The organism is Meridianimarinicoccus sp. MJW13 (assembly GCF_014901205.1).
Lineage (GTDB): Bacteria > Pseudomonadota > Alphaproteobacteria > Rhodobacterales > Rhodobacteraceae > Meridianimarinicoccus.
Window position 1 is genome coordinate 1 of record NZ_JACNMU010000008.1, and the last position, 230,686, is coordinate 230,686.

Sequence of the window (230,686 nt, forward strand, 5' to 3'; positions counted from 1 at the left end):
ATGGCTGTCGCCGCTGCAGTCACAAATTTCATCGATCATCCTCCCGATCAGTCGCTGAAAACAGGACCACACAAAAATGCGCGCCCCCAAATCATCATCACCATTAAAAAGAGTCCGGCAACAGCCGCGTAAATTTTGTGCTGTTAATGTCGAATAGTGAATGATAACAAATTATAAGACAAAGGCATTCATCAAGATTGCGGTGAAGGTGTGCGGGTTTCCGCACGGTCAGGGTCAACCCTGTGTGAAGTCCCGCACATCATTCCAACCCATGAATATCAATATGTTAGGGCAAGCATCCCGCTCAGAGCCCGCGCAGCGCATAGGCGGGCGATCCGTTCCAGCGCAAGGACCAGCGGGCACCGGGTCGCACGTTCTGGATGATGCCCGGATCGAAAGCCACCAGGCAACGGCCCCCGGAATGGCGCACCGAGGGGTAGAGCAATCCGCGATGCCCGTCGCGGCGCAGGTCCATCGCCAGCGCCTGCCCGGCCGGATAACCGATCTCGGGATCCGCGGTCAGGGCGGGATGGGCCGGGGTGTCGGTCAGATCCGGGAAGTCGCCGATGAAATCGGCCAGCAGTTCCACGTAGTGGGCCTCATCTTCGAAAATGCCGATGTAGCTGAGTTCGCGGGTGCGATGAAACCCCACTTCTTCGGCCGAAGTCAGTACGTTGTAGCTGCAATACCAGGCCCCGCGGTCGCCATTGTTGAACCGGTTGCCCGTGGGCCGCGTGTAGGTGAACGCGGCGTTGATGTGGCTTTGGCCATAGAGTTTCAGGTCATGGGCACGGCGGGCAAAGACCAACTCGCGCCGATCCAGCGCCGGGCTGCCCTCGCGCTCGGCAATCAGGCGGGCGCTGGTTTCGCCTTCCAGATCGGCCAGAAGCGCGGCTTCCTCGTCGCTGTCGACGAGACCGCGCAGCACCGGAGGCTTGAAATGGGTTTCCGAGATCAGGCGTACCAGCGCCCGGTCATTGATGGAGGTGATCTTCACATGCCGCCCCGCAGGGCGTCCAAATAGCTGCGCACCCGCAGGATCTTGGGCAATCCGCCCCGGATCATCGCGTCCAGCGGGCGGCTGCCGTCGAATTCGGGACCAGTGTTGGCCAGTTTGACCCATTTGCCCGCAATCGGCGGATTGAAATACAGCTCCAGCGATTTGTAGAGCCCCACCAGCGCGCTGAGCCGCAGCATCTGGTCGCGTGTCAGCTCTCCGGCATAGCCGGGCTTGCGGGCGCGTTTCCATGTGGAGTCCGACATGTCGGCCAGTGCCGCAGCCTCGCGCCCGGTCAGCGACCAGGCGTCGGCAATGCGGCCGAAAGCTTTCAGCGCGACGGCTTGTCGGTCGGCGGTGGGGCGTTCACGAAATGCGTTTTCCATGGGATCACTCCTTGCACATAAGATAGGGTCATATGGGATGCTTGTCTAGGCCATATGACCCGTTCGGAGTGACGTCGCGTCCCGCAAGGGCCTGCGTAACTGTGCTGCCCCTTGCGAAAAACCCGTGCTAGGGTTTCACAAAGCTGAAAGGCGGGGCGTCGGAACCGGCGCACCCTGCGGAGGGGAGGACGAAGGTGACATCGACTTCGGTTGAAACGGCGCAGGCCCAGGGGGCAGCAGACGGCACGTTGCCCGTGACACAGGATCACGGCCGCTTTCCGCGCAATCCCGGCATGCCGCTGGATCTGGACGTGGTGGCCTCGGTGCGGGTCAACACCTCGGCGGTAGAGCGGCGCGCCGCCACGTTTGGCACCCGGCGCAGCGTCAAGAAGGATCATCAGGCGGCCTGGCTGCTGCGGGCGATCTCGTTGATGGATCTGACCACGCTCAGCGGCGATGACACCAAGGCGCGCGTGCGGCGGCTGTGCGCCAAGGCCCGCCATCCGCTGCGCGATGATCTGGTCGAAGCGCTGGGGATTGCCGATCTGAACCTGACCACCGGGGCAGTCTGCGTCTATCACGAGATGGTGGAAACCGCCGTCGCCGCGCTCGAGGGCAGCGGTATTCCGGTGGCCGCCGTGTCCACCGGCTTTCCCGAGGCGCTGTCGCCCTTCCATCTGCGGGTCAAGGAGATCGAGGAATCGGTCAGGGCCGGCGCGCAGGAGATCGATATCGTGATCTCGCGCCGCCATGTGCTGACCGGCGACTGGCAGGCGCTTTACGACGAGATGGCCACCTATCGCGACGCTTGCGGATCGGCCCACGTCAAGGCGATCCTGGCCACCGGGCAGTTGGGTTCGCTGCGCAATGTGGCGCGCGCCAGCCATGTCTGCATGATGGCGGGGGCCGATTTCATCAAGACCTCCACCGGCAAGGAGTCGGTCAATGCCACCCTGCCCGTCAGTCTGGTGATGGTGCGCGCGATCCGCGACTATCAGGCGATGACCGGCCAGATGATCGGCTTCAAACCCGCGGGCGGCATTTCGAAGGCCAAGGACGCGCTGGTCTACCTGTCGATGATGAAGGAAGAACTGGGGCGCGACTGGCTGGAACCAGACCTGTTCCGTTTCGGCGCCTCCAGCCTGCTGGGCGATATCGAACGCCAGTTGGAGCATCACGTCACCGGCCGCTATTCCGCCGCCTTCCGCCATGGCATCAGCTAGGACACTCCCATGACCATCGCAGAGATTTTCGAGACCATGGACTACGGCACAGCCCCCGAAAGCTCCGCCATGGCGCAGGCCTGGCTGGATCGACACGATCGCGCCTTCGGCCATTTCATTGACGGCGCCTTTACCAAGCCCGGCAAGGCGCGCTTCGACAGCCTGTCCCCGGCGACGGGTGCGCAACTGGCCAGCCTGACGGAGGCCACCCAGAAGGATGTGAACGCCGCCGTGGCTGCCGCCGCGCGGGCGCAGAAGGGCTGGGCCGACCTGGGCGGGCCGGGCCGTGCGCGGCACCTGTACGCGCTGGCGCGGCTGATCCAGAAACACGCGCGCCTCTTCGCGGTTCTGGAGAGCCTCGACAACGGCAAGCCCATTCGCGAAACCCGCGATGCGGACGTGCCCACGGCGGCGCGGCATTTCTATCATCACGCGGGCTGGGCCCAGCTGATGGAGACCGAATTGCCGGGGTATGACGCGGTGGGGGTCGCCGGTCAGATCATCCCGTGGAACTTCCCCTTCCTGATGCTGGCCTGGAAGATCGCCCCGGCGCTGGCCATGGGCAACACGGTTGTGCTGAAGCCCGCCGAATACACCTCGCTCACCGCGCTGCTGTTTGCCGAGATCTGCCTTGAGGCCGGTCTGCCCGCGGGCGTGGTCAATATCGTGACCGGCCACGGCGCGGTCGGGTCGATGATCGCCGGGCATGCGGATGTGGACAAGGTCGCCTTCACCGGCTCCACCGGGGTTGGACGGCTGTTGCGCGAACAGACCGCTGGCAGTGGCAAGAAGCTGACGCTGGAACTGGGCGGCAAGTCGCCGTTCATCGTCTTCGACGATGCCGATCTGGACAGCGCGGTCGAAGGCGTGGTCGATGCGATCTGGTTCAACCAGGGACAGGTTTGCTGCGCGGGCTCGCGCCTGCTGGTGCATGAGGCCGTGGCCGAACGGTTCCTGGACAAGCTGAAGCTGCGGATGGCCACGCTTCGGGTCGGCGATCCGCTGGACAAATCCGTGGATTTGGGCTGCATCGTCGATCCGGTGCAGCACGCGCGGATCACCCGAATGGTGGATCAGGGCGTCGCCGACGGCGCGGTTCTGTATCGGGCCGACACGCCCCTGCCCGACAGCGGCTGCTACTATCCGCCGACCCTGCTGACCGGGGTCGAGGCCGGATCGACCCTTGCCCAAGAGGAAATATTCGGCCCGGTGCTGGTCACCATGAGTTTCCGCACCCCCGAGGAAGCGGTGCAGCTGGCCAACAACTCCCGTTATGGTCTGGCCGCCAGCCTGTGGAGCGAGAACATCAACCTCGCCCTCGGCCTGGCACCGCAGATCAAGGCCGGGGTGGTCTGGATCAACTGCACAAACCAGTTCGACGCGGCGGCGGGCTTTGGCGGCTTCCGCGAAAGCGGCTTTGGCCGCGAAGGCGGGCGCGAGGGGCTGTATGAATATGTCAAACCGGCCTGGCAGAAGTCCCTGAAGGATGCGCCCGAGGCGAAACCCGCCAAGCTGGTTGAAACCGGCCTGGGCGGGCTCAGCGGTATCGACCGCACCGCCAAGATGTATATCGGCGGCAAACAGGCCCGGCCCGACAGCGGCTATGCGATGCCCGTGGTCTCGCCCAAGGGCCGGTTGATCGGCCAGGTCGGCCACGGCAACCGCAAGGACATCCGCAATGCGGTCGAAGCCGCAGCCGTGGCATTGGGGGGCTGGCAAAAGGCCTCGGGCCACCTGAGGGCGCAGATCCTGTATTACATCGCCGAGAACCTGTCGGCCCGCGCGGCGGAATTCGAAGGCCGCCTGCGCGAGATGACCGGCGCTTCGGCCAAGGCTGCGGCAACCGAGGTTCAGACCTCCATCGACCGGCTGTTCACGGCGGCCGCAAGGGCGGACAAATACGACGGTCAGGTGCATTCGGTGCCGCTGCGCGGCGCTGTTCTGGCGATGAAGGAACCGGTGGGCGTTCTGGGCATCGTCTGCCCCGCCGAGGCCCCGCTGCTGGCCTTCGTGTCGCTGGTGGCCCCGGCCATCGCCATGGGCAACACGGTGGTGGTGGTGCCTTCCGAGATTGCGCCGCTGGCCGCAACGGACCTCTATCAGGTGTTCGACACCTCGGATCTGCCCGGCGGCGTCGTCAACATCGTCACCGGCCACCGCGACGAGTTGAGCGGCACGCTGGCCGATCATTATGGCGTCGATGGCCTGTGGTATCACGGCAGCCGCGACGGCTCGGCCAGGGTTGAAAAAGCCTCGGCTGCCAACCTGAAACGGACCTGGGTCAACAACGGCAAGGCGCTGGACTGGCACAATCCGACCCAGGCTGCAGGCGACGCCCTGTTGCGCCACGCCACCGAGGTCAAGAACGTCTGGATCCCCTACGGCGAATAGACCGGCGCGCGGGCCGGGTCAGCCCGAATTCAGCGACAAATCCTCGTCCACGGCGGGGATCTGGGCGCGGTGTTCGCGCCGGGCGCGGGCCGCGGCCACGAGGGCTGCGAACAGCGCGCGCTGGCGGCGCAAGTAGAACAGATGCTCGGGGTGCCATTGCACGCCGATGGCAAACGGATCGCGGGTGGTTTCCACGGCTTGCACCATGCCGCCGTTGTCGCGCGCGCTGACCCGCAGGTCGCGGCCCAGATCCTTGACAGATTGGCTGTGCAGCGCGTTTACCGAGACTTCCGCGGTGGCCATGATCTGGCACAGGCGGGTGTCGTCCAGCACCCGCACCCGTTTGCGCGGCAGGATGGTGCGCAGCTTGCGGCTGTCGCGGAAGGTGCCATAGGCGTCCTGGTCCAGACTGCCGCCCAGGGCGACGTTCAGCATCTGCGCCCCGCGACAGATGCCGAGGATCGGCAGGTTCCGGGCGCGCGCGCTTTCGACGATCTCGCGCTCCAGCGCGTCACGGTAGGGATCCAGCCGCGCCGTTGTCACCAGCTCGCCCTTGTAGAGTTCGGGCGAAATGTCGTCACCACCACCAATGATGACGCCATCGACAGCATTCAGATCCACATCCTCCGAACGGCTCCAGCGCCGGGCGCGGCCCCCGGTCAGAAGGACATTCAGCGCCACCAGCGGGAATATCCGCCACCCCGAGCGGCGCGAGACCGAGACGCCGATTACCGGGCGAGACATGCGAATGCCTTTCGGTGCAACAGCGGCGCAATCATGTCCTCGGCTGCGCGGACGGGATCTGGTTCGTCGCGCACGGCCTTGGTCAGACGGGCCAGCAGATCGGGATCCTCCGCCACCGCATCGACCAGTTGCCACTTGGCCCATTCGGCGCCCAGCGACCAGTCCGGTTCGCTCAACCGGCACTCGGGCAGGCGAAAGTGATAGGTCGGGCGGGCACTGCCTTCCGAGGTGCCAAGGGCGGCGGTCACCGCGTCGGCATCGTGGTGGCGCAACAGCGGCAGCAGATCCAGCCCGTGATTGCGCGACGTGGTATGCGACAGATACAGGGTCAAAAGGTCGTCGGGTGTCAGATCCCCGGCGTCCGGCGCCAACAGGGCCTGAACCAGGGTTCCCGGCCAGGGATTGATGAAGGGCAGCACCCGGCGGGTGGCATCCAGATGCGACGCGGCCCGCAACCAGGGCTCCAGCGCCGCATAGGCCCGGGCGACGCGCACCACCGAGGCGTCAAAGGCGGTTTGCGGATTGAAATGCACACCATAGGCCGCCAACAGGCTGTCGCGGCTGCCCGCGGCGCCATGCTGGGCCAGCGTGTCCAGAACCTCGTCCAGCACCGCGATCTGAGGCTCGGTAAGCGGCGCGGTGATCAGCTCAACGGGGACCAGCGTGCGCGCAATGGCGCCGGCGGCATCGCCTGCTGCCGCGATCTCATGTTTCCAGACCGTGTCCAGCTCGACCGTGATCTTGCCCAGTTGGTCGGTGGCCAATTCGATCACATGATCTGTGCGTCCGGAGACCGTGCCACCGCATCGTTCAAGGATCAGTTCGGCGGCACGTTCTTCGGACAGGCCGCCGAATTCGACCTCGACCCCGATCCGGCGTTGGGCGTCAAGGGAGTCATCGTGTTGGTCCTGGTGTTGCATTCGGCTCATTGGCTGAATGATAGGGCCTTGTTGTAAAATTGCACCTCTGAAAGCCCCGATTTCCCCGCAAGGATGCCGCCACAAGCCCATGGCAGGTATCGCAAAAGCCGATTGGCGGTTGCGCCCCACGCGTCAACACGCCCTACTGAGGGGACGGGTTGGCCGGTAAAACAATCATAGCCGGATGCAAAAGATTCGTGTATCGGGCTGCCTACGTAAATCTACGTTAACGCTAACAACTGCCGTCTGTCGCGCGGCACAGGGTTCTGATCCAGTCATGAAAAACGCAATTCTCAAACGTCTCCGTTATTCGCTGGGCAAGGATGCCGACCATGCCTCGGTCTATGACTGGCGCATGGCGCTGTCGCTGGTGCTGCGCGATCACATGGTCGACACATGGTTCGACAGCACGCGGGCGGCCTATGGCACCTCGGCCAAGCGGGTCTATTACCTGTCGATGGAATTCCTGATCGGGCGGCTGATCGAGGACATGATCTCGAACCAGGGGCTGGAGACCGAAGCCCGCGACGCCATGAAGGCGCTGGGGCAGGATTTCGACACCATCGTCCACGATGAGCCCGACGCCGCACTTGGCAATGGCGGGCTGGGCCGTTTGGCGGCCTGTTTCATGGACTCGCTGGCAACGCTGGGCATTCCCGCCTACGGCTATGGCATCCGCTATGAACACGGGCTGTTCGAGCAGAGCTTCGTCGAAGGCGAGCAGATGGAAAAGCCCGAGACCTGGCTGTCGCAGCGCCACGCCTGGGAGTTCGAACGCCCCGAGGTGCAGTATCGCATCGGCTTTGGCGGCCATGTCAGCCACAACGACGGCCGCGCCACATGGCATCCCGGCGACTCGGTTCTGGCCACCGCGCACGACACGCCCATCGTTGGCTGGAAGGGCGTCTGGGGCAACACCCTGCGCCTGTGGGCCGCCGATCCTGTGCGCATGTTCGACCTGGCCAGCTTCAATCGGGGTGACTACATCGCGGCGGGCCGATCCGAGGCGCTGGCCCGGACCATCTCGCGCGTGCTCTATCCCGACGACACCACCGAAAGCGGCAAGGAGTTGCGGCTGAAGCAGGAGTACTTCTTCACTGCCGCCTCGATCATGGATCTGGTGCGCCGGTTCCTCAGCGATCACGACGATATCCGCGCCCTGCCCGATGCCGTCGCGATCCAGTTGAACGACACCCACCCCGCGATTGCCGGGCCGGAACTGGTCCGGCTGCTGGTGGACGAACATGGCCTGGACATGCCCGAGGCCATCGCGCTGGCGCGCCGCTGCCTGGCCTATACAAACCACACCCTGCTGCCCGAGGCGCTGGAGCGCTGGCACGAGGGTCTGCTGGGCCGCATCCTGCCGCGCCACCTGGAAATCATCCGCGCCATCGACGACAGCCATCAGGCCGAGCACCCCGGCAGCCCCCGCATCCTGGAGCACGGCGACGTGCGCATGGGCGAGCTGGCCTTCATCATGGCACACAAGGTCAACGGCGTCTCGGCGCTGCACACCGAACTGGTCAAGGAAACGGTCTTTGCCGACCTGCACCGCATCCATCCGACGCGGATCATCAACCAGACCAACGGCATCACGCCGCGACGCTGGCTGTACGGCTGCAACCCGGCCCTGCGCAACCTCATCAGCGAGGAACTGGGCGAAGGCTGGGTGTCGGATCTGGAGCAACTGTCGGCCCTGAAAGCCAAACGCGGCGATTCCGCCTTCATGGCCGATTTCCACGCTGCCAAGCGGCTGAACAAGGTGGCCCTGTCGAACTGGATCGGCCAGACCTGCGATGTGCAGATCGACCCCGATGCCATGTTCGACGTGCAGATCAAGCGCATCCACGAATACAAGCGCCAGTTGATGAACCTGCTGGAAACCATCGCCCTGTGGAACGAAATGCGCGACCATCCCGAAAAGGACTGGACCCCGCGTGTCAAGATCTTCGGCGGCAAGGCCGCGCCGGGCTATTTCATGGCCAAGGATATCATTCGCCTGATCAACGACACCGCCGCTGTCATCAATGCCGACCCGGTGACGCGGGACCGGCTGAAGATTGTCTTCCCGCCGAACTACAACGTCACCATGGCCGAACGCCTGATCCCCGCAGCTGACCTGTCCGAACAGATCTCGACCGCCGGGAAAGAAGCCTCGGGCACCGGCAATATGAAGTTCGCTCTGAACGGTGCGCTGACCATCGGCACGCTGGATGGCGCCAATGTCGAGATCCGTGAACATGTAGGCAGCGAGAACTTCTTCCTCTTCGGCCTGACCGCTGCCGAGGTGATGGAACGCCGTCAGCAGCATGGGTTCTCGCGCGCCGCGATCGAGGCCAGCCCGCGCCTGAGCCGGGTGTTGGGCCAGATCTTCGAGGGCCGCTTTTCGCCCCAGGATCCGCACCGCTATCACGGGCTGGTGGGCATGCTCTACGACCATGACCATTTCCTCGTGACCTGCGATTTCGACAGCTATTTCGATACGCAGCGCCGCGCCGATATTGCCTTCCAATCCCAACAGACCTGGGCCACCATGGCTTTGATGAACACCGCAAGCATGGGCTGGTTCTCGTCGGATCGCACGATCAAGGGTTATGCCCGCGACATCTGGAAGACCCAGCCCCACGGGGCGCTGCTGGAGAAGTCCGCATGAGTGAACCCCACACGCTGATCGACCCCGAAACCGCCACTGCGATCCTGGCCGGGCGCCATGGCGACCCGTTCTCGGTGCTGGGCCTGCATCCGCACGATGGCAAACTGGTCGTGCGGGCAATGCGCCCCGAGGCCGAAACGGTCGAGGTACTGGACGCCCGCACCGGGCGTCGGCTGGCCGCGCTGGATCCTCTGGGCGACGGGCTGTTCGCCGGGATCATTCCGCGCCGCAAGAACCCGTTCAAGTACTGCTTGCGGCTGACGCAGGGCGAAATCGTCTGGGAGGACCACGACGCCTATGCCTTCGGTCCCTACCTTGGCGATCTGGATGAATACCTGCTGGGCGAAGGCACCCATGGCGAGTTGTGGAAGGCGCTTGGCGCACATCCCTGCACCCATGACGGGATCGACGGCACGCATTTCGCGGTCTGGGCGCCCAATGCTGCGCGGGTTTCCGTGGTCGGGGATTTCAACGGCTGGGACGGACGGCGGCATGTGATGCGGCGGCGCGGGGCCACCGGTGTGCATGAGATCTTTGTACCCGGCATCGGCGACGGCGCGGTCTACAAGTACGAATTGCTGGACGGGGCCTTCAATCTGTTGCCACTGAAGGCGGACCCGGTTGGCTTCGGCGCCGAATTGCCCCCGGCAACGGCCTCGGTGGTGCGCGATCTGCGCGGCTACGACTGGGCCGATGGCGGCTGGCTGCAAGAGCGGGGCGCAAGGCAGAAGGTGGACCAGCCGATCTCGGTCTACGAGGTGCATCTGGAAAGCTGGCGCCGCGTGCCCGAAGAGGACAACCGGTCCCTCACCTATCGCGAACTGGCCGAGACGCTGGTGCCCTACGCCAAGGACATGGGCTTTACCCATATCGAGCTGACACCGATCAGCGAATATCCCTTCGGCGGTTCATGGGGCTATCAGCCGGTGGGGCTGTTCGCGCCGACCTCGCGCTTTGGCACGCCCACCGATTTCCGTGCTTTCGTGGAAGCCTGCCACGCGGCGGGGCTGGGCCTGATCATCGACTGGGTGCCGGGCCACTTCCCCACCGACATGCACGGGTTGGGTCGGTTCGACGGCACCGCGCTGTACGAGCACGCGGATCCCAAGGAAGGCTATCATCCGGACTGGAACACGCTGGTCTACAACTATGGCCGCACCGAGGTTCAGAACTTCCTGATCGCCAATGCGCGCTTCTGGTTTGAAGAGTTCCATATCGACGGGCTGCGCGTCGATGCGGTGGCCTCGATGCTCTACCGCGACTATTCGCGGAAAGAGGGCGAATGGGTGCCCAATGAACACGGCGGGCGCGAGAACCTGGAAGCCATCGCCTTCCTGCAGCGCATGAACGTCGCCGTTTACGGCGCCGACGACAGCATCATGACTGCGGCCGAGGAATCCACGGCGTTTCCCGGCGTCAGCGCGCCCACCGATGCGGGCGGCCTGGGCTTCGGGTTCAAGTGGAACATGGGCTGGATGAACGACACTCTGCGCTACATGTCCGAAGATCCGATCAATCGGAAATACCACCACGACAAGATGACCTTCGGGCTGCACTATGCCTTCTCGGAGAACTTCATCCTGCCGCTCAGCCATGACGAGGTGGTGCACGGCAAGGGCTCGCTTCTGGCCCGGATGCCGGGCGACGACTGGCAGCGGTTCGCCAACCTGCGCGCCTATTTCGGGTTCATGTGGGGACATCCCGGCAAGAAGCTTCTGTTCATGGGGTGCGAGTTTGCCCAAGCGCAGGAATGGAACAACGAATCCAGCCTCGACTGGCATCTTCTGGATCATGCCCCGCATGCCGGGATGCAGCGGCTGGTTGGCGATCTGAACCGGCTGTATGCCGCGACACCGGCGCTGCACCAGCGCGACAGCTCGCCCGACGGCTTCCAGTGGATCGACGGCGGCGACGCGGCCAATTCGATCTTCTCGTGGGTGCGCATGGGCGCGCCGGGCAGCGCCCCGGTGCTGGTGGTGGTCAACATGACCCCGGTGCCCCGTCCGGGCTATCGCATCGGCGTGCCCCAGGCCGGGGTGTGGCGGGAACGGCTGAACACCGATGCCGCGACCTACGGCGGCAGCGACACCGTTCATCCGGAAGATCTCGCCAGTTCTGACGCGCCCGCCCATGGCTGTGCCCAGTCCATCGAGATCACCGTGCCACCATTGGCAGCCGTCTTTTTCGAACGGGTCGCCGAATGAGCGGCCACAAACAGATACTTTCGCGGGAGGAAACCATGAGAGACGACAGATTTGGGCTGGCCCAGCAGACCATGGCCTATGTTCTGGCAGGCGGTCGCGGCAGTCGCTTGAAGGAAATGACCGATATCCGCGCCAAGCCGGCCGTCTATTTCGGCGGCAAGACCCGGATCATCGACTTTGCGCTGTCCAACGCCGTCAATTCGGGCATTCGCCGGATCGGTGTGGCCACGCAATACAAGGCGCACAGCCTGATCCGTCACATGCAGCGTGGCTGGAGCTTCTTCCGCGCCGAGCGCAACGAGAGCCTGGACATCCTGCCGGCTTCGCAGCAGCTGGACGAGGAAAACTGGTACAAGGGCACCGCCGACGCGGTGACGCAGAACCTCAGCATCATCGAAGGCTATGGGCCGAAGTACCTGCTGGTTCTGGCCGGGGACCATATCTACAAGCAGGACTATTCCTTCATGATCGAGCAGCACGTCCGCTCGGGTGCCAAGGTCACGGTCGGCTGCATCGCAGTCCCGCGCGAGGAGGCCAAGGGCTTTGGCGTGATGGCGGTGGATGCCAGTGACAAGATCCTGGAGTTCGTCGAAAAGCCCGCCGATCCCCCGGCCATGCCCGGCGATCCGACCCGCGCTCTGGCCAGCATGGGGATCTATGTGTTCGAGACCGAATTCCTGGCCCGGATCCTGCGCGAAGATGCGAAAAACCCCGACAGCAGCCATGACTTCGGGTCGGACATCATCCCGGCCATCGTGGCCGAAGGCGGCGCCTATGCGCATCCCTTCAGCCGTTCCAGCGTCATGTCGGGTCTGGAAACCGAACCCTACTGGCGCGACGTGGGCACCATCGACGCCTATTGGCAGGCCAACATCGACCTGACCGATTTCAAGCCGGCGCTGGACATCTTCGCCACCGACTGGCCGATCTGGACCTATTCCGAACTGGTGCCACCCGCCAAGTTCATCCACAACGAGGAAGGCCGCCGCGGGCAGGCGGTGTCGTCGATGGTGGCCGGGGGCTGCATCATTTCGGGCTCGTCGCTGGATCGCTGCCTGCTGTTCACCGGCGTGAAGACCCATTCGTTTGCGCAACTGGAAGGCGTCGTCGCCCTGCCCTATGTCGAAGTCGGACGCCGGGCCAAACTGAAGAACGTGGTCATCGATCGCGGCGTGAAAATTCCCGACGATCTGGTGGTTGGCGAGGATCCGGACCTTGACGCCAAGCGCTTCCGGCGGTCAGAAGGCGGCATCTGCCTGATCACGCAGGACATGATCGACAAACTGGATGGCTGACATGCAGGTCTTGATGGTGGCGTCTGAATGCGCCCCTTTTGCAAAAACCGGGGGGCTGGCCGATGTGGTCGGCGCCCTGCCCGCAGCTTTGGCCCCTCTGGGGATCGAAGCGCGGGTTCTGATGCCCGCCTATCCGGCGCTGTTCCCGCTGCTGCCCGAGGGCGAGGAAGTGGCGCGGTTTGACAATCTGCCTGGTGGCGCCGGGCGCGTGGTGCGCGTCACCTCGCGCGGGGTGCCGCTGCTGCTGCTGGACATGCCGCAGCTGTTCGACCGTCCCGCAGGGCTTTACATTGACGAGAATGGCACCGACTGGGCCGACAATCCCATCCGCTTCGGTGCCCTGTCGCGGGCCGCGGCCTGGATCTGTGCCGGCGCCATCGAAGGCTATACCCCCGATGTGCTGCATGCCCATGATTGGCAGGCCGCTCTGGCCCCGGTCTATCTGAAGATGGACGGGCACGATCAGCCGCCCTCGGTCCTGACCATTCACAACATCGCTTTCCAGGGCCTGTGCGGGCCGGAAGCCCTTGGGCCCCTGGGTCTGAAAGGCGACTGGTTCCATCCCGAGGCGCTGGAATACTACGGCCAGATCGGGTTCCTGAAGTCCGGGCTGGTATTTTCCGATCGCATCACCACAGTCAGTCCGACCTACGCGCGCGAGATCCTGACGCCGGAATTCGGCATGGGGCTGGAAGGCGTGCTGCAAAACCGTGGCGCGGCGTTGAGCGGGTTGCTCAACGGCATCGACACCGAGGCCTGGGATCCCGCCGCCGATGCGGCCCTGCCCCGACCGTTCGAGGCGCGCAGCCTCAAGCGCAAGGCCGAGAACCGGGCCGCCGTCTGCACCCGCATGGGTCTGGACCCTGACGTCAACGGGCCGCTGTTCTGCGTCATCAGCCGCCTGACCGGCCAGAAAGGGCTGGATGCGCTGCTGGAAGCGGTGCCGCATCTGGTCAACCGGGGCGCACAACTGGCGGTTCTGGGCACCGGCGCGCCGGAACTGGAACGTGGATTCGTGCAGGCTGCCGAGGCCTTTCCGGGCCGCGTCGGCACCGTCATCGGCTATGACGAGACGCTGGCCCACCTGTTGCAAGGCGGCAGCGACGCCATCCTGATCCCCTCGCGGTTCGAACCCTGCGGCCTGACCCAGCTTTACGGGCTGCGCTATGGCACGCTGCCGGTCGTGGCCCGAACCGGCGGTTTGGCCGACACGGTGATCGACGCCAATGCCGCCGCCCTGACCGCCAAGGCCGCTACCGGCTTCGTTTTCGACGAGGTCAGCGCCGAGGGCATCGCGCAGGTCATCGACCGGGTGGTCGAGGTCTATTCCGAGCCGCGGGTCTGGCAGACGATGCAACGCGCAGCGATGAAACAGCCAGTCGGCTGGGAACGGTCGGCACGTGGATACGCCGACCTCTATGCGTCGCTGGCCCCATGAACTGTCACACCGCTGTGGATGCCCTGTTTGAACCCGGACGACCGACCCGCCTGGGCGCGCATTTCGACGGGGGTGGCACCAATTTCGCGGTGTTCTCGCAACATGCGACACAGGTCTACCTGTGCCTCTTTTCGCCCGATGGAAAGCGCGAGGAACGGCGGCTGCCGCTGCCCGAACGCACCGGTGATATCTGGCATGGCTACCTGCCCGGCCTGCGGCCCGGCACGCTGTATGGCTACCGGGCAGACGGACCCTACGCGCCGGACCATGGGCATCGGTTCAACCTTCACAAGCTGCTTCTGGATCCCTACACGCGCGAGTTGCGGGGCGGGTTTACCAACCATCCCACCACCTACGGCTACAGGACCGACGCGGCAGAGGCTGACCTGATCATCAACCCCTGCGATAGCGCTGCCCATGTGCCCAAAAGCGTCGTGTCGAACCCCGATCAGTTCCGGCCCGATGCCCAGAACCTGCAACGGCCCTGGGAAGAAACCCAGATCTACGAGGCGCACGTCAAGGGCACCACGATCCGGCATCCCGGCATTCACCCCTCGCTGCGCGGCACCTTCGAAGGGATGGCCGCGCCCGCCATGCTCGATCACCTGACCCGGCTTGGCGTCACGGCGGTGGAACTGTTGCCGGTGCAGGCCCTGAAATCCGAAGGCGGCTTGGCGCAGCGCGGGTTGGTCAACTACTGGGGCTACAACACCATTGGCTTCTTCGCCCCCGAACCGCGCTATTTCGGGCCGATGGGCGTGCAGGGCTTCCGCGCCATGGTCAGCCGGTTCCATTCTGCCGGGATCGAGGTGATCCTTGACGTGGTCTACAACCACACCGCCGAGGGCGATCATCTTGGTCAAACCCTGTGCTTTCGCGGGCTGGACAATGCCGCCTACTACCGGCTGCAGGACGGCGATCCGCGCCACTATGTGAACGACACCGGCTGTGGCAACACGCTGGATGTCAGCCATCCCTTCGTGCTGCGCATGGTGATGGACAGCCTGCGGTTCTGGGTCGAGGTCATGGGCGTCGACGGCTTCCGCTTCGATCTGGCCACCACGTTGGGGCGCGAAGCGCATGGTTTCGATCCGAACGGCGGATTTCTGGATGCCCTGCGTCAGGATCCGGTGCTGGCCGGGGTCAAGCTGATTGCCGAACCGTGGGACATTGGTCCGGGTGGTTATCAACTGGGCCAGTTCCCGCCCGAATTTGCCGAATGGAACGACACCGGGCGCGACACTTATCGCCGGTTCTGGCGCGGTGATCAGGAAAGCGCGCAGGCGCTTGGCTCGGCGCTGCTGGGCTCGTCTTCCGTGTTCGAACGGCCCGGACGCCGGACCTGGGCCGCGATCAACTATGCGGCGTCGCACGATGGTTATACCCTTGCCGATCTGACCTGCTATGAGCGCCGCCACAATCACGCCAATGGCGAGAACAACCGCGACGGGCACAAGGCGAATTTCAGCGAGAATTTCGGCGTCGAGGGCGCCACCGACGATCCTGTCATCACGGCAAGCCGACAGCAGAGACAGCGCAACCTGCTGGCCACCGTCTTTCTGTCCCAAGGCACCCCGATGCTGCTGGCGGGCGACGAAGGCGGGCAGTCGCAACAGGGCAACAACAACGCCTATTGCCAGGACAACGAGACCAGCTGGATCGACTGGGAGGCGCTGGATCCGGACATGATCGCCTTCACCGCCGCGTTGACGCGGTTCCGTCACGACCATCCGGTGCTGCGGCAAAGCCAGTATCTGCACGGCGCCGCGCGTGCCTCGGACGGGCAACGCGATGTCGAATGGCGCGACTTTGACGGCAGCACGCTGGACTGGCACGACCCGGACCTGTCCGGCCTGTGCCTGCATCTGCGCGGCTGCGCCGAATGCCTCAAGGGCGATGCCCTGCGCGACGAGGTCCTGATCGCCATCAACCGCAGTTCCGAAGATCGGGTTCTGGACCTGCCCAACCCCGGTGCGCGGGTCTGGACCCGCGCCATTGACACGAACAGGGCGCACCAGGGCAGCAAGCGCGAAACCGCACGCGAGACCACGCTGAAGGCGCACACTCTGGTCGCCTTCTGCCTGACCGGGGATGAGGCATGAGCCGCTCTGCCGATGATGCGCTGAGCGATCTGGCGCGCCAGCATGGCGTTCACACGGCCTATCACGATCTGTCCGGCCAGCGGCATCCGGCCTCGCCCGACACCCTGCGTGCCCTGCTGCGTGCCCTGGGAGTTGCCGCCGGATCGGATGCGGAGGTCGACGAGGCCCTGGCCGAGGCACGCAGCGACAGCCCCCTGCCCGACGAAATCATCCTGACCGCGAACAGCCCGTGGCAGGGCCCGGTCGAAACCGCTTTCGACTGGGTGTTGCTGGCCGAGGATGGCACCCAGGTCGCCGAGGGCCGGGCCGAGGGCACCCTGTATCTGCCGGCACTGGCGATGGGCTATTACCTGTTGCAGGGGCCCGCCGCATCCGCGCCAACCCGCGTGCTTGCACGCCCCGTCATGGCCCCCGACGTGCCCTCCCGCACCGGGCAGCAGCGCAGCTGGGGCATGACCGGGGCGCTTTACGGGCTGCGCAGTGCCGACAACGGCGGTTTGGGCAGCTATGCCGATCTGGCGCGGGCGGCAACGGCGCTGGGGCAGCAGGGCGCGCAGTTCTTCGGGATCAACCCGGTGCATGCGCTGGGGTGGAGTGTCGAGGACATCATCAGCCCCTATTCGCCCACCCACCGGGGGTATTTCAACACCGATCACCTGGCCTTGCCGGGTCTGGGTCCGACCCCTGCCGAGGGACTGATCGATCATGCCGCCTTCCGCGCCCGCCACAAGCCCGCGCTGGAAGCCGCCTTTGCCCGCCAGAAAGACAGCGCCGCCTTTCAAGCCTGGCTGTCTGCGGCAGACGACGATCTGACGACCTTTGCGCAATTCGAGGCGCTTGGCGAAACCCACGGCCATGATTTTCGCGACTGGCCCGAGGCGCTGCGCACGCCGGGCCTGGCCGCCGCCAAGGCCGCCGGCGCGCGCGCCGAGTTCCACGCCTGGCTGCAATGGCAGGCCGAAACCCAGATTGCGGCCGCGCAGGCCAGCGCCCGGACTGCGGGGATGTCGCTGGGGCTGTATCTGGATCTGGCCGTTGGCCCGCGCCCCGACGGGGCGGAGGTCTGGATGAACACCGCCACTATCGCGCGCGGCGTCACCATTGGCGCCCCGCCCGATCAGCTCAGCCCCGAGGGTCAGTCCTGGGCGCTGGCCGCCCATGCCCCCGGACCGCTGGCAGCGGCCTTCTATGGGCCGTTCCGAAAGATGCTGGCGCGCCTGATGCGGCATTGCGGCCTGCTGCGCATCGATCATGCGCTGGGGCTGGCGCGCAGTTTCTGGCTGCCCGACGACGGCAGCCCCGGTGGCTATGTCACCATGCCATTCCAATCGCTGCTGGCGGTGATCGCCATCGAGTCCACCCGCGCGGGCTGTGTCGTCATCGGCGAGGATCTGGGACTGGTGCCCGAGGGCTTCCGCGCCACCATGAATGACGCCGGACTTTACAGCTATGCGGTCTGGCAGTTCGAAACCCGCCACGACGGCACCATCCTGCCCGCCAGCGCCATGCCGACCCGAAGCCTTGCCTGTTTCGGCACCCATGACACGCCGACCATCGCCGGGTTCTGGCACGGCGCCGACATCGAATGGTGGCACCGCGTCGGCTGGATATCCGAAGGTGAGCGCCTTGACCGTCACGGCTTTCGTGCGCGTCAGCGCCACAGCCTGCGCGCCGACCGGGATTTGCCGCCAAACGCATCGACGGGCCATATTCTGGACGCCATCCACGCCGGTCTGGCCGAGGCACCCTCGGCGCTGGTCTCGGTGCAACTGGATGACGCCCTTGGCGTCACGCAAGCCCAGAACCTGCCCGGCACCATCAACGAACATCCCAACTGGCGGCGGCGTCTGCCCGTCCCGGTCGAGGACTTTTCGCGGACCGCATCCCTGCGTCATGTCACCGACGTGATGCAAAACCATCGTCCCCCCCTGCCTGCCTCACGTGAGAAAGACATCGCCTCATGACCAAAGTGACCCAGCCCTGCACCCCGTTCGAAGGCCAGAAACCCGGCACCTCGGGCCTGCGCAAGAAAACCCGCGTCTTCATGCAGCCCGGATTTGTCGAGTGTTTCGTGCAGTCGACCTTCAACGCCATCGGCGGCGTAACGGGCAAGACCCTCGTGGTCGGCGGCGACGGGCGCTATTTCAACGCCGAGGCGATCCAGATCATCCTGCGCATGGCGGCGGCCAATGGCGCGAAGCGGGCCATCGTCGGTCAGGGCGGGCTGCTGTCGACACCGGCGGCGTCGAACCTGATCCGCCAGCGCAAGGCAGACGGTGGGCTGATCCTGTCGGCCAGCCACAATCCCGGCGGGATCGACGCGGATTTCGGCCTGAAATACAACATCGCGAACGGCGGCCCGGCGCCCGAGGGCGTCACCGATGCCATCTTCGAGCAGACCAAGACGATATCCGAGTACCACACGCTGGACACCGACGATCTGGACCTGAACCAGATCGGGGATACCGCGCTGGGGGGCATGGCGGTCGAGATCGTCGATCCGGTGACCGACTATGCCGATCTGATGCAAACGCTGTTCGACTTCGACGCCATCCGCGCCCTGTTTGCGGGCGGCTTCACCCTGCGGTTCGACGCCATGCACGCGGTGACCGGCCCCTATGCCACGGCGATCCTTGAAGGCCTTCTGGGCGCGCCGGACGGCACCGTGATGAACGCAGTGCCTTCGGTGGATTTCGGCAAGGGGCATCCCGACCCGAACCCGATCTGGGCCAAGCCGCTGGTCGATCTGGTGATGGGCGACGATGGCCCGGATTTCGCCGCGGCCTCGGATGGCGACGGCGACCGCAACATGATCCTCGGGCGCGGCATCTATGTGACGCCCTCTGACAGTCTGGCCGTGCTGGCTGCCAATGCGCATCTGGCGCCGGGCTATGCGGGCGGGCTGGCCGGGGTGGCACGATCGATGCCCACCAGCCGCGCCGCCGACCGCGTGGCCGAGGCCAAGGGGCTGGGCTGCTATGAAACGCCCACGGGCTGGAAGTTCTTCGGCAACCTTCTGGACGCGGGCAAGGTGACCCTGTGCGGCGAGGAAAGCGCCGGTACCGGCAGCGATCATGTGCGCGAGAAAGACGGGCTGTGGGCGGTGCTGCTGTGGCTGAATATCCTGGCGGCGCGGAAGGTCTCGGTGCAGGAGATCCTGGCCGATCACTGGCAGACCTATGGCCGCAACTATTATTCCCGCCACGACTATGAGGCCATCGCCACCGACAAGGCCAATGCTCTGATGGCGAGGCTGACTGAGCGGATGGACGGCCTGCCCGGCGCTGCCGTTGGCGGGCTGACCATCGCCGGGGCTGACCAGTTTTCCTATACCGATCCGGTGGACGGATCGGTCAGCCGCAACCAGGGACTGCGCATCCATTTCGAAGGCGGCGGGCGCGCGGTGCTGCGGCTGTCGGGCACCGGCACCGAGGGCGCCACGCTGCGGGTCTATCTGGAACGCTATGAACCCACCGGGGGCGACTTGTTCCTCGACACCCAGGACGCGCTGAACGGGATCATCGCTGCCACCCGCGCCCTGTGCCAACTGACCGAAACCACCGGGCGTACCGAGCCCGACGTGATGACCTGATCACCGCAGATCGCCCCCGGCCGGTCAGCGCCGGGGGGCGGTCGGCTGCAAGGGCACCGGGCGCTGTTCCTCCATCGCTTCCATGGCGAAGAACGAGGTGACGGTTTCCAATTCGATCCCAGCAATCAGGCGGCGATAGCAGCCGTCATAGCTGGCCATGTCGCGGGTGACGATCTTCAGCAGATAGTCGTATTCACCACCGATCCGGTAGAAATCCACCACGTCGTCCAGTGCGGCGACGTGCTTGCGGAATGTTTCCAGCCATTGCACGGAATGATGGCGGGTGCGGATCATCACGAATACCACCAGCCCTGCCCCTACCGCATCGCGGTTCAGCAGCACCGTGTAGCCGCGAATGGCCCCCTTTGTATCCAGCACCTTCAACCGCCGCCAGCAGGCGTTTTGCGACAGGCCGACCTTGTCGCTGAGCGCCCGTTGCGACTGTGAGGAGTCTTTTTGCAGTTCTGCCAGTATTCGGCAGTCGATGTGATCTAGCGAAATCATGATATGTCTATCATATGATAGAAATTGGGCCGTAGTATAGCAAAATCATGTGATGATTTCGCGGGGACAATGGGTCAGAACTGGTCCGGACAGACCGTCCGACCTTTCTTCTCTGGATAACCATGCAACCACTGGAACAATTCCGCGAAACCCTCTCGGCCCCCGATCTGGTGGAGCGCCTGCGCGCGGGCCTGATCGGCAGCAATGCCACCATCCCCGGCCCCTATGGCGCGCGGCCGCTGGTCTATGCGGATTACGTCGCCTCGGGCCGTGCCCTGACCCAGGTCGAGGATTTCATCCGCGACGCGGTCCTGCCCTATTACGCCAACAGCCATACCGAGGCCTCGTATTGCGGGGCTTTCTGCACTCGGCTGCGCAATGCCGCAAGGGCCGAGATCGCCCGCATCGTCGGCGCGCCGGAAGGCCACAGTGTTGTGTTCACCGGCGCGGGCGCGACGGCGGGTCTGAACCGGCTGGTGGGCCTGCTGGATATTCCCGCGCTGGTCGCGGGCGGAGGCCGGGTGGTGATCCTGATTGGCCCCTACGAGCATCATTCCAACCTGCTGCCGTGGCGCGAAAGCGGCGCCGAATGCATCGAGATCCCCGAAGCCGCGCAGGGCGGCCCGGACATGGCGGTGCTGGAACAGGCGCTGGTCGCGGCACGGGGCGCGGATCTGATCGTCGGGGCCTTTTCAGCGGCTTCCAATGTGACCGGCATCCTGACCGACACCGATGCGGTGACGCGATTGCTGAAGGCGCATGGGGCGCTGTCGATCTGGGACTATGCCTGCGGCGCGCCCTATATCGACATGCAGATGCAGGCGGGCGGCGATTGTGCCAAGGATGCCATCGTGTTCTCGGCGCACAAGTTTCCGGGCGGTCCCGGTGCCTCGGGTGTGCTGGTGGTGCGCGATGCCATCGCCCGGCGCCGAACCCCGACCCTGCCCGGCGGCGGCACCGTGTCCTTCGTATCGCCGTGGTCGCATGTCTATTCCGAAAGCCTGACGCACCGCGAAGAAGCCGGCACCCCGAACGTGGTCGGCGACATCCGTGCCGCCCTTGTGCTGATGGTGAAGGAAGCTTTGGGCCAGGACTGGCTGGACCAGCGGCAGGCCGAGCTGCGGGCCCGTGCGCTGGCGGTCTGGAGTGCCAATCCGCGCCTCCAGATTCTGGGCAATGCCAATGCGCCGGCAATCCCGATCTTTTCGTTCCGCATTCGCGATGGCGCGGGCGGCCATTTGCATCACCAATGGTTTACCCGCCTGCTCAGCGACCTGCACGGCATACAGGCGCGCGGCGGCTGTGCCTGTGCGGGTTCCTATGCCCACCGCCTGCTGAATCTCGACAAGGCGGCCTCGGATGCGACGTTGGCGGCACTGGAAACCGGGCAGGAAGCCGAGAAGCCCGGCTGGGTCCGGCTTAATCTTTCAGCCCTGCTGACCGATGAGAAGGCAGATTTCATCATCGACAGTGTCGACAACCTTGCTCAGGTTGCGGCATGTTACCTTGATGAGTACGAGGGCGACGCGAGTACCGCCCGTTTCGCCCACCGCAGCTTGCGCCCGTCCGGTCAGCCAGAACCGCCGTCCGAGGGGCGCAAGGAGAGAGCCTAGATTTGAACCACCCGCTCAGAAATCCCCAGTTCCGGCGCCTGTTCGCCGCACAGATACTGTCGCTGACCGGGGTCGGAATTCTGACGGTGTCGCTGGCGCTCAGTGCCTATGATTTCGGCGGCATCTCGCTGGGCGGTACCATTCTGGGCGGCATTCTGGCACTGAAGATGGTGGCCTATGTGCTGGTCTCGCCGGTGGCCGAAGCGGCGCTGTCGCACTATCCGCGTCGGCCGGTTCTGGCGATGATCGACCTTATGCGCATGGGCATTGTCGCGCTGATGGCGCTGGCCGTGGGGCCGTGGCAGGTGGCGGGGCTGGCCTTCGTGTTCTTCGCCTTCGCCTCGGGCTTCACGCCGCTGTTCCAGTCGGTGATCGCCGACATGATCCCGGACGAGGCCGAATACGCCCGCGCGCTGGCCCTGTCGCGGCTGGCCTATACGCTGGAGTCGATCCTCAGCCCGGTGATCGCCGCACTGGCGCTGAACCTGATCGCACCGGGGCAGTTGTTCTTCTTGGCCAGTCTCAGCTTTGCGGGATCCATCGTGATGCTGATGCTGACCCGGTTTCCCGCCCTTGTGGCCACCGCCAAGACCCCGTTCCGACAGCGCCTGCCGCGCGGTTTGCGGATCTACCTGCGCACCCCGCGCCTGCGCGGCCTGTGGCTGATGCAATTCGCCCTGTCGCTGATGATGGCCTGGGTGCTGGTCAACTCGGTCATCTACGCCGCCGCGCATTTTGAAACCGGCGTTGAATTCTATCCCCGTTTGATGACCTGCTATGGGATGGGTGCGGCGGTGCTGGCCCTGCTGGTGCCGCGCTTGCTGGACCATGCCAGCGAGCGGCGGATCATGACGCTGGGGGTTGTGATCTTCGCGGCTCTGGGGGCGCTGGTCCTGCTGTCGCCCGGCGAAACCGGCGCGCTGGTCCTTTGGTTCGGCTTCGGGGCGGCGGCCTCGCTGGTGCTGACCCCTGGCGGGCTGATCATCACACGCTCCAGCACCTCCGAAAATCGCCCGGCGGTATTTGCCGCGCAATTCGCCCTGTCCCATGCGGGCTGGCTGCTGGCCTATCCGGCCGCCGGTCTGCTGGGCGCGGCCGTCGGTCCGGCCCCGGCCATGGCCGGGCTGTGCATCGCGGCCCTTTTGACGCTGGTGCTGGCCGCCCGCGTCTGGGTGGCCGAACCGCCGGCCGGCCTGGTTCACGAACATCCCGAACTTCCCGAAGGCCATCCGCATCTGCGCGAACATTACGCGCAGGGCCATCGCCACCGGCATCGCTATTTCATCGACGACCTGCACCCGCATTGGCCCGGCAGCACCACCGCCTGAGCCCACCCCGTGCAGTTGAACTTCAGAGGTAAGAGACAGACCATGACACAGCCCACATTGCCCAGCATCGACGGCGCCGGACTGCCCGCACTGGAAGCGCGCCTGCACGAGGATCTTGCCTTCCTGTGCAGCCCCGGAAAATCCTGGGTGCCGCCCCGCAGCAAAGGCGATGAACCGGTGCATGACGTGGTCATCATCGGTGGCGGCATGTGCGGGATGGTGGCCTGGCTGGCGCTGAAAACCGGCGGCATCCACAACATCCGCGTGCTGGACCGATCGCCGGCAGGCTTCGAGGGCCCGTGGCTGAACTATGCCCGCATGGTCACCCTGCGCTCGCCCAAGGAGTTGACCGGCCCGGCCTTTGGCCATGGCGCGCTGACCTTCCAGGCGTGGTACCGCGCCCAGCATGGCACCGCGGCATGGGAGGCCCTGGGCAAGATCCCGCGGCCGATGTGGATGGACTATCTGCGCTGGTATCGCAAGGCGCTGGACATCCCCGTCGAGAACGAGGTTTCGGTGGATCGGGTGGAACCGGAAGGCGACCTGCTGCGGCTGCACCTGTCGGGGGCGGCGCAAGGCTCGATCCTGACGCGCAAGCTGGTGTCAGCCACCGGGCGCGATGGTACCGGCAAGCCCAACATTCCCGGCTTTGTCCGCGACCTGCCAAAAACGCTCTGGGCGCATTCTGCCGATGACATCGACTTTGCCGGTCTGAAGGGCAAGAAAGTGGCGGTGATCGGGGTTGGCGCCTCGGCGGTGGACAACTCTGCCGAGGCGCTGGAACATGGCGCCGCCGAGGTACGCCACCTGATCCGGCGCAAGACCATGCCCACCGTCAACAAGATGATGGGCATCGGCAGCTTTGGCTTCACCGCCGGGTATTCGGCCATGGAGGATGCGTGGCGCTGGCGCTTCATGCAATACAGCTTTGCCACGCAGACGCCCTCGCCGCATGGCTCGACCCTGCGGGTCAGCCGCCATGACAACGCCTATTTCCATTTCGGCAAGGCCACCACCAAGACCGAACAGGTCGGCGATCAGGTGAAGATCAGCTTTGCCGATGGCACCAGCTGGACCGCCGATTTCCTGATCCTCGGCACCGGTTTCGTGACCGATCCGCTGCAACGCAAGGAGTTCGGCGATGCCGCCGGGCAGATCCAGCTTTGGCAGGATGTCTATACGCCGCCCGCCGAGGAGGAAAACGCCGACCTGGGCCGGTTCCCCTATCTGAACCCGGATTTCACCTTCCGCGAGAAAGTGCCCGGCACCGCCCCCTGGCTGAAGAACGTCTATTGCTTCAACTACGGGGCCACGGCGAGCCTGGGCAAGGTCAGCGGCGATATTCCCGGTGTGTCCGAAGGGGCCGCTTGGCTGGCCCGCGACATTGCGGCGACGCTGTATACCGAGGATGTGGACACCCACTGGCAAGGCATGCTGGACTACGACACGCCCGAACTGGACGGCACCGAATGGACCGAAAGCGATCTTCCGCTGGAGGTCGACGCGTGAGCGATACCTGGTCCACCACTGCCGTGGCCGAAGGTGGCGTTGTCCCCGAAGGCCCCGGTGCGGCGGCGGTGACGCTGCGTGCCAATATCCTTGACATGACCCAGACCGCCGAAGAGGCCGTGCTGGCACCCGAAGACTGCGGCGCTTGGCCTGCCGATCTGCGTGCGGCGCTGGCGTCCCGCATTGCGCGGCTGAACCGGCTGGATGCGGTGGCAGACCGCTATGCCGGCCGCATGTCCGGTACCGCCTATGCCGGGCTGACCGATCCCGGCCAGGATGGCGCGGCAGAAGGTGTCGCGGAAGTGGTGGCCTTCATGGACAAGGTCGCCATGCAGACCCGTGACATTGCGGCGGCGGACATCGCAACCCTGCAAGCCGCCGGGATTCATGACGCCGATATCGTGCGCCTGTGCGAGTTGAACGCCTTTCTGGCCTACCAGTTGCGCCTGATCGCCGGGCTGCGTCTGATGACGGAGGTCCGCACATGACCGCTCGTGTCATTCACAAGTTCACCCGCAACGTGCCGCAATGGCGGCCGCGCGTGACCCCGGTCGACCTGGCCGAGGCGACGCCAGCGCAACTGGAGGCCCTGCAGGTCACCCCGTCAAACACCAAGGTGTCGGATTACGTACTGACTCTGGCCCATGACGTGGAAAGCCTGAAGGTGCGCTCGCCGCTGTTCAACGCGATCATGTACGACAAGGAGGGGCTGAGCCGATCCGAGCGCGAGCTGGGCGCGCTTGGCGCCTCGATCGTGAACCGCTGCATCTATTGCGCCGCTGTTCATGCCTCGCGCCACGCGCAGATCGAAAAGGACACCCGCGTCACCGACGAGTTGTTCGCCAAGGGGGAAAACGCCGACCTGAGCCCGCGCGACCGGGCGATCTTTGACTTCGCCCGCAAGCTGTCCGCCGCGCCTTCCCAGGCCAGCGCCGAGGATATGGACGCCCTGTGCGCCGCCGGTCTGGACGAAGCAGAAGTGCTGGACCTGATCCTGTCCACCGCGCTGTTCGGCTGGGCCAACCGGCTGATGCATGTGCTGGGCGACCCCGTCCGCGAGGAGGGTTCCGGATGAGCCTGTCTGTCGGCATCGCGGGCGCAGGTTCTATTGCGCTGGCCACCGCTGCCCTGCTGGAAAGCCGGGGCCACCGAGCGGTTCTGTGGTCGCCTTCGGGGGCAGGCACCAAGGGTCTGGACGGCGGCATCACCGCCAGCGGCGCGCTGGAGGGCCACTATCGCCCGTCCGTGGCCGACACGCCGGACGAATTGGCCGCAACGGACGTGCTGCTGGTGGCCGTGCCCGGCTATGGCCACAAGATGGTGTTCGACGCACTGGCCCCGGTGATCCGCGAGGGGCAGCATGTTATCATTTCGTCCCATGCCTCTTTCGGGGCGCTTTACCTGCGCGGCAAGCTGGCCGCACGCGGCGTGACCGCACCGATCACCTGCTGGGGCACCACCGCCGTGACCGGACGGCGGCAGGACGGGGCGGCGGTTCTGGTCAACACCATCCGTGCGCGTATCGACATGTGCACCGTGCCCGCCGATCAGCAATCGGCGGCGCTGGATCAATGCGAAACCCTGTTCGGTCCGGTCTTTGCCCCGCGCGACGGGTTGCTGGCGATCACCCTGTCGAACCTGAACCCGCAGAATCACATGGGCATCGCCCTTGGCAACATGACCCGCATGGAACGCGGCGAAAGCTGGAGCCAGGGCCAGAACGTCACCCCGAAGGTCGGCCGCCTTCTGGAACAGCTGGACGAGGAACGGCTGGCCATCGCCACTGCGCTGGAGCTGTCGGTCAAGACCATCTTCGAGCATTTTCACCAGTCGTTTCACGTGGCGGTCGCCTCGATCTCGGAGATGAACCAGCAGATGCACGCGCAAGGCAATGGCGGCACCGGTCCGGCCACCGCCGACAGCCGATATGTGACCGAGGACGTGCCTTACGGCCTGCTGCCGGTTGTCGTTCTGGGCCGTCTGGCGGGCAAGCCGGCGGTGCTGCACCAGGCCGGGATCGACATCTTCTCGGCCATGTACGGACGCGATTTCGCGACGGAGAACGAATTGCTGTCGGCGCTGGATCTGACCGCTTTCAGCCTGGATGACTTGACCACGGCGGCGCATACCGGAATTCTGCCTGACGCTACGCAAACAACGCCAAGCGCCTGACAAGGGCGTGCCACCCTCGCTGAGGGACCGGTCCGGTCCTTTTTCGAACCAACAAGGAGAGACAAGAATGTCGAAACTGATCCTCAATCGCAGGAAATTCCTGGGCACCACCGCCGCCACCGCAGGGATCCTTGCCAGCCCGGCCTACCTGCGCCGCGCCCATGCCGCGGGGGGCGAAGTCAACGTCTGGACCTACAACGACTTCGTGCCGACCGATTTCAAGAACGACTTCGAGAAGGACACCGGCATCAAGGTCAACGTCCGCCTCGTGGATGACCAGGGCAAGCAGTTCAACCTTCTGGCCGCCGAACAACCGAACCCGACCGTGGACATCATGACCGTGGCCGGCCACCGCTTCCTGCAGTTCATCGAAAACGATCTGCTGCAACCGCTGGACGTGGATCGCCTGCCCAACTGGACCACCATCAACCCGGTGTTTTCGGAAAGTGACTGGTCGACCATCAATGGCAACAAATGGGGTGCGCCGATCCTGTCGGGCATGGAAGTTCTGGCCTATAACAACGAGTTGGTGCCGGAAGAAGACGTGCAAAGCTGGATGACGTTCTTCTCGGACAAGTACAAGGGCCAGACCGCTTATGTGATCCAGGACATGATGTCGATCGTGATGCTGATGAAGGGCTACGACGGCAACATGGTCGAATACCTCAACGATCCCGAGCGTGCCGCCGAGATCGTCGCCGAGGCCCGCGATTTCCTGATCGAGAAGAAGCCGCTGGTGCGCAAGTACTATGACGGCGGTGCCGAAGTGCAGCAGATGTTCGTGAACCAGGACATCGCGATGGCCTGCGCCTGGAACGGCCCGATCGCGGCGCTGATGGCCGACGGGTTCCCGGTGTCGATGACCATTCCGAAGGAAGGCTCCTACGGCTTCGTCTACACCTACAACATCGCCAACAACTGTCCCAACCTCGACAACGCCTATACCTTCCTGAACGCCATCCTGGCGGAACCGGAAATTGGCGCGGCGATGACCAAGGCGTCGGGCTTCATCTCGACCTTCAAGGGGGCGGACGCCTATCTGACCGATTCCGAGAAAGCCGCGTCTTCGTTCACCGAAGAAGAACTGGCCAACCTGCAGTTCTTCCGCGCCGAGGCCAACGAGATGAAATACGGGCTGGTCGATCCGGCAGTGGAAGCCGTCAAGGCCGCCTGACCCACCACCCTTGCTTCGGGCCGCTTCCGGCTGGCCCGAAGCCACAGGTTCTGCAGTTGCAGAAAGGATAGTAACCATGACCAACACGGCATCTGTCGGGGCCAAGCGTGGCGCCCCCGCCGTGACCCGGCCCCCGGCGGCGGAAGACGCCACCCGTTGGGGCCGTCTCGTCGCCTGGAAACCCTACCAGGTCCTGACGGGTTTGATTTTTGCGTCGCCGCGTCGACAATTTCTGCTGCTGGGCATCATCCCGCTGATCTGGCTGATCACCCAGCACCTGGGCCCGATGCTGCAAATGTTCCAGGTGAGCCTGCTGGATGCCTATCCGGTGGCACCGGGAACAGAAACGCATTTCACATTAGACAATTACGGGACGTTCTTCAACGAAAGCGTGTTCCAGAAACCGTTCTTCCGAACCATCATCTACTCGGCCTCGCTGACCTTCGTCACCCTGCTCATCACCTATCCTGTGGCCTATTACCTGGCCCGCTATGTGAAGCGCGAGAACCAGTTGGCACTGCTGCTGCTGGTGCTGATCCCCTTCTGGACCGGCGAGATCGTGCGCACCTATGCCATCATGATCCTGCTGGGCAACAACGGTGCGGTGAACATCGCGTTGAAATGGCTGGGTCTGATCGACCGGCCGATCCCCTTCATGTTCACCGGCTTTTCGGTCAGCGTCGGCTTGATCTACCTGACCGCGCTGTACATGCTGTTGCCGCTGTATTCCGCGCTGGAAAAGCTGCCGCGCAACTTTACCGAGGCCGCCGCCGATCTGGGCGCGGGCCCCTGGACCCGGTTCCGGCGCATCACCCTGCCGCTGAGCCTTGAGGGCATCGGGTCGGGCTGTACGCTCGTGTTCCTGATCTCCACCGGTTATTACGGCACGCCGGTGCTGCTGGGCGGTCCCAACAGCACGGTGTTTGCCCAGACCATCGCCGGCTTCTTCCATGTCGCCGGGGACAAATGGCCCACCGGTGCGGCCTTTGCCGTCATCATGTTCGTGGCCGCCCTGGTGCTGAGCGGGATCTTCACCCGCCTGATCGCCTTCCTGCGCAAGGGAGACAGCTGATGACCCGTTCGCATCGTGTCGTTCTGTCCGTCGTTTTCTGGGCCTTCGTCGTCTATCTGTTCGTGCCGCTGGCGCTGATGATCCTGATGGGCTTCAAAGACAGCAAGTTCATCGGCTTCCCGATCAAATCCTACACGCTGGACTGGTACATCGGGGTCTTCGGCGACACCGAACTGATGGTGACCTTCCTGTATTCGGTGGCCATCGCCGTGGCCTCGACCCTTGTCTCGGTGCTGATGGGCACCTGGCTGGCGGTGATGCTTGCGGGGCGGGCCTTTGTCGGCCGGGCGGCAGTCTATGCGCTGATGATCCTGCCGGCGCTGGTGCCGGGCGTGATCTCGGCCATCGCCTTTCGCATCTATGCCCGGCAGCTGGGGATCGAACCGGGGATGTTCGCCATCATCTGGGCGCATGCCGTCCACAACGTGCCCTTCGTGACGCTGGTGGTCATGGCGCGCCTGACCACCCTGCCCAGAAGCATGGGCGAGGCCGCCCGCGATCTGGGCGCCGATCCTTTCGTGACCTTCACCCGGATCACGCTGCCTTATCTGAAACCGGCGCTGATGGGGGCCTCCATCTTCTGCCTGCTGCTCAGCTTCGACGACTTCGTGCGCTCGTTCTTCCTGGGCAGCTATCAACCGACGCTTCCGGTGCTGATCTTTGCCAAGCTGCGCTCGGGCATGTCGCCGGAAATCAATGCAATCTCTGCCGTGGCGCTGGTGCTGACCGCGGTGCTGGGGGTCTGGGCCGAACGTTCCAGCCGCCGCATGAACAAGGACACCTGAAAATGAGCTCCGAAAAGGAACCGCTTGTCCGCCTGGAAGGGATCTCGAAAAGCTTCGGCAAGGCCGTCGCCCTGCACCAGATGGATCTGACCATCAATCCCGGCGAATTCGTCACCTTCCTGGGGCCGTCGGGCTGTGGCAAGTCCACCACCCTGCGCATCCTCGGCGGGTTCGAGAAACCCGACACCGGCCGCATCATCCTCAGCGGCGAGGATGTCACCGCCCTGCCGCCTGAACGACGCCATATCAACATGGTGTTTCAGGACTACGCGCTGTTTCCGCATATGACCGTGGCGCAGAACATGTCCTTCGGGCTGGAACTGAAAGGCATGTCCAAGACCGCGATCAAGGCGCGGCTGGACGAGTTGATGACCTTTCTGGAACTGACCCCCTTTGCCGACCGCTATCCCTCGCAACTGTCGGGGGGGCAGCGGCAGCGGGTGGCGCTGGCGCGGGCGCTGGCCCCGGATCCGGACCTGCTGTTGCTGGATGAACCGCTGGGTGCGCTGGACGCCAAGTTGCGCCACCAGGTGCAGCTTGAACTGAAGTCGATCCAGCGCCGGACCCACAAGGCCTTCTTCTTCGTGACCCACGATCAGGAAGAGGCGCTGACCATGTCCGACCGCATCGTGGTGATGAACGCGGGCAAGATCGAACAGGACGGCACGCCCGAGGATCTGTACTTCCGCCCGGCCAGCCGCTTTGTCGCCGAATTCGTCGGCGACACCAACCTGATCGAAGGCGAGATTCGCGGTGTGGACCGCGCCAGCGGACAGGTGAGCTTTGACTGGCAGGGCATTCCGCTGATCGGTCTGGCGGCCTCCGGTGCGCCGCAGGCAGGGCAGAAGATGGCCGCCTCGCTGCGACTGGAAAACCTGTCACTGCACGCCGAACAGCCAGGAACCGCCAACGCCGTGCGCGGGCGGATCACCGAACGCGTGTTCCTGGGCAGCCGCAGCGCCGTGGACATCGCACTGGAGGATGCACCGGGGCAGACCCTGCGCGCCTTCACCGATGCAGCGACCCTGTCCCGGCATGGCGATGCCCCTGTCTGGGTGTCGTGGGACGCCGACGCCATGGCGATCCTGTCGCACTGAAAGACGCGGGGCCGCCGGGTGCGGCCCTGCCCGACCGCCGACCGGCAGGTGCCGCAGGTCTTGCCCGAACGGCACCGCCCGATGCCGCCATGTCAGTCCGGCACCGCGATCCTGCCAGAAAAATATCTGTTTCAATCGCCGGCGACTCGCGCCAATGTGGCAGTCCATGACCACTTGCGTGACGCATACGATGACAGGCGCCCAGTTCCTTCGAGGGATCCCGATATCCTTCTCCGCCGATGCAGCCGCGTCATGCATTCGCCTGCTTGCCCGCGTTGCGTGCTATGGTGACCGGACCGGCGCAGGCGCCGCACGGCCCCGGCCCGCCTTGCGCGGCGATGACACAGGGCGCGCGGTTTGATCGCCGATCTGCTAGGCAGACCCATCCGCCCCTGCCGCCGATCCGGCAGGCATACGCCCGATAATCCGGTCCCGTACAGCGCAGCTTTTGCGCGCATGGGCACCCCCGACTTTCGGTCCCGACCGGACCACCAGGAGACCAGACGAGTATGACCCCATTTGCAATTGCCGGCATCCAGATGCATGTCGATCCGCTTCATTCCAATGTCGATGCCATGTTGCACCGCATCGACATTCTGATGGCGCGCTTTCCGTGGACCCAGATGGCGGTGTTCAGCGAACTGGCCGCCTATGGTCCGCTGCACCGGTTCTCAAAGCCCTTCCCCAACGAAGACATCGTCCGGTTTCAGGAAAAGGCGCGCAAGCATCGGCTTTGGCTTATCCCCGGCTCGATGTTCGAAACCAAGGAAGATGGCCGGATCCTGAACAGTTCGGTGGTCATCGACCCCGATGGCAACATCGTGGCCACCTATTCCAAGATGTTCCCCTTCCGCCCCTACGAGGAAGGCATCTCGGCCGGCAATGAATTCTGCATCTTCGATGTCCCCGAGGTCGGCCGCTTCGGTCTGTCGATCTGCTATGACATGTGGTTCCCCGAAACCACGCGGCAACTGACCAGCCAGGGCGTCGAGGTTCTGCTGCATCCGGTGCTGACCGGCACTGCCGACCGTGAGGCCGAAATTGCCATTGCGCGGGCCACGGCGGCGCAGTTCCAATGCTATGTCTTCGACATCAACGGGCTGGGCTCGGGTGGGGTCGGACGGTCGCTGGTGGTCGATCCTGCGGCGATGGTGCTGCACCAGTCGGCGGGGCAGGACGACATGTTTCCCATCGAGATCGATCTCGATCAGGTGCGCCGCCAGCGCGAATTCGGCCTGAAGGGGCTAGGCCAGGTTCTGAAGAGCTTCCGCGACCGCGAGGTCAGTTTCCCGATCTACGATCCGGGCAGCGGCTCGGACACCTATCTGCACGCGCTTGGTCCGTTGGAAACGCCCAAGCAGGGCTCACTTGCCGGTCTCAGCGCCGCCGACCCGCGCACCATGCTGGAAGAGGCCGAGGAAAAGGCCGTTGCCAGCTGGCATCGCGAAACGGGCTAAGCGCCCGCCGCATTCCCCAGTGTCGTACGAGTTCACGTCATTACGAGACTTCACCAGCCAAAGAGAGCAGGTTTGACCATGACGAAACGACCAACCGAAGCGTCCGGAAGCAAGCCGGGTCAAGGCGACGGACAGAACCTGCCTTCGATCGGGGAATACTACAGCGCCACCCAGTTGCGCGCCGATCGGTGGAGTACCCTGCGCGAAGTTGCCGAAGGTCTGGCCTTGCATCCAAGCGAAAGCCGCCAGCGGAAATCCCTGCTGAACCGGGCCGAACAGCTGTTCGCGGCCCTGGCCCCGATCGAGGCCTATTGGGCCTTCCCGGGCGCTGCGGCCTTCAACCACATGCGCAAGCTGGTGGAAAACCGCAACGTCGACGACTTCTGCCACAGCGTGCTGCGCACGTCGCGGGCGCTGTCGTCGGGCGCCTATCGCCGCCGCGTCGTGCCACTGATGTCCAACGAGGTCGACGCCGAGGATTTCGAGGACGAAGCCTCGCTTTCGCCCGAGGAACGCGCGTTGGGGCGGCCCTATTTCGAAGTGCTGATCGTTGACGACCTGAGCGAGCATCAGGAACGCTGGCTGCGCCGGAGTCTGCAACGCGCCCGCCGCCCCGAAGATGCCTTCATCTACGAACCGGTGATCGTGCCCAGCCTGGAAGACGCGCTGATCGGCATCATGTTCAACTTCAACGTGCAGGCTGTGGTGGTCAGGCCCGGTCTGACCCTGAAGTCGCGCAACGGTGTGTCGATCCTGAACAAGTACCTCACCAGCGTCAGCGAGGATGAAGAGGTCGACGGGTTGCGCCCCGAGGAATACGGCCCCGAAACCTGCCGGCTGGTGCACAAGATCCGGCCCGAACTGGACACCTATCTGGTCACCGACCGCTCGGCCGAAACCATCGCGGCGATGGATCTGGGCGGCTGCCGGCGGGTGTTCTACAATCAGGAAGATTTCCTTGAGTTGCACCTGAACATCCTGCGCGGTGTGAACAGCCGGTTCAAATCGCCCTTCTTCACGGCGCTGAAAGAGTATTCCAAGCAACCCACCGGCGTCTTCCACGCCATGCCGATCAGCCGCGGCAAATCCATCGCGCGCAGCCACTGGATCCAGGACATGGGCGCCTTCTATGGTCCCAACATCTTCCTGGCCGAAACCTCGGCCACCAGCGGCGGGCTGGACAGCCTGCTGGAACCCAAGGGGCCAATCAAGAAGGCCCAGGAATCCGCCGCCCGCGCCTTCGGCTCGAAACAGACGTTCTTTGCCACCAACGGCACCTCGACCTGCAACAAGATCGTGGTGCAGGCGCTGATCCGGCCGGGCGACATCGTGCTGGTGGACCGCGACTGCCACAAGTCGCACCACTATGGCATGGTGCTGGCCGGGGCCAATGTGGTCTATATGGACAGCTATCCGCTGCACCAGCATTCCATGTATGGCGCGGTGCCGACCAAGGAAATCAAGCACAAGCTGCTGGAACTGAAAGCCGCCGGGAAACTGGACCGGGTGCGCATGGTGCTGCTGACCAACTGCACCTTCGACGGGCTGGTCTACAACACCGAACGGGTGATGGAGGAATGTCTGGCGATCAAGCCCGACCTGGTGTTCCTGTGGGATGAAGCCTGGTTCGCCTTCGCCCGCTTCAACCCGGCCTACCGCCGCCGTACCGCGATGCATACGGCCGGAGCGTTGCGCCGGACGCTGAAAAGCCCCGAACGGGCGCTGGCCTGGGAAAAGCAGCAGGCCGATCTGGCCGATGCCGACGACGAGACCCTGCTCAACACAAGGCTGATCGCGCCGCCGCATGCACGGGTGCGGGTCTATTCCACGCAGTCGACGCACAAGACCCTGACCTCGCTGCGGCAGGGATCGATGATCCATGTCTACGACCAGGATTTCAAGGGCGAGACCGAACAGGCCTTCCACGAAGCCTATATGACCCATACCTCGACCTCGCCGAACTACCAGATCATCGCCTCGCTGGACGTGGGCCGACGGCAGGTGGAACTGGAAGGCTACGAGTTCGTGCAGCGCCAGATCGACAGCGCCATGACGCTGCGCCGGGCCATCAACACCCATCCCAAGCTTGAGAAATACTTCAAGGTTCTGACCGTGGCCGACATGATCCCGGCCGAATATCGCGAAAGCGGGATCGAGAGCTACTATGATTCAAAGCAGGGCTGGACCGATGCCTGGGATCACTGGGGCAGCGATGAATTCGTGCTGGACCCGTCCAAGGTGACACTTGCCGTGGGCGGCACCGGCTGGGACGGCGACACCTTCAAGACCCAGATCCTGATGGACAAGCACGGCATCCAGATCAACAAGACCTCGCGCAACACCGTGCTGTTCATGACCAACATCGGCACCACGCGATCCTCGATCGCCTATCTGATCGAAGTGCTGCTGGGGATTGCCAACGATCTGGACGATCTGCTGGACGATGCCTCGATCATGGAGAAACGGTCGTTCGACAACCGGGTCAAAAGCCTGGTGGAGCATGTGCCTCCACTGCCCGATTTCAGCCGCTTCGACACCGCCTTCCGCAATGGCGAAACCCCCGAAGGCGACATCCGCACGGCCTTCTTCCTGGCCTATGACGAGGAAAATTGCGACTACCTGAATCTGGACGACGGGATCATGGCCAAGCTGGACGCGGGCGAACAGCTGGTGTCGGCTTCGTTCATCATCCCCTACCCGCCGGGTTTTCCGATCCTTGTGCCGGGACAGGTCATCAGCCGCGAGATTCTGACCTTCATGCGTGCGCTCGACGTCAGCGAAATCCACGGCTACCGCCCGGATCTGGGCCTTCGGGTCTTTGCACCCCATGCGCTGGAGCGTCTTTCAAAGAACTGAACCACCGACGAGGGAGTTACCATGCCAAAGAAAAAGCTGAAGAACATCTCTGAAATCCGTCGGTACTTCCACACCAACGAGGATCCGATCTATTTCGTGTCCGCCACCAACTTCAACCTGCTCGGCATCGACGAATGGGTGAAGAACTTCAAGTACATCTGCTACATGGACTGCTTCGACGGGCGCCATCCCAACGTGCTGGTGCCCTCCGAGGTGCCGCACGACGAATTCCAGTCGATCGAGGACATCAACAACTACCTGTTGCAACACAAGGAAGTGGTGGATTTCGTCAGGCAGCGCGGCGGCAAGCCCAAGTTCGTCTTCCTGATGTTCAACGAAAAGACCGAAGCCCTGGTCAAGGAGTTGGGCGGCGAGATCTGGTTCCCCAAGGCGGCCCTGCGCGAGCGGTGCGACAACAAGATCGAAACCGTGCGCATCGGCGACGAGGCCGGGGTGCCGTCGGTGCCCAATGCCCTGCACGAGGTGAAAAGCTACGCCCATCTGCAGAAGATCTGCAAGGACGCCGGGCTGGGCAACGACCTGGTGCTGCAATCGGCCTTTGGCGACAGCGGCCACACCACGTTCTTCATCAAGTCCGAGGCGGACTTCCAGAAGCATGAACACGACATCGTCGGCGAAGGCGAGATCAAGATCATGAAGCGGATCGACTGCCGTGGCTCGGCCATCGAGGCTTGCGCCACCAGCCAGGGCACCATCGTCGGCCCGCTGATGACCGAGCTTGTGGGCTTCAGGGAACTGACCCCCTATCGCGGCGGCTGGTGCGGCAACGAGATCCTCGCGACCTCCTTCCCGTCAAAGGCCCGCCAGCAGGCCCGCGAACTGACTTTCAAGTTCGGCGAGCAGTTGCGCAAGGTCGGCTATCGCGGCTATTTCGAGCTGGATTTCCTGATCGACAAGAAGACCGGAGTACTGTGGCTGGGTGAGTTGAACCCACGCATCACCGGGGCCAGTTCGATGACCAACCATGCCGCCTTTGCCCATGCGGATGCGCCGTTGTTCCTGTTTCATCTTCTGGAATTCTCGAAAAAGCCCTTCTCGCTGGACGTCGAGAAAATCAACGCGCGCTGGTCCGATCCGGACATGATCGACAGCTGGTCGCAGATGGTCATCAAGCACACCGACGACAGTGTCGACATGGTCACCGAGGCCCCGCAAAGCGGCATCTACACGATGCTGGACAATGGCAAGGTGGTCTTCGACCGGTTCGACTATCACCGCCGTGCGGTGGAAACCGAAAACGAAGCCTTTTTCCTGCGCATCCTGAACACCGGCGATTACCGCTATGAAGGCGCCGATCTGGGCATTCTGGTCACCCGCGGCCGGTCGATGACCAAGGCTTTCGAGTTGAACGACCGCGCCAAGGCGTGGATCGACGGCATCAAGTCGGCGTTTACGGCACGGCCCTTGCCGGCGGCGCAAGCCTCCGGCGAACCTGCCTTCAAGATGATGTAAGCGTGTCTGTTCGGTTTCAGGCCCTCAGTGAAGACGACCCCGGCCCGATCTGGACCGGGTTGTTTCAGGAGTTCTGGCCGGCCTACAGGGACTGGTGGGCGCGCGAGGGTCTGACAGCCCGCCCGACCTATCTGGAAAGCCGCATCGCCCTGCGTCGCCACATGCCCGAGATCCTGCCGCTGTATGACGAGCTGTGCGAACTGGCCGGCGGCAGCGACAGCGCGGCGCGGTTTCTCAGCTACTATTGCCCGCCCCGCTATCTGTCCGGCTGCAGCCAGGCGGTCTGGCGCGGCGATGCCCCTTTGCTGGTGCGCAACTACGACTATCACCCGCGGGCCTTCGACGGGATCTTGCTGAAGTCTTGCTGGCAGGGCCGATCGGTGATCGCGATGACCGACGGGCTCTTTGGTCTTGTCGACGGGATGAACGATGCGGGTCTGGTGGTGTCGTTGACCTTCGGCGGGCGGCGCGAGGTCGGCGAAGGCTTCGGTGTGCCGCTGATCCTGCGCTATATCCTGCAAACTTGCGAAACCGTGGCCGATGCCGAGAATGTGCTGCGCCGTGTGCCCTGTCACATGAGCTATAACGTCACCGCGCTGGACCGATCCATGCGCTTTGTCACCGCCTATCTGACGCCGGACCGGCCCACCATCATCTCGAACACGCCGGTGGCGACCAACCATCAGGAACGGGTGGAATGGTCCAGCCACGCCCGTTTCACCGCCACGGTCGAGCGCGAGAAATTCCTGCTGAACCGGCTGACCCTGCACCCCGAGACCGCGGAACGCTTCATCTCCAGTTTTCTCAAGCCGCCACTCTATTCCATGGCGTTTTCGCGGGGCTTCGGCACGCTGTACACGGCGGCCTACCTGCCCGCTGAAGGGGCAGTGCAACTCAGGTGGCCGATGCACACATGGACCCAGAGTTTCACCAGCTTCACGTCCGGTGCACAGCTTGTCGCCTTTCCCGACACTGACCCCGGCGCCATCGTCTGAGCCAATCCGGCGGCCGGGGCTTTGAACGCGACGCGCACCGACCGGCTTGCCAACGGAAAAAGGCGGCCCCCTTCGGGCCGCCTTTCAGGTCTTCGATCCACTGTTTCCTAGCTGCCGTGCCCGGTGGCGTCGCGATACCAGGCCACGATCTGCATCCGCGCCTCGGGATCCATGTCGATGGCATTGGGCGGCGGCATGGCGTGGGTGCGGCCCGCCTGCATGTAGATCTGCTTGGCGTGGCGCGCCACATCGGCCTCGGTCTCAAGCACAACGTGCTTGGGCGCCCAGTTCAGCCCTTCCCACGACGGTTCGCGTGCGTGGCACATGGAGCAATTGCCGACCACTGCGTAGAAGGCATCCTCGAAACTGTCCACCGAGGCGAACTTCTGCTCGGCTGGCGTCAACTCGCGGGCTTCGGATTCCTCATAGGTGTCGATGCCGGGGACGGTCGACAGCCAGGCGATCACCACCATCAGAAGCACCGTGGCCAGCCAGGTCCAGTTCGGCCCCTTGCCGGTGCGGTGCATGGTGTTGAAATAGTGGCGGATGGTGACGCCGGTCAGGAAGATCAAGCTGGCGATGAGCCAGGCGTAATGCGTCCCGAAGGCCAGCGGATAGTGGTTCGACAGCATCAGGAACACCACCGGCAACGTCAGATAGTTGTTGTGGGTCGACCGCAGCTTGGCGATCTTGCCGTATTTGGCGTCCGGCGTGCGGCCTTCCTGCAGATCCTTCACCACGATGCGCTGGTTCGGCATGATGATGAAGAAAACATTGGCGGTCATGATGGTGGCGGTGAAGGCCCCCAGATGCAGCAGCGCGGCGCGGCCGGTGAAGATCTGGTTATAGCCCCAGGACATGATCACCAGAATCACGAACAGCAGCAGCATCAGCAGGGTCGGGTTCTCGCGCAGCCGGGACTTGCACATGGCATCATAGGCCAGCCAGCCAAGGGTCAGCGACCCGCCCGAGATCAGGATGCCCTGCCACAGCGCCAGTTCGACCTTGCTGGGATCCAGCAGGTACAGTTCTCCGCCGACCCAGTAGACGATCATCAGCAAGGCCGCACCGGACAGCCAGGTGGTGTAGCTTTGCCATTTGTGCCAGGTCAGATGCTCGGGCATCCGCGCCGGAGCCACAAGGTACTTCACGGTGTGGTAAAAGCCGCCGCCGTGCACCTCCCATTCCTCGCCATAGGCGCCGGCGGGCAGGTCGGCATTGGGCTTGAGCATCAGATCGAGCGCGATGAAATAGAACGATGCGCCGATCCACGCCATGGCCGTGATGACGTGAAGCCAGCGGACCGAAAAGGCCACCCAGTCCCACAAGATTGCCAGTTCGAACACAGTGCTTCTCCCAGTTTTTCGGTGTCTGGACGACCCTAGTCCAAGCCGGTTTATTCTGCTATCGGTGTGAAAGTCCAAGCAGCATCAAAAAAAAACGAACAATGTCCTATCTCGACAATATCCGCACCTTCGTGCGTGTCTATGAATTGGGCAGCATGTCTGCCGCTGGTCGGGATCTACGCGTGTCTCCGGCGGTGACCTCGGCGCGAATCTCGCAGCTGGAGGAACATCTGGGCGTGCGCCTGTTCCAGCGCACCACGCGCAGCCTGACGCCGACTGAACAGGGCAAATCGTTCTATCGCGGCGCGACCGAGATCCTGGAAGCGGTGGAAAACGCCGAAGCGCAGATCGTCAACATCACCGACAATCCCAAGGGGTCGCTGTATGTCGCGGCCCCCTTGGGCGTTGGCCGGCGGCTGATTGCGCCGAAGGTGCCCGAGTTCCTGGCCGAATATCCCGAGGTCAGCGTCCGCCTGCGCCTGACCGACCGGCGCGTGGACCTGACGACCGAGGGTCTGGACCTGGCATTCTTTCTGGGCCAGCCTCAAGACAGCAACCTGCGCATTCGCAAGATCGCAGATGTGGCGCGGGTGCTGTGCGCGGCGCCCGCGTATATCGCGCAGCGCGGGATGCCGGCCAGCGGTTTCGATCTGGTGTCAGAACAGCACGAATGCCTGAGCCTGCGGTTTCCCGGCGCGACCGAGTTTCAGTGGCTGTTGTCGACCGAGGACGGGCCCAAACGGTTCCGGGTGTCGGGACGCTACGAATCCGACGATGGCGATGTTCTGACCGACTGGGCGCTGGCCGGTCACGGGATCGCCATGAAGCCGGTGTTCGAGATTGCAGAGCATCTGCGTGCGGGCGCGCTGGTTCCGGTGGCCGTCGAGACACCTCCGGAACCCATTCAGATGGCCTGCCTGTTTACGCATCGGCGACGGCAGGATCCCAAATCACGGCTGTTCATGGACTTCATGATCGACCGCATCGGCGCAATCATTCGGGACACGGATCAGCCCTGACGCGCAGGTCTCAGCTGCCGCGATAGGTGCTGTAGCCGAAGGGCGACAGCAACAGAGGCACATGATAGTGCGAAGGCTCGGACATGCCGAAGCGCAGCGGGATCTGGTCCAGGAAGCGCGGGGATTCCGCAGGCACACCACAGGCATCCAGATAGGCGCCGACGTGGAACACAAGCTCATAGGTGCCGGTCTGGAATTCCGTCGGCGGCAGGATCTGCTCGTCGGTGCGGCCGTCGTCGTTGGTTGAGACCTCGCGCAGCAGTTTACGGCTGTCGCCGTCGATCAGGAACAGCTCGATTTTCAGGCCATGTGCGGGACATCCGCGCGCAGTGTCCAGAACATGGGTGGTCAGATATCCGGGCAAGGTTGTGTCTCCTTCGTGATTTACAGTTAACTAGTCCCTGCCGCCCTCAGGTGGCAAAGGGGGTCTGCAAAGAGGCTCCTTCTAATATTTTTTGATAATGCTAGGTGATTTTCCAGTTTATCAAGTGGTAAAACCAGAGGGAACCCAAGTTGACACGATATCCAAGAGACATGATCGGCTACGGCCCCCGGACGCCCAAGGCAAACTGGCCCGGCGGCGCGAAGATCGCCATCCAGATTGTGCTGAACTACGAAGAGGGCGGCGAGAACAACATCTTGCATGGCGATGCAGCCTCGGAGGCCTTCCTGTCCGAGATCACCGGCGCCCAGCCCTGGCCCGGTCAGCGGCACTGGAACATGGACACCATCTATGAATACGGCGCGCGGGCCGGGTTCTGGCGGGTCCATAGCCTGCTGAAGGACACGCCGATCACCGTTTACGGCGTGGCCACGGCGCTGGCGCGCTCTCCCGAGCAGACCGCCGCGATGCAGGCGGCGGGCTGGGAAATGGCCAGCCACGGTCTGAAGTGGATCGAACACAAGGACATGTCGCCGGACGAGGAACGTGCCCAGATCCGCGAGGCCATCCGCCTGCACACCGAGGTGACCGGCGCCGCGCCACGCGGCTGGTACACCGGGCGCTGTTCCATGAACACGATCGACCTTGCGGCAGAAGTGGGCGATTTTGCATATATTGCAGACAGCTACGCCGACGATCTGCCCTATTGGGTCACCGCAGCTGGCAAGCCGCAGTTGATCGTGCCCTATACCATGGACTGCAATGACATGCGGTTCGCGATCCAGGCGGGATTCACCAATGGTGCCCAGTTTGAAAGCTATCTGAAGGACAGTTTCGACATGCTGTATGCCGAAGGTCAGGCCGGCGCCCCGAAGATGCTGTCCATCGGCCTGCACTGCCGCCTGGCAGGCCGCCCCGGACGCGCTGCCGCGCTGAAGCGGGCGCTGGACTATTTCCGCCAACACGACGGGGTCTGGTTCGCGACCCGTGAACAGATTGCCGACCATTGGGCACAGGAGCATCCCCCGAAGCCACAGGCGACACCGTCGCGGATGGACAAGGCCACCTTCGTGCAGGAATTCGGCGGCGTGTTCGAACACAGTCCGTGGATTGCCGAAGGCGCGCACGACCTGGAACTGGGCCCGGCACATGACTGTGCGGCTGGGGTGCACAACGCCCTCGCCCGCGTGTTCCGCTCGGCCAGTCCCGAACAGCGTCTGGGCGTGCTGACCGCGCACCCCGATCTGGCCGGCAAACTGGCCGCTGCCAAGCGCCTGACCGCGGAATCCACGGCCGAACAGGCCTCGGTCGGGCTGGATGCGCTGACGGACGAGGAACGCGCCAGTTTCACCAAGCTGAACGAAACCTATACCGAGAAATTCGGCTTTCCCTTCATCATCGCGGTGCGCGACAACACCAAGGATTCGATCATGGCCGCCTTCGAGCGCCGCATCGGCAACGATCGCGACACCGAGTTCGCCGAGGCCTGCCGCCAGGTCGAACGGATCGCCGAGTTGCGACTGCAAGAGAAGCTGGGCGCATGAGCGATACCATCCAGGTGCAGCCGCTGACCGCCGAGGCGTTTGCCCCGTTCGGGGACGTGCTGGACGTCAGCGGCACCCCCGACAAGCTGATCAACCAGGGTCTGTGCGGCCGGTTCCACGACCGCGCGACCCTGGACTTTGCCGATGGCCGCGCCGGGATCAGCCTGTTCAAGGCGCAACCGCGTGCCCTGCCCTTGAAGCTGGACATGGTCGAACGGCATCCCGACGGCAGCCAGGCCTTCCTGCCCATGAGCCAGGAGCCGTTTCTGGTGGTCGTAGCACCGGATGAGGGGGACAAACCGGGCGTGCCGCGGGCCTTCGTGACCGCGCCCGGACAGGGCGTCAACTATCATCGGGGCGTCTGGCACGGGGTTCTCGCCCCCCTGTCAGAGCCGGGACTGTTCGCGGTCGTGGACCGTATCGGCAGCGGCCCCAATCTTGAGGAACACTGGTTCGCACAGGACATCGTGATCGTCAAAAACTAGGACGCGCCGGAGGAGGAGCCGGTTCGCCCACAAAGGAGAGACAGACACCATGGCAGATTCTTCAATCGGGACAGCGGCACAGCTCCGCGATCCCAACTACACCCCACCGATGGCAAAGGCGATCCCGCTGGGCATCCAGCATGTTCTGGCCATGTTCGTGTCGAACGTGACGCCGGCCATTATCGTGTGCGGCGCGGCGGGCTTCGGCTTCGGCTCGAACTCGCCCGATTTTCCGCAGATGATCTATATGATCCAGATGTCGATGTTCTTTGCCGGACTCGCGACCCTGATCCAGACCATCGGCCTGGGCCCGGTGGGGGCCAAGCTGCCGATCGTGCAGGGCACGTCGTTTGCCTTCATCCCGGTGATGATCCCGCTGGTGGCGGGCAAGGGCGTCGATGCCATCGCCGTGCTGATGGGCGGGGTTTTCGTGGGCGGCCTGTTCCACGCCTTTCTGGGTCTCTACATCAAGAAGATCCGCTTTGCCCTGCCGCCGCTGGTCACCGGCCTTGTGGTGACGATGATCGGCCTGGCACTGGTCAAGGTCGGCATCCAGTACGCGGCGGGCGGCGTTCCGGCCATCGGGACACCGGAATACGGCTCGCTCCAGAACTGGTTCGTGGCCATGGTGGTGATCTTCGTCACCCTCGGGCTGAAGTTCTTCACCCGTGGCATGATTTCGGTCTCGGCGGTTCTGATCGGTCTGCTGGTGGGGTACGCGGTGGCCTTCATGATGGGCATGGTCAACTTCAGCAACGTCGGCAACGCGGCCAGCTTTGCCCTGCCGAACCCGCTGCACTTCGGGATGGAGTTCACCTTTGCCGCCATCCTTGGCTTCTGCCTGATGGGCTTTGTCTCGGCGGTTGAAACCGTGGGCGACGTTTCGGGCATCACCAAGGGCGGCGCGGGTCGTGAAGCCACCGACACCGAGATCCAGGGCGCGACTTTCGCCGACGGTCTGGGCACGGCTGTGTCGGGTCTGTTCGGCGCCCTGCCCAACACCTCGTTCTCGCAGAACGTCGGCCTGATCGCCATGACCGGCGTGATGAGCCGCCACGTGGTGACCATCGGTGGTATCTTCCTGATCCTCTGCGGTCTGGTACCGAAGATCGGCGCCATCATCGCGACCGTGCCGATCGAGGTTCTGGGCGGCGGCGTCATCGTCATGTTCGGCATGGTGGTCGCGGCCGGTGTCTCGATGCTGTCGGATGTGGTCTGGAACCGCCGCAACATGGTGATCTTCGCCATCGCGCTCAGCCTGGGCCTGGGCCTGCAACTGGAACCGGGCGCGCTGCAGTACCTGCCGTCGACGCTGAAGGTTCTGGCCACTTCGGGCATCCTGCCCGCCGCGCTGATCGCCATCGTGCTGAACCTTGTTCTGCCCGAGGAACTGGCGGATGAGGCCACCGAAGAGGTTTCGGGCGGCATGGCCGGTCACGGCCACGGCTCGCTGCCGCACGACGATCACGTCTGAAAAACCTGCATCGGCGGCCTGACAACGGGCCGCCGGAGCGCTAGACAGACTAAGGGCGGTGCACCGGCGTGCGCCGCCCTTTCTTGCTGAAAGGACAGCGGATGCTGCTAGAGACCATTGTTCTTGCCCTGGCCGGGTTCGGCGCGGGCATCGTCAACGCCATTGCCGGCGGCGGCACCTTTCTGACCTTTCCGGCGCTGGTCTGGGCCGGGGTGCCCCCGGTGATGGCCAATGCGACCAGCACGGTTTCGGTGTTTCCGGGCTATCTGGGCAGCGTGTTCGGCTATGTGAACGAGTTGAAAACACTCAAGCGCGCGCAAATGATCCGGCTGACCGCGATCACGCTTGCGGGCGGGCTGGCGGGTTCGTTGCTGCTGCTGGTGTCCTCGAACGAGGCCTTCTCGCTGATCGTGCCTTTCCTGCTGCTGTTCGCCACCACCGCCTTCCTGTTCGGGCAGGATCTGAAGGTCTGGGCCGAACGCCATGCCCGCGGGTTCCGCCCCGAGGGCGCCATCGGCCTGTTCCTGGTCAGCCTTTACGGCGGCTATTTCAACGGTGGGCTGGGCATCGTGCTGTTGTCGCTGTTCGCCCTGTGGGGCTGGCGCGACATCCATCTGTCCAACGGGGTCAAGAACTGGTTGTCGTTTGCGCTGTCGTCGATCTCGGTAGCGACCTTTGCCATTGCCGGGATCGTGGTCTGGCCCAAGGCGATCCTGATGATGATCTTCGCGGTGGCCGGCGGCTATTGCGGCGCCTGGGTGGCCAAGGCGATCCCGGTCAGGGCGGTGCGGACCATCGTCGTGGTCATCGGCTACGGGATGAGCGCCGTCTTCTTCGCCCGCCTGTTCGGGCTGTGACGGCGCTGCGCCCCCGGTTTCTCAATCCGTGGCGCACAACTCCCGCGTGAGGACGGCCGGGGGGGTGGATTTCGTCGGGCGGCCCGCGACATAGACCTCGGCAATGGCGCGGTCGTCGCCCAGCGTTTGCAAGATGAACAGCTCTTCGCTGAGGCTTTGGGCGCGCTGCATCCGCAGTTGCATGGCATGGGTGGCACAGGAGTCCAGCACCACGATGTCGGCTTCGGTTCCGGCGTCCAGCGTGCCGATCTTGTCGTCAAGCCCCAAGGCCACGGCATTGCCCCGCGTGATCCAGTGCAAGGCGCGCAGGGGGTGCAGCTTCTGGCCCTGCAACTGCAGGATCTTGTAGGCCTCGCTGAGGGTGTTCAGCATCGAATAGCTGGTGCCTGCGCCCACGTCCGTGGCGATGGCATTGGTGATGCCCTGCCCGCGCAACCCGGCGTCGTCGAACAGCCCGCTGCCCAGAAACAGGTTCGAGGTCGGACAGAACACCGGCTTGGCCCCGGTTTCGGCCAGCACAGCGATCTCGCGCGGGGTCAGGTGGATCGAATGGCCCAGCAGCATCTTCGGCGTCAGCAGACCCGCCCGTTCATAGACGCCCAGATAGTCGGGCGCGTCGGGAAACAGCTCGGCGGTATAGGCGATCTCGTCGTGGTTCTCGCTCAGGTGGGTCTGGACGTAGCACTCGGGATGTTCGGCCACCAGCGCGCCGGCCATCTCTAGCTGGGCCTGGGTCGAGGTGATGGCAAAACGCGGAGTGATCGCATATTGCGCCCGGCCCTGCCCGTGCCATTTGGCGATCAACGCCTTGCTGTCGTCATAGCCCGATTGCGGCGTGTCGCGCAGCCCGTCGGGGGCGTTGCGATCCATCATCACCTTGCCGCCGATTATCCGCATGTCGCGGCGCGCGGCCTCGGCAAAGAACGCCTCGGCAGAGGCCGTATGCACCGAACAATAGGCCACGGCGGTGGTGGTGCCATGGGCGCCAAGAAGGTCAAAGAAATGGCGGGCCATGGCGGCGCAATGATCGGGATCGGCAAAGCGGGTTTCCTCGACAAAGGTATAGCCGTTCAGCCAGTCCAGAAGCTGCGCCCCCCACGAGGCGATGACCTGCACCTGCGGGAAATGGATATGGGTGTCGATGAAGCCGGGCATCAGCAGATGCGGGCGGTGGTCGGTCACCGGAACGTCCGCCGCTTTCGCCGCGACCTGGGCAAAAGGCCCCATGGCGCGGATCGTCCCGTTCTCGATCAGGATCGCGCCGTCGTCGTGATAACTGTAGGCACTTGTGTCGGCGGCGTCGGTCGGCTCGGCATGAAACGTCAGGATACGCCCGCGCAACAGGCGGCGGCTGGGGTCTTGGGTCATCTGGAAATTCCGTCGTGATTTGATGCGGGCCATGGGAGGAGAGAGACCATGGCCCGCAGGGATGTTCGCGCCCCGCGCGGGGCGCGAACCTCGTTACTCGGCCGGGGCGGCGGGCGGCTCTTCGGTGACCGCGTTGGGGTTCACCAGATCCTCGTCCTTGTGGAACTTGGGGTAGATGAACAGGAAGGCTGCCGCGATCAGATAGCCTGCCGACACGCCGCTGAGGACCGGCCAATGCAGGCTGGCGCCGTGGATGATCCCCAGCGAGGACATCACCGCCGCCGCCAGGGCAAAGCCACCGGCATTACGGAAGTTGCCGTCGATCACGCTGGCCACGATGGCGCCCCAGATCAGGCCGGTCAGGATGGCGCCCTGGCTAAGCGCCAGATGGCCTTCGAAATGCGCCCCTTGCTGCAACAGCGCCCCAGTCAGGTCGGGATCGCCGAGGCTGGGCAGGCCGACCACGCCGGTCGCCGCCAGTGCCGCGATCATCGCGCCCCATTTGATCATCAGGAAGGCCGAGACATGGGGCATCATCGCGATGGTCACGGCGGCCATGTGGTCGGTCTTGACCGAATGCGCGGTGTTGGTGATCAGGCTCAGCGCCACGAAGACCAGCACCGGCGCGGCGGCGGCCACCGGGATCAGGTTGTTGAGGAAGGCCAGCAACCCGAAGAAGGCCGCCAAGGGGATCACGATGCCCACGCCGATGATATAGCCCGAATGCGCCCCCATGCGTTTATAGGCCGGGTGTCCGATATAGGCGGTGGTCGGGAAAGGCGATCCGAAAAGCGCGCCGATCATGGTCCCGGCCCCGTCCGTCACCTGGCACAGCGCCACCGGATAGTGGTCGCCCGCAGCCTCGGCGCTTTCCACGTTGTTCATGGTTTCGATGAAGTTGTAGATCTGCACCGGCACCAGGACCAGGAACAGTTCCGGGTTGTCGAACAGATGCTGGATGCCGACCACAAGGTCACCGAAATACGGCACGGGCGGGTAGAAGCCGACGCCATCGAAGCTGAACCGCGCTTCGCCGATCAACAGGGCGACCACGGTGCCCACGATCAGGGCCAGCAGACCGGCGGGAATGTTCCACGGCAGGCGGAACCGGCCCACCAGCCCCCACAGGATGATGATCATCGAGGCAAAGCCGACGAAAGGGTTTTCAAAGACGATGGCCAGCGGCACGGTGCCGATGAACACCAGCGCGATGCCGCACAGGGTGCCCAGCATGCCTGCCCGCGGGGTCACGCGCTTCAGCCACGGCCCGACGATGGCGCCCAACCCGGCGACGATGCCGCCCATGAAGCCCGCGCCGATGCCCACCTGCCAGGCCAGAACCGGATCGTTGGTGGCCCAGTAGATCGGCCCGATCACCCCGAACAGGTAGACGAACATCACCGGGGTCGAGATGCCATACGGCAGGGCCGTGACATCGCGGCCATGCTGTGCTGCGGCCCGTTTGGCCAGCAGCACATAGACCGCGACCCCGGCCAGAATGGCGATGGCCGCGCCCGGAATGATCCGACCGAAGACGATCTCGGCCGGCATCTGGAACACGAACTGGCAGATCCCCGCCAGCACCATCAGGTTGATCAGGTTGTCGGTGAACAGCGCCCAGAATGCGCTGAAATCGCTGCGATCAAACAGCTTGTAGTGATAACTCCCATCCCTCATGGGGACCTCCTTTTCAAACCGGCGCGCCCTGCCCATCCTCCCGGACAGTTGCGCGGCCTGCTCATGTCACTGCGCCGCGATATGCGAAGCAGCGCCCCAGTGGGGGTGAAATGCGGCAGTTTCAGAGGTCAGCGCCGTGATCACTTCTGCCACCACCTGGGCGGCGATCACGGCTGGCCGCTTGTCGCGGCTGCCGCCTGCCCCGATGGGGCAGATCAGGGGTGCGACAGAGACGCCGTCGCAGTGTTTCCGGCACCAGCTTTTGAACTTGGCCCGTTTGGTGGCTGAACCGATCAGCCCGACATAGGCCGCGTCGCGGCGTTGCAGGGCGGCCGAGGCCAGCAGGAAATCCAGCCCGTGATCATGGGTCAGCACGATGAAGGCGCTGCCCTTGGGTGCGGTCTGGATGTCGAATTCGGGGATCGCGCTGATCCGTTTCTCGATGGCGGCTTTGCACAGGGTCAACTCGTCGGCGCGCTGGTCGATCAGGACGGTACGCACCGGCAGATGCTGGAATTGCGCCGCCAGTGCCCGGCCCACATGCCCGGCGCCCAGGATGTAGACCGCCGGCAGGGCGGCGTCATCTTCGCGCGCCGCGGCGATGGCCTTGGCCTTGTCCGAAGCGCTCATCCGCAGCACCGCAACCTCGACCCGGCCGCCGCAGCACTGGCCGATGGCCGGCCCCAGCGGCAGGTCCAGATCGGCGGCCATGTCGCCGCGTGCCAGCAGGGCGCGGGCGGCGTCGATGGCCAGATGCTCCAGCTGGCCGCCGCCGATGGTGCCGAAAAGCCCGTCCTCGCGCACGAACATATCGGTGCCGGTGTCGCGCGGGGAAGACCCCCGCACCCGGCTCAGCCACAGCCGCGCCACCGGGCCGGGCTGGCCCAGGAACATGGCAAGATCGTCGGCACGGGCCATCGGCTCAGACCCCGGCCTTCAGACGGTCCACCGCCATCAGCACCCGTTCCGGCGTCGCCGGGGCATCCAGACGCGGGCAGACCTTGTAGTCGGCCACGCTGGCCACCGCCATCGACAGCGCCTCGAACACCGAGATGCCCAGCATGAAGGGCGGCTCGCCCACGGCCTTGGAACGCTTGATGGTCATCTCGCGGTTCTCGGACCAATCGGCAAGATCGACGTTGAAGACGCGCGGGCGGTCGCTGGCCAGCGGGATCTTGTAGGTCGATGGCGCATGGGTGCGCAGCCGTCCGGCGTCGTCCCACCACAGCTCTTCCGTGGTCAGCCATCCCATTCCCTGAATGAAGGCACCCTCGACCTGCCCTTTGTCCAATATCGGGTTCAGTGAGCGGCCCACATCGTGCAGGATATCGGTGCGTTCAACCCGGTATTCGCCGGTCAGCGTGTCGATCGAAACCTCGGAACAGGCCGCGCCATAGGCGTAGTAATAGAACGGACGGCCCTTGCCGGCGGCCCGATCCCAATGGATCTTGGGTGTCTTGTAGAAGCCCGCCGCCGACAGATGCACGCGCGCCATATAGGCTTGGCGAATGAAGGTGTCGAAGGCCAGGACCTCCTCGCCGATCTTCACGGCGTTGGGCAGGAATTCCACCTGCTCGGGCGCGACCTTGCGGCTTTCGGCGGCAAAGGCCACCAGTCGTTCCTTGATCTGCCGCGCCGCATCCAGCGCGGCCATGCCGTTCAGGTCCGATCCCGACGAGGCCGCCGTGGCCGAGGTGTTGGGCACCTTCTCGGTGGTGGTCTTGGTGATCTTGATGCGTTCGAAATCCACCTGGAAAGCATCGGCGACAACCTGCGCCACCTTGGTGTTCAACCCCTGCCCCATTTCGGTGCCGCCGTGGTTCAGGTGGATCGAGCCGTCGTTGTAGACATGGATCAGCGCGCCCGCCTGATTGTACCAGGTCGCGGTGAAAGAGATGCCGAACTTGACCGGCGTCAGCGCGATGCCCCGACGCATGACCCCGCCCTTGGCGTTCTCGGCAATGATCGCGTCCCGGCGCGCCCGGTAGTCGGCGCTGGCCTCCAGTTCGTCCACCACGCGGCCGATGACATTATCCTCGACCTGCTGGTGATAGGGCGTCAGATCACGGCCCGCCTCGCCGTAGAAATTGGCCTTGCGCACGTCCAGCGGATCCTTGCCCAGCGTGTAGGCGATCTCCTCGATCATCCGCTCGGCGGCGATGACGCCCTGCGGGCCGCCAAAGCCCCGGAAGGCGGTGTTGGACACGGTGTTGGTCTTCTGCGGACGCGAGACCAGCCGCACATGCGGGTAGAAATAGGCGTTGTCGGCATGAAACAGCGCCCGGTCGGTGACCGGCCCGGACAAGTCCGACGAGAAGCCGCAGCGGGCCGCAAAAGTGCCCTCCACGGCCTGAATGATCCCGTCACCGTCAAAAGCCACATCATAGTCGATCACAAAGTCATGGCGCTTGCCGGTGGCGGTCATGTCCTGATCGCGGTCAGGACGGATCTTGACCGGGCGCTTCAGGCGCTTGGCGGCCACGGCGGCCACGGCGCAGAAGATGTTCATCTGGCTTTCCTTGCCACCGAACCCGCCGCCCATGCGGCGCACGTTCACCGTCACCGCGTTCGACGGCACCCCCAGCACATGGGCCACCATGTGCTGTGCCTCGCTGGGGTGCTGGGTCGAGCAATGCACGATCACATCGTCATCCTCGCCCGGAATGGCAAAGGCGATATGGCCTTCCAGGTACATGTGATCCTGACCGCCCACGACCATACGCGCCTGCACCCGGTGCGCGGCTGCCGCCTGACCGGTGGCCACATCGCCGCGTTGCAGGGTCAGCGGATCGGTGACCAAGGGCAGGCCCGCTGCCTGCGCCGCCGGGGCGTCGATGGCATGGGGCAGTTCCACATAGTCGATCTCGGCCAGTTCCGCTGCGCGTCGCGCCGCATCCCGGCTTTCGGCGATGACCGCGAACAGGGGCTGGCCGTGGTATTCCACCAGCTTGGTGGGAAACACCGGCTCGTCATGGCGTCCGGTGGGGCTGATGTCGTTCACGCCGGGAATATCCTCGGCGGTCAGCACATCGACCACGCCGGGCGCGGCGCGAACCGCGCTCAGGTCCATGGTGCGGATGCGCCCGTGCGCCACGGATGAAACGCCGAGATAGGCGTGCAGCGTGCCCCAGGGTTCGGCAATGTCGTCGGTGTATTCGGCCTGTCCGGTGACGTGCTTGGTGGCACTGTCATGGATGCGGTCCTTGCTGACCGCGCCGCTGATGGTGTGCATGTCCTTCATCGTCGTCTCCTTTCAGGCCACGGCCTGGCTGTCGGGCGCTTGCGCCGGATCGCCATGCTCAAGCCAGAACCGCCGCAGCAGGTTTGCCGCCACGAGTTGCCGGTAGTCGGCAGAAGCCCGCCAGTCGGTCAGCGGTGTAAAATCTTCGGCCAGGGCCTTGGCCGCGGCCTCGAAGGCGGCGGCACCAAAGGGCTGGCCGCGCAACGCCGCTTCGGCCTTGGCGGCGCGTTTTGGCGTCGCCGCCATGCCGCCGAAGGCGATGCGGGCCTCGGTCACGATGCCATCCGCCACCTCGACGCTGATCCCGGCCGCGACCGAGGAGATATCCTCGTCCCGGCGTTTCGAGATCTTGTAGGCCGCGTCGATCTGGCCCGGTGCAGGGCGCGGGATCCGCAGGCTGGCGACGAAATCGCCCGGCTCGCGTTCCTGCTTGCCGTAATCGACGAAAAACGCCTCCAGCGGCAGGCTGCGTTGACCGCCAGCCTTTTGCAGGGTCACCTCGGCCCCCAGCGAGATCAGCACCGGCGGGGTGTCTCCGATGGGCGAGCCATTGGCGATATTGCCGCCGATGGTGCCCATGCTGCGCACCTGCCAGCCAGCGATGCGATCCCAGTAGTCACCCATATGCGGGAAGGCTTCGCGGATCGCTGGCTCGGCCTCGTCATAGGTGACGCCGGCGCCAAGGGTCAGATCGGTGTCGGTCAAGGCGATGGTCTTGAGGTCCTCGAGATGCCCGATGAACACCACCGGCGAGATCGGGCGCATGAACTTGGTCACCCACAGCCCCACATCGGTGGCCCCGGCGACGATGGTGGCCTTGGGCGTTTCGGCCAGAACCTGCGCCAGATCATCCAGATCGACGGGCAGGATGGCCCGGTTGTCGGCAGGGCCGACCTCGACCCGGACCTTGGGCTGCATCGCCTCAAGCTGCGCGGTGATCGCAGCCCGTTCGCGGGTCAGGTAGTCGTTGGCCGGGCTGCCGTAGGTATTGACCGCCAGCGCCGCCTTGACGATCGGTTCGTAGCCGGTGCAGCGGCACAGGTTGCCCTGGATCGCGGTTTCCACCTGCGTCCGGGTCGGCTGCGGGCATTGCATCCACAGCGCATACAGCGACATCACGAATCCCGGCGTGCAGAACCCGCACTGGCTGCCGTGAAAATCGACCATCGCCTGCTGCACCGGATGCAGGCGGCCATCGGGGCCCGACAGATGTTCGACGGTGACCACATGGCAGCCGTTCAGCGAGGCCAGAAAGCGGATGCAGGCGTTCACCGGCTCGTACCGCAGGCTGCCCTGATGCAGCCGGCCAACCAGCACGGTGCAGGCCCCGCAATCGCCTTCGGCGCAGCCTTCCTTGGTGCCGGTCAGGCGGCGTTCTATGCGCAGGTAATCCAGCAGCGTCTGCGTCGCGGGCACGTCGCTGGCCGTGATCTCGGTTCCGTTGAGAAGAAAGCGGATATGGGGTTGCGGGTCCATCGGGCCTCCGGTCAGGCTGGGGAAAAGCGGGTGTTCCAACACTACCCTGCGCGACTGCCTCGACAAACGACGTTGTTTGGGAATAACTTTCAACAGAACGTTGAAAATGATGCGGTGCTGGCCGATGGACGGTCATGCGGAAGAAATGGGCGTGTTCTGAATGGCCTATCTGGAAAGTCTGCGGGTCTTCACCCGCGTGGTCGAACTTGGCAGCATCACTTCCGGAGGCCGCGACCTGCGACTGACCCCGGCTGTGGCCAGCAAACGCATCAAGGAGTTGGAGCAGCATCTGGGCGTTCGCCTGTTCAACCGCACCACCCGGTCGCTGACGCCGACCGAAGTTGGCCAGCGATTCTATGAAGAAGCCCGCCGCGTGCTGGAGACGGTGGACCAGGCCGAGGCGGTGGTGGCCGAGTTTTCAACCGCGCCGCGCGGAGTGATCCGCATCACCGCGCCGCTGGGCGTCGGACGGCGCATCATCGCGCCGATGATCCCCGACTTCGTGGACCGCAATCCCGGAATCGAAGTGCGGATGCGCATGTCGGACCGCAAGGTCGATCTGCTGGCCGATGGTCTGGACGTGGCCTTCTTCGTCGGCACCCCGCATGACAGCAGCCTGAAGATGCGCAAGATCGCCGATTGCCCGCGCGTGCTTTGCGCCGCGCCGGCCTATCTTGAGCGGTATGGCGTCCCCGCCGATCCCGAGGATCTGTTGCGCGGCCACAACTGCCTGCTGCTGCGCTATCCGCGGTCGCCCGAATATTACTGGATGCTGAACACGCCCGATGGGCTGCGCAAGTACGAAGTCAGCGGCAAGTTCGATGCCGATGACAGCGATGTGCTGACCGATTGGGCGCTGGCCGGGGCGGGTATCGTCAACAAGCCGCAATTCGACGTGGCCGCACATCTGGCCGCCGGGCGGCTGGTCGAGGTGCTGCCGCACGCCCGCCCCGCGCCCTCGGTCTTCGGCTGCCTGTATCCGCACAAGAAGTTGCAGGATCCCAAAGTGCGGCTTCTGGTGGAATTCGCCGTCGATCACGGGGTGCGAACCATGCAAGGGTTGGTGGCTGCCCCATCTGACGCATAAGCGCCCGGGCAGAAGCCGGGGCGCTTGAGTGTCTCAACGATTGTGCGGTCGCGATCAGGGCGCGCCGTCCGCTGCAAGGCCGCTTGCATCAGCTTTTCCTCGGTGACCTTGCCAGTGCCATTGAAAGCCTTGTTCAGCCCGAAGGCGGTTTGCAAGGCCAGCAGGTTGCCCGAATGGCACCAGCGGTGCGGGCGTCATCGCCATGCCGATCGCGCCCGCTCGCATCGCCAGAACGCTCTGAAGCCCAGGGGCCATCCGTTCGCCTTTCGGCAGTGACTTGTTCACGGCATCGATCGTCGGGTCAGACATCCCAAGGTCACTCCTCGCCAGGTCCGATATCCCCATGGATGGGCAGGTCGGTGTTACCTGTCCGGTTCACGCAGCAGCGGACCGGCCTGCGGCTTCAGCGGTCACTGGCCGCATCTGCGCCGGCCAGGGCGGCGATGGCGCGAAATCCGCGCGGGGTGATGCCGGGCGTGCAATATGGGCGCGGTTTCCCCTGCCCATCCGGATGGGAAAAACTTAATGTCGGTAACTGTTTAGAAACAATAGGTTGCGGCCTTCACCTGCGGCGAAGGGTTGGCCGTAGATCAGCGCGTTGGCGCGCCCGGGAAAGTTCCCCGGTTCCCGCCGGTGTCCGCAACCGGGTCCCGTGCCGGGGGGCCGCTCCTTGCAGGACCGAAGCGTTCAGACAGGTCTCTGCCATCGGCTGCGCCTTATGGCGCAACCGGAGGTCAGAGACGGATGGGGTCGATGGGCTGGCGGGTCGGCCTAGAAGTCGACCTCGATGGCGATGCCTTTTTCGACCGCCAGATCGACCACGGCGGCGGCCACGGCCAGATCCTGAAGGCCGACGCCGGTGCCGTCGAACAGGGTGATCTGGTCGTCCGAGATGCGGCCCGGATTGGTGCCGTTGATGACGGCCCCAAGTTGCGCAACATCGGCCTCGGCGATCAGCCCCTGGGCCACGGCGTGCTGGGCCTCGCCGATGCTGATGGACTGGGCCACCTCATCTGTAAAGACATCGGCCTTGACCAGAAGCTGCGGGTCGACCTCTTGCTTGCCCTTGGTGTCGGTGCCCATGCAGGCCACATGGGTGCCGGGGCTGACCTGGTCGGCGTTCAGGATCGCATCGAAAGAGGAGGTGATCGAGATGATCACATCCGCCGCCCGCATTTCGTCCAGGTCCACCGCCTCGAAGGGCAGACCGGCCTCGGCGGCCACTTCTTCAAGGTTGGACAGCATTTCGGGGTGCAGGTTCCAGCCGATGACCTTTTCGAAGTCGCGCTGTTCCAGCGCGGCGCGCAGCTGGAATTTCGCCTGGTGGCCCGCTCCGATCATGCCGATGACCTTGGCATCTTTCCGCGCCAGGTGCCGGATCGAGACCGAAGAAGCCGCCGCCGTCCGCAGCGCGGTCAACAGGTTGCCGCCGACCATGGCCTTCGCCTTGCCGGTGTCGGGATCGAACAGGAAGACCGTGGACTGGTGATTGATCAGCCCGCGCTTTTCAAGGTTGTTGGGCCAGTAGCCGCCCGCCTTCAGACCCAGCGTCAGCCCGGCCCGGTCAAAGCCGCCTTTGAAACCGTAAAGCGCGTCTTCATGGCCGATGGCCTCGCGCACCACGGGGAAGTTGTAGGCCTTCCCGGATGCCATCGCGGCAAAGACCTTCTCGACCGCCGCAAAGGCCGCGTCGCGGGTCATCAGGTCGGCGATTTCGCGTTCGGGTACGATCAACATGTCATTCTCCAAATTCCGTTCGCGCGCCCGTGTGCCATTGCCGGTGGGAAGGCATACACACGGGCGACTTTCCGGCTCCTCCCGAGCCAGCCCCACCGAAACGAAGGGGCTTCAGTAGGCCTTGCCGCGGGCCGACACCGGCCACAGGGTTTCAACCTTGCCGCCCCGCACGCCCACATACCAGTCGTGGACGTTGGCGGTGGGGTCGCAATGGCCCGGCACCAGCCGCAGCTTGTCGTTGACCTTCAGCGCGCCGTTGGGGTCGGACACCACGCCGTGCTCGTCCGAGCACTTGATGTACTCCACATCGTCGCGGCCATAGATGAACGGCAGCCCGCTATCGACCGACTGCGCCTTGAGGCCCGCATCGACGATGGCCTTGTCGGCCTTGGCATGGCTCATCACGCTGGTCAGGATGAAGAACGCGTTCTTCCATTCGCCCTGGTCAATGCGCTTGCCATCCTTGTCGAGGATGCGGCCATAATCGGCATCCATGAAGGCATAGGAACCGCACTGAAGCTCGTTGTAGACGCCCGAGTTGCTTTCGAAATAGTAGCTGCCGGTGCCGCCGCCCGAGACCAGCTCGCAGTCGATGCCTTCGGCCTTCAGGCCGGCGATACCGTCCTTGACCTGCGCGATGGCGGCGTCGAGCTTGGCCTGGCGGTCCTCGAAGCTGTCCATGTGCTGCATGGCGCCCTGGTAGGCCTGAATGCCCTTGAAGGTCAGGTTGTCAGCGTCACGCACGGCTTTGCCGATTTCGACAACCGCATCGGTGGTGATCACACCGCAGCGGCCCGCGCCGCAGTCGATCTCGATGAAAACACCAAGGTTGACGTCGTGCTTTTTCGCGGCGGCCGACAGGTCGGCAACGTTGGCGACATCGTCAACGCAGACGATGATCTCGCTGCCGTATTTGGGCAGTTGTGCCAGACGCTCGATCTTGGCCGGGTCGCGCACCTGGTTCGACACCAGGATTTCCTTGATGCCGGCCCGGGCGAAAACCTCGGCCTCGGAGACCTTCTGACAGCACACGCCGATGGCGCCGCCCAGTTCCATCTGCAGCTTCAGCACGTCAACCGACTTGTGCATCTTGCCATGGGCGCGGTGGCGCATGCCGTGGGCCTTGGCGTAATCGCCCATTTTCTTGATGTTGTATTCCAGCGCGTCCAGATCGAGGATCAGGCAGGGCGTCTGGATATCGGCTTCGTCCATGCCGGGCAGTGCCGGGACATCGAAACCGACTTCGAGATCGGAGAGATTGACAGGTGCGTTCATTGGAGGTGCTCCCTCATTAAGTCCACGGCAGTTTGTCGAGATCGACGTTGCCGCCGGTGATGATGACGCCGACGCGCTTGCCTTTGAACGCATCGGGGTTTTTCAGGATGGTGGCCAGCGGCACGGCGCTGGAAGGCTCCATGACCACCCGCAGGTGCTTCCACGTCAGTTTCATGGCTGCGATGATCTCGGCGTCCGACGCGGTGTAGATCTCGCTCACATGGTTCGAGACGAAATGCCAGGTCAGATCTTTCAGCGGCACCAGCAGCCCGTCAGCGATGGTCTTGGGCGCGTCGTCGGCAATGATATGTCCAGCCTTGAAGCTGCGATAGGCGTCGTCGGCCTGCTCCGGCTCGGCGGCGATGATCCGGGTTTCGGGGGCCAGCGTCGACAGGGTCAGGCAGGTGCCCGAGATCATGCCGCCACCGCCGATGGGCGCAACCACCATGTCCAGACCGCCGGTCTGTTCGGTAAACTCCTTCGCGCAGGTCCCCTGCCCGGCAATCACGCGCGGATCGTTGTAGGGATGCACGAAGTCGCCACCGGTTTCGGCCTGCACCTGCGCAAAGGTGGCTTCCCGCGACGTGGTCGAGGGCTCGCATTCGGTGATCTTGCCACCATAGCGGCGCACGGTGTCCTTCTTGGCCTGCGGCGCGGTGCGCGGCATGACCACGTTGCAGGGAATGCCCCGGCGCATGGCGGCATAGGACAGGCAGGACGCATGGTTGCCCGAGGAATGTGTCGCCACACCCTTGGCCGCCTGCCCTTCGTCCAGCCCGAAGACCGCGTTGGTGGCCCCGCGCACCTTGAAGGCGCCCGGTTCCTGGAAGTTCTCGCACTTGAAGAACAGTTGCGCGCCGGTCAGTTCGTTCAGGTAGTCCGAGGTGCGGATCGGCGTGCGGCGGATGTGCGGCTTGATCCGCTCATGCGCCGCCAGCATGTCGTCATAGGTGGGGATTTGCATCACCAGATCCTTCATCATGCAGCGCTTTTAAGGGCCGCTGCGGGGTGGCCACGATAGTAGTCCTGCGCCGCCGCAACGCCCGAACCCAACGGGATGCTCAGACCCAGATCGGCCATGCACATCTCGGCGGTGGCGATGCCCGACAGGGTCATGACATCGGTCAGGCTGCCCAAGTGGCCGATGCGGAACACCTTTCCCGCAACCTCGCCCAGACCAACCCCGAAAGCGACACCATAGGTGTTGGCCGCATGGGTGACAATATCGGTGGCATTGAAACTTTCCGGGGTGCGGATGGCGCTGACCGTGTCGGAATAGACCGAGGGATCGCTGGCACACAGCTCCAGCCCCCAGGCAGAGACCGCTGCGCGAACCCCCTCGGCAATCCGGTGATGGCGGGCAAAGACATTGTCCAAACCTTCGCTGAGCAGCATCTGGCAAGAGATGTTCAACCCGTTCAGCAGGCCGACGGCCGGGGTATAGGGATAGGCGTTGTTGGCGTAACCCTTGGCCATGTCGTGCACATCAAAGAAGGTGCGCGGCAGACCGGCGGTCTTGGTGGCCTCCATTGCCTTGGGGCTGAAGCCGACGATGGCCAGACCGGCGGTCAGCATGAAGCCCTTCTGCGAGCCGGCGACGGCCACGTCCACGCCCCATTCGTCGAAGCGGAAATCCATCGAGGCGATCGAGCTGACCCCGTCGACGAACAGCAGCGCCGGGTGGCCGGCTGCGTCCAGGGCACGGCGCACGGCGGCAATGTCGGATTTCACGCCGGTGGCGGTTTCGTTGTGCGTGGCCAGAACGACCTTGATCTCGTGCGCCGTGTCGGCGGTCAGGATCTCTTCATAGCGGTCCGCCGGCAGACCGTCGCCCCAGGGGGTTTCGACGATCTGAACCTCGAGCCCGTGACGCTGGCACATGTCGATCCAGCGATGGCTGAACATGCCGTTGCGCGCCGCCAGAACCTTGTCGCCTGCCGACAGCGTGTTGGTCAGCGCGGTTTCCCAGCCCCCGGTGCCGGTGGAGGGAAAGATGAAGACCTCGGCCGCGTCGCTTTTCAGGATCTTGCGCACGCCTTCGCGGGCCGGGTGCAGGATCTGGCCGAACAGTGGCGAGCGGTGGTCGATTGTGGGCATGTCGCAAGCCTTGCGCAGGCTTTCGGGGATGTTGGTCGGGCCGGGGATGAAGACCGGGTTCTGAAAGCTCATGGATGACTCCTTGCGTCGTTGAGAGCACCATAGGCGGACTGTTCTCACAGGGGAACTTTTTTGAAATGCGTTTTCAGATTGCGTAGAGACTTAAAAAACCATTTGTTGTCATGATCTTACTTTTTTCATATCATGAATTAGGCTTTCACAGCAAACCAGAAGGTTTTTATGGAAACGCAAGACAATGACGGTGGACCGGTGCGCAAGTCGCGGGGGCGGCCGCGCGGATGGGATGACAAGACCGGCCAGAACACCATCAAATCGCTGGATCGCGCGATGGAGGTGTTCGAGTATCTGAGCGAGGCGCAGGGCAAGACGCTGACCGCCATCGCCAGCGAAATGGGGCAATCTCCGGCGACGGTGTACCGCGTTCTGGTCACGCTTCAGGGCCGGGGTCTGGTGGAATTCGATGCCGAGGAACAGCAATGGCACATCGGGCCGCGGGCCTTTGTCATCGGCGCGCGTTTCCTGCGCCGCACCAGCCTGGTGGATCGCGCCCGCCCGATCCTGCGCAAGCTGATGGAAGCCACGGGTGAAACCGCCAATATCGGCATCGCGCAGGAGGGCGCGGTGCTGTTTCTGAGCCAGGTGGAAACCCACGCCAGCATCCGCGCCTTCTTTCCCCCCGGCACCCTGTCGCCGCTGCATGCCTCGGGCATCGGCAAGGCCTTGCTGGCGGGGATGGATGAAGAGCGTTTTCAGCGGGTGTTGGCAATGGGGCCTTTGACGGCCTTTACCGAACAGACCATCACCGACCCGGATGCCCTGCGCCGCGACCTGCAAACGGTGCGCACCCAGGGCTATGCTTTTGACAATGAGGAAAAGAACAGCGGCATGCGCTGTGTCGCGGCGCCGGTCTACGATGTGACCGGAGAGGCGATTGCCGGGATCTCGGTTTCCGGTCCGTCCAATCGGATCAGCGCCCGGCATATCGACCGGCTCAGCCGCCCCGTGATCGAGGCGGCCAAAGACCTGACTGCGGCCATCGGCGGCCTTGTCCCAGAGCCGCCGGAATAAGGGGTGTCAGCGCTGCGGGCGCAGCGGCATCTGGCGGTTCACATCTTTATACAGCAGGTAACGGAACCGCCCCGGCCCGCCCGCATAGCAAGCCTGCGGGCAAAAAGCGCGCAACCACATGAAATCGCCGGCCTCGACCTCGACCCAGTCGTTGTTCAGCCGGTAGACCGCCTTGCCTTCCAGCACGTACAGCCCGTGCTCCATCACATGGGTTTCCAGGAAGGGGATAACCCCGCCAGGCTGGAAGGTCACCACCGTGACATGCATATCGTGGCGCAGGTCGGTGGGATCGACAAAGCGCGTGGTGGCCCATTTGCCGTCGGTGTCGGGCATTTCGGTCGGGGCGATATCGTTTTCGTTCAGGATCAGGAAATCCGGTTGGTCCAGACCCTCGACCGCCTGATAGGCCTTGCGCACCCAGTGAAAGCGCAAGGTCTCGGGCCCTGCGTTGCGCAGGGTCCAGGTGCTGGACGGCGGCAGATAGGCATAGCCGCCCGGCGTCATCTCATGCGCCGTGCCGTCAAATGTCAGGGTGGCCGTGCCTTCGACGATGAACAGCACCCCTTCGGCTTCGGGATCGGTCTCGGGCCGGTCTGACCCGCCACCCGGCGCCACTTCCATGATGTATTGCGAGAAGGTCTCGGCAAACCCCGACAGCGGCCGGGCGATCACCCAAAGGCGGGTATCGTCCCAGAACGGCAGAAAGCTGGTCACGATATCGCGCATGGTGCCCTTGGGCAGCACCGCGTAGGCGTCGGTGAAGACCGCACGATCGGTAAGCAGTTGATCCTGGCCCGGATGGCCTCCGTGCGGAGCGAAATAGGTGGCGGTCATGGCAGGCTCCTGAATACGTCGACGTTGGGATAGTCCTAGGACGCCAGGCCCCGCCCCCGCCACCCGGAAAGCACCGTCATCTCTTTTAGGTTATTTTTGATAATCAGTCTGCACTTGCCAATCTGCATGGAAAAGCGGTCCGGTGCGGATACACTGTCGCTGACATTGACCTTCATCAAAGTGGGCGGTGTCGCGGCTGGATAAGGTTAACAAATCCTTTCAACAAATATCCGCTCTCGAATGTTTCCCAAGAGTAAACTCTGGGAGAAGCTGGGTCCGTTCCACTTTGGGACCGATGCGCCCTGACGGCGGGATGGCAAACGTTGGGAGGGCGCCGGGTTTTTGGTCGAAACCCCGGCCGCGACCGGAGCGAGTCACCGGCCCCTATTCAGTTCTGGATATCCGACAGTGTTTTCCAGAATGCAAAGATCGGCTCTACTCTATTATTTGTATGCAAATGTATGCAGTTCTGGGAAAGCAAGACCAATTTTCAAACATGACGCGGCACCTGCTTCTCATATCCGCCATTGGATTGCCGCAGGACACGCGTTTCATATCCTGTGCATCTTGATTTTTTGTTTCGGCAATAATCAGCCGATACAGGGAGCAGTATTGCAGGCCGCGAACTGTCGCGTTCCGGGAACGGCTCAGCCGATCCACGACAACGGTGCCCGACTCACGTCTTTCAACGCAATGATTCGCCGACTTGTGCTGTGCAACACGGGGGCTTCCGACGGTATTTTCCGTGCTTGATTCGGGAAATCCGGCGGCGGATGACGCCCCAGAGAAGGAATTTCCGGCGTTGGCGCCCCGCGCCAAGCCCGAGCGAGCCAATTTTTCCAAAAAGGTGACTCGCCGCTTCGGCAGACAGATTCTGCGATTGAAAACCGTCGCTTCCTGCCTCGAAATGTTCAGTCCGAATGAGGTTTTCACCGAGGATTTCTGCGGTTTCTGCAATTGGACAGGCCTCTCTTGCCGAAATTGACTTGCAGGTAATGAACGTACGTTACCTGTTGCAATTGATGCTGAAATCAGGATTTCAACATGTGGCTTGCGTGGTAATTTCATGGAATTGACACCCGGCAGTCGATCCCGGTGCGATGCAGATTTCAGGGCTGACTGTCCCGAAATGCCCGTCCCGCGAGGTCGCGGACAGCAAGTTCCCCGAAACGCAATCACCCTGCGCGTCAATGTGGCTAACCCTAGGTCATTTGGGCGGATTTCAGCCTAAATCCTCGCGCTCGGGTTGCGTCAAGGGAAACTACACGCATAGGTTGCAATACAACGACAGCGTGCATTCTGCGGAACAGCGTTTCGCAGGTGCTGGTACAGAAATGATCAAGTGGAAGAGGTAGTAATGTCAAGTTACGGGCTGCAGAGTTCTTTTTCGACATACATTGATGGTCAACGCTCTTACAGAACAGTCGCGCGAGATGTAGCTGTAGACAGTGCCGGGAACATATATGTGACGGGCGGCACATCCTCTCCGAACGGCGTCGCGATCACATCGGGGCTGGATTACAAGACCAATCAGGGCGCGGCCAGTGCGGGCCGGGCAGACGAAATGGATGTCGTCGTCCAGAAGTACGCCCCGGACGGAACTTTGCTGTGGTCCGGACGCATCGGCGGCAAGGGCTATGACCGCGCCTATGCGCTGGAGGTCTCGGACGACGGCTATGTGTATATTGCCGGACGGGCCGGCGACGGGCTGTTGACGACCGCTGGCGCCTACCAGGGCAACTTCGGCGGCGACACGGTTCCCAACAACCTGTACGGCGAACAGGATGGCTTTGTGACCAAGCTGGACGCCGACACGGGTGCGATGGAATGGACAACCTATCTGGGCGGCAGTGACGCCGGGTTCATTCGCGACATCGATGTGGATGATCAGGGTGTGGTTCACGTCGGCTATACCAATGCAGAAAGCACGATGTCCGACACCCTGCTGACTCCGGACGCGATGACCCGCACGCCAGGCAGCAACATGTACCTGCAACTGTCGTCCGACGGCCAATCGCTGCTCTATGGTACCCATATCGGCGGCAGGGGGCACGGCGTTCCCTCGGTTCGTGTTGATGACGTGGGCGATATCAACATCTCGTTCAGTGCCAGCAACAACGGCAATCTGACCACAACCGCCGGCGCCCTGCAAAGCCACGCCTTGGGTGACGACGATATCTATCTGGCGAAATTCGACGGGCAAACCAACGGCCGCACCCTGAAATCCGCGACCTTCTTCGGTGGTTCGGATCGCGAAGGGTCGGAAACGCACCAACTGGCCGTGAACAGCCAGGGGGACTTCTACGCCCTCTCGTTCACCTCCAGCGTCGATATCACGACAAGCGCGACTGCCTACCAATCCAGCCTGAACGGCCCCAGCGACGCCATGATCACGTATATCTCGGCGGATGGGACCACCCTGCTGGGCGCCACCTACTTTGGTGGTTCGGGCGGTGAAGGTGCCGAAGGCATCGTCGTGACTGACCAGGCGGTCTATATAACCGGCTCCACCAATTCTGCCGATCTTCCGGTCACGGACTACACCACCTTCGGTGGCTACGGCGGCGGGCAGGATGGCTTTCTTGCGGTGTTCAGCCTGGATCTTTCGACCCTGCTCTATGCGACCTATATCGGTGGCTCGCGCGACGATGCGGCCCGTGCCATCGAAGTGGCAGACAACGGCGATGTGATCATCGGCGGTCAGACCATGTCGAACGATTTTGATCTTCTGAATGCCAACGACGGCAACAAGGCCGGAAGCCGTGCAGGCTTTGTCACCAAGCTGAACGAAGTCGATACCTCTGTGGGCGGCGGCGGCGGTTCGGGTGGCAATGGCGGTGGCGGTGGAACCGGTGGCGGGACCGGCGGCGGAGGAACCGGTGGTGGCACAGGTGGCGGCACCGGCGGCACCGGTACCGGCAACCTGACCGTCTCCGGCGGCGACAAGAGTGACTTTCTGGACTACTCTGGCAGCACCCAGAATCTCTTCATCCAGGCCGGGAACGGCAACGACACCGTCATCGGTGGTGACTTTGACGATATTATCTACGGCGAGGGCGGCAGCGACGATCTGAATGGCGGCGCCGGCGATGACAAGATGTACGGCCAGAACGGCCACGACACGATGCTTGGGGGTGACGGCAACGACATCCTGATCGGCGCCAAGGGCAAGGACACGCTGGTTGGTGGCAACGGCAACGACATTCTGGATGGCGGAACCCTGGAGGATGCGCTGACCGGCGGCGCTGGCGCGGACACCTTCGTGTTCGCGATTGTCGAGGATCGCTATTGCGACAGCGTCACCGACTTCAACATCGCGCAAGGCGACGCGCTGAACCTGACCATGATCTTCGCAGGACAGGACATGTCTGCCGGGATCGACAATTTCATCCAGTTGCAGGTGACCGGTGCCGACACGCTTGTACTGGTCGATCAGGATGGCCAGGGCGGTGACTTCGTCGATATCGCCGAACTGGAAGGCATCGCGCTGCATCAACTGGCTTCGACCTATGTTGCCACCGGTCTGATTTCGGTGGATGTCGATCTGAACCTCTGAGGTCGCGTAACAGAAGATCGTCAGCGGCGCTGCGGGTTTCCGTGGCGCCGCTGCTGTTTCACGGCACGGGATCCGGTGTCAAGGCTGCCACCAAACAGGCTGCAGCGTGCAAGGCCATGCGCCGGATTCACTCTCTTCTGACTGGATCAAGCAGGGCGCTCTCGATTGGGTGTCGCCAGATGCATCTACCTCCTTGCCGTGTCCGGGAGTCGGCGCACCGGCCTTTCGTCCTCCTGCCCCGCCCACCGTAGCCCACTGGAATCCGCCGCGTGCAATTCCTCCGCCTGCCTGTCGGGCGCGGCGCCGCCATTGGGGACATTGATCCCGCAGAAGTGGCACACGCACAATTTGCATTGTTCCGCGTGGCCGACGAAACCTGCTTCAGCAGGCAGAGGCGTCGTTGCCCATGATACTCAGACCGGACCGGCTGAGGATCTCGATCATGACGGGATGGGGCGTCTTGACGAACATGCCATGCATCTTCTGTCCGGCGACAAGCCGGGCCGTGAATTCCGAATTGACGGTCATCGCCGCCGTCCGAAGCGGGGATCGGCGTGGCAAGGTCACGGCCTGTTCGGTGGCGCTTCCATGATTGCCTCGACGAAGTTGCGGGCCACGTCTCGGACAGATCGGAACGGGCAACGACGGCGATCTAGAAGCCCGATGTGATGTAGGGGCACAGGTGTCTCCTGCAAGGTGAAATGCCTGACACGTCGGATGACCGCCGTGGGCCAAGATGAAGCGGGCCGTACCTGTTCCATCCACATGCGCAATTTTTCGGAAGTCACGAATGAAAAATTGCGGGCTATTTCACCCGCTTTCACGCAGGATCAGCTCACCGCGCACCATGCGCACGCTGCCCTGCGCATCGGGATCCAGAACCGTTTCCTCGATCAGATCCAGCGTATTGCGCACCATCTGGTTGGTCTTCTGCCGCACGGTGGTCAGCTTGTAGGACGCCCATGCTGCCATCGGAACGTCGTCAAAGCCGATGATGGCCACATCCCGACCGGGGACGAGGCCCGCCTCTTTCGCCGAGTCGATGGCGGCAATGGCGGTGATGTCATTGGCGCAGAACACCCCGTCGGGGCGCTTGGGGTCGCGAAACAGAAGATCGGCAAAAGTGCGCGACACGCCATAGTCGTATTGCCCTGCGCCTTCATAGGCCACCTTCATGCCGCGATCGTTCAGCGCGTCGCGAAACCCGCGCCGGCGCTCTAGATGGGTCGAGGTGTCGCGAATGCCGCCGATGAAGGCGATGGTCTGACATCCCCTGTTGGCAAGGTGTTCGGCCACCATGCGGCCGCCGTTGTAGTTGTCGGTGCAGACAGCGCTGATCGTCGCGTCGGCCTGAACCCGATTGAACAGCACCACTGGAATGCCGCGCAGCTTGCATTCGCGCGCCAGTCGTGACGACAGGTTGGCCGAAGTCACCACCACGGCATCGGTGCGCGTGCGGAACACCTGCGGCAAGACACTGTCGACCGTTTGGCCCGGTGGAACGGAATGCACCGCCATGTCGCGGCCCTGCTTCGAGATTTCCGTGGCAAACCGATCCAGGATGGCCGGATAGAACGGGTTGGTGATGTCGCCGACGACCAGGGACAGGGCGCGGATCCGGCGCGGGCCGGACCGGCGGAGCTGCGGCGGCGCATAGCCCATCTCGCGGGAGGTTTCCAGGATCCGACTGCGAACATCGGGCGCGACAGAGGATTCCGGGCGAAAGGCCCGCGACACGGCAGCGGTCGATGTGTTGCAACGCCGGGCGACATCTTTGGCTGTAATTTTCATGATTTCAGACCAGAAATTACACGATTTGTTCTGGCCTAGCCCACCTGCTGAAACTAATCAACGGGGCTGTCTTGTGGTCCTGCTGCGCCAGGTCCGGCGTGAAACAAACAAAAAACGCCACCGGAGAGCTCTCCGATGGCGTTGGTTTCGTATTCCGTCTGGCCCGCACGCCGCCGACACTTGGCGCGCTGCCGGAAGGCTAGGCCGAGCCCGTGTCGAGGCGCACCACCTGACCGCTTTGCCAGGACAGAGTCGCGGCATCGGCAAGGATTTGTGCTTTCAACCCATCGTGAATCGATGGCTGCGGCGGCTGCCCTGCGCGGACACTGTCCACGAAGACGGCCATTTCGGCGGCATAGGCGGCCCGATACCGCTGCAGGAAGAAATCCTCGACCGGGGATTTGCAGAACCCGCTTTCGTCTGCACGCTCCAGCGTGGTCTTGTGAACGTTCCCGGCGCGCAGCATCCCCTTTGAGCCGTGCACCTCGATCCGCTGGTCGTAACCATAGGTGGCTCGACGGGAGTTCGAAATCTGGCAGATCTTGCCGCTGGCCGTAATCAGGTTGACCGCCGCCGTGTCCACATCGCCAAGGGTGGCGACCTCGGGGTCGACCAGGGCCGCGCCGATGGCGTGGATGCTGACCGGCTCCTCTCCCAACAGGAAGCGGGCCATGTCCAGATCGTGGATCATCATGTCCCGGAACAGGCCGCCCGAACTGCGCACATAGGCGTGCGGCGGCGGCGAGGGATCGCGCGACAGGATGGTGACGATCTCGACATTCCCCAGACCACCGTCACGAAGCGTCTGCTGCAAGTCCCGGAAATTCGGATCGAACCGCCGATTGAAGCCGGTCATGAAGGGCACGCCTGCGGCCTCGACTGCGCGGATGCAGTCTCGGATGCGGTCGGCGGACATGTCGATCGGCTTTTCACAGAAGATTGCCTTGCCGTGTGCGGCCAGCCCGTGGATCAGATCATAGTGGGTGTCGGTCGGCGTGCCGATTACCACCGCGTCGATATCGTCCGAGGCCACCAGCGCATCGATGCTGCGCACCTCGGCCCCGGTGCGGGCGGCCAGCGTCTGTGCCGGGGCATCGAAGGCATCGGCCACGGCCACCAGCGTCACCTCGCGCAGCAGGGCAATGCTGTCGACGTGCACCCCGCCGATGCGTCCGCATCCAAGAAGTCCTATCCGCATCTGATGTTACCTTGTTTTGGGGCCGCCGAAGCCGCGCAAGACCTCGCGCGCGGCGGCAACCAGGGGCTCGTGGGTTTCTTGCAGGATCTGCACACGGTCGAACCGCTCAGGGTCGTGATTGACCGCGTCCCGCAGCGCCTGACCAAACACCATGCGCAGTTCGGTGCCGATGTTGAACTTGCAGATGGCCGAGGTCGTGGCCAAATTCAGCCGTTGGGCATGGGGCACGCCCGATCCGCCATGAATGACCAGCGGCACCTCGGTCACGGCCTCGATGGCCCGGATGCGCGCTTCGTCCAGACCGCCGTCACGCTCGGTCTGCAAATGCACATTGCCGACCGAAATCGCCATCGCGTCCACCCCGGTTTCGCGGGCAAAGCGCGCGGCTTCCTCGGGGTCGGTCCCGGCGGAATTCTCGCCGCCGGAATAGCCGACGAAGCCGATCTCGCCCTCGCAGGAAATGTCTGCGCCATGGGCCAGTTCGGCCACTGCGGCGGTTTCGGCGATGTTCTGTTCCAGCGGCTTGCGCGACCCGTCAAACATCAGCGAGGTGAAGCCGCTGTCCAGCGCAAGCCGGCACTCTTCCATGGTGTAGCCGTGATCCAGATGGGCCACCACCGGCACCGAGGCTCCCTCGGCCAGATGCCGGAACATCTTGCCCAGAATGGGCAGCGGTGTGTGCGCGCGGCAGCTGGGGCCAGCCTGAAGGATCACCGGCGTGCCTTCGGCTTCGGCGGCGGCCACAAAGGCGCGCATGTCCTCCCACCCCAGCGTGACCAGACCGGCCACAGCATACCCTTGTTTCAAAGCGGGTTGCAGGACCTCTGCAAGAGTTGCCAATGTCATTTGAACTTCGCCACCATGTCCTTGATCCCGGGGATCGTTTCCACCTGATTGGCATGGGTGGGCTGGAAGAACTGCACCAGGGACCGCTGGCTCAGCCCGCCGAGGATGGTGAAATAATACATCTCGTATCCCGGCAGGGCGCAGCACGGGTGATAGCCATTGTCGATCAGGATCGTGGAGCCATCGACGATGTGATAGGCATCGCCGGGTTCATTGTCGACACGTTGCAGCATCTGCAGGCCCGAGCCGTGATTGGGCCGGAACCGGAAATTGTAGGTTTCGTCGTGGCGTGTTTCATCGGGCAGACGATCGGTGTCGTGCTTGTGCGAGGGGAACCCCGACCAGCCTCCCTGCCCCACGGTGTACAGCTCGGACACCAGCAGGCGGCCGACCTTGTCATGTTGCTTCTGGCCGAGGATGTGCTTGATCTTGCGATGGGTCTTGGTGTCGTCAGAGCCGTATTGCACGAAGTCGATACCATCGGCGCGCACGTCGAAAGGCTCCAGCACCGTGTCGTATCTTGCCCCGGCGACGAAAACCTCGGCACTGTCGGACTGGCACACCATGCGGGCCTTTGCGCCCGAAGGCACATAGACGCCCTCGGGCTCGCCGTCCCAGACATCGATGCCCCGGCTGCCAAGGGCAGCGAAGCCTACGCCTTCCACATCCACATCGACGGTGCCGGTGGCGGGCACGATGCAGGTTTCATACCCCGGCACCTGGTATTCGAAGGCCTCGCCGGATTTCAGTTTGACGATGTTGAAGTAGTTCAGCGGAACCCGCGGATCATCGGCATCGACGATCGGAGCGTTGGCGTTGTCAAAGGGGGGAATATGCATGGCGGATCTTCCGTATTGGGGGCGCGGTCAGACCGAAGTCGGGCCAGGATGGGTGGCAATGAACTGTTCAAGTTCGGCCGTGGTGGGCATCGCCGGGGCGCAGCCCGGTTGCGAAACGACGATGGCGGCACAGGCAGACCCGCGCAGAACCGCGTCGCGCAGCTCGCGGCCTTCGGCCAGTGCGGCCAGCAGGCCGGCCATGAAGCTGTCGCCCGCGCCATTGGGTTTGACGGCGGTGACGGGGAAGACACCGGTGCGGATCTCTTGCCCATCGGCAAGGGTCATCGCGCCCTCCTGCCCCATCTTGTAGATCACGATGCGGCCCGGTTGCGCGGCCAGTTCGCGGGCCTTGTCCAGCCCCTTGTCAAGGCCGCCGGCCATGAAGCCGAACTCTTCATCGTTGCCGACGATCATGTCGCTTTCGGCCCCGGCGCGGGACAGAACCTCGGCGGCCACTTCCGGCGATGGCCAGGAATAGGGGCGATAGTCGATGTCGAAGATGACGGGCAGACCGGCTGCACGGGCGTTTTCGAAGGCGCGGAAAGTGGCCCCGCGCGACGGCTCGGCCGCGAAAACCGTCCCGGCGGTGATCAGCGCGCCATAGGCGCTGTAGTCGACGCGATCCACGTCCTGCGGCGTGACCTGAAAATCCACTGCGTTGTTGCGGTAGATGCAGTTCTGGAAGTCCTCCATCGTGCTTTCATACACGGCCAGAGAGATGCGATATTCCCCGTCCAGAACCCGCAGATACTGCGTATCGACCCCATAGTGGTTCAGCCGGTTGGTACAGAACCGCCCGACGCAATCGTTCGAGACCGAGGTGACCAGGGCCGAATGCGCCCCCAACTTGCACAGCCCGGCGCAGATGTTGGCAGACGATCCGCCAAGATCCGCGCGGAAGGTCTGGGCATGTTCGGCCTTGGTGCCCGGCGGGTCGGCGAACATGTCCATCCCCGCCCGGCCGAAGACCGCAAAGCGGCTTTTCCGGATGCCGTCGATCAACGTGCCCATCACACCCCCCGACGCTGAAGGTGGCGGGAGGATTCCCAATCTTCATGGGCTGCGCGCACGCGCGGGCTATCGCTGACCTCTGGCGTCCCGCATTCCCACCAAGTGTGGCCCTTGTCGGTCCAGGCCCCGTAGGCGGCGACCTTCATGCAGATCACATGGGTCTTGTCCGACGCCTTGGCGCGTTTGAATGCCTCGGCCAGTTCTGCCGGGTTATCGACGGTTTCGGCGGTGGCCCCCATCGCGGCGGCATGGGCCTCGAAATCCACGTCGAAGGCTTCGGGGATGGTGGGCGTATCCTCGTAAAGGCAATTGTAGCTTTCGCTGCCCACGTTGTTCTGCAGCTTGTTGATGACCGCCCAGCCGCCGTTGTCGAGCACCAGCACGATCATCTTCTTGCGGGTCAGCACCGATGAATAGATATCGGAGTTCATCAGCATGTAGGCGCCGTCGCCCACCAGAACGATGGTGTCCTTGTCGGGCTCGCGCTCGGCCTGGGCAATCCGGGCGCCCCAGCCACCGGCGATCTCGTACCCCATGCAGGAAAAGCCGAATTCGACATCCACCGTACCGATGTCCAGCGTCCGCCAGTTGGCGGTGACCTCGGCAGGAAGCCCACCCGAAGCGGTCACGATCCGGTCACGCGGGTCGCACAGCGCGTTCACCACACCGATGGCCTGCGCATAGGAATTGGGCTTGTTGCCGGGTGCGACGTTGTCGGCCACGTAGGCATCCCATTTGCGCCGTTCGTCCTGCGCCTGTTCCGTCCAGCCGTCTGGCGCGGTATACCCCTGTGCCGCAGCACCAAGTGCCTCCAGCGCACAGCGGGCGTCGCCCACCACGGGCACCGAGCCGTGCTTGCCCGCATCGTGGCGCGCGGCATTGATCGAAATCAGCCGGGCATCCTTTGCGAAAGCAGTCCACGATCCGGTGGTAAAATCCTGCAACCGCGTGCCCACGGCAAGGATGACATCCGCCTGTTCGGCAATGGCATTGGCGCTGTCCGAGCCGGTCACGCCGATCGGCCCGATGTTCAGCGGATGCGTCGCCAGCATGTTGGCGCGTCCGGCGATGGTTTCGACCACCGGGATCTGATGCGCCTCGGCGAAGGCGGTCAGTTCGGCGGCCGCACCGGAATACTGGACCCCGCCCCCGGCAATGATCATCGGGCGTTCGGCGGCTTTCAACAGGGCTGCCGCATCGGCCACCTCGGCCACATCCGGCATGATCCGGCGAATGCGATGCACCTTCTTCTCGAAGAACACCGCCGGATAGTCATAGGCCCAGCCCTGCACATCCTGTGGCAGGCCGATGAAGGCCGGGCCGCAATCGCCGGGATCAAGCATGGTCGCCACTGCCGCCGGCAGCGACTGGATCACCTGTGCCGGATGGGTGATGCGATCCCAGTAGCGGGTGATCGGGCGGAAGGCGTCGTTGACCCCCAGCGTCGGATCCTGGAAGTTCTCCATCTGCTGCAGCACCGGGTCCGGCAGGCGGGTCACATAGGTATCGCCACACAGCATCAGCATCGGCAGACGGTTGGCATGGGCCAGCGCCGAGGAGGTGGTCAGGTTGCTGGTGCCCGGCCCCGCCGAAGCGGTGCAGAACATGAACCGCTGCCGCAGCCAGGTCTTGGCATAGGCCGCCGCCGCGAACCCCATGCTCTGTTCGTTCTGGCCGCGATACAGGGGCAGCGCGTCGCGATACTGGTACAACGCCTCGCCCAGGCAAGGGACATTGCCATGCCCGAAAATGCCAAAGCCGCCGCCGCACAGGCGATGCTCCTCGCCGTCGATCTCGATGTACTGGTTTGCCAGCCATCGCACGATGGCCTGCGCCGTGGTCAGGCGGAATGTCGTCTCGCTCATGCCCGTCGGTCCTCCCTTGTCTTGTCTGCAGCCTGCCGTAGACGATTGCTGCTTGCGTGATGTTGATTCTGAGGATACTAGTTTTGCAACCGGTTGCAAACTGATTTTGGAGAGCAGCACGACATGGCTGAAATCGGCATTGGAATTGTGGGTGGCGGCTATATGGGCAAGGCACATGCCGTTGCCATGTCAGCGGTCGGCGCGCAGTTCGACACCGCCCTGCGCCCGCGTCTCGAGATGGTTGCCGCACGCACGGAAACTTCTGCCGAGGCGTATCGGCAGGCCTTCGGAGTCCGGCGCGGCACCGATGACTGGCAGCAGCTGGTGACGGATCCACTTGTCGAGGCCGTGGTCATTGCCACGCCGCAGAAGCTGCATCGCGAGATTGCCGAGGCGGCCCTGGCCCTGGGCAAGCCGGTGCTGTGCGAAAAGCCCATGGGCGCCTCGCTGGAAGAGGCCGAGTCCATGGTCGCTGCCGCCGAAGCCAGCGGCGTCGCCAACATGGTCGGCTACAACTATATCGGCACCCCGGCCAGCCAGTTTGCCCGCAAGCTGATCGCCGAGGGGGCCATCGGCACCGTCACCTGGTTTCGCGGAGAGCATACCGAGGATTTCTATGCCGACCCCGAAGCCCCGGCGACATGGCGCACCTCTGGCATGGCCAATGGCACCCTGGGTGACCTTGCCCCCCATATGATCAACGCCGCCCTGGCCCTGATCGGCCCGGTTCGCAGTCTTGTGGCCGAGGTCGAGACGGTGCACGCCCAACGGCCCGGTGGCGCGGTGACCAACGATGATCAGGCCCAGGTCATGTGCCGGTTCGCCAATGGCGCCATGGGCCAGATGCATTTCAGCCGGATCGCCACGGGCCGCAAGATGGGCTACGCCTACGAAGTGCACGGCACCCGCGGGTCCATCCGGTTCGACCAGGAAGACCAGAACGCGTTGTGGCTGTACCGGGCCGAGGGGCCAGAGGCCGAACGCGGCTTTCGCAAGATCCTGACCGGGCCGGCGCATCCCGACTATCTGCCGTTCTGCCAAGGGCCGGGCCACGGCACCGGCTATCAGGATCAGATCATCATCGAGGCGCATCATTTCCTGCGCGCCATCGAAACCGGCACCCCGGCCTGGCCCACGTTCCGCGACGGATTAGCCGTCATGCGCGTTGTTCAGGCCGCTCTGACCTCGTCCCGGACCCGGACGTGGCAGGACGTTCCCCAAGACCCGACCATCTGAAAGGCTTCCAGAATGACCATTCGCATAGGCAATGCGCCCTGCTCGTGGGGCGTCGAATTCGCCAACGATCCGCGTAATCCCAGTTGGCAGACGGTGCTGAAGGAATGCGCCGAAGCGGGCTACAAGGGGATCGAACTGGGTCCGGTCGGCTTCATGCCCGAGGATCCCGTGGAACTGGCCGAGGCGCTGGACCAGCACGGTCTGGAACTGATCGGCGGCGTTGTCTTCCGGGCGTATCACGACCCGGCGCAATGGGATGACGTGTTGGACGGCACCCATCGCACCTGCAAGGCGTTGGTGGCGCATGGCGCGCAGCATCTGGTGCTGATCGATTCCATCTCGCCGCGCCGCGCCCCGACCGCCGGACGGGCGGATGAGGCCGAGCAGATGGACAAGGCCGAATGGACCGCTTACCGCGACAGGCTGGCCGAATCTGCCCGTATCGGCACCGAGGAATACGGCCTGACCGTCGGTATCCACGCCCATGCCGCGGGCTTCATGGATTTCGAGCCGGAACTTGAGCGACTGCTTGACGAGGTAGACGAGAAGATCCTGAAGATCTGCTTCGACACCGGGCATCACTCCTATGCCGGTTTCGATCCGGTGGCCTTCATGAAGCGCCACATGAATCGCATTTCCTACATGCACTTCAAGGACATCGAGCCGAAAGTTAAAGCAGATGTCATTGCCAGCCGAACCGGATTCTACGATGCCTGCGGCAAAGGGATCTTCTGCAAGCTCGGGCTTGGCGATGTCGACTTCCCGGCCGTTCGGCAAGTGCTTCTGGATCACGGTTTCGAAGGCTGGTGCACGGTCGAACAGGACATTGATCCGACGCTGGATGTCACGCCCATGGCGGACAACCGGGACAACCGCGAATACCTCGAATCCATCGGTTTCAAGTGAAAGGGCCGAACAGATGACGAAGCTGAAATGGGGCATGATCGGCGGCGGCGAAGGCAGCCAGATCGGCCCGGCGCACCGTCTTGGCGCATTGGCCGATGGCCATTTCGAATTTGCCGCCGGGGCCCTGGATCACCGCCCCGACGCGGGGCGCGACTATGCGCAACGGCTTGGTATTGCAGCCGATCGTGCCTATGGCGACTGGACCGAGATGCTGGCCGGCGAACGCGACCGGCCCGACCGCGTCGATCTGGTCACCGTCGCCACGCCCAACGCCACGCATTTCGAAATCACCAAGGCGTTTCTTGAGGCCGGGTTCAACGTGCTGTGCGAAAAACCGATGACCATGACCGTCGAGGAAGGCGAAGAGATTGTCCGCGTTGCTGAAGCGACCGGCAAGATCTGTGCGGTCAACTACTGCTATTCGGCCTACCCGATGGTGCGGCAGGCGCGGGCCATGGTGCGGGCGGGCGAGATCGGCATGGTTCGGCTTGTGGTGACGAACTTCAGCCACGGCCACCACGGCGACGCCACCGATGCCGACAATCCGCGCGTGCGCTGGCGCTATGATCCGGCGATGGCGGGTGTCTCGGGGCAATTCGCCGATTGCGGGATTCATGCGCTGCACATGGCCAGCTTCATCTGTGACGATGAGGTCGAAAAACTGGCGGCCGATTTTGCCTCGACCATTCCCAGCCGGGTGCTGGAGGACGATGCGATGCTCAACTTCCGCATGGCCGGGGGCACGGTCGGGCGGTTGTGGACGTCTTCGGTGGCCATCGGGCGGCAGCATGGGTTCGACATCCAGGTGTTCGGTGAAACCGGCGGGTTGCGGTGGGCATCGGAGCAGCCCAACCAGTTGATCTATACCCCGGTCGGCGGGCGCACCCAGATCATCGAGAAGGGTGAAGGCGGGCTGCATGCCGACGCGCAGCGGCTGTCGCGGGTATCCATTGCCCATCCCGAAGGGTTCCCGCTGGCGGTGGCGAACATCTACTGCGATCTGGCGGATGCGATCCGGGGCGAAGTGCGCGACGGGTTGCCGCGGGCGGCCGATGGTGTGCGGTCGATGGCCGCCGTACACGCAGCCGTGTCCTCGGCCAGCAAGGACGGCGCCTGGGTCGATGCCCGGCCGCCGATGTTTCGCTGAAGCCTCAGGAAAGCGGGCGCAACGTGCCCCTTTCCACCAACGAACAGGGAAAGAGCCGGGCCTCGGGATAGCGGTCCGGCTCGTCCAGCATCGCCACCACAAGTTCGATCGATGACCGGATGATCTGCTGGATGGGCTGGCGGATGGTGGTGAGGTTGATGTTTTCCCACCCGGCCATTTCCATGTCGTTCAGCCCGATGATCCCGATGTCTTCGGGCACCCTGAGCCCGGCATCGCGCACGGCACTCAGCGCCCCGATGGACAACACGTCATCGCCGCAGAAATAGGCCTGCGCCGGACCCTCGGCGATCAGGCGCAGCATTTCGGCCCGTCCGGCCTGAAAGGAATAGGCGGCGGCAAAGCTGTGCCGGGTCCGAATTTGCGGGTGGCGCAGCATTTCCTCGCGAAAGCCCGCGAAACGATCCTGGGTCGAGGTGGCGCGCTCCGGCCCCCCCAGGAAGGCCACGGTGTCATAGCCCCGGTCCACCAGCGCCCGCGCGGCAAGCCGCCCACATTCGATGTTGTCGATGCCCACCACATGCACCTTCGGGGAACTGGAATACCGCCCAAAGCTGTGCACCACCGGGATGCCGGCGCTGCGAAAGGCCTCTGCGAAATCCGGCGGCAGCGTCGAAGAGGCAACAACCACGCCATCCACCGAATACTGGCGCAGCATCTGAACCGAATTGTCCGGGGCAACCTCATCCGACAGATTGACCAGCAGCGGGCGCAACCCACGCTCTTGCAACCCGCGGGTGAACAGGTCGAAGACTTCCAGGAAGATCGGGTTGTGGAAGTTGTTGGAAATCAGCCCGATCAGCTTGGTGCGCCCGGTGGTCAGGCTGCTGGCCAGCGCGTTGGGGCTGTAGCCCAGTTCGGTTGCGGCTTTCTCGACCTTGCGCCGGGTCTTGGCCGACACCGAAGCGCCCGCCGTGAAGGTGCGCGAAACCGCGGATCGCGAGACCCCCGCCCGTTCGGCAACATCCTTCAAGGTAACCGGCATCCAACGGTCCTCCGCGGCTCAACATCAATTCCGCCGGTCTTTCTATACGACCCGGCCACGCTCCGCAGCATCAATCTTCCGAAACAGTTTTGCAACCGGTTGCAAAATGCGTCGATTCGTGGTTTTCTCTCGGTGAGCGGTTCATCGAGCCGCGAAGATACGACCATGGACTTTAGGGAGGATACCATGAAGCGCAACATTCTCGGGCTCATCCTTGGCTCGGCGGTTGCTGCCTTGCCAATGGCAGGCGCAACAACGGCCGCGGCAGAGGGCGAAAAATACGTGCTTGTCAGCCACGCACCGGATTCCGACAGCTGGTGGAACACGATCAAGAACGCCATTGCCCTTGCGGGCGAGCAGATGGATGTCGAGGTCGAGTATCGCAACCCGCCCACCGGTGACATCGCCGACATGGCGCGGATCATCGCACAGGCCGCCGCCTCTGGCCCGAACGGGATCGTTACCACGCTGGCGGACTACGATGTTCTGAAAGGCCCGATCATGGATGCGGTCGCCTCCGGCGTCGACGTCATCATCATGAACACCGGCTCTGCCGATCAGGCGCGTGAGGTTGGCGCGTTGATGTACGTGGGCCAGCCCGAATACGATGCCGGCTATGCCGCCGGTCTGCGCGCCAAGGGTGACGGCATTGGCTCGTTCCTCTGCGTGAACCATTCGATCCAGCAGCCGACGCTGGCACAGCGCTGCCAGGGCTTCGCAGACGGTCTGGGCATCGAACTGGGCAACGCCATGCTCGACAGCGGCACCGACCCGGCCGAAATCAAGAACAAGGTTCTGGCCTATCTGTCGGCCAACCAGGACACCGATGCGATCCTGACCCTTGGCCCGGTGTCCGCCGATCCGACGATCCAGGCGCTGGATGAAAACGGCATGGCCGGCGACATCTACTTTGGCACCTTCGACCTTGGTCCGGAAATCGTGAAAGCGATCAAGGGTGGCGTCATCCAATGGGGCATCGACCAGCAGCCGTTCCTGCAGGGCTACCTGCCCATCGTGATCATGACCAACTACCATCGCTACGGCGTTCTGCCCGGCAACAACATCAACTCGGGTCCGGGTTTCGTGACCGCTGATGGCCTGGAACTGGTGGAACAGTTCGCCGGCGAATACCGCTAAGGCATCCCGGGCGGGCGCCGACAAACGGCGCCCGCCCCTTCCCCACATTTCTCACAGCACAGAACGGAGCCCGAGCGATGTCACAGACAGCGCAGTCCAAAACTGTTGCCGATGAACGGGTCAAGGAAATGTCGGCCATGCGCCGCGCCCTCATCCGCCCCGAACTGGGCGGTATCGTCGGAACGATAGCCGTGTTCACCTTCTTCCTGCTGTTTGCCCTCGACAGCGGCATGTTCAACAGCCAGGGCATCCTCAACTGGTCGACGGTTTCGGCACAATTCATGATCATCGCCGTGGGCGCCTGCCTGCTGATGATCGCCGGCGAATTCGACCTGTCGGTCGGCTCGATGATCGGCTTTTCCGGCATGATGATCGCCATTCTTTCGGTCACCTTCGGCTGGCCGGTCTGGAGCGCGATCATCGTGACCTTTGTCGTCTGCATCGCCATCGGCGCGCTGAACGGCTACATCGTGATCCGTACCGGGCTGCCCAGTTTCATCGTCACGCTGGCTTTCCTGTTCATCCTGCGCGGCTTCACCATCTACCTGCCCCAGACCATCGAACGCAAAACCATCATCGGGGGTGTCCGTGACGTGGCCGAAGGCGACTGGCTGGCGGCCATCTTCGGCGGCAAGATCCTGGGTGGCTTGTTCACCTGGATGGGCAACAACGGGATGATCGCCACATTCTCGCGCGGCACCCGTGAAGGGCAGCCGGTGGTCGACGGCATTCCGATGCTGATCGTCTGGGCCATCGTGCTGGTGATCTTCGGTCACTTCCTGCTGACCAAGACCCGGTTCGGAAACTGGATCTTCGCGGCCGGTGGCGATGCCGAAGCCGCCCGCAACTCGGGCGTGCCGGTCAACCGCGTCAAGATCCTGATGTTCATGTTCACCGCCTTCTGCGCGGTGGTGTTTGCCACCTGCCAGGTCATGGAGTTCGGATCGGCCGGTGCGGATCGCGGCCTTCTGAAGGAATTCGAGGCGATCATCGCGGTGGTCATCGGCGGCGCCCTGCTGACCGGCGGCTACGGGTCGGTGCTGGGCGCAGCCCTTGGTGCGCTGATCTTCGGCGTCGTCCAGCAGGGTCTGTTCTTTGCCGGTGTCGAAAGCTCGCTGTTCCGGGTTTTCCTGGGTATCATCCTGCTCTTTGCGGTGGTTCTGAACACCTATATTCGCCGCCTGATCACGGGGGAACGCTGATATGAACACCCGCAGCACACATGCACCCATCATCCGGATGGTCGAGATCCAGAAGCATTTCGGATCGGTGATCGCCCTGGCCGGGGTTTCGGTCGATGTCTATCCTGGCGAGTGTCATTGTCTTCTGGGCGACAATGGCGCGGGCAAATCGACCTTCATCAAGACCATGTCGGGGGTTCACAAGCCCACCAGCGGCGAGATCTTCTTCGAAGACCAGCCGATGCACTTCGAAGATCCGCGCGATGCCATCGCGGCCGGGATTGCCACCGTGCACCAGCATCTGGCGATGATCCCGCTGATGTCGGTCAGCCGAAACTTCTTCATGGGCAACGAGCCGTTGAAGAAAGTCGGGCCGCTGAAGCTGTTCGACCATGACTATGCGAACCGCGTGACCATGGAAGAAATGCGCAAGATGGGCATCAATCTGCGCGGGCCCGATCAGGCGGTCGGTACCCTGTCAGGGGGCGAGCGTCAGACCGTGGCCATCGCCCGCGCCGTGCATTTCGGGGCCAAGGTGCTGATCCTGGACGAGCCGACTTCGGCGCTTGGGGTGCGCCAGACCGCGAACGTGCTGGCGACCATCGACAAGGTGCGCAAGCAGGATATCGCCGTGGTCTTCATCACCCACAACGTGCGCCATGCCATGGCCGTGGGCGACCGCTTTACCGTGCTGAACCGGGGCAAGACCCTTGGAACGGCGCAGCGCGGCCAGATCACCCCCGAGGAACTTCAGGATCTCATGGCCGGTGGTCAGGAGTTGGTCAAGCTTGAAGGCTCGCTCGGCGGCACCGTCTGAACCTGCTGCCGCCGGGACACCGGCGGCAGTTCCCGGACATTCGCTGAATAAAGGAGTTTCCCCGTGCCCGATCTCAAACGACGCCCCACAGGTTCTGCCGGGCTTGTTCATGACATCACGCCGGAAAGTGCCGGCTGGACATATGTCGGTTTCGCGCTTCACATCCTTGAACCGGGACAGCGTGTTCAGGCCCAGACCGGCGACCGGGAAGCGATCCTCGTGCTGGTCGAAGGCCGCGCCGAACTGGCTGCGGTCGGCGAGGATTTCGGGGAGATGGGCGAACGGATGAACGTCTTCGACCGCACCCCGCCCCATTGCCTTTATGTGCCTGCAGGCAGCGACTGGCAGGCTCGCGCGACAACATCGTGCAAGCTGGCGGTCTGCACCGCTCCCGGGGGCACGGGCCGATCTGCACAGCGCATCGACCCTGACGGCATCCAGACCACCCCGCGCGGCAAGGGCCAGAACACACGCTATATCAATAACATCGCCATGGAAGATCGGGACGTAGCCGACAGCCTGCTGGTGACCGAGGTCTTCACCCCCAGTGGCAACTGGTCCAGCTATCCTCCGCATCGCCATGACGAGGATGACTTCCCGCGCATGACCTATCTGGAAGAGAGCTATTATCACCGCCTGAACCCGGCGCAGGGCTTCGGGGTTCAGCGGGTCTATACCGAAAACGGCGATCTGGACGAAACCATGGCCGTGGCCGATGGTGACGTGGTGCTGGTCCCGCGTGGCCATCATCCTTGTGCCGCGCCCTATGGGTACGAGATGTATTACCTGAACGTGATGGCCGGACCGCTGCGCAAGTGGCGCTTTGCCAATGACCCGGCGCACGACTGGATCTATCAGCGTGACAGCGCGCCCTGACAGCGCAATGACGCGAAAGACCCCGGCCCGAACGCGCGTTCATAACCCGCTGCCGGGTCGAGGGTCGGACTAGATCTCGTCCCTCAAAACGGCGCTGTCCCGATCTGCCATCTGCGCCAGCTTGATCTGCATCAGCAGCGACATCTCGTCGATGTTGGTCCATTCGTCCAAGACCTTGCCGTCGCGAATGTGGAAATGGCTCATCCCCATGACCTGAAGCCGCTTGCCGGTTGGGGCGCCCAGTTCTTCGAAGACACCCCAGCCCAGGTGATGCCCCTCGACGATCCAGCGCACCGCAACCTTGGTGCCGCCCTCCTCGCAAGGGGTCGAGCAGATGTGCTGGGGGATGTAAAACCCGTCCGGGATGGTCGCATACAGACCCACGGTCTGATGGGTGATGGCGCCGTGGCCGTAGAGTTCCTTCATCAGCGGGCCGTGATATTGCACGGTGGGCGCATAGACCTCGCGGATCTGGCCGAACATGCGGCGGTTGTGGATCTCGTGCAGCCAGCGCAGCACCTCGGCTTCTTCGGCGGTGTTGGCGATTGAAGTATCGCACTCGGTCTCGGGCGGGTATTGCCCGATCATCCGGCGGTTTTCACCCATATCCACGGCCAGCAGCCCCTTTTCGAAATAGGGCCGGGCCAGATCCTCGGCAAAGACCTGCGGGTCCAGGCCGATCTGCTTGATCTGCGCCATGCTGTCGACCACCAGCCATTCGCGATAGATCTTGTTCTCGTAGACCATGCAGTCGGCAATGGTGCGCGCGACAAAACTGCGGCCCGTCGGTTTGCCATAGATGCCCGGCTGGCTGTGCCGCCCGGCCCCGGTCACCAGATGCGAGGTGTAGAAGCCGTCATCCTCGTTGCCATTCCAGATGACATGAGTGGCCATGCCGCGCCGCTCGGGCAGCATGAACAGCCGCTTGATGGTGTCATGCACCACGTCCTCGCGATTGTAGATGGTGCCGGTGGCGCCATAGACCACGCAGTTGTGCGTGTAATGGGTATAGATCAGGCCCACGTCGCGCTCGTCCCAGATGCGATGGGTGCAGCGCACGATATAGTCCACGATGTCGGTATAGATCGGATCGAAGCCGCGCATGGGCTGCGCGCGCGGTCGGTCGGTGGGCACCATGTCAACGAAATCCCGACGCTCGGACTGCAGCACGGCGGGCGGAGCATCGGCCCCCTTTTCGCTGCCGTTTGTGCCTTTGGTCGCCATGTCGATCTCCGTCCCTGACTGTCGATTAGACTCCAGCAACGCATAGTCTGCATTCGTTTGCAAGACAGATTGGCCGTCGGTGACATGTATCTGGCGCGCCGCGACTCGCCACACGGTTTTGGCACCCAATACGAAGGGAGGCGTTGCAATGCGGGCCATCCAGCCACCACAGGCGCATGAAAACTCTGTTTCACACGCGGCGTCCGCGGGAGAATTCACCCTTCTTCTCTTGCGTTAGCCGCTGCGCCTGTCCTCGCCTTTTGCAATTTTCAATGCGCTTCACAAAATATTTGCAATCGAATTCATGCCTGACTACGGTTTCGGGGGTGCCATGCTGCGCCGGCATCGAGAACAAGAAACATCCGGCACCTTCTTCAGTCTGTCCAACGGGAGCAACCACTCATGAATTTCCATTTCAAATCGGCGACCGCCGCCTCTGCCCTGATCGTTGCGGGCGGCATGGCCTTTGCCGATTGCGGTATCGAAAGCGGTTCGGTCCGCATTCTGTCCAACGACTTCGAAGCGCTGCACGCCGTCGCCGACTGGGCCGAGAAATGCGCCTCGGACACCGTTGAGGTGACACGCAACCAGACCGAAGAGCACAAGAACATCCAGGTGCCGGCCCTGTCGATCGACCCGGCCACCTATACCGTCGCGATTGTCGCCACAAACTCGCTGGTACCGCTGCTCAATGACGGGCTGGTGCGTCCGCTGGACGATCTGGTGGCCAAGCACGGTGGCCAGTTGACCAACAGCCAGAAGATCATTGTCGACGGCAAGATCATGGCGATTGCCTTCATGGCAAACTCGCAGCACCTGTTCTACCGCGAGGATGTGCTGGCCGAACACGGCATCGAGGTGCCGACCACCTTTGATGAGGTGTTTGCCGCCGCCGACACACTGCAGGCTGCCGGATACGCAACGCCCCTGTCCTCGAACTTCATGCCGGGCTGGAACATTGCCGCTGAATTCGTGAACACCTACCTCGGGACCGGCGCCGACTTCTTCAAACCCGGCAGCGCCGAACTGGACATCAACAATGAAAATGGCATCGCCGTGTTGGAAAACATGAAGCGCATGCTCGACTACATGAGCCCGGATTGGGCGACCTTCGACTCCAACGCGCAGAAACCCGTCTGGGAAGCCGGCGAGTCCGTGCTGTCGCTGTCCTGGGGCTCGCGGGCCGGCGCCTATATCGCCGACGACAGCCCGGCACCCGAGGTCGCGGCCAGCACCGCCTTCGCGGCGTCCCCGGCCCTTGGCGACAACAACATTCCGACCGCCGCCCTGTGGTGGGACGGGTTCGCGATCGCCAAGAACATCTCGGATGAAGACGCGGAAGCCTCGTTCATTGCCATGATGAATGGCATCTCGCCCGAGATGATGGCGGAAAACGCCAGTGCCGCCGTCTGGCTTATCGAAGGTTACGAGCCTACCAAGGCAGCCTCGGGCGTGATCGACGGTCTCGGCAAGGGCGCCCGCCCCTATCCGATGCTGCCCTACATGGGCATGTTGCACACCGCGCTGGGGGACAACCTGTCCGAGTACCTGCAGGGCAAGGAATCCGCCGAACAGGCGCTGGCCGATGTGACCGCAGCCTATACCACGGCTGCGACCGAGGCCGGTTTCCTCAAGTAAACCATTGATACCGGGGAATGCCTGACCGGGCGTTCCCCATCTCACCCCTTCCGGAATTTTCGGCATCGCCACTCGCCCGCGCGGCGAAACCGGAGAGATTTACCTGCTGCCAGGACGACGGGGAGGTCGCCATGGAATGCCAGACGCTGATCGCCGCGCTCGCCAAGGTTGGTATTCGCCCTGCACGAGAGGCCGATCTTGACGGCATCACCCGGACGGCTGTCTTCCTGAGGAGTTCGGCAGACCAGGTGAAACACTGGCTGGCGGAGGTTGACCATGACCAACCCCGTTGACCTGACCCTTCCTGTCGTGGCCGCGCGCCTGCGCGATGGCCGCCTGACCGCCGAGACGCTGGCGCAGGCGCATCTGGATCGGATCGCCGCCCGTGACGAAGGTATCGGTGCGTTCGTGCATCTTGACGCAGAGGCGGTTCTCGCCGCTGCACGCAGCGCCGATACCGAGCTTGCCTGCGGTATCGATCGTGGTCCGCTGCACGGGATCTGCGTGGCCATCAAGGATATCTTCGACGTGGCGGGCTGGCCGGTGCGCTATGGCTCGCGTCTCTATCCCGACCGGATTGCCGCGACCGACTGTACCTTGGTGACGCGCCTGCGGACCGCCGGGGCGGTGCCGCTGGGGCTGGTGGCCACCTACGATCTGGCCATTGTCGGTCCCGGTGACGACGGGTTGTATCCGCAGCCGCGCAATCCCTGGGACCCGGCCCGTGTAACCGGTGGATCGTCGTCCGGGGTTGCCGCCGCGATTGCCGCCGGAATGGTGCGCGTGGCGCTTGGCTCGGACACCGGGGGATCGGTGCGCAGCCCCTCGGCCTATTGCGGGATTGTCGGGCTGAAGCCCACCCATGGCGGCCTGCCCCTGGACGGCGTGCTGCCGCTGGCCCCTTCCTTTGACGTGCCCGGCGCCATGGGCCGAACCGTGGTCGAAACCGCGCTGCTCTTTGGCGCGTTGCGCGACGACCCGGTGGAACTGCCCGCCCTGTCCCTTGATGGCAAGCGCATCGGCTATGACCGTACCTGGAGCCTGTCGCCGGACGCCGATCCGCAGATCGTCCATGCGACGGATGCCGCGGCCTCGACGCTCAGCCTGTGTGGGGCCGAAATTCGCAGGGTGACCCTGCCGCCACTGTCCCTGATGACCGCCGCGGCAGCGGTCCTGATCCACGCCGAGGGGTTGCAGACCCATCGCGCGCATCTGGCGCGCGACGGTGGCCGCATGGGGCGGATGGCCTACCAGTCGATGGCCGCCGGTGCCGTCCTGACCGAAACCGATATCGCGCAGGCGCGCCGCGCCGCCGATCTGTTGCGCGCCCGTATCGACGCCCTGCTGCAAGAGGTCGACGCGCTGATCCTGCCAACAACCCTGACCCCGGCCCCGGCCTTCGCCGATTTCGCAGACGGCCTGGCCCGATGGAGCCCCATGTGCACCCTGCCGTTCAGCATGACCGGCCATCCGGCCCTGTCGGTACCGATGGGGTTTGCCGACGGGCTGCCGCTGGGGTTGCAGATCGCCGGACGACACGACGCCGAACCCCTGCTGCTGCAAATCGCAGCCGGCTTCGAGCACACCACCGATCACGGCGCGCTGGATGCCGCGTCCCTTGCCCGCCATCCACTTCCTGCTGCCCGCCAAGCCCCTGTTTTCATGACTGAGGAGACGACATAGGCCATGCCGCACAAGACGTTTCTCGCTTTCATATGGCCGTCGCTCCTGGCGATGATCCTGTTCATCGCGTTGCCGATCATCTCGGTGGCGTATCAATCCCTCTATGTCGAACACGAGCAGATCCTCGTGGTGGGCGAATCCTGCGGACCCTTCGGCTGCACCCAGGAAGTCAGCGTGGATGCCGAGGCCATGTCCCAGCTGCGCGCCGATCAGCCTGCCGGGCGTTTCAACGGGTTCGGCACCTATTCCAACGCCAGCCACCTGGCGACGGATGAGATCAGCGAGATCTTCGCGACCTCAGAGAACTTCTCCGAGATCCGCACCCGGATCATGAACCTGCCCTTCTACAAGGCGTTGGCCTTCACCCTGGCCTATACGTTCGTCGTGACGCCGCTGGTCATCATCCTGGGGTTCATCATCGCGGTGGTGGTCAACTCGGTGCCGTCGCTGCTGAAAGGTCCGGTGATCTTCTTCTCGCTGATCCCGATGCTGGTGACGCCGCTGGTCGGCTCGCTGGTGCTGTTCTGGATGATTGACAGCCGGGGCATCATCGGGGCCGGGTTGCAGGCGCTGTTCGGGGATCCGACGCTGTCGCTGAAAGCCTCGCCGACGCTGACGTGGATCACGCTGTTCGTCTACGGGGTCTGGCACTCGGCCCCCTTCGCCTTCGTGGTGTTCTACGCCGGTCTGCAAACCGTGCCGAAGGACACCATGGAAAGCGCCATGGTCGACGGGGCCAGCCGGTGGGAGCGGATCCGCTTCGTCACCATTCCCTACCTGATGCCGCTGGCCACCTTCATCGCGCTGATGCAGCTGATGGACAATTTCCGGGTGTTCGAACCGATCATCGGCTTCTCGGCGGCGGCCAGCGCCACCTCGCTCAGCTACCTGATCTACAACGATCTTCGGGCCGCTGAATCGCCGCTCTTCGGATCGGCGGCGGCGACCTCGATGCTGACCATTCTCGGGGTCATCATCCTGCTGCTGCCTGTCCTGCGCCGCAACTGGCGCGAATTCAATCGCAAGACGTAAGGGAGGCGCGTGATGTCAAATCCGGCAGATCAAAGACCGCTACCGCTCAAGCTGCTGGCCACAACCATCGTGCTGTTGTGGCTGGTCATCGCCGCCTTCCCCTTCCTGTGGACCATGTGGGGCAGCTTCAAGGTCGAGGGCGATTTCTTCAGCCGCGCCGACTGGATGAATGCCATCACCGGCCCCGTGACCCAACGCCAGTACGGCGGGGCCTTCACGCTGGCAGGCTATGACGGCGCCTGGGTCCAGCAGGAATTCTGGCGCGCGGTCATCAACACCGCCATCGTCACCGTCTGCGTGGTGGTGATCTCGCTGACGCTGGGCACGCTGGGCGGCTATGCGCTGGCCCGGTCGGGGTTCAAATACACCTTCTGGCTTCTGATGGCCGCACTGGTGTTCCGGGCCATGCCACATGTCACGCTGGTGTCGGGCTACCTGCTGCCGTTCTTCCAGCTCAACATCTGGGGCTATCTGCCCACCACCATCATCGTGCTGGTGGCAATCAACCAGCCCTTTACCCTGTGGATGCTGCATTCCTTCTTCCTGTCCATCCCCAAGGATCTGGACGAGGCGGCAATGGTCGACGGCTGCACCCGGTTCCAGGCCTTCCGCCTGGCGATCATCCCGGTGATGTGGCCGGGGGTTGTGACCACGGGGCTGTTCAGCTTCCTGCTGGCCTATAACGACTTCACCGTCACCTCGATGCTGCTGAGCCAGGAAAACCAGACGATGATCCCCAAGATCAACGCCTTCCTCGGCTCCACCCAGGAAGAGGGCAAGGTGATGTACGCGGTTGCCGCGGTGGTCTCGGCCATCCTGCCGCTCTTCGTGCTCATTCTCTTCTTCCAGCGCCAGATTGTCAGCGGTCTGACCGCCGGCGCCGTCAAAGGATAAAGGAGGCCCTCATGGCCAGACTTCAACTCAAGAACGTCAACAAGCGCTGGGGAAACTTCGTCGGCGTCGACAACTTCGACCTTGATATCGCGGATCAGGAGTTTCTCGTGCTTCTGGGCCCTTCGGGTTGCGGAAAATCCACCACCATGCGGATGATCGCCGGGCTGGAGGATGTGACCGAAGGCCAGATCATCATGGGCGAAAAGGTCGTCAATGATCTGGAGCCCAAGGATCGCGACATCTCGATGGTGTTCCAGTCCTACGGGCTTTATCCGAACCTGTCGGTCTATGAAAACATCCGCTTCCCGCTGCGCGTCCGCAAGGTTCCCAAGGACCAGCACGACGCCAAGGTGATGGAGGCGATCCGGATGGTGGAACTTGAGGATTTCATGGACCGCCGGCCGGCGGAATTGTCGGGCGGCCAGCGCCAGCGCGTCGCCCTGGGCCGTGCCATCGTGCGCAAGCCCACCGTGTTCCTGATGGATGAGCCGCTGTCCAACCTCGATGCCAAGCTGCGGGTCTCGACGCGGGCGCAGATCAAGAACCTGCAATCCAAGCTGCGCGTCACCACCGTCTATGTGACCCATGACCAGATCGAGGCGATGACCCTGGCCGACCGCGTCGTGGTGATGAACGCGGGCAAGATCCAGCAGGTGGGCACCCCGACGGACATCTACGACAACCCGGCCAACACCTTCGTGGCCAGCTTCATCGGCTCGCCCGCGATGAACCTTGTCGAGGGCCGTCTGGACAACGGCGTCTTCACCGCCGAGGGCATCCGGGTCGAAGGCCTGCCGCGCACCTCGTCGGGCAATGTGACCCTGGGGTTCCGCGCCGAGGACGCCGAGATCACGCAAAGCGAGGGCCAGATTTCCGCGCCGGTCTATTCGATCGAGCTTCTGGGCGAGGCGTCGATGATCACATGGCGCCTGGCCGGATCGCTGGTGTCGATCAAGACCCACAAGGAATACCGCGCCGAGATCGGCGATATCGTCAAAGCTAGCATTCCCGCCGGAATCTGCCATCTGTTCGACACCGCTTCGGGAGAAAGGATAGCCCACGGATGACACCGGAAGAACAAGCCGAGGCAACCCGCCAGGTGATCCTGCGCATGGAGGCGGCCCTGGGGGCCAATTCCAACGACATGGGCGCGCATTTTCACGAGGATTTTCGCTGGATGGGCAACCAGGGCTGCGGCACCAAACACGGCCTTCAGGCCTTCCGCAGCAACTGGCAACTGCCCCTGCGCGCCGCCTTTACCGAACGGGAGTACAAGACCGAACGCTTCATCTGTGAAGGTGACTGGGCGTCGTGCTTTGGCCATATCGAGGCCACGCATTCGGGCCCCTTCATGGGCCATGCCCCCACCGGCAAGCGCGTGAAGATCCCGTACATGGACTTCTGGAAGATCGTGGACGGGCGCATCGCGGACAATTGGGTCTCGGTGGACTTCGCCCATGTGCTCGCCCAGTTGGGCGAAGACGTTTTCGGTGGCCGTGGCTGGGAAGCCTTTGACGACGGCACCGCCATCCCTCCGACACCGCAAGAGGCCTGACATGACCATCCGACATCTGAAGACCGGCAAGCCCGAGGCGGACCGTGCGGCCGATGACGCCAAGACCCGCAACATCGTGGAAGCAGCCCTGAAGGATATCGAGGCCCGCGGCGATGCCGCCGTGCGCGAGATGTCCAACAAATTCGACGGGTTCGACCGCGACAACTACCGGCTGAGTGAGGACGAAATCCAGGCGCTGATCGCCAAGGTCTCGGACCGCGAGATGGCCGACATCCGCTTTGCCCACGATCAGGTGCGCAACTTCGCGCAGGCGCAGCGGGACTCGATGCACGACATCGAGGTCGAGACGTTGCCGGGCGTGATCCTGGGCCACAAGAACATCCCCGTGCAATCGGTGGGCTGCTACGTGCCCGGCGGCAAGTTTCCCATGGTCGCCTCGGCGCATATGTCGGTGGCCACGGCGGCCGTGGCCGGGGTGCCGCGCATCATCGCCTGCACCCCGCCATTCAAGGGCGAACCCAATCCGGCGGTGATTGCCGCCATGCACATGGGCGGCGCCCATGAGATCTATGTCATGGGCGGCATCCAGGCCGTGGGCGCCATGGCCATCGGCACCGAAACCATCGACCCGGTGCATCTTCTGGTCGGCCCCGGCAATGCCTTCGTCGCCGAGGCCAAGCGCCAGCTGTTCGGCCGGGTCGGCATCGACCTGTTCGCCGGGCCCACCGAAACCATGGTTATCGCCGACGAAACCGCCGCCGATGCGGAACTGTGCGCGACCGACCTGCTGGGCCAGGCCGAGCATGGCTACAATTCGCCGGCGGTGCTGCTGACCAACTCCGACAAGCTGGCCCGCGACACCCTGGCCGAGGTTGATCGCCTTCTCGCCATTCTGCCCACCGCCGAGACCGCCGGCAAAAGCTGGCAGGACTACGGCGAGGTCATCGTCTGCGACACCTATGAAGAAATGCTGGCCGTGGCCGATGAGATCGCCAGCGAACATGTGCAGGTGATGACCGATCGCGACGACTGGTTCCTTGAGAACATGACCTGCTATGGCGCGCTGTTCCTGGGGCCACGCACCAATGTGGCCAATGGCGACAAGGTGATCGGCACCAACCACACCCTACCGACGAAGAAGGCCGGGCGCTATACCGGCGGGCTCTGGGTCGGCAAGTACCTGAAAACCCACAGCTACCAGAAGGTCACCACGGATGAGGCCGCGGCCCTGATCGGCGCCTATGGCTCGCGCCTGTGCCTGCTGGAAGGCTTTGTCGGCCACGCGGAACAATGCAACGTGCGCGTGCGCCGCTACGGCGGGATCAATGTCCCCTATGGCGGCGCCGCGCCCGACAGGCAGGCAAAGGAATAACCCGCCAAACCCGAAACCGACGCGGCGGACCCCGGCCCGCCCGAGCCCCGAGTGTTCCCGTGTACCAGCTGACAAGGATGCCCAGATGACCCTGCCCCAGACCCCTTCCTTCCGCCTTGACGGCAAGTCCGCGCTGGTCGCCGGGGCGTCTTCCGGCATCGGGCTGGGCTGTGCCGTGGCCCTTGGCCAGGCCGGGGCGGCGGTGACGCTGGCGGCGCGGTCGGCAGACAAGCTGGCCGATGTGGTGGCGCAGATGCAGGCCGCGGGCATGACCGCACAGGCGCTGACGCTGGATGTGGCCGACGTGGCCGCCACCGAACGCGCCGTGGCCGAAGCCGGACCCTTCGACGTGCTGGTGAACTCGGCCGGTCTGGCGCGGCACGGCCCGGCGCTGGACACCACCGAGGCGGATTTCGACGCCGTCGCGGGTCTGAACATCAAGGGTGCCTATTTCCTGACCCGCGCGGTCGCCAAGGGCCTGATCGCGGCAGGCCGCCCCGGCAGTCTTATCAACATCTCCAGCCAGATGGCGCATGTGGGCGGCATCGACCGGGCGGTCTATTGCGCCAGCAAACATGCGGTCGAGGGCTTCACCAAGGCGATGGCGCTGGAATGGGGCAAGCAGGGCATCCGGGTGAACACCATCTGCCCCACCTTCGTGCGCACGGCACTGACGCAGGCAACCTTCGACAATCCCGATCGCCTGGCCTGGGTCATGGAGAAGATCAAGCTGGACCGGGTCGGCGAGGTTACCGACATGATGGGTGCCGTGGTCTATCTGGCCTCGGATGCCTCGGGCCTGATGACCGGCACGCATCTGTTGCTGGACGGCGGATGGACGGCAGATTGATGCACAACCCGCGGATCACATCCCTGGAAGTCGCCGAAAAGGCCGGTGTCAGCCAGTCCGCGGTCAGCCGCGTCTTCACCCCCGGTGCCAGTGCTTCGAAGGAGATGCGCGACAAGGTGATGCGCGCCGCCGAGGCGTTGGGCTATCGCCCAAACCGCGTGGCCCGCGCGATGATCACCGGGCGCAGCCGGATCATCGGTCTCGTGGTGGCCTATCTGGACAACCAGTTCTACCCCGAAGCGATCCAGAAACTGTCGGTCGCCCTGCAACAGCAGAACTATCACGCGCTTGTCTTCATGGCCGCCCCCACGGTCGGCGATGTGCAGCATGTGATGAAGGAAATCCTCGATTACCAGGTCGACGGGATCATCCTGGCCTCGGTGTCGATGTCGTCGGACCTGGCGCAGCGTTGCACCGATCACGGCATTCCGGTGGTGCTGTTCAACCGCGACCAGGACGACCCGCGTCTGTGTTCCGTGACCGCCGACAACCACCTGGGCGGCAAGGTGCTGGCGCATCATCTGATCGATTGCGGCTATCGACGGATCGGCTATCTGGCGGGGTTCGAAGGTGCCTCGACCCAGCAGCATCGCGAGAAGGGCTTTCGCGAGGGGCTGGCCGAGGCCGGGCTGGAGATCTGCGCCCGCGAGGATGGCGGCTTCGTCTACGCCAAGGCGCGGGCCGCCGCGCTGGAGATGTTCGCCGGCAGCGACCGGCCCGAGGCGGCCTTTGTCGCCAACGATCACATGGCCTTTGCGGTGATGGATGCCCTGCGCCACAAGCTGGACCTGAAAATCCCCGAAGACGTGGGGATCGTGGGTTTCGACGATGTGCCGATCGCCGCCTGGCCGGCCTATGACCTCACCAGCTATCGCCAGCCGATCAACAAGATGGTGGCCCGCACCGTCGAGGCCATCATGACCCGGATCGAGGACGCCGAGATCGCACCCGAACGGATCACCATCGAAGGTGAACTGGTGGTGCGCGGCAGCACCCGCAAGACGACGGAGACCCCGGCATGATGCGCGGCTTCAACCCAAAATGGCGCGACGTGCCGCATTTCATCAACGGCATCACCTACGAGATCTGGGAGGCGCGCCAGATCGGCAGCCTGCTCAGCCGCTACGCGCCGGGGCTGATCGTGCGCTCGCCCGCTTCGGTGCTGATCGACAATACCAATGTCATTGCCGCGACCATGGCCACGCTGGCCGAGTTTCCCGACCGGGAACTGCTGGGCGAGGATGTGATCTGGTGCGAGGATCCGGAAGGCCGGACCGAGACCTCGGAGGCGTTTCTGTCGTCGCATCGGCTGATCTGCACGGCCACGCACAGCCGTCCCGGCGCCTACGGCGCGCCGACAGGCAAGCGGCTGGCCTATCGCATTCTGGCCGATTGCGCGATCCGCGACGATGCGGTCTATGACGAATGGCTGGTGCGCGACCAGTCGGCCATTGTCCAGCAGATGGGCTTTGACGTGGTGGACTGGACCCGCGATCTGATCGCGCGCGAGGGCGGGCCGGAAAACTGCGTTCCGCCCATGACACCCGCCAACGACGTGCCCGGCCCCTACGACCGACACGGCAACGACAATCCCTGGGGCCAGAAGCACGCCGATCTGCTGACCGCGATCATGGCGGGCCATCTGGATCTGATTCCTGCGGTCTATGACCGGGGCGCCGCCCTGCACTATCCCGGCCATGTCACGACGCAGGGCCGGGGCGAGGCCGATCAGTTCTGGATGGGCCTGCGCGCGGCCTTTCCGGATGCCGCCTTTTCCATCGACCACGTCATCGGGCGCGACGACCCGCTGATGCCGCCCCGCTCGGCGGTGCGCTGGTCACTGCACGGAAAGCATTCCGGCTGGGGCCGCTTTGGACGACCGACCGGGGCCGAGGTCTATGTGATGGGCATCAGCCATGCCGAATGGGGGCCCTTCGGCGACGGCACCCCCAGCCTGCGCCGCGAATGGACCCTGATTGATGAAACCGCGATCTGGAAACAGATCCTGCTCAAGACCGGACTTCACCCATGAAAGACTTCTCGAACCAGTTCAAGGATCTGCCCGACTACATCCTGAAGATCACCAGGGAGATCTGGGAAGATCGCGGCCTGTCAACCTTGCATCACTACTATGGCAAGGACATCCCGATGCGGTTTCCCTCCGGTCTGGTGCGCGGCAACGAAGGAGTGATCGACGGCACGCTGGCCACCTTGTGTGAATTCCCCGACCGGCAGCTGCTGGGCGAGGATGTGATCTGGTCGCAGGACACGCAGGACACGGGCCGCTACCTGTCCTCGCACCGGCTGGTGACCATGGGCACCCATACCGGGCATGGCGCCTTCGGGCCGCCCACCGGCAAGAGCTTCACAATCCGCGTCATTGCCGATTGCGCCGCCAAGGCTGATGTCATCGACGACGAGTGGCTTATCCGCGACGTGGGCGGCATTGCCCGGCAACTGGGCTGGGATCCGGCGGAATACGCCCGCTACCAGATCCAGACCGAAGGCGGTCCTGACAAATGCCAGCGCCCGTTTCACCCCGACCACGATGTGGACGGACCCTATATGGGACGCGGTAACGACAACGAATGGGGCCAGCGGCTGGCCAGCATCCTGACGCAGATGATGGACAAGGATTTCGCCGTCATCCGGCGCGAATTCGACCGCGCGGCGCGCACCGAACACTGGGGCGCGCGGGGCGGCTGGTCCTATGATTTCGCGGAAACCGACTGGATGCGGCTGCGATCTTCCTTCCCGACGGCGAAATTCGCGATCCACCACACCATCGGCCGCGCCGATCCCGGCACCCCCTACCGGGCCGCGGTGCGCTGGTCGCTGACCGGCGCCCACAGCGGGCATGGCTTTTTCGGTGCGCCGACAGGGGCGGAAGTCCATGTCATGGGCGCCACCCACGCGGAATGGGGCGAATGGGGCCTGCGCCGCGAGTTCTCGATCATCGACGAGGTCGCCATCTGGAAACAGATCCACCTGCACACCGGGAACGTGGAATGAGCCGCTTCGCCACGCTTCCGGATTACATTCAAGGCGTGACCTTCGAGATTTGGGAGGGCCGACAGATCGCCTCTCTGCGCGACAGTTACGGCACCGATATGGTCATGCGCTCGACCCAGGGGCTGATCCTCGGGACCGACGGCGTCATCAAGGACACGCTGGCCGCGCAAGCGGCCTTTCCCGACCGGGAAATCCTTGGCGACGATGTGATCTGGTGCGGGACCGAGGCCGAAGGCTACTTGTCCTCGCACCGCTCGGTCATCACCGGCACCCACAGCGGCCATGGCGTTTTCGGCGCGCCCACGGGCCAGCGCGTCACCACCCGCTGCATTGCCGATTGCTTCGTCCAGGATGACGTCATCACCGACGAATGGCTTTGCTATGATGTCTCGTCGATGGTGCAACAACTGGGCCACAGCCCGCGTGACTGGGCGGCGGCGCAGATCGCCCGCGAAGGTGGGCCGGACACGGCGACGCGGCCCTTCACCCCGGATCAGGATCGTCCCGGCCCCTATGCGGGCACCGGCAATGGTCACGCGTTGGGAGACCGTCTGGCCGACATCCTGAGCCGCATCATGGACTACGACGTTGCCACGGTCGGGCGGGATTACGACCGCGCCGTGAACTTTTACCATGCAGGCGGCGTCACCGGCTGGGGCCGTCCGGCGCTGGAAGCCGAATGGATGCAACTGCGCGCGGCCTTTCCCGACGCCCGTTACACTGTTCATCACAAGATCGGCCGCGATGATTGCGGCGAACCCGACCGCGCCGCCATCCGCTGGAGCCTGGACGGCACGCACAGCGGCCATGGCCGCTTTGGCGCGCCCACCGGGGTGCAGGTGCACATCATGGGCTTCACCCATGCCGAGTTCGGCCCCTGGGGCCTGCGCCGGGAATGGAGCCTTTGGGACGAAACCGCGATCTGGAAACAGATCCTGCTGGCCGGAGCCTGACGCCATGCCCCGCCCCGCCCCTGCGCTTTGTGCCCTGCATGTCTATCTGGCCAGCCGCCGCGCGCGACGACTGAACAACCATCCACCCGGCGTGGCCAACAGGTTCGATCACACTTGTTCCCCCCGCCGGCACGCAACGGGCTCGGCACACCAAGGAAACCCGACATGACATCCCAAGACATGACCTCGCGCATCGTGCGCTATGGCGAGTTGCAACCCTGCAAGTCCGCCTTCATCGACGCCCATACGCCGGGCAGCGACCAGAAAGAGAACTTTACCATCATCGGCGGCGGCGTCTCGGAAAGCCCCGACCAGCACGTGCACATCGGCCTGCCGCACGGGTTCAACATCGGGGCCGCAGGCCAGCCGCCGCGCTGCCGCAACTCGCTGCACGACCATCACACCGCTGAAGTCTTCTTCGTCCTGAAAGGCCGCTGGCGCTTTTTCTGGGGCCGCTGGGGCACCGCCGGCGAGGTGGTGCTGGAAGAAGGCGACATCTTCAATATTCCCACCGGCATCTTTCGCGGGTTCGAGAACATCGGCACCGATTACGGCATGATCATGGCGATCCTCGGCGGCGACGATGCCGGGGGCGGCGTCATGTGGGCGCCGCAGGTGATCGAGGATGCCGCCGATCACGGCCTCGTTCTGGGTGAGAACGGTAAGCTCTATGACACCAAGAAAGGCCAGCAGTTGCCCGACGGTGTGAACCCGATGCCGCTGATGAGCGACGCTGAGCTGGCCAAACGGCCCGAGCCCACCACCGCCGATGTGCTGCCCAACCACGTCGCCCGCTACTGGGATCTGGTGGCGCTGGCCGACAAGACCCCGGCGCTGGTGATCGGAGAGAACGGGGTGCTGCGCGACAGGCCCGGCTTCGAGGTTGGCTTCATGACCCGCGACAGCGCCAGCGAAGAAATGCACGCCCATGACAAGCCCTCGGTCCTGATGCCGATGCGCGGCCACTGGCGCGTGCGCTGGGACGGCAATGGCGACCATGCGGCGGGCGAAGCGGTGCTGGCCCCCGGCGACACCATGTCGGTGCCCGAGAACCTGCGCCACAACGCGGTGCCCTCGATGACCGGCGAGGCCAGCCTGTACCATGTGGTGGCCACCGATGATCCGGCGGGCCACACTTGGCAAGGCTGAGATCCTGACAGACCCCGGGTGCGGCAGGATCGCCGCGCCCGTTTCTTCTTCCAATCCTTTCTAAAGAGGCTCCCGATGGGCAAAATCCTCACCACTCATGTCGGCTCTCTGCCGCGCACGCAGACCGTCGTGGACTTCATCTTTGCCCGTGAACGCGGCACCGACTATGACCCGGCAGAATTCGATGCGGCCATGACGCAGGCCGTGGATGACACGGTTGCCAAACAGGTCGCCGCCGGGATCGACATTGTCAGCGACGGCGAAACCTCGAAGATCAGCTATGCCACCTATGTGAAGGATCGCTACACCGGCTTTGACGGCGACAGCCCCCGCAATGCGCCCGCCGATCTGAAGAAATTTCCCAGCTTCCTGAAACGTCTGGCCGCCGATGGCGGAACTCCGCAATACGCCCGTCCCATGTGTGTGGGCGAGGTGCGCTCGAAAGGTCAGGGCGAGCTGGAAAAGGACATCGCCAACCTGAAGGCCGCAATGGAAAAACACGGGGTGGAGCGCGGCTTCATGAACGCGGCCTCGCCCGGCGTGATCTCGCTGTTCCTGCAGAACGATTTCTACAAGACGCGCGAGGCCTATCTGGCCGCGCTCGCCGACGCGATGAAGGCGGAATACGAAACCATCGTCGCCAGCGGGCTGGACCTGCAACTGGATTGCCCCGATCTGGCCCTGTCGCGGCACATGCTGTTCAACGATCTGACGGATGACGAATTTCTGAAAATCGCGGCCAGCCATGTGGAGGCTCTGAACCACGCGCTGTCGGACATTCCCGCCAACAAGATCCGCATCCACATCTGCTGGGGCAACTACGAAGGCCCGCATGTCTGTGATATCCCGATGGCCAAGATGTTCGACACGCTGATGTCTGCCAAGGCGGACTACGTTCTGTACGAAACCTCGAACCCGCGCCACGGCCATGAATGGACAACCTTCCGGGATCGCAAGGCGGACATTCCCGACAGCAAGATCCTGGTGCCGGGGGTTGTGGATACCACCACCAATTTCGTCGAGCACCCCGAGCTGGTGGCCCAGAGGATCGCGCGCTTCACCGATATCGTCGGTGCGGACCGGGTGATCGCCGGATCGGACTGCGGGTTTGGCACCTTCGCGGGCTTCGGCGCGGTCGATCCCGAGATTGCCTATGCCAAGCTGGGCGCGCTTGCCGAAGGTGCGGGACTGGTGAAATGATCGGCACGTTGACCCCGGACAGCGAAGGGGCAACCCCGTGACCCCGCTCGTCCTGCTGCCCGGCATGATGTGCGACGCCCGCCTGTTTGCCCCGCAGATCGCCGCCTTCGAGGGCGCGCGCCCGGTTCACGTCCTGCCGATCACCGAGGCCGACACGGTTCAGGATCTGGCCCGCCTGGTGCTGGATCGCGCCCCGGACCGGTTTGCCCTTGGCGGGCTCTCCATGGGCGGCATTGTCGCGATGGAAGTGATCCGGCAAGCGCCCGACCGGATCGCCGGGGCGGCGTTTCTTGACACCAACCCCAAGGCCGAGGTGCCCGAGGTTGCCGCAATGCGGGATCCGCAGATGGCCAAGGCACTGGCCGGAGAGTTGCGCGCCGTGATGCGGGACGAGATGAAGCCGCTCTATCTGGCCGATGGTCCAAACAAGCCGGCGATCCTTGCGCTGTGCATGCAGATGGCCGAGGATCTGGGGCCAGAGGTGTTTGTCCGCCAGTCCCGCGCGCTGGCCAGCCGCCCCGACCAGCAAGACACCCTGCGCACCGTGTCCGTGCCTACGCTTGCCCTGTGCGGGGCCGAGGACGCGCTGTGCCCCGTGCACCGGCATGAGTTGATCCGGGATCTGGTGCCCGGCGCGCGGCTCGAGATCATCCCGAACGCCGGGCATCTGCCCACCCTGGAACAACCCGACGCGACCAACGCGGCCCTGCGCCGCTGGCTGGAGGCCGTATGACCCCTTCTCTTCTGACCCTGCTGAACTCCGTCGATACGCCCACGGTGTGCAATGCCATCGAAGTGGCGCAAGGCAAGCGCGGCTTCAACGCTTTTACCCGTGGCACCGTGCTGGCCAGCGACCCGAAGGGGGTCATGGTCGGCCATGCGGTCACCGCGAAAATCCGGGCCTTGTCGCCCCCCAACGAGGCCCCCGACGTGATCCGGGCCCGACGGATGCAATACTACAAGACCATGGCCGAAGCGCCCAAACCCTCGGTCTGCGTGATCGAGGATGAAGACGTGCCCAACGCCATCGGCGCCTTCTGGGGCGAGGTGAACACCACCATCCACAAGGGGTTCGGCATGGCCGGAACGCTGACCAACGGGGTGATGCGCGATCTGGGCGACATGGCGCCGGACTATCCGGTCGTTGCAGGGTCCATCGGGCCGAGCCATGGCTTCGTGCATGTCACGGCGCTGGATGTACCCGTCACGGTTTTCGGGATGGAGGTGCGGCCCGGCGACCTGATCCACGCCGACCGCCACGGCGCGGTGGTGATCCCGCCCGAGGTGGTGGATCACCTGGAAGCCGCCATTGCCACCATGCAGGCGACCGAGCGGCTGGTGCTGGATCCGGCCCGCGGCGAAAACTTCGATTTCGCGGCGTTCGAAGCGGCCTGGTCAGCCTTTGAAAAGGCCCGCACCTAGCGCACCCGTGACCCGAAAATAGCGCGCTTCTGGACAGGGTCCGGGGGTGCTGCCCCGCCTACCCGTCCTGCAACCGATCCAGCCGCAGTTGCGCGGCACGACTGTGGCCATCCAGCCCTTCGCTGCGGCTTTGGCGCACGGCGGGCGGAGCCACGGCGCGCACGCCCTCCGGCTCCATCCACTGATGGGTGGCCACCTTCAAATAGGCACCGACCCAAAGCCCGCCGGTATACCGCCCGGCCGCCATGGTCGGCAGGGTGTGGTTGGTGCCGCAGCATTTGTCGGAATAGACCACGCTGGCCAGCTCCCCGATGAACAGGGACCCATAGTGCCGAAGCTTCTTCGCGGTGGCCTGCGGATCGGCGGTGTGGACTTGCAGATGCTCTGCCGCGATGTGGTCGGAATAGGCCAGCATCGCCGCCTCATCTTCGGCCACTGCGATCTCGCCATAGTCTTGCCACGCGACGCTGGCGGTCGCCGCCGTTTCCAACTCGCCCAACTGCCGCGCAACCTCGGCAATAACCCGGTCGGCCAAAGCGGCATCGGTGGTGATCAGGCCGACCCGCGTGCGCACGTCATGCTCGGCCTGCGCCAGAAGATCGGTGGCGATGGTTTCCGCGTCACCGGTGCTGTCGGCAAGGGTGTAGATCTCGGAGGGGCCGGCCAGCTGATCGATCCCGATGGGGCCGAAGACCTGTCGCTTGGCCTCGTTCACGAAGGCATTGCCGGGGCCGACGATCTTGTCGACGCGCGGCACGGTTTCGGTGCCATAGGCCATCGCGGCAATCGCCTGCGCCCCACCAATGCGGAAGATCCGGTCGGCACCTGACAGGTGACACCCGGCGACCATGGCCTCATGCGCATTGGGCGGCAGGCAGGCGATGATTTCTTCCACCCCTGCGACCCGGGCCGGAACGATGGTCATGATCGGCGCGGACAGAAGCGGATAGCGCCCGCCAGGCACATAGCAGCCCACCCGTTCCAGCGGAATAATCCGGTGGCCCAGATGCACACCCGGCCGGATTTCCACTTCCAGCGGCAACATGGTGGCGCGCTGCGCCTCGGCAAAGGCGCGCACATTGGCGATGGCAAATTCGGTGTCTGCGCGGGTCTGGGGGTCCAGCGCCGCAACGGAGGCCTCGCGCTGTGCCATGCTGACTTCGAAAGTGTCCAGGTCGGATTGGTCAAATTTCCTGGCATAGGCGCGCACGGCCCCGTCGCCCTGCGCGCGGACCGCAGCCAACACCTCGGCCACCGTCGCCGCAACATCCTGTGCATCGGACGCGGCATTGCGCGTGGGAGCTTTGCGATGCTGTATGCCAGCAAATGACAGGTCGGAATCGGCCACGGTCAGGGTCCTTCTTTGGAGTTCGGGAAAAGCTAGACGCCGTGGGGCTGCTTTGCAAACGTATTCGCATTGGAACGATGGTGCTTGGTATTGATCTGCCATTATCTGCCATTATCTGCCATTTTGTTATGAAATGGACGATTGCACACGTTGTCAAAACTTGTGCTTCCCGCTGCCGGAAATGCACCTTTCTTCCGCCTGCCTTAGAACACCCCCCCCGAGACCGGGACGAACCGAAAGGCAAGATACCGCTCTCAGCCGCGCATCAACCCGCCCCGGTTTCCAAACCGACAGGCTGCGCCAATCTGACATTAGCCGCAGAATGGCCGTTGCATCGACTCGACGCCTTCCAGATGCTGCCCCTGCATGTTCAGATTTATTCATTCCGCCGACCTTCACATCGACTCCCCGCTCAAGAGCCTCGCCCTGAAGGACGAGGATCTTGCCGCACGCGTCGGATCGGCCAGCCGTCAGGCGCTGAGCCGCATCACGGACACCTGTATCGCGCGCGACGCCCACGCCTTGCTGATCAGCGGCGATCTGTTCGATGGCGACATCAAGAGCATGAAGGCGGCGGCCTTTGTCACCGGCCAGTTCGAGCGCCTGAACGACGCGGGCATTCGGGTTTTCCTGATCCGGGGCAACCATGATGCCGAAAGCACGCCGTCGCGCGAGATCGAGATGCCGCCAAACGTGACCCTGTTCACCGGCCATGGGGGTGTCGTGCCGCTGCCAGAGCATGGCGTGGCCATCCACGGGGTCAGCTTCAGCCAGCCTTCTGCCCCGGACAGCCTTCTGCCCCGGTTCAAGGCGCCGGTGGCGGGGCTGTTCAATATCGGGCTGCTGCACACCAGTCTTGCCGGGGCGGCGGGCCATGACACCTATGCCCCCTGCAGCCTGCGTGAGTTGTCCGAGCATGGCTTCGACTACTGGGCCCTGGGCCATATCCATCGCCGCAGGGTCCACGCCGAAGCCCCGTTCATCGTCATGCCCGGCATGCCACAGGGCCGCGACATCGGTGAAGCCGGACCGAAAAGCGCAACACTGGTCACGGTCGAGGATGGCGACGCCACGCTTGAGGAAATCCCCACCTCGGTCGTGATCTTTGACGCGGTAACCTGTGATCTGGGCCAGATCGACGACTGGCGCGACGCCCGGCACGCGGTTCTGGACCAGGTGCGTGCCTGTGCGCGGCACAACGGCGAAGCCTTTCTTGTGGCTCGTGTGACCCTGACCGGCACCACCGACCTGGCCTGGAGGATCCGCCGCGATCAGGATCTGTTCCGGGATGAACTCTCCCAAGCCCTGACCGGGATCGGCGGCATTGCCATCGAGACGCTGGAGGTCGCCCTGTCAGCGCAACCCCGGTCCGGGACAGAGGGCAGCGCCGGGGCCGAGCTTGCCGGCATCATGCAAGATCTGATCGCAACCCCGGCCTTCGAGGAACGTGCCGTAGAGCTTGTGCGCGCCTTGGCCGGTGAATTGCCCCCCGACATCCGCGACGCCCTAGGCGCGAGCGAGGATGAACTGACCGCACTGGCCAAAACCCTGACCGCCGAGGGGGCCGACGATATCGCAGCCTGCCTTGCGGCCCCGCAGGGCGGGAGCGCGTCGTGATGCGGCTTCGGCGTCTCGATCTGACCCGCTTTGGCCATTTCACCGATTTCTCCATCGACTTCGGCGCGCACAATCCGGACCGGTCCGATCTGCATGTGATTTATGGCCCCAACGAGGCCGGCAAGACGACCGCCTTCGAAGGCTACCTTGATCTGCTGTACGGGATGCCGACGCGCAGCCCCTATAACTTCCTGCACGACTATGACCGGATGCGTCTGGGCGGCGTGCTGGAGATCGACGGAAACCCGGTAGAACTGAACCGGATCAAGCGGCGGCAAAACAGTCTTCTGGATGCCAACGACCAACCCGTGGGCGAGACCATCATTGAAGCAGCACTTGCGGGCATCACCCGCGATCAGTACCGCGCCATGTTCTCGCTGGACGATGACACCATCGAGGAAGGCGGCGACAACATCCTGGCCAGCGGCGGCAACCTTGGCCAGCTTCTGTTCTCGGCGGCGGCAGGGCTGTCGGATCTGAGCGGGGTTCTGGAAGGCTTGCGGTCCGAGGCCGAGGCGTTTCACAAACCAAGGGGCCGCACGACACGTCTGGCCCTTGGCAAGCGCGCCCTTGCGGACCTGCACGCAGAGATCCGGGACATCGATCTGACGGCGAGCCGCTATCATCGTCTGAAGAGAGAGCATGAGACCGCCCGGCAGCAGGAGGCCGCGGCCCGTGCGGCCCGCGCAACCCTTCAATCCCAGCTGTCGCAGGCCCGCGCCATTGCGGAATGCCTGCCGCTTTTGGTTCGCGTCCGGCAAGCCGAGGGCGAATTGGCCCCCCTCGCCGCCTATCCCGATCTGCCCGACCCATGGGTCGAAGAGGCCGACCGCCTGAAAGACGCCGAGGCCACGGCGCGCACCCGGCAATCCGAGGCGCGACACGCCATCGCCCAGATGACCAAGGATGCGGAGGCGGCAGAGCCCGATCCGAAGGCGCTGGAGCACCGCGACCGGATCGAGCTGGTCATGGGTGATCCCTGGGCCCGCGCCGCGACCGCCGAACGGGATCTGCCCAAGCGGCGTGACGAACGCGTGGCGCTTGAGGCTGACATTCGCGCCCTGCATCGCGATCTGGATTGGCCCGCAGAAACCGCCCCGATGGGCGAAATCGTGCTGGCCGCCAATGAAACCCTCGCCCGCGCGGTCGAGACCGCGCGCCGCACGCTGGAAGATCGCCGCCGGGATCACGCCGAGGCCGCCGAGGCCCTTGCCAAAGCAGTTGAGGAGACCCCATCAGAGGAAGAGACCGAACTGCCCGACCTTGCGGCTGTCTTGAATGAGCTGACCCCAAGCCTGCTTGCCGAACGTGTCGAGAGGGCGAAAGACGCGCGCGCCACCATCGCGGCCGATCTTGCCCGCGACTGCGCCGGCCTTCTGCCGTGGGTCGGTGGGCCCGAGGCTCTGCCGAACCTGCTGGTCACGGACGATCAACTTGCACGACGTCTTGAGACGTGGCGCACCTGCCTGCAAGCGGTCGAAAAAGCGCAAGACAGGCACGCCAATGCCAGGCTGGATCTGGAAAGATCGAAAACCCGCCTAGAGGAGCTTGAGCGGGACACCGGGGTGATCACCGATGCTCAGGCCGAGGCCGCGCGCCACCAGCGCGACGCGTTGTGGGACACACACGAAAAGACCCTGTCGCGCGACACCGCCCAGGCCTTTCACCAACAGATGCTTGTGCATGACACGGTGCAGGATGCCCGCCTTGGCATGGCCCAGGATCGCGCCCGGATCCGTGATGCAAAGGTGGCCCTGTCCGAGGCCAGGGTGGTCTTGGCCGACGCTGAAACCGCCTGCCGGGAAGCCAACGCAAAACGCGACGCGCTGTTGGCGGGATTTCGGGCCTTGTTCGCAGACCTCGGCTTGCCGGAGAACTTCGATCCGCTGGACCTGAAAGACTGGCACGCCCAGTTGTACCGCGCGCACGATACAGTGGCGAAGCGCGGGCAGGCGCAAGACACGCTGGCGGCCTGCGAAGCGGCGGCAAGCGTAGCGACAGGACGCCTGCGCGGGTTGTTGGGCCTGCCGCAAGACGACCGGACCCCGCTGGCGCGGCTTGCCGCCCTGGCGGCGGAGGAACGGGACCGGCGCGCGAAACGCGCCGCACGGAATGCCGAGGCGCGCAAATCGCTGCAGACCGCGCACCGCACCCATGCGCAGCGCGAAATGGCATTGAAGGATGCCCAAGAGGCGTTCGATGCCGCAATCACGGCGTGGGAGGCTGCCAGCAACGCCATGCCCGCCCTCTTGCGCGCGCCCGCCGGGTTCCTTGACGCTCTGCCCCGATTGCGCAAACTGTTGCAAACCTCCGACAAGCGCGCTGAATTACAGCGCCGCATCGCGGCCATGGAGCAGGACCTGGAGAACTTTCGCCAGTCGATCGACCGCCTGGCCGATGATCTGGAAGAGCCTGCCCATGACAACCCGCTTGCTACTGCGTCTGCCCTGAAACGGCGGCTTGATACGGCCAAGGCTGCTGCATCGGCGCAAGCCACGCGGCTGGAGCAGATCGCCCGGCATCGCCAGACCGAGGGCACCGCCGCCGACAAGCTGAACGACTTGCGCATTGCCCTTCGGAAGATGGCCAAGGACTTTCCCAATGCCGAGGACATCCAGACAGCCGCCGACCTTGTCGATGTGGTCGCAAAGGCGCGGGCCGCTGCGGACCTGCGCGGCAAGATCACCGCGCAGCAAAACGACATCGCCGCGCGGCTGGGCTGCAAGGATTTCACGACCGCCGTCACATTGCTGGAAACCCACGACCTGCCCGGAATCACCGCCCAATGCGCCACCCTTGAAAGCGATCTGGCGACGGCGGACTCGGCTGTCGATCTGGCAATCGGCAACCTGCGCCTCGCGGAGAAAGAGCTTCAGGCGCTTGGCGGCGACGACGCGGTGGCCCGCCTGTCGGAAAAGGCAACGACCCTTGCGCTGGACTTGGCCGATCAATCCCGCCGCTATCTTCGGGTGCAGATCGGTCTGGCGGCGGCGGAACTGGCGCTGAGCCGTTACCGCGACACCCATCGCAGCGGAATGCTGGCCGCGACCGCCGAGGCCTTCCGCACCCTCACGTCGGGAAGTTACGAGGATCTGAAAACCCAGACCGATGGTGACAAGGAGATCCTGTTGGCCCTGCGTGCCGGAGACAGGCGGTCGGTCTCGGCCGCCGAGATGTCGAAGGGCACGCGGTTCCAGCTTTATCTCGCGCTGCGTCTGGCCGGGTACAGGGAATACGCCACCAAGGGGATCGCGCTGCCGTTTCTGGCCGATGACATCATGGAAACCTTCGACAACACCCGCACTTCGGCAGCGATCAGCCTGTTGCGGGAAATGGGGCGCCACGGTCAGGCGCTGTATTTTACCCACCACGAACATGTGGTGGATCTGGCTCGCGACATCTGCGGCACGGATCTGCAGGTGCATGACATTTCCCGCGCCTAGCGCTGTGCCCGACGCTGTGCGGCAAACGGAATGAACCGCCGGTTCCGCCGGCTGCAACCGAGCTTGCCCAGACCGGCCACGCGCGAAAAGACCGACATGGCCTTTCAACATGGGGTCAGTTTCATCGGGCAAGAATGGCCCCCAAAGCCCAACCGATGTTGTATCCCTGCGAAAGACCTGCTTTTCATTTCGTCGTTGCGCCATACCCTCTGCATGAACTGCCCCTGGAGACCTTCTGACAATGCCCGCTGATGACATCGACCCCGTCCGGTACGGTTCCTTTCGTTCAGGACGGGCGGCTATTGCCCTGGCTTTTCTGCTTGCCGCGGTTGGCCTTGCAAGTGCCGCATGGGCGCAGATCGACCCGTCGGGGATGCTGACGGACAACCTGAACGTGACGGGCAAGGGTTGGGCGCAATTGACCGAATGGCGCGAAATGGGCCAGTTCCTGCTGGGGCTGCTGGAGGTCACCGCAATGACCGCCGCGATCGCCTATCATCCAGCCAACCGCACCGGTGGCCGCAAGGGCGGCGAGTACAATCTGCCCGGAACGTTGTTCGTCTATGCGTTGATCGGCATGGTTGTCGGGTTCCTGGTCATGAACCACGGGGCAATCATCGGCTTCGTGATCTTCGGCATCGGGGGGCTGTTGCGGTTCCGCACCGATATGGACAGCATGACGGACACCATGCGTCTGATCCTTGTGACGCTGATCGGGCTGTGCGTCGGGCTTGATCTGCCTGTCATGGCGGTGATCACCACGGCCAGCGCCTGGACAATCATGTATTTCTTCGGGGGTGTTCCGCGCCATGTGATCGAGATCAAGTTCGCCGACAAACACAGCATCCCGACGGCACGATCCGATCTGGAAGCCCAGTTGCAACACTCCGGCTACCGGATCACGGGGGTGCGCAAGTCCAAGGCCAAGCACACTTTTGCCTTCAGCGTTGTGGGCAGCAAGGGTTCGACCCAGGACGGGCTTGTTCATGCGATGATGGATCTGGAGGCTTCACAACCGGGGCATATTTCCGATTGGCATCTCGCATGAGCCGCCCTGCATGATATGCCGCGCCCCACAGAGCGTGCGGATCGCCTTGCTCCTGGTCGGGCTCGGAAGCCATGCCCAGGCCGATTGCGGCGCGCCGGCGGTGCGATATCTGGACAGCGACAAGATCGCCAAATCGTCAAAGGGCTATTCAGAACCCTCGGGCCTGTCACTGTCCGAAGATGGGCGCGCGCTTCTCAGCGTCAGCGATGATACGGCAGCGATCTTCAGCCTGGGGCCGAAAGGCGGCTTGAAGGGCCGCGATGATATTGCGCTCAAGCAACCCGATCTGGAAGGGATTGCCTGGGACGAAGCCCGCAACCGCATCCTGACGGTGAACGAAGGTGCTGCTGAAATCCTCGCGACCGACCCGCAAACCTGGGACAGTACGGCGTTTCCGCTGTCGAAGATGACGGGGTATTCGGCCGTCGAGCGCGCCTTCGCCACCTCGGACAGCAACGACCTTCTGGAAGGCATTGCTGTCGATCCCGGCAGCGACCGGATTTTCGTGCTGAAGGAAAAGCGACCCCGCCTGCTGCTGGAGATTTCCGCCGACCTGACAGAAATCCTGCGCGCCACCGAACTGACCCCGGCGCTTGGCTTTGTCGATGACGACCAGGGCGACGGTCCGCTGGATGTCTCGGGGGTCAGCGTGGACCGGCCGACCGGCTGCCTGTGGATCGTCAGCGACCGGGGCCAGCGGCTGTTTCTTTTCGACCCCTCCGGCGACAGCCCGGCCCACAGTTTTGCACTGGGTTGGCTGAAGGACAAGAAACCGCGTCCGCTGCCCCATGCCGAAGGCATTGCCCACGACCCGGAGACCGATCGCCTGTTGATCGTGAACGACGACGGCAAGTCCTCGCGTCTGTTTGTCTTCGAGGTTCTCAGGGACGGTGCCCCCGGCTAGGAAAGGGCAAGGCCAGCGCAGAAAACCGGTGGACGGTTGCGCCCTGCGGGTTAGTCTGGCCCGTAGCGAAAACAGCGTTCTGCCGTCCAAGGCGCGAGAGGATCGAGATGAATTCACACTGCCCCCGCAAACCCCTGTTCGGCATCGCGCTGATCGCAAGCCTGTTGCTTGGTGCAGCCGCCATGGCCTCGGACTATACAGCGCGCAACGGCGGGCCGAGCAGCAAGCAGATGCTGGAACGCTCCAGCGGTCCGGCCGACGGGCTGGCCTTCTTCCGCCCGGTCATGTCCGGCGTGCTCTACCGGGCCGGGTTCCACGGCGGCGACAAGGCCCGCACCGGGCTGAATTCCGCGCAACGCGAAGAGTTGTGCGAAGCCGGGTTTTCCGGCGCGCGTTACATCGATTTCGGCAAGAACACCACCTATGGCACCACCCAGTGTGGCGGCCAGAGCATGGTCTACGAAGGGGGCCGGTCGACCCGGACCGCTGACCTCATGAAGCAGATCCACGCCTCGATCAAGAACCCCGCGTCCGGCCCGGTTCTGGTGCATTGCATGTGGGGGGTGCATTCTTCGGGTGCGGTGTCGGCTATGGCGCTGGTGCAATTCTGCGGCTGGAGCGAGGAGCGTGCCAAGAAATACTGGGACGACGCCCGAAACGGCGCCGGCTGCTCGGGCGGGTGTTCACAATGGATCGACGCGCATTTCGCAAAGTTCAAGGTGGATCCGTCGCTGAAGATCTCCAGCGCCGAACAGGCCGCCATTTGCCCCAAATAGGACGTCACCTGATGCATAGAAACCTGATCCCCGGCCTTGCCGGCCTGGTTCTGATGGCCGGGGCGGCGCAGGCCTCGGACGCGGTGGTGGGCGAAGCTACGGCCTTTACCAGCCCCAACGGTGTGAGCGAACATTGCGTGCGGATCGCGCCGATCCCCGGCGGCACTTACAGCAAGCATGATGCCAAGGAAGAAGCCGACTATTGCGCCATCGACTTCTATGCCGCCGACGTCGCCCTTTGCCCCAAGACCTGGAGCACCAGCCCCGGCATGATGGTCTATGACGTCAGCGAAGGCGCCTATGCCGGAAATCGTGCGGAATTCGAGCGCAATGCCTGCAAGGAAGGAAAATCGGCCAAGGATCTGGCCGCCGACGATCTGGCCAAGTTCAAATCCACGATGAATGCCAAGGGCACCAGTGGCACCTTCGCGCCGTCCTCGCTGCTGTATTACCATTTCTCGCGCTACTTCGACGCGACGGTGATCGTGCCGGTGGCGGTCTGGCGCAGCATGGACGCGAAGATGCATCAGACCGAGGTCGCCGAGCCCGGTCTGGCGCTGTCGGGCAGCCGGTCCAGTGGACGGATGAACCACGCTGGCTGGCAGGCCTTCGCTGCCGCCGATCGCAACCCGTCCAGCTATAGCCCCACGGACGAGCTGTTCACCGCCGACCGCAGCCAGATCTACGGCGTGCTTCTGTCCAGCCCCGGCCATCGCTATGGATCCGAGGTCAACGGCACCCGCAAGTCCGGCTGGGGCAAAGGCCAGAACGAGGATTTCCAGCAGACCCCGGCTTTCCTTGCCCTGCGTTCGGATCTGCCCCTGGATGAGGCCATCGCGCACGGTCTGCACGAGGGGCGCAAGGATCGCCAGATCGCCCGTGATCTGGGCGATGACGGGACGCCACAGCAGATGGTCTACTGGATGACCGAGTTGAGCGAGATCGTTCTTCTGGACTACATCTTCAGCCAGCAGGATCGCGTCGGCAACATCGACTTCACGCCATATTACTATTGGACCGAGGCGGGCGAAGTGCAGACGAAGAAGGCCAAGCATCACGAAGCCGGCGACGGCGATGTGCCCGCCACGGCGCAGTTGCTGCGCCGCACCAACCTGAACGACAATGACGCGGGCGGTCGGGTGCAATACGCCAATTTCGCCAAGTCCACGCAGATGCTGGAAAAGCTGCGGCACTTCAGGCCGGACACCTATCGCAAGCTGATGGCGCTGGATGCCGATCTTCAGGCGCAGGGTCCGCTGTATCAATGGGTGGCCACCTCGGTCGGGCTGGACGACGGGCAGGTGCGACAGATCGTGAAGAACACCGCTCTGGCGGCGGGCATCCTGCGCCAAAGCTGCGCCGACGGAAAGCTGACCTTCGATCTGGATCCGGACGCCTATTTCCTGACCGGCACGGCCAAGGCGATCGAGGTGAGCTGCAATGGCGCGTAATCTTCTTGGCACCGCCCTGCTGTTTCTGACGCTGCTGGCCAGTCCTGCGGCGGCGCTGCGGGTCGTGGTGATTTCTGATCTCAATGGCTCCTACGGCTCGACCACCTATTCCAGCCGGGTGCCCGTTGCGGTCCAGCAGATCATTGCCCTGAACCCCGATCTGGTCATTGCCACCGGCGATATGGTGGCCGGTCAACGCTCGCCGGCCCTGAGCGCCAAGCAGGTGCGCGCCATGTGGGCGGGGTTTCACCGCGTGGTCAGTGATCCGCTGGCAAAGGCGGGCATCCCGCTGGCGGTGACGCCGGGCAATCATGACGCTTCGGCCTATGGCGGGTTTGAAGGGGAACGGCGGATCTATGGCGAGGAATGGCGCGCCCGCAAACCCAAGCTGCGCTATCTCGACGATGCGAACTACCCGTATTTCTATGCCTTCGAGATGGAGGGTGTGCGCTTCGTCTCGCTCGACGCCACCACCCTTGGCCCCTTGCGCGGCGATCAGATGGCGCGGTTGTCGGCGGTTGTCGACGGCGACGGGCCGGCCGTCACCTTCAGCCACCTGCCGCTGTGGCCCTTCGCCCAGAAGCGCGAGCGCGAGATCATCGGCGACCCGAAGCTTGAGGCGCTTTATCACAAGCTGGGCGTCGACATTCACCTGTCAGGCCACCATCACGCCTATTATCCGGGTTGGAAGGATGGTGTGGCCTACATCTCGCAGGCCTGCCTGGGCGGTGGCCCGCGGGTGCTGATCGGCGACGCGGGGCGCAGCGCCCACAGCTTTACGGTGCTGGAGTTCGACCGAAACAAACTGCGCGCGGTCACCGCCTATACGGGTGCGGGGTTTCAGACACCGCTGAACCCGGCCAGCCTGCCCAAGCAGATCGTGTCGCCACAAGCCACGCTGAAGCGTCTTGACCTTGTGAAGTGACAGGGAAATGGCCCGGTCCAAACAGCCCGGGGTCTTGAACGGACGCGCCCGACCTTGCCGGACCCAGACGGCTTGGCAGGCGGCCCCTACTCCGGCTCTCGCAAGACCCGAATGCCGATCACGTCGTTGCGCAGCACGATCCTGTCGCCGAAATACTCCGCCGGTCGAAAGTACTTGCGCACCGGCGTATCCCAGCCACCGCCCCGGAAGATGGCGTTCGAGCAATCGCCGCGCAGGCAGGAATTCGTCCAGTTCCAGACATTGCCAACCGCATCGTGCAAACCCCAGCCATTGGCGGGAAAAGCGGTCACGGGGGCGGTGTTGACATAGCCATCATCGCAGGTCTGAAGCGGGCGCTCATCTTCGGGAAAACCGGTCTTGAAGGCCGCATCTGCCGTATTCGCGAACCCGCAGATCGCGTCGTAATCGTCGCCCCACCAGAATTCGGTCGTGGCCCCCCCTGCGGCGGCCCGCGCCGATTCCTCCAAGGTGGGCAGGCGGTACAGATGGCCGGTACGCTCGGTCAGCCAATCGGTATAGGCCACGGCATCATTCCAGCTGACACAGACCACCGGATGATCGTCCTGTTGAGGATAGCCGGGGTTGGTCCAGTCGGATGTCTCGCTCCAGCCGCGCCGGGTGCCACGCCGCAGCGAACACCCGTTTCCCGAATGGCCGGTTTGAGCGGCGAAGACCGCATATTGGCCACGGGTGACGGGATATTTCCCGATCAGCGTGCCGTCGGGCAGTTCCACCAGTTCTGGGCATTCGGTGCAATCCCTGATGCCCTGTGCGGACAGTGCCACCGGTGCCAGCGTCACCGCCAGCAATGCCAGCTTGATCCAAGCATGCCTCATGTCACAACTCTCCCTCTCGAATGACGCGCATCCCGTAGTGGTTGTAGGGCGCATCCACCCGGTTCCAGATTTCGGCATCCATGCGCAGCGCGGCCGGGGAACTGGACCAGCCGCCGCCGATCAGGTAGCGCTCTGCACAATCGGGGGTGGCGCAGTCGTTGGTCCAGATCCAGACATTCCCCACCGCGTCGGCGACGTTGTAGCGGTTCTTGTCATAGGTGCCGACGGGCACCGTCCCGGTCCCGGCATCCGCCCCGCCGCAGCCGTCGCAATTGGCGCGGCCAACCCCCACCGACTGCCCCCACCAGTAGTTCCCGTGACTGCCGCCAAGCGCCGCGTAGCGTACCTCGGCGCGCGTGGGCAGGCGATAGCTGTGTCCCGTCAGATCACTCAGCCAGTCCGCATAGCCCGCCGCGTCCTGGTAAGAGACGCAGACCACCGGATGCGCATCGGTCTGCGCGATATGCGCAAAGGACCAGTCGCATCCCCAGCCTTCCCGCTTCCAGCCCGTGGCCTCGGCATAGGCGCGGAAGTCACCGCGAGTGACCGGCGTCTGGCTGATCATCAGCCCGTCAGGCAACACCACCATAACCGGGCAATGGTCGCAGTCCTGCACCAGCCGTTCCCTTGGTCCGGGCAGAAGAAGCCCCTGCGCATGGGTCGACACCGCGGCCGCAACCCCCAGCAGGAGCCAGGCGATGAACCGGGCCCGTCTCATAACGTTTCAAGCAGCTCACCGGCACCGGGGATGTCCTGGTCCACGGCCTGCTGCAGCAGGGTCCGGGCCCGGTCGGAATCCGCGTCGCCCCCCCGACCGTCCCGATAAAGGATCGCCAGATTGGCCTGCGCATAGCCGTTGCCCTTGCGCGCCGCGCGTTCCAGCCATTTGCGCGCCATCGCCTCGTTCTTTGGCAGGCCCATGCCTTCGGCCATCATGATGCCGGTGGCGGTTTCGGCATGATCATCCCCGATCTGCGCGGCCTTCAGCACGACATCCACGCGCTGCCACGGGGTCAGCACACCGGTCTGTTCGGCCCCGACGGACGCCTGATAGGCCCGCGCGGCACGGCGGGTTTGCGAGGTCATCACCCCGGCAGGATCATCGATGGGATAGCCAAGCGCGATCAACCCGTATTGAACGAATTCAAGCGGCAATTCGCGTGCCTTGTTCAGCGCGTCCTGCCGCAGACGCGCATGGGTGGACATCGGCTGCCCGGCCAGCAGGAATTCCTGAACCTCTCCGGCACGCTCCAGCGCGCTCATCCGCGCCCTTGCCAGATCGCGGTAGGCACCGCCCGGGAACAGATCGAGGTAGAGCTGGAATTCGACCGGAAGCACGCTGGCCCGGATCGATTCCCAGAACAGCGTGTCGGTGTCGGCATCATCGTGCGGGCGCCCGCCCAAAGCCCCGAGGTTCCGGTGCGCGTTGCGGGCCAGATCGGAATAGTCGCTGTCGGGAAAGGTGGCCAGATAACGCTCCAGCCCGGCGGCGTTCGAGGTCAGGACCGCTTCGACAAACAGACTCTGCTCGGATATGGGATCGTCGCCCATGTGATAGGGCCGGATCGCGCGTCCGTCCGATGACTTGGGAATGCCGTATTCCATGCCCACGAACTGACCGCCCTGCTTTGCCAGCGTTTCCTGCTTGCGGTTGGTGGACACGAAGAAGAATTCACCTTCATTGGCGCCCAGATCCCAGACCTGCGGCGTGATCGGGCGGCGCCAACCGGCCGCATCGGCCAGTTGCTTCACCCGTTTCTTCACGTAGTCCTCGATCTCGTTGACCGTGACCAACCCGTCCCTTTCAAAACCGCCGCTTTCGGTATCGGCGATGCCGCGCAGGGCTTCCAGCACCGCATAAGTAAAGATGCTGCCCGAAATCCGCTCGGTGGCAATGGTTTCCTGTTCGTAGGTTCCGGCGGTGATGATGTGGCGGCTGGGCCGGGCCATCTGCGACAGGGTGATGTCGCGGGTGCTGCTTTTGCTGACGGTGCCGGCAAAGCCGCTGAAACAACTGTCCAGCAGGTACAGCACCTGATTGGCCTTGATGTGGGAATCCCATTCCGTCAGGCGTTCCATGCTGACCATCTGGCTCAACTGGCCAGCCTGCGCCGAGGCAACCGGAAGATAACCCGACGGCTCCCCCCGCCTGTTCAATTCGGTGTGGCCATGACCGGACCAGTAGAACAGCATCCTGTCCTCGGCCCCGACACGTTGGCGAAAATCATCCAGCATCAACTGGCGCACGCGTTGTGGGGTGACATCCTTTTCGGTCAACAGATGCACATAGTCGAAGCCCGCCTCATCCAGCAGGAAATCCTTCATGCGGATAGGATCGGATGCAGTCGGAAGCGTCGTGAAATGCTCGAACTGGCTGATCCCGATCACCAGGGCATAGCTGCGGCGATAGCCCAATTCACTGCCCTGCACGAAATACTGAAGTTGCCGCCCCCAATCCTCCAGCCCGCCGGGCTTTTCGTAGGACTGGTCGAGCGCCAAGGCCCCGGACCCGGCCCAAAGCGCGGCCCCGGTCAGGATTGCCCGCATCTGCGCCCGGTGACAGGTCATGACTTGCGCGCGTCCAGCACCTTTCCGATCAGTCCCACGACAGAGGTCAGCAATCCGACGACCGAAGTCGCCAGTCCGACCAGCGCCAGAGTTTCGCCCGAGCCGCTTTGCGGCGTCACACCGGCGGGGACACGGTAGGCGAAATAAAGATAGGCGCCGACCAGCGTCACAAGGATTGCGAGGATGATGACCGTCGTTCGCTTCAGCATTGCATAGCCTCGAGGTCCAAAAAGTATTAACACTATAGCCATAAATCGGCATTTTCGTCAATTTTTCCGCAATCTGGGCGCAAGGCTCGGACGGGCAGTCATGCCGGTCGACAAGGCACAAAACGGGGGTGGGTCAGCGATGGGTCCGGGCGATACGGCATTGGTCACGGGCGCACACGGACTGGTGGGCAGCGCCGTGGTGCGCCGACTGGCGCGGACCGGGCTGCAGGTGATCGGCATCGACAATGACGCGCGGGCGCAGTTTTTCGGGGCCGCGGCCAGCACGCGGGCAGAGGGCGCGGCGCTCTGCCGGGATATCCCCACCTACCGGACCCTCGACATTGATCTGCGCGACACGCGAGCCCTGTCCCGACTGTTTCAAGAGCGCGGCCAGGGCTTTGCCATAATCGTACATGCCGCCGCACAACCCTCGCACGACTGGTCCGCCCTCGATCCGGTGCAGGATTTTGCCATCAACGCGGTGGCAACGCTGGATCTGTTGGAGCAGGTCCGCAATCACGCCCCATCGGCCCATTTCGTGCTGCTAAGTTCCAACAAGGTCTATGGCGACCGCCCCAACGAGCTGCCGCTGGACCGGCAAGGACAGCGGCTGGTGCTGCCGACAGACCACCCCTATGCCGCGTCGGGCATTGACGAGGGCATGTCGATCGACCAGTGCCGCCATTCGGTGTTCGGCGTGTCCAAGACGGCGGCCGACCTGTTAACCCAGGAATACGCGTTGCGCTTCGGGCTGGATGCGACGGTGTTCCGGGCCGGGTGCCTGACCGGGGTTGCGCATCGCGGGACCGCCTTGCACGGGTTTCTCAACCATCTGGTGCGAACGGTGCTGGCCGGGGACACCTATAGGGTTTGCGGGTATGGCGGCTATCAGGTGCGCGACAACCTGCTGGCCGAGGATGTGGCCGAAGCCGTTTGGCTGGCCGCAGGGCGGCCGGGACTGGGTGTCTATAACCTCGGCGGTGGGCCAGCGGCCTCGGTGTCCGTGCTGGAGGCGCTTGACATGGCCGGCGAATTGTCCGGGCGCGCGGCCCGGCTGGAGATCGACCCCAAGGCCCGCTATGGCGATCACAAGTGGTGGATATCGGACACCGGGCGCTTTCGTGCAGCCTTTCCTCAGTGGACCCCGTCGCGAAACGCGCGCGAGTTGATTGCGGAACTTGTGGACGGTCTATGCACCCCCTGATCCCGATGGATTGACGGGCTGTAGCCCATGGTGCGCCATGACCTTGCAAGGATCGCTGGCCAGCATGGCCTCCATCCGTTGGCGCGCGGCAGCGAAGATCTCGTAGTCCAGCGCGGCCTGCCTCCGAAACCGGCGCACCGCCTCGGGCGAGGGCTGAAGGTCGCGCGGCGTTCGGTTGAGCCATGGCAGATCCTTGGGTGCGGGCCGGCCAAAAGCCTGCGCGAGCCATGACAGGCACGGCCCCATGTTCTCCAGCGTACCGACGAACCAATAGCGGTCCAGCGCCCGCCGCCAGTCGGTGTCGATCGAGGACAGGTGATACATCAGGGGATGCAGCGGCGCGCGGCTCAGGTGGTCGTCGATGGGCATCGGTTCGAATCCGGGATCGTGATCCGCCCGGTGCCGGCATTCGAAGAAATAGGACGACAGCGCCGCATCCAGCGGGTTGCGGACGAAGGTGAGGATCCGGAAATTCGGGTCGGACAGCAGCGCGGGATAGCGCGTCCGCAAGTGCTGGCTGGCCGGGTTGAAATGGCTCCACAGCAGTTGCGTCGGGTCCAATTGCGCAGGGTCAACGGGCGGCCCCGGCGCCTCTTCCGCCCAGGGATCACGCTCGTCGATGACCACGTCAAACCAGTCCGCGAAGACCTTGCGGCAGGTCGTGCCGCCGGCCTTGGCCATGTGGTGAAACACGTACCGGGGGCGCTGTTCGGGGCGCGGCACGCCGGGCAGACCGGCAATGGTCGCGGCAAGCGCGGCACCATAGGTGGCGCGATCCATGCTTCGGGGCGGGTGGATGGCAGCACGGGCTGCGGCGCGGGCTTCCTGTGACCCGGCAAGGCTTGCCGCGAGGGTGCAATAGGTATCCGGCGTCTGGGCAACAAGGTGGCCCAGCCCCCATGCCCGAAGCCAGGCAGCACCTTGCCGTCCCGCCTGGGTCTGTTTCCGGTCAAGGCTGATGACCGGGGTGCCGGCTTGCAGCGCCTCGACCACCGTGGTTGCGCCGGAATAGGGAAAACTGTCCAGAAACACATCGGCGCCCGCCAGCAGGTCGGGGATTGTACCGGCGGGAACCGGCGCTTCGATCCGCACACGCGTCACCGGGATGGACTGCTCCGCACAGGCCGCCTGAACGCGGGCGACGAACCCCGACCGCGATCTTCCAAGACGCCAGTTCGCGGCGTAGGGATACAGGACCAGAACCGCATCGGGCACGGCGGCCAGAACCTTCAGCCAAGCCGTCAGAAGTGCCTGCGAAATCTTGTCGGTGTGCGCCGTGCTGACAAGGATCACGGCCTGCCCGGACAGTCCTAACCGCGCCCGAAGCAGCGGACTGGCCTGGGTCCGGTCGGGTCGGTGTTCCGATGGTGCGAACCGCTGCACGGGGTGGTCGGCCAGAACCAGCGTCTCGGTATACTGCCCGGAAAGATCGGGATCGGCGGTTTCCCTGTCGCCGAGCATTACGTCGAAACTGCCCAATCCGGTGGTGGCCGGCGAGACGGCGGTCGTGGCAATCTGCAATGGCGCGATGCGATGGGCACAGATCGCGGCAAGATTGTCAGGGCCGCTGAAATGCGAGGCCAGCCAGAAGATATGCGGCTGCAAGGACCGCATGGTTGCCATGGCGGCATCGGTTTCCAGCCAGTCCAGCGGGACGATCCGAAATTGGGGGGGCAGCGGATGCGGCTCCTCCTCGCGCTCCAGCGTATAGACGGTGATCTCGTAATCCGCTGATGGCAGAGCGCCCAGCATCCCTGCCAGAATGCGGGTTTCCGGCACATCGGCCTGCTGCCGCAGAAGCGCAGCAATGCGGATGCGCGGCCCTGCAACGGGCGCTCCGGTCAGGGTGATCCGCCGATCGCGGCTCAGGTGATAGGCGTCCAGCGCCCGCCCCATGGCTTGGGAAACAGGCCGCATGTTGTGACCCGCAAACAGCAGCGGCAGGGGACGCAACCGGTGCAGCAGGCTTTCGGCCATCCGGTAGCGGGGGCTGCCGGGCGGCCGGGCGGAAAAGCAGGTGGCCACCCAGCCCGCCAGTGCCAGAACATGCCGTTCATAGGCCCGCAGGTCCGCGTCCGATTCCACCCGGTGCCAATCTGCGGTGAGGTAGCGGGCGATCTGTTCAGGGCGGGACAGCAGCGGATTGCCGAGGGTGTCGAGGAACGACCCCGCCTGCAGCGCCTGCCAGGGCGGAGTTTGCAGGATGGCCCGCGCCAGTTGGCGCGGCATCTCCTCCCCGGCTCCCTGAACGGGGATCGGGATTGTCCCGGCGCCATCCGTCGCCGCCCGTGCCGCGCCAATGGTCAACAGATCCTCAAGCATCTGCGGGCGTGACAGCACGGCGCTGCAGCCCGTGCAGGTTTGCAGGGCCGTGTCGATCCGCGCCACGGTTTCGCCGTCGCTGACAGGGTCCGGAGATCGCCGCAGGGCAGCCGCCGCATCGGCAATCAGGGTGAACGGGGTGTCATGCCGGGTCACTGTCTGTACCCGTGGCAGCGCGGGCATCTTGGCGTTGAGCGTCAGCGACAGGATCCGCAACCGGATACGCTCCGGTTTCTCCACCGGGCCGCCCGCCACATGAACGCCAACATCAAGGCGACGCCATCCTTGAGACACAACCCCATCCAAGGGAATGCGCAGCACGCCGGTTTCAGCGATTGTCACGCCCGCCACCACCTCTGCGCCGACGGTCACCGCAAGGCGGGGCTGGTGGTCGTCTGTGGCCTGCGGCAGCAGCACCACCATCTCCAACTCGGGCGACGGGCCAATATCCGGCGGCAGGGAAAAGGTGATCATCCCGGAAAAATCGGCAAGCTCCACCGCGCGCGTGGTGTCCCAGCCGCCTGTGAAGATGCCCCCTTCTTCGGCGAGATCAGCCGCATCATGGATCACGCCCGGGGCAAGCATGCGCGGCCAGGGCGGCGTCCTGTAAGGGCAACGGATCGAAGTCAGATGCAGTTCCGCCGGATCCCCCGGCTCCTCCGGGGTCAACCGCAGGGCAAGGGCTGCCGGACACTGCCGATCGGCCCTTGCTGGTGGCACCTCCAACACCACGCGTGCCGAGGCGGTGACATGTGCCCTTGTGACCATGCCGTCATCTGCGGTGGCCGTCAGCACCCCTGATGACTGATCTGGCCCGAAGCAGAGCTCCAGGGCGGTCCGGCGCATGGGATCCGGGCGTGCCAACCGCAGGGTCAGCGTGCCATCCGCCGCCTTCGTCATTCCCTGCAAGGACGCGTCAAGGTCCAGGGTCTCACCGCTGCACAGCAGCGGCAGGCAAACATCCGGGATCAGCGGCGCGCAGGTCACGGCCTCGACGGACAGCAGGGCGGCGGGTCTGATGGGCGCGGCCAGTCGGGACCTCCAACTGGTTGCTGCCAACCGGGCGGACACCCTCAGCCGGGCGACACCGTCGGTGCCGAATTGCGCGGGCCCCAGGACCGCCTTCAGCCTGCCGCTTTCGTCGATCCGCCCGACAACGAGGCGCTTTTCACCGGCCCGGATCTCGACCTCTACCGGCGCACTGCCAAGTGCGCGCATGTCAAAGGCGATGCTCAGGCCGTCGTCGGGCGGGTCGGCGGGAAGCACCGAGATCTCTCCGGCCCGACGGTGCAACACCATGCCATCGTCGCTGCGGGTCCAATCGAAGTGGTTATAGCCGCTTCGCGCCGCCAGATGATCCGCAGGGCGGGTTTGCGATGCCGACGGTACAAGCCAGCGGCTGGGGTACAGGGCTTTGCGCGCGGCACGCAATCGGGCACCCTGGCTCGATTCTGTCAGAGCGCGTGCAAGGGCCGATCGACCCGATCGATCCGCCAGACCGACCGTCAAACCGCCAGTCGTGCGGAGTGTGGCGCGAAACAGGGTCATGACCATCGCAAGCCGCAACGATCCCCCGCTCAGGCGCCGCGCGATCCCGCCAATCCGCGCAAGTGTCATCCGTGGATCGCCCCCCCTTCGGGCGTCCAGCGCTAGGCCAAGCGCGGCGCGGCGCAACTCGAACACCGCCGCCGGGGCCGCGCCGCCCTTGTCTCCTGCGGCCGCCAGAACATCGGCGGTCGCGAGGCAGGAATCGACGGCATCATGCGCTGCCCGGTCCAGAACCGCCTGCTGCGGCTCGGCAGAGCGATAGTACCCGTTGCCCCCGTGAACCCGGTAGCACGCAAGTGGAATGTCCAACTGACGGATCGGCCCCAGCATTGCGGCAAGCCGCAACAGAACCGCATCCGCGCTGATCCGCCAACGGGCCTCGGGAAGCGGGAAGAACGGCCTGAGACGCGCGCCGTTGAAGGCATTTCCCGACGTGGGAACGAAGGGAAACTGGCCGCGAGACAGCAATTCCGGCCGCATGTCACCGGACGGCGGCCAAAGCGGATAGGCCCCGATCCGCGCGCCGGTCTCATCGATCAGGGACATGCGATAGCCAAGCGCCGCCAATGCGGGGTTCCAGCTTGCCCGGATCAGCGCACTGGCGTCCGGTTCCAACACGTCATCGGCATCCAGAAACACGACGATCTCGCCGGTGGTACGGGCAAGTCCGGCATTGAACGCAGAGGCTTGCCCCCCGTTCGGCTTGCGGATTGCGATCAGGCGGTCGTCATAGCGGTCAAGGATTTCGCGGCTGGCGTCATCGGAGCCATCGTCAACGACGATCAGTTCATCGACCGGCAGGCTTTGTGCCCGGACAGAGTCGATCGCCGCGCCCAGGTACGGTCCATAGTTGAAATTGGTGATGACAACGCTCAGGCTGGGGGCGGCCATCTGTCGGCAGGTCATGCGCCGGGTCTACGACCCGTTGCGCCCGTTGGAGCCGCCATTGGAGTCGGCAACCTTCGTCAAGCCGAACAGGTTCTGCACCGAGTAGTCGAGTTGCCGTTGCACGCCGCGCGAGAGCCCGAGAACACTGCTGCGCGGTACGTTGGCAAGCGTTGACGCGGGCATTGCGTTCAGCAGGTTGGCGGATTGCGAACTGCTGCTGTAGGCTTCGATGAAGCCGGTCACATCGGCGGCGGACTTGGACTGAAGGGCCTTTTGATAGGCCGCATCCTGCGCAGTGGATGATGCACTCCCGGCCGGTGTCGGGACCATGTCACATCCGACAGGGATGATGACCACGCTGGCGCCAAGAAGTGCCGCAGCCCCGATTTTCCGAATGTTGTGATTGTCCGCCATGTTACCGGCCTCCTGCTTGATCCTACGTCAACTTGGGCCGCAGGTCAAATTTTGGCTGGCGCAGAGGCCGCGATCCGGACCGATGCAAAGCTGTGGTCACGCCGCATTTCCGGGATGATCGGTGCCGCGCCAGGGGCCTCGGGGTGCAGGTGTTGGTCTGGCAGTTTGCCTGGGCCAGCAAGGCGCACACCGCGCGTGGGCACAGCGTGCCCAAGTTTCGAACAGGCTCACATCAGGCGGGCTTGCAGGGCTTCGGGATTGCGCACGGCGATCACTCCATAGTCCATGTGGATTTCGCCATTTCGTTTCAGCTTGCGCAAGATGGTGCCCGTCGCCGTACGCGAAAGATTGGCTGCAACCGCCAGTTCTTGCTGTGTAATCCGGATTGACTCCAGTGGCGGGGATGCCGGGTGGTTCAGCCGATGGCCCGTCAGCCTGAGCAAGAGCGCAACGACCCGCGCCTCGGCCGAGGCGAGCATCAGGTCGTCCGCTGCGCCCATTGCCAGCATTCCGTGCTGCACCGCCAGAACCGCAATCCAGCGCCAGATCTCGGGCTCTGCCCCGGCCATTTCCAGAAACGCGGTTCTGGTGACACGCAGCAGAAGCAGATCCTCGTTGGCATCGATCTCCATGATGCGCTGCAGGCCGGTCACGAGTTCGAAGTCTCCGAACCAGAATCCGGGTCCGCAGATATGGGCGACCCGCTGTTCGTGTTCGTTCATCGCGATGTGCATCCCGATGGAGCCCGAGGCAATTCCAAACAGGTCACCTGCCTCGTCTCCAATTCGAAAGACGATCTCTCCTGCCGGGACGCGCACCCATGAGCCTAGCGACAGAATGCTGTCCGCCAGCGGTGCAGGAACATCGCCCAACCATCCGGATTTCAGGTGTGTGTGGTCCGCCATCTTGCATCCGCCATTTTCACAGGATTGGTCAATCCTGCACAATGTTTTCGAGATGCCAATGGTATTCTGCGTCGATGCAGTGGCATAGGATAGAAGGCCACCGCGCCTGTCAAAGTCTTGGGCTGCCCGGAAAATGGACCGATCAAACGCAATGCAATGGAAGCTGTCCGGCCTGATTGTCGCACTGTCCGCCATGTCTGCGGGGGCACAAGACAATGGACTGCCGGCTGACCATAGTTTTCACGACGACGGCATCACCCTCGAGAACACCTTCGGCCTGACGGCCAAACTTCTGCTGCCGAGATAGGAGATATTTCCATGCGACCATCCGTTCTTGCCCTTGGCGTCACCCTTTCCGCTGCAGCGTTCACGCTGGCCTTGCCGTCCGGTACTGTGGCGCAGGACATCCCGCCAGACGCGGCTTCGGATGTTCTGAAGGGCCGGCCCTATTCGCCCTATGCCGACCGGGCTTTTCCCACGAGTGTGTTTTTCGGCGATACCCATGTGCACACGGCCCTGTCGGCGGATGCCGGTGGCGGCGGAACACGGCTGTTGCCGCGCGACAGCTATCGTCTGGCCCGGGGGGAACAGATCGTCTCGAACACCGGGCAGCCGGTGCAACTGTCCCGGCCCCTGGATTACTACATGATCACCGATCACTCGGACGGGATGGGTGCCATCACCGATATCCTGTCCGGGGCGCCCAACATCCTTGCCGACGAACAGGGGCGGAAATTCCACGAGGCCTTCGCGCAGGGCGGGCAGACGGCGCGCGAGGCGGCGCAGGAACTGACCAAGCAGTTTGCGCAGGGCACCCTGTCGCCGGTTCTGAACTACCAACCCGGCAACCCGGCCTACAAGCGCGTGTGGGACGACATCATCGCCGCCGCGGAAGAGTTCAACAACCCCGGCGTGTTCACCACCTTCATCGCCTACGAATGGACGTCGCTGGTGGCGGGCAACAACCTGCACCGCAATGTCATCTTCCGCGACGGGCCGGAACGGGCTGGACAGGTCGTGCCCTATTCGACCACGCCGCCGCTGGGATCCAGCAATCCCCGCGATCTGTGGGCCTGGCTGGAAAACTACGAAGCGGTGACTGGCGGCGATGTCACCGCGATCCCCCACAACGGCAACCTGTCGAACGGGATGATGTTTCCGCTGGTGGACGACTTTGCCGATGGTGTGCCGCTGGATGCCACGTACGCGGCGGCCCGGCAGAAATGGGAACGCTTGTACGAGTGGACGCAGCTGAAGGGCGATGGCGAAGCCCATCCCCTGCTGTCGACCGAGGATGAGTTCGCCGATTTCGAAACCTGGGACTACGGCAACCTTGATGCGACCGAACGCAAGACCCCAGAAATGTTGCCCGGCGAATACGCACGGTCCGGGCTTCTGCGCGGGCTGGAGCTTGAAGCCACGCTGGGCACCAATCCCTACAAGTTCGGCGCCGATGGTGCGACCGATACCCATATCGGCATGACAACGGTTCAGGAGGACAACTTCTTCAGCAAGTTCGCCGCCTATGAACCCAGCCCCGAACGGGCCAAGCACGTTGGCCGGAACTTCCCGGATGGCGAGGTTGCCTATGAATCCTGGATCTATTCGGCAGCAGGGCTGACCGCCGTCTGGGCCACGGACAACACCCGTGGCGCGATCTTCGATGCCATGGAACGGCGTGAAACCTATGCCACCACCGGCCCCCGCATGACGGTGCGCTTCTTCGGCGGCGACTTTGCCGAAAGCGCGATCGACCGCCGCGACCTGGCTCGCATCGGCTATACCGGAGGGGTTCCCATGGGCGGCGATCTGGCGCCACCCGCCGAAGGCGATGCGCCGGATTTCCTGGTCTACGCGCTGCGTGATCCCATCGGCGCCAACCTCGATCGCATCCAGATCATCAAGGGCTGGATCGATGCCGAGACCGGCGCGGCGATGGAGAAGGTCCATGATGTGGCCTGGGCAGGCGACCGCACCCCCGGCGCGGATGGAAAGCTTCCCCCGGTGGGCAACACGGTCGATCTGTCGATCCCGTCCTGGACCAACGACATCGGCGCAGCCGAACTGGGGGCGGTCTGGACGGATCCCGACTTCGACCCGGACGAACGCGCCTTCTACTATGCCCGCGTGATCGAGATCCCCACCCCCCGCTGGACCGCCTATGACGCGGTGAAATTCGGCGTTGAAATGGGCCCGGACGTGACCATGGTCACGCAGGATCGCGCCTATACCTCGCCGATCTGGCACACACCCCAAGGATAGATTGATGCAAGCCCTAGCCCCCAGCCTTGCCCTCGTGCTTCTTGCGACAACCGCGCTGGCCGAACCCAACCCGGCGAGAAACGCCTATTTCGGCGAAACCCACATGCACACGGCCCTGTCGCTGGATGCCTATATTGGCGGCACCCGTCTGATGCCGTCGGACAGCTACCGCTTCGCCAAGGGCGCGCCGGTGCTGGTCAATGGTCGGCACAAGCAGTTGGACCGGCCACTGGATTTCGCCGCCGTCAGCGATCACGCGGAATACCTGGGCGAAATGGTCTCGACCATCTTTCCCGACGCGCCGGGGCACCTGGACGAGACCATCGTGAACCTGCGCAACCTTCAGACCCTGGAGGAACGACAGCAGTGGTTTTACAAATACGTCGTCTCGAACACGCGCGGCGACAACCCCAGCCATCCGCCGTTCTGGCAGGGCGAGGATACCACGCGCACCGGCTGGCAGATCACCATCGACGCCGCCGAGGAACATAATGATCCGGGCAATTTCACGGCGTTCATCGCCTTTGAATGGTCGGCAGCCCCCGCCGGCGGCAACATGCATCGCAACGTCATCTTCCGCGACAGTGTGGTGCCGGGTCTGCCGCTGGACAGCTGGACCACCAACAAGGCCGAAGAGCTTTGGCAGTGGCTGGACGCGACCGAGCAGGCGGGCTCTACCCTGCTGGCGATCCCGCACAACTCGAACGCCTCGAAGGGGTTGATGTTCCCACAGGTCGACAGTTTCGGCGATCCGGTCGATGCCGAATGGGCCGCCAGCCGCAACAAGTGGGAACCGCTGGTCGAGATGATGCAGATCAAGGGCAATTCCGAAGTGCACAGGTCGTTCTGGGCCGCCGACGAGTTTGCCAATTTCGAGAATGCCGACACGATCCAGAAGAACTCGAACCGCTGGTTCTCGAAACAGGATTTCGTGCGTGAAGGGCTGAAGATTGGGCTGGCGCAGGGACAGGCGCTTGGCACCAATCCCAACCAGATGGGCTTCATCGGTGGCACGGACAACCACAACGGGTTGACCAGCGACGTTTCCGAGGATGATTTCATCGGCGGGCACGGGCCCGAGGATGGCAGCGTAGAGCGTCGGCGAACTGCCGGTGTTGGCGGCTGGATCGACGGGATCGACCTGTCCATCGGCTCGCTCGCCGGGGTCTGGGCCGAGGAAAACACCCGCGCGTCGATCTGGGATGCCATGAAACGGCGCGAAACCTTCGCCACCTCTGGCCCGCGCATCAAGGCGCGGATGTTCGGAGGGGCCGGGCTGGTTCCGGTATCCGATCCGGTGGATTTGGTCGCACAGGGCTACGCGGGCGGTGTGCCGATGGGCGGTGTTCTGGAGGCGGGCCAGACGGCGCCGACCTTTACCGTCTACGCCGAGAAGGACCCCGATGGCGCCAATCTGGATCGCTTCCAGATCATCAAGGGCTGGGTCGATGCCGAGGGCGAGACACATGAACGGATCATCGATGCCGTCTGGGCCGGGGATCGCACCCCCGACAGCGACGGCCAGTTGCCGCCGGTCGGCAATACGGTGGATCTGGAAACCGCGCTTTATACCAACGACATCGGGGCGCCGATGCTTGTGGGAAGTTGGACGGATGACGATTTCGACCCGACGCAGGGCGCCTTCTACTATGGCCGCGTGATCGAGATCCCGACGCCGCGCTGGACAACGTATGATGCCGTCCGCAACGGCCTGCCCCTGTTGAAAGAAGTGCCCGCGACGATCCAGGAACGCGCCTGGACGTCGCCGATCTGGCACACGCCGGCAAAGTGAGGGGGACGACAATGCACAGGGTCCGCCCCGCCATCGCCAGCCTTGCGCTGCTGCTGGCCGCCGCGTCCGGCGCCCATGCGGTCGAGGGCGGCATGGGCGCCTATCTTCTGGGATCGCGGACCACATTTTCCGGGATCGTGCCGGGACCGGGCACATATGTCGGGTTTGACGTGGTGACCTCCGAGGGGTCGGTTCAAGGTCTCTCGCTCGCCGGGTTGCCCATTCGCGCGGACACGAAGATCGACCTGACGTTTGCCAAGCTCAGCGTCACGCAAGTCTTCGACACAACCCTGTGGGGCGGCACCCCTGCCCTCAACATCAACATCCCCTATGTCTTCGACGCGAAACTGTCGTTCATCGGGCAAACACCGCCCATCGACGGCATTCCGATCACCGACACAACCTCGGGGGTGGGCGATGTCACGGTGACCGGTGTGGTTGGCTGGCATCGCGAGAATCTGCATTACAGTGCCGCCTTGTCGGTTTTTGCGCCGACGGGCAGCTACAGTACAGCTACGATAGATGTGGCCAACCGCACCATCGACGCGCTGAACACCGGCAAGAACATCTGGTCGATCCAGCCGGTCTTCGCGATCACCCATCTGGATCCTGCGACGGGGGTGGAGCTTTCGGGTTCGGCCAGTGTGCTTTTCAGCACGCGCAATCAGGCCACCGACTACCAGAACGCACCGGCGGTCAACCTTGAGGCGGCGGTTCTTCAGCACCTGAAGTCCGGCTGGGCCTTCGGCGCGACCGGCTATGCCTACAAGCAGATCGGAGACGACAGCGGCTCTGGCGCCGAGAACACCAAGGCCTTTCTGGGCGCCGACAGCCTGAGCGCCCAGGTGTTCGGTCTTGGACCCATCGTGACCTACGCCGGGGCCAACCTTTTCGGAAACGACGTGAGCTTCCAGTTGAAATACTACAGCGAATTCGGCGCCAAGCGCCGGTTCGAGAGCAACACGCTCTGGCTGAATGCGTCTCTCGCATTCTGAGCGGACCGGTCCCGCGTGGCCCCTGGGGACCGCCCGATCCGGTCGCTAGACCGCGGCGGGATCCGAAGACACATCAACCCTCACCACGACATCCATCGCGATCAAATCGTCGGTTGCACCGGTAAAACTGCCGGTCACCGGCGTCACCTGCGCGATGTTTCGGGCGACGGCGACCGGGATCAGGTTCTGGGATCCGACGCTTCGGTTTGTGGGATCGAAGGCGATCCATCCGGCGCCGGGAAGATAGATTTCAACCCAGGCATGGGTCGAGCCGGAGCCCGCAGATCCCTGAAGGCTTTCTTGCGGATCGGACAGGTAGCCCGAGACGATGCGCGCCCCGAGACCAAGGTGCCGGGCGGCTTCCGCCAGCAGGACCGCAAAGTCCCGGCACGACCCCCACCCCCGATCCAGCGTTTCAGTCGGAGACTGGGTGCCTTCCATCTCGCGACTCTGATAGGAAATCTGCGCAAACACGCCATTGCTGATGTCCTTCAACAGCGACAGCGTGTCGGTCGGATGCGCCATCACAAAACCCGCGACCCACCGGGAAAAGCGGCTTTCCGGATCGCCATATTGCGGGATCGTCAGCGCGCCCAGATCGGTCCATTCCTCGGCGGAATAGGTAAAGGGATATTCTGCGGCCGAGGCAGAGATGGCAAAGACCGGCCACGCCGGCGCACTCAATTCCAGACGTGCGCGGCTTTCGATCACCAGATGATCTGTGGACGCGTCAAAGGTGGCGGTCGCAATGGCGTTGCCGGCGACATCATGCGCCCATGTGACCGTTGCCGCCGGGGTGATGGATACCGCGTGCGAGAACAGCCGCAGCTCCCGCGTTTCGCGCGGGCGCAGCATCAACCGGTGCGGCCCGAGCGAGACCCGGTGGCGATAGCGGTAGGTGGTCTTGTGCAGGATATCGAGATGGGCCACTGTGGGTTCCAATTCGGTTCGGAGACAAAAACGCGCCCGTCCTACGCCGTCAGCGGCGGCGGGTGCCGCCCGGGGTGACGGGCATGGCATTGCGCCAGACGTTGAGCCCCTTACAGCGGCGGCAGATGCGCTCTCCGAACCCCTCGCTCCAGAACACGGCCTCGCAGCGCAGGCACTGGCGCTCTCGCGGCACGTCGCCCGAGGCGCGCGCTGGCGCCTTGTCCGGCAGCGCCCTGTCAGCCTTGGGTTTCCTGATCGTCATGTTGCGCCTGTTGTCCGGGCGGTGTCCGTGGACAGTCCGCTGTTCGACGCAGACGGTGTGACTTCGTTCTGCGTGTCCTGGGTGGCCAACACGTCCCGCGCGCTGCGGCTCGATCGGTTTGGCCCCTGCCCGGAATAGAGATGGCGCAACTGGGCTTCCGAAACGCCGTCGGCCTCCATCACCAGACGGATCATCGGGTCGGCCAGCATTTCGTCAACAAAGTAGTCCGACAAGGCCTTGCCCGTCAGCTTGTCCATGGCGCGCGCAAAGTCCAGATCGGCAAGCGAAACGGTCAGGGTTCTGGCCAGTCCGGGATGCGATGTTCTGGGGTGCAGCTTCACCTGCACCGAAGCTTTCCAGGCCTCGGGCTGCAGATGATCCGGCGGCGACACCAATTCTGTCTCGATGGCATACTCTCCCGCGGGAAGCGTTTCTTCAAACCCCGGAACACGGAACGGCCGGGTGAAGATGGCAACGGTCTTGCTGGTCAGGTCTTCCATCGGCGTGGTCCTCCGTGGTTTGGGTTTCGTGGGGTGCGGCGTTGGAAAGCCCGGCGGCAGCGGCGCCTGGCGCACCCACCAGGGGGGGCGCTGGCACCGCTGCCCGGACAGGCCGTGCACATGGCCGGTGACCGCAGCAAAATGGTCAAGATCCTATTGGTTCAGCACGCAGCGGCCACCTGACAGTTGGAAGTTCCTGTGGCATTCCCACCGGTTCCCGGACCTGTCGATATGGGCGTTGGCGGGCAGTTCCAGCGGAACGCAGCCACCACCCGACCTTGAATAGCCCCGGTCACATTTCCAGCCCGGACCATAGGAGGCATCGCTGAAATAGGCGTTCTCGGGAATGATCACGGCGGTACAAGCGTCGTTCTGTTCGACGTAGCCGCGCTCGCATGTCCAGGGCTGGCCATAGATCGATGCGTTCAGGAAGGCATTGTCGGGCACCACGATGGGCGCACATGCCTCGCCCACGGCCTCGAACCCCCGGTTGCATTTCCAGGATGCGCCATAGGTATCATCCGACAGATAGGCATTGTCCGGCACGACGATTTCCTGACAGGCGTTGTCGACCTTCAGGTACCCGCGCAAACAGCGCCATCCCTGCCCCGAAGCTTCCAGATACCCGCCCTCGGGAACCGCCACCTCGGTGCACATCGCACCGTCGATTTCGCGATACCCGTGCAGGCATTCCCAGCCGTCGCCATAGGTCCGGTTCGTGGCGAAGGCATTCTCGGGGATGTCTATGGGCGTGCACTGATCGCCGTCGATCCGGAAGGTCAGGTCACACTCCCACCCATCGCCATAGCTTTTGGGATGCGCATTCTCGGGCATCGGGGCGCCAAACGATTGTGCAAGGGCCGGAAGCGCGAAAGCGGCGGACGCTGCCAGAACGCAAAAGATCGCCGAACCGCGCGTGGCGCGCCAGAAGGCCGCCGTCCGGTTCCGAACCGGTCGGCCACCCTTGCGCGCCGCAGTTGTCCCGAGCCTACGAGGCATCCAGTTGCAACCCTTCGATACAGGCCTGGGCAAGATCACGGTTCGGAGAGTCCGCCCCAGGGATGGTCGCCCAGCCCGCCGCCATGATCGCATCCCGGCGCTTGAAGGTGGAGGCCGCGCGGATCGTGGCAAGTTGTTCGATCCGGTCGGGATCGGTGCGCGCCTTGTCGAGGCAGACCGGCACCATCGCCGCTATCACCTCGTCACGCGCCATCGCGTTGGCCAGTTTGTCCGCGCTGCCGCCGGTCATCCAGCCGCCCCAGGAAAACCCGCCAACGCCGACGACGACAGCGCCGATCAAGGCGCCGTAGATTCCGGGTTTCAGCCATTCGGGAGTGTTCATTTCAAGTCCTCCGGCGGAGAAAGCGCCGCCTCGCTGTGAGTGTTCTGATTCGTCATTGCCTGATCGCGGCGCAGCGCCGCTTTCAGGTCGTTCTCGGTGGTGGCGCGCATCTCGCTGCGCCCCGCATCTGCGCCCTTGCCTTCCACAAGCAGGTAGGTCGCCGTCCGCCGGTAAGCCTCGAAGCTGAGCCCCTGGAGGAGTTCTTCCTCGACGAGCACCTCGTAGTCGCCGGCGGGCAATACTCCCGCGTGGCCCAGCAGGCCAAACGCGTTGGCAAACGTCACCGTCGATCTTGACGATCGCATGTTCATCCTGGGTCTCCGCAATGTTGGCAGATCCGTCGCTGACACCTGTCTGCACCCCCGGATCACGGCGGCCGTCACTGTCGAACGATCTGTATTCTTCTACATCGGGAACCTTTGCCCGGCGCTGACGCAGGTTAGTCCCGGCCATCAAAATCCGGTTGGCCGGCGGTCAATGCGATCGAGGCGGGAGGGGCCCCGCAGGCGCCCGAAAGGCCGCAACCCTATTTCAACAGGGGCCCGGTCTGATCCAGATAGGCTGGATCGAACTCGGCAAGATCCACCAGCCTGCCGTAGTCGTGAATGGTCACATGGCCCTCGCGGAAGGTCACCAGACCGCTTTCGCGCAACTGCCGCAGGACACGGTTCACATGCACCGCACTAAGCCCCAGCGTGTCGGCAAGGTGATATTGCGTCAGCGGGCAGTCGAACCCTTCCTTGCTGCCCATGCCCACCAGCGCCAGCCGCGATCCCAGCTCCAGCAGGAAATGCCCCATGCGGGCATCCGCGTCGCGTCGGCCGATCCCGACCAGATGCTCCACCACCATCGCCTCATCCCGCGATGCGGCCCAGAGGATGGCAGTGGCAAGGCGCGGCGTCTGCGCGAATGCCGCCAGCAGATCCTCCGCCAGAACCTCGACGGCCTGGATGTTCACGATAGGCTCGAAACTGTGATCCGAGGTCCGCAGCAGAACGCTCCGCAATCCCAGGAAATCCCCCGGCACCTGGAAATCGACGATCTGGCGCGTTCCGTCCGGCTGGATCTTGTAGGAACAGACCCACCCTGACGACAGGATATAGGCGGCTTGTGCCGACTGGCCCTGATGCACCATATCCCGCCCCGCCACAAAGGAGCGGCGACGCTGGTGCAAGCCGTCCAGCACGGCCAGTTCAACCTCGGACAAGGCAACGAAGGCCGAAAGCTTGCGCGTGAGGGGGCTTTTCTCGACTGGTGTCATGGATCCTCCAGTCCAAAATGCGGTCCGCGCGCCGAAATCGGCCCAGAGACTGCTCTCGATCAGTCCAGCATAGACCATTTCCTGCAAGAAGTACCCATACGCAGCACCGCATCCGATGCCCCGGATCACGTTGTGATGAAGGGAAAACCAAGATGGTCACGGCGAACGAGCACGCAGGTCAGGCCGCCCTTTCGATCTGCGAGGCGCTTCTGCTTGCCCTGAACGATCACGGGGTTCTGCCGGAGCATGAGATCGTGGGAGTTCTGCGGGATGCTGCGGCAACCCACGAGAACGCCACCGGGACTGAGACCGAGATGGCGCGGCACCGGGCCGTTGTGGCCCTGATCAACGCAATCATCGACGGCGGCAACTCGATTGGGCGCGCGTGACGCCCCCTGAACCAAAGCTGCCGGCAAGCGGCGGGCCAACCCGCATTGAAACCAACGGACAACGGAAGGAAAACCCATGTCAAAAGGCGACAGGAAACGCAGCAACCGCGAAGTGAAAAAACCCAAGAAGACCAAGGAAAAGGTCGCGGCAACCGCCGATTTCGCCAAGGGAAAGACGGCGGTCAGTATCGGGGTCAAGAAAAAACCATAACTCCGGTAGGTGGCGCAATCGGCCCGCAGAATGCAGTCCAGCGCCATCAGGGTGTTGGGGCAAGACATCCGCCGCACCGAAATATATCTGTCCGGACGAAGGGCGCTGCTGGGCTGGAGCGTGAGGTTTGCGCGGCATCAACCTTCAGTTCTGGGCGCGCGCCGTGAAATGCGCCCCGCCCCGCTTGTTCCGTGTTCCAAACGCGTTTGCGGGTTGGGGCGCGACGTGCGCTGACGCGCCGTTACCACGGCAACAGCCATGGGGCTACAACAGATACTGACCTGCTGGCGTTATTGAATGTCGGCTTGCCGATCGGGGTCCCGTTCCAGTCGCGGGGGGCATCTTCCTGACCGCGACGCTGAAAGTTGCAACCCGTCGGTTAGCGATGCCGCAGCATAAGCCCCGCCTATTCGCGTGGCCGGTGAGCCGTTTGCCATCTGCGCGGGCCTCCAACAGGCTGCGATGACCTACACGCCTGTCTGCGCCGATTTGGCTTTTCCAGACCATTCCGCGCGAACTGGGTACACCGGGTATCAGGGTTGCCCTGACGGTCGGCACGGTCTTCACGGCAGTTCTGACCCCACTGGCCTTGCGAAAGCGCAGACCCGCGTCTGATGCCAGAACATGCGATGCGGGCTAGAGGTTCCTGGGGGTGTTGAAGGCAGGGGCTGTGCGCCCTCAAACCCGGCCGCAGATCAAGCCCCTAGGATGCAATCGCCACAACCGAAGCCTCGCCCTCTCCCTTGTTGCGCGTGTAGCGCATACTGTCGCCGCGATATTCGATGATCTCGCAATCGAGACCGAGATCCTCGCCATCCAGGGACGCAGTTCGGCAGAAATACCCATCTTCCCAATACCACTGCCCGGACAACTTGCCGGTCCCGGCCTGCCCCGTGATCCGGCCATCCGCGTGGATGACAAACCTGAGCCCGTCGCCAACCAGTTCCCGGTCGGCAAATCGTTTCAGAAACGCTGTCCGGGACAGCAGCCGTTGCCAATTTGGATTTGGAGATGTCATGGCTTTATCCTAGCGGGCACGGCCGGGCTTCACCAGCCAATTGCTGCCCGGCGCAACCGGTGGCACGAAATACCCCGCTGCGCTGCAAGTCACCCGGTGCCGCCTATCGCGATCCGGAAGGCATCGCATTGACAGCGATCCTCTGTACGACCGTCCAAGGGGAACATCAGCGTCCGGCCCGATACCGTAGACCCGATTGCGTGACGATCGCGTCAAGGCGAATGTCGTGCGGCTGTGGATAGATCGTCGGCAGCAGTGCTGCGTCCAGGCCGACGCCCACGACGAAGGGCCGGGGCGACAGGGCCGCCAGCGTGCGGTCGAAGTATCCCCCGCCATAGCCGAGGCGATAGCCCTCTTGGTCCCAGCCGACAAGCGGGGCGAGGACGAACTCCGGGGTCTCCTTCTCTGCGCCGGGGGCAGGCACCGGGATGTTCCAGTGTCCGCGGACCATCGGTGCACCGGGTTGCCAGCGGCGAAAGACCAACGGTGCGGCACGGGTTTCCACCACCGGCAGCGCCGTAACGGCCCCCGCTGCGTGCTGGTCGCCAAGCCAGCCGCGCAGGTCTGGCTCCGACTGGATCGGCCAATAGCCTGACACCACCCGGCCGGCGACCGGGCCGACTTGGACGTCAATCAGCGAGTCGAGGGCGCGCGCGAGGGCATCGGCCAGCGTGGCCCGCCCGGCCACCGGCAAGGCCGCCCGGGCGGCCAGCAACCGCCGCCGTTCGGAGGTGCGCCAGCGGGCAACGTCCCGGGCCTGTTGCGGATCGACGCCCAGGGGGTCGAAATAGGCTGGGTCGATCTCGTGCGCGAGACAGGGCGGCGAGGCGTAGGATTTGTGCCTGGCAGTCGCCATTTTGGAGCCTTTCCAACCATGTGGGGTCACCTTCCGGGCTACGCCACTTAATAGGTATTGTAAATACTTATTGGTTTGGCGCGGCAGACCCGCCGTGCGGGGAACAAGACAATGCCCGCAAGACCACCGGGCAAAGTCACGCCCCCCGGATCGTTGCTGTCGACGGCCAAGAGCACCCATGGCGTGATCCGCCGGCAGTCAGTCGGGATGGCGCACGTCCCCCCTGCGCAGCAACGCCATCTGAATGTCGAACAGCCGCAAGCCTTCGTCCACGATCGGAAAACTCCGGGTGCCCAACGTCCAGCGGATGGCCACGCCCTGTACCAGCGATGTGAGCAGGATGGCCACATCCGCAGCCGCCACATCATCGCGCAAGGCGCCCGAAGCCTGAAGCCCGGCGACGGCCTTGATCTGCCGTTTCTGGAACGAAGCGAGCAGACCCGCGAACACATCGCGCAGATCGGGATTGTCCAGGGTCAACTCGCGAGAGAACAGGATCGATGGCAAGGCCGGGGTTGCCCGGATCGCGGAAAGCTGTGCGGCAATCAGGGCCCGCAATCGCGCCTCGGGATCACGGGCGCCGGCTTCGGCTTCGTCCCAATCCGCAGTGAGACGCGTGGCGACATGTTCGGCAACGGCCAGCCACAATGCGCCTTTGGTCGGGAAATGCCGGAAGATGGCTGGCTGGCTGATCCCGATCATCCGCGCCACATCCGTCGTGCTCATGCGGTCGGGCCCGATCTCGAAAGCCAGTTTCAAGACCTGCGAAACGATCTGCGCCTTGCGATCCTCTGCACTGCGGCGTTGCGGCATGACATCTCCTATTGTTAGTGAGCACTAACTAACTTATTGTCGCTCCCGACGCAACACGCGTTTCCGAGTCGCCCAGATGCGGGCCCCCGACAGAAAGGACCGACAATGCCCACCCCGACCGGCTATTCCAGACCCCAGATCGCGCTGCACTGGATCGTCTTTGCCCTGATCGCACAGCAATACCTGCTTCATGATGCAATCGCTTCGGCCTGGGATCGTATCCTGGACGGGGCCGAAGTGGCGTTCAATCCGCTGGTTCTGGCCCATGTGGCGGGCGGGGCGTTGGTGCTCTTGCTGACGCTGTGGCGCCTTGGCCTGCGCCGCCGCCATGGAGTCCCGGCCCCGATCGAAGGCAGCGGGCTGCAGCACATGATCGCCAAGCTTACCCATGTCGGCCTTTATGCACTGATGATCCTCATGCCGATCAGCGGCTCGGTCGCCTGGTTCGGCGGCGTCGAAGCGGCCGCTGAAGGGCACGAGGTTCTCAAGGTCGCCCTGCTGGCGCTGATCGTCCTGCACGTCGTGGGCGCGCTCTATCACCAGTTCGTGCTGCGCGATGGTACGCTGGCGCGCATGCGCCACACCGGGAACTGAGACCGATGCGCTTGGGGCCGCTGCTTGCCTTGCCGCCCATCGCGCTGGGGGCCGCCGCCGCCGCGTGGATGATCACGACGGCGCCCGGCCCCGCGCAGGTGGCGGCCACCGGGACCGGGTTGCCCGTTCAGGTGATGACCCTCGCGCCCGAGACCATCCGACCGATCGCCACCGCCTGGGGCAACCTGCGCGCCGCTGAAACCTGGGTCGCGGTGGCCGAGGTCCAGGGCGCGGTGATCTGGCATCACCCCGACCTTGAGCCGGGGCGCGTGATCCCCGCAGGCACCGAGGTGTTGCGGATCGACCCCGCGGATTACAATCTGGCCCTTGCCCAGGCAGAGGCCGACCTTGCCTCGCTGGAGGCCGAACTTGCCCAGTTGACCGCAGAGGCGGACAACACGCGACGAATCCTGGCACTGGAACGCGACCGGCTGACGCTGGCGGAAACGGATCTTGGCCGCATCCGCCGACTGGCCGAACAAGGCAGTACATCACAGTCCCGTGCCGATGAGGCGGAGCGGGCCACGCTGCTGGCGCGCCGCACGGTCGCCGAACTGGAAAACGCCCTGGGGCTGATCCCGTCGCGGGAGGCACGCATCGCAGCACAGATCAAGCGGACAGAGGCCGCGATCCTCGGCGCGCATCGCGCGATTGGCCAGACGACATTGACCGCCCCCTTCGATCTGCGCGTGACCGAGGTCGCTGCGGAACGATTCCAGACCGTGGCCCCCGGACAGATCGTCATTCGCGGCAGCGGGATCTCGTCGGTCGAGGTCGTCGCGCACCTGCCGCTGGACGCATTCCGTCGACTGATCGGCGACAGCCCGGGGGATGTGAGCCTGCTCGAAATGATGCGCCAGGGTCCGGGCGTACGGCTGGAGGCGACGCTCAGTCCCCTGGCGGATCCTGCTCAGGTCTGGGCCGCGCGGGTTTCGCGTGTCGAGGGCGTTCTGGATGCACGGGCGCGCACCGTCCCGGTCGTCGTGACGGTCGACGATCCCTACCGGGATGCGGACCCACCCCATCGGTTGCCGCTGGTGCCCAACATGCAGGTTTCAGTCACACTCACCGGCGCCCCCCTGCCCGAGGTTCTGGCCATCCCCGAGGCGGCGTTTCAGGCCGGCATGGTCCGCGTTGTGGGCGATGGCAACAAGCTGGATCTGCGTGAAGTCACCCAGGCCTTCGCTCAGGATGGCCGCGTGGTGATTGCCGAAGGGCTGGTCGCGGGCGACCGTGTGGTCGTGGACGACATCGCCCCGGCGATCCCCGGACTCACGCTGACGCCCGTCGAGGTCGGAAAATGATCCGCTGGTTCGCCGGCCACCCGACGGCGGCCAACCTTCTGCTTTTGCTGTTTCTCGCGGCGGGCGCCTTCACCGCTCCGGGACTGCTGCGAGAGACGTTTCCCGATTTCCGCGCCGTCGAAGCCGAGATCACCGTGCCCTATCGTGGTGCTGCGGCCGAGGATGTGGAAAGCGCGATCTGCGCGCCGCTGTGGGACGCGGTCCAGGTGGTCGAAGGCCTGGAAACACTGACCTGTACCGCGCAAACGGGCCGCGCCCGGGCCGTCGCCACCATGGCGCCGGGCAATGATCCGCTCCGTTTCGTCAATACGCTGCGTACCGAAGTGGCCGCGATCAACAGCTTTCCCGACCGGACCGATCCCGCCATCGTGCGCGAATTGCACCGCTCGGACCCGGTAACATCGGTCGCCGTGTCGGGCGATCTGCCGCTGCCGGAACTCGACCTCTATGCCGAGGCCCTGTCAAACCGCTTGATCGCCCTGCCGGGCGTTGCCGGCGTCACCCGCTCCGGTCTCGGCACCCGCACGATCCGGATCAGCGCCCGCGCTGCCGTGCTTGAGGGTCATGGGCTGACCCCCGTCGGGCTGGCCGCCACCATCGCCAGCCAGAACATCGACCTGCCTGTCGGCACGCTGGAGGGCACGGGGGCTGATCTGACCCTGCGGCTCACGGCCGAGCGCAACACGGTGATGGGTCTGGCACGGATTCCGGTTCTCGTGCTCGCAGACGGTGCCACACTGACGCTTGGCGACGTGGCCGTGATCGACGAACGATTTGAGCCGCTCTACGACCGGGTCGCGGTCGATGGCACACCGGCGATCCTGATCGACGTCGCAAAGGCGCTGGACGCCGATGCCTTGCGGGTGCTCGATGCGGTTTCGGAACTCGTGGACGCAGAGACAGCGCGCCTGCCCGACCGCCTGCGGGTCGAGGTCGTGCAGGATGTCACCTCGATCATTCGTGACCGGTTGGTGATGCTGGTCCAGAACGGCGTGATGGGGCTGGTGCTGGTGGTTGTGGTCCTGAGCCTGTTCTTCCGTCCGGGATTTGCCGTCTGGGCCGCGATGGGCCTGCCGGTCGCCTTCGCGGGCGCCTTCCTGTGGATGGGGCTGACCGGGCTGAGCCTGAACATGATGACGCTGGTGGCGCTTTTGATGGCGATCGGAATCGTGATGGACGATTCCATCGTGATTGCCGAATCCATTGCCGTGGAAACCGCGAAGGGCGTCACGCTGGAAAACGTGGTTGCCGGGGTCGGGGTGGTGGCGCCCGGTGTCGTGGCCTCCTTCCTGACAACGCTCGCCGTGTTCCTGCCGCTGGCATTCCTGGCCGGCGAACTGGGCGCGGTCCTTGAGGTTCTGCCGGTCGTGCTTCTGGCGGCGCTGGCGGCTTCGCTGGTCGAGGCCTTCCTGATCCTGCCCCATCATCTGAAAGGCAGTCTGCGCGTCGCCCCCCCATCGCGCGTGCGACAGCGCGTTGACGCGGCCTTCGACGTCCTGCGCGAGCGCGGCATCGGGCGTCTCGCGGATAGGGCGATCCGCGCACGCTGGCTGGTCGCCGGACTGGCCATCGGTGCGCTGATCGCGACGGTTGGCACTTTGGGGGGCGGCATCGTCAAACGCGAAGCGATGCCCGAGATCGACGGGGACGTGCTGGAGGCGCGCATCCTGATGCCGGCGGGCACGCCCCTCGCACGCACGGCAGAAGCCGTTTCGCAGGTCGAGGCCGCGCTCGACCGGGTCAACACGCAGCTTGCACCGGAGCAACCCGAGGGGCAGCCCCTGGTCATCCGGCGGATCACACGCCTGGGCCGCAACCTGTCGGCGGGCGAAAACGGCGCACATGTCGGCACCGTGGCCGTGGACCTTCTGGGGGCCGAGATCCGCACGAGCACGCTGGACGAGATCGTGGCGCTGTGGCGGGCCGAGATCGGTCCCCTTCCCGGCGTCACCTCGCTGATCCTGGTCGAACCCGGCATCGGGCCGCAGGGCATCGCGGTCGAATTGCGCCTGACGCATCCCGACCTCGACACGCTGCAAGCCGCCGGACGCGCGACCCTTGCGGAACTTGAAACCTACGCCGGGGTGCGCAACGCGATCCTTGACCTGCGTCCCGGTGCGGGCGAACTGCGGCTGACGCTGGCACCCGGCGCCGAAGCCCTGGGCCTGACGGCCGCCGACGTTGCCGCGCAGTTGCCTGCGGCCTTCCTCGGGTCCGAGCTTGCCGAAGTCCGACGCGGTGACATGGCCTGGGACATCGAACTGCTGCTGGCCGAGGCTGACCGGGAGACGCGCGCCGACCTGAGCGATTTCGAGATTGCCCTGCCCGGCGGCGGCACCGCGCCGGTTTCCACCATCGCGACCATCGAAGAAGGGCGTGGCTGGGGCACGATCACGCGCCGCAACGGGTTGCGGACCTTGACCGTCTCGGCAGACGTCGACGGACGGATCGGGAATGCCGACGCGATCACGGCACAAATGTCCGAAAGTTCCCTGCCCGACCTCGCCGCCGCGACTCCGGGCCTGACGTTCGAGGTTGCCGGACAGGCCGCGAATTCGGCCGAGACCGTCGCGTCGATCCTTAGGGGGTTCCTGATCGGGTTGGTGGGGATATTCATCGTCCTGAGCTTCCAGTTCCGGAGTTACGTCGAACCTCTGATCGTCATGCTGACGATCCCCTTGGCGTTTCTCGGGGTGATCTGGGGGCATATGGCGATGGGCTATAACATCTCGATGCCGTCCCTGGTCGGCGCGGCCTCGCTTGCCGGGATCGTGGTGAACAACGCCATCCTGCTGGTCGGGGTCATCAAGACACGACAGGCCCAGGGACAGACCGCGGCACAGGCCGCAGGCGATGCCGTCCGCGTCCGCTTTCGTCCGATCTTCATCTCGGCCTCGACCACCATCATCGGAATGGCCCCGCTCCTGTTTGAAACCTCCACGCAAGCGCAGACGCTCAAGCCACTGGTCATTTCCGTGGTGTTCGGACTGCTGGCCTCGACGGTGCTGATCCTTCTGGTGCTGCCGTCCTTCTATGCAATCCTTGCCGACCTGGGCCTGAACAAGAAGGATGAGTGAGCTGTTGGACACCGCCGGGCCGGATGGGGCCTTGCAGCTTCGAAAGGCGCATCTTTCCAATGGGGATATCGGCGCTGTCCAGAAGGTGACGGCCGGTTGCGCGCCCTGGACACCCGCGGTCCTTGAAGCGGCCGCGCGACTTGTCCGCGTCGGGCCTCGGGTCAATGCGTCTATTCGTTTTGCCAGTGGACCTTGGTGACGAACACGTATCCGGCGCCATAGACGGTCCGGATCATTTTTGGGGACTTTGGATCATCGCCAAGCTTGCGCCGCAGGCGCGAAATTCGTGCATCGATGCTTCTGTCGTAAGGGTCCAGATCGTCCGGGCTGCCGATATCCAGCAGTTTCGATCGGCTCAGCACGCGTCCCGACAAGGTCAGGAATGTCTCCAGCAAGGCCGCTTCTGCCGAACTGAGGTTCTCGGTGTTGCCGTCCGGGTCGCACAGCGTACAGGACGAAAAGTCCGCGACCCACCCGTCAAACTCGGCAACCTTGGGGCCATGCGATTGCGGCTTGGCGGCGGATTGCGCCTGCCCCCGTCTCAGAACGGCGCGGACACGGGCCACCATCTCACGCGGCTCGAAGGGTTTGACGATATAGTCATCCGCTCCCAGCTCCAGCCCGACAATCTTGTCGGTTGAGTCGCCCCGGCCCGTCACGATGATCGCCGGAATCCCGCGGCGTTTCACGCTGTCTGAAATCATCGTCAGCCCGTCACCGTCCGGCAGGCTCAGATCGATCAGCATCAAATCCGGTGCGGTCTTCTGCAGGGCTTTTTCAAAATCACTGCGCAGCCGGAAGTGCTGGGTCTTGTATCCGACCCCTTCAAGGGCGCGCCGCATGATCCGCGCCATCTCGGTCTCGTCTTCGAGGATGTAAATCAGTTGGCTCATTGTGCCCCGGACCCATCCATCACGTCGCTGTTTTTCTGAAGGGATGACAGAACGTTGGCCAGATCGCGCTTTTCAAAGGGTTTCGCCAGGAACGGATAGGCGCCCGGCTTGCCGAGATCCTTGAGCGACGCACACTGACCGCTCATCAGAACGATGCCAAGGCGCGGGGCTTCGCGGCTGAGACATTCGGCCAGGGCGATCCCATCCATATCGCCGGGCATCGAGATGTCGCTCAGCATCAGCTTGATCTCGGGCACCGAGCGAAACAGCTCAAGGGCCACCGCCGCATCTTCGGCTTCGATCAGGGGATATCCAAGTTCGATCAGATGGCGGCGAACGACGGTTCGAACAGCTTCGTCATCTTCCACCAGCAGGACCAGCGGGTTTTCGGAACTGTCTTCGGCGTCCGATTGCCCGGAACCGGACGCGCCAGCCTCGTCCTTGGTATCCTCTTCGGCGATGGGGAGCAGGATGGAAAACGTCGTGCCCACGCCGGGTTCACTGACCACCGAGATGGTCCCGTTCGCCTCTCGCACAAACCCGAAGACCATCGACAGGCCAAGCCCGGTGCCCCCACTGTTTCCCTTCGAGGTGTAGAAAGGCTCGAAGACGCGCTCTTGCGCTTCTTTCGAGATGCCGACGCCATCATCCGTAACGCTGATCTTGAGATACGGTCCTGCTGGCAGCTTGTTCAGTTCGGCCTCGCTTGGGCCCAGGTCCTCGGGCTCGACCGTGATGGTGATGCAGCCCTGATGACCGATTGCCTCGCGCGCGTTCATGAAGAGGTTGAGCAGCGCCATCTCAAGCTGTGCCGGATCGACCATCGCGGGCCGGTTGCTGGCGTCGTCCGAAAAGACAATGTTGACGTCGCGCGGAAATGTCGACTGCAGCAGTTCGATCATTCCCGAGATCAGAGTGTCGACATGCACGGCGCTCGGATGCGCCGGTTCGCTTTTTGCAAGCGACAGCAATCTGCGCGTCAGGTCGCTGCCGCGACGGGCCGCGGAAATCGCCGGATCAAGGTATTCGTCGCGCAGGGTCTTGTCTGACAGCCGTTCCTTCAGGGGAATGAGATTGCCGAGGATGATTGCCAGGACATTGTTGAAGTCATGGGATATCCCGCTGGACATCCGACCGAGGGCGTCCATTTTCTGCGATTGCAGCAACGCGGCGTTGGCAAACTTGAGCTTGGTGACATCCAGCGACAACAGGTAGAATCCGACAACCTCGCCGTCGGATGGACTATCGGGGCGCAGATAGGTCCGGATCTCGCGTTTCTGACCGTTTGGAAGGGTGATTTCCATTTCGAAATCCACCACGTTGCCGCGGCGCGCATGTTCGAAGAACCGTGACGAGCGTTCGTGGGTTTGGGGGTGAAGAATATCCTTGCAGGGCTTGCCGATCAGCTGCGAGGGATCACGGCCATAGGCGCGCGCGAAACGCTTGTTGGCATACAGAATGTTCATGCCACGGTCGATGTGAGCAATCCCGGCGGGAACCTCATCCGCGATCAGTTGAAGCCGCGACTCGCTCAGCCGCAGTTGCGCGGTCCGTTTCTCGACCCTTTGTTCCAGAACTTTCTCGCGGTTCTTGTCTTCGGTGATATCGGTATAGACCGTCACGAAACCGCCCGTCGGCAGCGGAGAGCCGACGACCCGCAGCGTCTTGCCGTTCATCGAAACGCGTTCGAAATTGTGCGGCTTGAACGCCCGCGCCTGCTCCACCCGCTCTGCGACCTGTGCGTCGACATCGCCGGGGCCGTATTCTCCGCACTCGGCGTTGTGCCGGATGAAGCTTTGAAAATCCGCGCCTTCGAACGCCAGCGCCTCGGGGAACCCCAACAAGTCCAGAAAGCGCTTGTTCCAACTGACAAGCTTGAGGTTGCTGTCGAAGATCGTCAGCCCCTGCGCCATGTGATCCAGGCTCTCCCGGATCAGGTTTTCGACCGCCAACCTATTGGTTTCCTTGCTCATATCAAGTGCTCTCGTGGGAGTGGAAGCGTCGGGGGAAGCGAATTTCAAACTGCAACTGTCACAAACTTTAGCGCCAAACCCGGCATCCAGCCAGATGGCAGTACAATTGCGTACATTTGGCTGAAACTTCGACAACATCTGCATGGCACACACTCCCCAACCTGACGTTTGGGAGGAATCACAATGCATAACGCGACCATCTACGAGCATGGTTTGGGCATGACACCGGCCAACTACGTCGCGCTGTCTCCGCTGAGCTTCATCGAGCGTACTGCTTCGATCTATCCTGATTATCCGGCGGTGGTTTATGGCGACGTGCGCCGCGACTGGCAGACCACCTATCACCGCTGCCGCCAACTGGCCGGCGCCTTGTCTGCACGCGGTGTGGGCGTGGGCGACACCGTCACGGTGGTTGCCGCCAATATCCCGGAAATGTTCGAAGCGCATTTTGGCGTACCGATGTCCGGCGCGGTGTTGAACACTGTCAACACACGGCTTGATTCCGAAGCGATTGCCTTCATCCTGAACCACGCCGAAACCAAGGTTCTTCTGGTCGATGTGGAATTTTCCGATGTCGTCGACCGCGCCGTCAAGATGTCCGGCCGCGACAACATCCTGGTGGTGGATATCGAGGATGCCACGTTTGACGGCGGGTCGCGGGTCGGCGCGCTTACCTACGAAGAACTGCTGTCCGAGGGCGACCCCGCTTTCGAATGGTCCCTGCCCGGCAACGAGTGGGACGCCATCAGCCTGAACTACACGTCGGGCACCACCGGTGATCCCAAGGGTGTGGTGTATCACCACCGCGGCGCGATGCTGAACGCGACCTCCAATATCGTCACCTGGGGTATGCCCCAGCATTCGCGGTATCTTTGGACGCTGCCGATGTTCCATTGCAATGGCTGGTGTTTCCCCTGGACCATCGCGGCGAACGCGGGCGTGTGCCTGTGCCTGCGTGCCGTGCGTGCCGAGCCGATCTACCAGTTGATCCGCGAGGAGAAAGCGACCCATTTCTGCGGTGCGCCGATCGTCCTGAACATGCTGGCCAACGCGCCGGACGCGCTCAAGGATTTCTCGCACGAGGTCAAGGTCATGACCGCCGGTGCCTCGCCGCCCGCCGCCGTGATCGAAAAAATGGAAGCCATGGGCATCGAGGTCACCCACGTCTACGGCCTGACCGAGACCTACGGGCCGTCGGTTGTCTGTGCCTGGAAAGACGAGTGGAACGGCCTGAACGCCGAAGCCAAGGCCAAGCTGAAATCGCGCCAGGGCGTGAAGAACCTGGCCCTTGACGGCTTGATGGTCGCCGACCCCGACAGCCTGAAGCCCGTGCCCCATGACGGCGAAACGCTGGGCGAGATCTTCATGCGCGGCAACAACGTGATGCGTGGCTACCTCAAGAACCCCAGCGCCACGCAGAAGTCGTTCAACGGCGGCTGGTTTGCTTCGGGCGACCTTGGCGTGATGCACCCCGACGGGTTCGTCGAACTCAAGGACCGGTCCAAGGACATCATCATTTCAGGCGGCGAGAACATCTCGTCGGTCGAAATCGAAGACGTGCTCTACAAGCATCCCGCAATTCTGGAGACCGCGGTTGTGGCACGCCCGGACGACAAATGGGGCGAAACACCTTGCGCCTTTGTCACCATCAAGCCCGGTGCAACCCTGGACGAGGCCGAAGTGATCGCCTTCTGCCGTCAGAACATGGCGACGTTCAAGGCTCCCAAGACCGTGGTGTTTGGGGAGCTGCCAAAGACGTCGACCGGCAAGATCCAGAAGTTCCTTCTTCGGGATCGCGCCCGCGCGCTCTGAAACAGAACCTCCCTGAACTGGGTGGAGTGTTTTCTCCCATTCGCTCCACCCATTTTTTTCAGAAAGAGAAACGATGACAAGCACGGCCCAATATATTCTTGAGACCGACAGCCTTTCCAAGGATTTCAAAGGCTTTACCGCGGTTGACAATGTGAATCTCAAGGTCAAGCGCCATGACATTCACGCCCTCATCGGCCCGAACGGTGCGGGAAAAACCACGGTCTTCAACCTGCTGACCAAGTTTCTGGTTCCGACACGCGGGACGATCAAGGTCAATGGTGCCGACATCACCTCCTCCAAACCCGCCGAGATTTCGCGCATGGGCGTGATCCGGTCGTTCCAGATCTCGGCCGTCTTTCCTCATATGACAGCGCGTGAAAACGTGCGTGTGGCCCTGCAGCGCAAGCTGGGAACCTCGTTCCATTTCTGGAAGCCGTTGTCGTCGCTGAACAAGCTGAATGACCGCGCTGACGAGTTGCTGCACATGGTGGGGCTGGAGCGTTTCACCGACTCGATCGTGGGAGACATGCCCTATGGCCGCAAACGCGCGCTGGAGATCGCGACGACGCTCGCTCTCGAACCCGAATTGATGCTGTTGGACGAACCGACCCAGGGCATGGGCCGCGAAGACGTGGAACGCATCACTGAACTCATCCGCAAAGTGTCGAAGGATCGCACGATCCTGATGGTCGAACACAACCTTGGCGTTGTGTCCACATTGTGTGACCGCATCACTGTTCTGCAACGCGGCGCCGTCCTGACCGAAGGAAACTACGAAGAAGTGTCGTCCGACGCGCGGGTCAAAGAAGCCTACATGGGGAAAGCGGCATGAACGTCTCTGTCCAGAACAACGAGATCGGCGGCCAGCACGCGTCCGAACTTATCGAAGAACTGCGCATCACCGACCTGCACGCCTTCTATGGCGAAGGTCATGCACTGCACGGCATCGATCTGACCGTGCACCAGGGCGAGTTGGTCACCCTTCTGGGCCGCAACGGATCGGGCCGCACCACCACGCTTCGCTCGGTTGTTGGTCTGATCGGCCATCGCACCGGTTCCATCGTTCTCAAGGGCGAGGAAGTCATCAATTCGCAGCCGCACACGATTGCGCGGCTTGGCGTCGGCTATTGCCCGGAAGAACGCGGCATTTTCTCAAGCCTGAACGTCGAGGAAAACCTGATGTTGCCACCCGCCATCGCGCCGGGCGGGATGTCGGTTGAAGAACTCTACGAGATGTTCCCCAACCTTGCCGAACGCCGCAAGAGTATGGGCACACGGCTGTCGGGTGGCGAACAGCAGATGCTGGCCATGGCCCGCATCTTGCGCACCGGCGCAACGCTTCTGCTGCTGGACGAAATCACCGAAGGGCTGGCCCCGGTGATCGTCGACAAGCTGGCCGAGATCCTGATCGAGCTGAAAAAGCGCGGCTACACCGTCGTACTGGTCGAACAGAACTTCCGCTTCGCCGCACCGCTCGCGGACCGGCATTTCATCATGGACCACGGCCATATCGTCGAGACCGTCGCAAAGGACGAACTCGAAACAAAGGCGCATGTCTTCGACCAATACCTGAGCGTTTGAACCATCACCCCAAGGAGGAATAATATGAACATTCTCACCAAACTCGCCGTTGGCGCGTCCGCGACCGCGATGATCGCGTCGGCGGCTGCCGCCGAAGTCAGCGATGGCAAGGTCAAGATCGGCGTTCTGACCGATATGTCCAGCACCTACTCGGACCTGGCCGGCAATGGCGCCGTCGTTGCCGCAGAAATGGCGATTGCGGATTTCGGTGGCACGGTTGCCGGTGCGCCGATCGAACTGATCTCTGCCGATCACCAGAACAAGGCTGACATCGCGGCCAACAAGGCGCGCCAGTGGGGTGACAGCGAAGAAGTCGACGTGTTCGCCGAACTGGTGACGACCTCGGTGGCCCTCGCGGTCTTCGAGATTGCAAAGCAGCAGAACAAGATCGCCCTCGTCTCGGGTGCCGCGTCTTCGCCGCTGACAAGCGATGCCTGCATCCCGACCGGCCTTCACTGGACCTACAACACCCGCGCTTTGGCCGTTGGTACCGGGTCTGCCGTGGTCAAGGAAGGTGGCGACACCTGGTATTTCCTGACCGCCGACTACGCATTCGGTGAAAGCCTCGAGCGTGACGTGGCTGCCGTTGTCGAAGCCGAAGGTGGCCAGGTTCTGGGGTCGATCAAGCACCCGTTCCCGTCGTCGGACTTCTCGTCGTTCGTTCTGCAGGCTCAGGCATCGGGCGCCAAGGTTGTCGGCCTTGCCAATGCGGGCGCGGACACCGTGAACGCGATCAAGGCCGCAAACGAATTCGGCCTGGTTGCCGCCGGTCAGTCCATTGCGGCGCTGTTGACCTTCATCACCGACATCCACGCGCTTGGCCTGGAAACCGCGCAGGGCATTCAGCTGACGACCGGCTTCTACTGGAACCTGAACGACGAAACCCGGGCTTGGTCCGCGCGCTTCAACGAGCAGACCGGCACCATGCCGACGATGGTTCAGGCCGGCGTCTATTCGTCTGTCATGCACTATCTGAAAGCCGTGGAAGCCGCTGGTACGGATGACACCGATACGGTTCTGGCAAAAATGCGCGAGATGCCGGTCAACGATTTCTTCGCCACCAACGGTCAGGTCCGCAGCGATGGACGCATGGTGCACGACATGTACCTTGCCCGCGTGAAATCCCCCGCCGAAAGCACCGGCCCGTGGGACTACTATGACATCGTTCGCACGATCCCCGGCGAAGAGGCCTTTGGCCCGCTGTCGGAAAGCAACTGCCCGACCAAGTAAGACCATACTTCGCCCGGGTTTCACCGCCCGGGCGACCCTCCCCACAATCAAGAGACAGGACGCCGCGAGATGCTCACCGACCTTCTTGGAATTCCGCCACAAGTGTTGTTCGGCCAACTGCTGCTGGGCTTGATCAACGGCGCATTTTACGCCGTGCTGTCACTTGGTCTCGCGGTTATTTTCGGACTATTGAATATCGTCAACTTCGCCCACGGCGCGCTTTACATGCTCGGGGCGTTCACGACTTTCTTCCTTGCGAAGTACATCGGCGTCGGCTACTGGGGCGCGCTGATCCTGGCGCCGCTGATCGTTGGAGCCCTGGGCATCCTGATCGAACGGTTCCTATTGCGGCGCCTGACAGGGGTCGATCACCTTTATGGCTTGCTGCTGACATTCGGCCTGGCGCTTGTGATCGAGGGCGTCTTTGTCAAGATGTTCGGAGCATCCGGCATCCCCTACCCCACGCCAGAGGCCCTCAAGGGCGGTGTCAATCTCGGGTTCATGTTCCTGCCGTACTACCGCGCCTGGGTTGTCGTAGCGTCGCTGATTGTCTGCGTTGCCACCTGGGCCCTGTTTGAACGCACGAAGATCGGTGCATATCTGCGCGCGGGCACCGAAAACCCGCAGCTGTTGCAGGCCTTCGGGGTGAACGTTCCGATCCTGACCACGCTTGCCTACGGTTACGGCGTTGCCTTGGCGGCCTTTGCCGGCGTGCTGGCCGCCCCCATCACCCAGGTCAGCCCGCTGATGGGATCCAACCTGATCATCGTGGTGTTCGCGGTTGTTGTGATTGGCGGCATGGGGTCGATCGTTGGCGCGGTCGTGACCGGGCTGGCCATGGGCGTCGTCGAAGGTCTGACCAAGGTCTTCTGGCCCGAAGCCTCTGCCACCGTGATCTTCCTTGTAATGGCCATCGTGCTGGTTCTGCGCCCTGCAGGCCTGTTTGGCAAAACTGCGTGAGGTGCATGAGATGAATACGAAAGTTGGATACGGTATCGCCCTGGCACTGCTGCTGGTCGCGCCGTTCTTGATCTACCCCGTCTTCCTGATGAAGCTTCTGTGCTTCGCGCTGTTCGCCTGTGCCTTCAACCTGATCCTGGGATACGGCGGTCTGCTGAGCTTTGGTCATGCCGCGTTCTTTGGTGGGGCGGCCTATATCACCGGCCACGCAATCAAGATCTGGGGCCTGCCCACGGAACTTGGCCTGCTGGTCGGGGCCGGCTCGGCGGCCGCGCTTGGCTATCTGATCGGCCTGCTGGCGATCCGCCGTCAGGGGATCTACTTCGCAATGATCACGCTGGCGCTGGCGCAGATGGTGTATTTCATCTTCACAAGTGCCGGCTTCACGGGGGGCGAGAACGGCTTGCAGGGCGTGCCGCGTGGGTATGCACTGGGCATCTTCGATCTGCAGAACAACCTGACGATGTACTACTTCGTCCTGGCGGTTTTCGTGATCGGCTTCCTGATCATCGCACGGGCCGTGCATTCGCCGTTCGGCCAGATCCTTGGCGCAATCCGCGACAATGAGGACCGGGCCACGTCGCTGGGCTATGACGTCGATCGCTACAAGCATCTGGCCTTCGTTCTGTCCGCCGGCCTGGCTGGCCTTGCCGGAGCCACCAAGACGGTCGTGTTTCAGCTCGCGTCCCTGACCGATGTGCATTGGCACACCTCTGGCGAGGTGGTGTTGATGACCCTGCTGGGCGGTCTGGGCACCATCGCGGGACCGGTCGTCGGGGCTGGCGTGATCGTCACGCTGCAAAACTACCTTGCTTCCGGTCCGCTTGGCGCCTGGGTGCCCGTGGTGCTGGGCACGATCTTTGTGGTCTGCGTCCTGGCCTTCCGCCGCGGGATCGTCGGCGAATTGCACGCCCTGCTGAAAAAGTCCTTCTGACAAAAGGCGGCGCGCTTGGCTGCGCGCTGCCCCCAAGCTTGCGGAGATGAGAAATGAAGATCCTCGTACCAGTCAAACGCGTGATCGACTACAACGTGAAGGTTCGCGTCAAGGCAGACGGCAGCGGCGTCGACCTCGCCAACGTCAAGATGTCGATGAACCCCTTTGACGAAATTGCCGTCGAAGAGGCAATCCGCCTGAGGGAAGCAGGACTGGTGGACGAAATCGTCGTCGTTTCAATCGGCGTCAAGCAGGCGCAGGAAACCCTGCGCACCGCATTGGCAATGGGGGCGGATCGCGCCATCCTGGTGCTTGCCGCGGATGACGTGCACACAGATCTGGAACCGCTGGCGGTGGCCAAGATCCTTGCCAGGGTCGTCGAAGAGGAAGCCCCCGGTCTCGTGCTGTGTGGCAAGCAGGCCATCGACAACGACATGAACGCCACCGGCCAGATGCTGTCGGCCCTGCTGGGCTGGAGCCAGGCCACCTTTGCTTCCAAGATCGAGATCGAAGGCGACAGCGCCAAGGTCACCCGTGAAGTCGACGGCGGACTTCAGACCATCAGCGTCGCCATGCCGACCGTGGTCACGGTTGATCTGCGCCTGAACGAACCGCGCTATGCCTCGTTGCCCAACATCATGAAGGCAAAGAAAAAGCCGTTGGTTGAAAAGACCGCTGCCGACTACGGCATCGACGTCGCACCGCGGCTTGAAATCCTGAAAACCGAAGAGCCAGCCGCACGGGCGGCAGGCGAGATTGTCTGCTCGGTCGATGAACTGGTGGCGAAACTCAAAGATGCGGGAGCTGTGTAATGGCTGTTCTTCTTTTGGCTGAAGTGAATGACGGTGTATTGGCCCTGGATGCCACGGCCAAGGCTGTCACGGCCGCGGCGCTGTTGGGACCGGTCACTGTGCTTTGCGCGGGGGGCTCTGCAAGCGGGGCTGCCAATGACGCCGCGAAAATCGCTGGGGTCGCCAAGGTCCTGTGCGCCGAAGACGCGGCACTTGGGCACCGGTTGGCGGAAAGCACGGCGGCCCTGATTCTGGGGCTTGCCGGTGACTACAGCCACATCGTCGCCCCTGCGACCACCGACGCCAAGAACATCCTGCCGCGCGTGGCCGCGCTGTTGGATGTGATGGTCATCTCTGATGCGTCCGGCGTCGTGGACGGCGACACATTCGAACGGCCCGTCTATGCAGGCAACGCGGTTCAGACCGTGAAGTCGACCGATGCAACCAAGGTTGTCACGTTCCGCACATCGACGTTCGACGCTGCCGGCGAACAGCCCGCAGCCCCGATCGACACCGTCGCCGCCGCCGCTGATGCCGGGCTTTCGACATGGGTCGAAGACAAGCTTGCAGAAAGCGACCGTCCCGAACTGACATCCGCGGGTGTTGTTGTGTCAGGCGGGCGTGGTGTTGGCTCCGAGGAAGACTTCAAGATCATCGAAGCGCTGGCGGACAAGCTGGGCGCGGCGGTGGGGGCCTCGCGCGCCGCAGTTGATTCCGGTTTCGCGCCGAATGACTGGCAGGTGGGTCAGACCGGCAAGGTCGTCGCACCGGATCTTTACATTGCCGTGGGCATTTCCGGGGCCATCCAGCACCTCGCGGGCATGAAGGACAGCAAGATCATTGTCGCCATCAACAAGGACGAAGAAGCCCCGATCTTTCAGGTCGCGGACTACGGACTGGTTGCCGACCTGTTCGATGCCGTGCCCGCCCTTACCGAAAAGCTGTAAACAGGAGTTCCTGAGATGACCTATGCCGCCCCCATTCAGGATATGCGTTTCGTGTTGCACAACCTGTGCAACCTTGACGAAATCGCGCAGCTGCCAGCCCTGGAAGATGCGACGCCGGACATGATCGACGCCATTCTGGACGAAGCCGCAAAATACGCCGGTCAGCAGCTTTCGCCGCTGAACGGCGTCGGTGACCAGGCCGGGCTGGGGTTCGACAACGGCAAGGTCACAATGCCCGAGGGTTGGGCGGCGGCCTATGAAACGCTGGTCGAAATGGGGTGGAACAGCCCTTCGGCAAACCCGGAACATGGCGGCATGGGGCTGCCCTATGTGGTGAATGCCTGCATTCAGGAAATGTTCCAGGGCGCGAACATGGCGTTCCAACTGTGTCCGATGCTGACCCAGGGGGCGATCGAGGCGCTTGAAGGATATGCATCCGAGGAGCTGAAGAACACCTATTTGCCAAAGCTGGTGACGGGCGAATGGACCGGCACCATGAATCTGACCGAACCGCAGGCGGGATCGGACCTGGCGGCGATCCGGTCCAAGGCCACCCCCGAGGGCGACCACTATCGCATCAAGGGTCAGAAAATCTTCATCACCCACGGTGAACACGACATGACCGACAACATCATCCATCTGGTGTTGGCGCGGCTGCCGGATGCACCGGCGGGGGTCAAGGGGATCTCTCTGTTCCTGGTTCCCAAACTCCTGCTTGATGCCGATGGGGCGCCGGGCGCGGCCAATGACCTGCGCTGCGTGTCCATCGAACACAAGCTGGGCATTCACGCCAGCCCCACATGTTCGCTTTCCTTTGGCGACACTGACGGCGCGATTGGCTATCTGATCGGCGAACCGAACCGCGGACTTGAGTACATGTTCGCCATGATGAACAACGCGCGTCTGAACGTGGGGTTGCAGGGCATCGGTGTGGCCGAACATGCGCTTCAGGACGCCGCGCGCTATGCGGCCGAACGCAAGCAAGGCGGCGCCCCCGGTGTCGACGGCAGTGCGCCGATCATCCTGCACCCCGACATTCGCCGGATGCTGGGCATCATGAAAAGCCGCACCGAAGCGGCACGGATCATCGCCTACCGGGCGGCCGCCTCGCTTGACTTTGCCCACCGCGCAACCGATCCCGACACCCGTGCCTTTCATCAGCGCCGTGTCGATTTGCTTATCCCGGTGGTCAAAGGCGGATCGACAGAAATGTCGGTCCAGGTCGCATCACTGGGCGTGCAGGTCCACGGTGGCATGGGCTATGTCGAGGAAACGGGCGTCGCCCAGCATTTCCGCGATGCACGGATCACCACGATCTACGAAGGCACGACCGGAATTCAGGCGCTTGACCTGATCGGGCGCAAGATCCTGCGCGACAAGGGGGCCGCTGTGGCCGAACTTGTCCGCGACATGCGCGCCAGTGCAGAGGCGCTCCAGTCCGCAACCGGCAATGCCGCCGATTGGAAAACACTGTCTGACGCAGTGTCTCAGGGCGTTGAAGCCGTGGAGGCGGCAACCGCCTGGCTTCTGGTAAGCGCCAAGGATGCGCCCGGCGCGCCCCTGGCCTCGGCGGTCAATGTGCTGGAGGTCTTCAACATCGCGCTTGGCGCCTGGGCGATGGGCGATGCCGCGCTGGCAGCGGCCAGGCAGATAGCCGATGGCGAAAATGTGGCGGGTGCACAAAGCAAGATTCGCCTGGCCGAATTCTATGCCCGCCAGGTTTTTCCCGAAGCGCAGGCGCGTCTGACTGCAACGATGCACGGCGCGGACGCAGTGCTTGGCTTGTCGCCGGAAGACCTCCTGCAAGAGGTGTGAGGCTCCCAACGCCTGACCGGCGCCGGTCTTTGCACAGGCGCCGGCAATGAGGTGTCAGCGCAAGGCAGTCTCAAGTGCATGGTGCGTGGCTTGTGTAATGGGGCGCGCTGCTGCGATTGCTCGGTCCGACGTCGATGCCGGCCCGAGCAGGACGCCTGTCTTGCTGGTGTGCAGTAGAAATCCGTGATCCCGCTGGTTTTTCGGTCACGGCCGAGGGGAAACCGGTCTATGTAGGGTGCGTGAACACACGCACCTTCCGAGCGACCAGGTTGTTCCGCCGACCAGAAAACGTCGCACCCCGATGCCGCCAGAGACCCTTGATGCGCAAAGCCCCAAAAACATCGCGAACGCGCCGGATATTCTTGTTCACACCCTTGTTCCTGGCCACAATTCTGGCCGCAAATCTGTCGCTCGGCGTGCTGGACGGGGGGCTTTCCGGGGCGAACCTTGAAAAATTCGGGGTTAGTCTTGCCAGCCTGCAGAACGGGGAATGGCTTCGCCTTCTGACCGGGTCTTTCATCTCGCGCGATGCGGACATGTTGCTTCGCCAGCTCTTTCTTGCCGCAATTTCCATCGGTTGGTTCGAATGGCGATACGGTCCGTTGCGCGCGGGCGCCATGTTCTTTCTGCTTGATATCCTTGGCACACTCCTGCTGATGTTCGGCGTCATCTACCTGATCCAACACCTGAACTTGGACGGCGTGGCCGAGCTTCCAACCACTTTCGACGTCGGCATGTCCGCAGGCGGATTCGGCCTGATAGGGGCAAGCCTGTTTCACTTGCGCTGGCGGGGCCGCGCCATGGCCATCGGACTGGCTGTTCTGGTCGTGAAGCTTCTCACCTTCCCCGAACCGATCGCCGACATTGCACACCTGATCATGCTGCCGTTCGGCTTTCTGGTGGAAGCTCTGGTCTCGCGGTTAATTGCCCCGAAGCCTGACAGCACCAGGTGACATGTTCCATCCGCACCAGGCGGCCTAGCCGCGCGGAGTTTCTAAAGCTAGGGTCGGCCTTGCGGACACTTTCAGCAAGGTCCCGGATTTGGGTGGAGGCAACCAGGTAGTGGCGTTTTTATCGAGGTTCATTGTCCTGACCATCCTGGCCATCGGGGTGGTGATCCATCCCGATCTGGCCGCGGCAGACGCCTCTTTCTGGACGCCCGCGGGCCCCGTCGCGGCAGACCAGAAGGCGCATTTCATTCGCGTCACCCTGCTGACGATGGTGGCCGTGGTGCCGGTACTTGTTCTGGTGCCGCTGATGCTCTGGCGCTATCGCTACAGAAACACCAAGGCGAAATTCACGCCTGACTGGGAATATTCCGGCCCGCTCGATCTGTTGATGTGGGGTGTCCCCGTGGTCATCGTTGCCGTGCTGTCGGTGCAGCTTTGGCAAAGCGTCAAAAGACTGGATCCCTACCGGCCCGTCGATACATCAACACCGATCCTGCATGTTCAGGTTGTTGGTCTCGACTGGAAATGGCTGTTCGTCTACCCCGACCTCGGCATCGCGAGCATCGGCGAACTGGCGTTTCCGACCAATCGGCAGGTGGGCCTTTCCCTGACGTCCGATACGGTGATGCAATCCTTCGTTGTCAGCGCACTGGCGGGGCAGATCTACGTCATGCCGGGCATGACAACGAACCTGCACCTTGAAGCAGATGCGCCTGGACGCTTTCAGGGCCAGAACACCCAGTTCAACGGGGAGGGGTTCACCCAACAGAAGTTCGATGCCATCGGCATGTCCGAACAGGCATTCGAACACTGGGTTGCTTCGGTGCGCGACACCGGCGTTCCCCTGGATCCGGCCAGTTACGAGGTCGTCAGCGCAAGATCCACACAGGCAGAGGCGCGTGGCGTTCTCGGCACGGATGCAATGCCGGACGATGCGCTTTATTTTTCGTCTGTCCCGGATGATTTCTTCAACTCGATTGTGGCGCGATATCACGCTGGCGTCGCCGTATCGGCGGCACACCAACCCGGCGCCCCTGCCCCGTTGGAGGCTGGTACCCGATGAATTTGCAAGACATTGCCCTAGGACGGCTCGACTGGAACGCGCTGCCCATCCTCAAGGCCATCGAAAATCCGACAGCCAGTGAACTGATCGGCGGCGGGGCTGCCGGGGTCGTCATTGTCGGGGGTCTTGCTGTCGTGATCCTCATCACATGGTGCGGCTGGTGGCGGCCGTTGTGGAAAGACTGGCTGACCAGCGTCGATCACAAGCGTATCGGGATCATGTATATCGTGCTGTCGATGATCATGCTCACGCGCGGGGTGATCGAAGGCGCGTTGATGCGGACCCAGCAGGCTTTCGGTCTGGACGGCGGTTTTCTGGCGCCGGACCATTTTGCCGAGCTGTTCAGCACCCATGGCACGATCATGATCTTCTTTGTCGCCATGCCCTTCGTGTCGGGGTTCATCAACTACATCATGCCGCTGCAGATCGGCGCACGCGACATGTCCTTCCCGGTGATGAACCAGATCAGTCTGGGCCTGACCGCGGCGGGGGCGGCGTTGATCATGATTTCGCTGGTGATCGGGCAATTCTCGACCGGCGGCTGGACGGCCTATCCGCCCTACACGGGCAAGGTCTTCAATCCCGGTGTCGGGCCGGACTACTGGATCTGGTCGGTTGGCATCGCGGGGATCGGATCGACCCTGTCCGGCATCAATTTCGCCGTGACAATCTATAAAGAGCGCGCGCCGGGGATGACCCTGTTCCGGATGCCCCTGTTCACCTGGACCGTCCTGTGCGCCGCGATCATCCTGATATTCGCCATGCCACCGCTGACCGTGGCGACGCTGATGCTGGCCGCTGACCGCTATCTGGATTTTCACTTCTTCACCAACGACCTGGGCGGCAACATGATGAACTATGCCAACCTGTTCTGGCTGTTCGGTCATCCCGAGGTCTATCTTCTGGTGCTGCCCGCCTATGGCATCTTCTCCGAGGTGATCGCGACCTTCTCGGGCAAGCGGCTTTATGGCTATGCGTCGCTGGTCTATGCCTCTCTGGCGATTTCCATTCTCAGCTTCACGGTCTGGCTGCACCATTTCTTCACCATGGGTCAGGGCGCCAACGTCAATATCGCCTTCGGCATCGCCACGATGTTCATCGCGGTGCCCACGGGCGTGAAGGTCTATGACTGGATGGCGACCATGTTCCGCGGGCGCATCCGGTTCTCGGTGCCCATGCTCTATGCAACCGGGTTCCTGATCCTCTTCGTCATCGGCGGGCTGACCGGGGTGATCCTGGCCAACCCGACCATCGACTACCAGGTCCACAATTCCGTGTTCCTGGTGGCTCATTTCCACAACGTCTTGATCCCCGGCGTGCTGTTCGGGCTGCTGGCCGGGTATCACTACTGGTTCCCCAAGGCCTTCGGATTCCGGTTGCACGAAGGCTGGGGGTTTGTTGCCGCCACCCTGTGGATCGTGGGTTTTGCGGTCACCTTCTTCCCGCTCTACGTGCTGGGGATCATGGGGCTGCCGCGCCGGTCGTTCAGCTATCAGGAGGCCGCCTTCGACCCTTTCACCCTTGTGGCCATGTGCGGCGCGGGTCTGATCCTCTCGGCTCTTGCAACGCTTGTCATCCAACTGTGGGTCAGCGTCCGGGGCCGGGACAGCCTGCGGGTGCCAGTGGGTGATCCCTGGAACGGGCGCACCCTGGAATGGGCGACGTCGTCCCCGCCCCCGGAGTATAATTTCGCCGTCCTTCCGCAGGTGACGACGCGTGACGAATTCGCGATGTCGAAAGCCAATGGAACCGCCTTCCCGACCCCGGATCGTTTCGCGGACATCACCATGCCCCGCAACACCGCGCTGGGGATGATCATGTGCATCGGCGGCACGCTTTTCGGGTTCGCGCTGGTCTGGCACATCTGGTGGCTGGCGCTGGTGGCGCTGGTGACCATGCTGGGGTCATGGGTGGCAGGAACCTTCAGGACAGACCGTCACCGGACCATCCCCGCCGCCCAGGTGGCCGCGACCCACGTGGCTTGGCTGGAACAGGTGGCCACGGCCACGCCGACCACACGCGACAGCGAGGCCTCTTCGCGCAACACCGGCCGCGCCGCGCTGGACCTGCCGGAGATCTCTGCATGACGGCTCAAACAAGCTCTCACCCCGGTATGAACCTTGGCGATCACCACGGAGAGGCCCACCGGACGGCCGAGACACTGGTGTTCGGTTTCTGGGTCTTCCTGATGAGCGATCTGATTATCTTTGGTCTGATGTTCGCCACCTATGTCACCATGCTCAACCCGATGGGCATGGCGGGTGGCCCCGGCCCCAAGGATCTTTTCGACCTGAACAGCGCCTTCATCCAGACGATGTTGCTGCTGACCAGCAGTTTTACCTTCGGCATGGCCTCGCTGGCATTGCGGCATGAGCAGGGCAAAGGCCCGCTGATCTTGTGGCTGATCGTAACCCTGTGCCTTGGCCTTGCATTCCTGGGGTTCGAACTGAGCGATTTCTCGAAGATGCTGGCGGCGGGGGCCACCCCGGCGCGCAGCGGTTTCCTGTCGGCGTTCTTCGGACTGGTGCCCCTGCACGGCCTTCATGTCACGGCGGGTCTGATCTGGCTGATCATCATGCTGATCCAGATCGGCACCCTTGGCCTTGTCTCCCCGGTCAAGACACGGCTGCTGCGGCTGGGACTGTTCTGGCACTTCCTCGACATCATCTGGATCGGGATATTCTCGGTCGTCTACCTTTGGGGGCTTGCCTGATGCAGCATCCACCGGATTTCAAAAAGGAACGCCGCGCCTATCTGGTCGGCTTTGTCATCGCGCTTGGCTTGACGCTTTTGCCGTTCTGGGCGGTTGCCGCCCCCTGGGCGTCGCGGAGCCTGATCATCTGGGCGATCGCGGTCTGTGCGGTCATTCAGATCCTCGCCCAGTTCAGGTACTTCCTGCACATCAACCTGAGCCGGCAGAAACGCGAAGACCTGCAGCTTATCCTGTTCGCCACGCTGATCGTCATCATCATGATGGCGGGCACGATCTGGATCATGGCGAACCTTGCGATGCGCATGATGTAGTTTCGGTCATTCAGGCGGGGCAGACCGGAATACAGAAATCGGATGGCCCGGCCCGAAGGCGCGCGGACCTTCGGGACTATGCCTGGCCTTTGCCGGGTACCGCCGGGAACGCAAGCTTCACGATTAGGCCCGGATGGTTGTCGCCAAGCTCAAGCCTGGCGTCGTGAAGGTCGGCGATGACCGCAACCAGGCTAAGGCCCAGACCGCTGCCCGGCGTCGTGCGGCTTTGTTCAAGGCGATAAAGCCGCCGCAGCACCTTGTCCCTTTCCTGTGTCGGGATGCCGGGACCATCGTCTGCAACGCTCAACGTCACCGACGTGGCGGTCTTGCGCAGGGCCACAGCGATGCCGGACCCTGTCGGCGTGTGGCGCAGTGCATTTTCAATCAGGTTGGCCAGCACCTGCCCCAGCAAGACCTTGTCGCCAAGGACTTCGACGGCGCCGTTGTGCGTGTTCGACAGGGTCAGCGCATGGCCGCTTTCCTCGGCCGACGGTTCGTAGACCTCAACAAGCGTCGCAGCGAGCGCCCCCAGATCTACCGGCTGAAACCTGTTCCTGGGGCTGCCGCCCTCGATCTGCGCAATTTGCAACAGGGACTGGAACGTGGCGACGATCCCGGCGGTTTCCTGACCCGCCTGGTCAAGTGTGGTCCCGATCTCGTCGGGCAGGTTCGGCAGTTCGCGGGCGCGGTTCAGCAGCACGGCAACCCGTTGGATCGGGGTCTTGAGGTCATGCGCGATGTCCGCCGAGACCTGCCGCAGCGCATTGGTCGAGGATTGCTGCGCCGCCGCCATGCGATCGACCTGAACAGAAATGGTGGACAGGTCGTCCGCGCGACCGGGCATCTTGCCCACCCGTGCGGACAGGTCGCCGTCGGTGAGCCGTTCCAATGTCCGCCCGACTGCTTCGATGCGCCGCCCGCTGCGCCGGGAAATCACCAGCCCCGCCGCAAGTGCGATGGCCGTGGTGGGCAAGACGCTGAGCAGCAGGATGTTGAGAAACAGCTCGCCCAGTTCCTCGATCTGCTCGCGGCTGTTCGCGATCGTCAGCTGGCCGCCATGCAGGTTGGCCGTCAAGGCAAGATAGGGGTCCTCGGACAGATCCTCTCCTTCCGGAAAGGACAGGACGCGAAATCCCTCGCCGGACTTTGAAATCACGCCATTGCCGAAGTACCTGCCGTCGGGGGAACGATAGCTGAGAATGCGCCGCTCCGGATCCGTGGCCGCGCCCTGGGCCGAGATCAGCTGCGCCAGCGCGCCCGCCGAGGGGGCGGCCTGAAAGCCGGCCAGTTCCTGACGCAGATCGGTCTCCATCGTCGTTTGAAACGAGTCCCGGATGATCAGGTAGGAGGCCCCGAGGCTGAGAAGGCTCACCACCGCGAACAGAATGACCAGCGCCACGGCAAGACGCAGCGGCGTGGATTGCACCAGCGCGCGTGCTCTGTCCTTCGGTGTCGTCATTCTTCGATCCGGTAGCCGGATCCCCGGACCGTCTTGATCAATTCCGTCTCGAACGGTTTGTCGACCTTGGCCCGCAACCGGCTGACATGTGTTTCGACGACGTTGGTCTGCGGATCAAAGCTGATATCCCAGACCGCTTCCAGCAGCATGGTCCGGGTCTGCACCCTGCCCTTGCGGCGCAGCAGATGTTCCAGAAGTGCGAATTCCCTCGGCAAAAGGTCGATGGGTTGTCCTGACCGCGTGACCTTGCGGCGGACAAGATCCATTTCCAGATCGCCGGCGCGCAGGACCGTTTCTTCCTGCGTCGCCCGCGGTCGGCGGGCCAGCGCCGCAACGCGCGCCGACAGTTCCCCGAATGCGAAGGGCTTCACAAGATAGTCGTCGCCGCCAGCATTCAGGCCCTCGATACGGTCGTCGACGCCCCCCAGAGAGGTCAGGAACAGCACCGGGGTCTGGTTTCTGGCACCGCGCAGCGTTTTCACGACCGACACGCCGTCCAGCCCCGGCAACATCCGATCAACGATCAGAAGGTCGTAGTCGGTCGTGCTGGCCTGCAACAGCGCGTCCTTGCCGTCGGTCATCAAATCCACGGTATGGCCTTCTTCGCGAAGCCCATCGGCAACGTAGGTGCCGGTCGTCTTGTCGTCTTCGATGACCAGGATTTTCATTCTGCGCGTCCATGTTTTCTGGTGGCCGCCTGCAAGGCCACCAGCATTCTTGCATCTTGGTCAGAGGTTTGCGACCTACTTCTCGTCGTCGGCCTCGACGGTCATCGTCCCGTCCGCCAGCGTGTAGTAGACGTCCTGTTCGGTGCCATCTGCCATCAGGATTTCGAATTCGACAACGCTGTTGGCCGGGGCATCGTCATCGAATTCAGCCTCTGTGACCTTGCCGCCGGTTTTCGCTTCGACCTCTGCCAACACGGCGGCAACTTCGGGATTGGCGGTCAGGAACTGCTTCAGTTCTTCCGCCGATTTCGCGTCCGAACCGGACGAGGCGTATGCCATCGATCCGGCAAGGACCGACAGGCCGAGCAGGCCGGCGGTTGCGGCGCGGGCGAGTTTGGTGCGTTTCATGGTGGTCTCCTTGGTGTCCGGGCGGGATCATCCCGTCCGATGAAACAGATCTATGGCATCCGCATGGCCCGCGCCTGACCGTCGCATTACAACCCTGTAAGGTGCGGATGACGCTGGCGACGGAGCAACGACCATGCTGCCGGGAGCCTCTGGTTCCCACGATTCAAGGCATGCCGGGCCCCATGGGGCCCCTTCGGTGCAGGGTCGCCATGGGGTCGCCGGTTGGTCGGCTGTGCTGCCGTCAATATCCTGCGCACGAACGAAAAACGGCGGGGATTTCCCCGCCACCACCCTGCCAACAGAATGGGCCTCAAGCCGATGCGGGATGGCCCGCGAAGGCCTCATCCCGCGCGGTATCCGCGCGCTTTTCAGCCTCGGCAAGGATCCGCGGTCCCGCCAGACGCAAGGCCAGCGCAAGTGCGCCCCCCAGCACGATTGCGAAACCGATCGCCATGATCCCGAAGCCGAAACCGGCGAAAACGATCAGGGCCAGAAGCGTGCTTGCCAGAAGTGATTTGATACGTTGCATGTGTCAGGTCTCCTTGTTCCTTATGACAGGAATGTGGGGGGCAAGACCTGCCGTGACCTGACGCTGACATTACATCGGTGTAATGCGTCGAGACTTAGCCGCGGACGGCCCAAGGGATCGGGGTTGCCTGGGGCCGAACCTTCCCAAACATGATCCGAAGACTGCACCATCCGGTCGATCCCAGGACCTCGGCCACGTCGCGCGGGCGCCAAAGTGCGCGTCAGAAGGATGGCCCGGCGCACACTGGCGTCTCTTCCGGGCGTGGCCGTCGAACGCACGACGGCTTTGCAAGGTCTGCCGGGCCATGCGACCTTCGAGGTGCCCTATTGACCAATCGCCGTCTTTTCAAAAAACTGCTCGAAGCCAGGAGGGCTGGACATAGAGCCAAGATCATCACGTACGCATGGACGACGTCGACGGCTTTTGAAACGCCGCAGCGAGCCGATTGGCGCGTCACCGATGGCGATTTCGACACCGCAGAACGCGCATCCAACATCGATCACCACATATCTCTATGATGCAACGTCCTGCGAAGCTGTGGACGGACTGGCGTCCGGCGCGCCAGGTCAATTCCGATGGATCGATGTGTGTGGGCTCAAGGACGACGTCCGGATCGCAGATCTGGCAACGGATCTGGGTCTGAGCGGCCTGTCCGTCGCCGAGCTTTTCCATCTGGACCAGCGCGCCCAAACAGATGTGGACGGCGATCTGGTGCTGACCGTTCTTAGAATGCCGGTCAGTAGCCAGCCTTTCGTTGCTGACCAGATCTCGCTTGTGCTGGGGCCGGATTTTGTTCTGACCCTCCGCGAGCAGCCGCGCGATTGCCTGGATGCGGTGCGCAAGCGGCTGGCAGGTGGAAAGGGGCGTATCCGCAGTTCCAGCGGCTATCTGTTCTATGCCATCTGTGATGCCATCATCGACAGCTATTTCCCCGTTCTCGAAGCGCAGGGTGATCTGATCGAAGCGATGGAAGAACGCATCCTGCGTGATCCCGAAGACGGGGCCATGCGCGACACGCACCAGATCAAGCGCGATCTGTCGATCCTGCGTCACGCGATCTGGCCGATGCGCGAAGCTCTTGCGGCGCTTCAGCGGGATGACATGCCACAGATCAGCGACCCGCTGTTGCCGTACCTGCGCGATTGTTCGGATCATGCCTTTCAGCTTCTCGACATGGTCGAGGTGTTCCGGGAAACCGCACAGGGGCTTGTGGAACTGCAACTGTCGTCGCTTTCGAACCGAATGAACGCGCACATGAAAGTGCTGACGATGATCGCCACGATTTTCATTCCGATGACCTTCATTGCTGGTGTCTACGGGATGAATTTTGACCGCGCCTCGCCCTACAACCTGCCGGAGCTGGGTTGGCGCTTTGGGTATCTTTTCGCGCTTGCCCTGATGGCTGCGGCAGCGGCCACCATGCTGTTTTTCTTCTGGCGGCTGGGCTGGATTTTCGGTCGTTCCGACGAGGACCGGCGCGGCAGTGGATCCGCGACGGACCCGTCGCGACACTAGGGCCAGCCCCATGCATCCTGCCGCGGAAGATTACAGATTTGTATAGCCGCTGCGAAGTCGTGTTCATCCCCCGCCCCGATATCTGCTCCACAATGCATGAACACGGAGTTTCCCTCATGGCACATCCACAGTCCCCGAAACGACGCACCAAACTGACAGCGGCCCTGCTGACCGCAACCGTGGCATCGACCGGCATGGTTACTCTGGCGCCGACCGCCGCGCTGGCGGTTCCCGCAGGCGGCTATGCCGACCTGATCGAAACGTTCAGCCCCGCCGTCGTCCTTGTCGAAGTCACGTCATCCGCCACCCCCGCCGACGCGGAAGGCGGCATGTCCAACGACGACTTTTTAAAGGAATTCCAGCGCCGGTTCGGGGACACCATGCCCCAGATGCCGCAATCGCCGAATATGCCGGACCGTCAGGGGGTCGGCTCTGGCTTCATCATTTCGGAAGACGGCCTGATCGTCACCAACAACCACGTGATTGCGGGTGCCACAACCGTCACGGTCAAATTCGCGGACGGATCGGAGCACGAGGCCACGATCATCGGGACCGACCCGTTGACCGACATTGCCCTGATCGACATCGACGGCACGGACCTTCCGACCGTGGCGTTCGGCTCGTCCGAGGCGATGCGCGTGGGCGATGAAGTCATCGCCATGGGCAACCCCTTCGGCTTGGGCGGCACCGTGACCACCGGCATCGTTTCCGCCAAGGACCGCGATATCCGCTCTGGCCCGTTCGATGCCTTCATTCAGACCGATGCTGCCATCAACCGGGGCAATTCCGGGGGTCCGCTGTTCAACGACCAGGGGGAGGTGATTGGTGTCAACACCGCGATTTTCTCGCCCAACGGCGCAAGTGCCGGGATCGGCTTTGCCGTGCCGTCGGATCTGGTGTCCACGGTGGTCGCGGATCTTGAGGACGACGGCAAGATCGATCGCGGATGGCTGGGGGTGCAGATCAAGCCGGTCAGCGATGAGGTTGCCTCGGTGCTCGGCCTGAACGCGGGACAGGGCACGATGATTGAAAAGGTCATGGATGATACGCCCGCACAGAAAGCCGGTCTGCAATCGGGCGACATCGTGTTGAGTTTCGATGGCACGAAGATCGAAGAAGCCCGCGATCTGACCCGCGCGGTTGCAGGGACGGCGCCCGAGACGACCTCGAAAATCGAAGTTCTGCGCAAGGGCGAGACCCTGACGCTGGATGTCACCCTGGACAATCGCGCAACTGCTCAGGACGCCTGACCGAAGCCTTGCCGCGCCGCGCGTCCCTCTCAAGGCGCAGCAAGGCCCACACTTCGCGGAAGCCAAAACTGCCCCGGTGCAATTCGCGCCGGGGCAGGATACACGTCAAAAAAATACCAACGACTCGAGGTCCAGACGTGAGCGCTTCCGATACTTCGCCGCCAACAAACCTTTGGGCGCGGATCAAACCGATTGTCCCTTACCTATTGACGGCAGGCTTGTTCGCGCTCGGCACTTTTGCGCTCTACCATCTTCTCAAACCGATCAATTTCCGGGATGTCATGGACCAGGTCCGCGACACGCCCCTGCATGTCATTGTCCTGTCAATCCTCGCGATGTTCACCGGCTATGCCGCGCTGATCGGATATGACTGGTCCGCCTTGCGCTATATCGGCAAGAAGCTTCCGTTCCCGGTCATCATGATGGGCGGGTTCCTGGGCTATGCGCTTGGCAACACCGTCGGGGCAGGCCCGGTTACGGGCGGTGCAGTGCGCTATCGCATCTATTCGTCTTTGGGACTGACCGCATATGACATCGCGGGGATTGCGGTCTTCGGGTCCGCGGCCTTTGGGCTTGGCGCCATGATCATCGGGTTCGGCGCGCTTGCCTATCATCCCTTTGCCTTGCAGTCCCTGACATCCATAAGCCCACATGTCCTGCGTTGGATCGGGATCGCCGCGCTGATCGTCTCGCTGGGGTTGCTGCTGGCGCTGGCGCTGCGGAAGTCTGACATCACGCTGCGCGGCTACAGCTTCCGCACCCCCTCGTTGGGTCTGCTCAGCGGCCAGTTGCTGTTCACGGCGATCGATATCCTGATGGCCGCAACCGTTCTCTATCTTCTGCTGCCGTCCAACGAGATGGGCTTTGCCACCTTCCTGGCGGTTTTCGCGGCGGCGATCTTTGCCGGCGTTGCCAGCCATGTGCCCGGCGGCGTCGGTGTCTTCGAGACCGTTATCCTGACCGCCCTGCCCGACTCGGTGCCCGTCGATCAGGCGGCTGCCGGATTGCTGCTCTACCGCCTGATCTATTATCTTGTGCCCTTCGGCCTCGCGCTGATCCTGCTGGCGCTGTCCGAACTGCGCATGGCCAGTTCCAAGCCTCCGTCGCCCCGGATGCAGGCGCTTGCACCGGTCTTTGGCGCTGTCACCTCCATCGTGCCGCTGGCCATGGCGGCGATGATCTTTGCCTCGGGCATCTTCATGCTCTTCTCGGCGGTCATTCCGGCCGCCAGCGAGGTTGCCAGAGACCTTGAGCTTCTCCTGCCACTGGGCCTTCTGGAAGGCGGCGCCCTGTTGTCCAGCGCGATCGGGGCCGCCCTTCTGATCATTGCGCATGGCATGCTGCGTCGGATCGAGGGCGCTTATTGGCTTGCGGTCGGCGCGCTGATGGCGGGGATCGTGGCGTCGCTGCTGCATGGGCTCGACTATCAGCGGGCCCTGATCCTGTCCCTGATGGTGCTTGTGCTGCTGCCCTGCCGCCGCGAATTCTATCGCAGCGCGCGGTTGACACGAAATCCGCTGTCGCTTCGCTGGGTTTTGCTGTTGGGGTCGATCGTCCTGGCCGCGGCTGCGGTCTATTTCTTTGCCCACAAGGCGACGCCCTACAGTCATGAATTGTGGTGGCAGTTTGCCGAAGACGATTCCGCACCGCGTGCCATCCGCGCTGGTCTGGTCGGCGCGCTTCTGATCGGCCTGTTCGCACTCGTGACGGCCCTGCGACCACCGAAGGTCCTGGCCGATCTGGCAACTGCAGATCAACTGGAACAGGCGCGGGCCGTCATTGCGCAGCAGCCGAACCCGGATGCCAACTTTGCCCTGACCGGGGATAAATCCTTGCTGTTTTCCGACAGCGGCCGGTCGTTCCTGATGTACCGGGTTCAGGCTCGGTCGTGGATCACGCTGGGCGATCCCGTCGGAGATCCCGATGAGGTGGCGCAGCTGGCCTGGGAGTTTGTCGACGCCGCCAATGCCGCAAATGCGCGGCCGGTGTTCTACGAAGTCGCGGCGGACAATCTGGCGCTTTGGGCCGAGATGGGCCTCGCCATGCACAAGATGGGCGAAGAGGCGGTGGTGCCCCTGGCCAACTTCTCGCTGGAGGGCAGCCACCGCAAGAAGTTGCGCACGGCCCACAATCGCGCGGGCCGCAACGGGCTCAGCTTCGAAGTGTTGGCTGCGCCGGTAGATGACGCCACCCTGGAGGTGCTGCGCGACATTTCGGATCAATGGCTGGTCGACAAGCACAGTTCGGAAAAGCAGTTCTCGGTCGGCCGGTTCGATCGCGACTACCTGCGTCAGTTCCCGATTGCCATCGTGCGCCACGAATCCCGCATCGTGGCCTTTGCCAATGTCCTGACGACCGAAGCCAAGGAAACCGCGACCATCGACCTGATGCGGCACGTGGACGATGCGCCGTCGGGCTTGATGGACTACCTGTTTACCGAGTTGATGCTGCACCTGAAAGAACACGGGTTTGCCGGGTTCAGCCTTGGAATGGCCCCCCTCGCCGGCCTTGAAACGCGCCGTGGCAGCCGTTGGACGATGAAGCTGGGCGCATTGGTCTACCGTCACGGCGGGCATTTCTACAACTTCGATGGCTTGCGGAACTTCAAGAACAAGTTCGATCCAATGTGGGAGCCCCGCTTTCTGGTCGCCCCGCCGCGGGCCAATGTCCTGCTCATCGCAACGGACGCTGCGGCGTTGATTGCGGGCGGCATGCGCAAGGTGGTGGCGACCGGCTGACACGGGTCGTCCCGGCCATGGTGACAATCGTACGGATCGACATCGCGGCAGTCACGGAAGCCGCCGGCGGGCCGTTTGCGACCTGTCGTCCGGCCTCCGGTGCCTTGTGCCCATCGCCGGCCCCTCAGCCACTGATGGGCATTGCACTGTCGGTCACTGCTGCGGCGTCAGGCCGTCGTACATGGCATGAAGAAACCGGTCTGCCATGGCGGGGCTGAAAGCAAATTGCCGCCCGATCAATCCTCCCTCCTGCACCCCTTCTTCGGCTTCGTGGATCACCTGATCTTCCTTGATCGTCACCATGATGCGAAGCTGATCCAGTGTCTCGGGATCGACGGCCGTAGGATCGTCCGAGAGGATCACAAAGTCGGCAAGCTTTCCCACTTCGATCGAGCCCTTGTCTGCTTCCTCGAACTGCTGCCAGGCTGGCCAGAGCGTCAGCGCCTTCAGGGCGGTCATGACATCGACCCGTTGCGCCGGGCCAAGAATGTCGCCCGACCGCGTCCGCCGCGTCACCGTGGCATCCAGGATCCGCATGCTGTCGGGGAAGGCCACCGGCGCGTCATGGTGCGAGCCGAACATCATCCCGCGCTCGACCACCCATCCCGTCGGCGAGATGTTGTCGGCATTGACCGGACCGACGGTATGGTCGCGATGCCAGTCTCCCCAGTAGAACGTGTGCATTGGAAACAGCGATGGAAACACGCCGAGGGCCTTGTAGGCATCGATCTGGTCCTCGCGCAGGAATTGCCCGTGGATCAGCACCGGTCGGTTGCCCGGATCGCCGTAGTCCGCCTGGGCGGCCCCGAGAGCCGCGATCAGCATGTCAGAGGCCCCTTCACCATTGGCATGGGTGATGATCTGAAATCCGTTCTCGTAGCACCAGTTCACCGCGTCCTGGACCTGCTCCATTGTCACGGAAGCGTAGCCCGCATAACCGGGTGGGTAGTCTCCCACCGGATCGTAGTAGGGCCTGTCCCTGAGCGCGGTGAAGCCCTGCGGAGACCCGTCGATGGTCAGCTTGCAGCCGCCCACCCGCACGTTGCCGGTATAGTCCTTCGACGTGTGCGCGGCGATGTAGTCCCTGTCTTCAAGCACGTCCGGATAGGCAATGACATCCACAGGCAGCCCCCCCTCCGCATCCACGGCCTTGAGAACTTCCACGATCCCGCCGGAAGAGCGCCCCTCCTGCGCGGTCGTATATCCGTAGCTTGCCCAGAGTTTCGAGCCGGAGCGTGCGAAGGCCGCAATGCCCTCTGGTCCCAGGCGCGCCATCATCGGGATGATCACGGTGAAAAAGGCATATTCTTCGAGCACGCCATTCGGCTCCCCACGCGCGTCGCGCTGAATGACCCCGCCCGGAGGGTTTTCAGAGTCCGCGCTGAGCCCCGCAAGTTCGAGCGCCTTGGAGTTGGCGACCCCAAGATGTCCCGACTGGTGCACGATCACGACCGGCAGCTCTGTCGAGACGGCGTCGAGGTCGTCCCGCGTCGGGTGTCGCAACTCGGCCAGTTGCGCGTTGTCGTAGCCGAAACCGACAATCATGTTCACCCTGTCGACGGCCTTGGCATTGTCTTCTGCCCACTGGCGAAGCGTATCCTGCAGGCTGGCAATGTCCCTGACCTCGCCGTCCGGCGGCGCAAGAAGATTGGCAGAGAGCGCCTGAAGACCGCCCATGACAACGTGTCCGTGGCTGTCGACAAATCCCGGCAGCATGGCGCGTCCGTTCAGGTCGAAAACGTCTGTTCCGTCGCCCTGATACGCGATGAGGTCCGCCAGGGATCCAACGGCCATGATCCTTCCATCCTTGACCGCAACGGCTTCGGTTGTCGGTTGTGCGTCATCGATCGTAAGGATCGGCCCGCCGGTATAGATCGTGTCGGCAATGTCCTGGGCCGAAACGATAGTCGGATACGCGAGTACGCTTGCGAGCGTCCCAAGACGCAGGGTTGTCATCAACATCATCAGTTCTCCTCGTCCGGGACAGGCCGCGGGGATGTCTTCGGGCAACGTCCATTTCGTGCAGTCTTGCATGAAAATCTCGGGAAAACACGCTTGGCGCGGGTCAGGCAAAACACCCCACGGCGTGCGCCCCCCGGTACGAGACTTGCACCGTTCGCCTGACGAACCGTTGCCAGGACATCGTCGTGGGGATCCTGACCCGCAGGGTCAATGGCACCCAAGAGTTGCAACACCATCCCCGGCGGCTTTTACGGTGAGACGGCGCTACCTTTTGACAAGGCCGCGACGACGCCAAGGATGGTGTTGCGGCCTGGTCGCGGGCGAGACCCATGGACCCATCGAGAAAAAGACTGTGACGGGAAAGAACCGTGGACGGATAGGGTGATCGCCGCCACCGACGTCGCCGACCTGCGCCGTCGTGGCGATCACACGGTCGCAATACCTGAATCGGAAATGTATTTATTCCAGGCAAAGCAAGCTTCATTGTCATTCCCGCCACACACCATTTCTCCCACCCGGTAATATCGGCATCAACCCCTACATCAAAGGCGACCTCCCCTTCCTCAATGACTCGCGAATTGGCGCGCCCGAACCTTGGCGAATGTGGGTTTGAGGCAACTGTACGTGGTATTCTGAGGTCTTGGCTTTCTGGCGACACCCGCCGCGATGGCACAGCCCGGTCCGATGACGTCTTACATCGCGGGGCCTCAAGCGCTCCAGCCCGGCTCAGAAGTCTATAAAAGGATGGGTATCTGGCTTGCGTGCTGTCGCGGGGGGCCCACCGCACGGGCGGCTGATGACGGACGCGGCCCGGGTTGGCAGGACAGGCAACCAGACGGGCAGCGATTGAATTAAAATCTCCCGGCAACAATACCTTGGAGCGAAGGAACGACAACCCTGGCCTGCGCCTGCCCCCCACGTTCCGGATATGGACCGCTCACTCAAGCAGGCAGGATGTTGATCAGGGCTATGCTTGATCTGAGCCGCCTCTGATCGGGTCCACACGCGCCACCGCTTGTGTCCCTATGCCAGTGTTTCCGGCAATACCAGCGGCTCACCGGGAGCTGGGATGCCGTTCGTCACACCAGTCAAAGTCGCCGTTGCGGACGCCAAAACGCGTGGATAAAGAGAAATAATAGATATCTGATTTATTGGTTTTCCTGCCCGCGCAATAACCTGTGAATTTTTCGCCTTCCGCCAAACACCTGCCCAATCTTGATCGATCCATGCGTTAATAATTTCTCACATTTTTGTAATGACCCATAGCCCCAAGTGTATTCTCTGCGGACATTCACAACAATGCAGGGGTAAAGACGATGGCAGATCCTATTGTAATCGATCCCGGAACACCCTTTGACGACACCGTCCTTGGCCTCAGAAATGATGATCTTCTTGCGGGCGGTGCTGGCAGCGATCGGGTTGCGGGCAAACGCGGCGATGATGTTCTGGTCTATGATGTTGAACTGAACGAAGGGTTCAGGGATCTGTATGACGGCGGCATCGGCTATGACACGCTGCGGCTGGAAATGACTGGCGACACATGGCTCGATCCGGATGTTCAGGCTGAAATTGCCGCCTATTACGCCTTTCTGGACGATCAGACGGCAGGCGGCACCACCGATGCCGACAAGACCTTCTTCACCTTCTCATGCTTTGACCTGCGCGTCACCCGAATGGAAAACCTTGAGATCCTGGTCGATGGCGTGCCGTCGGACGACTGGACGCCACTGCCGGCTAGTTTCGGCTTCGTGCTGGCCGGGATCAACGCGGGCGACTACGCCGGTATTTCGGTTTCCTCGGCAGGGGACGTCAACGGGGATGGCATCGACGACATCCTGATCGGAGGCCGCTACGCCGCAGGCACCGGCGAAGCCTATGTGATCTTCGGCAAGAACACGGGCTCAGAAGGGGACTTCACCACTTCGATCGATCTGGCCTCGCTTGGGGCCGGCGATGGCAGCACCGGCTTTGTTCTGACCGGGATCGATGCCGGTGACTTCGCGGGCATTTCCGTTGCTTCCGCCGGGGATGTGAACGGGGATGGCATCGACGACATGGTGATCGGGGCCCATGGCGCCGACCAATCCAGCGCCTACGATGCCGGAGAAAGCTATGTGGTCTTCGGCAAGGACACCGCCGTCGCGGGCGATTTCGCGGCCTCGATAGATCTGGGCAGTCTGGATGGCACCACGGGTTTCGTTGTGACCGGACTCCTCTACACCGACTACAGCGGTTGGTCTGTTGCCTCGGCCGGGGATGTGAACGGTGACGGTATCGATGACATCCTGATCGGGGCTTTCGGGGCCGATCAGGCCGGTACTTTCAACGCAGGTGGGGCATATATTGTCTTCGGCAAGGACACCGCTGTTGAGGGTGATTTTGCCGCTTCCATGGATCTTGCCAGCCTGAATGGCAGCAACGGTTTTGCGCTGACCGGGATCGATGCCTTCGACTATACCGGCTATTCGGTCGCCGCCGCCGGAGATATCAACGGCGACGGCATCGATGACATCCTGATCGGATCCACGTCCGCCGACCGGCCGGGCACGCTCAGTTCGGGCGAAACCTATGTTGTTTTCGGCAAGGACACCGCCGTCGCGGGCAACTTCGCCGCCTCGATCGATCTGGCGTCTTTTGCAGCGGGCGACGGCAGCACCGGCTTCGTTCTGACCGGGATCGACAGCTATGACTACAGCGGCGTGTCTGTTGCTGCCGCCGGCGATGTGAACGGCGACGGTTTCGATGACATCGTGATCGGGGCCTACGGAGGCGATACCGCCGGCACCCAGAATGTGGGCGAGACCTATGTGGTGTTTGGCAAGGACACCAGCGTGACGGGTGATTTCGCGGCCTCTATCGATCTGGCCAATCTCGATGGCAGCATGGGCTTCGTGCTGACCGGGGTAGATGCAGAAGATGAGAGCGGGATCTCCGTAGCCTCTGCCGGGGATGTGAACGGCGATGGCATCGATGACATCCTGATCGGCGGCTACCGGGCCGACCAGACGACCGGGGTTGATGCTGGCGAAAGCTACCTGGTCTTTGGCAAGGACACGGGGTTTGCTGCCTCGGTGGATCTGGCCAGTCTGAATGGCGCGGACGGGTTCGTGTTCAAGGGGATCGGTGCCGGAGACTACAGCGGGTATTCCGTGGCCGCAGCCGGAGATGTGAACGGTGACGGCATCGACGACATCCTGATCGGTGCCGGCCAGGCCGACACGGCAGCCGGCGCCGATACCGGTGAAAGCTATCTGGTGTTCGGCGGGACCACCTTGCTGGCTGCTTTCGATGCGGCAGATGGGGTCAGCGATGGCGCCATCGACCTGGCGTTGATCGGCACGGACCCGATGGCCTTCGTCTGACCGGTCTGGCCCCGGCGCACATCCGGGGCCAGACACACGGTTGCATTTGGCCGAGGTGACGCAGGGGGGGAAGCTGCCGCACAGTTTTGCTGCATGGTGGGATTTCTGGTGCGCCGGACCCCGGACGCTCACACACAGCGGCTTTGGTGGTTCGTATCCGGGATAAGCCCGGTCAAGGCGCCACTGCCCCCGGTTTCTGGGCGCATTCCACAAAGACCCTCAGCTTGCAGTCCTTGCAAATATCATCGTCGGCGGCCGCAACCGCGACACTGATCGCTTCGCCCTTGTTGTTGTGGAGATTGCCTTTCCCCAGTTCATCAAAGACATGCAATCGCTTCAATATTCGCAGCGAAGGCGCGTTGGTCGTGAAGATATGGAAATCCGCCCCTGCCTTTCGCGCCCGTCGTATTTCTTTCAGCAGCAGGCCGGCCCCTGACAGGTCGATCTTCCACAACCCCTTCAAGCCCATAAGCTTGGTCTTCGGCACCGGGCTGGCGGCTTCCGCATTTCGGAACTGCTGCTCTACATTTTCGACAGAGGCAAAGAACAGCGGGCCGTCCACCCGGATCACCGAGATTTGCGGACATTCGGGCAAGCCATAGGTTGCCGCGTTCTTGAACACCCGTCTGCCGTTGATGGTGGTCGGCGAACCCACAGCCACGATGGGATGGGCGCTGTCATAAAGAAAGACGCACAGCGACGTGATAACGCCAACGACGATGGCAAGGTCGAGTTCGGTAAAGATCCCGGTCAGGAAAGTGGCCGCCAGAATTGCCGTTTCGCTCCGGTTGGAAGTCAGCACATGACGAATTTCGCCGAAGTTGATCAGCCTGTAGGACACGAACAGGATCACCCCCGCCATGGCCGGGACAGGCACGTATTCCAGGTACGGGGCCAACACCCATAGCAGGACAACCAGAAATCCGGCCGCGAAGATCGTGGAAACAGGCGTCTGCGCGCCCGCATCCGCGTTGAGGCCAGACCGCGTAAACGAGCCCGAACCGGCATAGCATTGAAAGAAAGAGCCAACCGCGTTGGACAGCCCCTGCCCCACCATCTCCTGGCTGGAATCATAGGGTTCATCCCGACGCAGCGCAAAGGATCGACCGATGGAGATCGCTTCAAGGAGACCCACGAAGGCGACCGTGGCGGCAACGGGCAGAAGTTCTGCAAGCAGCGCGAACGACATGTCCGGTGCGCCGATGCTTGGCACGATGGACCCCAGCGGGGCGAACATCGCCACCCCCTGTGCCGGTGCGTTCAACAGCCAGGCCACGCCCGACCCAACGGCCAGCGCGATGATATAAGACGGTATCTTCTTGCTGAACTTCGACAGCGCGATCAGCGTCAGGATCGTCGCCCCCGAAATGATCACGGCGGTGGCGTTGATCTGGCCGACATGCGCGCCCACGTGAAGCAGGCGTTCGAAAACGCCCCCACCGCCACCCTTTTCAAGGCCAAGTGCACCGCCGATCTGGCTGGCCGCGATCAACAGGGCCGCAGCGGCGGTAAATCCGATCAGAACCGAATGGGAGATGAAGGAAATCAACCCGCCCAGCTTGAACACGCCCGCGATGATCTGGATCACCCCGACCATCAGCGTAAGCGTGAAAACCATGGCGATATAGGTCTCGGTCCCCGGGGCCGCGAATTGCGACATGGACGCAAAGATCACCGCAGATATCGCTGTGGTCGGGCCGGAAACCATGATCATCGACGATCCCCAGATCCCGGCGATCAAGGCAACGACGACGGCCGTGAACAGGCCGAATTCCGGGGGCAGCCCCGCAATGATGGCAAAGGCCACACCCTGCGGCAGAACGATTGCCGCATTGGTCAGACCGGCAATCGCATCGGCCTTGAGCGTGTCACCATTGACCACCCAAAACCATGGGCGGACGGGGCTCAGTGATGAAAGCAATGCGGTCAGCCGATGGTGCATAAGGGGGTCCCGAACTGGTGCGACAGGCGTTTCAAGCCAGAAGGATCAGCCTTTCTGTCGATCCCGATCTGCCGCAAGCGCGGCTGACAGGTCTGCTTCGGTGGGAAATCCGATGATGACCCCAGCCTTCGCTTCGCCCAGGTCCGCCCCGCGTCTTTCGATCTCGGCATCGGACATGGTCGTGCGCTGGCTGGTGCGCCGGGTCCATTGAAAGAACAACTTTTGCAGCCGCTCACATTCTTCCGCATGTTCGGGTTTGCCGCCAAGGTCGTTGAACTCCTCCGGGTCGGCCTCCAGATCGTACAACATCGGGCGGAACCCTTCGGCAAAGATGTATTTCCAGCGCCCATCGAACAGCATTGTCAGCTTGGCTTCGGAAACCCCGACCCCAAGGCGGCGGCGGGCCTGGCGGAAGGAATAGTCGTACTCCGACACGACGAAATCCCGCACCGAGGCACATGAGCCGTGCATCATCGGCCGCAGGGATTTGCCTTCGATGATGTGGCTGACCTCCTGTCCACCGAAGTAGTCGAGGATTGTGGGCACCACGTCGATCGCCTCGACCAGGGCGTCAGACACCGTGCCGCGCGTCGCGTCGGCCTCTGCGCTGGGGTCCACCACGATCAGCGGGATACGCGCGGACGGATCGTGAAACAGTTCCTTTTCACCCATCCAGTGATCGCCCAGGTAATCGCCGTGGTCGGAGGTGAAGACAATCATCGTCTCGTCGGTCAGGCCCTGCGCCTCTAGAAAGGCCATCAGCTCGCCCATCTGATCGTCGATCTGCTTGATCAGCCCCATGTAGGCCCCGATGACCTTGGTGCGGGTGGTCGCATTGGTAAAGGCCTTCGACACCCGCTCTTCCATGAAGGCGCCGAACACGGGGTGCGGGTCGTTTCGTTCCGCGTCGCTGCGCAGCACGGGCATGTGCGTTTCGGGCGGGTACATGTCGTGATAGGGTGCCGGCACAATATAGGGCCAATGAGGCTTGATATAGCTCAGGTGGAGGCACCAGGGGCTGTCGCCGGCCTCGCGGATGAAATCCATCGCGCGGCGGGTGATATAGGGGGTTTCGCTTTCCTCGTCGGCGGCGCGCGCCTTGAGGTCGGAATTGTCAAGGAACCAGCCACTGAGGATGTTGCCGTCTTCATCCTCTCCGCTGTTGGCCACAGAGTCCCAGGGGTTTTCATCCTCCCAGCCACGGTCCTTCATGTATTGATCGTAGTTCTTGTTGCGCTTGCCATAGCTGGTGCTGGGATGCAGCCCGTCGTCGCGCTCGTAGGGTTCGAACCCGCACTCCGAGACCAGGGCACCGATGGTGCTGTCGGGCGCGAGACCAAGGCGTTTCATCCCGTCCGCATCAGCGGTCATATGGGTCTTGCCGCAAAGCGCCGTGCGAACTCCCAGGGGGCGCAAGTGATCGCCCAGGGTCATCTCGCCGACCTTGAGCGGCACGTTGTTCCATGTGGACCCGTGCGAGCTGACATACCGCCCGGTGTAGAACGACATCCGGCTTGGCCCACAGATGGTGGATTGCACGTACGCACGATCAAAGCGCACGCCGCGTTTGGCCAAGGCGTCAATGTGCGGTGTCTCGATGCCTGGATGCCCCGCACAGGACAGGTAGTCCCACCGAAGCTGATCACACATGATAAAGAGCACGTTTTTTGACATGGGACTATCCGGGTCAGAAAGTTGAAGGGGAGCAGGCAAATGGCCGGGGCCGCAGAGACCCCGGCCGTCCAGATCAGCCTTTGGCGGCTTCCGGGATCTCTACGCCCAACTCGGTAAGCGCGCGCAGGGCGCCGGGGTGCAGTTCCAGGTTGATATCCTGCACGGCACCTTGCGGCGTGATGGCCCGCATCCAGGGCGAACTTTGCCCGGCTTCTTGCACGCCGGCATAGAACGCCTTGGTCATCCGATAGATCATCTCTTCATCAGCGTCCTTGTTCGTCACGATGCCCACGGTGACGCCCAGGGTGGTGACGTCGCCTTCGTTGATTTGATTTTCCCCGTAAGCGCCCGCCGGCAGCGTGGCCGCGCTGAAGCCCGGACGGCCCACTAGTGCCTGCACGCCTTCGCTTTCCAGCGCTTCTGCGGGAATGCCAAGGAAGCGGATTTCATTGGTCACGGCGATCTGCGTCAAGGCCGGGCTTGGGGCGTTGGTCGGGTTGCAATAGACGTCGATGTTGCCGTCCTGGAAGGCAGCGGCAGCGGCGTCCCAGCCCAGGGTGACGGCTTCGTAGTCCGTTCCCGCCTCAAGACCTGCGACCGCTTTGAACAGCCGCTCCATCGTGGTGTAGGCCGCACCGCCCGGAGGTCCAAGGAAGACGCGCTTGCCAGCAATCTGGTCTATGGATGTAATGCCGGACGAGCCATAGACGGCGATGTGATAGACCCCCATCGGGAAGTTCAGCACCGTGCGCAGGTTGTTGACCAGTTCGGGGGCTTGATCGATCTTTTCGTACATCGCGGCCTGGCGACGCATCAAGGAGTGGATGACGGGCGAGGACATGCAGAAATCGCTGCGGCCCATGGCGACTTCCAGAACGTGACGTGTTGCGGCGCCAGTGGCGTTCAGCTGGATTTCATAGTCCGGCAGCGCGCCGTTCACGATGTTCACAAAGGTCGTCATCACAAGGTTCGGGCTTGTGCCCGGCCCCAGCGTGGACATGCGCAGCAGTTCCTTGGCAAAGGCCACACGGGGCATCGCGGCGAATGCGGCGGCTCCTGCGGCAGTGCCCAGCAGCGACCGGCGGGTCAGGGATACATTGTTCATGGGTAGTTCCTCCTCTGGATTAGGACTTTTCGGGTGTCAGGAAATTGCCGAAGCGGACAGCGGACCAAAGTGCCAGCGTGGCTGCGACGGCAATCCACGAAACAAGGGGTCCAAAGAACAACAGGGCAAAGGCCAGGGCAAGGCCGATCGGCGCATAACGTGCCTTGCCCTTGCCCGGATAGCAGGCGCGCGAGATGTGCAGCACCGCAAGGGTTACAAACAGGATGGACTGTGCCGACTCCATCAGCGGGTAGCCCGTGCCAAGCAGCATCGCGGGCTGGTAGATGAAGGCGAAGGGGATGACGAAGCCAGGCAGGGCCAGCCGGGATGCTTCCACCGCCGTGCGCATCGCCCCGGCTCCGGCAATGGGCGCTGCCGCGAATGCTGCAAGTGCAACCGGTGGAGTGACGGCGGACAACACACCGAAATACAGGACGAACATATGGGTGTGAATGATCGGCACACCAAGTTTCTGCAGGGCCGGCCCCATGACAAGCACGATGATCAGATAGGCGGGCACCGTCGGCATTCCCATGCCAAGAAGCAAGCAGGCCAGTGCCATCAGCAACAGCGACACCACCAGTTGTCCGTCGGCATAGCTTGCCACCAAGGAGGCAAACCGCAGCCCGACACCGGTCAGGTTCAGAATGCCGATGATGATGCCCACGGCGCCCACGATCACCACCAGCTGCGCCGAGATCATGCCAGCCGAACGAATGAACGTGAGCCAGGATTGCAGGTCCACCAGCAGGCTGGGTTTCAGCGCGAAGCCAAACACGATGGCAAAGGCGACACCGATAAATCCGGCATAGGCTGGGGACGACCCTCCGACCATGGCCACGACGATTGCGGTCAGGGACAGCATGAAGACGATGATCTGCGCCACTTCACGCCAGCCGAAACTCAGCTTGGGCTGTTCGGAGGTGTCGAGGTCCATGTCGCGCGCAGCGCTGGAGGTCGCCATGAACAGACCCGCGTAATACAGGATCGCAGGAACAGCGGCCGCGACACAGATCGTCAGATACGGTTCGCCCGTGATGTCGGCCATGATGAACGCGACCGCACCCATGATGGGCGGGGTAATCTGACCCCCACTTGAGGCCGCGGCCTCGACGGCGCCCGCGAAATGCGCCTTGAAACCGCGCTTCTTGATCAGCGGGATCGTGATGACCCCGGTGCCCACGACATTGGCCACGGCACTGCCCGAGATTGTTCCGAACAAGCCGCTGGCAATGGTGGCCGCTGCAGCGGGACCCGAGCGCACCCGGCCCGTGGCAGCCAGCGCCAGCTTTACCAGCACCTTGTCAATCGTCAGAAATTCCAGGATGGCGCCGAAGATGATGAAGATGAGGATCGTCGACACAACGGTGGCCATGGGACGCCCGAACACACCGTCGAAAGAATACCAAAGGACCTGGATCAGTTCCTCTGACGTCATCCCGGCATGACGCATGAAGCCGGGCGCATACTGCCCGAAGGCGCCATAGATCAGCACCACGGCTGCAACGCCCGCCATGACCATTCCGACCGACCTGCGTGTAAGGTCGATCACGGCAATCAGCCCCAGGACGCCCAGCCAGATATCCGTGGAGGTCAGAAAATAGAGCCCGGTCTCGATCTCGGCTGCGGCGCGAAAATACTGAAAGACCGCGATGCTCAGGAAACCGGCGGTGACAAGCGCCAGCACCTTTCCCATGGGGCTGTCGCTGCTGTCGATCTGTGCCAGCAGGATCAGCAGACCGCCGACCAGCAACATGCCGACCCGCAGATAGGATTCGCTGAACACGCCAAATACAGAGACGTAGAAAACAACGGCAATAACCAAACCGGACAATGCCAGGTTCAGTCCGGTAACTGATTTTGAAAGCACGCTTTGCATCGGTTTCCTCTTCCTCTGAATGCGGTGACGAAAAACGTTTCCGCCCACGACGCTCCGTCATGAAGGACTAGACAGGAAACTGGATCCAGTCGAACATGCGTTTCACTAGGTGGAATGCCATGACCAAGTTCAACCGCTCTGTCGAGCGCAGCATGAAAATACTCGAAGTCGTTTCCGGTAGTGGCGTGACTTCATTGGCTTTTCTGGCGGATCAAACTGGTCTGCCAAAACCCACGATCCTGAGAATCTGTGCCACTCTGGTCCATCAAAGGTGGCTTACACAAAGCCGAAGTGACGGCCGATACAGGATTGGTTCACGCTTTCCTCGCCTGGGCACTGCCCCCGATTCGATTGATGCCCTGGTCGAAGCAGGCAGTTCGGAAATCGTTCGTCTGTCCGAAGCAACCGGATTGGGCGTAGACTTGGCGGCAGGGATCGGAAATGGACGTGTCGAGATCGTCGACACCACCAGAACCTTCTCCGACCATGGCATCTTTCCTGACTGTATCGGCTATCGCCCGTCGCCATTCCGCTCGGCCCTGGGGTGTGCGTTCCTTGCGGCCCATGATGCCGACGCAAGGGCAGACTTCTCTGCCAAACTGGCTGTGAACACCAAGGGAAAAGACCGCGAGGCCGCACTGAGCCTGCCCGGAAAACTCAAGGAGATCCGGGCAAAAGGGTTTGCCACAAGGGAGTTCGGCTATTGGGGGCGTGCGGTGGATTACGGCGGCATTCCCAGTGCGATCGGCGTTGCCATCCGTGCCGAGGGGCGCGTCATTGGCGCCGTTAGTCTGATATGGCTTGCCGAAAAGCATCGCGTCGATGAGATCGCCTCGGCGCATTTGAAACAGCTGACATCGGCAGCAGTTGCCATCGGCAGGCAATTCGAATCCAACGTCCGCCTTCCGGACGGAGCAGCCTCCTAGGTCGCCATACAGGGGCTTGTCTAGTCAGCCAGGCCTGATTCTTGCCGTCGGATTGCCCCTTCGGAAAGACAAGCGACCGCCCGTGCGGCTGGCCAGTTTTGAGAAATCGTGCTTCTGGCGCGGCCAACAGCGCGCGCAGACCACCGGGGACGACAAACCGGATGGCGTCACGCAATCGCCATCCTTGGTCAGGACCGCGGCTCAGACCTTTGTGACTACCTTGTCCAGTTCGTCATGCAGCCGCGCCATCATGTCGTGCAGCTGATCCCTCTCGGCAGGTGAGAACGCACTCAGGATCACAGCCTCCAACGCAAGTGCCTCGGGCACGATTCGCTGAAAGACCTCACGCCCGGCTTGGGTCAGTTCGATTTCGACCAGCCGGTGATCCGAATCGCAGGTGGATTTTCGCAGAAGTCCGGCCTGTTCGAGCTTGGCAACCGCGCGGCTGACGCTCGGCTTTTCCAGATCGACACTGTCATGGATTTCACGGACCGACATCTTTTCACGGCGCGCGACATGCGCCAGCACCCGCCATTCGGGCGTCGAAAGACCGTATTTCTCACCATAGACTTTCGCCAGAACCTTGGTCGTGCGCGATGCCAATACGGACAGTTTGTAAGGCAAGAATTCAGACAGGTTGAAGTCGTCTGCGGTCATGTGATCCGGCCCCCTTTATTTCGTTGCAAATGAAATGACCTTGACTCAGCCTCCCACAGAATGGTATTCGTTGCAAGTGAAACGATTTTAAGAGTGCAAACAGCAGCAGAGACTTCGAACCACAGGACCGGAAGTAAAATGTTTCAGGGCAGCCACTTGCAAGGTCTACTTCACGCACATGCGGCGGACATTCTTTCTGAGAATTCCGCCAACCGAAGGAAGCCAGGCCACCCTGATTGTCGTGTCCCCTTTGAATGGAGAACCCTATGAAGATCGAACAAATCCACCACGTCGCCTACCGTTGCAAGGACGCAAAAGAGACCGTCGAATGGTACGGCAAGATGCTCAACATGGACTTCGTTCTGGCCATTGCCGAGGACAAGGTGCCGTCCACGCATGAGCCTGACCCCTACATGCACCTGTTCCTGGACGCAGGAAACGGCAACGTCCTGGCGTTCTTCGAACTGCCGACAAAGGCGGAAATGGGCCGCGACCCGAACACGCCTGAATGGGTTCAGCACATCGCCTTCAAGGTCAAGGATCGCGACACGCTGATCGAATTCAAAGAACATCTGGAGGCCAACGGGGTCGAGGTTCTCGGCATCACCGACCATTCGATGTTCCACTCGATCTATTTCTTCGATCCGAGCGGCCACCGGGTCGAATTGGCCTGTCCCGATCCCGAAGAAGAAGCCATGCTCGCACGCATGGATGAGGTGAAATGGGATATGCTTGAAGAGTGGTCCCAGACCAAACGCGCTCCGAAGCATGCAGATTGGCTGCACGCAAAAGAGCTCAAGAAAGACGCCTGAACCGGCCAGAACGCACCGAAGATCGATTCGGTGCGTTCGCCCCCAATGCAAGGAGACGCGCGATGAACAACCCGGATACCAACCCCATGATTCAGGCCGATGGCGGGCTGACAAACCCCGGCTACATGCCCGGTTTTGGCAACGACTTCGAGACCGAGGCACTGCCCGGCGCTTTGCCGCAAGGCATGAATTCGCCCCAGAAATGCAACTATGGCCTGTATGGGGAACAGCTGTCCGGCACTGCCTTCACCGATGTGCGTCCCGAACGGACCTGGTGCTATCGCATCCGTCCGTCGGTCAAGCACTCGCACCGCTACGAAAAGATCGACCTGCCCCATTTCCGGTCGGCTCCGGATATCCACCCGGATGTGACCTCGCTGGGTCAGTACCGCTGGGATCCGATCCCGCATACAGACGAGCCGCTGACGTGGCTGACCGGCATGCGGACGATGACCACGGCAGGCGATGTGAACACCCAGGTGGGCATGGCAACGCACGTCTATCTGGTGACCGAATCCATGAAGGACGCGTATTTCTTCTCGGCCGACAGCGAAATGCTGGTGGTTCCGCAGGAAGGCCGCCTGCGTTTTGCGACAGAGCTGGGGATCATTGATCTTGAACCCAAGGAAATCGCGATCATCCCCCGCGGCCTCGTCTACAGGGTCGAAGTGATCGACGGCCCCGCGCGCGGCTTCGTGTGCGAGAACTACGGCCAGAAATTCGAACTGCCGGGCCGTGGCCCGATCGGCGCCAACTGCATGGCCAACCCGCGCGATTTCAAGGCGCCCGTCGCGGCCTATGAAGACCGTGAAGTGCCGTCGACCCTGACCGTGAAATGGTGCGGCCAGTTCCATGAAACCAAGATTGGTCAAAGCCCGCTGGACGTGGTGGCGTGGCACGGCAACTACGCGCCCTACAAATACGATCTGCGCAACTACTGCCCGGTCGGCGCGATCCTGTTCGACCACCCGGACCCGTCCATCTTCACCGTTCTGACCGCGCCCTCGGGCCAGCCCGGCACGGCCAATATCGACTTCGTTCTGTTCCGCGAACGCTGGATGGTGATGGAAGATACGTTCCGCCCGCCGTGGTACCACAAGAACATCATGTCCGAGCTGATGGGCAACATCTACGGCGAATACGATGCCAAGCCGCAGGGTTTCGTGCCCGGCGGGATCAGCCTGCACAACATGATGCTGCCCCACGGTCCTGACCGCGAAGCGTTCGAAAAGGCTTCCAACGCCAATCTCGGCCCCGACAAGCTGGACAACACCATGTCCTTCATGTTCGAGACCCGCTTCCCGCAGCAACTGACACAGTTCGCGGGCAAGGACGCCCCGCTGCAGGACGACTACATCGACTGCTGGGCGGACATGGAGAAGAAGTTCGACGGCACGCCGGGCAAGAAGTGACGGCGATGCTGACGCTCTATTCCTATTGGCGCTCGACCACATCCTACCGGGTGCGGGTGGCGCTGAACCTCAAGGGGCTGTCCTATCGGACAGTCCCGGTGGACCTTGTCGCCGGCGCGCAACACGCGCCGGACTATGTGGCCTTGAACCCTATCAAGGGCGTGCCGACGCTGGTGCTGGAGGACGGCACCGCGCTGACCCAATCACTGGCGATCCTGGACTATCTGGATCAAATCGCGCCCGACCCTGCCTTGTTGCCGGACGACCCGGTGCTGCGGGCCAGGGTGCAGGCGGCGGCACAGGTCATCGCGACGGACATTCATCCGGTCAACAACCTCAAACTCGTGAACCGCCTGAAGTCCGAATACGGGTTGAGCGCCGATCAAGGCGTGGAATGGATGCGTCACTGGATGACACAAGGGTTGCACGCCTATCAGGCGCTGCTGCCCGAAGGCCCCGCCTACAGCTTTTCGGACACTCCGTTGCTGTGCGACATCTGCCTTGTCACCCAGCTTTACAATGCCCATCGCTGGGGTGTCGACCTGACGCCCTTTGCCCGTCTGCTCCAGATCGAAGAGCAGGCCCTGAAATTGCCGGCATTTGATGCCGCGCGCCCTGAAAACCAGCCCGACGCCACCTGAAGGACACCTCATGACACAGCTACTCCGCTCCTGGGTCGATAGTGCAAATTCGCCCGACACCGACTTCCCGCTCAACAACCTGCCCTATGGCGCCTTCCGCGTTTCGGGCGGCGACCTGCATGCAGGCGTTGCCATCGGGGATCACATCCTTGATGTAACGGCTCTGGAACAGGCCGGCATGCTCGACCTGCCGCAAGGTGATGTGTTTGCCCATGGCACATGGAATGACTTCATGGCGCTTGGCGCTGATGTCTGGAACAGCTTCCGGGCCTATCTGTCCAAGGCGCTGGCCGAAGGTGCCTCGCAGCAAGCCGATCTTGAAGGGCATCTTGTGGCGATGGCCGATGCCACGCTGGAAATGCCCTTCAGCGTCACCGAGTTCACTGATTTCTACGCAGGCCGCCATCACGCGTTCAACGTCGGCTGCCTGTTCCGCGATCCGGCCAATGCCCTGCCGCCCAACTGGCTGCACATCCCGATCGGCTATAACGGCCGCGCGTCCTCGGTTGTGGTCAGCGGCACGGACGTCACCCGCCCCAACGGCCAGCTGAAAGCGCCGGACATGGACATGCCGGTGTTCGAGGCCTCAAAGCGTTTCGACCTGGAACTGGAAATGGGTGCCATTGTCGGCAAACCGTCCAAGGGCCGCGTTTCGGTGCAAGAGGCCGACGACATGATCTTCGGTTATGTGCTGCTGAACGACTGGTCCGCACGCGACATTCAGGCGTGGGAGTATGTGCCGCTCGGTCCGTTCCAGGCCAAGGCGACGGCGACGACCATCAGCCCCTGGATTGTGACCAAAGCCGCACTTGAACCCTTCCGCGCCTCGACCCCGCCGCGCGAAAAGGAACTGCTGCCCTATCTCAAGGAACCCGGACCGATGCTCTATGACATCGATCTTGAGGTCGGCCTCGCCCCCGAGGGCAAGTCGGAAACGATCCTGTCGCGCACGAACTACAGCGTGATGTATTACTCTGCGGCCCAGCAACTGACCCATCACACCACCAGCGGCTGCCCGATGCGGGTTGGCGATCTGCTGGGATCGGGCACGATTTCGGGCCCGGAAAAGGAAAACCGCGGCAGTCTTCTGGAACTCAGCTGGGGCGGGAAAGAGCCGCTGACCCTGGACACCGGAGAGACGCGGACCTTCCTGGAAGACGGTGACACCCTGACCCTGCGCGGCGTCGCCAAGGGCGACGGGTACCGGATCGGGTTTGGTGAGTGCGCAGGCACCTTGCGCCCCGCACCCGCCCTCGATTGAACGACACGACCGTCGCAGCCCGACTGCGGCGGTCACCTTCCGGACGGGACCGCAGCGAATGATCACATCGGCGATCGATGACGGCCCTTGCACCAAATCCCCCGATGGCCGCAACACACCCCCGCACTGACAAAGTCCCTTGCGCGACTGCCGGTATGACGGTCGCGATACGGGCTCCGGCATTCAGGACAGCCCGACCTCTGCCGTCCGCGGCGCGATTTCCCTTTGACGACACGCAGGACTTCGACGAGGCATTTCAGAGGCTGATCGCGGCGCCGGACAGCCTGCAGATCGAAGCCGAGGCGGGCGGGTTCGCCTGGGATCTGGAGCGCTTCGACTTCCTGAAACAGGGCGAAAACTTCGACAGCATCCACCCGTCGTTGGAACGGCAAGCCCGGCTGACCACCCAGTTCGGCTTGTACGAGGTCATGGACGGCATCTACCAGGTCCGCGGCTACGACCTGTCAAACCTGACGCTGATCGAAAGCGAAACGGGCTGGATGGTCTATCAGTATGCCTTCCTGCTGCCGGCCAGCCCCTTTGGCTATGTCACGCAGGGTCTGGGCCAGTCTGCCTCCAGCGGCGCGACAGGTCTTGTCGCACCGACGATGGAAATCACCGATCCGATTGAAGAGCACATCATCGACGGCGTGAAGATGGTCTTCCAGTTGACGCCGGGCACCGAGGCGCCGTCCGAGTTGAACACCTATCTTCCGGACATGAAGGCGCTGTGGATGGCCGAGAACGTCACCGGGACGATGCACAACATCTATACCTTGCGCGGTGCGCAGGTGCGCGATGCGCTCGGCTGGTCACAGTTCATCAACGAAGCGCTTCAGATGTTCGGCCAGGACGCCGAGGTCATGTTCGCCTCGCATCACTGGCCGCGCTTTGGCAACGCCCGCATCCAGGAGGTGCTGCGGGCGCAACGGGATCTTTACGCCAACCTCAACAACCAGGTGCTGCACTTCGCCAACCAGGGCGTAACGATCAACGAAATCCACAACGTTTATGAACCGCCCGCGAGCATCGCGAACAACTGGTTCAACCGGGGCTACCATGGCTCGGTGCAGCACAACGTGCGCGCCGTCATCAACCGCTATCTGGGATACTGGGATGCGAACCCCGCAATGCTGATCCCGCTGTCCCCTGCCGACGCCGCCCCTCTTTATGTCGAAATGATGGGCGGTGCCAATGCGATCATGGCGAAAGGTCAGGAGCTGTTCGACGGGGGTGCGTATTTCCAGGCGGTCGAGATACTCAACAAGCTGGTCTATGCGGAACCCGCCAATACCATCGGCTACCAGCAGGAAAACCCGGGCCTGCGGAACAGCTTCCTGGCAGGCGCATACGAATTGCGCTCGCCGCCGCCGCAGGGCACCGCGACCGAGACAGCGACCCCCGATGTGATCCAGGCGATGGCCACGGGGCTGTTTCTCGACTACGTCGGTGTCAAGATGGACAGTCGCAAGGTCGGCGACCTCGCGTTCACCGTCAACATCGTGCATCCGGACATCGACGAGCAGTACATCCTTGAACTGAGCAACGCCACGTTGACCAACATCGAAGGGTACCAGGCCGACGACGCTGATCTGACGGTGACCATCGACCGCGAACAGCTTGTGCCGGTGATGATCGGCGAGGCGACGATCGACGCACAGATCGACGCCGGCAATGCCCGGGCCGAGGGCGACCGGACGGTCCTCACGCAAATGGCCTCGTTGCTGACCGACTTTGAAATGACCTTCGAAGTCATGCCCGGCACCGATGGGGCCACGGCGGTACCGGGGCGGTATGACACCGTGGATGCAGCGACCGGCGAAGGACCCTTCGAGGTCAAGACATCCAGCGGCAGTTCCGTCCTGCCGAACTGAAGCCGCCCACCTGACGAAGATGCGCCTGCACGCCCCAACCGCGTGCGGGCGTCCCCGCAAGGGTGACGCACTCAACGGTCTGATTGGCGCCGCCGTCCCCGAGCTTTCTCAAACCAGACGCTGCCGGACCAAAACTTTGGTTTGGCCAGCGCCTGCACACAACCTAGTATCCTGCCAGACACGCCCGCCAGAGTCGCAACCGACGATCCGATGTGATCGCGAAGGAACACAGCATGTTTGACTTTCCGCCCCTTGCACGTTCTGTCGTCCTGCTGACGGCGGCCGTATTTCTGGCCACCGCGTCCGAGGCCCAGGATGCGGACGCCGAAGCCAACAACCCCCTGGCCAACACAACCGCGCTCAACTTCCAGAACCAGTATTTCGGCCAGATCGAGGGCCTGGATCGCGACGCCAACCAGTTCTACCTGCGATATGCACAGCCCTTCGGCGCCTTCGGCGGCAACTGGCTGGCCCGGTTCACAGCCCCCGTGAACACTCTTCCGGAAGTCGGCAGCGGCGATCAGACCGGGCTGGGGGATCTTAATCTTTTTGCCGCCTACCTGTTCGACACCGGCAACCCGGCCATCAGCTTCGGGATCGGGCCGCAGGTCACGGCCCCCACGGCGACGAAGGATGAGCTGGGGTCCGGCAAATGGTCCGTCGGGCTCGCCAACGTTCTGTTCAATGCCACCAACCCGAAGTTCCAGTGGGGGTACCTGCTGACCTGGCAGGCAAGCGTGGCCGGCGACAAGGACCGCGACGACGTCAACATCGGGGCCTTCCAGCCGTTCGGGTTCTATCAGCTGGGCCAGGGCTGGTATCTGCGCTCTGCTAGCGTCTGGACATACAACTTCGAAACCGACAGCTACGGTGTGCCGCTGAGCCTGGGCCTCGGCAAAGTGATCGAGACGGAGCATGCGGTCATCAACATCTACGCCGAACCGCAAAAATATGTCTGGACCAGCGGCGACGGCCAGCCGGAATGGGGCGTGTTCGCGGGCGTGAATTTCCAGTTCTGATGATGGACTGCGCGCCGTGCCGCGGCCCGGCACGGCGCACACGACGAATGCTGTCACACACATGATCGGTGCGCCTCGGGTCGCCTTGCAAAGCAGGCGCCCGAGGGCGGCGGCCATGCCATTCCCGATACGAGCGAGAATCAGGCCATTGCCTTAACCGCCGCCGCAGCCATGCGCGGCGCGGGCAGCACCCTGAGCGCGCCACGGCCATAAGGCCGCCAAAGGCGTCAATCTAACATCCTGTATTTATGCTTGGATTTCCCTGTTTCCAATCTCTTTTCCGATGCCTGACAAGTGAACACTTGACGTCTGATAAAATTCAGTGAAGTTTACTAATAAGCGGATCGTGAGTTTTTTGGAGACTATGAATGGCTGGCGTCACCCTGAATGCAGTCCGCAAGGACTACGGCACCTTCCTGGCCATTCCCGAGCTTGACTTGGAAATCGAAGATGGCGAGTTTTGCGTGTTTGTCGGGCCGTCCGGCTGCGGAAAGTCGACCTTGCTGCGCACGATCGCGGGGCTGGAAGACCTGACCGATGGCCAGATCCTGATTGGCGATCAGGACGTCAGTGATCGCCATCCGGGCGAGCGTGGCGTGGCGATGGTATTTCAGAACTACGCGCTGTATCCGCATATGAACGTGCGCCAGAACATGGGCTACGCACTGCGATTGGCCCGCGAACCCAAAAGCACGATCAGCCAGAAAGTCGAACGCGCCGCCGACATCCTTGGTCTGCGCGATCATCTGGACAGAAAGCCCGCCGAGCTTTCGGGCGGTCAGCGGCAACGGGTGGCCATCGGACGGGCCATTGTGCGCAATCCGAAGGTCTTTCTGTTCGACGAGCCGCTGTCCAATCTGGATGCCGAGTTGCGGACCAGAATGCGGCTGGAATTGTCGGAACTGCATCAGACCCTCAGCACGACCATGATCTACGTGACCCATGATCAGGTCGAGGCCATGACGCTGGCCGACAAGATCGTCGTTCTGCGCGCCGGACGCATCGAACAGGTGGGCTCTCCGCTGGAGTTGTATGACAACCCCGTCAACAAGTTCGTCGCGGGTTTTCTCGGATCCCCCAGCATGAATTTCCTGCCGGCAACGATGACCGCGAACGGTCTGCAATTTGCCGATCTGGATGGCGCCTGTGTGGACTTTGGCACCGAACCGACGCCCGGCAAGGTCGTCATGGTCGGCATCCGGCCAGAGCATCTTGAAATCAGCGAAGACGGAGCCCCCTTGCCGCTGCGATCGGTCGAACAACTGGGCGGCGTCACCTATGGCTATGCAATCCTGCAATCCGGCGAGGAATTCTGCGTTGACCTGAAAGGCCGCCGCGACATTCGGGCAGGCGACACCATCCGTCTGCTCATTCCCCCGTCACGCGCACTGGTCTTTGACGCGGATACGGAACTTCGAATTCGATAATCGACGCCGACAACTGACAGACAACATCTGGGAGGATACCATGTCTAAATCACAATGGCTGCAAAGCTCTGCGCTGGCCCTGGCATTGGGGCTGACGGCGGCTTCGGCTTCGGCCGAAACGCTGCGGGTCTATTTCAACGCCGGACACGCCTACGACACCTATCTTGAGGCCATCGCGCAATTCGAAGCCGACAACCCCGGCTGGGAAGTTCAGTTCGAAAAGTTCCAGTGGCCGGATCTGCGCACCAAGCTGGTTGCCGATTTCGCTGCCGACAACGCGCCGGACCTGGTGGCGACGGCGGGCGGCTGGGTGCCGGAATTCGCGTTTCAGGACCTGTTGCTGCCGCTGGATGATCTGGCCGCCCGGGATCAGGCCGAGTTCGATTTCCCCGGCGACTGGTTTGACCCAGCCATTGCCAAGAACACCGTGAACGGCAAGATTTACGGCCTGCAAATCCACCTGACCTGCGCCACGCTTGTCTACAACAAGGACATGCTGGCCGAGGCAGGCTATGACGCGCCGCCCACCACCTGGGACGAATTCCGCGAGGTGGCCATAGCCACCACCAAGCCGGGCGTCTTCGGCTTCGCGCCCAATTCGTCGTTCTTCTATTACTGGCCCTGGGTGTTCCAGAACGGTGGCGAGTACTTTGACACCGAAACCGGCGAAGTCGGGTTCGGCTCCGAGGAAACCATCGGCGCGATGCAATTCCTGGCCGACCTGATCCACAAGGACCGCGCGGCCCCCGTGCCGGTGGCGGGTGCCGACTATGAAGGGCCGCAAAAGCTGTTCACCTCGGAACGCGCCGCGATGATCCTGACCGGCCCCTGGGACATCAACCCAATCCGCACCGGCAACCCTGACCTGAACTGGGCCGTTGCGCCGTCGCTGTCGAATGCGACGCAGGCAACCGTGCAGGGCGGCGTTGCGCTTGCCATTCCGAAAGGCGCCCAGCATGCCGACATGGCGTGGGATCTGGCAAAGCGCCTGACCGATGTCGAGGTCGAGGTCGCGACCTCGTTGCAATACTCGATGACCATGCCGCGGAAATCCTGGCTTGCGGATGAGCGTGTGCAGGCCGACCCGCTGCTGGGTCAGTTCGGGTCCTGCCTGCCCTATTCCAAGGACGTGCAACTGCCCCTGACGCTGACCGGGAAATACGATCCGGCAGTCGATGCTGTGATGCGCCAAGCGGTCGAAGAAGTGCTGTACTCCAACGAGCCCGCGGCAGAAGTCCTGCCGGTCGCGGCGGAAGAAGCCAACAAGATCATCGCTGCTAAATAAGCAATCCGGCCCCGGCGAGAGTTCGCCGGGGCCACACCTGAAAGGAGAGGTCATGACATACCGCCAACGACGCGCCTTGACGGCCTATGCCTTTCTACTGCCCGCAATTGTGTATTTTATCGTGTTCTTCTTCTGGCCGATCGCGATCGAGCTTTGGGCCAGTTTCCGGTCGGGGCAGCCCTTGATCGGCAAGTCCGAATTCGCCGGGATGAAGAACTATCTCTACATCTTCCAGGACAAGCTGGCGATCAAGGCGATCAGCGCCACGATGATCTACGCCCTGGGATCGACCGTGTTCACGCTTCTTCTGGCCCTGGGGCTGGCGTCGATCCTGGCCGGCCCGCTGAAAGCCCGCAACACGATCCGCGCGATCCTGTTCTTTCCCTACATCGTGTCGTTCGTGATCTCTGCCCTGATGTGGAAGTCCATCCTAGACCCCTATACAGGACTGTTGAACGCCGCGCTTCTGAAGGTCGGGTTGCCGCCGCAATACTGGCTGACCGATCCCGATGCCGCGATCTGGGTGCTTGTGGCCGTCTCGGTCTGGAAGGACATCGGCTATGCGGTCCTGATCTATATCGCCGCCATTCAGGGCATCCCCAGCCACCTCTACCAGGCGGCCGAACTGGACGGGGCGCGCCGGCACCACCTGTTTCGCGACATCACCCTGCCGCTGCTGATGCCGACAACGCTGTTCCTGGCCGTGGTGATCATGATCGCGTCGATGCAGGAAATGGCCCTGCCCTACCTGATGACCGGCGGCGGCCCGGCCAATGCCACGAGGCTCTATTCGCTGCACGTCTACGAAACCGCGTTCCAGGGTTTGAACATCGGCTACGCCTCGGCGCTGTCCTTCGTGATGTTCCTGCTGATCCTGCTGATCACCTGGGTGCAGTTCAAACTTCTCAACCGTGACATCCGCCACGTATAGGACCCGCGCATGGCTTATAAACACACCTACTCGTTGACCGCCAAAATCTGGATCTATCCGGTCATGGCCTTCTTCGTCCTGCTGTCGGTTCTGCCATTCCTGTACATGATTTCACTGTCATTGCAGAGCGATGCCGAGATGTTCTCGGGTCAGGTGGTGGTCATTCCGGAAGAACTGCAATTCACCAACTACGTGACGATCTGGGAAAAGGCGCCGTTCGCGCGCTTCATCCTGAACTCGTTCTTCGTGGCCGGAACGATCGCGGCACTGCACGTCCTGTTCGACCCGTTGATCGGCTATGTGTTCGCAAAGATGGAGTTTCCGGGCAAACGGTTCATGTTCGTCGCCCTGTTGTCCACGCTGATGATCCCGTTCTTCGTGCGGTTGATCCCGCTGTACATCATGACCGCCAAGTTCGGGCTGCTGAACACCTATACCGGGCTGATCATGCCCTTCGCGATGAGCGCCTTCGGCATCTTCCTGATGCGCCAGTTCATTCTGCCCATTCCCGATGACCTGATCGCGGCGGCCCGTCTTGATGGCGCAAGCGAGCCGCGGATTTTCTTTGACATCGTGCTGCCGCAGCTTGGGCCCGCGATTGCCACCGTGGCATTGCTGACCTTCGTGTTCCAGTTCAACGAATTCATCTGGCCGCTGGTTGTCGTGTCATCGGAAAACATGCGCCCGATCACCACCGGGCTGACCCTCTTCAACCAGGAATTCTTCACGCAGTGGAACCTGACCGCAGTGGGCGGCATGCTGCTCTTCCTGCCCTGCTTCCTGCTTTACCTGATCGCGCAACGGCACTTTGTGAAAAGCGCCATGCTGTCGGGCATGAAATAGACTGACAAGGAATAGACGATGTCCAGCAAGCCGAATGTTCTTGTTTTCTTCACCGATCAGCAGCGATGGGATACGGTCGGCGTCCACGGCAACGGCCTGGACGTGACACCCAATTTCGACCGGCTTGCCAAGGCCGGGTGCTTCGTGCCCAACTCGTTCACCGCACAGCCGGTCTGCGGGCCGGCGCGGTCGATCTTTCAGACCGGGCGCTATCCGACGGCCACGGGCTGTTATCGCAACGACATCCCGCTGCCCGACGGCGAACAGACGCTTGCGCATTATTTTGGCGCTGCCGGGTATGACACCGCCTATATCGGCAAATGGCATCTGGCCGAGGGCGAACCGGTCCAAAAACCGCAGCAGGGTGGCTACAAGTACTGGCTGGCCTCCAACATTCTTGAATTCACCTCGTGGCCCTATCAGACCACGCTGTATGACAGCGATGGAAACCCCCATGACCTGCCCGGCTATCGTGTCGATGCCCTGACCGACGCCGCGATCCGCTATCTGGCGGAACCGCGCGACGAACCGTTCTTCATGTTCCTGTCGTTTCTGGAACCGCATCATCAGAACCAGCATGACAGTTACCCTGCGCCGGTCGGTTATGAGGAGCGACTGGCCGCGCGCGCTGTCTCATACCCGCCCGATCTGGGCACGCTGGGCGGCACGACCAAAGAGCACTACCACGGTTACATGGGCATGGTTGCAAGGCTGGACGAAGCCCTGGGGCGGGTTGTCGACGCGCTGATATCCCTGGATCAGCTCGACAACACCATCATCCTGTTCACCTCGGACCATGGGTGCCATTTCAAGACCCGCAACAGTGAATACAAGCGATCCTGCCACGAGGCGTCGATCCGCGTGCCAACCATGTTCCACGGGCCCGGCTTCGACAAGCAAACCCCGATCACGCGGAACTGTTCGCTGGCCGATCTGCCGCCGACCCTTCTGGACGCCGCCGGTATCGAGGTGCCGCAATCCATGCAGGGGCATTCCCTGCTGCAGCCCATGGACGGGGCCAACGATATCTTCATCCAGATCAGCGAAAGCCAGGTGGGCCGGGCCCTGCGCCATGGCCAGTGGAAATACTGCGTCTCGGCCGATCACCTCAACCCGTTCGAGCACGCCGGCAGCGACCGCTATCGCGAAACGCATCTGTATGATCTGGACAGCGATCCGTGGGAATTGACAAACCTGGTGGCATCCGCAGACCACAAGGACGTTCGCGCATCGCTTGCCGCGCGACTGACCGCGCGCATGGTCGAAGTGGGCGAACTGCCGCCGCGCATCGAACCGCTCAAGGAAGCATAGGCACGGCGCAACCGGCCCTGGGGAAACAACGGACTTTTTGGCTATGGCGACGTTGAAACAGATCTCGAAGATGACCGGCGTCGCCGAGTCGACCATATCGCGGGTGCTGAACCGCGACCCGACGCTGTCGATCTCGGACGAAAAGCGGACGCTGGTGATCGAGACCGCCGAAAAGCTGCAGTATGTGACCCCCCGCCGCCGGCGCGCCCGCAACGGAACCGACCCGATCAGCCTGCGCAAGCCCGAAGAGCTTGTATCGCTGGTACTGGTCCATTTCCTGACCAGCGAGGAAGAACTGACACGCCCCTTCTACATCGGTCTGCGCAAGGGCATCGAGGCCCGTTGCGAAGCATACGGCATCAATATCGTGCGCGTTCTTGAAAAGGACATGGACCCGGCCTCCCTCCACAATGCGCGGCATACCGGCGTGCTTTCGATTGGTGCGCTGGACCCGCGGATTGTCGAAGCCATCGAGGCACATGGCATTCCGATCGTTCTGGCGCATCCGGCCAAACCCCCGACGGCGCTGGATGTCGCCTATGTCGATATCGCCTCTGCCGCGGCGATGCTGTGCGAATGGCTGATCGGGCGCGGCATCAAGCGCCCAGCACTTGTTGGTCTGGCCAGCGATTCCGACGGGCGGCTTGACGGATATCGACAGGTCATGACCGCGGCAGGGTCCTTCGATCCTGACCTGATCGTCTATGAAGCCCAGACCGAATCCGCCAACAAATCCGCCGTGGATGAACTGTTTGATCGCTTCGAAGCCGGCGGCGACACCTTTCCGGACGCGATCATTGTCAACAAGGATCAGACCGCGGTCGAGGTCTACCAATGCCTGCAGGAACGCGGGCTCAAGATTCCCGACGATATTTCCGTCGTGGGCTTCAACGACAGCGCGGTGGCAAGCGTCCTGCGGCCGAACCTGACGACGATCCGCCTGGATGCCGGGGTGATCGGCGAGGCCGCCGTCGATCTGTTGATGGAACAGCTTGCCGGGCGAAAGACAACGAAACACGTCCAGATCCAGCCGGCCGTCACCATCCGCGCCAGCACCAGATAACGCAGGCCAGCCGCCACACAGAAGCGGCCGCACGCCCCTGCACGACCCCCTCTCGATAAATGGAGACCACCATGCCGCATTCAGAATTGTATTGTGAGAACTGGAGCTTCCGCCCCGGTTTCAAGCAATCCTGGGCAAAGACGCGGCAGCCTGGCGACACGGTCGCCCTGCCCCACAACGCCGTGGATCTGCCTTTCGACTATTTCGACGAAACGGTCTATCAGCGTGAATTCACCTATCAGAACACGATAGCCTGGAAGGATGAATACGCCGGCAAGGAAGTGTGGCTGCGCTTTGACGGGGCCATGGCCAACACCCGCGTATTCCTGAACGGCGAGCCGCTTGGCCAGCACCCAGATGGGTATACGCCATTTCGCATGCGTCTGACCGACCATCTGACCATGGGGGAAAACCTGGTCACCGTTGTTGTCGACGGCAGCGAAAATCCCGACATTCCCCCGTTTGGCGGACAGATCGACTATCTGACCTACGCGGGCATTTACCGCGAAGTCTGGATTGAACATGCCGATCCGGTTTCGATCCTGAACGTGAAGATTGAAACCCCGGAGCCGCTGGCGGACACCAAGACCGTCCGGGTGCGCGCATTTCTGGACAACCCCCGACAATTGCCCGTCGCCGGAGACTGCCAGGTCACCCTGCAGGATGGCGCAGGCCGCATCATCGGCAAGGCCAGCGCCGCGCTGACCGAAGACGGTGCGTCGCTCACCATCGACGGGATCAGTGGCGTCGAGCTTTGGTCACCAGAGGCACCAACCCTCTATTCGGCAACCGTAACCCTTTCCGGCATCGGGTTTTCCGACAGCCGCACAGATCGCTTCGGCGTTCGCGAGGCAATCTTCACGGCCAACGGCTTCATGTTGAACGGATCGCCGCTCAAACTGATGGGGCTGAACCGGCACCAGTCCTTTCCCTATGTCGGCTATGCTGCCGGGCGCGAGGCACAGCAGCGTGATGCCGAAATGGTCAAGCATGACCTGGGCTGCAATATCGTGCGCACCTCGCATTACCCGCAATCAAAGTGGTTTCTGGACCACTGTGACCGTATCGGTCTGCTGGTGCTCGAAGAGATCCCCGGCTGGCAGCACATTGGCGGTGACGTCTGGAAGGACGAGGCCGTCAAGAATGTCCGCCGGATGATCGAACGGGACTGGAACCACCCCTCGATCATCCTCTGGGGCGTGCGGATCAATGAATCCGTGGATGACGACCCGTTCTATGAACGCACCAACGCCCTGGCCCATGCGCTGGATACAACCCGGCAGACAGGGGGCATTCGCAAGCACATGGAGTCTTCCCTGTTGGAGGACGTCTATACGTTCAACGACTTCGTTCTGGGCGAGTTCGAGCGCCCCTTTGCCAATGCCGAACGACGCGGGCTTCGGGACCGCGCCGAGGTCACCGGCCTGCGCACGCCCGTTCCCTATTTGATCACCGAATACAATGGCCACATGTTCCCCACCAAGGTCATGGACAATGAACTGCGGCAGATGGAGCATGTGACCCGCCATCTCGAAGTGCTGGACTCCGCCCATGCCGATCCGGGCATCTCGGGCTGCATCGGCTGGTGCATGTTCGACTACAACACCCACGCCGATTTCGGATCGGGCGACAGGGTCTGCCACCACGGCGTGATGTCGATGTTCCGCGAACCGAAATTCGCCGCCTACGCCTATGCGAGCCAGGTGGATCCGGCGCAGAAGGTGGTGATGAAACCCGTCACCCACTGGGCGCGCGGAGAGCGCAACATCGGCGGCGTGTTCCCACTGATGATCCTGACCAACTGCGACCGCGTACGGATGGCGCTGCCGGACGGCCAGCATGTGGACATCTACCCCGACCGGGAGCGGTTCCCGCATCTGCCGCATCCGCCCGCGATCCTGCGTATCGATCAGATCGACGAGAACATTCTCGGCCGCTGGGGCATGTCCTGGCCAGACGTCGTGTTCCAGGGCTTCCTTGGCGAGGACTGCGTCACCACCCAGAGCTTCAGCGCCAAGCCGGTACTGACCGCGCTGCAGGTCGAACCGGACGCCACGGTCCTTGGCTGCGACCGCCAGGAAATGCGGGTCATTCTGCGCGCGGTTGACCAGTTGGGAAACCTGACACCCTTTGCGGATTTGCCGGTGAGGGTTGCCGTCACCGGGGCGGGCCGCCTTCTGGGCCCTGAACAGATCACGCTGCGCGGCGGACATTCCGGGTTCTGGCTGCGCTCGGACGGAACACCCGGCCAGATCAGCGTGACGGTTTCCACGCCGCGACTGCCGGATGTGCAGATCACCCTTGAAACACGCCAGCCGGAGACTGCCCAATGACCACGGCCGACACGACACAGCCGACCGGACATCTCTGCGATCCCCGGCGGTTCTATATTGACGGCAAATGGATCGAAGCCGCGGATCGTGCGCAGCGCGAGGTGGTCAACCCGGCCACCGGAGAGGTCGTGACAACCGTTGGCCTGGCGACCGCCGCAGATGTCGATCTGGCCGTTGCGGCAGCAAAACGCGCGTTGCGGGCCGCTGCGTCAACCACCATGGCGGATCGCAAGGCCATGCTGATGCGCCTCCGCGCGGCCTATAAGCTGCGCATCGAGGACATCGCGCAGGCCCTGGTGCTGGAACTGGGCGCTCCGATCGACCTGTCCCGCAACGGGCAGGCTGCCGCGGTTCTGGGCAAGATCGACGCCTTTATCGACGCCACCGACAGCATCCGGCTGACCGAGAAACTGGGCAATGGTGATCGTCTTCTGAGGCAACCCGTCGGCGTTGCGGCGTTGATTGCGCCGTGGAACTGGCCGATCCACCAGATCATCCTGAAGGTGGCCGCCGCCCTTGCCGCCGGGTGTCCCATGGTGCTGAAGCCCAGCGAAGAAACCCCGATCAGCGCCACCATCTTTGCCGAGGTCATGGCGGCGGCCGATTTGCCCGCAGGCATGTTCAACATGATCCACGGGGATGGGGCGGGCGCGGGTTCGGCGCTTTGTAGCCACCCCGACGTCGCCATGATCTCCTTCACCGGTTCCACCGCCGCGGGGGCAAACATCGCAAGGGCCGCCGCCGAAGGTTTCAAGCGGGTGGCCCTGGAACTGGGCGGCAAATCCGCCTGCCTGGTGTTCGCGGATACCGATCTGGATACGGCCTTTGCGACGATCCTGCGCAAGGCGTTCAACAATTCCGGCCAGAACTGCAACGCGCCGACACGCATTCTGGTTGAGCGGTCGGTCTACGCGCAGGCAATCGACGCGGTGCAGAGGGCCGCGCAATCCTGGTCCATCGGCGCACCTGACCAGCCGGGCCCCCATATCGGGCCGGTGGCCAATGCCAGGCAACATGCGCATGTGCGCGCGATGATTTCCAGCGGTCTGGAGTCCGGCGCACGGCTTGTAACCGGCGGGCTGGACGTGCCCAAAAAGCTTTCCGAAGGCTTTTTCGTACAGCCAACCGTTCTTGCCGACGCGCGCAATGACATGCCGGTGGCAGTTCAGGAAATATTCGGTCCGGTCATCGTGTTGATCCCCTTCGAGGACGAAACCGACGCCCTGCAAATTGCCAATGACAGCGACTATGGACTTGCCGCCTATGTCTATTCCAACGATCGGGACCGTGCAGAACGCCTGATCGAAGCGCTGGAGGCCGGCATGGTGCTTGTCAACGGCGGAGACATCTCTCCGGGAAGTCCGTTCGGCGGCGTCAAGCGCTCGGGCATCGGTCGCGAAGGCGGGACATTCGGCATCGAAGAGTTCATGGAGGTCAAACTGGTCGCCGAAATCTGACCGAACCCAGGTTCTCGTCGCTGGTCATCTTTCAGACCGGACTGCGTGCCTTTTGCAATTTGACCTACTGAAGTGACGGAAAATACTCGGCGGGTGAAATGCCGACCTGGCCCAGATTGTCGTCACTGTTCGTCAAAAGCACGACCTCGGGACCAATCGGCCGCTGGCCGGGTGTGGTTGCCGAAACGGCCTGGCGGATCGACATGCGGGCCTGCAGGATGGGGTCGTCGAAGGACGCCGCCAGCACGTTTCCGTTCATCAGGCTGCGCTTGATTGTATGGTTGACATATGTCGCCAGCAACAGCGGCCTTTCCGCGTCCGGACGGTTGGCCAGCAATCCGATCGCGGCTTCGATGGCCGGGGCGTTTCCGATCAGGTAATTCACATCCGGGTGCCGTTCGAGCGCCGTTTCTGTCAGGGCAAGTTGCTGTCGCAGGCCGGTATCCGCCCGAAAAACCTCCAGAACGGTGACGGCGCTGCCCGCAAGCCCGTCACGCAACCCGATCTCAAGCGGGCCGGTCCAGCCTGCTTCCTCGGGTCCGTTCAGGAACACCGCGGTCCTTGGGGCCGATCCGGCGGGGTGCAGAACGCGCAAATGATCGCCCAGGACAAACCCCATGTCCTGCCAGTCGACCCCGATGCTGCCGTGCAACCCCGTCGCGTGCAATTCGTTGATCAGGCCGAAGACAGGGATATCCTGCGCAGCCTGCGAAACGGCATCCATCAGATCCGGATGATCAGAGGTGACGGCACCGATAAGGATCGCATCGACCCCGCGCGCGACGCAGATATCAAGCTGCGCAATCTGCGCTGCACGGGCGCGATAGCCCCCTGCTTCGAAGAACAAAAGCTCGACACCCTGGCGCGCGGCCTCTTGTTCAAGCCCGAACCCGACGCTGAGCCAGTATTCATCCTTGAAATGCGGGACAAGGACGCAAAACAGGGACCGCGTCTTGGCCGCCTCTGCGGGCTGCCCGATCGAAAGACCAATCCCGATGGCAAGGCATGCGCCGACGATTGTACGCACACAAACGGCCACGTAGTGTCTGGTAATGCGACGAACGAGTTTTGACACGAGGCTGATCCAGATCCTGGGCGCCATGGGGGCTTTGGCCATCATGGTGGGATTGGCCGCAATAGGCGTCAACCGTTATCTGGTGCGCACGCAGGACTCGCTCGTTCAAGAGAGCCTGCCGGCAATCGCGCTGACCAGCAGGATCGATGCCTCTACCCAATTGGTCGGCTCGCTGGCGTCTACCTTCGTGCAGGCCGGATCCCGCGAAGACGTCGAGAAGACCGCCGCCGCCCTTGAACGCGCCGTGGTGAGCATCGAGGACGGGGTGCGGGCGCTGGTTGCAATGACCCCGGGGCCCGCCGCACATCCGCCGCAGTCACAGGCACGCGATATCGTTGCGCGGATGACCGTCAACGCACAGGAGGAACTGGCGCTTGCGGATCGCATCGCGGCCAGAGCGGCCGAGGTCGCGCAGGATGGGGTTCTGCTGGAAGACCTGATCGAGGCAGAGACCGATCTGGCCCGCTTGCGGATCACCGCAGGCATTGCCGACCTGTATGCTGCCCCTGACGCCGCCCCGCGCCCGGCATTGGATGCCCTGGCCGATCGTTATTTCTTTGCGTTCGAGCGCCTGACAGAACTGGCAAGGATGGTTGATGCCGTGCGGTTGCAGTTCCAGCAGGTGCCGGCAATGGCGACGCGGCAAGACGTGGATGCTGCCCATGACACCCTGGCAGCGGGCCTTGATCTGGCCCTGCGCCGGGTTGGCTTTCTGTCCTCGCCGTTGGTTACGCAGGAAGCGGCATCGCTGCTGAACCGGCAACAGGCCGCCATCGGACCGGGCGGCCTGACCGAACTGTCACACGACAGGATCGTGCTGCAGGCGTCCATCGCGCAGGATGGTGTGCGGCTGCAGAATGTCATCGCAGACCTCTCGGATCGCGCCAGGCAAGCCCGTGACGCGGTTCAGGCGGACGGGCTGGCGCGGATCGCGGCGGCAAAGCAGCGGTCATCAGTGATGCTCTTCGGGCTTCTGCTTGTGGTCGCCGTTGCTGTCACGACGGCCGCATTGCTGACGCTATATGCCCGCAAGAAAGTGATCGGACGGCTGGGCAACCTGTCACGGCGGATCATCGCGGTGGCGGGCGGCACCTCTGGAGAGCCCATTCCGATCAGTGGCCATGACGAAATCGGACGCATGGAAAAAGCGCTCAACATCCTGCGCCGGCGCGCCAGCGACGCACTCAGGCTGCGCGACAGTCTTGAGGAAGCGGTGATCGCCCGCACGGGTGATGTCGTGCGCGAGATGCAGGCCTCTGACAAGGCGCGTGCCGAGGCCGAAGCCGCCAATCGCAGCAAGACCGAGTTTCTTGCCCGCATGAGCCATGAAATCCGCACCCCGCTGAACGGCATCATCGGCATGCTGGATCTGCTGGAGACCGAAGTGCAGGACAGCGACCGCAAGGCGCGGACACGCACGGCGTTGAATTCGGCGCGTGACCTGCTCGACATCACCAACGACGTCCTCAATTTCGCAAGCAACGAAGACAGGACCAATCGCGACAATCCCGTGCATTTCCGTCTGCGGGAACTGGTCGGTCAGATGGGGCATCAATTGCAATCTCTCGCCGCGCAGAAGGGGCTGGATGCGGTTGTCGACCTTTCAGAAACCGCGCCCCCGGCCTTGTTCGGGGATGTGGTGAAAATCCGTCAGATTGTCGGGAACCTGATGTCGAATGCGGTAAAATACACCAGAAGCGGGACCGTGATGCTGTTGGTGGAACATGCGATTGACGACCGATCCGGGCAGCCCGTGCTGAGCTTCGTCGTGGCCGACACCGGTATCGGGATGAGCCCCGAGGCCATCGCCCATGCGTTTGACGCCTATGCGCGGGCGGACTCGGCCAAACGCGCGGGGATCGAGGGCCTGGGTCTGGGCCTTGCCATTTCACGCAGTCTGACCGAAGCCCTGGGCGGGGTGCTGAGTGTTGAAAGCCAGGCAGGCGTCGGCAGCCGCTTTACCTTGACGGTGCCGCTGGAGATCGGCGATCCCGCACTTGCAGCACAGGAAGAAGAACGTGCCCTGCAAGCCGATTTGAGCCGCGAGGTCCTGGTGATCGACGATCATGCCGTGAACCTGATGGTGGCGCGCGGCTATCTGGAGCGGCTTGGCTGTCGCGTCAGCGAAGCAGAGACCGGCACCGCAGGATTGAAGCTCAGCAGGGAACGGCACTTCGATTTGGCGCTGATTGATCTCGATCTGCCCGACATGCGTGGCGAGGAGGTCGCGGCGCAGATGGCCCAAGACGGGGCCGTGCCCATTCTGGTTGCGCTGACGGCGCACCTGATCGACGACACGCCCGAGAACCGGGAACGGCTCGGGTTTTCACGCATCTTGGCGAAACCGATCTCGCCACGTGCGCTGGCAGAAGTGCTGGGCGCGGGCGGGCCTGCCACCCTGCCCCCGGAAAACGCGATGGTTCTGGACAGCCTGCGCGCCGACATTGCCGATCTTGGGATGCAGGCCACTGCGCAGATCGTACAGGCGTTCCGCGATGACCTGCCGCACGCGATCGACACCCTTTTGTCGACACCCGCCGAAGCGCGGCCCAAGGCAGCCCACAAGTTGAAAGGGGCGGCGTCGAATTTTCGGCTGGATCAGCTTTGTGCCGCATTGGCACGGGTCGAAAAGGCCGGGGCCGACGCGGATGCCGCAGTGATGGAAGACGTCGAACGGCTGGCCATAGAGGCCATGCGCATCCTGGAAACAGCCGCCGCCCAGGCCGGGCTTCAGACCGCGCCCGGATCCACGAAATGATAGCCCACGCCGTGTTCGGTCAAGATCCACTCGGGGTTGGCCGGGTCTTTCTCAAGCTTCTTGCGCAAACGTCCGACGACGACATCGATCATCCGGTCATTGGACCGCATCGCCCTGCGGCCCATCATTTCGGCCAGCCGTGCGCGGCTCAGCGTCTGGCCGGGGTGGTCGGCAAGTGCGGCCAGGACATCGAATTCCTGCTTTGTCAGAACTTCAGTGCGGGCCGCAGACACCAGCCTGCGCCGGATGCGGTCAAGGCACCACGGTCCGAACTCTTCTACCGGCGCCGCACCTTGTGGGGCCTGTCCGATATCCGCGATGCGCGCCAGCAGGTTTTTCACACGGGCCGCCAGCTCGCGCTTGTCAAAGGGCTTGGTGACATAGTCGTCAGCCCCCATTTCCAGACCCACGATCTTGTCGATCTGGTCGTCGCGCGCCGTCAGCAAGATGATCCCGACCCGCGACACGGCCCGTTGCTCGCGGGTGATGGTCAGCCCGTCCTTGCCGTCCAGGTTGATGTCGACCAACAACAGTTCGGCCGGATCCTCGCCAAGGATCTGTTCCATTTCTTCGGCATTCTCGGCCTCGCTGAGGCGGTATCCCTGCTCGCGCAGATAGGCAGCGATTCGCATGCGCGTCGTGCGGTCATCTTCGACAATCAGGATATGCTGGCCCATGCCGGATTATTACATTTACTTACATCTTCGAACAACCTCGATTGCGCAGGGTCAAGGTCTCGGGCCGCCCAAACAGTAGTGTGGGACAAACGCAAGCCACAGGAGGCCAGCATGTCGTTCTCGCAACCCACCCGCCGCGCTTTTCTTCAGGGCGGTGCCGCCGCATTCGGTGTCGCCAACCTGATGGGAACAACCGCCCTCGCCGCCCTTGATCCAAACTCGTTCGACGGGCGTATTTTCCATGCCACGCATTTCGGCCCTTTCGAAGCGGTCGTCCGCGACGGCAAACTGGTCGGGCTGAACACCATCATGGAAATTGATGCGCGGCCCACAGAAATGCTGACCGCAGGCGTCATGGACCGGACCTATGACAAATCCCGCATCGACTATCCGATGGTGCGCAAATCCTACCTTGAGGGCTGGGAAACCGGCGACACCAAGCCCGAACTGCGCGGCAAGGAACCCTATGTCAAGGTGGACTGGGACACGGTCTGGAGCCTGGCGGCCAAGGCCCTGCTCGACACCGCGACCAACCATGGCAACGAAGCGATCTTCAGCTCGTCCTACGGCGGCTGGTCGAACGCGGGTACGTTCCGCCCGAACGTGCTTCAGGGCCGTCTGATCAACCTGTTGGGCGGCTGCACCAACACCTCGGGTGACTGGTCCGCCGGCGCAAGCCAGGTGTCGCTGCCCCACATCATCGGCGACATGGAAGTCTACTCGGCGCAATCCGCCTGGGAAACCATCCGCGACAACACCGAAGTCTTTGTCCTGGTGGGCTGCGACCCGATCAAGAACAACCGGATCGAGTATCGCGTGGCCGACCACGGCATGTATTCGCACTGGGAATCCATCCGCGACGCCGGCGTCAAGTTCATCTCGATCAACCCGCAGAAAACAGCGTCCGACGACTATCTTGACGCCGAGTGGGTCAAGATCGTGCCGAACACCGACGTGGCCCTGTTCGTGGCCATGGCCAACCATGTGCTTGCGCAGGGGCTTGAGGATCGCGCCTACATGGACAAATACACGGTCGGTGCCGACAAGTGGATTGCCTATGTCCAGGGTGACGACGACGGCGTTGCCAAAACCCCGGAATGGGCGGCTGAAATCACCGGCATCGACGCCGACAAGATCCGCGAAATGGCCGAGCTTTTCGCCAAGTCCAACACCGAAATCGCAGGGGCATGGGCCCTGCAACGGGCGCAGCATGGCGAGATGACCCACTGGGCAATCATCAACTTCGCGGCGCTTACCGGCAAGATCGGCAAGCCGGGCTGCGGTGTCGGGTTCAGCTGGCACTATGGCAACGGCGGCATGCCGGCGTCGGGCAAATCGACACCGGCGGGCATGAGCCAGGGCCGCAACTTTGTCAAAGGCGTCTGCCCGGCAAGCCGGATCACCGAAATGCTGGAAAACCCCGGCAAGGAAGTTTTCTACAACGGCAACACGCACACCTATCCGGATGTGAAGGTGATCTTCAACGCTGGCAACAACTTCATGAGCCACCAGCAGGACACCAACCGCCTGATCCGTGCGCTTGAAAAGGTGGAAACCATCATCAGTGTCGATGTTTGGTGGACAGCCGCGGTTCGTTGGGCCGACATCGTGATGCCGGCGGCGTCGACATTGGAACAGGACGACATCACCTCGGGTGGCACCTATTCCAACGACAAGGTCTATGCCATGAAGAAGGTGATCGAACCTTTGGGCGACAGCCTGCCGGATTACGAGATCTTCGAAGGCCTGGCCGACAAACTGGGCCTGTGGGCGCAGTTCACCGACAGCGAAGACAAGATGTATCACATCAAGCTCGCCTACGAGAAATCCTCGGCGGCCAAGCACACCTCGTTCGAGGAGTTCTGGGAAAAAGGCTATGCCCGCATGGAGGTCCCGGAAGAGGCCCGCAAGTGGACACGCCACGGTGATTTCTACAATGACCCGGAAGGCAACCCGCTGCACACGACCTCTGGCAAGATCGAGATGTTCTGCGAAGACTTCGCCAAGCTCGACATCGACGACATGCCCGGCATGCCGATGTGGATGGAAAAGCACGAGTATCTCGGCAACGCCAAGGAAGGCCAGTTGCACGTGGTATCGCCCCACCCGTGGTTCCGCCTGCACAGCCAGATGGACCAGTCGGAAAACCTGCGCAAACTCTACAAGGTGCAGGGGCGGGAACCGGTGCGCATCAACAGCGAAGATGCTGCTTCGCGCGGGATCGAAGATGGCGATCTGGTCGAACTGTACAACGATCGGGGCACCGTCATTGCCGGGGCCGTGGTCAGCGATGAGATCATGCCGGGCGTCGTGTCGATCTACGAGGGCGCGTGGCCACAGCTTGACAGCAAGGGCCGGTGCAACTCGGGTCTGGTCAACTTCCTGACCTCGACACAACGGTCGTCGGGCGTGGCGCAGGCGACCACCGCCAACACCACCCTGTGCTACATGCGTAAATGTGAGGATCCAGAAGGCCCGAACCTGGCCTATGAAAAGCCCGAGATCATCGAGGACTATGAAGTGGCCGCGATCGATGACGATCTGCTGGGTCTGGACCGTCTCTATGAGCTGACCGAAAAGCTCTATGCGGATATGGGACCGGGCGAGAAGATCTACTTCGAGCGCTGCACCGTCTGCCACGCCCCTCGTGAAGTGACGCACTTCACCCAGCAGCAGTGGAAGGGTATCACCCCGTCGATGTTCCCCCGCGCGGGCCTTGAAGGCGCAGAAGCCGCGCTGGTCATGGACTACCTCATGGCGAACGCTTCCGACGCACCGAAGTAAGCGTCAAGACCACACCTCAAAAGGCCGGTGCATCCGGCCTTCTGACCTTTCCTCCCCCAGAAACCTCAGGATTTGGCAGATGTTTGTTGGTCCCGCCCCGGGTGGATGCAGTTGCGACAGCCAGTCCGCGCCCACCGACATGATGAGCCTGCATGACGCCATAGGCCACGCGCACGGGTTGGTCGCCCCGATCCGGGAAAGCCAGACGGTGCCGCTTCTGGAGGCTCCTGGCCGGACCACCGCCGTATCTGTCCGCGCCGCTGCGGCGATGCCTTTCTTTGACAATTCCGCAATGGATGGCTTCGCCCTGCGCTGTGCCGATCTTGAGGGCCGGTGCTGCCTGCCGGTTGCGGGCACGGTCGCGGCGGGCGATGCGCCATGCGATCTGCCCAAGGGCATGGCGATGCGCATTTTCACCGGTGCCCCCCTGCCGAAGGGTGCCGATGCGGTGGTCATGATCGAGGCGTGCGTCGACAAGGCTCACAAGGTCCATGTCGAAACGGTACCGCGCGTGGGTGACAATATCCGCCGCATGGGCAGTGATCAGGCCGCCGGTCAGGTCCTGCTGGCAGCGGGCACGCGGATCGGATCACATCACATCGGCCTGCTGGCCGCCAATGGCATCGCACAGGTTGATGTCCTTCGACGCCCCCGTGTCGCTGTGTTTTCCACCGGGGACGAATTGCACAGCGGGCCATGCGCCCCCGGTCAAATCCCCGATGCCAACCGCCCGATGCTGTTGGCAATGCTGCACCAGGCAGGCGCCGAGGCGGTGGATCTGGGCATCTTGCCGGATGACGCCGACGCCACCGCGGCAGCGTTCGCCGGCATCGGCAACGGCCATGATCTGATCCTGTCATCCGGCGCTGTGTCGATGGGTGGCAAAGATCACATACGCGCCGCGCTGAGTTCTGCCGGCGGCACGGTGCACGGCTGGCGCGTGGCGTTGAAGCCGGGCAAGCCGGTGATGTTCGGCACGCTGGGCAACGCGGCGTTCACAGGTCTGCCGGGAAACCCCTTCGCGGTGCACGTGGGATTTCACATGTTTGTCCTGCCCCAGATCGCACGCCTTCTTGGGGAACGGCCGGGAACCTTCGCGCCGGTGCCGGCTGTTGCCGATTTCGACTGGACCCGCAAACCGGGACGCGCCGAGGTCTTCCCGGTGCGCCTTGCATCCTACGATGATCTGGGGCGGCCTGTCCTCGAACGCCTTGGCCACAGCGTATCGGCCACATTGTTTCCGTTGAGCGGTGCAGACGGGCTGGCGATCGTGCCGTCCGAATGCCATCACATCACCCCCGGCACGCCCTTGATGTGGCGTCCGTTCTGTCAAAAAGGAGATGTCCAGTGAGCCTCTCTCCCCTTGCCGCAATCCGACTGGATCATGGTGATATCGACGCGTTTCTGGAAGGCATCGCGCGAACCCTGGCCGACCGCGGACTGACCATACGCGGGGCCGTGCAAACCCGTGGCGCAGAGGGCGGCGAATGCCACTGCGCCGACATGGACCTGACGACCTTTGGATCGCGGCGGACATTCCGCATCTCGCAACCCTTGGGCAATGGATCGCGGGGGTGCCGTCTGCATCCGGGCGTCCTGGCCGACTGCTCCGCCTTTATCGAGGCCGAGCTGGAGCAAGGGGCGGATCTGCTGATCCTCAATCGCTTCGGGCGCGGAGAAAGCGAAGGGCGCGGGTTTCGCGACCTGATGGTCAAGGCCATCGCGCTGGACGTGCCGGTGCTGACGGCTGTTCGACCAACCTATGCGGAAAGCTGGTCGGAATTTGGGGCGGGCTGCGCCTGTGACCTGCCGATGAATGAGGACGCGGTCCTGCACTGGCTGGCTTGCGTTCGACAGGACCGCGACGCGGCATGAACCACTGCACGCGAGGCACCACAGCCGCGCCGCGCGGACCGTTGCTGACACCGGGCAGGACGATCCGCGTCTGTCTCGGCACGGACATGTCCGGCGCCCGGACCACCGAAAGGATGATCGCGGTTACCTGAAAGCCGCATCCCGGAATGATCATCGTCATTCGGATTGGCGGCACAAAAGCGCAAGTGGGCTTTCTTGACGTCAAGATGCCCAAAAGAGCAAAATCCACGGGTTAGGACATTGTTGCTGAAAACCCGACCACAGACTGAAAGGACAGAACATGAGCAAAGACCTACCGGGTGCCGCAGGCGATCTCGCCAAGAACTACCCCTCGGTTTGGGAGGCCTATGCCGCACTTGGGGCGGCCACTGCTGAAGCGGGCAATCTGACCGAACGCGAACGGCGTCTGGTCAAGCTGGCGCTGGCCATCGGTGCGGGATCCGAAGGGGCTGTCCACTCTCACTCCCGCCGGGGCCTTGCCGAAGGCGTCGCAAAGGACGATCTGCACCAGGTGGCCCTGCTCGCGATCGGGCCGCTTGGTCTGCCGCGCGCGGTTGCTGCGGGAACCTGGATCGCAGATGTGACGAAGTGATACGAAAATGATCTGCGCCGCTTTGAAAGACCCGGTGCAGATCAATCCCGTTCGTGTAAAAAACCCGGATCCCGAACCCGATGCCTCCATCCCGCAAAGTGGATCCGGGAAGGGAATTTCCCGAGGATCGCAGCGGCAGCCGTCAACGGCGGCAATCAACAGCCCAACGATGCACCGACGTGGGGCCGCGTCTTCGGATGCTGGTCCCTATTGAACGATCCATGACGGGCCTATGCGCGGCGATTTTCGGGGCCCTAGTTGATCCGGAACCCTTCGAACCGGATCGCAACGACTTCAAGATCAACGACTCCGTTGGGTTTGCGCCATTCCACAGCGCTGCCGCGTTCAGCTCCAAGCAAGGCGACGCCAAGCGGTGAGTAGGGAGAGATCAGGCCGCGCGCCGGGTCAGCTTCATCTTCGCCGACAATTCGAAACGTCTGCGCGCTGCCGGCCTCGTCAAGAACATCGACCTCTGCGCCAAAGGCAACACGTCCACTGGGGTGACTGGTGGGATCAACCAGGATTGCCCGGCTGACGCGCGCCTCGAGAAAGCGGATGTCACGCTCGGCAACGGCAACGGCGTGCTTGCGATCCATTTCGTCGGGTTTCTTGCGCAGCTCGGCCAGATCCAGGCGACGGGCCGCCAGCCGGGCCCTGAGATCCGCAAGGCCCGAGGGGGTGACCAGGTTCGGGTGCGGGCTTTGGGGCAAATCGTCCAGCCGGATGTTCTCGGTGCCAACGTCCTCTTTGGTGAATGCCTTGCTCATTGGATGTCTTCTCGTGCTCTATTCGTCCAGATGCATCGCGTGGAACCGCAGGTGATCCTCAACGAAACTGGCGATGAAGTAGTAGCTGTGATCGTAGCCCTCTCGCCTGTTGAGTTGCAAAGGATAGCCGCTGGCCCTGGCCGCCGCCTCCAGCGTTTCGGGCTTCAACTGTTCTTCCAGAAAAGGATCGGCGCCGCCCTGATCGACAAGCGCGGGAACAGCCCCGGTTGCCTTGCGCATCAGCAGGCTTGCATCGTGGTCGCCCCATGCGGCGCTGTCCTTGCCGAGGTACGCGGCAAAGGCCTTCTGGCCCCACGGGCAGTTGACCGGATTGGCGATCGGGCTGAAGGCCGAAACGGACTGGAACCGATCAGGATTGCGCAGCGCCATGACCAGCGCGCCATGGCCGCCCATGGAATGGCCGAACACCGAGCGTTTGCTGCTGACCGGAAAAGTCGCCTCGACGAGCGCGGGCAGTTCATCCATCACGTAGTCATACATGTGATAGTGGCGGTTCCACGGTGCCTGCGTTGCATTGACGTAAAATCCGGCCCCCTGCCCCAGATCAAAGGCCGTGTCGTCGGCGACATCCGTACCGCGTGGGCTGGTGTCCGGGGCGACGATTGCAACGCCAAGCTCAGCGGCGACACGTTGGGCGGCGGCCTTTTGCATGAAGTTCTCATCGGTGCAGGTCAGCCCGGACAGCCAGTAGATCACCGGCACCTTCCGCCCCTTGGCCGTCTGCGGCGGCAGGTAGATCGCAAACCGCATGTCGCAATTCAGCGTGGTTGAACGGTGGGAGTAGTGTTTCGTCCACCCATCGAAGCTCTTGTTGTCGCTCAGGTTGTCGAGGGTCATGCCGCACCTTTGAAAAAGACTTCAGGTCGCGCCAACAAGGCGCGACCTGCTTGGTTGGTTTACATGTCGAAATGGATGACAGAGCGAATGCTCTTGCCCTCGTGCATCAGATCGAACGCCTCGTTGATGTCTTCCAGGCCCATCGTGTGGGTGATGAAGTCGTTGAGCTTGAATTCGCCCTGCATGTACCGCTCGACATATTCGGGCAGTTCGGACCGGCCCTTGACGCCCCCAAAAGCAGACCCGCGCCAGACACGGCCTGTAACGAGCTGGAACGGCCGGGTCGAGATTTCCTGACCGGCCCCGGCAACGCCGATGATCACGGACTCACCCCAGCCCTTGTGGCAGCACTCCAGCGCCGAGCGCATGACATTGACGTTGCCGATACACTCGAACGAGTAGTCCACACCGCCATCGGTCAACTCGACAATCACATCCTGGATCGGCTTGTCATGATCCTTCGGGTTGATGAAGTCGGTCGCGCCCAGCTTGCGGGCCAGGTCGAACTTGCTTTCGTTGATGTCGATCACGATGATCCGGCTGGCCTTGGCCATGGCCGCGCCAATGACCGCCGAAAGGCCAATGCCGCCCATGCCGAAGATCGCAACGGTTGCGCCCTCTTCGACCTTGGCCGTGTTCATCACCGCGCCCATGCCCGTGGTGACACCACAGCCCAGCAGGCAGACCTCTTCCAGCGGCGCGTCGGGGTTGACCTTGGCCAGCGAGATTTCCGGCAGCACGGTGTATTCCGAGAAGGTCGAACAGCCCATGTAGTGCAGGATCGGCTTGCCGTCCTTGAAGAACCGGGTGGTGCCGTCGGGCATCAGACCCTTTCCTTGGGTTTCACGGATTTTCTGGCAGAGGTTGGTCTTGCCGGACTTGCAGAATTTGCATTCTCCGCATTCGGGCGTGTAGAGCGGAATGACGTGGTCTCCCACGGCAACGCTGGTCACGCCCTCGCCGATGGATTCGACAATGCCGCCGCCCTCGTGGCCGAGGATGACAGGGAACAGCCCTTCCGGGTCGTCGCCCGACAGGGTGAAGGCGTCGGTGTGGCAGACCCCGGACGCAATGATCCTGATGCGCACTTCGCCGGCTTGCGGCGGCATCACGTCAATTTCTTCGATCGAAAGCGGCTGGTTCACAGCCCAGGCAACGGCGGCCTTGCATTTGATTACATCGGTCATCTTGGCTCACTTTTCTTTGGAGGAGAGGCTCTGGGTTACGATTTACACTATTCCTGAGGTACGATAATTAGCCCATGACGCAAATTACTATTACCGTTCTGCAACAGTGATACCGCGCAAGAGGGTGTAACATTGGCCAAATGGGACGGCGTTTCTGAATTCGTGGCCGTTGCCGAGGCGGAGAGCTTCACGGCCGCCGGCAACCGGCTTGGGATCTCTACCGCGCAGGTCAGTCGCCAGATCGGCGCGCTTGAGACGCGACTGGGGGTCAAGCTGTTCTACCGGACGACCCGCAAGGTTTCGATCACCGACGCAGGACAGGTCTATTACAACCATTGCCGACAGGTGCTGGATGCGCTGGCCGACGCGGAACGGGCCGTGACCGATCTGCATCAAACCCCCAGGGGCAGGCTGAACATGACAGCGCCGGTGACTTTTGGCGAAAGCAGGATTGCACCGCTGATCAATGATTTCGTTGCGCGCTACCCCGACCTTGAGGTCACCCTGAAGCTGACCAATCAGATGGTGGATCTGGTGGCGGAAAGCTATGATCTGGCGATCCGTCTGGGCGAACTGGATGACAGCACGATGATGGCCAGACGCCTGGCAGCGCGGACCCACCACACCTGCGCCTCACCGGACTATCTTGCGGGGCACGGCGCGCCATACACCCTGTCCGAACTGGATCAGCACAATTGCCTGCAAGGCACGCTGAACACATGGCGGTTTCAGGAAGACGGCAAAGCGCGGCATATCCGTGTCAAAGGAAACCTGCGCTGCAACAGCGGGTGGTCGCTGGTCGATGCCGCGCTGAAGGGCATCGGCATCATCCAACTGCCGGACTATTACGTTCATTCCGAGATCGACACGGGCCGGCTGGTCCCGGTCCTTGACCATTTCCGTGCACCCGATGACGGGATATGGGCGATCTACCCGCACAACCGCCACCTTTCGCCCAAGGTGAGGCTGCTTCTGGATCATCTGGGCGAAGGATTGGGAAAGGCGCAAGACATGACACCCACGACAGCCAGGTTCGCAAAATGATTGTCCGGGAACACCCTTCGACCCTGAAACTGTTTTTCGTGATGCAAGGGTCTGTCGTGCCAAAGATCATCGGCAGGATCATCATGATTGCCCTGTTGACCATCGTTGTCGTGCTGCTCGATCGGCATGTCGTCACGCTGCCGCACATCTCGATCGGGGCGATGGGCATATTCGGGGTCGCGCTTTCGCTGTTCCTCGGCTTTCGCAACAACGCCGCCTATGACCGCTGGTGGGAAGCACGCAAGCTTTGGGGCACGATGATTGCTGATGTGCGCAACCTGGGGCGGCACATGTGTGTTTTCGTAGAAAAGGACGCGGACCGCGAACAGATCCTGTCTTGTGCGGTGGCCTTCGCGCATCTGCATCGCGGTTTCCTGCGCGGAGTGGATGTGAAAGCAGATATCCTGGGCTGGATCGGCAAGGAACAGGCCGACGCCATGGTCACCAAGACAAACCCGGCCGATGCAGCCTTGCGGTCCATGGCCGACAAGATTGGCACGCTGACCAAGGCTGACGCGATCAGCGGGTTCGGTCAGATGACCCTCTCACAGACCTTGTCCTCCATGGCGCTGGCGCAGGCGGGGTGTGAACGCATCTTCACGACGCCTTTGCCGTTTGTCTATTCCCTGCTGGTTCGTCGAACCACCTATATCTATTGCTGGCTGCTTCCCTTCGCACTGATCGAAACCACGGGCTGGCTCGCGCCCCTCTTTGCCGCGGTCGTGGCCTATGTGTTCTTTGGTCTGCAGGCCGTCACCAACGAACTGGAGCACCCGTTTCGCAACGTGCAGAACGGGCTGCCGCTGGATGCGATGTGCCGCACGATCGAAATCTCGGTGTCGGAAGCGCTGAACCGCCGCCCGCCCGAGGCCTTGACCGCGAAGGACCATGTTCTGAGCTGAAATCCGGCGCCGGGTCATTCCTTCCTTCAGGTCGGTTTTCAAACATCACATCCGAGAGTTGCCGATCCACCCAATGCGCCGCTTAAGGCCTCGCAACCGCATCGCGAGGATGCTCGGAAAACACGTGCCTGCTGGGGAACGCCGGGGGCCAAATGGCACCCGGCGGGATTCGGCCCCAAAAACGGGTTTACAAGGCTACATCTTGTGGGCGATCTTGTGTCACCTACCATCTGAGCAGAAAACGAGATCTCCAAACATGTCCAATCCGACTGCCCTGACTCGGCGAAAGCTCCTTGCTGCCTCTGGTGGTGCTGCGCTGGCGCTGCTGGCCGGCCCGCTTGCCGGACAACACGTCTACAAGGAGATCCACGAGCTCAAACCCGGCGAGTTCACGTGGCATCCCGAGCGTCAGCCCACCGGGCCGGTCGCGGTCATCGTGTCGCTCACGGACCAGCGGGTGCACATCTATCGCAATGGCGTTCGGATCGCGGTATCGACCTGTTCCACGGGCAAGACCGGGCATGAAACGCCCACGGGGGTTTTCGTTGTGCTGCAAAAGGATCGGGATCACCGCTCCTCGACCTATAACAACGCGCCCATGCCGAACATGAACCGGCTGACATGGGATGGGGTCGCCCTTCATGCCGGGAACCTGCCGGGCTATCCGGCGTCCCATGGATGTGTGCGCCTGCCCTTGAAGTTCTCGGCCCTGCTGTTCGAGGTCACGCACCTGGGGACACCGGTGATCGTTGCCGACGAACATCACTTCCCGGTGGATGTGGTTCATCCGGGAATGGTGCTGTCGAGTTATGCCGAGCACGAATTCGAGGATGTTGTTTCAACCCTGGAGGGGCGCAAGCACCCTGCGGACTGGACCCTGGACGAGGCGTATCCGGTCACCACGATCCTTGCGTCCTCCCATGACCGGAAAATCGTGATCATCGAAAACGACGTGGAGGTCGCCTCCGGGGTGCTCGAATGGGACGGCGATCCCCTGGGCGCTCATGTCTACGTCCTGCAGGGCGCCCACGAAGGCGCCAAGGGTATGCACTGGCAAGCCCTCACATACGGCACATCGCAGAGTGCCGAGATGCAGGATCTCAAGCGTGTGCGCACGGACAAGGCATTTGCCGAGCAGATCCGTCAATACGTCCATCCGGGCATGATCTACATCCTGACAGACCTGCCGCTGCATCCCGACAGCCGTTCGCAGCGCGATTTCGTGATCATGTCATGACGACACCGGGGACAGAAAAAGTGCAGTACCGTTTCAGAGCCTTCGCGGCCGTACCACGCGCAAGCCTTGCCCCCGCGCCCAGTACGCCGTCGCCGGACGGGTCCGAAAGCGCCCATGTATCCGATTTCATCAAGGAAGACACCGATGAATGATCTGTACCGCCTTGCCGGGGCGCTCGGGCTTGCCGCCACCGCCTGCATGTCGCCGACCTTGGGGCTGGCAAGTGACTGGACCATCGTATCGGTGAACGGCTCGGCCGCGGCCGGAGACCCCCAGATCGCGCTTGGCGCGGATGGCACCATCGCCGGCAACACCGGCTGCAACAGCTTCACCGGATCGGCACGGTTCGAAAACACGGTTCTGGTGGTGGACACCCCATTGGCCGTGACCCGGATGGCGTGCTTCGATGACGCCCTTGCCATGCAGGAAGAGACGATCCTGCAACTGCTGCAGGGGGAAACTGCGTTCGCCCATGATCCCTTCACCGGCGCTTTCGTACTTTCCCGGGGTGAAACCCAGTTGGGGCTGGCCGAATTGCTGCCGTCGGTTTTCGATATCGGTTACGTCACGGTGGACGGGGTCCGTGGACCGCTGAACATCCGACAGGCGCCCGGCACGGATGCACCGGTGGTCACCCGCGTCCTGCCCGGAACACTTCTGCGCAATCAGGGATGCCAGGTCGGGGACAGCTACGACTGGTGCAACATCACCTTTCTGGACGCATCGGGCACCACCGGCTGGGCCGCGGCAGAGTACCTGCGGCCTGCACCGGCCACGGTGCGGGCGCAGCAGGGCGTGTTCGACAACATCGGCAGCCTCGATTGCCAGGGCTCGGACGACAGCCCGGTCCTGAGCTGCGACTATGGCGTTGCGCGAGACGGCGACCACTCGGCGGTTCTGGTGATCTATGATCCCGACGCGGGCGAGCGCGCCGTGCATTTTTCAGATGGCGAGCTGGTCTATGCAGACATCGCGGAAGGCAGCGCTTTGGATGCACAATCCAGCGCGTTGTCGGGAGATGTGATCGTGGTGTCCCTGGGTCAGCAGACCTATCAGGTGCCGCAACATGTGATCATTGGAAATGTGGAATAGCCCGCAGCCGATGCCGCACATGCCTCAGGGAATAGAGAGGGCAATTTGATGCGACGTTTCGGGCAGACGCCTGGTGCCATTGTCGGCGCGTTCCATGCGCTGATCTTCGGCGTCACTGTCGCTTTGGCAGAAGACACCGCCGATCTGGATGCCATTGCAGCGCAACTTCTGCCGGAGCAGGTTGCCTCCGCCGTTGCCGCGATCCCGGAAGAGCCGCGCAAGCTTCTTGCCATGCGCAGCTACCTGCGGTTTTCCGGCAAGCTGGAGGAGCGTTGGAGCTGGAGCGAGGAAGAGATTGCCGCGTTCCAGGGATCCGAGGCGCAACTGGCGCTGCAATCCGAGATTGACGCCATCAGTGCCGATTTTGCCGAACGCAATCCCGGCCACGCGATCTATGTACATTCCCGCGTGCGGAGCCTCGACACGCAGATCGACCACTGGAACGAGAACAACTCCGTCGGGGTGTCGGGTGCCGAAATCCACGAGGCCTGGCTGAACAGCAAAGCGGCCACACCCTCCCCTACCGACCCCAAAGCGCTGGCACGTTTCGAGAAATGGCTGAAGCGCTATACCCCCGAAACCCGCGCGCATATCGCCGCGCCGGGACTTTCGCGGCATGGGCGTGCGCAGGCGATTGATTTCCAGATCACGAAGGATGGAAAGATCATCGCCAGCACGGACTATGACGCGATCGAGACCGAGTGGCGGCAGGGCGGCTGGGAAGACAAACTCAAGGCAAGCGTGACAGCCGCCGGGCCGTGCTTCTCCGGGCCGCTGTCCTCGCTCCATGAACCCTGGCACTACGACTATACACCGCAACCGACTGCGGCGGACACTTCTGGATCGCAGTAGGTCGCGCCCCGGGCGCGGGTGCACGGCCACCGCAGGGCCTGATTATACGCAGGCCGACGTCAGATGGCGGGCAGTGGCGCGTGCCTAGCGGGCGGCCCCTGCGCTTTCCAGCTGGATGACCCGATACGTGGGATCCTCGACGCGAACGACAAGGTTGTCCCCGTCAAATTCAAAGACATTCGAAGCCGTCATCATACGCGCGAACGCGTCGCCCAACGACGGTGGCGGACAGAGTGCCAGCGTCGCCGGGCCTGACTCAAGCACAAGTTGCGTGTCTTCCAGTGCCCATGTCCCGGTGGTGCGATTGGAGTCAGCCTGCAGCGCGCAACTGCCGTCGTCTGAGAACGTGACTGCATAGCGCCCTGCACCATCAATCACGTCTTCTTCAAGATCGCTTGTCGCGGCGCGCGTCCATCAACGGATGATCAGCAATCCCCGGACGGCAGCATGTCCACGGAAGAATAGCGTCCGTCTGCGGTGACGACACGCGCGCAGGCGCCCGTGCTGCGATTGAACCAATAGGCGGTCAGACCTTCGGTGCGCACCAATTCGTACCCAAGGTTCTGAATTCCCATTTCAGCCTGCCCGGCGCGGGCGCCTTCGAAGGACGACAGATCGCTGCTGCTGCCGACGCTGGGCTGGCCGACCGAGGCGCCATCGTCGACACAGGCGGTCAGGGCAACTATGGCCAGAACGGAAAGCGTGGATGTGAATTTCATGTAAATTCTCCATTTATTGTCCGGTTGACGGTACAGTTTGCGGTCGGGTTAACAACCCAAAAATGTTGCTTGCGCAGCATTCGGGTCGCCAATAGCCTTTCGAATATCAACCGTAGAGAGGTCCATCGTGCCATTCAGCAAACTCACCGCAGCTGCGGTCGCAACAACCCTGGTCGCGATCCCCGTCTTTTCAGCAGAACAGGATGCCATAGACGGCTGTATTGACCAGCTTAGGGTCGTGGGCGGGCCGGATGGGCAATCCGGCGAAGTGCTGAGTTCGGAGTTCTCCGAGGCCGCAACCCTGGTCATGCTGCGCGACCTTGGTGGCACCACCTGGCGCTGCCGTGCCTTTTCCGACGGTACCGTCGGGGAATTGAGCGTCGCAAGCGCTGCCGACGAAGGCGGGGGCGCCATGGCCGGGGCAACGGATCGGGTGCGCGTCAGGTTCAATGCCGGGACGACCGGAACGGAGCTGAGCGATGCATTGGCACCGGGTGCCTCACGCCAGTACGTGATCGGCGCTGCAAAGGATCAGTTCCTGTACACCCGCGTTGCCGCTGACGGAGGGCCCCTCGACTACCAGATCTTCAATCCCGACGGATCTTTCCTTCGGGATCTCATGGGCGGTGATCGGGAGTATCGCGGCCAGCTTTGGCAATCTGGAGATCACGTGATCGAGGTGATCAACCGCACCGGCGCACGGCAAGGCTACAACTTGATCATTGGCATCGAATGATCGCGTATTCCTGTTTGGAGAGCCAGGATGAATAACAAAGCTACGACCACTGTCTGTTTGGTTTCGCTTCTTGCGCTCTCGGCCTGTGTCGAGCACAGCACCGGTACCTCCCCTTCCGCCACGCCCAGCATCGAAGAGCAGGCCTGCCTGAGGGATGTCACCAGGACCACGAACAACGGAGACGTCGTGCTTTTGTCGTCCGATTATTCGCAAGCCGGAACCCAGGTGATCGTCGGGGTTGGTCCACAACGTGCCCGTTGGAGTTGCATCGGCTACAGCGACGGGACCACGGCGGACATCACGTCGTTGACCAACGAAGGCACCCTGTAGTGCCGGAAATCAGGGCGAGCTTCCGATGAGGCCTTGCAAGATCATTGTCTGGCTGTTCGGTATGCTGTGGCTCTTCGCCATTGGGATTTTTCTGATCGGCCAGTTTGGTCTGTTCGGACAGGAACGCGATCCGCTGGCCGGAGTGTTTCTGTTGCCGCTTGGTCTCCCCTGGAATCGCTTCATCGACTTCGCACCTGAAGCAACATGGCCCTGGCTTGCGGCAGCAATGCCGCTGGTCAACCTCCTTCTGCTGAGGGCGATCTGCCGGTTTCTGGGAAGCAGGCAGGCGAAATAGGGCCTGAAACCTGTCACAAACCAGAACTCGAACGCCCACAATTGCGTGGCTGGCGGCGGATTGGTCGGCGGCCTAAGGGCGGTGTTGCGGAATCCTGCTGACCCTTCAAACGGCCATCAAAAGTCGGGTCACGGCATCTTGCCTGTTGCCTGAAAACAGATATCCGGGCTCCAAACAGACCCCGCACCAGCTTGTCGATTCAGCGCGCACGCAGATTTCACGAAATGCGTCCGAACGTTGTTTCAACAACCTGTTCAATTGGGTTTTCTGCTAGGTCCCCAAGAACACCAAGGACACTTTTCCGCCATGCTGGGGACTCAGACAACTCTTTGGGGAACAACCCCGGCATTCTCTCGAATGCGGACAGTATTTCGTCCGGAGTGTCACCCTGCGCGGCGGCTCTGAGCAGGTCTGCGCGTGGGTCGTTTATCGCGCGATCATCCATCCCTTTGCCGCCCCTTTTGCAGTACCACATCCAGACAGCCGTCGCGAAGGCGCCGCTTTGAATTGAAAGGTTGTGCGCGATTGCGTCGGCCGCGGGGGCAAAGATCCTTTGCGGCATCTTTTCGGACCCGTCTGACGCAATCTGCAGGGTCTCATGTGCAATATTCGGATTGCGGAATCGCGCGATCAGATCGGCACGGTATTGCGGCAGATCAATATCGGGCAAGGCGGGCAAGGTCGCAGACACCTCTTCAAGATGCCGGCGCACGATGGCTTCAAGACACGGGTCTGCCATGACATCGCGCACGTACTGCTTGCCAAGAAGCTGGCCCATGTAGGCGATCAGGGAATGGCTGCCGTTCAACAGGCGCAGCTTCATTTTTTCATATGCGGCGACATCATTGGTAAAGATCGCACCCGCCGCATCCCATGCCGGGCGTCCGGTGGGAAAATTGTCTTCGATCACCCACTGATGAAAGCTCTCGGTTTCGATCGCCAGAACGTCTTCGGAGCCGGTCAGTTCCTGCGCCAGCGCGCGGGTATCGGCGGTTTGCGCCGGGGTGATGCGATCCACCATCGACGAGGGGCAAGCGACGGTGTCGGCAATCCATTGGCCCAGGTCCGTATCGTACCGGTTGGCAAAGTCGATCAACCCGGCGCGAAGAAATGTGCCGTTTTCAGGAAGGTTATCGCAGCAAAGCACCGTAAAGGGCGCGATGCCTCTGGTGCGGCGCCGCGCCAGTGCCGTGACGATCAGCCCGATGACCCCGACCGGGGCGCTGTCGCGGGTCAAGTCCTGTGCAATGACCGGGTTGGACAGGTCAAGGCCGCCAGTCGCGCGGTCGATACCATAGCCTTTCTCTGTGACGGTGGTCGTGACCACGCGGACGTTGGCATCGCACAGGGCGTCCAGAACCTGTTCGGGCTGGGTGCGCGCGCACACGGCGTGGTCGATGCTGCCGATGATCTGCGCCTTTGCGCCGTCGTTCCCTTTTTCAAGAATCGTGAACAGTCCGTCCTGGGCGTTGAAATCCGCCGCCACCTGTTCATTGCGCATGCTGACGCCGATGATTTTCCAATCGCCGCCCTCCGCCGCCAGGGCCGCATCGGTGTAAAACGCCTGATGCGCCTTGTGAAACGCGCCAAGGCCAAGATGCACGATCCCGACACCACAGGCGTTACGGTCATACTGCGGGGTGGCCGCCGTAGCTGGCGCCTTCGCGATGCTTCGGGAAGTCAAACCCGTCATGCCGCAGACCTCGGATGGGACAGGGCCTCGATGATGCCGCGCAATTCGGCCAACCCCTTGAGGCGGCCCACGGCGGGATAGCCAGGCTGGCTGTTCTTCCCGAGATCGCTGAGGATATCCTGCCCATGGTCGGGGCGGAACGGGATGTTGCAATCCGTACGACCTTCGGCGGCGCGGCGTTTTTCCTCGTCCAGCACGGCGGCGATCAACTCGACCATATCGGTCACGCCCTCAAGATGCGCGGCCTCGTGGAAGGAATTGGGCAGGCCGTCGGTTTCTCGGCAGACGTTGCGCAGGTGCACGAAATGCACCCGTGACCCAAGGCGACGCATCATGCCCGGCAGGTCGTTGTCCGCGCGCACGCCCAGCGAGCCGCTGCACAGCGTGATCCCGTTTGCAGGCGAATCCACGGCGGCCATCAGGCGGGTGTAGTCCGCTTCGGTCGACATGATGCGCGGCAGGCCCAGCAGCGCGAAGGGCGGATCGTCGGGGTGACAACACAGGCGCGCACCCACTTCTTCCGCCACGGGCACGACCTCGGTCAGGAAATCAATCTGGTGCTGGCGCAGACGCTCGGCGTCGATACCGTCATACGCGCGAAGATGCGCGCGCAGATCGTCAAGGGAATATCCCTCTTCTGCACCCGGCAGTCCGCAGATCACGTTTTGCATCAACGCATCAAGGTCGGTGTCGGTCATCGTATCGCGGCGTGTCTTGGCCTGCTGCACGACCTCGGCGGGGAAATCATCGCTTGCCCCGTCACGAGCCAGAACGAATATATCGAAGATCGCAAAATCGACCACGTCGAACCGCATGCACCGTGCACCGTTGGGCAATTCATACCCCAGATTGGTTCGCGTCCAGTCCAGCACCGGCATGAAGTTATAGCAGATCACCGGCACGCCGGCCGCTGCAAGATTCCGGATGCTTTGCTTGTAGTTTTCGATATGGGCGCGCCAATCGCCGGTCTGCTGCTTGATATTTTCGGACACCGGCAGGCTTTCGACGACATTCCACACCAGACTTGTCGGCGCGCCGTTCGGCTGCTGTTCGATCTGCTGCTGGCGCCGTTTGATTTCCTCGTCCGACCAGACCACGCCATTGGGGATGTGATGCAGCGCGCTGACCACCCCGGTGACCCCCGCCTGTCGCATATCTGGGATCGAAACTGTATCCTTTGGTCCAAACCAACGCCAAGATTGTTGCATGCTGTTCTCCGCCACAATGCACAACGCATTGAAAAGATTACGGTCCCGATGAGACCCTAGCAAACCATAACATTTAGTTGACTTGTATGGAAGTAGGCAAGTATAGAAAAGGCAGGAGGATGACACATGCTTGACTTGGTCGACGTTGAGGGATGGGTGCTGGATCACCGCAAGGCTGTGAGCCCTCAGCTGCGTGCAATCCTGCGAAGCCGTATCATCCGCAATGACCTGCGCCCGATGTCCCGCCTGTCCGAACCGGAGCTTGCAAAGGAATACGGCGTCAGCCGCCAGCCGGTGCGCGAAGCCTTCATCACCCTGATGAACGAGGGCCTGGTCGAGGTTCGCCCCCAGCGTGGCACCTATGTGTGCAAGATCGACTACGACGCCGTGCTGAACGCCCGCTTTGTGCGCGAGGCCGTTGAGTCCGACATTGTCGCCAAACTTGCCTCCGAGGACAGTGGCGATCTGATCAAGGAGCTGCGCGCGCAGCTGTCCATGCAGAAAAAGGTCGTAAAAGGCTCACCCGAAAAATTCATGGAACTGGATGAACGGTTCCACATGACCCTTGCCATAGGGGCGGGGCTGGCGAAATCATGGAGGTTCCTTGAAGGCATCAAGTCACAAATGGACCGCGTGCGGTTCATCACCTTCGAAGAATTCCACATATCCAAGTTGATTGGTCAACACGAACAGATCGTCGACTTCATCGAGCAGAAAACTGTGAGCGGAGCAGAGGACGCCATGCGGGCCCATCTGCGCGAGATTCTCAACAGTTTGCCGCGCGTTCGGGCACTTTACCCTGACCACTTCGAGAATTCGCCGGGCGAGTCCCGCGAAGAAAATCCAAAACTCTAGGAGGAGTAAACCATGAGCCTAATTTCGAAATTCACCACTTTGGCGGCTGCAAGCTGCATGGCGATTGCCAGCGGCACCGCTGTCTTCAGCCAGGAAATGACGCTGAAACTCGGCCACCTCGCCAACGAAGACAACTCATGGCACCTTGCCGCAGTTCGTTTCGGCGAAGAACTCAGCGCGCGGACCGACGGGCGTATCGCTGTTCAGGTGTTCCCGAACGAGTCGCTGGGCAAAGAGATCGACCTGATCAACGGCATGCAGCTTGGCACCGTGGACATGACCATTACAGGTGAAAGCCTTCAGAACTGGGCGCCGATGGCAGCCCTTCTGGCCGTGCCCTACGCCTATCGCTCGCTTGAGCACATGGACGAAGTGGCCGGTGGCGAGATCGGCGATCAGATCGAAGCTCAGATCATCGCAAAAGCCCAGGTGCGTCCGATTGCATTCTTTGCTCGCGGCCCGCGCAACCTGACCTCGCAACGCCCGATCGAGTCTCCTGCGGACCTGGACGGCATGAAGATGCGCGTTCCGAACGTGCCGCTGTTCGTCGATGTCTGGGCGGCCCTTGGTGCATCCCCGACCCCGATGGCCTTTTCCGAAGTGTTCACCTCGCTGCAAAGCGGCGTGATCGACGGTCAGGAAAACCCGCTGGCGCTGATCCGCTCTGCGAACTTCAACGAAGTTCAGGGGTACGTGAACCAGACCGAGCACGTGCGGTCCTGGATCTATCTGACGATCGCTGAATCCACATGGGCCAAGCTGTCCGAAGAGGATCGGGCCGCCGTCATGGAAGCCGCCGCCGCCGCCCAAGAATACGAGCGCAGCCTGCTGCTTGACAGCCTGGCCGCCGACAAAGCCTACCTTGAGGAAAACGGCATGACCTTCGTTGAAGTCGATGGCGCTGCCTTCCAGGCTGCCGCCCGTGACGCGGTTCTTGCCAACGTCAGCGACGAGATCAAGCCGATCGTCGAAGGCCTGTTCGCCAACTAAGCGAACCTGCCTGAAATAAAGGGGAATTGCCGACATCGGGTCGGCAATTCCTTGCCCTTTAGCCGGAAACAGTCCCATGGCCAGAATTGAAAGCTTCTTCTACGCTGTCTGCCGCATCGGTGTCGGTATCTCGTTCCTGGTGTTGATCGTGACAGTCCTGACGCAGGTCCTGGGGCGGACGTTCGGCTCCTCTCCGATCTGGACCGAAGAGCTGACACGGTTCTCGATGCTCTACATGGTCGCTTTCGGGGCGGGCCTGTCGCTGCGCTCCGGTGATCTGGTAAACGTCGATGTTGTCTGCGAAAACCTGCCCGGAAAATGGCCGTGGCGGCTGCGGCTGATTTCCGCCGCGCTGACCGCATTGCTCTGTGCCTACCTGATTCCCCCCGCCTGGAAATATGTCTCCATCGGTGCGATGCAAACATCCCCGGCCATGACCCTGCGCATGGACTTCGTCCATTTCACGGTCTTTGGGCTGCTGGTGACCCTTTTACTTTTCGCCGTTTTCAGAGTCATCGGTATGGTGTTTGCCGGCCGTGATGGCAAAGCGGACGTTCGCGAGGATCTCGTCTGATGGGCCTTACAATCCTGATCGCCGTATTTGTCGTTGGGCTGATAATTGGCCTGCCCGTGGCCGTGACGCTGGGCGTCAGCTCGCTCAGCTATCTGTTGATCATGGGCATCCCCGCCGTGGTGATGCCGCAAAAAATGTATGCGGGCATGGACGTATTCGTCCTGCTCAGCATTCCGGGTTTCATCCTTGCGGGCAACCTGATGAACCGTGGCGGAATTACCGAACGCATTATCCGCTTCGCAAACTCTCTGGTTGGCTGGATCCGGGGCGGCCTTGGATTGACCAACGTCGGCGCGTCGATGCTGTTTGGCGGCATCACCGGCACGGCTGTGGCCGATGCGGCCTCTATCGGTGGCGTGATGATTCCGGGGATGAAAAAGGCGGGGTATCCGGCTGATTTTTCGGCGGCCGTCACCGCGGCGTCCTCGACCGTGGGGCCGATCATCCCACCCAGCGTCCCGATGATCATTGTCGGTGCTTTGTCGGGCATTTCCGTCGGCAAGATGTTCCTGGCGGGGGCCATTCCCGGCATCCTGATGGGTCTTGCGATGATGGTCACGACCTATCTGATCGCGCGCAAGAAGAACTTCCCCAAACAGGACTGGCAAGGCTTCAGCGAAATCGGCAAATCGTTTGCGGGGGCGTTCTGGGCGCTCGCGATGACCGGGATCATTCTTTACGGCCTGCTCAGCGGGATCGCGACACCCACGGAAACGGCCATCGTTGCCTCGGTCTATGCCATGGTGATCGGGCTGTTCATCTACCGCGAACTGCCGGTTCTGGAGATTCCGAAGATCGTCGTGGACAGTGCCGTGTCCGCCACGGGCATCCTGCTGCTTGTCGGGTTTGCCAATGTCTTCGGCTGGATTCTGGTGTCGGAACAGATCCCGCAGGCGATTGCCTCGGCGGTTCTGTCGATGACCGACAACAAGTTCCTGGTGATCCTGATCATCAACATCCTGCTGTTGCTGGTCGGAATGTTCATGGAAACGATCGCGGCGCTGATCATCCTTTTCGTGCCGCTTCTGGCACTTGCCGTTGCGGTGGATATCGAACCGCTGCACTTCGCGACCTTCGCGGTTCTGAACCTGATGATCGGCCTGACCACGCCCCCCCTGGGTGTCTGCCTGTTCGTCTGCGCCGGGATCGCGCGCCTGCCGCTCACCCCTGTCGTGATCGCAATCCTTCCATTCCTGTTCACCAACATCCTTGTGCTGTTGCTGGTGTCCTATGTGCCTGCCATTTCGACATGGCTGCCTTCTGTCCTCATGCCTTAGGAAAAAACATGACCATCAAAGCCTGTGTTCTTCACAAACAAAATGACCTGCGCGTTGATGAGGTTGCCCTTGACGACATGGGCCCCGACGATGTGCGTGTCGCCATGACCCACGGCGGGATCTGTGGGTCTGACATGCACTATTACCAAGACGGCGGCTTCGGCCCGGTGCGCGTCATTGCCCCGATCATTCTGGGTCACGAAGTGTCCGGTGTGATCGAGGCGGTGGGCGCCAAGGTGGGCGACCTTCAGATCGGCGACCGCGTCGCCGTCAGCCCCAGCCAGCCCTGCTTTGATTGTGAATACTGTGCCCGCGAAGAATTTCAGCACTGCGTGAACATGCGCTTCATGGGCTCTGCGCGCACGGTTCCCCATGTTCAGGGTGGGTTCCGATCCAAGATGGTGACGCCGCAGCGACAGTGTTTCAAGATCGGCAAGGACACCCCGCTGGCCAATGCCGCCTGTAGCGAACCTCTGGCGGTGTGCCTGCATGCCGCGGCTCAGGCGGGTCCGCTTGGCAGCAAGAAAGTCCTGGTTACCGGGGCCGGGCCGATTGGCGCGCTGTGCGTGGCGGTTGCCAAAATGCAGGGGGCCGACAGCATCGTTGTGACCGATCTGTTCGACTTCACGCTGGCCGTATCCGAAAGGATGGGCGCGACCAAGACAATCAACATTGGTGCCAACCGTGACGGCGTGGCCGAATACGTGGCCGAACACGGACCCTTCGATATCGTGTTCGAATGCTCCGCCGCCGAACCCGCCATCCTCTCTGCCATCGCGGCCGTGCGTCCGCGCGGCACAATCGTACAAGTGGGCGTCGCCGGCAGCCTGAGCCTTCCGATCAACGCAATCGTCGGCAAGGAAATCAACTTCAAGGGCACGCACCGCTTCCACCCGGAGTTCGCACAGGCGGTAGACCTGATTGATCGCGGCGTCATCGACGTGACCCCGATCGTGACCCAGACCTATCCCTTGGAAGACGCTGTCGAGGCCTTCAAGACAGCCGCCAACCGCGAGAAGGCAGTCAAGGTGCAGTTGAAGCTTGAGGCCCCCTAGATTTGTAGAGCCCACCGGGTTCAGTTTCTGCTGACTGATTTTTGAAATCACCGGGCATTGATTGCCGAAGGACAGATCGCAAGGGGCCGGCACAAACATCTGGGGCCGCATTCACAAGGCCACACAAACACACCGAAGGCGTCCCCGGCCCGTCTTCGTGAGACATTGGGAAGCTTCCAGCTTCCGGCGGTCCAAGGTTGGAAATCACCGCAGCCCCATCCGCCCCGGGGCCAGCGGTGAGTTCCCTTTACGACGCTGACGCCAGCAATTTTGCGTTGCCGCCTGCTGCAGTGGTATCGATGCAAAGGTGGCGTTCCAGGACATAGCGTTCAGGGGCAATCTCCTCGACCACCAGGGGGACGATTGGGCCTTCACATTGCGACAGGGCGATACGCAGGGCGTGCGTCCAGTCCGATGCACCCGCGGCCGCCACGACGTCGATGTCCGCCATGTCTGCCAGGCTTTCGGGATCGATTGTTCCGTCCAGGGCCACAACCGGTGCGCCGGCGTCGGACAATGGTGCGGCCAGGGCCTTGCCGCCGGGCACGACAATCACCACCGGGCACCCGGCACCCAAAGCCTGTACGGCTTGTGCGAAGGCGATCTCGGGGGTCGGACCAAGGCACAGGACATTCCCGCGTGGGAACGTGCTCAGACGGTTGCTTTCGCCCGTCGGCCCCGGCAGCGTCTGTGGCGAGGTGTCGAAAGCGGCGGTTTCCGACAGCGCCCGGCGCACCACGCCGACACTTCCGCTCAGGGCCGTGCGCAGGGCGTGGACCCGGTCCGGCCGTGCGGCCCAGTTGCGGGCATCCAGTGTCGACACGGCCTTTCGCACAGCTTCCATGCTGACCGCGGCACCCACGGGCGCAGCGTGGCTGCCGGATTTGCCAACCTTTCGGAACCGGGTCAGGTACAGCGGACCGCCCGCTTTGGGCCCGGTGCCCGAAAGGCCTTCGCCGCCGAACGGCTGGCTGCCGACGATGGCACCGATCTGGTTGCGGTTGACGTAGCAGTTGCCGACCTGAATGTGTTCGATGATCTGCTCGACCCGGTCGTCGATCCGGGTGTGCAGCCCGAATGTCAGGCCGTATTGCCGCGCATTGATGGCGTCGACCACATTGTCAATCTGGTCTGCCTTGAACGTCGCCACGTGCAGCACAGGGCCAAAGATCTCGCGTTCCATGTCGGCGATGCCGCCCACCTTGACGATTGCCGGCGTGACATAGGTGCCGCCATCGGGCGCGGGCAAAGTCTTGATCAGGGTGCCCGCCTTCCGGTGCCCGTCGATGTAGCCCATGATGTCCCTTTGCGCATCGGCATCAATGACCGGCGACACATCGACATCCAGCCGCCAGGAATCGCCAATCACCAGCGCATCAAGCGCGCCGGACAGCATCTCCATCAGTTTGTCGTGCACGTCCTCCTGGACATAGAGAATACGCAGCGCCGAACAGCGCTGACCGGCAGACTGGAACGACGAGATCAGGATGTCGCGCACGGCCTGTTCCGGCAGCGCGGTGCTGTCCACGATCATGGCGTTCAGACCGCCGGTTTCGGCAATCAGCACCGCATCCGGCCCGGCGTTCTTCGCCAGCGCCTTGTTGATGATCATCGCAACTTCGGTCGAGCCGGTGAAACAGACGCCGGCAATGCGCGGATCCGAGGTCAGCGGGCCGCCGACCGTAGGACCGTCGCCGGGCAGAAGCTGCAGGGCCGCCTCTGGCAAGCCACAGTCGCGCATCATCTGCACAGCCCGCGCGGCGATGATCGGAGTCTGCTCGGCGGGTTTGGCCAGAACCGCATTGCCGACAGCCAGCGCCGCCGCGATCTGGCCGGTGAAGATGGCCAACGGAAAGTTCCAGGGACTGATGCAAACGAAAATCCCGCGCGGGCTGCCCGGTTCCTCTTCGCTCAGACGTTCGGCCTCGTTCGCGTAGAAGCGAAGGAAATCCACCGCCTCGCGCACTTCGGCGATGCCGTCGAGCACGGTCTTGCCCGCCTCGCGCGTGGTGATAGCGGTCAGTTCCGCGGTGTTGTCCTCGTACATGTCGGCCAGTTTGCGCAGGACATCCGCCCGGTCCGATACCGGCCTGGCCGACCATTCCCTGAACCCCTCTTCGGCAGCATCGAGGGCTGCGGCGACATCCTCGGCCGAGGCCTCCTGAACGGTGCCGACAATGCGGCTTTTGTCAGCGGGAGAATAGACTTCGCGCTTGGGACCGTTCGAGGCGCGGCCACCGGCCAGCATCGGGCCTGCATCCCATGTCACATCGGCGAACGCCTCGCGCGCGGCCATCAAGGGCAGGATCGAAGCGGGTTCGTTGACGCGGTAGCCTTTCGAGTTGCGACGGTAGGGTGCGAAAAGCTCGGATGGCGGCCGGATCGACGGGTTGGCGATCTCATCCCCCAGCTTTTCCATCTCGCTGACCGGGTCGGCAGAGATTGCCTCGGCGGGGATGTCGGGATCGACGATCTGGTTCACGAAGGACGAGTTGGCGCCGTTTTCCAAAAGGCGACGGACGAGGTAGGCCAGCAGATCCTGGTGCGCGCCAACCGGCGCATAGATGCGACAGCGGGTGCCTTCGGATTCCTTGACGATCTGGTGCAGGGATTCGCCCATGCCGTGCAGTCGCTGGAATTCGAAGCTGTCCTTGTCGTTGCCGGCCATCTGCACGACGGCGGCGCAGGTGTGCGCATTGTGGGTGGCGAACTGCGGATAGATCCGGTCGCGCCGGTCCAGCAGCATCTGCGCGCAGGCCATGTAGCTGACATCGGTGTTGTTCTTGCGGGTGAAGACCGGGAACCGCTCGACCCCCAACTCCTGCGCCAGCTTGATTTCGGTGTCCCAATAGGCGCCCTTGACCAGCCGCACCATGATCTTGCGATCATGGCGTTCGGCCATGTCATACAGCGTTTCGATCACCGGGGCAGCGCGACGGCCATAGGCCTGCACCACCACGCCAAATCCATCCCAGCCGTCAAGCTCCGGCTCGGACATCATCGCCTCGATCACGTCCAGGGAAAGGTCCAGGCGGTCCTGCTCTTCGGCGTCGATGTTGAAGCCGATCCCGGCCTTGGCCGCCTGCTTCACCAGTTCGATCGCCCGCGGGACCAACTCGGCCATCACTGTTTCTTTGTGGGTGTACTCATAGCGCGGGTGCAGGGCCGACAGTTTGACCGAAATGCCCGGAGACGAGCGGACGTCGCCCTTGGCCTGCTTGGCGATCGCGGTGATCGCCTTGGCATAGGCGGCATGATAGCGAACGGCATCGTCGTCGGTGCGCGCCGCTTCCCCAAGCATGTCATAGGAATAGGTATAGCCCTTCTTCTCAAGCTCGCGGGCGTTCTTCATGCCTTCTTCGATGGTTTGGCCCAGCACGAACTGTCGTCCCAGCACTTTCATCGACTGTCCGACGGCGGTGCGCACGACCGGTTCACCCAGACGTTTGACCAGCCCGCGCAAGGCGCGTGCGGGACCCCGGGGTTCATCATCCAGCACCTTGCCGGTCAGCATCAGCGCCCAGGTCGAGGCATTCACCAGCGTCGACGACGAATGCCCCAGATGCGCGCCCCAGTTCGACGGCGCGACCTTGTCCTCGATCAGATCATCAATCGTGTCGGCATCCGGCACCCGCAACAGCGCCTCGGCGAGGCACATCAGGCCAACGCCTTCCGAGGTCGAAAGCCCGTATTCGGCCAGAAACGCCTCCATCATCGACGGTTTGGTTTCGCTCCGGACCCGCTTGACGAATGTCGCGCCCACGGCGGCGGCCTTGTCACGGTCTGCCTTGGACAGCTTGATGCCGGCCGCAAGAGACCCGAGAAGCGCGGCTTCTTCGGCGGTGTAATTTGCACGGACCCGTGCGCGGAACGGATTGTCGATGTCCTGGATTGCAGCAGTTGCTTTGTTCACCGTCGTGTCTCCCAACGCATTATCACGGTCTGGCCGTGCCAGAGTGTTTGTTAGTCGGCTTGGTCACGGATGGGTCAGGCAGGGCCGGTCATAGCTGTCCCATCTGTCCATCAGAAACGTGTAGTTGGCGCGCGCTTCGCGCATGTGCTGAGGATCAATTGCGACGTAGCGAAAATCCTCATCCCGGTCAGCGAAATGCTGGGGTCCGCAAGTATCGTCCATCCACGGATAGCAGAACAGCGAGTTCCCATAGTCCTGACCCGCGCGGTTCAGCGACAGGAAGAACACCTGATTTTCAAGCGCGCGCGTCGTGGCAAAGGCATGCCAGGTGGGAAAGGACGGGTCCCTGAAATAGGCGCCACTATGCAGGATGACATCCACGCCGTGCTTAAGAACCAGAACTCGCGACAGTTCCGGGAAACGGATGTCGTAGCAAATGATTGGCGACAGGGTGAAGCCATTGACCTTGAACGTGAAGATGCCGTTGCCGATCGAGAAATAGTCTTTCTCCATCGAAGCGCCGTATTGGCACAGATGCAGCTTGTCATAGTGCCCGGCCAGCTCTCCTTCCGGCGTGACAACCGCCATCGAAATATAGGTCCCGGCGTCGTCCCGCCGGGCAAACCCATAGCACACATGAATGCCGAATTCGACAGCAAGTGCTGCCCACGTCTGAAACGAGGCCCCGTCCAGCGGTTCGGCAATCTCATCAAGCTGGTCAAACGCTGCGCGGGAATAGTCGATGCTGGAAAGCTCGGGCAGGACCACGAGATCAGCGCGCTTTTCGGTCAGCCGCTCTCGCAGCTTTGCAGCCGTATCCGCAAGATGACTGTCACGCGCCTGCGCGGTCGTCGTCGGCGGAATTGCAATCTGGCAGGCCAATAGAGTGAGAGACTCTTGCGCTGTCATCTGAACGGTGTGCTCATATCAGGGCTCCAAATACGTCAATACCTCTGTATTGCACCTGTTTTTCGCGCCCTGCGGGCAACGTAGCGACTGTCGGGAAATGGCCCAGTGCCCTTGGGTCAGCAGTGACCGAATTCCGCTGCGGAACCTAGATGCTGCACCAGATCATCTTGAATGGCCAGTTGATTTTTCCTTTGGCCTCAGAGCCGAAGGATTGGTGCTGGCGAGGGTCCGAGGGTCGCATCGGGCCAATCCATGTTTGTCGTTCAGGCGCCTGAAATCGAGGGTGGCTTTCAAAAGAAGGATGCGGGGTTGTACAGCGGTTTGTTCCAAACAATCGCGACCAATCGAAACAAATTGCCACTATCATCCTAATTGCCTAGGCTGAGCGAACGCCAACTGTGACGCAGCGCCAAAAGGCGCTTCCAAGCCGAACAAAAAAGAACCCAAGGGAGAGAAGCCGATGAAATTCAAGACGATTTCCAATACACTGGTGATAGGTGCGCTCGGTGCCACGATGTCGACCGCAGCGTTTGCACAAGACATGACCTTTCGTTTCGCGGGCACGTTCCCGATCGATCACCAGGGCACCAAGATGATGGAGCAGGTCGCCGCCGACGTCGCGGCTGCCGATGTGGGCCTGACCATCGAAGTGTTCCCCGCCAACCAGCTTGGCTCGGGCGAGGCGCTTTTTGAAGACGTGGCGCGCGGCAACATCGACATGGTGTCAGCCTTCATCTACGCCGACACCGACCCGCGCTTCGACTATCTGTCGATGCCGTTCCTGGTCAGTGGCTGGGACGAGATGGACAGCGTCATGCGGGACATGAACTCCGAATACAACAATGTCCTGCAAGAGATCACCGACGAATACGGCGTACATATCTTCGCGCAGAACCCTGAAGGCTTCGTCGGCATCGTCGCCACGCGCGAGCCAAACAACTACAACACCTTCGACGACAAGGGCATGAACATCCGCGTGTGGTCTTCGCCCATCGTCAAAGGCATGGTGGAACTTCTTGGCTACAGGGCAACCACGATGGCCTGGGGCGATATCTTCCCCGCAATCCAGTCGGGCATCGTCGATGGCGCGATCTGCTGCACCAAGACCGCGACCTATTCCATCTTCGCCAAGTCTGACGTCGGCACGCATTTCGTCGAAGTCAATGCGATCCAGGAAATGACCACCTACTACGCCTCGCAGCGTTCGCTTGACAAACTGAACGACGAACAGCGCGCGGCGCTTGAAGCGGCGCTGACCAAGGCGTCGGACGACTTCTTTGCCTACAACCGCGAAAACGATGCGGTGTTCGAACAGAAGCTGGTCGAGTCCGGCTACACCATCCTGAAGTACAGCCCGGAAGAACACGCCGCGATGGCCGCAAAGGTTCGCGAAGAGATCTGGCCGATGATGGCAAAGAACGTCGGTCAGGATATCATCGACCGCATGATGCCGGCCGGGAACTGATCACCCGAACCCTCAGGGAGGCCGCCGACAAGAGCGGCCTCCCTTTCCAATATGTTGAACCAAAAAACCGGGGGGTGGAATGTCGAACACACAAGCCGAAAAGCCGACTTTCTTTGGCTATGCGGTCAGAGAGGGTCAGCGAAAGATCACAGACGAACTCCCGCCGGTATTCGGGTATCCGCTGAAATTCGTGGCCTATGTCATGCGGGTGATCGTGACATTCACCGGATTTCTGATGGCGTTCACCTTCGGCGCCGTCGTGGTCATCAGGTACGGCTTCGGAGGCGACCTTTTTGCCTATGAAGAATGGCTGCTGGGCATCAGCATCGTCGGTTTCTTTGCCGGCGCGGTTCTGGCCTCGTCCCGCAATCTGCACATCAACGCCGACATTCTGGGCATCGTCATCCATGACCCTAAGCTGATCTGGTGGCGCGGGTTCATCGTGCTTGTGATCGAACTGGTTGTGATCCTTTTCCTCTTCTATGCCTGCTACATGTCATTGCTTGACGACTTCTCTTTCCCCCGGTTGCGGTCCACACCAGTGCTGCGCATTCCCTTCGTGTCCTGGCGAATTGCCATCATGTGTGCCTTCGGCTTCATGGCGCTGTTCACCAGCGCCTATCTCTACGTCCATATCCGAAAGGGACTGGGCCTCCCGCTCCGCTCCGACACTTTGAAGGAGGCCGCGAAGTGATCATCACTGGAAGTCTAATTATCGTATGCCTGATGCTGCTTCTGGGTGTCAGTGTCTATGTCGCGTTCGGGGCGGTTCTGGTCTTCATCGCGCTGGTCGGGGATCAGTCGATCACCGGCTATCTGCCAACAGGGTCAACCGGCATCCGGTCCCTGGTGCTCCTGGCGATCCCGTTGTTCATGCTTGCCGGCGGCATCATGGA

195 protein-coding genes (1 of these 195 cut by a window edge) are annotated in these 230,686 nt (G+C 62.9%); 126 read left to right on the plus strand and 69 right to left on the minus strand.

What is annotated here, in order from left to right; all coding sequences use genetic code 11:
- Window positions 1–304: 304 nt before the first annotated feature.
- Together H8B03_RS14775 and H8B03_RS14780 are read right to left on the minus strand one after the other, a co-directional pair.
- Window positions 305–997 carry an RES family NAD+ phosphorylase gene (locus H8B03_RS14775; RefSeq protein WP_193142657.1) on the minus strand — a complete coding sequence of 231 codons (693 nt, stop codon included), beginning with the start codon at window positions 995–997 and terminating at the stop codon, window positions 305–307.
- Window positions 994–1,383, minus strand: coding sequence for an antitoxin Xre-like helix-turn-helix domain-containing protein (locus tag H8B03_RS14780; protein WP_193142658.1), 390 nt, complete (start codon window positions 1,381–1,383; stop codon window positions 994–996). Before H8B03_RS14780 ends, H8B03_RS14775 begins: the two co-directional genes overlap by 4 nt.
- A 248-nt stretch (window positions 1,384–1,631) precedes the next feature.
- Between H8B03_RS14780 and deoC the strand changes: the two genes are divergently transcribed.
- Window positions 1,632–2,606, plus strand: a complete 975-nt coding sequence (gene deoC / locus H8B03_RS14785) for a deoxyribose-phosphate aldolase (RefSeq protein WP_226925988.1) — start codon at window positions 1,632–1,634, stop codon at window positions 2,604–2,606.
- Window positions 2,607–2,615: 9 nt separating this feature from the next.
- Window positions 2,616–4,997 (plus strand): aldehyde dehydrogenase family protein, encoded by a 2,382-nt coding sequence (locus H8B03_RS14790; protein ID WP_193142659.1) that lies wholly within the window; start codon window positions 2,616–2,618, stop codon window positions 4,995–4,997.
- Window positions 4,998–5,015: 18 nt separating this feature from the next.
- Here the strand turns inward: H8B03_RS14790 and H8B03_RS14795 are convergent, their stop codons facing one another.
- Window positions 5,016–5,741: a gamma-glutamyl-gamma-aminobutyrate hydrolase family protein gene (locus tag H8B03_RS14795; protein ID WP_193142660.1), complete on the minus strand. Its 726-nt coding sequence runs from the start codon at window positions 5,739–5,741 to the stop codon at window positions 5,016–5,018.
- Window positions 5,726–6,661, minus strand: a complete 936-nt coding sequence (locus H8B03_RS14800) for an amidoligase family protein (RefSeq protein WP_193142661.1) — start codon at window positions 6,659–6,661, stop codon at window positions 5,726–5,728. Before H8B03_RS14800 ends, H8B03_RS14795 begins: the two co-directional genes overlap by 16 nt.
- Window positions 6,662–6,938: 277 nt before the next feature.
- On the opposite strand from H8B03_RS14800, the gene H8B03_RS14805 reads away from it, so the two are divergent.
- From H8B03_RS14805 to H8B03_RS14835, 7 genes are read left to right on the plus strand one after another with little or no spacing between them, the layout of a single operon-like run.
- Window positions 6,939–9,314 (plus strand): glycogen/starch/alpha-glucan phosphorylase, encoded by a 2,376-nt coding sequence (locus H8B03_RS14805; RefSeq protein WP_193142662.1) that lies wholly within the window; start codon window positions 6,939–6,941, stop codon window positions 9,312–9,314.
- Window positions 9,311–11,518 carry a 1,4-alpha-glucan branching protein GlgB gene (gene glgB / locus H8B03_RS14810; RefSeq protein WP_193142663.1) on the plus strand — a complete coding sequence of 736 codons (2,208 nt, stop codon included), beginning with the start codon at window positions 9,311–9,313 and terminating at the stop codon, window positions 11,516–11,518. The genes H8B03_RS14805 and glgB overlap by 4 nt, the downstream gene beginning before the upstream one ends.
- Window positions 11,519–11,553: 35 nt before the next feature.
- Window positions 11,554–12,813 (plus strand): glucose-1-phosphate adenylyltransferase, encoded by a 1,260-nt coding sequence (gene glgC / locus H8B03_RS14815; protein ID WP_193142664.1) that lies wholly within the window; start codon window positions 11,554–11,556, stop codon window positions 12,811–12,813.
- A 1-nt stretch (window position 12,814) separates the two neighbouring features.
- Window positions 12,815–14,251, plus strand: a complete 1,437-nt coding sequence (gene glgA / locus H8B03_RS14820) for a glycogen synthase GlgA (RefSeq protein ID WP_193142665.1) — start codon at window positions 12,815–12,817, stop codon at window positions 14,249–14,251.
- Window positions 14,248–16,353 carry a glycogen debranching protein GlgX gene (glgX, locus tag H8B03_RS14825; RefSeq protein ID WP_193142666.1) on the plus strand — a complete coding sequence of 702 codons (2,106 nt, stop codon included), beginning with the start codon at window positions 14,248–14,250 and terminating at the stop codon, window positions 16,351–16,353. The genes glgA and glgX overlap by 4 nt, the downstream gene beginning before the upstream one ends.
- Window positions 16,350–18,317: a 4-alpha-glucanotransferase gene (gene malQ / locus H8B03_RS14830; protein WP_193142667.1), complete on the plus strand. Its 1,968-nt coding sequence runs from the start codon at window positions 16,350–16,352 to the stop codon at window positions 18,315–18,317. Before glgX ends, malQ begins: the two co-directional genes overlap by 4 nt.
- Complete coding sequence (locus tag H8B03_RS14835) at window positions 18,314–19,945, plus strand: alpha-D-glucose phosphate-specific phosphoglucomutase (protein ID WP_193142668.1); 1,632 nt, start codon at window positions 18,314–18,316, stop codon at window positions 19,943–19,945. The genes malQ and H8B03_RS14835 overlap by 4 nt, the downstream gene beginning before the upstream one ends.
- A gap of 24 nt (window positions 19,946–19,969) precedes the next feature.
- Here the strand turns inward: H8B03_RS14835 and H8B03_RS14840 are convergent, their stop codons facing one another.
- Window positions 19,970–20,449 (minus strand): Lrp/AsnC family transcriptional regulator, encoded by a 480-nt coding sequence (locus tag H8B03_RS14840; protein ID WP_226925973.1) that lies wholly within the window; start codon window positions 20,447–20,449, stop codon window positions 19,970–19,972.
- 122 nt (window positions 20,450–20,571) lie between these two features.
- On the opposite strand from H8B03_RS14840, the gene H8B03_RS14845 reads away from it, so the two are divergent.
- The 14 genes from H8B03_RS14845 (at window position 20,572) to H8B03_RS14910 (ending at window position 37,980) form a co-directional block, all read left to right on the plus strand.
- The gene (locus H8B03_RS14845) at window positions 20,572–22,062 is read left to right on the plus strand and encodes an aminotransferase class V-fold PLP-dependent enzyme (RefSeq protein WP_193142669.1); all 1,491 of its coding nucleotides are present in this window, start codon (window positions 20,572–20,574) and stop codon (window positions 22,060–22,062) included.
- Window positions 22,063–22,064: 2 nt separating this feature from the next.
- On the plus strand, window positions 22,065–23,390 hold the full coding sequence (locus H8B03_RS14850) for an MFS transporter (RefSeq protein ID WP_193142670.1): 1,326 nt from the start codon (window positions 22,065–22,067) through the stop codon (window positions 23,388–23,390).
- Between the two features lie 42 nt (window positions 23,391–23,432).
- Entirely contained in the window at window positions 23,433–24,899 is a 1,467-nt protein-coding gene (locus H8B03_RS14855; RefSeq protein ID WP_193142671.1) for an NAD(P)-binding domain-containing protein, read from the plus strand.
- Window positions 24,896–25,387, plus strand: a complete 492-nt coding sequence (locus H8B03_RS14860; RefSeq protein ID WP_226925974.1) for a hypothetical protein — start codon at window positions 24,896–24,898, stop codon at window positions 25,385–25,387. Before H8B03_RS14855 ends, H8B03_RS14860 begins: the two co-directional genes overlap by 4 nt.
- Window positions 25,384–25,974: a peroxidase-related enzyme gene (locus H8B03_RS14865; protein WP_193142672.1), complete on the plus strand. Its 591-nt coding sequence runs from the start codon at window positions 25,384–25,386 to the stop codon at window positions 25,972–25,974. The genes H8B03_RS14860 and H8B03_RS14865 overlap by 4 nt, the downstream gene beginning before the upstream one ends.
- A complete protein-coding gene (locus H8B03_RS14870) occupies window positions 25,971–27,071 on the plus strand; it encodes an NAD/NADP octopine/nopaline dehydrogenase family protein (RefSeq protein ID WP_193142673.1) in 1,101 nt (366 codons plus the stop codon). The genes H8B03_RS14865 and H8B03_RS14870 overlap by 4 nt, the downstream gene beginning before the upstream one ends.
- A 67-nt stretch (window positions 27,072–27,138) precedes the next feature.
- Window positions 27,139–28,245, plus strand: coding sequence for a PotD/PotF family extracellular solute-binding protein (locus H8B03_RS14875; RefSeq protein ID WP_193142674.1), 1,107 nt, complete (start codon window positions 27,139–27,141; stop codon window positions 28,243–28,245).
- Window positions 28,246–28,321: 76 nt separating this feature from the next.
- On the plus strand, window positions 28,322–29,317 hold the full coding sequence (locus H8B03_RS14880; RefSeq protein ID WP_193142675.1) for an ABC transporter permease: 996 nt from the start codon (window positions 28,322–28,324) through the stop codon (window positions 29,315–29,317).
- Window positions 29,317–30,102 carry an ABC transporter permease gene (locus H8B03_RS14885; RefSeq protein WP_193142676.1) on the plus strand — a complete coding sequence of 262 codons (786 nt, stop codon included), beginning with the start codon at window positions 29,317–29,319 and terminating at the stop codon, window positions 30,100–30,102. Before H8B03_RS14880 ends, H8B03_RS14885 begins: the two co-directional genes overlap by 1 nt.
- Window positions 30,103–30,104: 2 nt before the next feature.
- Window positions 30,105–31,199: an ABC transporter ATP-binding protein gene (locus tag H8B03_RS14890; RefSeq protein WP_193142677.1), complete on the plus strand. Its 1,095-nt coding sequence runs from the start codon at window positions 30,105–30,107 to the stop codon at window positions 31,197–31,199.
- Between the two features lie 509 nt (window positions 31,200–31,708).
- Window positions 31,709–32,656 carry a carbon-nitrogen hydrolase family protein gene (locus tag H8B03_RS14895; RefSeq protein WP_193142678.1) on the plus strand — a complete coding sequence of 316 codons (948 nt, stop codon included), beginning with the start codon at window positions 31,709–31,711 and terminating at the stop codon, window positions 32,654–32,656.
- A gap of 78 nt (window positions 32,657–32,734) precedes the next feature.
- On the plus strand, window positions 32,735–35,512 hold the full coding sequence (locus tag H8B03_RS14900) for an aminotransferase class I/II-fold pyridoxal phosphate-dependent enzyme (protein ID WP_193142679.1): 2,778 nt from the start codon (window positions 32,735–32,737) through the stop codon (window positions 35,510–35,512).
- Window positions 35,513–35,533: 21 nt separating this feature from the next.
- Window positions 35,534–36,985 (plus strand): biotin carboxylase, encoded by a 1,452-nt coding sequence (locus H8B03_RS14905; protein ID WP_193142680.1) that lies wholly within the window; start codon window positions 35,534–35,536, stop codon window positions 36,983–36,985.
- Window positions 36,986–36,987: 2 nt separating this feature from the next.
- Complete coding sequence (locus H8B03_RS14910) at window positions 36,988–37,980, plus strand: C45 family autoproteolytic acyltransferase/hydolase (RefSeq protein ID WP_193142681.1); 993 nt, start codon at window positions 36,988–36,990, stop codon at window positions 37,978–37,980.
- A 107-nt stretch (window positions 37,981–38,087) separates the two neighbouring features.
- Here H8B03_RS14910 and H8B03_RS14915 read toward each other — a convergent pair whose 3' ends face one another.
- Window positions 38,088–39,326 carry a urate hydroxylase PuuD gene (locus tag H8B03_RS14915; RefSeq protein WP_193142682.1) on the minus strand — a complete coding sequence of 413 codons (1,239 nt, stop codon included), beginning with the start codon at window positions 39,324–39,326 and terminating at the stop codon, window positions 38,088–38,090.
- A gap of 101 nt (window positions 39,327–39,427) precedes the next feature.
- Between H8B03_RS14915 and H8B03_RS14920 the strand changes: the two genes are divergently transcribed.
- Window positions 39,428–40,345, plus strand: coding sequence for a LysR family transcriptional regulator (locus tag H8B03_RS14920; protein WP_193142683.1), 918 nt, complete (start codon window positions 39,428–39,430; stop codon window positions 40,343–40,345).
- A gap of 10 nt (window positions 40,346–40,355) precedes the next feature.
- Here H8B03_RS14920 and uraH read toward each other — a convergent pair whose 3' ends face one another.
- Window positions 40,356–40,709 (minus strand): hydroxyisourate hydrolase, encoded by a 354-nt coding sequence (gene uraH / locus H8B03_RS14925; RefSeq protein ID WP_193142684.1) that lies wholly within the window; start codon window positions 40,707–40,709, stop codon window positions 40,356–40,358.
- Window positions 40,710–40,858: 149 nt separating this feature from the next.
- Between uraH and puuE the strand changes: the two genes are divergently transcribed.
- From puuE to H8B03_RS14945, 4 genes are all read left to right on the plus strand, one after another.
- On the plus strand, window positions 40,859–42,271 hold the full coding sequence (gene puuE / locus H8B03_RS14930) for an allantoinase PuuE (RefSeq protein WP_226925975.1): 1,413 nt from the start codon (window positions 40,859–40,861) through the stop codon (window positions 42,269–42,271).
- The gene (locus H8B03_RS14935; RefSeq protein ID WP_193142685.1) at window positions 42,268–42,756 is read left to right on the plus strand and encodes an ureidoglycolate lyase; all 489 of its coding nucleotides are present in this window, start codon (window positions 42,268–42,270) and stop codon (window positions 42,754–42,756) included. The genes puuE and H8B03_RS14935 overlap by 4 nt, the downstream gene beginning before the upstream one ends.
- A gap of 49 nt (window positions 42,757–42,805) precedes the next feature.
- On the plus strand, window positions 42,806–44,230 hold the full coding sequence (locus H8B03_RS14940) for a uracil-xanthine permease family protein (RefSeq protein WP_193142686.1): 1,425 nt from the start codon (window positions 42,806–42,808) through the stop codon (window positions 44,228–44,230).
- Window positions 44,231–44,331: 101 nt separating this feature from the next.
- On the plus strand, window positions 44,332–45,087 hold the full coding sequence (locus H8B03_RS14945; RefSeq protein ID WP_226925976.1) for a sulfite exporter TauE/SafE family protein: 756 nt from the start codon (window positions 44,332–44,334) through the stop codon (window positions 45,085–45,087).
- Between the two features lie 21 nt (window positions 45,088–45,108).
- Here the strand turns inward: H8B03_RS14945 and guaD are convergent, their stop codons facing one another.
- From guaD to xdhA, 5 genes are all read right to left on the minus strand, one after another.
- The gene (gene guaD / locus H8B03_RS14950; protein WP_193142687.1) at window positions 45,109–46,455 is read right to left on the minus strand and encodes a guanine deaminase; all 1,347 of its coding nucleotides are present in this window, start codon (window positions 46,453–46,455) and stop codon (window positions 45,109–45,111) included.
- 93 nt (window positions 46,456–46,548) lie between these two features.
- Window positions 46,549–48,132 (minus strand): xanthine/uracil/vitamin C permease, encoded by a 1,584-nt coding sequence (locus H8B03_RS14955; RefSeq protein WP_193142688.1) that lies wholly within the window; start codon window positions 48,130–48,132, stop codon window positions 46,549–46,551.
- Window positions 48,133–48,198: 66 nt separating this feature from the next.
- The gene (gene xdhC, locus H8B03_RS14960; RefSeq protein WP_193142689.1) at window positions 48,199–49,050 is read right to left on the minus strand and encodes a xanthine dehydrogenase accessory protein XdhC; all 852 of its coding nucleotides are present in this window, start codon (window positions 49,048–49,050) and stop codon (window positions 48,199–48,201) included.
- 4 nt (window positions 49,051–49,054) lie between these two features.
- Window positions 49,055–51,373, minus strand: a complete 2,319-nt coding sequence (gene xdhB, locus H8B03_RS14965) for a xanthine dehydrogenase molybdopterin binding subunit (RefSeq protein WP_193142690.1) — start codon at window positions 51,371–51,373, stop codon at window positions 49,055–49,057.
- Between the two features lie 12 nt (window positions 51,374–51,385).
- A complete protein-coding gene (gene xdhA / locus H8B03_RS14970) occupies window positions 51,386–52,849 on the minus strand; it encodes a xanthine dehydrogenase small subunit (RefSeq protein ID WP_193142691.1) in 1,464 nt (487 codons plus the stop codon).
- 160 nt (window positions 52,850–53,009) lie between these two features.
- Between xdhA and H8B03_RS14975 the strand changes: the two genes are divergently transcribed.
- Window positions 53,010–53,936, plus strand: a complete 927-nt coding sequence (locus tag H8B03_RS14975; RefSeq protein ID WP_193142692.1) for a LysR family transcriptional regulator — start codon at window positions 53,010–53,012, stop codon at window positions 53,934–53,936.
- 54 nt (window positions 53,937–53,990) lie between these two features.
- Here H8B03_RS14975 and H8B03_RS14980 read toward each other — a convergent pair whose 3' ends face one another.
- The 5 genes from H8B03_RS14980 to bhcA all read right to left on the minus strand — a co-directional run bounded on the left by H8B03_RS14980 (window position 53,991) and on the right by bhcA (window position 59,117).
- Window positions 53,991–54,245: a hypothetical protein gene (locus tag H8B03_RS14980; protein ID WP_193142693.1), complete on the minus strand. Its 255-nt coding sequence runs from the start codon at window positions 54,243–54,245 to the stop codon at window positions 53,991–53,993.
- 462 nt (window positions 54,246–54,707) lie between these two features.
- Window positions 54,708–55,673 (minus strand): iminosuccinate reductase BhcD, encoded by a 966-nt coding sequence (bhcD, locus tag H8B03_RS14985; protein ID WP_193142694.1) that lies wholly within the window; start codon window positions 55,671–55,673, stop codon window positions 54,708–54,710.
- 111 nt (window positions 55,674–55,784) lie between these two features.
- Window positions 55,785–56,948 carry a 3-hydroxy-D-aspartate aldolase BhcC gene (bhcC, locus tag H8B03_RS14990; protein ID WP_193142695.1) on the minus strand — a complete coding sequence of 388 codons (1,164 nt, stop codon included), beginning with the start codon at window positions 56,946–56,948 and terminating at the stop codon, window positions 55,785–55,787.
- Between the two features lie 16 nt (window positions 56,949–56,964).
- Window positions 56,965–57,927: a beta-hydroxyaspartate dehydratase BhcB gene (gene bhcB, locus H8B03_RS14995; protein ID WP_193142874.1), complete on the minus strand. Its 963-nt coding sequence runs from the start codon at window positions 57,925–57,927 to the stop codon at window positions 56,965–56,967.
- Window positions 57,927–59,117, minus strand: a complete 1,191-nt coding sequence (gene bhcA / locus H8B03_RS15000) for an L-aspartate--glyoxylate aminotransferase BhcA (protein ID WP_193142696.1) — start codon at window positions 59,115–59,117, stop codon at window positions 57,927–57,929. Before bhcA ends, bhcB begins: the two co-directional genes overlap by 1 nt.
- Before the next feature lie 168 nt (window positions 59,118–59,285).
- Here bhcA and bhcR point away from each other — a divergent pair, with 168 nt between their 5' ends.
- Complete coding sequence (gene bhcR / locus H8B03_RS15005; RefSeq protein WP_193142697.1) at window positions 59,286–60,134, plus strand: HTH-type transcriptional regulator BhcR; 849 nt, start codon at window positions 59,286–59,288, stop codon at window positions 60,132–60,134.
- A gap of 6 nt (window positions 60,135–60,140) precedes the next feature.
- Here the strand turns inward: bhcR and H8B03_RS15010 are convergent, their stop codons facing one another.
- Both H8B03_RS15010 and H8B03_RS15015 read right to left on the minus strand, forming a co-directional pair.
- A complete protein-coding gene (locus H8B03_RS15010; RefSeq protein ID WP_193142698.1) occupies window positions 60,141–60,968 on the minus strand; it encodes a bifunctional allantoicase/(S)-ureidoglycine aminohydrolase in 828 nt (275 codons plus the stop codon).
- 435 nt (window positions 60,969–61,403) lie between these two features.
- Window positions 61,404–62,036 carry a hypothetical protein gene (locus tag H8B03_RS15015; RefSeq protein WP_193142699.1) on the minus strand — a complete coding sequence of 211 codons (633 nt, stop codon included), beginning with the start codon at window positions 62,034–62,036 and terminating at the stop codon, window positions 61,404–61,406.
- 289 nt (window positions 62,037–62,325) lie between these two features.
- On the opposite strand from H8B03_RS15015, the gene H8B03_RS15020 reads away from it, so the two are divergent.
- On the plus strand, window positions 62,326–64,524 hold the full coding sequence (locus H8B03_RS15020) for an SBBP repeat-containing protein (protein ID WP_193142700.1): 2,199 nt from the start codon (window positions 62,326–62,328) through the stop codon (window positions 64,522–64,524).
- Between the two features lie 381 nt (window positions 64,525–64,905).
- Here the strand turns inward: H8B03_RS15020 and H8B03_RS15025 are convergent, their stop codons facing one another.
- From H8B03_RS15025 to iolD, 7 genes are all read right to left on the minus strand, one after another.
- A complete protein-coding gene (locus tag H8B03_RS15025) occupies window positions 64,906–65,052 on the minus strand; it encodes a hypothetical protein (RefSeq protein ID WP_193142701.1) in 147 nt (48 codons plus the stop codon).
- 282 nt (window positions 65,053–65,334) lie between these two features.
- The gene (locus H8B03_RS15030) at window positions 65,335–66,315 is read right to left on the minus strand and encodes a substrate-binding domain-containing protein (RefSeq protein ID WP_193142702.1); all 981 of its coding nucleotides are present in this window, start codon (window positions 66,313–66,315) and stop codon (window positions 65,335–65,337) included.
- A 199-nt stretch (window positions 66,316–66,514) separates the two neighbouring features.
- Window positions 66,515–67,513 carry an inositol 2-dehydrogenase gene (iolG, locus tag H8B03_RS15035; protein WP_193142703.1) on the minus strand — a complete coding sequence of 333 codons (999 nt, stop codon included), beginning with the start codon at window positions 67,511–67,513 and terminating at the stop codon, window positions 66,515–66,517.
- A 6-nt stretch (window positions 67,514–67,519) separates the two neighbouring features.
- The gene (locus tag H8B03_RS15040) at window positions 67,520–68,359 is read right to left on the minus strand and encodes a class II fructose-bisphosphate aldolase (RefSeq protein WP_193142704.1); all 840 of its coding nucleotides are present in this window, start codon (window positions 68,357–68,359) and stop codon (window positions 67,520–67,522) included.
- Entirely contained in the window at window positions 68,356–69,198 is an 843-nt protein-coding gene (locus H8B03_RS15045; protein WP_193142705.1) for a 5-deoxy-glucuronate isomerase, read from the minus strand. The genes H8B03_RS15040 and H8B03_RS15045 overlap by 4 nt, the downstream gene beginning before the upstream one ends.
- Before the next feature lie 27 nt (window positions 69,199–69,225).
- The gene (gene iolC, locus H8B03_RS15050) at window positions 69,226–70,209 is read right to left on the minus strand and encodes a 5-dehydro-2-deoxygluconokinase (RefSeq protein WP_193142706.1); all 984 of its coding nucleotides are present in this window, start codon (window positions 70,207–70,209) and stop codon (window positions 69,226–69,228) included.
- On the minus strand, window positions 70,209–72,074 hold the full coding sequence (iolD, locus tag H8B03_RS15055; RefSeq protein WP_193142707.1) for a 3D-(3,5/4)-trihydroxycyclohexane-1,2-dione acylhydrolase (decyclizing): 1,866 nt from the start codon (window positions 72,072–72,074) through the stop codon (window positions 70,209–70,211). The genes iolC and iolD overlap by 1 nt, the downstream gene beginning before the upstream one ends.
- Before the next feature lie 123 nt (window positions 72,075–72,197).
- On the opposite strand from iolD, the gene H8B03_RS15060 reads away from it, so the two are divergent.
- The 3 genes from H8B03_RS15060 to H8B03_RS15070 are packed head-to-tail and all read left to right on the plus strand — an operon-like array spanning window position 72,198 to window position 75,363.
- Entirely contained in the window at window positions 72,198–73,310 is a 1,113-nt protein-coding gene (locus H8B03_RS15060) for a Gfo/Idh/MocA family protein (protein WP_193142708.1), read from the plus strand.
- A gap of 12 nt (window positions 73,311–73,322) precedes the next feature.
- Window positions 73,323–74,216: a TIM barrel protein gene (locus H8B03_RS15065; protein WP_193142709.1), complete on the plus strand. Its 894-nt coding sequence runs from the start codon at window positions 73,323–73,325 to the stop codon at window positions 74,214–74,216.
- A 13-nt stretch (window positions 74,217–74,229) separates the two neighbouring features.
- Window positions 74,230–75,363, plus strand: coding sequence for a Gfo/Idh/MocA family protein (locus H8B03_RS15070; RefSeq protein ID WP_193142710.1), 1,134 nt, complete (start codon window positions 74,230–74,232; stop codon window positions 75,361–75,363).
- 4 nt (window positions 75,364–75,367) lie between these two features.
- On the opposite strand, the gene H8B03_RS15075 is transcribed toward H8B03_RS15070, so the two are convergent.
- Window positions 75,368–76,366: a LacI family DNA-binding transcriptional regulator gene (locus H8B03_RS15075; protein WP_193142711.1), complete on the minus strand. Its 999-nt coding sequence runs from the start codon at window positions 76,364–76,366 to the stop codon at window positions 75,368–75,370.
- A 186-nt stretch (window positions 76,367–76,552) separates the two neighbouring features.
- On the opposite strand from H8B03_RS15075, the gene H8B03_RS15080 reads away from it, so the two are divergent.
- The 4 genes from H8B03_RS15080 to iolB all read left to right on the plus strand — a co-directional run bounded on the left by H8B03_RS15080 (window position 76,553) and on the right by iolB (window position 80,377).
- Window positions 76,553–77,503, plus strand: coding sequence for a sugar ABC transporter substrate-binding protein (locus H8B03_RS15080; protein WP_193142712.1), 951 nt, complete (start codon window positions 76,553–76,555; stop codon window positions 77,501–77,503).
- Between the two features lie 77 nt (window positions 77,504–77,580).
- Complete coding sequence (locus H8B03_RS15085) at window positions 77,581–78,705, plus strand: ABC transporter permease (RefSeq protein WP_193142713.1); 1,125 nt, start codon at window positions 77,581–77,583, stop codon at window positions 78,703–78,705.
- Window position 78,706: 1 nt separating this feature from the next.
- Window positions 78,707–79,501, plus strand: a complete 795-nt coding sequence (locus tag H8B03_RS15090) for an ATP-binding cassette domain-containing protein (RefSeq protein WP_193142714.1) — start codon at window positions 78,707–78,709, stop codon at window positions 79,499–79,501.
- A gap of 63 nt (window positions 79,502–79,564) precedes the next feature.
- Window positions 79,565–80,377, plus strand: a complete 813-nt coding sequence (gene iolB / locus H8B03_RS15095) for a 5-deoxy-glucuronate isomerase (protein ID WP_193142715.1) — start codon at window positions 79,565–79,567, stop codon at window positions 80,375–80,377.
- 69 nt (window positions 80,378–80,446) lie between these two features.
- Here the strand turns inward: iolB and H8B03_RS15100 are convergent, their stop codons facing one another.
- Entirely contained in the window at window positions 80,447–81,601 is a 1,155-nt protein-coding gene (locus H8B03_RS15100) for an ester cyclase (RefSeq protein ID WP_193142716.1), read from the minus strand.
- A gap of 402 nt (window positions 81,602–82,003) precedes the next feature.
- On the opposite strand from H8B03_RS15100, the gene H8B03_RS15105 reads away from it, so the two are divergent.
- The 17 genes from H8B03_RS15105 (at window position 82,004) to H8B03_RS15185 (ending at window position 98,322) form a co-directional block, all read left to right on the plus strand.
- Complete coding sequence (locus H8B03_RS15105; RefSeq protein ID WP_193142717.1) at window positions 82,004–83,239, plus strand: ABC transporter substrate-binding protein; 1,236 nt, start codon at window positions 82,004–82,006, stop codon at window positions 83,237–83,239.
- Between the two features lie 131 nt (window positions 83,240–83,370).
- On the plus strand, window positions 83,371–83,532 hold the full coding sequence (locus H8B03_RS15110; RefSeq protein WP_193142718.1) for a hypothetical protein: 162 nt from the start codon (window positions 83,371–83,373) through the stop codon (window positions 83,530–83,532).
- Entirely contained in the window at window positions 83,516–84,922 is a 1,407-nt protein-coding gene (locus H8B03_RS15115; RefSeq protein WP_226925977.1) for an amidase, read from the plus strand. The genes H8B03_RS15110 and H8B03_RS15115 overlap by 17 nt, the downstream gene beginning before the upstream one ends.
- Before the next feature lie 3 nt (window positions 84,923–84,925).
- Window positions 84,926–85,954: a carbohydrate ABC transporter permease gene (locus H8B03_RS15120; protein WP_193142720.1), complete on the plus strand. Its 1,029-nt coding sequence runs from the start codon at window positions 84,926–84,928 to the stop codon at window positions 85,952–85,954.
- 12 nt (window positions 85,955–85,966) lie between these two features.
- Window positions 85,967–86,848 (plus strand): carbohydrate ABC transporter permease, encoded by an 882-nt coding sequence (locus tag H8B03_RS15125; protein ID WP_193142721.1) that lies wholly within the window; start codon window positions 85,967–85,969, stop codon window positions 86,846–86,848.
- Window positions 86,849–86,859: 11 nt separating this feature from the next.
- On the plus strand, window positions 86,860–87,915 hold the full coding sequence (locus tag H8B03_RS15130; protein ID WP_193142722.1) for an ABC transporter ATP-binding protein: 1,056 nt from the start codon (window positions 86,860–86,862) through the stop codon (window positions 87,913–87,915).
- Window positions 87,912–88,403 carry an ester cyclase gene (locus tag H8B03_RS15135; RefSeq protein ID WP_193142723.1) on the plus strand — a complete coding sequence of 164 codons (492 nt, stop codon included), beginning with the start codon at window positions 87,912–87,914 and terminating at the stop codon, window positions 88,401–88,403. Before H8B03_RS15130 ends, H8B03_RS15135 begins: the two co-directional genes overlap by 4 nt.
- Window position 88,404: 1 nt before the next feature.
- Window positions 88,405–89,736 carry a histidinol dehydrogenase gene (hisD, locus tag H8B03_RS15140; RefSeq protein ID WP_193142724.1) on the plus strand — a complete coding sequence of 444 codons (1,332 nt, stop codon included), beginning with the start codon at window positions 88,405–88,407 and terminating at the stop codon, window positions 89,734–89,736.
- Between the two features lie 85 nt (window positions 89,737–89,821).
- Entirely contained in the window at window positions 89,822–90,586 is a 765-nt protein-coding gene (locus H8B03_RS15145; protein WP_193142725.1) for an SDR family NAD(P)-dependent oxidoreductase, read from the plus strand.
- On the plus strand, window positions 90,571–91,608 hold the full coding sequence (locus H8B03_RS15150; protein WP_394355480.1) for a LacI family DNA-binding transcriptional regulator: 1,038 nt from the start codon (window positions 90,571–90,573) through the stop codon (window positions 91,606–91,608). Before H8B03_RS15145 ends, H8B03_RS15150 begins: the two co-directional genes overlap by 16 nt.
- Window positions 91,608–92,618 carry an ester cyclase gene (locus H8B03_RS15155; RefSeq protein WP_193142876.1) on the plus strand — a complete coding sequence of 337 codons (1,011 nt, stop codon included), beginning with the start codon at window positions 91,608–91,610 and terminating at the stop codon, window positions 92,616–92,618. Before H8B03_RS15150 ends, H8B03_RS15155 begins: the two co-directional genes overlap by 1 nt.
- Window positions 92,615–93,598 (plus strand): nuclear transport factor 2 family protein, encoded by a 984-nt coding sequence (locus H8B03_RS15160; protein ID WP_193142726.1) that lies wholly within the window; start codon window positions 92,615–92,617, stop codon window positions 93,596–93,598. The genes H8B03_RS15155 and H8B03_RS15160 overlap by 4 nt, the downstream gene beginning before the upstream one ends.
- Window positions 93,595–94,551, plus strand: a complete 957-nt coding sequence (locus H8B03_RS15165) for an ester cyclase (RefSeq protein ID WP_193142727.1) — start codon at window positions 93,595–93,597, stop codon at window positions 94,549–94,551. The genes H8B03_RS15160 and H8B03_RS15165 overlap by 4 nt, the downstream gene beginning before the upstream one ends.
- A gap of 165 nt (window positions 94,552–94,716) precedes the next feature.
- Window positions 94,717–95,700: a cupin domain-containing protein gene (locus H8B03_RS15170; RefSeq protein WP_193142728.1), complete on the plus strand. Its 984-nt coding sequence runs from the start codon at window positions 94,717–94,719 to the stop codon at window positions 95,698–95,700.
- Window positions 95,701–95,775: 75 nt separating this feature from the next.
- On the plus strand, window positions 95,776–96,900 hold the full coding sequence (locus H8B03_RS15175) for a cobalamin-independent methionine synthase II family protein (protein WP_193142729.1): 1,125 nt from the start codon (window positions 95,776–95,778) through the stop codon (window positions 96,898–96,900).
- Between the two features lie 37 nt (window positions 96,901–96,937).
- Window positions 96,938–97,633, plus strand: a complete 696-nt coding sequence (locus H8B03_RS15180) for an alpha/beta fold hydrolase (protein ID WP_193142730.1) — start codon at window positions 96,938–96,940, stop codon at window positions 97,631–97,633.
- Entirely contained in the window at window positions 97,630–98,322 is a 693-nt protein-coding gene (locus tag H8B03_RS15185; protein WP_193142731.1) for an RraA family protein, read from the plus strand. Before H8B03_RS15180 ends, H8B03_RS15185 begins: the two co-directional genes overlap by 4 nt.
- A gap of 58 nt (window positions 98,323–98,380) precedes the next feature.
- Here the strand turns inward: H8B03_RS15185 and hisD (H8B03_RS15190) are convergent, their stop codons facing one another.
- Complete coding sequence (gene hisD / locus H8B03_RS15190; protein ID WP_319022490.1) at window positions 98,381–99,670, minus strand: histidinol dehydrogenase; 1,290 nt, start codon at window positions 99,668–99,670, stop codon at window positions 98,381–98,383.
- A gap of 366 nt (window positions 99,671–100,036) precedes the next feature.
- Between hisD (H8B03_RS15190) and H8B03_RS15195 the strand changes: the two genes are divergently transcribed.
- The 7 genes from H8B03_RS15195 (at window position 100,037) to H8B03_RS15225 (ending at window position 109,834) form a co-directional block, all read left to right on the plus strand.
- Complete coding sequence (locus H8B03_RS15195) at window positions 100,037–101,287, plus strand: DNA repair exonuclease (protein WP_193142733.1); 1,251 nt, start codon at window positions 100,037–100,039, stop codon at window positions 101,285–101,287.
- Window positions 101,287–104,730: a YhaN family protein gene (locus tag H8B03_RS15200; RefSeq protein ID WP_226926006.1), complete on the plus strand. Its 3,444-nt coding sequence runs from the start codon at window positions 101,287–101,289 to the stop codon at window positions 104,728–104,730. The genes H8B03_RS15195 and H8B03_RS15200 overlap by 1 nt, the downstream gene beginning before the upstream one ends.
- 241 nt (window positions 104,731–104,971) lie before the next feature.
- Window positions 104,972–105,778 carry a hypothetical protein gene (locus tag H8B03_RS15205; RefSeq protein WP_193142735.1) on the plus strand — a complete coding sequence of 269 codons (807 nt, stop codon included), beginning with the start codon at window positions 104,972–104,974 and terminating at the stop codon, window positions 105,776–105,778.
- Between the two features lie 100 nt (window positions 105,779–105,878).
- Window positions 105,879–106,682 (plus strand): SdiA-regulated domain-containing protein, encoded by an 804-nt coding sequence (locus tag H8B03_RS15210; protein WP_193142736.1) that lies wholly within the window; start codon window positions 105,879–105,881, stop codon window positions 106,680–106,682.
- A gap of 107 nt (window positions 106,683–106,789) precedes the next feature.
- Window positions 106,790–107,458 (plus strand): hypothetical protein, encoded by a 669-nt coding sequence (locus H8B03_RS15215; RefSeq protein WP_193142737.1) that lies wholly within the window; start codon window positions 106,790–106,792, stop codon window positions 107,456–107,458.
- Window positions 107,459–107,469: 11 nt separating this feature from the next.
- The gene (locus tag H8B03_RS15220) at window positions 107,470–108,909 is read left to right on the plus strand and encodes a hypothetical protein (protein WP_193142738.1); all 1,440 of its coding nucleotides are present in this window, start codon (window positions 107,470–107,472) and stop codon (window positions 108,907–108,909) included.
- Window positions 108,899–109,834, plus strand: coding sequence for a metallophosphoesterase (locus H8B03_RS15225; protein WP_193142739.1), 936 nt, complete (start codon window positions 108,899–108,901; stop codon window positions 109,832–109,834). The genes H8B03_RS15220 and H8B03_RS15225 overlap by 11 nt, the downstream gene beginning before the upstream one ends.
- A gap of 86 nt (window positions 109,835–109,920) precedes the next feature.
- On the opposite strand, the gene H8B03_RS15230 is transcribed toward H8B03_RS15225, so the two are convergent.
- From H8B03_RS15230 to H8B03_RS15245, 4 genes are read right to left on the minus strand one after another with little or no spacing between them, the layout of a single operon-like run.
- Window positions 109,921–110,691, minus strand: a complete 771-nt coding sequence (locus tag H8B03_RS15230; protein ID WP_193142740.1) for an SUMF1/EgtB/PvdO family nonheme iron enzyme — start codon at window positions 110,689–110,691, stop codon at window positions 109,921–109,923.
- Window position 110,692: 1 nt separating this feature from the next.
- On the minus strand, window positions 110,693–111,409 hold the full coding sequence (locus H8B03_RS15235) for an SUMF1/EgtB/PvdO family nonheme iron enzyme (RefSeq protein WP_193142741.1): 717 nt from the start codon (window positions 111,407–111,409) through the stop codon (window positions 110,693–110,695).
- Window positions 111,406–113,259, minus strand: coding sequence for a caspase family protein (locus H8B03_RS15240; RefSeq protein WP_193142742.1), 1,854 nt, complete (start codon window positions 113,257–113,259; stop codon window positions 111,406–111,408). The genes H8B03_RS15235 and H8B03_RS15240 overlap by 4 nt, the downstream gene beginning before the upstream one ends.
- Window positions 113,256–113,468 (minus strand): hypothetical protein, encoded by a 213-nt coding sequence (locus H8B03_RS15245; RefSeq protein WP_193142743.1) that lies wholly within the window; start codon window positions 113,466–113,468, stop codon window positions 113,256–113,258. The genes H8B03_RS15240 and H8B03_RS15245 overlap by 4 nt, the downstream gene beginning before the upstream one ends.
- Window positions 113,469–113,568: 100 nt before the next feature.
- On the opposite strand from H8B03_RS15245, the gene H8B03_RS15250 reads away from it, so the two are divergent.
- Window positions 113,569–114,672: an NAD-dependent epimerase/dehydratase family protein gene (locus tag H8B03_RS15250; protein WP_193142744.1), complete on the plus strand. Its 1,104-nt coding sequence runs from the start codon at window positions 113,569–113,571 to the stop codon at window positions 114,670–114,672.
- Here the strand turns inward: H8B03_RS15250 and H8B03_RS15255 are convergent.
- The 3 genes from H8B03_RS15255 to H8B03_RS15265 form a co-directional block, all read right to left on the minus strand.
- The gene (locus H8B03_RS15255) at window positions 114,658–119,448 is read right to left on the minus strand and encodes a glycosyltransferase (protein WP_193142745.1); all 4,791 of its coding nucleotides are present in this window, start codon (window positions 119,446–119,448) and stop codon (window positions 114,658–114,660) included. The two genes, H8B03_RS15250 and H8B03_RS15255, sit on opposite strands and share 15 nt — an antisense overlap.
- 9 nt (window positions 119,449–119,457) lie before the next feature.
- Window positions 119,458–119,844 carry a hypothetical protein gene (locus tag H8B03_RS15260; RefSeq protein ID WP_193142746.1) on the minus strand — a complete coding sequence of 129 codons (387 nt, stop codon included), beginning with the start codon at window positions 119,842–119,844 and terminating at the stop codon, window positions 119,458–119,460.
- A 227-nt stretch (window positions 119,845–120,071) separates the two neighbouring features.
- Entirely contained in the window at window positions 120,072–120,749 is a 678-nt protein-coding gene (locus tag H8B03_RS15265; RefSeq protein ID WP_193142747.1) for a Crp/Fnr family transcriptional regulator, read from the minus strand.
- A 151-nt stretch (window positions 120,750–120,900) separates the two neighbouring features.
- Between H8B03_RS15265 and H8B03_RS15270 the strand changes: the two genes are divergently transcribed.
- The 4 genes from H8B03_RS15270 to H8B03_RS15285 are packed head-to-tail and all read left to right on the plus strand — an operon-like array spanning window position 120,901 to window position 125,798.
- Entirely contained in the window at window positions 120,901–121,056 is a 156-nt protein-coding gene (locus tag H8B03_RS15270; RefSeq protein ID WP_193142748.1) for a hypothetical protein, read from the plus strand.
- Between the two features lie 11 nt (window positions 121,057–121,067).
- Window positions 121,068–123,011, plus strand: a complete 1,944-nt coding sequence (locus H8B03_RS15275; protein ID WP_193142749.1) for a DUF3604 domain-containing protein — start codon at window positions 121,068–121,070, stop codon at window positions 123,009–123,011.
- Between the two features lie 4 nt (window positions 123,012–123,015).
- A complete protein-coding gene (locus H8B03_RS15280; RefSeq protein WP_193142750.1) occupies window positions 123,016–124,803 on the plus strand; it encodes a DUF3604 domain-containing protein in 1,788 nt (595 codons plus the stop codon).
- Between the two features lie 11 nt (window positions 124,804–124,814).
- A complete protein-coding gene (locus tag H8B03_RS15285) occupies window positions 124,815–125,798 on the plus strand; it encodes a transporter (protein ID WP_193142751.1) in 984 nt (327 codons plus the stop codon).
- Window positions 125,799–125,843: 45 nt separating this feature from the next.
- Here the strand turns inward: H8B03_RS15285 and H8B03_RS15290 are convergent, their stop codons facing one another.
- The 7 genes from H8B03_RS15290 to H8B03_RS15320 form a co-directional block, all read right to left on the minus strand.
- Window positions 125,844–126,728 (minus strand): transglutaminase domain-containing protein, encoded by an 885-nt coding sequence (locus H8B03_RS15290; protein WP_193142752.1) that lies wholly within the window; start codon window positions 126,726–126,728, stop codon window positions 125,844–125,846.
- Window positions 126,729–126,777: 49 nt separating this feature from the next.
- On the minus strand, window positions 126,778–126,990 hold the full coding sequence (locus H8B03_RS15295; RefSeq protein WP_193142753.1) for a hypothetical protein: 213 nt from the start codon (window positions 126,988–126,990) through the stop codon (window positions 126,778–126,780).
- The gene (locus H8B03_RS15300) at window positions 126,987–127,490 is read right to left on the minus strand and encodes a hypothetical protein (RefSeq protein ID WP_193142754.1); all 504 of its coding nucleotides are present in this window, start codon (window positions 127,488–127,490) and stop codon (window positions 126,987–126,989) included. Before H8B03_RS15300 ends, H8B03_RS15295 begins: the two co-directional genes overlap by 4 nt.
- A 153-nt stretch (window positions 127,491–127,643) precedes the next feature.
- Window positions 127,644–128,324, minus strand: a complete 681-nt coding sequence (locus H8B03_RS15305) for a hypothetical protein (protein WP_226925979.1) — start codon at window positions 128,322–128,324, stop codon at window positions 127,644–127,646.
- A 154-nt stretch (window positions 128,325–128,478) separates the two neighbouring features.
- Window positions 128,479–128,832 carry a hypothetical protein gene (locus H8B03_RS15310; protein WP_193142755.1) on the minus strand — a complete coding sequence of 118 codons (354 nt, stop codon included), beginning with the start codon at window positions 128,830–128,832 and terminating at the stop codon, window positions 128,479–128,481.
- Window positions 128,829–129,143, minus strand: a complete 315-nt coding sequence (locus H8B03_RS15315; RefSeq protein WP_193142756.1) for a hypothetical protein — start codon at window positions 129,141–129,143, stop codon at window positions 128,829–128,831. The genes H8B03_RS15310 and H8B03_RS15315 overlap by 4 nt, the downstream gene beginning before the upstream one ends.
- Before the next feature lie 215 nt (window positions 129,144–129,358).
- Complete coding sequence (locus H8B03_RS15320) at window positions 129,359–130,093, minus strand: Crp/Fnr family transcriptional regulator (protein ID WP_193142757.1); 735 nt, start codon at window positions 130,091–130,093, stop codon at window positions 129,359–129,361.
- Between the two features lie 152 nt (window positions 130,094–130,245).
- On the opposite strand from H8B03_RS15320, the gene H8B03_RS15325 reads away from it, so the two are divergent.
- Together H8B03_RS15325 and H8B03_RS19125 are read left to right on the plus strand one after the other, a co-directional pair.
- Window positions 130,246–130,482, plus strand: a complete 237-nt coding sequence (locus tag H8B03_RS15325; protein ID WP_193142758.1) for a hypothetical protein — start codon at window positions 130,246–130,248, stop codon at window positions 130,480–130,482.
- 76 nt (window positions 130,483–130,558) lie between these two features.
- Window positions 130,559–130,693, plus strand: a complete 135-nt coding sequence (locus tag H8B03_RS19125; protein ID WP_264299190.1) for a hypothetical protein — start codon at window positions 130,559–130,561, stop codon at window positions 130,691–130,693.
- Between the two features lie 703 nt (window positions 130,694–131,396).
- On the opposite strand, the gene H8B03_RS15330 is transcribed toward H8B03_RS19125, so the two are convergent.
- From H8B03_RS15330 to H8B03_RS15340, 3 genes are all read right to left on the minus strand, one after another.
- Window positions 131,397–131,711: a hypothetical protein gene (locus H8B03_RS15330; protein WP_193142759.1), complete on the minus strand. Its 315-nt coding sequence runs from the start codon at window positions 131,709–131,711 to the stop codon at window positions 131,397–131,399.
- Window positions 131,712–131,877: 166 nt separating this feature from the next.
- Window positions 131,878–132,597: a 5-formyltetrahydrofolate cyclo-ligase gene (locus tag H8B03_RS15335; protein WP_319022491.1), complete on the minus strand. Its 720-nt coding sequence runs from the start codon at window positions 132,595–132,597 to the stop codon at window positions 131,878–131,880.
- A 168-nt stretch (window positions 132,598–132,765) separates the two neighbouring features.
- Window positions 132,766–133,380, minus strand: a complete 615-nt coding sequence (locus H8B03_RS15340; RefSeq protein ID WP_193142760.1) for a TetR/AcrR family transcriptional regulator — start codon at window positions 133,378–133,380, stop codon at window positions 132,766–132,768.
- 105 nt (window positions 133,381–133,485) lie between these two features.
- On the opposite strand from H8B03_RS15340, the gene H8B03_RS15345 reads away from it, so the two are divergent.
- Genes H8B03_RS15345 through H8B03_RS15355 form a run of 3 tightly spaced genes read left to right on the plus strand, consistent with a single transcriptional unit; the run spans window position 133,486 to window position 138,355 of the window.
- On the plus strand, window positions 133,486–133,974 hold the full coding sequence (locus tag H8B03_RS15345) for a cytochrome b (protein WP_193142761.1): 489 nt from the start codon (window positions 133,486–133,488) through the stop codon (window positions 133,972–133,974).
- 5 nt (window positions 133,975–133,979) lie between these two features.
- On the plus strand, window positions 133,980–135,278 hold the full coding sequence (locus tag H8B03_RS15350) for an efflux RND transporter periplasmic adaptor subunit (RefSeq protein WP_193142762.1): 1,299 nt from the start codon (window positions 133,980–133,982) through the stop codon (window positions 135,276–135,278).
- On the plus strand, window positions 135,275–138,355 hold the full coding sequence (locus H8B03_RS15355; protein WP_193142763.1) for an efflux RND transporter permease subunit: 3,081 nt from the start codon (window positions 135,275–135,277) through the stop codon (window positions 138,353–138,355). Before H8B03_RS15350 ends, H8B03_RS15355 begins: the two co-directional genes overlap by 4 nt.
- A 170-nt stretch (window positions 138,356–138,525) precedes the next feature.
- Here the strand turns inward: H8B03_RS15355 and H8B03_RS15360 are convergent, their stop codons facing one another.
- Window positions 138,526–139,248 carry a response regulator gene (locus H8B03_RS15360; protein WP_193142764.1) on the minus strand — a complete coding sequence of 241 codons (723 nt, stop codon included), beginning with the start codon at window positions 139,246–139,248 and terminating at the stop codon, window positions 138,526–138,528.
- A complete protein-coding gene (locus H8B03_RS15365; protein WP_193142765.1) occupies window positions 139,245–141,221 on the minus strand; it encodes a PAS-domain containing protein in 1,977 nt (658 codons plus the stop codon). Before H8B03_RS15365 ends, H8B03_RS15360 begins: the two co-directional genes overlap by 4 nt.
- 183 nt (window positions 141,222–141,404) lie before the next feature.
- On the opposite strand from H8B03_RS15365, the gene H8B03_RS15370 reads away from it, so the two are divergent.
- From H8B03_RS15370 to cyoD, 14 genes are all read left to right on the plus strand, one after another.
- Window positions 141,405–143,033, plus strand: coding sequence for an acyl-CoA synthetase (locus H8B03_RS15370; protein WP_193142766.1), 1,629 nt, complete (start codon window positions 141,405–141,407; stop codon window positions 143,031–143,033).
- 73 nt (window positions 143,034–143,106) lie between these two features.
- Window positions 143,107–143,865 carry an ABC transporter ATP-binding protein gene (locus H8B03_RS15375; RefSeq protein WP_193142767.1) on the plus strand — a complete coding sequence of 253 codons (759 nt, stop codon included), beginning with the start codon at window positions 143,107–143,109 and terminating at the stop codon, window positions 143,863–143,865.
- Window positions 143,862–144,614 (plus strand): ABC transporter ATP-binding protein, encoded by a 753-nt coding sequence (locus H8B03_RS15380; RefSeq protein WP_193142768.1) that lies wholly within the window; start codon window positions 143,862–143,864, stop codon window positions 144,612–144,614. The genes H8B03_RS15375 and H8B03_RS15380 overlap by 4 nt, the downstream gene beginning before the upstream one ends.
- Window positions 144,615–144,638: 24 nt before the next feature.
- The gene (locus H8B03_RS15385) at window positions 144,639–145,844 is read left to right on the plus strand and encodes an ABC transporter substrate-binding protein (protein WP_193142769.1); all 1,206 of its coding nucleotides are present in this window, start codon (window positions 144,639–144,641) and stop codon (window positions 145,842–145,844) included.
- 69 nt (window positions 145,845–145,913) lie between these two features.
- A complete protein-coding gene (locus tag H8B03_RS15390) occupies window positions 145,914–146,804 on the plus strand; it encodes a branched-chain amino acid ABC transporter permease (protein WP_193142770.1) in 891 nt (296 codons plus the stop codon).
- Between the two features lie 10 nt (window positions 146,805–146,814).
- Window positions 146,815–147,738: a branched-chain amino acid ABC transporter permease gene (locus tag H8B03_RS15395; RefSeq protein WP_193142771.1), complete on the plus strand. Its 924-nt coding sequence runs from the start codon at window positions 146,815–146,817 to the stop codon at window positions 147,736–147,738.
- A gap of 53 nt (window positions 147,739–147,791) precedes the next feature.
- The gene (locus tag H8B03_RS15400; RefSeq protein WP_193142772.1) at window positions 147,792–148,550 is read left to right on the plus strand and encodes an electron transfer flavoprotein subunit beta/FixA family protein; all 759 of its coding nucleotides are present in this window, start codon (window positions 147,792–147,794) and stop codon (window positions 148,548–148,550) included.
- Window positions 148,550–149,476, plus strand: coding sequence for an electron transfer flavoprotein subunit alpha/FixB family protein (locus H8B03_RS15405; RefSeq protein ID WP_193142773.1), 927 nt, complete (start codon window positions 148,550–148,552; stop codon window positions 149,474–149,476). Before H8B03_RS15400 ends, H8B03_RS15405 begins: the two co-directional genes overlap by 1 nt.
- Window positions 149,477–149,491: 15 nt before the next feature.
- A complete protein-coding gene (locus tag H8B03_RS15410; protein WP_193142774.1) occupies window positions 149,492–151,291 on the plus strand; it encodes an acyl-CoA dehydrogenase in 1,800 nt (599 codons plus the stop codon).
- 320 nt (window positions 151,292–151,611) lie between these two features.
- A complete protein-coding gene (locus tag H8B03_RS15415) occupies window positions 151,612–152,244 on the plus strand; it encodes a hypothetical protein (RefSeq protein WP_193142775.1) in 633 nt (210 codons plus the stop codon).
- Window positions 152,245–152,332: 88 nt separating this feature from the next.
- Window positions 152,333–153,304 carry a cytochrome ubiquinol oxidase subunit II gene (locus tag H8B03_RS15420; protein WP_193142776.1) on the plus strand — a complete coding sequence of 324 codons (972 nt, stop codon included), beginning with the start codon at window positions 152,333–152,335 and terminating at the stop codon, window positions 153,302–153,304.
- The gene (locus tag H8B03_RS15425; RefSeq protein WP_193142777.1) at window positions 153,301–155,391 is read left to right on the plus strand and encodes a cbb3-type cytochrome c oxidase subunit I; all 2,091 of its coding nucleotides are present in this window, start codon (window positions 153,301–153,303) and stop codon (window positions 155,389–155,391) included. The genes H8B03_RS15420 and H8B03_RS15425 overlap by 4 nt, the downstream gene beginning before the upstream one ends.
- Window positions 155,388–156,017 (plus strand): cytochrome (ubi)quinol oxidase subunit III, encoded by a 630-nt coding sequence (locus H8B03_RS15430; protein ID WP_193142778.1) that lies wholly within the window; start codon window positions 155,388–155,390, stop codon window positions 156,015–156,017. Before H8B03_RS15425 ends, H8B03_RS15430 begins: the two co-directional genes overlap by 4 nt.
- A complete protein-coding gene (gene cyoD / locus H8B03_RS15435; protein WP_193142779.1) occupies window positions 156,017–156,328 on the plus strand; it encodes a cytochrome o ubiquinol oxidase subunit IV in 312 nt (103 codons plus the stop codon). Before H8B03_RS15430 ends, cyoD begins: the two co-directional genes overlap by 1 nt.
- Window positions 156,329–156,404: 76 nt before the next feature.
- On the opposite strand, the gene H8B03_RS15440 is transcribed toward cyoD, so the two are convergent.
- The 4 genes from H8B03_RS15440 to H8B03_RS15455 form a co-directional block, all read right to left on the minus strand.
- On the minus strand, window positions 156,405–157,787 hold the full coding sequence (locus H8B03_RS15440) for a HAMP domain-containing sensor histidine kinase (RefSeq protein WP_193142780.1): 1,383 nt from the start codon (window positions 157,785–157,787) through the stop codon (window positions 156,405–156,407).
- Window positions 157,784–158,455, minus strand: coding sequence for a response regulator transcription factor (locus H8B03_RS15445; protein WP_193142781.1), 672 nt, complete (start codon window positions 158,453–158,455; stop codon window positions 157,784–157,786). Before H8B03_RS15445 ends, H8B03_RS15440 begins: the two co-directional genes overlap by 4 nt.
- A gap of 75 nt (window positions 158,456–158,530) precedes the next feature.
- Complete coding sequence (locus H8B03_RS15450) at window positions 158,531–158,863, minus strand: PepSY domain-containing protein (RefSeq protein ID WP_193142782.1); 333 nt, start codon at window positions 158,861–158,863, stop codon at window positions 158,531–158,533.
- Window positions 158,864–159,173: 310 nt separating this feature from the next.
- Entirely contained in the window at window positions 159,174–159,392 is a 219-nt protein-coding gene (locus H8B03_RS15455) for a hypothetical protein (protein WP_193142783.1), read from the minus strand.
- A 459-nt stretch (window positions 159,393–159,851) separates the two neighbouring features.
- Between H8B03_RS15455 and corA the strand changes: the two genes are divergently transcribed.
- The 3 genes from corA to mprF all read left to right on the plus strand — a co-directional run bounded on the left by corA (window position 159,852) and on the right by mprF (window position 164,895).
- The gene (corA, locus tag H8B03_RS15460; RefSeq protein ID WP_193142784.1) at window positions 159,852–160,907 is read left to right on the plus strand and encodes a magnesium/cobalt transporter CorA; all 1,056 of its coding nucleotides are present in this window, start codon (window positions 159,852–159,854) and stop codon (window positions 160,905–160,907) included.
- Between the two features lie 116 nt (window positions 160,908–161,023).
- Complete coding sequence (locus tag H8B03_RS15465) at window positions 161,024–162,157, plus strand: S1C family serine protease (RefSeq protein WP_193142785.1); 1,134 nt, start codon at window positions 161,024–161,026, stop codon at window positions 162,155–162,157.
- 137 nt (window positions 162,158–162,294) lie between these two features.
- The gene (gene mprF, locus H8B03_RS15470) at window positions 162,295–164,895 is read left to right on the plus strand and encodes a bifunctional lysylphosphatidylglycerol flippase/synthetase MprF (protein ID WP_193142786.1); all 2,601 of its coding nucleotides are present in this window, start codon (window positions 162,295–162,297) and stop codon (window positions 164,893–164,895) included.
- A 153-nt stretch (window positions 164,896–165,048) separates the two neighbouring features.
- Here mprF and H8B03_RS15475 read toward each other — a convergent pair whose 3' ends face one another.
- The gene (locus tag H8B03_RS15475) at window positions 165,049–166,905 is read right to left on the minus strand and encodes an amidohydrolase (protein WP_319022492.1); all 1,857 of its coding nucleotides are present in this window, start codon (window positions 166,903–166,905) and stop codon (window positions 165,049–165,051) included.
- Between the two features lie 1,268 nt (window positions 166,906–168,173).
- On the opposite strand from H8B03_RS15475, the gene H8B03_RS15480 reads away from it, so the two are divergent.
- Window positions 168,174–170,219 (plus strand): integrin alpha, encoded by a 2,046-nt coding sequence (locus tag H8B03_RS15480; RefSeq protein ID WP_193142787.1) that lies wholly within the window; start codon window positions 168,174–168,176, stop codon window positions 170,217–170,219.
- Window positions 170,220–170,391: 172 nt separating this feature from the next.
- Here the strand turns inward: H8B03_RS15480 and H8B03_RS15485 are convergent, their stop codons facing one another.
- The 4 genes from H8B03_RS15485 to H8B03_RS15500 form a co-directional block, all read right to left on the minus strand.
- Window positions 170,392–172,101 carry a SulP family inorganic anion transporter gene (locus tag H8B03_RS15485; protein ID WP_319022493.1) on the minus strand — a complete coding sequence of 570 codons (1,710 nt, stop codon included), beginning with the start codon at window positions 172,099–172,101 and terminating at the stop codon, window positions 170,392–170,394.
- Window positions 172,102–172,206: 105 nt separating this feature from the next.
- Window positions 172,207–173,835, minus strand: coding sequence for an alkaline phosphatase family protein (locus tag H8B03_RS15490; RefSeq protein WP_193142789.1), 1,629 nt, complete (start codon window positions 173,833–173,835; stop codon window positions 172,207–172,209).
- Between the two features lie 73 nt (window positions 173,836–173,908).
- Entirely contained in the window at window positions 173,909–174,940 is a 1,032-nt protein-coding gene (locus H8B03_RS15495; RefSeq protein WP_193142790.1) for a TAXI family TRAP transporter solute-binding subunit, read from the minus strand.
- Window positions 174,941–174,959: 19 nt separating this feature from the next.
- Entirely contained in the window at window positions 174,960–176,726 is a 1,767-nt protein-coding gene (locus tag H8B03_RS15500) for a TRAP transporter permease (protein WP_394355481.1), read from the minus strand.
- Between the two features lie 212 nt (window positions 176,727–176,938).
- Between H8B03_RS15500 and H8B03_RS15505 the strand changes: the two genes are divergently transcribed.
- Entirely contained in the window at window positions 176,939–177,745 is an 807-nt protein-coding gene (locus H8B03_RS15505) for an IclR family transcriptional regulator (RefSeq protein ID WP_193142792.1), read from the plus strand.
- A 201-nt stretch (window positions 177,746–177,946) separates the two neighbouring features.
- On the opposite strand, the gene H8B03_RS15510 is transcribed toward H8B03_RS15505, so the two are convergent.
- On the minus strand, window positions 177,947–178,402 hold the full coding sequence (locus H8B03_RS15510) for a MarR family winged helix-turn-helix transcriptional regulator (protein WP_193142793.1): 456 nt from the start codon (window positions 178,400–178,402) through the stop codon (window positions 177,947–177,949).
- 266 nt (window positions 178,403–178,668) lie between these two features.
- Here H8B03_RS15510 and H8B03_RS15515 point away from each other — a divergent pair, with 266 nt between their 5' ends.
- From H8B03_RS15515 to H8B03_RS15580, 14 genes are all read left to right on the plus strand, one after another.
- Window positions 178,669–179,214, plus strand: a complete 546-nt coding sequence (locus tag H8B03_RS15515) for a VOC family protein (protein ID WP_193142794.1) — start codon at window positions 178,669–178,671, stop codon at window positions 179,212–179,214.
- Between the two features lie 62 nt (window positions 179,215–179,276).
- Window positions 179,277–180,626, plus strand: coding sequence for a homogentisate 1,2-dioxygenase (hmgA, locus tag H8B03_RS15520; protein ID WP_193142795.1), 1,350 nt, complete (start codon window positions 179,277–179,279; stop codon window positions 180,624–180,626).
- A gap of 5 nt (window positions 180,627–180,631) precedes the next feature.
- Complete coding sequence (maiA, locus tag H8B03_RS15525) at window positions 180,632–181,267, plus strand: maleylacetoacetate isomerase (RefSeq protein WP_193142796.1); 636 nt, start codon at window positions 180,632–180,634, stop codon at window positions 181,265–181,267.
- A 10-nt stretch (window positions 181,268–181,277) separates the two neighbouring features.
- The gene (gene fahA, locus H8B03_RS15530) at window positions 181,278–182,528 is read left to right on the plus strand and encodes a fumarylacetoacetase (protein ID WP_193142797.1); all 1,251 of its coding nucleotides are present in this window, start codon (window positions 181,278–181,280) and stop codon (window positions 182,526–182,528) included.
- A 155-nt stretch (window positions 182,529–182,683) separates the two neighbouring features.
- Window positions 182,684–184,402: an alkyl/aryl-sulfatase gene (locus H8B03_RS15535; RefSeq protein ID WP_226925981.1), complete on the plus strand. Its 1,719-nt coding sequence runs from the start codon at window positions 182,684–182,686 to the stop codon at window positions 184,400–184,402.
- Between the two features lie 233 nt (window positions 184,403–184,635).
- Window positions 184,636–185,421: a hypothetical protein gene (locus H8B03_RS15540; protein WP_193142799.1), complete on the plus strand. Its 786-nt coding sequence runs from the start codon at window positions 184,636–184,638 to the stop codon at window positions 185,419–185,421.
- A gap of 368 nt (window positions 185,422–185,789) precedes the next feature.
- Complete coding sequence (locus H8B03_RS15545; RefSeq protein ID WP_193142800.1) at window positions 185,790–186,848, plus strand: ABC transporter ATP-binding protein; 1,059 nt, start codon at window positions 185,790–185,792, stop codon at window positions 186,846–186,848.
- Between the two features lie 40 nt (window positions 186,849–186,888).
- Window positions 186,889–188,133, plus strand: coding sequence for a sugar ABC transporter substrate-binding protein (locus H8B03_RS15550; RefSeq protein ID WP_193142801.1), 1,245 nt, complete (start codon window positions 186,889–186,891; stop codon window positions 188,131–188,133).
- Window positions 188,134–188,185: 52 nt separating this feature from the next.
- Window positions 188,186–189,064 (plus strand): carbohydrate ABC transporter permease, encoded by an 879-nt coding sequence (locus tag H8B03_RS15555; RefSeq protein ID WP_193142802.1) that lies wholly within the window; start codon window positions 188,186–188,188, stop codon window positions 189,062–189,064.
- Between the two features lie 9 nt (window positions 189,065–189,073).
- Complete coding sequence (locus H8B03_RS15560; protein WP_193142803.1) at window positions 189,074–189,907, plus strand: carbohydrate ABC transporter permease; 834 nt, start codon at window positions 189,074–189,076, stop codon at window positions 189,905–189,907.
- Window positions 189,908–189,925: 18 nt separating this feature from the next.
- Entirely contained in the window at window positions 189,926–191,218 is a 1,293-nt protein-coding gene (locus H8B03_RS15565) for a sulfatase-like hydrolase/transferase (protein WP_193142804.1), read from the plus strand.
- A gap of 43 nt (window positions 191,219–191,261) precedes the next feature.
- On the plus strand, window positions 191,262–192,281 hold the full coding sequence (locus H8B03_RS15570; protein WP_193142805.1) for a LacI family DNA-binding transcriptional regulator: 1,020 nt from the start codon (window positions 191,262–191,264) through the stop codon (window positions 192,279–192,281).
- Window positions 192,282–192,352: 71 nt separating this feature from the next.
- Window positions 192,353–194,614: a glycoside hydrolase family 2 protein gene (locus H8B03_RS15575; protein WP_193142806.1), complete on the plus strand. Its 2,262-nt coding sequence runs from the start codon at window positions 192,353–192,355 to the stop codon at window positions 194,612–194,614.
- Window positions 194,611–196,071 carry an aldehyde dehydrogenase family protein gene (locus H8B03_RS15580; RefSeq protein ID WP_193142807.1) on the plus strand — a complete coding sequence of 487 codons (1,461 nt, stop codon included), beginning with the start codon at window positions 194,611–194,613 and terminating at the stop codon, window positions 196,069–196,071. Before H8B03_RS15575 ends, H8B03_RS15580 begins: the two co-directional genes overlap by 4 nt.
- A gap of 64 nt (window positions 196,072–196,135) precedes the next feature.
- Here H8B03_RS15580 and torT read toward each other — a convergent pair whose 3' ends face one another.
- Window positions 196,136–197,098 (minus strand): TMAO reductase system periplasmic protein TorT, encoded by a 963-nt coding sequence (gene torT / locus H8B03_RS15585; protein ID WP_319022494.1) that lies wholly within the window; start codon window positions 197,096–197,098, stop codon window positions 196,136–196,138.
- A 25-nt stretch (window positions 197,099–197,123) separates the two neighbouring features.
- Here torT and H8B03_RS15590 point away from each other — a divergent pair, with 25 nt between their 5' ends.
- Entirely contained in the window at window positions 197,124–199,904 is a 2,781-nt protein-coding gene (locus tag H8B03_RS15590; RefSeq protein WP_193142809.1) for an ATP-binding protein, read from the plus strand.
- Here H8B03_RS15590 and H8B03_RS15595 read toward each other — a convergent pair.
- The gene (locus H8B03_RS15595; protein WP_193142810.1) at window positions 199,877–200,581 is read right to left on the minus strand and encodes a response regulator; all 705 of its coding nucleotides are present in this window, start codon (window positions 200,579–200,581) and stop codon (window positions 199,877–199,879) included. The genes H8B03_RS15590 and H8B03_RS15595 overlap by 28 nt on opposite strands.
- Window positions 200,582–200,692: 111 nt before the next feature.
- Here H8B03_RS15595 and H8B03_RS15600 point away from each other — a divergent pair, with 111 nt between their 5' ends.
- The 4 genes from H8B03_RS15600 to H8B03_RS15615 all read left to right on the plus strand — a co-directional run bounded on the left by H8B03_RS15600 (window position 200,693) and on the right by H8B03_RS15615 (window position 205,832).
- Window positions 200,693–203,365, plus strand: coding sequence for a molybdopterin-dependent oxidoreductase (locus H8B03_RS15600; protein WP_193142811.1), 2,673 nt, complete (start codon window positions 200,693–200,695; stop codon window positions 203,363–203,365).
- Between the two features lie 79 nt (window positions 203,366–203,444).
- Complete coding sequence (gene glp / locus H8B03_RS15605; RefSeq protein WP_193142812.1) at window positions 203,445–204,716, plus strand: gephyrin-like molybdotransferase Glp; 1,272 nt, start codon at window positions 203,445–203,447, stop codon at window positions 204,714–204,716.
- Window positions 204,713–205,240: a DUF2478 domain-containing protein gene (locus H8B03_RS15610; RefSeq protein WP_193142813.1), complete on the plus strand. Its 528-nt coding sequence runs from the start codon at window positions 204,713–204,715 to the stop codon at window positions 205,238–205,240. Before glp ends, H8B03_RS15610 begins: the two co-directional genes overlap by 4 nt.
- A 280-nt stretch (window positions 205,241–205,520) precedes the next feature.
- Window positions 205,521–205,832 (plus strand): carboxymuconolactone decarboxylase family protein, encoded by a 312-nt coding sequence (locus tag H8B03_RS15615; protein WP_193142814.1) that lies wholly within the window; start codon window positions 205,521–205,523, stop codon window positions 205,830–205,832.
- Between the two features lie 254 nt (window positions 205,833–206,086).
- Here the strand turns inward: H8B03_RS15615 and H8B03_RS15620 are convergent, their stop codons facing one another.
- From H8B03_RS15620 to H8B03_RS15630, 3 genes are read right to left on the minus strand one after another with little or no spacing between them, the layout of a single operon-like run.
- Complete coding sequence (locus H8B03_RS15620; protein WP_193142815.1) at window positions 206,087–206,599, minus strand: GreA/GreB family elongation factor; 513 nt, start codon at window positions 206,597–206,599, stop codon at window positions 206,087–206,089.
- 18 nt (window positions 206,600–206,617) lie between these two features.
- The gene (fghA, locus tag H8B03_RS15625) at window positions 206,618–207,457 is read right to left on the minus strand and encodes an S-formylglutathione hydrolase (RefSeq protein WP_193142816.1); all 840 of its coding nucleotides are present in this window, start codon (window positions 207,455–207,457) and stop codon (window positions 206,618–206,620) included.
- Between the two features lie 59 nt (window positions 207,458–207,516).
- Window positions 207,517–208,644, minus strand: coding sequence for an S-(hydroxymethyl)glutathione dehydrogenase/class III alcohol dehydrogenase (locus H8B03_RS15630; protein WP_226925983.1), 1,128 nt, complete (start codon window positions 208,642–208,644; stop codon window positions 207,517–207,519).
- A gap of 132 nt (window positions 208,645–208,776) precedes the next feature.
- On the opposite strand from H8B03_RS15630, the gene H8B03_RS15635 reads away from it, so the two are divergent.
- The 5 genes from H8B03_RS15635 (at window position 208,777) to H8B03_RS15655 (ending at window position 213,771) form a co-directional block, all read left to right on the plus strand.
- On the plus strand, window positions 208,777–209,688 hold the full coding sequence (locus H8B03_RS15635) for a LysR family transcriptional regulator (RefSeq protein WP_193142817.1): 912 nt from the start codon (window positions 208,777–208,779) through the stop codon (window positions 209,686–209,688).
- A complete protein-coding gene (locus H8B03_RS15640; RefSeq protein WP_193142818.1) occupies window positions 209,685–210,590 on the plus strand; it encodes a bestrophin family protein in 906 nt (301 codons plus the stop codon). Before H8B03_RS15635 ends, H8B03_RS15640 begins: the two co-directional genes overlap by 4 nt.
- Window positions 210,591–210,846: 256 nt before the next feature.
- Window positions 210,847–211,827: a L,D-transpeptidase gene (locus tag H8B03_RS15645; RefSeq protein WP_193142819.1), complete on the plus strand. Its 981-nt coding sequence runs from the start codon at window positions 210,847–210,849 to the stop codon at window positions 211,825–211,827.
- Window positions 211,828–211,971: 144 nt separating this feature from the next.
- Window positions 211,972–212,919, plus strand: coding sequence for an META domain-containing protein (locus tag H8B03_RS15650; protein ID WP_193142820.1), 948 nt, complete (start codon window positions 211,972–211,974; stop codon window positions 212,917–212,919).
- A gap of 48 nt (window positions 212,920–212,967) precedes the next feature.
- On the plus strand, window positions 212,968–213,771 hold the full coding sequence (locus H8B03_RS15655) for a hypothetical protein (protein ID WP_193142821.1): 804 nt from the start codon (window positions 212,968–212,970) through the stop codon (window positions 213,769–213,771).
- 84 nt (window positions 213,772–213,855) lie between these two features.
- Here the strand turns inward: H8B03_RS15655 and H8B03_RS15660 are convergent, their stop codons facing one another.
- Window positions 213,856–214,149 carry an META domain-containing protein gene (locus tag H8B03_RS15660; RefSeq protein WP_193142822.1) on the minus strand — a complete coding sequence of 98 codons (294 nt, stop codon included), beginning with the start codon at window positions 214,147–214,149 and terminating at the stop codon, window positions 213,856–213,858.
- A gap of 47 nt (window positions 214,150–214,196) precedes the next feature.
- Entirely contained in the window at window positions 214,197–214,490 is a 294-nt protein-coding gene (locus H8B03_RS15665) for a hypothetical protein (RefSeq protein WP_193142823.1), read from the minus strand.
- 127 nt (window positions 214,491–214,617) lie between these two features.
- Between H8B03_RS15665 and H8B03_RS15670 the strand changes: the two genes are divergently transcribed.
- The 3 genes from H8B03_RS15670 to H8B03_RS15680 are packed head-to-tail and all read left to right on the plus strand — an operon-like array spanning window position 214,618 to window position 215,851.
- A complete protein-coding gene (locus tag H8B03_RS15670; RefSeq protein ID WP_193142824.1) occupies window positions 214,618–215,226 on the plus strand; it encodes a hypothetical protein in 609 nt (202 codons plus the stop codon).
- Window positions 215,227–215,253: 27 nt separating this feature from the next.
- Window positions 215,254–215,556, plus strand: a complete 303-nt coding sequence (locus H8B03_RS15675) for a hypothetical protein (protein WP_193142825.1) — start codon at window positions 215,254–215,256, stop codon at window positions 215,554–215,556.
- A 25-nt stretch (window positions 215,557–215,581) separates the two neighbouring features.
- Window positions 215,582–215,851, plus strand: coding sequence for a hypothetical protein (locus tag H8B03_RS15680; protein ID WP_193142826.1), 270 nt, complete (start codon window positions 215,582–215,584; stop codon window positions 215,849–215,851).
- Window positions 215,852–216,068: 217 nt separating this feature from the next.
- Here the strand turns inward: H8B03_RS15680 and H8B03_RS15685 are convergent, their stop codons facing one another.
- Together H8B03_RS15685 and uxuA are read right to left on the minus strand one after the other, a co-directional pair.
- On the minus strand, window positions 216,069–217,544 hold the full coding sequence (locus tag H8B03_RS15685) for a mannitol dehydrogenase family protein (RefSeq protein ID WP_193142827.1): 1,476 nt from the start codon (window positions 217,542–217,544) through the stop codon (window positions 216,069–216,071).
- Window positions 217,541–218,752 (minus strand): mannonate dehydratase, encoded by a 1,212-nt coding sequence (uxuA, locus tag H8B03_RS15690; protein WP_193142828.1) that lies wholly within the window; start codon window positions 218,750–218,752, stop codon window positions 217,541–217,543. The genes H8B03_RS15685 and uxuA overlap by 4 nt, the downstream gene beginning before the upstream one ends.
- A 126-nt stretch (window positions 218,753–218,878) precedes the next feature.
- On the opposite strand from uxuA, the gene H8B03_RS15695 reads away from it, so the two are divergent.
- The 5 genes from H8B03_RS15695 (at window position 218,879) to H8B03_RS15715 (ending at window position 223,503) form a co-directional block, all read left to right on the plus strand.
- Complete coding sequence (locus tag H8B03_RS15695) at window positions 218,879–219,607, plus strand: GntR family transcriptional regulator (protein ID WP_193142829.1); 729 nt, start codon at window positions 218,879–218,881, stop codon at window positions 219,605–219,607.
- 12 nt (window positions 219,608–219,619) lie between these two features.
- A complete protein-coding gene (locus H8B03_RS15700; protein WP_193142830.1) occupies window positions 219,620–220,597 on the plus strand; it encodes a TRAP transporter substrate-binding protein in 978 nt (325 codons plus the stop codon).
- Between the two features lie 76 nt (window positions 220,598–220,673).
- Window positions 220,674–221,171: a TRAP transporter small permease gene (locus H8B03_RS15705; protein ID WP_193142831.1), complete on the plus strand. Its 498-nt coding sequence runs from the start codon at window positions 220,674–220,676 to the stop codon at window positions 221,169–221,171.
- Window positions 221,171–222,448 (plus strand): TRAP transporter large permease, encoded by a 1,278-nt coding sequence (locus H8B03_RS15710; protein WP_193142832.1) that lies wholly within the window; start codon window positions 221,171–221,173, stop codon window positions 222,446–222,448. Before H8B03_RS15705 ends, H8B03_RS15710 begins: the two co-directional genes overlap by 1 nt.
- Window positions 222,449–222,456: 8 nt before the next feature.
- On the plus strand, window positions 222,457–223,503 hold the full coding sequence (locus H8B03_RS15715) for an L-idonate 5-dehydrogenase (protein WP_193142833.1): 1,047 nt from the start codon (window positions 222,457–222,459) through the stop codon (window positions 223,501–223,503).
- A 247-nt stretch (window positions 223,504–223,750) separates the two neighbouring features.
- On the opposite strand, the gene putA is transcribed toward H8B03_RS15715, so the two are convergent.
- Entirely contained in the window at window positions 223,751–227,416 is a 3,666-nt protein-coding gene (gene putA, locus H8B03_RS15720; RefSeq protein ID WP_193142834.1) for a bifunctional proline dehydrogenase/L-glutamate gamma-semialdehyde dehydrogenase PutA, read from the minus strand.
- Window positions 227,417–227,479: 63 nt separating this feature from the next.
- On the minus strand, window positions 227,480–228,325 hold the full coding sequence (locus tag H8B03_RS15725; RefSeq protein WP_193142835.1) for a carbon-nitrogen hydrolase family protein: 846 nt from the start codon (window positions 228,323–228,325) through the stop codon (window positions 227,480–227,482).
- A gap of 460 nt (window positions 228,326–228,785) precedes the next feature.
- Between H8B03_RS15725 and dctP the strand changes: the two genes are divergently transcribed.
- The 3 genes from dctP to H8B03_RS15740 form a co-directional block, all read left to right on the plus strand.
- On the plus strand, window positions 228,786–229,790 hold the full coding sequence (gene dctP / locus H8B03_RS15730) for a TRAP transporter substrate-binding protein DctP (RefSeq protein ID WP_193142836.1): 1,005 nt from the start codon (window positions 228,786–228,788) through the stop codon (window positions 229,788–229,790).
- A 79-nt stretch (window positions 229,791–229,869) separates the two neighbouring features.
- Window positions 229,870–230,484, plus strand: coding sequence for a TRAP transporter small permease (locus tag H8B03_RS15735; protein WP_193142837.1), 615 nt, complete (start codon window positions 229,870–229,872; stop codon window positions 230,482–230,484).
- On the plus strand, window positions 230,481–230,686 hold the beginning of the coding sequence (locus H8B03_RS15740) for a TRAP transporter large permease (protein ID WP_193142838.1). The gene runs 1,084 nt beyond the window's last position; only the first 206 of its 1,290 coding nucleotides appear in the window; its start codon is at window positions 230,481–230,483; its stop codon lies beyond the right edge, outside the window. The genes H8B03_RS15735 and H8B03_RS15740 overlap by 4 nt, the downstream gene beginning before the upstream one ends.

Coding starts and splice junctions, on each gene's coding strand:
- H8B03_RS15310 (WP_193142755.1), bottom strand. CDS start 128,832: ATGAACACTCCCGAATGGCTGAAACCCGGAATCTACGGCGCCTTGATC.
- H8B03_RS15735 (WP_193142837.1), top strand. CDS start 229,870: ATGTCGAACACACAAGCCGAAAAGCCGACTTTCTTTGGCTATGCGGTC.
- H8B03_RS15325 (WP_193142758.1), top strand. CDS start 130,246: ATGGTCACGGCGAACGAGCACGCAGGTCAGGCCGCCCTTTCGATCTGC.
- H8B03_RS15160 (WP_193142726.1), top strand. CDS start 92,615: ATGAAAGACTTCTCGAACCAGTTCAAGGATCTGCCCGACTACATCCTG.
- H8B03_RS15405 (WP_193142773.1), top strand. CDS start 148,550: ATGGCTGTTCTTCTTTTGGCTGAAGTGAATGACGGTGTATTGGCCCTG.
- H8B03_RS15020 (WP_193142700.1), top strand. CDS start 62,326: ATGTCAAGTTACGGGCTGCAGAGTTCTTTTTCGACATACATTGATGGT.
- H8B03_RS15650 (WP_193142820.1), top strand. CDS start 211,972: ATGAATGATCTGTACCGCCTTGCCGGGGCGCTCGGGCTTGCCGCCACC.
- H8B03_RS15715 (WP_193142833.1), top strand. CDS start 222,457: ATGACCATCAAAGCCTGTGTTCTTCACAAACAAAATGACCTGCGCGTT.
- H8B03_RS15240 (WP_193142742.1), bottom strand. CDS start 113,259: ATGACCTGTCACCGGGCGCAGATGCGGGCAATCCTGACCGGGGCCGCG.
- H8B03_RS19125 (WP_264299190.1), top strand. CDS start 130,559: ATGTCAAAAGGCGACAGGAAACGCAGCAACCGCGAAGTGAAAAAACCC.
- H8B03_RS15185 (WP_193142731.1), top strand. CDS start 97,630: ATGACCCCTTCTCTTCTGACCCTGCTGAACTCCGTCGATACGCCCACG.
- H8B03_RS15445 (WP_193142781.1), bottom strand. CDS start 158,455: ATGAAAATCCTGGTCATCGAAGACGACAAGACGACCGGCACCTACGTT.
- H8B03_RS14945 (WP_226925976.1), top strand. CDS start 44,332: ATGCTGCTAGAGACCATTGTTCTTGCCCTGGCCGGGTTCGGCGCGGGC.
- H8B03_RS14845 (WP_193142669.1), top strand. CDS start 20,572: ATGCAACCACTGGAACAATTCCGCGAAACCCTCTCGGCCCCCGATCTG.
- H8B03_RS15630 (WP_226925983.1), bottom strand. CDS start 208,644: ATGACCGATGTAATCAAATGCAAGGCCGCCGTTGCCTGGGCTGTGAAC.
- H8B03_RS14905 (WP_193142680.1), top strand. CDS start 35,534: ATGCCAAAGAAAAAGCTGAAGAACATCTCTGAAATCCGTCGGTACTTC.
- H8B03_RS14920 (WP_193142683.1), top strand. CDS start 39,428: ATGTCCTATCTCGACAATATCCGCACCTTCGTGCGTGTCTATGAATTG.
- H8B03_RS15440 (WP_193142780.1), bottom strand. CDS start 157,787: ATGACGACACCGAAGGACAGAGCACGCGCGCTGGTGCAATCCACGCCG.
- H8B03_RS15155 (WP_193142876.1), top strand. CDS start 91,608: ATGCGCGGCTTCAACCCAAAATGGCGCGACGTGCCGCATTTCATCAAC.
- H8B03_RS14940 (WP_193142686.1), top strand. CDS start 42,806: ATGGCAGATTCTTCAATCGGGACAGCGGCACAGCTCCGCGATCCCAAC.
- H8B03_RS15655 (WP_193142821.1), top strand. CDS start 212,968: ATGCGACGTTTCGGGCAGACGCCTGGTGCCATTGTCGGCGCGTTCCAT.
- H8B03_RS15705 (WP_193142831.1), top strand. CDS start 220,674: ATGGCCAGAATTGAAAGCTTCTTCTACGCTGTCTGCCGCATCGGTGTC.
- H8B03_RS15640 (WP_193142818.1), top strand. CDS start 209,685: ATGATTGTCCGGGAACACCCTTCGACCCTGAAACTGTTTTTCGTGATG.
- glgA (WP_193142665.1), top strand. CDS start 12,815: ATGCAGGTCTTGATGGTGGCGTCTGAATGCGCCCCTTTTGCAAAAACC.
- H8B03_RS15480 (WP_193142787.1), top strand. CDS start 168,174: ATGGCAGATCCTATTGTAATCGATCCCGGAACACCCTTTGACGACACC.
- H8B03_RS15700 (WP_193142830.1), top strand. CDS start 219,620: ATGAGCCTAATTTCGAAATTCACCACTTTGGCGGCTGCAAGCTGCATG.
- H8B03_RS15370 (WP_193142766.1), top strand. CDS start 141,405: ATGCATAACGCGACCATCTACGAGCATGGTTTGGGCATGACACCGGCC.
- H8B03_RS15025 (WP_193142701.1), bottom strand. CDS start 65,052: ATGACCGTCAATTCGGAATTCACGGCCCGGCTTGTCGCCGGACAGAAG.
- H8B03_RS15570 (WP_193142805.1), top strand. CDS start 191,262: ATGGCGACGTTGAAACAGATCTCGAAGATGACCGGCGTCGCCGAGTCG.
- H8B03_RS15685 (WP_193142827.1), bottom strand. CDS start 217,544: ATGACGGGTTTGACTTCCCGAAGCATCGCGAAGGCGCCAGCTACGGCG.
- H8B03_RS15575 (WP_193142806.1), top strand. CDS start 192,353: ATGCCGCATTCAGAATTGTATTGTGAGAACTGGAGCTTCCGCCCCGGT.
- H8B03_RS15090 (WP_193142714.1), top strand. CDS start 78,707: ATGAACACCCGCAGCACACATGCACCCATCATCCGGATGGTCGAGATC.
- xdhA (WP_193142691.1), bottom strand. CDS start 52,849: ATGGACCCGCAACCCCATATCCGCTTTCTTCTCAACGGAACCGAGATC.
- H8B03_RS15070 (WP_193142710.1), top strand. CDS start 74,230: ATGACGAAGCTGAAATGGGGCATGATCGGCGGCGGCGAAGGCAGCCAG.
- cyoD (WP_193142779.1), top strand. CDS start 156,017: ATGCAGCATCCACCGGATTTCAAAAAGGAACGCCGCGCCTATCTGGTC.
- H8B03_RS14880 (WP_193142675.1), top strand. CDS start 28,322: ATGACCAACACGGCATCTGTCGGGGCCAAGCGTGGCGCCCCCGCCGTG.
- H8B03_RS14870 (WP_193142673.1), top strand. CDS start 25,971: ATGAGCCTGTCTGTCGGCATCGCGGGCGCAGGTTCTATTGCGCTGGCC.
- H8B03_RS15400 (WP_193142772.1), top strand. CDS start 147,792: ATGAAGATCCTCGTACCAGTCAAACGCGTGATCGACTACAACGTGAAG.
- H8B03_RS14975 (WP_193142692.1), top strand. CDS start 53,010: ATGGCCTATCTGGAAAGTCTGCGGGTCTTCACCCGCGTGGTCGAACTT.
- H8B03_RS15415 (WP_193142775.1), top strand. CDS start 151,612: ATGCGCAAAGCCCCAAAAACATCGCGAACGCGCCGGATATTCTTGTTC.
- H8B03_RS15295 (WP_193142753.1), bottom strand. CDS start 126,990: ATGACGATCAGGAAACCCAAGGCTGACAGGGCGCTGCCGGACAAGGCG.
- glgX (WP_193142666.1), top strand. CDS start 14,248: ATGAACTGTCACACCGCTGTGGATGCCCTGTTTGAACCCGGACGACCG.
- H8B03_RS15515 (WP_193142794.1), top strand. CDS start 178,669: ATGAAGATCGAACAAATCCACCACGTCGCCTACCGTTGCAAGGACGCA.
- H8B03_RS14780 (WP_193142658.1), bottom strand. CDS start 1,383: ATGGAAAACGCATTTCGTGAACGCCCCACCGCCGACCGACAAGCCGTC.
- H8B03_RS15085 (WP_193142713.1), top strand. CDS start 77,581: ATGTCACAGACAGCGCAGTCCAAAACTGTTGCCGATGAACGGGTCAAG.
- H8B03_RS15330 (WP_193142759.1), bottom strand. CDS start 131,711: ATGACATCTCCAAATCCAAATTGGCAACGGCTGCTGTCCCGGACAGCG.
- H8B03_RS15390 (WP_193142770.1), top strand. CDS start 145,914: ATGCTCACCGACCTTCTTGGAATTCCGCCACAAGTGTTGTTCGGCCAA.
- H8B03_RS15030 (WP_193142702.1), bottom strand. CDS start 66,315: ATGAAAATTACAGCCAAAGATGTCGCCCGGCGTTGCAACACATCGACC.
- H8B03_RS15265 (WP_193142747.1), bottom strand. CDS start 120,749: ATGGCGGACCACACACACCTGAAATCCGGATGGTTGGGCGATGTTCCT.
- H8B03_RS14835 (WP_193142668.1), top strand. CDS start 18,314: ATGACCAAAGTGACCCAGCCCTGCACCCCGTTCGAAGGCCAGAAACCC.
- H8B03_RS15175 (WP_193142729.1), top strand. CDS start 95,776: ATGGGCAAAATCCTCACCACTCATGTCGGCTCTCTGCCGCGCACGCAG.
- H8B03_RS15465 (WP_193142785.1), top strand. CDS start 161,024: ATGGCACATCCACAGTCCCCGAAACGACGCACCAAACTGACAGCGGCC.
- H8B03_RS15200 (WP_226926006.1), top strand. CDS start 101,287: ATGCGGCTTCGGCGTCTCGATCTGACCCGCTTTGGCCATTTCACCGAT.
- corA (WP_193142784.1), top strand. CDS start 159,852: ATGGCGATTTCGACACCGCAGAACGCGCATCCAACATCGATCACCACA.
- H8B03_RS15560 (WP_193142803.1), top strand. CDS start 189,074: ATGGCTTATAAACACACCTACTCGTTGACCGCCAAAATCTGGATCTAT.
- H8B03_RS15215 (WP_193142737.1), top strand. CDS start 106,790: ATGAATTCACACTGCCCCCGCAAACCCCTGTTCGGCATCGCGCTGATC.
- H8B03_RS15565 (WP_193142804.1), top strand. CDS start 189,926: ATGTCCAGCAAGCCGAATGTTCTTGTTTTCTTCACCGATCAGCAGCGA.
- H8B03_RS15165 (WP_193142727.1), top strand. CDS start 93,595: ATGAGCCGCTTCGCCACGCTTCCGGATTACATTCAAGGCGTGACCTTC.
- bhcC (WP_193142695.1), bottom strand. CDS start 56,948: ATGAACGCACCTGTCAATCTCTCCGATCTCGAAGTCGGTTTCGATGTC.
- H8B03_RS15305 (WP_226925979.1), bottom strand. CDS start 128,324: ATGCCCGAGAATGCGCATCCCAAAAGCTATGGCGATGGGTGGGAGTGT.
- H8B03_RS15410 (WP_193142774.1), top strand. CDS start 149,492: ATGACCTATGCCGCCCCCATTCAGGATATGCGTTTCGTGTTGCACAAC.
- H8B03_RS15040 (WP_193142704.1), bottom strand. CDS start 68,359: ATGACATTGGCAACTCTTGCAGAGGTCCTGCAACCCGCTTTGAAACAA.
- H8B03_RS15115 (WP_226925977.1), top strand. CDS start 83,516: ATGACCAACCCCGTTGACCTGACCCTTCCTGTCGTGGCCGCGCGCCTG.
- H8B03_RS15125 (WP_193142721.1), top strand. CDS start 85,967: ATGTCAAATCCGGCAGATCAAAGACCGCTACCGCTCAAGCTGCTGGCC.
- glp (WP_193142812.1), top strand. CDS start 203,445: ATGTTTGTTGGTCCCGCCCCGGGTGGATGCAGTTGCGACAGCCAGTCC.
- H8B03_RS15495 (WP_193142790.1), bottom strand. CDS start 174,940: ATGAACAATGTATCCCTGACCCGCCGGTCGCTGCTGGGCACTGCCGCA.
- H8B03_RS15375 (WP_193142767.1), top strand. CDS start 143,107: ATGACAAGCACGGCCCAATATATTCTTGAGACCGACAGCCTTTCCAAG.
- H8B03_RS14895 (WP_193142678.1), top strand. CDS start 31,709: ATGACCCCATTTGCAATTGCCGGCATCCAGATGCATGTCGATCCGCTT.
- H8B03_RS15060 (WP_193142708.1), top strand. CDS start 72,198: ATGGCTGAAATCGGCATTGGAATTGTGGGTGGCGGCTATATGGGCAAG.
- H8B03_RS15235 (WP_193142741.1), bottom strand. CDS start 111,409: ATGAGACGGGCCCGGTTCATCGCCTGGCTCCTGCTGGGGGTTGCGGCC.
- H8B03_RS15045 (WP_193142705.1), bottom strand. CDS start 69,198: ATGCATATTCCCCCCTTTGACAACGCCAACGCTCCGATCGTCGATGCC.
- bhcD (WP_193142694.1), bottom strand. CDS start 55,673: ATGTTGATCGTACCCGAACGCGAAATCGCCGACCTGATGACCCGCGAC.
- H8B03_RS15285 (WP_193142751.1), top strand. CDS start 124,815: ATGCACAGGGTCCGCCCCGCCATCGCCAGCCTTGCGCTGCTGCTGGCC.
- H8B03_RS15250 (WP_193142744.1), top strand. CDS start 113,569: ATGCCGGTCGACAAGGCACAAAACGGGGGTGGGTCAGCGATGGGTCCG.
- H8B03_RS15340 (WP_193142760.1), bottom strand. CDS start 133,380: ATGCCGCAACGCCGCAGTGCAGAGGATCGCAAGGCGCAGATCGTTTCG.
- H8B03_RS15615 (WP_193142814.1), top strand. CDS start 205,521: ATGAGCAAAGACCTACCGGGTGCCGCAGGCGATCTCGCCAAGAACTAC.
- H8B03_RS15300 (WP_193142754.1), bottom strand. CDS start 127,490: ATGGAAGACCTGACCAGCAAGACCGTTGCCATCTTCACCCGGCCGTTC.
- H8B03_RS15270 (WP_193142748.1), top strand. CDS start 120,901: ATGCAATGGAAGCTGTCCGGCCTGATTGTCGCACTGTCCGCCATGTCT.
- H8B03_RS15675 (WP_193142825.1), top strand. CDS start 215,254: ATGAATAACAAAGCTACGACCACTGTCTGTTTGGTTTCGCTTCTTGCG.
- H8B03_RS15620 (WP_193142815.1), bottom strand. CDS start 206,599: ATGAGCAAGGCATTCACCAAAGAGGACGTTGGCACCGAGAACATCCGG.
- glgC (WP_193142664.1), top strand. CDS start 11,554: ATGAGAGACGACAGATTTGGGCTGGCCCAGCAGACCATGGCCTATGTT.
- bhcA (WP_193142696.1), bottom strand. CDS start 59,117: ATGAGCTTTCAGAACCCGGTCTTCATCCCCGGCCCGACCAACATCCCC.
- H8B03_RS15555 (WP_193142802.1), top strand. CDS start 188,186: ATGACATACCGCCAACGACGCGCCTTGACGGCCTATGCCTTTCTACTG.
- H8B03_RS15580 (WP_193142807.1), top strand. CDS start 194,611: ATGACCACGGCCGACACGACACAGCCGACCGGACATCTCTGCGATCCC.
- H8B03_RS15645 (WP_193142819.1), top strand. CDS start 210,847: ATGTCCAATCCGACTGCCCTGACTCGGCGAAAGCTCCTTGCTGCCTCT.
- H8B03_RS15205 (WP_193142735.1), top strand. CDS start 104,972: ATGCCCGCTGATGACATCGACCCCGTCCGGTACGGTTCCTTTCGTTCA.
- H8B03_RS14840 (WP_226925973.1), bottom strand. CDS start 20,449: ATGATTTCGCTAGATCACATCGACTGCCGAATACTGGCAGAACTGCAA.
- H8B03_RS15510 (WP_193142793.1), bottom strand. CDS start 178,402: ATGACCGCAGACGACTTCAACCTGTCTGAATTCTTGCCTTACAAACTG.
- H8B03_RS15315 (WP_193142756.1), bottom strand. CDS start 129,143: ATGAACATGCGATCGTCAAGATCGACGGTGACGTTTGCCAACGCGTTT.
- bhcR (WP_193142697.1), top strand. CDS start 59,286: ATGGAAACGCAAGACAATGACGGTGGACCGGTGCGCAAGTCGCGGGGG.
- H8B03_RS15320 (WP_193142757.1), bottom strand. CDS start 130,093: ATGACACCAGTCGAGAAAAGCCCCCTCACGCGCAAGCTTTCGGCCTTC.
- xdhC (WP_193142689.1), bottom strand. CDS start 49,050: ATGGCCCGTGCCGACGATCTTGCCATGTTCCTGGGCCAGCCCGGCCCG.
- H8B03_RS15360 (WP_193142764.1), bottom strand. CDS start 139,248: ATGAGCCAACTGATTTACATCCTCGAAGACGAGACCGAGATGGCGCGG.
- H8B03_RS14935 (WP_193142685.1), top strand. CDS start 42,268: ATGAGCGATACCATCCAGGTGCAGCCGCTGACCGCCGAGGCGTTTGCC.
- H8B03_RS15680 (WP_193142826.1), top strand. CDS start 215,582: ATGAGGCCTTGCAAGATCATTGTCTGGCTGTTCGGTATGCTGTGGCTC.
- H8B03_RS15590 (WP_193142809.1), top strand. CDS start 197,124: ATGCGACGAACGAGTTTTGACACGAGGCTGATCCAGATCCTGGGCGCC.
- bhcB (WP_193142874.1), bottom strand. CDS start 57,927: ATGAAGGATCTGGTGATGCAAATCCCCACCTATGACGACATGCTGGCG.
- H8B03_RS15380 (WP_193142768.1), top strand. CDS start 143,862: ATGAACGTCTCTGTCCAGAACAACGAGATCGGCGGCCAGCACGCGTCC.
- H8B03_RS15535 (WP_226925981.1), top strand. CDS start 182,684: ATGACGGTCGCGATACGGGCTCCGGCATTCAGGACAGCCCGACCTCTG.
- H8B03_RS15710 (WP_193142832.1), top strand. CDS start 221,171: ATGGGCCTTACAATCCTGATCGCCGTATTTGTCGTTGGGCTGATAATT.
- H8B03_RS15150 (WP_394355480.1), top strand. CDS start 90,571: ATGGACGGCAGATTGATGCACAACCCGCGGATCACATCCCTGGAAGTC.
- H8B03_RS14900 (WP_193142679.1), top strand. CDS start 32,735: ATGACGAAACGACCAACCGAAGCGTCCGGAAGCAAGCCGGGTCAAGGC.
- H8B03_RS15490 (WP_193142789.1), bottom strand. CDS start 173,835: ATGTCAAAAAACGTGCTCTTTATCATGTGTGATCAGCTTCGGTGGGAC.
- H8B03_RS15275 (WP_193142749.1), top strand. CDS start 121,068: ATGCGACCATCCGTTCTTGCCCTTGGCGTCACCCTTTCCGCTGCAGCG.
- H8B03_RS15195 (WP_193142733.1), top strand. CDS start 100,037: ATGTTCAGATTTATTCATTCCGCCGACCTTCACATCGACTCCCCGCTC.
- H8B03_RS14890 (WP_193142677.1), top strand. CDS start 30,105: ATGAGCTCCGAAAAGGAACCGCTTGTCCGCCTGGAAGGGATCTCGAAA.
- H8B03_RS15015 (WP_193142699.1), bottom strand. CDS start 62,036: ATGAAATTACCACGCAAGCCACATGTTGAAATCCTGATTTCAGCATCA.
- H8B03_RS15110 (WP_193142718.1), top strand. CDS start 83,371: ATGGAATGCCAGACGCTGATCGCCGCGCTCGCCAAGGTTGGTATTCGC.
- H8B03_RS14795 (WP_193142660.1), bottom strand. CDS start 5,741: ATGTCTCGCCCGGTAATCGGCGTCTCGGTCTCGCGCCGCTCGGGGTGG.
- iolD (WP_193142707.1), bottom strand. CDS start 72,074: ATGAGCGAGACGACATTCCGCCTGACCACGGCGCAGGCCATCGTGCGA.
- uxuA (WP_193142828.1), bottom strand. CDS start 218,752: ATGCAACAATCTTGGCGTTGGTTTGGACCAAAGGATACAGTTTCGATC.
- H8B03_RS15395 (WP_193142771.1), top strand. CDS start 146,815: ATGAATACGAAAGTTGGATACGGTATCGCCCTGGCACTGCTGCTGGTC.
- H8B03_RS15230 (WP_193142740.1), bottom strand. CDS start 110,691: ATGAGGCATGCTTGGATCAAGCTGGCATTGCTGGCGGTGACGCTGGCA.
- H8B03_RS15280 (WP_193142750.1), top strand. CDS start 123,016: ATGCAAGCCCTAGCCCCCAGCCTTGCCCTCGTGCTTCTTGCGACAACC.
- H8B03_RS14790 (WP_193142659.1), top strand. CDS start 2,616: ATGACCATCGCAGAGATTTTCGAGACCATGGACTACGGCACAGCCCCC.
- H8B03_RS15105 (WP_193142717.1), top strand. CDS start 82,004: ATGAATTTCCATTTCAAATCGGCGACCGCCGCCTCTGCCCTGATCGTT.
- H8B03_RS15350 (WP_193142762.1), top strand. CDS start 133,980: ATGCGCTTGGGGCCGCTGCTTGCCTTGCCGCCCATCGCGCTGGGGGCC.
- H8B03_RS15135 (WP_193142723.1), top strand. CDS start 87,912: ATGACACCGGAAGAACAAGCCGAGGCAACCCGCCAGGTGATCCTGCGC.
- dctP (WP_193142836.1), top strand. CDS start 228,786: ATGAAATTCAAGACGATTTCCAATACACTGGTGATAGGTGCGCTCGGT.
- fahA (WP_193142797.1), top strand. CDS start 181,278: ATGACACAGCTACTCCGCTCCTGGGTCGATAGTGCAAATTCGCCCGAC.
- H8B03_RS15430 (WP_193142778.1), top strand. CDS start 155,388: ATGACGGCTCAAACAAGCTCTCACCCCGGTATGAACCTTGGCGATCAC.
- H8B03_RS14800 (WP_193142661.1), bottom strand. CDS start 6,661: ATGCAACACCAGGACCAACACGATGACTCCCTTGACGCCCAACGCCGG.
- H8B03_RS14885 (WP_193142676.1), top strand. CDS start 29,317: ATGACCCGTTCGCATCGTGTCGTTCTGTCCGTCGTTTTCTGGGCCTTC.
- H8B03_RS15075 (WP_193142711.1), bottom strand. CDS start 76,366: ATGCCGGTTACCTTGAAGGATGTTGCCGAACGGGCGGGGGTCTCGCGA.
- H8B03_RS15450 (WP_193142782.1), bottom strand. CDS start 158,863: ATGAAACGCACCAAACTCGCCCGCGCCGCAACCGCCGGCCTGCTCGGC.
- hmgA (WP_193142795.1), top strand. CDS start 179,277: ATGAACAACCCGGATACCAACCCCATGATTCAGGCCGATGGCGGGCTG.
- H8B03_RS15505 (WP_193142792.1), top strand. CDS start 176,939: ATGACCAAGTTCAACCGCTCTGTCGAGCGCAGCATGAAAATACTCGAA.
- H8B03_RS15385 (WP_193142769.1), top strand. CDS start 144,639: ATGAACATTCTCACCAAACTCGCCGTTGGCGCGTCCGCGACCGCGATG.
- H8B03_RS15550 (WP_193142801.1), top strand. CDS start 186,889: ATGTCTAAATCACAATGGCTGCAAAGCTCTGCGCTGGCCCTGGCATTG.
- iolC (WP_193142706.1), bottom strand. CDS start 70,209: ATGGGCACGTTGATCGACGGCATCCGGAAAAGCCGCTTTGCGGTCTTC.
- H8B03_RS15170 (WP_193142728.1), top strand. CDS start 94,717: ATGACATCCCAAGACATGACCTCGCGCATCGTGCGCTATGGCGAGTTG.
- iolG (WP_193142703.1), bottom strand. CDS start 67,513: ATGCGGATAGGACTTCTTGGATGCGGACGCATCGGCGGGGTGCACGTC.
- H8B03_RS15220 (WP_193142738.1), top strand. CDS start 107,470: ATGCATAGAAACCTGATCCCCGGCCTTGCCGGCCTGGTTCTGATGGCC.
- H8B03_RS15065 (WP_193142709.1), top strand. CDS start 73,323: ATGACCATTCGCATAGGCAATGCGCCCTGCTCGTGGGGCGTCGAATTC.
- H8B03_RS14865 (WP_193142672.1), top strand. CDS start 25,384: ATGACCGCTCGTGTCATTCACAAGTTCACCCGCAACGTGCCGCAATGG.
- fghA (WP_193142816.1), bottom strand. CDS start 207,457: ATGACCCTCGACAACCTGAGCGACAACAAGAGCTTCGATGGGTGGACG.
- hisD (WP_193142724.1), top strand. CDS start 88,405: ATGACCATCCGACATCTGAAGACCGGCAAGCCCGAGGCGGACCGTGCG.
- H8B03_RS15365 (WP_193142765.1), bottom strand. CDS start 141,221: ATGAGCAAGGAAACCAATAGGTTGGCGGTCGAAAACCTGATCCGGGAG.
- H8B03_RS14955 (WP_193142688.1), bottom strand. CDS start 48,132: ATGAGGGATGGGAGTTATCACTACAAGCTGTTTGATCGCAGCGATTTC.
- H8B03_RS15010 (WP_193142698.1), bottom strand. CDS start 60,968: ATGACCGCCACCTATTTCGCTCCGCACGGAGGCCATCCGGGCCAGGAT.
- H8B03_RS15695 (WP_193142829.1), top strand. CDS start 218,879: ATGCTTGACTTGGTCGACGTTGAGGGATGGGTGCTGGATCACCGCAAG.
- H8B03_RS15600 (WP_193142811.1), top strand. CDS start 200,693: ATGTCGTTCTCGCAACCCACCCGCCGCGCTTTTCTTCAGGGCGGTGCC.
- H8B03_RS15145 (WP_193142725.1), top strand. CDS start 89,822: ATGACCCTGCCCCAGACCCCTTCCTTCCGCCTTGACGGCAAGTCCGCG.
- H8B03_RS15355 (WP_193142763.1), top strand. CDS start 135,275: ATGATCCGCTGGTTCGCCGGCCACCCGACGGCGGCCAACCTTCTGCTT.
- H8B03_RS15100 (WP_193142716.1), bottom strand. CDS start 81,601: ATGGCGACCAAAGGCACAAACGGCAGCGAAAAGGGGGCCGATGCTCCG.
- malQ (WP_193142667.1), top strand. CDS start 16,350: ATGAGCCGCTCTGCCGATGATGCGCTGAGCGATCTGGCGCGCCAGCAT.
- H8B03_RS15130 (WP_193142722.1), top strand. CDS start 86,860: ATGGCCAGACTTCAACTCAAGAACGTCAACAAGCGCTGGGGAAACTTC.
- H8B03_RS15255 (WP_193142745.1), bottom strand. CDS start 119,448: ATGACCTGCCGACAGATGGCCGCCCCCAGCCTGAGCGTTGTCATCACC.
- xdhB (WP_193142690.1), bottom strand. CDS start 51,373: ATGAAGGACATGCACACCATCAGCGGCGCGGTCAGCAAGGACCGCATC.
- H8B03_RS15725 (WP_193142835.1), bottom strand. CDS start 228,325: ATGACAGCGCAAGAGTCTCTCACTCTATTGGCCTGCCAGATTGCAATT.
- H8B03_RS15345 (WP_193142761.1), top strand. CDS start 133,486: ATGCCCACCCCGACCGGCTATTCCAGACCCCAGATCGCGCTGCACTGG.
- H8B03_RS14875 (WP_193142674.1), top strand. CDS start 27,139: ATGTCGAAACTGATCCTCAATCGCAGGAAATTCCTGGGCACCACCGCC.
- H8B03_RS15120 (WP_193142720.1), top strand. CDS start 84,926: ATGCCGCACAAGACGTTTCTCGCTTTCATATGGCCGTCGCTCCTGGCG.
- glgB (WP_193142663.1), top strand. CDS start 9,311: ATGAGTGAACCCCACACGCTGATCGACCCCGAAACCGCCACTGCGATC.
- H8B03_RS15425 (WP_193142777.1), top strand. CDS start 153,301: ATGAATTTGCAAGACATTGCCCTAGGACGGCTCGACTGGAACGCGCTG.
- H8B03_RS15245 (WP_193142743.1), bottom strand. CDS start 113,468: ATGCTGAAGCGAACGACGGTCATCATCCTCGCAATCCTTGTGACGCTG.
- H8B03_RS15665 (WP_193142823.1), bottom strand. CDS start 214,490: ATGAAATTCACATCCACGCTTTCCGTTCTGGCCATAGTTGCCCTGACC.
- H8B03_RS15540 (WP_193142799.1), top strand. CDS start 184,636: ATGTTTGACTTTCCGCCCCTTGCACGTTCTGTCGTCCTGCTGACGGCG.
- maiA (WP_193142796.1), top strand. CDS start 180,632: ATGCTGACGCTCTATTCCTATTGGCGCTCGACCACATCCTACCGGGTG.
- H8B03_RS15595 (WP_193142810.1), bottom strand. CDS start 200,581: ATGGGCCAGCATATCCTGATTGTCGAAGATGACCGCACGACGCGCATG.
- H8B03_RS15260 (WP_193142746.1), bottom strand. CDS start 119,844: ATGGCGGACAATCACAACATTCGGAAAATCGGGGCTGCGGCACTTCTT.
- H8B03_RS14855 (WP_193142671.1), top strand. CDS start 23,433: ATGACACAGCCCACATTGCCCAGCATCGACGGCGCCGGACTGCCCGCA.
- H8B03_RS14805 (WP_193142662.1), top strand. CDS start 6,939: ATGAAAAACGCAATTCTCAAACGTCTCCGTTATTCGCTGGGCAAGGAT.
- H8B03_RS15545 (WP_193142800.1), top strand. CDS start 185,790: ATGGCTGGCGTCACCCTGAATGCAGTCCGCAAGGACTACGGCACCTTC.
- guaD (WP_193142687.1), bottom strand. CDS start 46,455: ATGACCCAAGACCCCAGCCGCCGCCTGTTGCGCGGGCGTATCCTGACG.
- H8B03_RS15225 (WP_193142739.1), top strand. CDS start 108,899: ATGGCGCGTAATCTTCTTGGCACCGCCCTGCTGTTTCTGACGCTGCTG.
- H8B03_RS15080 (WP_193142712.1), top strand. CDS start 76,553: ATGAAGCGCAACATTCTCGGGCTCATCCTTGGCTCGGCGGTTGCTGCC.
- H8B03_RS14980 (WP_193142693.1), bottom strand. CDS start 54,245: ATGTCTGACCCGACGATCGATGCCGTGAACAAGTCACTGCCGAAAGGC.
- H8B03_RS15455 (WP_193142783.1), bottom strand. CDS start 159,392: ATGCAACGTATCAAATCACTTCTGGCAAGCACGCTTCTGGCCCTGATC.